The organism is Vibrio sp. Isolate30 (assembly GCF_022397975.1).
GTDB lineage: Bacteria > Pseudomonadota > Gammaproteobacteria > Enterobacterales > Vibrionaceae > Vibrio > Vibrio fortis.
In genome coordinates, this window is the sequence record NZ_JAKEUS010000003.1 from 1 (window position 1) to 230,686 (window position 230,686).

Genomic DNA, 230,686 nt, shown 5'->3' on the forward strand with positions numbered 1-230,686 from the left:
AGTAGGCTAAGTGCTGAGTTCGGTGCTTGCTTCGCTTGAGCAAGAATCGAGCTAGACGCTTGAGAAAGAATTTGCGACTTAGTCATTTGCGTCGTTTCTTTCGCGAAGTCTGTGTCTTTAATACGGCTCTTAGATGCATTCACGTTTTCGTTGATGTTATCTAAGTTGTTGATAGCGTGGTCGAAGCGGTTCTGGAATGCACCCAGCTCTGCACGGTGGCTATCTACGTACTTCAGTGCAGCATCGATGATAGCAACAGATTCTTGTGCGCCACCTACTGATGTTACGTCGATAGTATCAACCGTTACTTCTTTACCGCCTTGGATACCAAGYTCACCCGCTAGGCCACCAGAGAAGTCTACGTTGCCGTCTACTTTGTTGTTACCTGCGAACATTTGTAGCTTGCCRTCTTCMGTTACAGACGCTTTTACAGAGTCTTGTTGACCRTTGATGTAAGTCGCTAGCTCTTCGATGTCATCGCCWGCTTTAGCGTTGATGTCGATTTCTTGCGCTTGACCAAAGTTATCTGTGAACGTCATTTTCAGGTCGTTAGAGCCAGCTTGAACGTTCCARTTCTTGTCTTTTGCACTCTCAGTTTGGTAGCTCTTACCACCCATTTGAGCGTTGTCAGAACGCATRTCTTTCAGCTCAAGCATTACCGCTTCGCCGTTGTCCGCACCGATTTGGAAAGACTTWGTACCGTGTGTACCGTTCAGAAGCTTGTTACCACCAAAAGAGGTTGTTTCTGCGATACGGTTTAGTTCGTCGTTCAGTGCTGTTACTTCTTCTTGAATCGCKACRCGCTCAGACTTAGAGTTTGAACCGTTTGCAGATTGTAGAGAAAGGTCACGCATACGTTGCAGGATGTTTGTTGTCTCGTTCATTGCACCTTCAGCAGTTTGTGCAATCGAGATACCGTCGTTCGCGTTACGTACTGCTACGTCTAGGCCGCGGCTTTGTACGTTCAAACGGTTAGAGATTTGTAGGCCCGCAGCGTCATCTTTWGCGCTGTTGATTTTAGAGCCWGAAGCTAGACGCTCCATAGAAGTCTGTTGAGCGCTGTTTGCGTTGTTTAGGTAACGTTGCGCAGTCATCGCTGAAACGTTGGTATTTACATTCACTGCCATGGTGATTTCTCCAATTGATTTTCCGGTGTTGCGGTTTCCGACGTCTCGGAAAACCAAGTAGTTCTCTCAAAGTTACTTTTAATAACGGCGCGAATTTCTAGAGCTTTAGAAAAAACTTCAAAAAAAAATAATTAAATTAATAAATCGAATTAAAACAAACACATCTGTCTCTTNTGTTTAGGTAACGTTGCGCAGTCATCGCTGAAACGTTGGTATTTACATTCACTGCCATGGTGATTTCTCCAATTGATTTTCCGGTGTTGCGGTTTCCGACGTCTCGGAAAACCAAGTAGTTCTCTCAAAGTTACTTTTAATAACGGCGCTAAATCTGAAACCTTTAGAGAAAAAATGAGAAAAATCAGAAATAAATTAGGTTGGGTGAAAAAACGTGACTAGAGGAGTAAATATAAGAAAAAAGAGGAAAAAAACACTAAAGTTGCTAGAAGTGCTGCCGAAAGGCGTGGCAATTTACCCCAGCAGAGTTAACGCCAAATTAGGCGCCTGTTTGGCTTGAGCTAGGATAGATGTACTTACCTGCTGCAAGATTTGTTGTTTGATCATCTGGGTAGTCTCTTTAGCATAGTCGGTATCTTTAATACGACTGTTCGAGGTTGCCAGGTTCTCATGCACGTTTTGTAGATTATTAATGGCATGATCAAATCGGTTCTGCATCGCACCCAGCTCTGAGCGATGACTGTCTACGTACTTCATCGCAGTATCTAAGATTGAAACAGCACGCTGCGCACCACCCGCCGACGTCACATCGATATCATTGACCGATTCATAGCGTCCTGATGACATGGAGAGCTCATCTGCGAGACCACCTGAAAAGGCGATCGTTCCTGACGTTTGTTCACCAGCCATATAGATCTGCAACTGCCCATCTTCATTAACGGATGCAGAAACTTGATCTGTTTGGCCGTTGATATAAGTCGCAAGCTGTTCAATATCATCGCCCGCTTTCGCATTAATTGAGATGGATTGGGATTGACCAAAGCGATCGGTAAACGACATATTGAACTCAGTATTGCCCGAGCTTACCGCCCAACTCTTATCAGCCATGCCATTGGCGACATAGCTAAAACCGCCCATATCAATGCCGTCTGTTCGCATACTCTTTAAGCCGACTTGCACCGCTTCACCAGAACTACCACCAATTTGGAAAGCCGTATTACCAAAACTACCGTTCAATAGCTTCTTGCCACCGAACGAGGTGGTCTCGGCTATTCGGTTTAACTCATCATTAAGAGCCGTGATCTCTTCCTGGATAGCAATTCGTTCCGACTTGCTGTTCGAACCATTCGCTGACTGCAAAGAAAGGTCACGCATGCGCTGCATGATATTGGTGGTCTCATTCATCGCACCTTCTGCGGTTTGCATTATCGAGATGCCGTCGTTAGCGTTTCTAACCGCAACATCAATACCGCTCATTTGCGCTTCAAGTCGATTCGAGATTTGTAGGCCGGCAGCATCATCCTTAGCACTATTAATACGGTTACCTGAAGCTAGTCGCTCCAAGGATTGATTCAGCATGTTACTAGCATTAGAGAGGTTTCTCTGTGCCACCAGCGCTGAAACATTGGTATTTACCGTAATAGCCATAGATGTTCGCTTATCCGTTGGGAGGTAATAAAGTCAATCGTTGCTTCTATATCGACCAACTTTGCCAACTCTTTAATCAAAAAAAGAGGCATAACGCCTCTTTTTGTTTTCAATGTGGTTGCCTCTAAGTGGCTATCGCTACTTAATCGATAACTCAGCCAACATTTGTTGTGATGGTGCAAAGTAGTAAGCGCCAGTCACTGCACGGGTAAAACGCAATAGTTGGTCTGTCTTGCCATCGGTCACGCCATACATGCTCTCAAGCATTGCATCGAAGTTATGGCGAACATTACAGTAAGCAATAAATAACAAACCGTGATCACCCGTGGCGCTGCCATAAGGTAAGCTGTGACGAACAATCTTCAGCCCTTTACCTTCTTCTTTGATGTCTACGCGGCCTACGTGTGAAGCTGCAGGAACGTCGTCTAGCTCGATAGAATCAGGCTTAGTACGACCCACTACTTTTTCTTGCGCTTTCACATTCAAGCGATTCCAAGCTGGTAAGTTATGGATAAAACGCTGAACCATAACGTAGCTGCCACCCGCAAATTCTCCTTCAGGAATCAACGCAACTTCAGCACGCTGTGCGTCTTTCGGGTTTTCAGTGCCATCGACGAAGTCTGTCATGTCACGAGAATCCAAATAGCGGTAACCGTAAGTCTCATCCACTACTTCAACGTCTTCTGAAACCTGCTCCAATAATTTACGAATCACATAGAAATGCAAATCATGACGGTTTGAATGGCAGTGAAGCAGAACATCTGAATCTGTACTTGGTGCAGTGACTTCTCCTTCACCAAGTGCTGGGAAAGCGATCAAATCGGCTGGTGCGGCTTGTTCAAATTTGTCCCAGAATGTCTTCGAGAATGCTAGTGAAAGAGTCAAATTAGACTCAGGCTGTGTTTCATTCAATTCTGCAACCAAAGCAGGAAGCTGCTTCAATTGTTCTAATACTTGTGGTGCATTGTTTACGACTTTTAGCTGCACATACAGAGCGAAAGGCCCAGCTTCAGGTAAAATAGCACCTTGCGCTTGAGGCTGCTCATTTGAAGAGTTAAGCATAGTTCGATCCTTTCATTTTTAGCTTCTAGTATAAATATGATTGTATTAATTATTTTTGATTATTGTCAGTCTTCAGCTTCAACGGCGATAAAACAATCTCGGACAGTATTGCTTTTAATGAGATAGATTAAAAACCACAACAACAGCATCAGTGTGACGCCATGTAGCCAATGAAACACACCATGATCGAGATAGACAAGATAGACGGTATGGGCAAACTGACTTAATACTGCAAAAAAAGTAACCCATCGTCCCCATGAGACAATGGTATTGATATACGGTCGTTCTGGCGATCTCAGACCAAATAGCCACATCAATAGAACGCTCGGCACGCTCAGAGCAATCCCCACATAAAACATTTGATGATCGGGATAAACGATCTCTAGGATTTTAGCTCCAGACTCTCGACTGGCACCAGCCACGACAAATACGACTAGGGCTTTGGCTAAAAACAACCAACCAAGCCACAGCAAAATCGGTGCTTTAAGAAAGCCATGTTTATCATATTGTTCTAAAGAATACCGCACAGATCCCACTTCAGCTTATTAGAAAACAGACACTTTAACGCAAATCATTCATACTTAACTAGGTTTACGTTATCTTATCTACATATTGGTATTAACGATTATCTCAACATGAAAAAGAAGACCCAAACACCTTCGGTTGAATCTCAACAAGAAGCAATCAAAATCGCTAAGGCGACTCAAAAGCCCGGACAAACCAAAGAGCAAACCAAACTGATCGCTCAAGGGATTGAAAAAGGCATCGCACAATATAAGAAACAACAAAAAGAGCGTAACCGCCAGGCTGACAAAGCAAAGAAAAAGCAGCAAAAAGTCAAACAACAAGCCGCTGAAATTGAAGTGCACGAAGCTGTAGAGACAACTCAAACGCAAGACAATAAATCCAATATGCTGCCTTGGATGTTATTAGTCGTAAGCTGGATTGGATTCATTGCCTATATAACTCAAACGTGAGATCGCAATAATGAAACTTAAATGGTTAGGACTGCTGATTATGGGAATGCTTGTAGGGTGTACGACTCCGACCAAGCTCCCTCACAAACAAGCAGACCAAGTTAAAATGGATTACCACGGCATACTTGATATCAGCGATTGCACATACAAAGGGGTGATCACAGGAAGTGAAGGCCATTGGTATAGCTATCTGTTTTTCCCCAACGATACGCTGGTTCAAGGCGCCATCAATGAACTCAAATCCAATGCCATTGCGATAGACGCCAATACTGTTTTGTTCACATTGCCCCAAGACTTCGTGACATCAGTGACGTTATTGGGTACTGGCTACGACTGCCCATAGCAACGCACCTTATCAGCAAAAAAGAAAAAGCCAGCTTTCGCTGGCTTATGCACTAAATCCAAGACTGGACGCTATATCACTTTTACGTTCCAGAACCCATTGACTATCGAATGGTCCCCAATCAGATAACTGATAGTAACCATCATTATGACGTCGCCCATCTTGAATAAACATGAGTTCGATACCGATCCCCGGTAACGCCTTGAGTACATCTTGAATAGTACGACGAGGCCAACCCGTTTTTTCGATGAGTTTAGGCACATTCGGCCTTTCAAGGCTTTCGACGAGTAACGCTAAATATAGCCGCCTTGCAAAAACAGGACTCAACTCCATTGACACCTCCTATATCTGTGCCAGTTAATTATTTCTTTTTTCTCATCCGACATGTTGAGGTTGATCAATAAGTCTCCATTCGTGACATTTTCTTACCGTTTTTTTTCGTTCTTTGAAATATTCCTCACTCTGTTTTGTCTGAATTCCGAGTTCCTGATAGGATTCCACTCATAACAATGAAAGAAGATCACCAAAAGGAAGAATAATGACTATCACAATGTTTGGTATCCCGAACTGCGACACAATTAAAAAAGCAAAGAAATGGCTACAAGCTGAAGAGATCGGCTTCGAATTTCACGATTACCGCAAACAAGGTGTGAATGAAGCGCTAGTACGTAGCTTCTGCGAAGAGCTAGGCTGGGAGCAAGTTCTTAACAAGCGCGGCACCACTTTCCGTCAACTAACCCAAGAACAAAAAGACGGTCTAAATGAAGAAAATGCCATCGCTCTTTTGGTTGAACAGCCTGCAATGATCAAGCGACCAATCCTAAAAGTCGAAGATAAGCTGCATATTGGCTTCAAAGCTGATCAATATTCCGCTATTTTTGCTTAACCCCAATCGCACTAAACACTATTTGCATCACGCAAGTATGAATTCAGAAACGTGGCGACTGAAATGCCACGTTTCTCAAAAAACAAACGATAAGTAGAACAAGGAATTCAAGGATGACAGACAGCCCAACTTTGGCTCTGGCAAAAGATCTCATTAGCCGACAATCAGTAACGCCGGAAGACGCTGGCTGCCAAGACGTAATGATAAACCGCCTCAAAGCACTTGGCTTTGAAATCGAGGTGATGGTTTTCGAAGACACCACCAACTTTTGGGCTCGCCGTGGCACAGAAGCACCACTGTTCGCATTCGCTGGCCATACAGATGTTGTACCTTCTGGCCCTGCGGAGCTTTGGGATACACCACCATTTGAGCCAACGATTATTGATGGTTACCTTCACGGTCGTGGCGCTGCAGACATGAAAGGTTCACTGGCTTCGATGATTGTTGCGGTTGAACAGTTCATCGCAGACAACCCAGATCACAAAGGTTCTATCGGCTTTTTGATCACCTCGGATGAAGAGGGACCGTTTATCAATGGTACTGTGCGCGTGGTCGAAACGCTAATGGCTCGTGGCGAGAATATCGATATGTGTATCGTAGGTGAACCGTCAAGTACAGAGTTCGTTGGTGATGTTGTGAAGAATGGTCGCCGAGGCTCAATCACAGGCGATCTTACAGTAAAAGGGACACAAGGCCATGTTGCCTACCCACACCTAGCGAATAACCCTGTACATAGCTCTCTGCTTGCGATCCATGAGCTTGCAACAACGGAGTGGGACAAAGGTAATGATTACTTCCCACCAACTAGCTTCCAAATTCCAAACGTAAGCGCAGGCACAGGTGCATCAAACGTTATTCCTGGCGAATTCAATGTTCAGTTTAACCTTCGCTTTAGTACTGAGCTGAGCAACGATATCATCGTTGAGCGCATCACTAGCACTCTAGACAAGTACGACTTTGACTACGACCTGAAGTGGACATTCAATGGCGACCCGTTCCTGACAGATACTGGTGCTCTTCTCGATGCCATCGTTGATGCCGTTGACCACGTAAACGATGTGAAACCAGCGCTGTTAACCACGGGTGGTACATCTGACGGTCGCTTCATTGCACGCATGGGTGGACAGGTTGTGGAGCTGGGTCCAGTGAATGCAACAATTCATAAAGTGAACGAGTGTGTGAAAGTCGCAGATCTAGAGAAGCTGACTGACATGTACCAACGTACACTGGTGAACCTACTAGCAAACTCATAGTCTTTAAAGACCGAAAAGACATCGAAAAAGTTGGGCAATCTCATGACACCAAAAGAGTTAACCGGACAAGTAGAGTCTCATTTAACTGAGACATTAATTGGAAGTAAAACCTTTCTTGTACATCATGAGGTCGCCCAAGATCTTCACAACTTAATCGCCGCCGCCGAGCAAGCGGGTTACAAAATGGAGATCGCCAGTGGTTTTCGAAGCTATCAGCGTCAGTCGTTGATCTGGAATCGAAAATACGCGGGTGAAACCACTATTTTAGACAGTGATAGCCAACCATTAGACCCTACTCAGTTGACCGATACTGAGAAGCTGTGGGCGATTTTACGCTGGTCTGCCCTACCCGGTGCCAGTCGCCACCATTGGGGAACAGATTTTGATGTTTTCGCTCGCAACCATCTTCCTGCAGACACCCAGCTGCAATTAGAGCCTTGGGAATATTTCGAAGGCCATCAACATGCCTTCTATCAATGGCTCAAAGGTAGCGCTGAGGAGTTTGGTTTCTTCTTCCCGTATAGCAAAGACCTAGGGGGCGTTGCCGTCGAGCCGTGGCATATTAGCCACAAGCAAACTGCAGAGCTTTGTCTATCACAGTTATCGCCGGCTCTGCTTGGCAATCAACTCCAGTCTGAGCCAATATTAGGGTATGAGCTCGTTATGGAGCAACTTAATTCCATCTATGATCGTTTCATAACGAATATCGGTAACTAGGAGCTTCTATGCTTGAATGGCTAACCAACCCTTGGGTCATCATTTTCATCGTGGTCAGTGTTGTCGTCGGTAACATTGCGGCGCTCAAATACACGGCTAACATGAATGTCGGCAAGGCAGATAAACTGAAAAAAGAGAGTGATCTCGATAAGCTCAATCGTTTAGACAAACTGAACCGCGAAAATCTCGATGACAAGTAACGGCGAGTGACCACGAGTTTTCCGAGCAATCACTACTTTAAATAACAGACACAAAAAAGAGGACTTAACGTCCTCTTTTTTAAACTCATTTTATTGAGACAGTAGCGTCTAAACGGTTACTTCTCTTGAGCTTCTTTGGTTTGGTCAGCCACATGCGCCAAGATAGGGACCATTGATTTCAATAGCTCTTCTTCTACAGGCTTACCCGAAGCGTCAGTCACGTTGATAGAGGTACGGTTACCCAAGTCACCAAATAGGAAGGTATATGTACCCGGGCTTAGGTCGATCGGCTTAAGACCAATCTCATCCCAGAATTCATCATCTGGAGAGGCGTATTTCGCTTTCACCGTACCTTGCGACTGGTTACGCTCCTCTAGCTCAAAGCCCATTTGAGGAAGAAGCTTAGGTAGACGCTGCCACAACACGTTGTAAGGTGTACGAGCGATGATCACAGGGAATCCACTGCGGTCTGAGCCCATTGAGATTGGGATCTTCTTAACCAGCTCTTGCGCTTTCAATGCCGCTTCAGCACGCAAGTTCTCGTCATACTTCGCCATCACCAAGTTGGTCATAAAGGCGTTATAACGCTCTTTGTTAGTCGCGGAAACTGGCTTCTCTTCAGAGCCTTCACGCCAATCAATCAAATTAATCTTAAAGCCGTGGCGATTGTTCGCTTCAAAGCGAGAGATTGTATAACGGCTGCCGATCTCTACTTCTTCGTCTTCAGAAACCCAAGTCACCCAATCGGTCTCGATCTCTTTATCAGACTGCTCACGAACACCAATGTTACGCTCTGCTAGCATATCAACAGCTGTTTGCCATACACGATCGGCTTCTTCAGCACGCAATAACCACAGGGTGACTTCGCCGTTCTGACGCTCTGCTCGCGCACCTGGAATAAGCTCCAACACCTGCTGTGGTGGACGAATATCAACGTCACGACCAGTGCCACCAGCAAACTCCCCTTTAGGAATATCGTAGTTTGGGTAGAACTGAGGCGTTGCATCCTCTGGAAGCTGCCATTGAGTCAGCTCTGGGGTTTCTAAGTATTCGAAGTCATCTTTGGCTTGACGACGTTGAGTCGCGCTACCAGAGCATGCTGTAAGAACGAAAACAGCCAGTGAGCCGATCACTAGCTGGTGAGAATACTTCATTTATACTCCTAAATGCCGAAGACAAGCTCCGGCACTATTTCAAACATTTAGTAAATACACGCTTCTGTCATTGCTTGAGCAACGATAGGCTGAGCTGGCTCTGACAACTCTGTCAGTGGTAGTCGAAGACTGCCTTCAGCGATCAAGCCCATTTTATGAACCGCCCATTTTACTGGAATTGGATTAGATTCAATGAACAAATGTTTGTGAAGTGGCATTAAACGCTCGTTAATGATCTCTGCCTCTTCAAATTTGCCCTCTTTCGCTAGCTTAAACATGGTCGCCATGTCCGCTGCTGCAACATTATTCGTTACTGAGATAACACCATCACCGCCACGTTTAACGAATTCGAGGCCAGTAAGGTCATCACCACTTAGTAAGATAAAATCTTCGCCACAAAGTTCACGATGAATTGCAATTCTGTCTAGATCACCCGTCGCATCTTTAAGTGCAACGATATTTTCAATCTTTGAAAGGCGAGCAACGGTTTCTGGCAACAGGTCAACGGCAGTACGGCCAGGTACGTTGTATAGAATTTGAGGAACGTCGCTCACTTCAGCAATCGCTTTATAGTGCTGGTACAAACCTTCTTGAGTTGGTTTGTTGTAGTAAGGTGTCACACTTAGACAACCCGCAATACCAGAGCCATTTAATAGACGGCTAAACAGTACCGACTCGTGTGTCGCGTTCGCGCCAGTACCAGCAATTACAGGAATGCGGCCATCTGCAAACTCAACCATCTTAGTAACGACTTTGACATGCTCTTCAATAGTCAGTGTAGAAGATTCACCCGTAGTGCCTACGGCTACAAGACCATCACTACCAGCAGCAATGTGGTGCTCGACCAATTTTTTAAGGCTTTCGAAATCCACTTCACCGTCAGAATTGAATGGTGTAACCAGCGCAACGATACTTCCTGAAAACATGTCTATCTCCCTTAATTTGTTCTTTTTGCATGTTACTGTAAGCCGATTAATAAACACAAGCGATTAAAGTCGCTTAGCGGCCACAACTGGATGAAATATTGTCGTATGTTAGAGGTCACACGACTTATAAGCAGGTTCAATGCTAGAAATGATTTGCTCACACTCAATTTAACCGATTTAACACATAGCTTGTCAGCGCTCGGTTAGTGGTGAACGTTTATCAATGCTTCCTGCTTATTGATTGTCCATTTAAGGCTAAATGGCTCATAAAAACACCCCGCCCTTCACTCGTTAATGTCTGTATCTGTGCTAACATGCTCTAATCAATGGAATATAAAGAGACGTGATTTTATGACTCAACATCTAGTAATCACTGCAGTGGGCACAGATCGCCCGGGTATCTGTAACCAAGTGGTTCAGTTAGTCACCCAATCAGGCTGTAATATTATTGACAGTCGCATTGCGATGTTTGGTGAAGAGTTCACTCTCATCATGCTGTTATCAGGCAAAGCCAACAATATTACTCGAGTGGAAACAACTTTACCCTTGCTTGGTCAGGAACATGACCTGATTACTATCATGAAGCGAACGTCTCCACATGACCATATTGAAAACTCCTATACCCTAGAAGTATTTATAGAGTCTGACGACAGGCTCGGGCTCACAGAAAAGTTCACTCAATTTTTTGCCGATCGTGAGATAGGTTTGGACTCGCTCAGCGCCCAGACTATCAATAAATCCAAGGTGCAGCTCGACAACGATCAGTTCCATATCTCCATTACCGCTTCTGTTCAATCAGAATGTAACCTGATGCAGCTACAAGAAGAATTTAACGCGCTGTGTCAGAGCCTATCAGTCCAAGGCTCGCTCAACTTTATCAAAAACAGTCTTTAAAAAGGAAATGTCATGAATACGCTGACAGCTGGCACTCCAGCACCTGCATTCTCTCTTCCGGATCAAGATGGCAACATCGTTTCGCTTGATGATTTCAAAGGCAAGAAAGTCCTTTTCTACTTCTACCCTAAAGCTATGACTCCAGGTTGTATTGTGCAAGCAGAAGGCCTGCGCGACATCAAAGCAGAACTAGACGCACTCAACGTTGTAGTGCTTGGTGTCAGCATTGACCCAGTAAAACGCCTACCGAATTTCATTACTAAAAAATCACTGAACTTCTCTCTGCTTTCAGATGAAGACCACGCAGTTGCTGAACAGTTTGGTGTGTGGGGCGAGAAGAAGTTCATGGGTAAGGTTTACGATGGCCTGCACCGCATCAGCTTTTTGATTAACGAAGAAGGTGTAATTGAACACGTATTCAATAAGTTCAAGACAAAAACACACCACGAAGTGGTTCTAGATTACTTTAATCAGCAAGACTAAGCGTTTTTCTGATTACCTAAAGTTGTATAAACACAAAGGCCGAATATCATAAATATTCGGCCTTTGTTTATTTACTGATTTATTCGGCTATTTCAGGATCATCATCAAGCGCATGGCTTGGTAGTGCATTCCATACTGCTTTCACGAGTGTCGCCAGTGGGATGGCAAAGAATACGCCCCAAAAACCCCAAAGCCCACCAAAGACTAACACAGCTACAATGATGGCCACTGGGTGCAGGTTTACCGCCTCAGAGAACAGCACCGGTACTAGCACATTACCATCAAGGGCTTGGATAATACCGTAAGCCAATAGTAGCCAGTAGAATGGTGGCGCTAATCCCCATTGGAATAAGCCCACTATGGCAACAGGTACCGTCACAGCGGCTGCACCGATATATGGAATCAACACTGAGAAGCCGACAGCAACCGCAAGCAGTGCCGAGTATCGAAGATCGAGAATAGCAAACGTTACATAACTCACGCCGCCCACAATCAAGATCTCAAGCACTTTACCGCGAATATAGTTTGAGATCTGTTGGTTCATCTCGACCCATACTTTGGTTGCCAAACGGCGATTTTTTGGTAGTAACCCACTTGCCATTCGGATCATCTCTTCTTTATCTTTCAGTAAGAAGAAGATCAGTAGCGGCACCAAGATAAGGTACACCGCTAGCGTTGCAATGCTCACCAATGATGCCAGAGAGCCTTTAACCACACTTTCACCCATGCCCAACACCTTGTTTTTGGCATTCGACATCACCGACTCGACAATCTGTAGATTCGCTAACTCAGGGTAGCGCTCAGGAATGGTTGAGATGAAATTTTGCAACCCAATGTACATATTCGGGATATCATTGAGCAAGTTTCCGACTTGATTCCAGATAGTTGGCACCAAGCCAAATAGAGCAATCAACATGACACTGAAAAACATCAAGATAACCAACATCACTGCAGGGGTTCTTGGAAGACCGAGTCGTTGGAGTTGAGTCACTGGCCACTCAAGAAGGTAGGCAAGAACAATCGCTACCAGCAACGGCGCGATCAAATGACCGAAAAAATAGATGGTAATAAAACCAAATAAAATGATGGCCACCAAACTAACTGCATGTGGATCAGAAAAACGTCGTTTATACCAACGATTCATCATTTCAAGCATTTGATTGCAATTCCTTTTTTGTAACTTGGATTTGGTGATGACCAGAACAAGCTTCTACTTCAACAGTAAAGGCTTGCTTGGATAAAAAGCTTACAATATCGGTCATTGAGCTCTGATCAGCAATATAGATCAATAAGGACTGACCATTTTCTAACTTAACACTGTGACGCTTGGCTAATAATAACGCCATTGGGCAGCGCTCTTGGCGTAAATCTAGAATATTTGGTTTCATTATCTAGCTCGATGCTTATTATAAGGGTCGTATTGTAATCTGTTTTTGAAAACGTGCCATCTTTCATTCCCCAACCTTTAGTTTAACGCACGTACTTAAACAAAGGTGAGATCAGATAAAGAACCATTTCGTGTTGTCCTTGTCTTACTGTCAGAAGAAACGGAGTATTACTGACTATATGTTTAAACGCGCTCGCTCAATAGCTTGCTTATGCATCGCTACAACACTCGGCACCCCATTAATGGCTCAAGCCAATAGCTTGGATCTGCCCGACATAGGAACGGCTGCCGGGGGTACCCTGACCATAGACCAAGAGTTGATCTATGGTGATGCCTACATGCGCATCATTCGTAGCAGTCAGCCTGTCGTTAATGACCCTGTACTCAACCAGTACATCGATAGCCTAGGTCACCGACTCGTCGCCAATGCAAACGACGTAAAAACGCCGTTTAACTTTTTCATGATTCGCGACAGAAACATCAATGCATTTGCCTTCTTTGGAGGCTATGTAGCTTTGCACTCGGGCTTGTTCCTTCATGCTCAATCCGAAAGTGAACTGGCGTCGGTTCTTGCTCACGAGATTGCACACGTAACTCAACGCCACTTAGCTCGTAGCATGGAAGACCAAGCTCGACGCTCTCCAGCCACCATTGCTGCGATTGCCGCATCGGTACTATTAGCTATCGCAGCTCCAGAAGCAGGTATCGCCGCTCTGACAGCAACAACAGCTGGAAACATGCAAAGCCAAATCAACTACACGCGTAGCAACGAAAAAGAAGCCGATCGTTTTGGCATCAACACGATGGCGAAAGCTGGCTTTGATGTGAATGCAATGCCGCGCTTCTTTGGCCGTCTTGCAGATGAATACCGCTATGCAAGCACACCACCACCAATGCTGCTGACTCACCCATTACCAGAAGATCGTATTACCGACTCTCGCGCACGAGCTCGTAGCTACCCACCACTCAAGCTCGCGCCATCGCTTGATTACCATTTAGCAAGAGCGCGTATTGTGGCACGTTACGCAGGTATTGATGGGGATGCAGCTTTAGACTGGTTCGAGCGTAAGATGAAGAAAGCGCCAAAGTCTTTGATACCGTCGTTAGAATACGGACAAGCCTTGGTGTACTTAGACACGAAGAAGCTCGACAAAGCAGAACCGATTCTAAATAAGCTCATCACCAATGATCCGACTAACCTTTTCTATCTCGATGCGATCTCGGATCTGCACATCGAACAGAAAAAACCACAAAAAGCGATCAAAGAGCTGAAAGCGGCATTAGTACGTCAACCAAATAACTCAGTGCTAACAATCAATTATGCTAATGCGCTACTTGAGAACCAAGAGCAACAGGAAGCGATCAGAGTGCTGCAACGCTACACTCACGACAACCCAAATGACACCAACGGTTGGCACCTATTGTCGAAAGCAAACATCGACCTTGGCAATAGTGATGAAGATCTAGCGGCGCGAGCGGAAATCTTGGCACTGCAAGCGAACTGGAATAAAGCCATTCAATACTACACTCAAGCCAGTCAAATCGCTGAGCTAGGAAGTCTAAAACAAGCTCGTTACGACGCACGTATTGACCAATTAATGATTCAACGTGAACGCTTCTTAGCACTACAATAGCGGTTGATTAAAACAAGACTCAACCAGTGAGGGCGCGCTACTCTGCCGCTCTCACAAGATATAAATAAAACTATACCGAGGAAGAAACATGTCTGTCGTAATTTATCATAACCCTCGCTGCTCAAAGAGCCGCCAAACTCTCGCGATTCTTGAAGAGAATGGGGTTCAACCAGAAATCATTAAATACTTAGAGACACCGTTGTCTGTTGAGCAATTGAAGGTTCTATTTTCTCAACTGGGCTTTGAAGCCGTTCGTGAAATGATGCGTACCAAAGAAGCCGACTACAAAGAAGCGAATCTAGGTGACAGCGCCGTAACCGACGAACAGTTGTTTGCGGCAATGGCGGATAATCCAAAGCTTTTCGAACGACCTGTTGTTGTGGCAAATAACCGTGCCAAGATTGGTCGTCCACCAGAGCAAGTACTAGAGATTCTATAAGGCTTTATGAGCGTTTCAATACTGGTCTTATATTACAGTCGCCACGGCAACACACTCGGATTGGCTCGACAAATCGCTCGTGGCGTTGAGTCAATCTCCGGATGTGAAGCCGTGCTCAGAACCGTGCAAGAGATCCATACCAATGACTCTAATCCGCGGGATTTCGATGATATGAGCGATCCTTGTGCTAGCCTTGAGGATTTAAAGAAGTGTGATGGCTTGGCTTTAGGTAGCCCCGTATGGTTTGGCAATATGGCTGGAGCAATGAAGCACTTCTGGGATAGCACGACCCCTTTGTGGGTTAATGGTGATCTCATCGATAAACCCGCTTGTGTCTTTACCTCTTCTTCCTCTTTGCATGGTGGCCAAGAAACCACTCTGCAAACCATGATGCTACCTCTGCTTCATCATGGCATGCTTGTTATGGGCATCCCCTACTCTGAACCGGCTCTGCATACGACTCAAACGGGCGGCACACCCTACGGAGCAAGCAGCACAGGTGAGCACAGCTCATTAAGCAAAGAAGAAATTGAACTGGCACAAAATCTAGGAAAGCGCCTAGCACGCACTGCGATAAACCAGAAAGGAATATCTTGATTATGTATATGTCTGAGAAAGCGATGTCTCCCAAGACTAAGCTCTTTCGTTACTTTGCTTTAGTGGGTAACTTATTGCTTTTAGGCTGGGTTGTGGCATGGCAGATGACCCTTTCACCACACCCTCATTTAGACAATGTAACGCTAGCGATTGTATGGGCGGTGCCACTACTGTTGCCACTCCCGGGGATTATGGCGGCTAAGCCATACACTCATGCGTGGGCTAACTTTATTTTAATGCTCTACTTTCTACATGCATTAACGATTTTGTATGTCGATGGTGGGGAGCGCATGCTCGCTGCAGTTGAGCTTCTGCTGACGACCTTAGGTTTTGCGGGCAATATTCTGTTCGCCCGTTTCCGAGCAAGAGAACTCGGCATTAAGCTAAAACGTCTCTCTGAAGTCGAAAAGAAAGAGAAAGCCAAGTTTGAACAGTAGTTGCTACGTTGACCAATGACATAGTTACTTAGATATTTAGTAACTCAGATTCTGAGATACTCACAAGTAGATAGCTCTATCGAAATTGGTTGCTCAATAGCTACAAAAAAGCCCTGCACACTCGCAGGGCTTTCTTCATTTTTAAACTCGATTATCGAATCCACTCATAAACTAAGCTTGGCTTAACCGGTTCCGGTGCACGAGCCATCTCAATAACTTGACTGCTCTCAGCTTCTTCCGTTACCTCTTGAGCGGCATCCGTTGTCGACTCTGTGGTTGGCGCTTTCACTTCGGCAGATAAGTTGCTTGGCGTCACCACTTGTGGAGCACTCTCTGCTTGTGGTTCGGCTTCACCGACAGAGAGAGTGTTGTCTTGTGCTTCAAATTCCGGCGTTTTTTCTGGCTCTAAGTAAGAAGCTTCAACCTTAGCGACTGAGCGTAGGCTTTCGACTTCTTTTTCAAACTCATCTTGAGTTGATAGCAGATGGATTCTGAACGTAACTTCATGATTCTGGATCTTAAGGATATCCAGGCTCGCTACTGAGTTTAGTGCTTTCAGTGCGTTCTCCAACTGGAAGAAGTCCTGTGCGTTATCCAAACTAATGAACTGCGCAAGAATAGACTCCGAAGACTCACTCGCGACCGTTACTGCACTTTTCGCCGCATAGTAATTGCTGATTTCGTTCACTAACGACTGAGACGCAGATGCGCCACTATCAGAGATAGAACCCGTAACCGGCGATTTTGGTGAACTGGTCAGTTGGTTAGGCTGTTGATCATAAAGCGTCCAACGCAGACCTGACGGCTGAGCGCGTACAACTAATACCGCATCTACTGGATAACGCTGACTCGCTTGGCTGATCGGTGCAACAAAACCGCCCCATAGATCAGACGTCGCAATACCTGTGATGTCATCAAAGTCTCCAACCGGCAGAGTAATTGGTAAGCCACGCATTTTCGCGTTTTGTTGAATACCCGTCGCTAATGCTGAATTCGAATGTTCCCAAACGATGTTCTTATCGTAGTTTTGTTCTTCAACCAACCACACCAACACGTTTGAGCGCGTGTCTGGCCAATATGGCAACTGTGCCTGAGTTAACAGGTTACGAATCTGAGCACCATTGAAGCGCATGCGTAGTGTCGTCTGCTCACTCGTCTCACCAAAACTCATTTGAGATAGGTATTGAGCGCTTTGACGCATCGCCTTTTGAACAGTCTCATTCGTGGCAACGTCTGTCTGACCGGTCGCACGCACTAATACTTGCTGCATGCCTTCATTTCTTGCCGCTCTTTCAGGCTCTTTCTGTTCTGAGTTGATAGCCACTTCGGCACTAAAAATGTCCACCTGAGTCAATGCATAACTCGGCGCAGCCAGTAGTCCCATCAACAATGCTAAATAACGCATATCGATCCTAGTCTTAAAATCTTGTGCCCTGATGATAAGCAACTATGGGTAAGTGGGCAAGGAAGATGGTAGATACTAGGTTGAATAACCGAGATTTATTGGGGTGATAAATAGCTACCAAGAAAAAATGACGACAACTTAGGTAATAACGCACATATTTTCAACAAATGAACGATTAATTTGACTCAACCTATATAGCAATCGATTGCTAGGTGATAAAATCCCGCGAATTTTATTTTTTACTTTACGATTAGCTCAAGGACCTATCATGAAAAATGCTTTGCAGGGTGCGCAAATGCTCTTTGTCGCCTTTGGTGCACTGGTATTAGTCCCACTACTTACTGGTTTAGATCCCAATGTTGCACTATTCGGTGCTGGTATTGGTACCCTTCTCTTCCAAGTTATTACTCGCCGTTCGGTTCCAATTTTCTTAGCCTCTTCTTTCGCGTTTATCGCACCGATCATGTTTGGCGTACAGACTTGGGGTATAGGTGCCACGATGGGCGGTCTAATGGCTGCGGGTGTGGTCTACGTTCTAATGGGTGGTCTCATTAAGGTACGTGGTGTTGGCTTTATCCATAAATTATTGCCGCCAGTAGTGGTTGGCCCCGTAATCATGGTTATTGGTCTTGGTTTAGCGCCAGTGGCCGTTAACATGGCACTGGGTAAAACTGGAGACGGTGCAGTTCAGTTAGTAGATGCGGACGCAGCGCTGTGGATCTCCGCGATCTCGCTGATTGTTACCATCGTTATTAGCGTATTTGCTAAGGGCTTTATGAAACTGCTGCCAATCTTTGGTGGTATCGTAGCAGGCTACATCACGAGCTTAGTCTACGGCGCAGTTGACTTTACGCCTGTTGCTCAAGCCTCTTGGTTAGCTATGCCGAATTTTGTTACTCCAGAGTTCAACATCAATGCTATCTTCTTCATGGTCTTCGTTGCTATCGCTCCTGCGGTTGAACACGTTGGTGACATGCTAGCGATTTCGAACGTAACCGGTAAAGATTACCTTAAAAAGCCAGGCTTGCACCGCACCATCACAGGCGACGGCGTAGCAACGATTGCAGCGTCTATGCTGGGCGCGCCACCAAATACCACTTACAGTGAAGTAACAGGTGCGGTAATGCTGACGAAGGCATTCAATCCAGTCATCATGACTTGGGCGGCAGTAACCGCGATTGTGCTTGCGTTAGTGGGTAAGCTAGGCGCGTTACTGCAAACTATACCGGTTCCAGTAATGGGCGGTATCATGATTCTACTGTTTGGTTCTATTGCAACAGTTGGCCTAAATACACTGATCAAAAACCAAGTTGACCTACACAAATCACGTAACCTTGTGATTGTGGGTGTGACACTGGTATTCGGTATTGGCGGTATGGCTTTTGGTATCGGCGACTTCAGCCTTCAGGGCGTGAGCTTGTGTGGTATCGTTGCTATTCTACTAAACCTAGTACTGCCAGAAGAGCTGGGTGAGAACCACTCTGTAGATACTGCGCAAATTAAGTAATCAAAAATCGAAAACAAAAAGGGAGCGCATCATCAGATACGCTCCCTTTTTTGTCTATTGGCTTTTTCTATTGGTCATAGCGAACATCGCTACAACCAACTGAATTATTTAGTACCGAAGATCTTATCGCCAGCATCACCAAGACCAGGAACAATGTAGCCCTTGTCGTTTAGCTTCTCATCGATTGCCGCAGTGTAAAGCTCTACATCTGGGTGTGCTTTTTCAAGTGCCGCGATACCTTCTGGAGCAGCTACAAGAACAAGAATCTTAAAGTGTTTACAGCCTTTCTCTTTCATTAGGTCGATGGTTGCGATCATTGAACCACCCGTTGCTAGCATTGGGTCAACAACAAGCGCAATACGCTCATCGATGTTAGATGCTAACTTGTTGAAGTATGGAACAGGCTCAAGTGTTTCTTCATCACGGTAGATACCTACCACACTGATACGTGCACTTGGGATATGCTCTAGTACACCATCCATCATGCCAAGACCAGCACGTAGGATTGGCACAACTGTTACCTTCTTACCTTTAATTTGGTCAACTTCTACTGGACCATTCCAGCCGTTGATCTCTACACGCTCAGTTTCGAAATCTGCTGTCGCTTCATATGTTAGAAGGCTACCCACCTCTGTTGCTAGTTCACGAAAACGCTTCGTGCTGATTTCGCCTTCACGCATCAGGCCAATCTTGTGCTTAACTAGCGGGTGTTTTACTTCAACAACTTTCATTTCCAACTCCGGCAATATTTAAATAAACCCACAGATTATACATCGTTTTTATCACATTTTCAGTATGTTTATTTGGCAAAAAATTTACGCAAACGTTTGCTCTTATTTGGCAAGCCCTGTTAGAATAGCGCCGTTTTCACATCCAACTTAAGACCGAGGACTATCCCGTGAGCGGTAATAATTCTTCTCTAAGCTACAAAGACGCTGGTGTAGATATCGATGCAGGTAACGCACTAGTAGATCGTATTAAAGGTGCTGTAAAACGCACTCGTCGCCCAGAAGTAATGGGTGGCATTGGTGGCTTTGGCGCCCTATGTGAACTACCAACTAAATACAAAGAGCCTGTACTGGTTTCAGGTACAGATGGTGTAGGTACTAAACTTCGCCTTGCTTTGGATATGAAAAAACACGACACCATAGGTATCGACCTTGTGGCAATGTGTGTGAACGACCTTATCGTTCAAGGTGCAGAACCTCTATTCTTCCTAGACTACTACGCAACAGGTAAGCTAGATGTTGATACAGCCTCTGACGTTGTTTCAGGCATTGCGGAAGGTTGTGTTCAATCTGGCTGTGCACTTATCGGTGGTGAAACTGCTGAAATGCCAGGCATGTACGAAGGCGAAGATTACGACGTTGCTGGCTTCTGTGTGGGTGTTGTTGAAAAAGCAGACATCATCGATGGCACTAAAGTCGCGGCAGGTGATGCGCTTATCGCTGTAGGTTCAAGTGGCCCACACTCAAATGGCTACTCTTTGATTCGTAAAGTACTGGAAGTATCGGGTGCAGATAAGAACGAAGAGCTAGAAGGTCGCACTATCGGTGAACACCTACTAGAACCAACTAAGATTTACATCAAATCAGCACTTAAGATGATTGCAGAGCATGACATCCATGCTATCTCGCACATCACTGGTGGTGGTTTCTGGGAAAATATCCCACGCGTGCTTCCAGAAGGTACTAAAGCAGTTATCGACGGTAATAGCTGGGAATGGCCTGCTATCTTCAACTGGCTACAAGAGAAAGGCAACGTGGAGACATTTGAAATGTACCGCACTTTCAACTGTGGTGTTGGCCTAGTGGTTGCGCTGCCAAAAGAGCAAGCAGACGCGGCGGTTGAGCTACTGAAAGCTGAAGGCGAAAACGCTTGGGTGATTGGTGAAATCGCACAAGCAGCTGAAGGTGAAGAGCAAGTTGAAATCAACTAAGCTAAATTGCTGACTCGCACTATTAAGAATGGGGACTTTAGGTCCTCATTCTGCTATTTACGCCCCAGAAAACCTTAACATATGTAGGTAAATTGTTTATTTACTCTCACACACGCGTTTGATATCTCTATGAAAAATAATGCCCCTCAGAAAAACATTGTCGTTTTAATATCCGGAAGCGGAAGCAACCTCCAAGCGATTCTCGATGCTTGTCAGAACCAACACATTAATGCTTCTGTTAAGGCCGTGTTCTCAAATAAAGCGGAGGCATATGGCTTAGAGCGTGCACGTATCGCAGAGGTACCAGCACACTCTCTTGATACAAAGTCATTCGAATCGAGAGAAGATTTTGACCGTGAACTAATGGAGCAGATTGACGCCTACCAACCAGACTTAATTGTTCTCGCTGGTTATATGCGTATTCTGAGTGCTGAATTTGTACGTCATTATTTGGGTAAAATGATCAACATTCACCCTTCACTTCTGCCGAAGTACCCTGGTCTACATACACACCAAAGAGCCATTGATGCCAAAGACAAAGAGCATGGAACCAGTGTCCATTTTGTGACTGAAGAGCTAGATGGTGGTCCAGTTATCTTGCAAGCTAAGGTACCTGTTTTTGCAGAAGATGATGCTGACGAGCTTGCAAGCCGAGTGTTAACGCAAGAACACCAAATCTATCCGTTGGTGTGTCAATGGTTCTGTGACGATAGATTAGTGATGAAAGAGGGTTATGCAGAACTCGACGGAAATGTCCTTAGTAAGCATGGTTACGCGCAAGATTAATCATTGTTTATTGATACTAAAACACCAAAGTTCGAATACTAAAAAGGCCGCATTGCGGCCTTTATTATATTGAGCTTAGTGTAACGGTTACTCTAAAGGTTCCGTTGGCGCTTGGCTTGCCACCTTTTTCGGGGCGTAAGCCACATCAGCTAACGCTTGATGGTTAGACTCAATCAACTCACCGAAGTGGAACAGTGCAAACTCGCCAGGCTTCATACGTGCCCACTCTTCATTGTCTGTTAATGGTTGAGTAGCCACAACGCTCACCACATCATTCGGCGTGGTCTCTTCCTGAAAATTGATCTCTACATCTTCATCAATCAGACTCGCTTTACCAAACGGAGCGCGTCGCGTGATCCAGTATAGATGGTTAGTGCAGTAAGTCATGACATACTCACCATCACTCAGCAGCATATTAAATACGCCCTTTTCACGCAGTTTATCGCAGCACTCTGCAACAAAGCGGAACATCCCCATCATATCTTGAGGAGGCTCAGGAAAACGATCTTCTAACTGCTTAAGCAGCCAACAAAACGACAGTTCACTGTCTGTCTGGCCTACCGGACGGAAACGACCACTTTCAAGGTCATCGTAGTCGGTTAACTGGCCATTATGAGCAAAGGTCCAGTACTTACCCCATAACTCTCGAGTAAAAGGGTGAGTATTCTCTAGGTTAACACCACCACGATTTGCTTGACGGATATGACTCACTACGGCACAGCTCTTAATTGGATAGTTTTGAACCAATTCTGCAATCTTAGACTCACAGCTTGGGTTCGGATCCTTAAAAGTACGAAAGCCTTTTCCTTCATAGAAGGTAATGCCCCAACCGTCTCGGTGTGGGCCAGTTTTACCGCCACGTTGCATTAAGCCAGTAAAACTAAAACAAATATCCGTTGGCACATTAGCGCTCATGCCGAGCAATTCACACATGGTTAAACCTACTCCCTCTTCAACCAAACATGGAGCTCAACTCAACGAGCTCCAATCTGTTATTACGTTTTATTCCATCTCTTTTTCAACAAGTTGAATGATGATGTGAATAATCTTGATATGGATTTCTTGAATACGATCTGCGTAGCCGAAATGCGGAACACGGATTTCAATGTCCGCGCAGCCTGCCATTTTACCGCCGTCTTTACCTGTTAGCGCAATCGTCTTCATACCCTTGGCTTGAGCAGCTTCAATCGCCTTCAGGATGTTACCTGAGTTGCCAGACGTTGAAAGACCAAACAACACATCACCCTTACGGCCAACGGCTTCTACGTAGCGAGAGAAAACGAAGTCATAACCAAAATCGTTGCTCACACAAGAAAGGTGACTTGGGTCAGAAATAGCGATACCTGCATAACCTGGGCGGTTTTCGCGGTAGCGACCTGTTAGCTCTTCAGCAAAGTGCATAGCGTCACAGTGTGAACCGCCATTACCACAAGACAGCACTTTACCCTCTTGTTTAAAAGAATCAGCAATCATCTTAGCTGCGGCTTCAATTTGCGCGATGTTGTGATCATCACTTAAAAACTTGTTCAGAACCTCAGCAGCTTCGTTTAATTCACTCTTGATTAGGTCTTGGTACATAAGGCTTATCTCTTATATGTTTTTGCGTCACTTAAGTACACGCGAAATGAGAATGGAGGTTGTTTCCCCCCTTTTACTTGAGTTTACCCACAAACATTTAAGAGTGTCGACAGTTAAGCCAAAAGATTGCCACCTTTATTGTTGTTCTGGTTTCAATTCGCACATTTATTCACCACACACCTCTCACAATTAGAATTTTAACTCTACTTAGATCACTTTTTACTCAAATTGGAGTTTTACAAATATTTAATACTTTGTTTACACTTAACTGGTTAGACCTCTTACCTAAACCATAACAATAAGTGATCTCTGAAAAGGAAATCGATCATGAACATACTGCTCTCTCTACTGTGCATGACCATCGTATTAAGTGTCTGCCTGTACCATCGAGTCACCATCACTCGTGCACTCGTTGCATTAACTGCCACTATGTTTGCTCTAACCTTTGCCGCGGATGTTGGCATGACGGGTTGGCTGAGCTACCTACTTGCTGTCGCTATTTTTGCTGTCCCAGCAATCAGACAAACACTCATTAGCCAAAAAGCACTCACTGTCTTTAAAAAGGTGCTGCCAGCTATGTCTCAGACAGAAAAAGAGGCGTTAGAAGCAGGTACAGTTTGGTGGGAAGCAGAGCTGTTCAAAGGCAAGCCGGATTGGAAAAAGCTACAAAATATTGCAGACCCTAAACTGTCTGCTGAAGAGCAAGCCTTCCTAGACGGCCCAGTGAATACTGTGTGTGAGATGGTAAGTGATTACCAAGTCACCCATGAGCTTGCTGACTTGCCACCAGAAGTTTGGCAATACCTTAAAGATGAAAAATTCTTCGCGATGATCATCAAGAAGAAATACGGCGGTCTTGAGTTCTCAGCTTATGCGCAATCACTGGTTCTACAAAAACTGACTGGTGTCTCCAGCGTTCTATCATCAACCGTAGGCGTACCTAACTCGTTAGGCCCGGGTGAATTGCTGCAACACTACGGTACTGAAGACCAAAAAAATCACTATTTACCTCGCTTAGCGGAAGGCAAAGAGATTCCTTGTTTCGCTCTAACTAGCCCAGAAGCAGGTTCTGATGCCGGCTCTATTCCTGATTACGGCATCGTATGTAAAGGCGAGTGGCAAGGTGAAGAAGTACTAGGTATGCGCCTAACATGGAACAAGCGTTACATTACCCTAGCACCTGTAGCGACTGTTCTTGGCTTAGCATTCAAACTGCGCGACCCAGACGGCTTACTCGGTGACACACAAGATCTTGGTATTACTTGTGCGCTTATCCCAACAGATCTTCCAGGCGTGGAGATTGGTAATCGCCACTTTCCATTGAACGTTCCATTCCAAAATGGTCCGACTCAAGCTCAAGACCTGTTCGTTCCTATGGATTTCATCATCGGCGGACAAAAAATGGCGGGCCAAGGTTGGCGTATGCTGGTTGAGTGTCTTTCGGTGGGACGTGGTATCACGCTGCCGTCAAACTCAACAGGCGGCCTAAAAACGGCAGCTCTAGCAACAGGTGCTTATGCACGTATCCGTCGCCAATTCAAACAACCTATCGGTCGTATGGAAGGTGTCGAAGAGCCGTTGGCACGCTTGGCGGGTAACGCCTACGTCATGGACGCGGCAAGTAACCTAACCGTTGCTGGTATCGATCTAGGTGAAAAGCCTTCGGTTATCTCAGCTATCGTTAAGTACCACTGTACTCATCGTGGCCAGCGCAGCATTATTGATGCGATGGACATTGTGGGTGGTAAAGGTATCTGCTTAGGCCCATCAAACTTCCTAGCACGTGGCTACCAAGGCTCTCCAATTGCGATTACCGTAGAGGGTGCCAACATCCTAACGCGTTCTATGATCATCTATGGTCAAGGTGCTATCCGCTGTCATCCTTATGTACTGGAAGAGATGAATGCCGCTTACTCTGAGAGCAGCGATGCACTCGACAAATTCGATAGCGCACTAGCAGGCCACGTTAGCTTCACGATGAGTAACCTAGTACGCAGCTTATGGTTTGGTTTAACTGATGGTCGTGGTTCAAGCACACCAGCAGACAAAGAGACTAAGCGTTACTATCAACAACTGAATCGCTACAGTGCTAACTTAGCGCTACTGTCTGATATCTCAATGGCCGTACTGGGTGGTTCACTGAAGCGCAGAGAGCGCTTGTCTGCTCGCCTAGGTGACATTTTGAGCCAGTTATATCTTGGTTCAGCGACTCTCAAACGCTTTGAAAGTGAAGGAAGCAATAAAGAAGATCTGGCTTTGGTTCACTGGGGTATGCAAGACAGCCTTCGTCAAACAGAAGTTGCTATTGATGAGTTCCTAGCGAACTTCCCTAACCCAGTTGTTGGTCGTCTACTGCGCGTTATCTTACTGCCATTTGGCCGTATCCGCCGCGCACCAAGCGACAAGCTAGATAGCCAAGTTGCGCAGATTATCCAGACCCCAAGTGCGACTCGTTCTCGCCTTGGTCGCGGACAATTCCTTGCGCCAACTGAGCACAACGCTGTTGGTAAGATTGAGCGCGCACTAGAGGTTATTCTAGAAGCAGAGCCATTGTTTGATAAGGTTTGTAAAGAAATAAGCCAACGACGTCCATTCCTGCGCTTAGATTTGGTCGCTGAAATTGGTTTAGATAAAGGTATCTTGACCACAGAAGAGGCAGCACTACTGAGAAGGGCTGAAGAGCATCGTCTATACACCATCAATGTTGATGATTTCGCGCCTGAGGAACTGGCTGCAAAGCCACAATACCCAGAGACGTCGATTGATAATGTTGCATAGATAGAACTATCGAACTCAAACAGCAAAACGGGACTCATTGAGTTCCGTTTTTTCATACTTGATTCTGGCTCATTTGTTAGGTTTGGAAAGGCTAGTTAATCAGTTCTAATTCGCCACCAGCCCAAATCACTGGCTTGCCAGCAGCGAACACTCGCCATCAAGACCTATCACATCAACCCCTATCTACTTTAACTTCGCGATTGAATCAGCGCTCAATGGTGTCTTTACTGCCACTACTCGACGTTGAGCTCGCGATTAATTACGATTTAGGAACAGACAGTTGCATCTCTGGCTGGGCTTGTTTCTTCGCTCGGATTTTACGAACCACAAACCAAATCAACAGGCCAAGTAGAATAGCGACGACATTACCCACGCCAATAATGATCATGCTGCGTTGTCTCTCTTCTTCACGCTGCTTCAACAACAGTTGCTCAGCGGCAATACGTTTCTGCTCAGCCAAGGCCTCTTCTTGAAGACGACGAGATTCGGCTAAATCAATCTCTTCAACAACACTGTAGGTTTGTTGTTTAATCGGGAACATCAATGGGCGCTGGCTTGAAGCATCTGTCGCAAAGACTCGTCCAGACCAAGAATAGATTCCCAAATCTCCAACATAGGGAACTTCCATTGAAACTTTCATACCTTCAGCCGCAGCTTGTCCTTGCTGATAAGAGATATATTCATCAGGCGCAGTATGTTCTACATGAGTCGCCAACGAGCTTGGTGCAATCATGCCCTGCTCACCCGATACAATAATCGTATGCGGCGTCCCCTCTTTTCGAGACTGAATAAAAGTCGTCGAGATAGGTGATGGGTAGACAAGCACTTGCTGCTCTTGAGCACGAAGAAACACCCCGTTTCCAGAGGTGATTCTAGCTCGGTACTTTCCAGGCTCTATATCAATCGGTAACGCAACAGTGAACACACCATCACCCGCCTTCTCATCAAGATCTTCACCGTTATCGGCAAATTCACCCATAATGACAGGCACCGGGCGAGCTTCACGAACCAAAGCATCTTCGTTTTCGATGTACTTGGTGAAAGTCACCTTGAGGTTGACCCTATCCAGAAAATCACGAAGTACTAAAGGCTTGCCGTCGGACGTCAGGCGAGCCGTGAATTTCAGCACTTCGCTTTGATAGAGCTTGTCTGGGAATTGCTTTGCATCAAGCACCAGGTGAGAAAGTAACTTGATATTGTTCTTTGGAGACACTTTGCCCACGGCTTGCCAAGGCCCCGGCATTGGATGATCTATGGAAACGATATCCATTGATGGCTCTTGGTACCAACGAACATTGTCCGCGTTACGCCACGAATAGTATTTTTTACCATCCGGGCGCACCAATACCACAGGTTGAGAATTGTCGGCTCGATAGATAACAAACGTAATCTGTTCGATACTTGGATCCACTCTAAAGCGATTATCCAAGAGTCGAATTGAGGACTCTGTTGCCGCCTGTACACTGATACTAAGAAGTAACAAGCAACTCCAAGCCAATGCCTTAAACATACTCTCTCCCTACTGACGCCAGAGGCAGCTTCCACTCTCCTCGACGAGATCTAAACGATTTTTATGCGCTTCTAATTCATCGGCCGTTGCACGCAAAACCTTTAGCGATTTTCGTCCACTTTCGACACGACGGATCCCTTCCGCGGCACCCTCTTGTTGTCCCGCATTGAATTGAAGCGAGGTTTGCCCACCTGTCATTAGTAGGTAAACGTCAGCTAGAATTTCCGCATCGAGCAAAGCGCCGTGGAGCGTTCGGTGCGAGTTATCAATGCCGTATCGCTCACAGAGAATATCGAGGTTGTTACGCTTGCCCGGGAAGATCTTCTTCGCCATCGCAAGGGTATCGGTCACCTTACAGTAGTCGTCGGTTTTACCTATACTTGGATCGAGCTTCTCAAACTCATAGTCCATAAAGCCCGTATCGAAGGGCGCGTTATGAGCGACCAGCTCAGCGTCTTTAATAAACTCAAGAAACTCTTTGTGAACATCCTGATACTCAGGCTTATCAACCAAGAACTCATCGGTAATACCGTGAACGCCAATCGCCTCTTCTTGAATAGCACGATCAGGTTTGATGTAGACGTGGAAGTGACGCCCAGTTAATTTACGATTGACGATCTCTACCGCACCGATCTCAATAATACGATGCCCAAGATAATGTGGCCCGCCTTCGGTGTTCATACCCGTCGTTTCGGTATCGAGTACAACAATGCGCTTGTTTTCAGCGTTTGAGCGGTGTTCAGAATTGTTACTGGTATTCATAAGGATAACTGTGTCAGACTATGCCGATAATGTGCTTAAGGTAATAGTATCAAATCATGACGAAACAAGTTGAAATTTTCACTGATGGTTCGTGTCTCGGTAATCCAGGCCCTGGTGGCTATGGGATCGTACTCCGTTATAAGCAGACAGAAAAAACGCTCGCGAAAGGTTATTCACTCACCACCAATAACCGTATGGAGATGATGGCAGCCGTTGTCGCACTGCAAACCTTGAAAGAGCCTTGTGCCGTGATTCTCACCACCGATAGCCAATACGTACGCCAAGGTATCACTCAGTGGATCCATAACTGGAAAAAACGTGGTTGGAAGACGGCCGACAAAAAACCCGTTAAAAACACCGACCTGTGGCAATTGCTGGATAAAGAAACAGCACGTCACCAAGTAGATTGGCGCTGGGTTAAAGGTCATGCTGGGCATCGTGAGAATGAGATGTGTGATGAGCTGGCTCGCACAGCAGCCGAGAACCCGACCGAAGAAGATACAGGCTACCAAGCGAGTTAAGATTTCAACAATAAACCCGCTATGGTAGAGACCAAATGAAGCCGACCCTCAGTCGGCTTTTTTGTGGCTATTAGACAGTGGAGATGGCTCAAGTGAAGCGCGGCGAACTCCGGCTCTAAAGCTCGCGCCAACTGGAGAAAAACGTCGCTTGAGATGCCAATGAGGTTTTATTGGCTTAATTGGGTAAGTGCGTTTACGCGCCACAATGAAGTACTGACTACCCGCGACTGAAGCACAGCTACCAAGGCTATTTTCAAGCCATGTCCAAAACGCACGATAACGACTCATTGGAAATAGCGCATAGGTATCGCAATGAATAACTTGATAATTGAGTACGCCTAGCCAGTCCTTAACTCGGTTTGGAGTGTACATTCTGCCACTCCAAGGTAGACTATTCTTACGCCAAGGCAATAAGCTTGCGAGCCCTGTGAAGCTGAATGGATTGAACCCTGTGATGATGATATAGCCATCATCCATCATCACTCTATCGACCTCACGCAACATCCGGTGGGGGTCATTGCTATAATCTAATTGATGACTGAGAACGACAACATCGAAACTCTTCTCTAAAAAGGGCAAATTATAGTCATCTGCAATCACATTGTGTAAAGGGTTCTGGATATCTAGATTTACTTGATGTTGAATATTGCATGTGCAGCTGGATATCTCACAACTGAGACCGCCGAGCTTAAGCATATGATAGCCAAACAGCTTAGGGCACCATTCATCCAAACGAGTTTGAATAGACTCGCGGAGCCATGGGCCATTGTGTAATTGTTCCCAAGTATAAGGGCGCTCAAATTTCTTACGGCTGCGTGCTGGCTTCATCAATAATCTGTCTCACTTATTCTGTCGCACTAAAAGTGACTGGAGAACCAATAATGTTACATATCAAAAGCATACCTGCATTCAATGACAATTACATCTGGCTGATTGAAAATAGCGATCGTCGTTGTGCTGTTGTCGATCCTGGTGATGCGGCTCCAGTTCTAGAATACTTAGAGCGCCATGAGCTAACTTTAGATGCAATCTTAATTACGCACCACCACAACGATCACATCGGTGGCGTTCCAGAGTTAGTCAGACAATTCCCAACCATTGATGTTGTTGGCCCTAAAAATGAGCCAATTCCAACTCTAACGCACCCTGTCGACGATGGTGATCAACTAGAGCTATTTGACGAGGTGTTCTTAGTACTTGGCTTAAGCGGTCATACAGCCGGTCACATTGGCTACGTAGGCGACGGCAAACTATTCTGTGGTGATGTTCTGTTCTCTGCCGGTTGTGGCCGTATTATGGAAGGGACTCCACAACAGATGTTTGATGCCCTCAATAAGATTACAGCTCTACCTCAAGAGACTGAAGTCTATTGCGCTCATGAGTACACGGCAGCCAATATCGCATTTGCTCTTGCTGTTGAACCAGACAATATGCAACTTCAGCAGTACCGAGACGACGTTAACCGCTTACGAGCACAGAATAAATCGACCATTCCGACAAATTTACGTTTAGAGAAGTGGATCAACCCATTTCTTCGCTACAGTGAACCAAGTGTAATTAAATCAGTATCTAACCGAACTGAGCAAACTGACGCTCTTTCAGTATTTACAGCGCTACGTGCGTGGAAGAACGAATTTTAACAATTAGAGACTTGTCACTCATAGGGGGTGACAAGTATTATCAGCAGCCGTTTAAAAAAAAGGCTGTAACATGCGAGTTAAGTACAGCTGGGCTTTGGTATTACTACTTTCTGGTTGCCAATTAACTCAGCCAGATAATCAAGACCAAGCTTCCGAGCAAACCAACACTCTCCCTGCTAAAGAGATTTCTCAATCGGAAGTTTCCGTATCAAAAGCAGAGCAAGAACAACCAAAAGTTGAAGCACCTGTCGTTACTCCACAAACACAACAAGATGTTTGGAAACGCATTGCGATGCAGCTTGAAATGGATATCCCCAATCACAAAAAAGTCGATTACTATCGTACTTGGTATCTGAAGCACCCTAACCATTTAAAGACGGTGTCCCAACGTGCAGAACCTTTCCTGTATTTGATCACCGAGAAGATCGAAGAGAAAGGCCTACCACTTGAGCTCGCACTACTCCCGGTCGTTGAAAGCTCATTTGATGCGTTTGCCTATTCTCATGGTAGCGCCGCAGGTCTGTGGCAGTTTATTCCGGGTACTGGAAAATACTACGGCCTAGAGCAGAACTTCTGGTACGACGGCCGTCGTGATGTTGCAGCATCAACTGATGCCGCCCTTGAGTATCTAGAATCACTGAACAAACGCTTTGATGGTGATTGGAACCATGCTATTGCGGCTTATAACAGCGGTGGAGGTCGTGTAAACAGCGCGATCCGTAAGAACAAAAAGTTAGGTAAACCAATAGACTTCTTCTCTCTCGATCTACCGAAAGAAACCAGCGGCTATGTACCAAAACTGCTGGCTCTAGCGGATGTCATCGCCAACCAAGAAAAGTACGGCATTGACATTCCACCTATTGCCAACAAACCTGTTCTTAAACTCGTTAACCCTCAAGAACAGCTGGATCTAGCGATTGCGGCTAATTACGCGGGTATCCCAGTAAAAGAACTACAGAGCTATAACCCTGCTTACAACCAGTGGGCTACTGCACCAGAAAAACACCAGCAACTCCTGCTCCCAATCAATTCTGTTGATCAATTCAATAAAGAAGTGGCAGCGAATAAAGGGAAAGGCATGAAGCTGGTTCGCTATAAAGTGAAATCTGGCGATAGCATCAGTGTACTTGCACAACGCTACAACACCACCAGCAAGGTGATTCGTAGTGCAAATGGCATGACCAATAACAATATTCGCGTTGGTCAGCACCTGCTTATTCCATCATCAACCAAAGATGACAAAGTGTATGCCCTAAGTGCCTCTAACCGCTTAGCCAGCACGCAGTCGAAAAGTCGTGGCCAGTACAAGCTAACTCACACAGTAAAAAGTGGTGATAGCCTATGGACGATTGCACGAGCCAATAAAGTCTCTCATCAATCTCTTGCTAAATGGAACGGCATGGGACCTCGAGACACACTACGCATTGGTCAAAATCTCGTCATCTGGAAGAACAGTTCTGATGGTGCGATCATTCGAACTGTCTACTACAGCGTAAAATCTGGTGACACAGTCAGCGGTATTGCATCAAAGTTCAAAGTAAAAACTTCGGATGTTGTAAAATGGAACACTTTGCAAAACAAGAAGTACTTACAGCCAGGTCAAAAGATCAAACTGTATGTTGATGTAACTAAGGTAAGTGTATGAACCCGTCAAGTAACCCACTCGTAATGCTGTTGGATATTTTCCGTTCTCCAACTGCGTGTTTCCTAGCGCTGTATCAGCGAGGAGCCTGGGGGTGGCAACCCTACGTTGTCTTAATGCTCAGCCCATTTCTATTTTGGGGTGCCTATTTTTCTAACGTAGATTTCACCTGGTTAAGTGCAGAGTTGACTCGCCAACTAGCACAAACCAACCCAGATCAATTGGAGTTACTTGATAGCAATACACTGCTTGCCAGTGAAATCATCAGCGATGTCTTTGGTCGTACGCTGACTATTGCAATGCTCGCTTTCTGGTTCAACCTAGCGACGAAACCAAGCCAGCATCAACATGGTTACTGGAAGTGGTTTGCCGCTGCCTCAGTCATCACTTTCCCTGCGGTACTGGGTGATATTGCCAGCTACGCTAGTTTGCTACTGAAACATGGTCAGGTCATGAACTACGCCGCTGATCTGAACAGCATTAATGGTCTTATTAAGCTGCCACTGACTAATGATTGGTCACAGTTTGCTAGCTCATTCCCACTACTACTGCCTTGGTACATCGTACTAGGTTACGCAGCGGTGCTTACGTGGACTGAATTTGAACGTGGTCAAGCCCTAGTAATCTCAGCGCTGCCTTGGGTTGGCTACTACCTAATTTGGGCACTGTACATTCTGGTGTCTTAATCCCGTTTGATTACTGAACATCAAACGTAACCTGCATAGGGTTATGATCAGAAGCGTCCGATTTGGGCGCTTTTGCGTTTCTAACGGTCAGGTCGCGATAGAAGATATGATCCAGAACTAACCCAGTCACGAACTGAGTGCGATGATCTGGCGAAAATGCCACTTCGGCTAAGCCCACTTCATTCAAGGCTTTCTGCAGTGCATCAAAGCGGGCTTCACTCCAACTATTAAAGTCTCCTGCAAAGATAATTGGACCACGATACTCTCTTAGTGTTGATGTCAATGCCGACAACTGTTGTACGTAGTCCTCTGTACCGAGAGTAAAGTTAACCGCGTGAATGTTCACAACAGCAAGCTGCTCACCATTACTCAGTTGATAACGCGACCACAACGCCGATTTCGGTAGCTGCAACCAGGGTTCTTCATGAGTGTAAGCACAAGCCTCAATAGGAAGATGAGATGCAAGGTTTAACACCCCTGCACTTTGATTGAACGCCTCAAAGGCATTGACGCGATTGCTTCCCCATAAGCCACTAGTGATCCAAGATTGCATCTCTTCGCTCATACTCGCTTCTTGCAGCAGCACTAGTTGACTCTCATTAGTCAATGCATTGAGGGCTGAGCGCCAATTATCTCGATTCTGTTTATAGATATTCCATACCGTCACATTCAAGCCATTGGAAACATCGATCGCTTGCGGTAATGGGTTTTGATAACAACTGTAAACATCATTGCTAATGGTCGGAGAGTGAGTGACAAGATTGGGCTGAGCGGGGATCTTGAAAATCAGTTTAAAGCTTGCGAACACCAACGCAGAGCCAACAACAAAACCAAACAGTACTTTCTTCAACATAAACCGAGCCCTAGAAAATGAAAAAGGAGCGATAATCGCTCCTTTTAGGGTAAATGTTTTTTTAAACGGCGTCTTCGTCTTCTTCGCCCGTGCGGATACGAACCACACGCTCAACGTCAGTAATGAAGATCTTACCATCGCCGATCTTACCCGTTTGCGCTGTTTCAATGATGGTATCAACACATTGATCCGCCACTTCGTCAGTCACAACGATCTCTAGTTTTACTTTTGGAAGAAAATCAACCATGTACTCTGCACCACGGTAAAGTTCAGTGTGGCCTTTTTGACGTCCGAAGCCTTTCACTTCAGATACTGTCATGCCTGTAATACCCACTTCAGCCAGTGCTTCGCGTACATCATCAAGTTTGAATGGCTTGATAATGGCTTCAATTTTTTTCATGTTCATCCCTTAAACTCTACGAATAGCCCATTATCGAATAGCTATCATAAACATTCAATGAAAAAAGCCAGCGCTAACAAGCACTGGCTTAGAAATCACATTCACATGTAAAACTATTTTAGGCTTGCATAGTAAGCAGCAAGATTGGCAATGTCAGCATCACTTAACATTGACGCTTGAGCCTGCATCACAGCAGCAAGGCCGCCATTACGCTGTTTAGTTTTGTATGCGTTAATCGATGTTACGAGGTATTGCTCGTTTTGACCTTTTAGATTTGGGTAACCTGGGATCACGGCGATACCGTCAGCGCCATGACAAGCTGCGCACACTGCAGCTTTCGCTTGACCCGCTGCCACATCACCCGCTAGAGCGTTGCCACTTAATAGTCCCAGTCCAAGGACAAATCCTACTGCTATCTTTTTCATTGCTTATTCCATTGATTATTATTGATATAAGTGCGTCCAAATTGTGCCACAAAGTTGTTTTACTTGCTCCAGACGGCTTCACAATCTTGGCCTTGATAACGCTTATCTACAAAAAGCCCCATCACTGCCACTACGTTCTCGCCATCCATGAGGATCGGAGTCCTACGACGCAACCAACTCGGTATCTTGTATTCTTGGAATAACTTTTTCATTTTCCGGCTATGCCCACGCCCCACAGGATGAGCGACTAGGCCTTCTGGGTTAAATATCACTTTTAATGGATGAGTGGCGCTAGATAGAGATAGTTTTAGTGAGTCTTCACTACCTTTCGAGACCACACCATTACTAGCTCGCAGTGAAAGGAAACCTAGTTGGTCAGGCAATTTCAGAGACTGCCCCAATTGTATCTCAGCTTGCCAAGCTTCTAGTGATGGTCGGGATTCGACAATAAACAGTCTGTTATCAAAGCGACGCACTTCGGCATCACCCAGCACTAACACAGGGTTCGCATCTTGTTGCGCACAAGCCACTTCACTCCACAACAACGCTAACTGTTTCTGACTCGGCATAATTAGACCACTTTTCGACAGCCACATTCTCAATAGCCGTGCACGCATCAAGCTCGAGCAACCCAATACGCTTTCAATCTTCAAGCTGTTATGCAAACCAAGGGCTTGATCTAATTTAGGGGTAATCAGCTCATCTAGCAGTAACTCTTGCTCAGCGCACAATTGAGCGCTGCGAGCCACAGATTCCGGGAAAGAAGGCCAGCGTTCCACCAGCTTAGGTGTAACTTCGTGGCGAATAAAATTTCGGTCGAAGCGCTGATCTTGATTACTTTCATCTTCAACCCATGTCAGTCCGTTGTGTTTGGCATACGCTTCAATCTCTTGTCGAGAAGAGCCAATTAAGGGACGTATCAACGTCGCCTCGCCAATAGACATCACTTTTGCCATGGATGACAAACCTTTCGGGCCACTGCCTCGTTTCAAGGCGAGAAGAAACGTCTCTAGTTGATCGTCCTGATGTTGACCTGTAAGTAATACATTACCTTTGTGTAGGTGTGTTTTCAGCGCTCCATAACGAGCATCTCGAGCTAGCTTTTCTAGACTTTCACTGCCTGAAGTATCTAAAGAAACTCGCTCGACATAGAGTGTTACGCCTAACTCCAAACACCACTGCTGGCATTGCTCAGCCCAATCATCGGCATTACTACTCAAGCCGTGATGAACATGGACAGCAATACAATCAACACCTTGCTCTCTACTATAACGAGCAGCCAATTCCAGTAACACACGTGAATCAACGCCACCACTGAATGCGATAACAATTCGGTTTATAGAAGATAAGTGAGACTCAAGAGCGAATGAGAACGCCTGATATAGATGGGACATTAGAATTTGGCAGTTAAGAGTAATGTAACAATAATAAAAAAGGGTTGGCACTGAGTCCAACCCTTTCATTATCTCTTATCACATCTAAAAGAGAGTGATAGCTAAACAGTCATCGCCAAATTAGCAGTAACCGTAGCTCATTAGGCGCTGGTAACGACGCTCAAGTAGCGTATCGTTATCAAATTGCTCTAACTCTTCTAGTTGTTTAACTAGTGTCGCTTTCATGTTCTCAGCCATTTGGATTGGATCACGGTGAGCACCACCTAGTGGCTCAGGAATGATCTCATCAATCAGCTCAAGCTCTTTTAGACGAGGAGCAATTAGACCCATCGCTTCTGCAGCTTGTGGTGCTTTGTCTGAGTCGCGCCATAGGATTGATGCACAACCCTCTGGAGAGATAACTGAGTACGTAGAGTACTGAAGCATGTTCACGTAGTCGCCAACACCGATAGCTAAAGCACCGCCTGAACCACCTTCACCAACAACGTTACAGATAACAGGAACCGTTAGACCTGCCATTACTTTTAGGTTCTTCGCGATCGCTTCAGATTGACCACGCTCTTCTGCGCCAACACCTGGGTATGCACCTGCAGTATCGATGAAAGTAATGATTGGCATGTTGAAACGCTCAGCCGTTTCCATTAGGCGAAGCGCCTTACGGTAACCTTCTGGCTTTGGCATACCAAAGTTACGGATTACTTTTTCTTTAGTCTCACGACCTTTTTGGTGACCAATAACCATAACTGGACGACCATTTAGACGAGCCATACCACCAACGATCGCTTTGTCGTCAGCGTAAGCACGGTCACCCGCTAGCTCTTCAAATTCAGTGAACACGTTCTCTAGGTAGTCTAGCGTGTAAGGACGCTGTGGGTGACGAGCAAGTTGAGCCACTTGCCATGCACCTAAGTCACTAAAGATTTTCTGTTTAAGCTCTAAGCTTTTTTTCTCTAGTTGTTCAATTTCTTTGTCTAGATCTACCGCAGCATCACCACCGTGACGAGAAACGTCACGTAGCGCTTCAATTTTTGCTTCAAGTTCAGCGATAGGCTTTTCAAATTCTAGAAAGTTCAGGCTCATCTATGAATCCTTGTTGACTCAGCTCCCATTAGCAAGAGCTGAATTTTAGTTAAATTCGAGTTCTACTTGGCTATTTCCAAGTAGCTGTTTTAATTCATCTAGTAATGTATCACTTGGCGTCACGCGCCATTCTGTGCCCAATGTTAACCGCGCTCTAGCGTCGGCACGCTGGTAGTATACATTGACTGGGACCGTTCCGGCTCTATATGGTTCTAAGATTTGGCTAAAACGCTCAAAAAATTGACCATTAATTTGTGATTGATCGATAGAAATCGATAATCCACGAGCATATTTTTCTCGGGCGCTTCCTAAGTCCATGACCTCGCGCGCGGACATTTTAAGCCCACCATTGAAGTCATCAAAGCTGACCTGTCCAGAAACGACCACAATTTTGTCTTTTTCGAGCAATTCTGCGTAGCGTTCGAGCGCATCTGAGAACAACATCACTTCCATTCGCCCCGATCGGTCATCAAGTGTCATCAAACCGATTCGCGTACCACGCTTAGTGGTCATGACTCGAGCTGCAATCACTAAGCCTGCAATCGTTAATGACTGATCACGACGCGTAGGTGTGGCATCTTTCAAACGACAGCTGGTGTATTTCGCGAGCTCTTTGATGTAGGCATTAACAGGGTGACCGGTGAGGTATAAGCCTAGAGTTTCTCTTTCCCCTTCTAGCCATACCTTCTCTGGCCATTTAGGTACTTGAGTATATTTCTGTTCAACCTCTTCTGGCGCATCGGTCAACACACCAAACATATCCGATTGACCGAACGACTCTGCATGGTGGTGTTGGCTCGCCGCTTTCACCGCATCGTTAAGCGAGGCCATCATTGCTGCACGGTGTGGACCTAAGCGATCAAGCGCACCCGACATGATGAGTTTTTCAATCACACGCTTATTGACCTTCTTGAGGTCGATACGAGCACAGAAATCAAACAAGTCTTTAAAGTACCCGCCCTTATTTCTGGCTTCGATGATCGCCTCAATCGGGCCTTCACCGACCCCTTTAATGGCACCGATGCCATAAACGATAGCGCCATCTTCATCCACATTAAAGCGGTATAGGCCTGAGTTGATGTCTGGTGGCAATAGCTTCAGCTTCATACGGAAACACTCATCCACAAGGCCGATGACCTTCTCAGTGTTATCCATATCCGCCGTCATTACCGCAGCCATAAATTCAGCAGGATAGTGCGTTTTCAGCCAAAGGGTTTGGTAAGAAACCAGAGCGTAGGCAGCTGAGTGAGATTTGTTAAAGCCGTAGCCTGCAAACTTCTCTACCAAGTCGAAGATTTTCATGGCCAGTTCGCCATCAACCCCGTTGGCTTCAGCACCCTCTTTAAAGGTACCACGCTGCTTCGCCATCTCTTCTGGCTTTTTCTTACCCATCGCACGACGCAACATATCCGCGCCACCTAGAGTATAACCCGCTAGGATTTGGGCAATCTGCATTACCTGCTCTTGATACAAGATAATGCCATAGGTTGGCTCAAGCGTTTCTTTTAACGATTCATGTTGCCATGTTTCATCTGGGTATGAGATGGCTTCTCGGCCGTGTTTACGGTCGATAAAGTTATCTACCATGCCCGATTGCAGTGGGCCCGGACGGAACAGGGCTACCAATGCGATAATATCTTCAAAACAGTCAGGTTGGAGACGTTTGATCAGATCTTTCATACCACGCGATTCCAGCTGGAATACCGCAGTGGTTTCTGAATTTTGCAATAAATTGAACGACGCTTGGTCATCTAACGGAATCGACTCGATACGAACAGGATCTTTGCCTTCACGCTCTAGTCTTGGGTTCACTAGCCCTAGTGCCCAGTCGATAATAGTCAGCGTACGCAGACCTAAGAAGTCAAACTTAACCAGACCAGCGGTTTCTACGTCGTTCTTATCAAACTGAGTTACTGGGAAGTTACCCTCGGCATCCGCATAGATCGGTGCAAAATCAGTAATCGTCGTTGGAGAGATTACAACACCACCCGCGTGTTTACCGGCATTACGAGTACAGCCTTCGAGGATACGACATTTATCAATCAGCTCACGAACTTCCTCATCCCCATCATACAATTCTGGCAATGCGGGTTCTGCTTTAAAGGCTTTCTCTAGGGTCATGCCAGGATCAGGCGGAACTAACTTAGAGATACGGTCAACGAAGCCAAACGGGTGACCTAGTACACGCCCTACGTCTCGAATTACCGCTTTCGCCGCCATAGTACCAAAGGTGATGATCTGAGATACCGCATCACGGCCATACATTTCCGCAACGTGATCAATAACTTGGTCACGCTTATCCATACAGAAATCGATATCGAAATCGGGCATGGAGACACGCTCTGGGTTCAAGAAACGTTCGAAAAGTAGATCGTATTCGAGTGGATCAAGGTCAGTGATATCCAGTGCGTACGCCACCAATGAACCCGCACCCGAACCACGCCCAGGACCTACCGGAACATCATTATCTTTAGACCACTGGATGAACTCCATTACGATCAAGAAGTAACCTGGGAACCCCATGTTATTGATTACTTCAAGTTCGATTTTTAAACGGTCGTCATACTCAGGTCTGCGCTCAGCACGTACCTGTTCATCAGGGAAAAGGAATGCAAGACGACGCTCAAGACCCTCTTCAGACTTTTTGATCAGGAAGTCTTCAATCGCCAGACCTTCAGTTGGGAAGTTTGGCAGGAAATATTCCCCTAAACGAACCGTTACATTACAACGTTTAGCGATCTCAACACTGTTTTCCAGCGCTTCTGGAATGTCTGAGAACAGCTCACACATCTCTTCTTCACTACGAAGGTACTGCTGCTCGCTGTAGTTCTTTGGTCGTCGCGGATCTTCTAATGTGTAGCCATCGTGAATCGCAACTCGAATCTCATGCGCTTCAAAGAGATCTTCTGAGATAAAGACCACTTCATTGGTCGCAACAACTGGAAGTTCTGCACGCTCGGCTAACTCCAAAGCAAAGTGCAAGTAAGACTCTTCATCAGGGCGACCAGTACGAATCAGTTCAAGATAGAAACGATCGGCAAAGTGTTCTTTGTAGAAAGCAACACTACTATCAACAAGAGCTTGATTGCCCTTTAGTAGTGCTTTACCAATCTCGCCATCTTTCGCACCGGATAGAATGATCAAGCCTTCCGCATTCTCAATCAGCCACTCTTTATCAATCACTGGGTGGTGTTGAACGTGACCACGTAGGTAGGCTTTCGATATCAACAGAGTGAGATTGTTGTAACCCTTGTTATCGGTTGCGAGCACAGTCAAACGAGTGAGTTCTTCGCCAAACTCGGGAGATTGCATCAGGAAGTCTGCACCAATAATAGGCTTTACACCACAGCCATGGGCCGTGCCATAAAACTTCACCAGACCACACAGGTTGGTAAAGTCGGTAAGCGCCATCGCAGGCATGCCCATCTCAGCGACTTTTTTCACCAACGGCGGTACTTTGGAGAGTCCATCGACCATGGAAAAGTCACTATGAACACGAAGGTGGACGAATTTAGGATCTGACATTCTTCTTCCTGATATCTAGGCTAGGCCTAGGGGTAACAACTTTTTTAATTCTATGAGTTTCTGCTAGCTAACGCGACTATTAATCAAGCCCTAAAATGCGTTTAACAGGTTTGAAACTCTTACGGTAGTGCTCAGTCACACCATGTTTTTCAATGGCTTCAAAGTGCGCTTTGGTTGGGTAACCTTTGTGTTTGGCGAATCCAAATTCAGGATGCAGCTTATCGAGCTCTTCCATCTCTTGATCTCTCACCACCTTAGCAATGATCGAAGCTGCACTGATTTCGGCAACGCGCAAATCACCCTTCACAACAGCTTGGCCAGCCATTGGTAAATCAGGTACTCGATTCCCATCTACCAGCGCCATATCAGGTTGTACGCTTAAGCCAGCAATAGCACGCTGCATAGCAACCATCGTCGCTTGAAGAATATTTAACTCATCAATTTCCTGAGGGGAGCAACGTCCTACCGACCAAGCCAGTGCTTTTTCTTTAATCTCTGGCAGCAAGGCAAGGCGTTTCTTTTCTGATAGCTTCTTGGAATCATTGAGCCCTTCAATGGGATTATTAGGGTCGAGAATCACCGCAGCTGTTACTACATCACCAACCAAAGGTCCGCGCCCCACCTCATCAACCCCAGCAAATAATTGGTAGCCTGCTGGATACTCAAAAGGAGGAAGTTCTTTTTTATCTTTTACAGCCATAGTGTTCTCTTGGGCATTTAATATTGGTTATTGTTCTTGCGTTGGCCAGCCAATCAGCTTCAATACTTGGTGTGCGGCTTGTTTATCTGCATCTTTGCGGATCCAATGGTGCATCTCGGTAAAGCGCTCGATTAAAGCAGAATTGTCACGAGAGAGCATGGCATCGACCGACGGGAACAGAAAATCAGGGTCACACTCTTCCAAAATGTGCTCTTTAACGATCTCTTCGCCAGCAAGAATGTTAGGCAACGACACAAACTCGGTAATCGCTAGCTTTTTAACAATGTAACCCGTGAGTTTATTAACTTTATAGCCGACGACCATAGGACGTTTTAGAAGCATACATTCCAGTGCAACCGTACCTGAAGCAAGTAACACAGAGTCAGCGGCAGTTATTACATTACGCGCAGTATCTTGCACAATCACAAAATCCAGCTCTGGTGCTGTCGCTTTCCAGATCTCGGTAAATTGTTGTTTGCGAGTCTCATTAACCGCTGCGACAACAAAGCCGATATCTGGGTACTTCTTATGGATGCGCTGGCAAGTCTCAATAAATGGTTGAGCAATCAACTTCATTTCACCGCCACGGCTACCAGGAAGCACCGCTAACCATTGTTTGTCTTGCTCTAAACCGAGAAGTTCACGCGCCTCTGCCTGATTGGGCTCTAGTGGAATCGCATCAGCTAACGTGTGTCCAACAAACTCACATGCGACGTTATATTTATCATAAAACGCTTTTTCAAATGGAAGAAAAGCCAGTACTAGATCTGTCGCTTTATCTATCTTGAAGATACGTTTCGGGCGCCAAGCCCACACTGAAGGACTGACATAGTGAACCGTTTTGATGCCGGCATTCTTCAGGTCGAGCTCTAGACGTAAGTTGAAATCGGGGGCGTCAATGCCAATAAATACGTCAGGTGGATTGTTTGTGAAATACTTCACTAACTCTGCTTTAACCTTCAGTAATCGAGGTAGTCTTCCCAGTACTTCCACCAACCCCATAACCGCAAGCTCTTCCATTTCAAACAGAGATTCGCAGCCCAGAGCCTTCATTTTTGGACCGCCAATACCAACGAACTCCGCATTAGGATATTGAGCTTGAATCGCTTTAATGAAGCCCTCACCAAGCGTATCACCAGAGAGTTCCCCAACGACAATACCAACGCGTAGCGGTCTTTCTGAAGGTGTTTGAGTATGGTTTGATTGCATCGTTTCTACTGACATAAACCTTTCCTGATTCCTTACGGCTTAAAACAAAAAAGATCGCTAATTTGAGAGCGATCTTTTTGTTAATGGGTTAATGAAGCTATGAATAAACACATCAGCAACATTCACCCTGTCATTTTACTATCGGATAATTCCACGCTCAGAGCTTTCAAGCATCTCAAGCATTGGGTTAATCGATGGGAATTCAGTCGCCATCTCTAACAATGTTTCTTTTGCTTCGTCTAGCGTTTTACCTGAACGGTAGATTTCTTTGTACGCTTTTTGTAGTGCACGAATCTCAGGCTTCTCGAAACCATTACGCTTCAGGCCAACAAGGTTCAAACCAAACGGTGCAGCATGGTTGCCTTGTGCAAGAACATATGGAAGTACATCTTGTACTACCGCTGAACAACCACCAATGTATGCGTAAGCGCCAATTGAACAGAATGGGTGAATCGCAGATAGCGCCATAACACCAGCGTAGTCACCAACAGTAACATGACCACCTAGAATGGCGTTGTTACCGATGTGAGTGTGATTTCCAACAATGACGTCGTGCGCTACGTGAGCGTTTACACACAGTAGATTGTCATCACCAATCACGGTCGTTGCTTTATCTTGAACCGTACCACGGTGGATTTGAACCGCTTCACGAATAACGTTGCGATCACCAATCACTACAGTTGTGTCCTCACCACCGTACTTCTTATCTTGATTCTCTTCACCAATCACAGCATGCGGGAAGATTCGGTTATCTTTACCGATTGTCGTGTGACCTTTGATCACAACGTGCGACATAACTTCAGTGCCTTCACCAATCGTTACGTTGCCAGAAATGTAAGTGAATGGGCCCACAGATACATTTGCACCAATGGTCACCTCGCCTTCTATTACCGCTGCTGGGTGAATGTTTGCTGTTTCATGGATCATATTAAAACTCTCTACGAGCACATTTTAGTTCAGCTGAACATACTACTTCACCGTCCACTTTTGCTACACCATTGAATGATGCAATGCCACGGCGCTCTTTAAGGAATTCCACTTCAATAACAAGCTGGTCACCAGGTACTACTGGCTTACGGAACTTCGCTTTATCAACACTTGCAAAGTAGTACAGCTCATTCTCTGATGGCGCACCAAATGATTTAAATGCAAGCAGACCTGTTGCTTGAGCCATTGCTTCAAGAATCAACACACCTGGGAATACCGGAAGTTGTGGAAAGTGGCCAGTAAACTGAGGCTCGTTCACAGAGACATTCTTAATCGCTGTTAGTGTTTTCTCTTCTTCGAAGTGAGTCACACGGTCGATCATTAGGAATGGGTAGCGATGAGGTAGTAGTTCCTGAATTTCAGTAATGTTCATCGTTTTCTGTTCAGTAGTCAAAGTCGTATTCCTATTTGTATTCTTTAGTCAATTAAAGGGATTATAAACGAAAAAGACCCGCATGACGCGAGCCTTTTAATTAGAAATGCTGGAATTATGATTCCGAGCCCTTCTCGATAAGTTTTTCAACAGTTTTCAGACGCTTGTTCATCTCATCAATGCGATGTACGCGCGTTGCCGTTTTACGCCACTCTTTATTTGGCTGTAAAGGAATACCTGAAGAGTACATACCTTTCTCAGTGATGCTGCGCATAACCATACCCATTCCGGTAATCGTTACACCATCTGCGATCTCAATATGGCCATTGATCACGCTACCACCACCAATAATACAGTATTTACCTATCGTTGTGCTGCCAGCAATGATAGTACCACCCGCTAGAGCTGAACCATATCCGATGTGAACGTTATGAGCGATTTGCATCTGGTTATCAATGATTACGTTATCTTCAATAACAGTGTCATCAAGGGCTCCGCGGTCAATCGTCGTACACGCGCCGATTTCAACACGGTTACCAATTCGAACCGTACCGACTTGAGGAATCTTGATCCATTCACCTTTTTCATTCGCGTAACCAAAGCCGTCAGAGCCAATCACCGTGCTTGATTGAACCAAACACGCTTCGCCTAGTACAACTTCATGATAAATACTTACATTCGCCCACAGTTTAGTGCCTGAGCCAATCTTCGCATTTTTACCAATGAAACAACCCGCGCCAATTACCACGTTATCGCCTAGCTCAACGCCAGATTCAATCACAGCATTCGCGCCAATCGATACGTTCTTACCTAAGACAGCGGACTCAGCAATCACTGCAGAATCTGCGATAGCCGAAGCCGGTTCAGGAGTAGTATCAAGAGCTTGTGCTACTTTAGCAAACGCAACGTAAGGGTCATCGACTACGATAACGTGAGTCGTACACAGCTCGCGTTCACTCTCTTTTACCATCACAGCAGACGCTTTACATTCAGCTAAGTGCTTGCTGTATTTTGCATTTGAAAGGAAAGTTACATCCCCTTCTTGTGCCTTATCCATTGGAGCCACGGCAGAGACAACAACATTGCCTTCACCATGTAACTCACCCCCGGTAATTTCTGCCAATTCGGCTAAAGTCAGATTCTTCATAGAGCTTATTTCAGTGATTTGATTACTTTCTCAGAGATATTGTATTCAGGTTTTGCGTATTGAAGCGTAGAGATGTCTACGATCATGTCGTAGCCTTCTTTCTCAGCTACTTTTTCTACCGCTTCTTGAATCACTTTGAATAGCTTCTGTTTCTCTTGAGCTTCACGACGCTGGCTCGCTTTCTCAAGAGCTTGTGCTTTGATCTTGTACTTGCTGTCTAGTTGGCCAACTTCAATACGTAGTTTCTCAACTTCTTCGGGACCAAGAAGCTCGCCATCACGCTTTAGCTTTTCAATCTTAGTTTGAGCTTCCGCTTGAATGCTTTGCAGTTCAGCCGCCTTGTCTTTGAACTCTTCCTGCATTTTTTGAAGAACAACTTCACGCTGAGGTAGAGCCTGGAATACTTGTGCAGTGTTCACGTAGCCAATTTTCTGCGCTGCTTCTGCCGCTGTTGCAAAGAAAGAAGAGCTAAGAACGATAAGGCCTAGACCTGCTGCTTTCATCATTTTTTTCAAAATATTGTCCTTTAAGTATTAGAAAGTTCTACCAATGGTGAATGTGAAGAACTCTTCATCATCACCTTCGTAAATTTTAATTGGTTTCGCTAGAGAGAAAACCAGTGGTCCCATTGGCGACATCCACTGTAGGGCTGCACCGTATGAAGAACGATAGTGTGTTGGGTCTGAGTAATCATAGTAGTACTGAGAGCCATTACTTGGTGCATCACGGTCAACAAACTCCGTATCCCATACACTTGCCATATCGAAGAACACACTGGTTCGGATCTGGCTGCGTGCTTCATCTGACGCAAATGGTGTTGGTACGATTAACTCAAGGCTTGCCAAAGCGATAGCGTTACCACCGATTGAATCATCCGTTGCGGTGTCATAAGTTGGGTTGTTACCCGTGCTGTTTGAGTAAACAGCTTTTGGACCCGCCGAGTTAGAGCCAAAGCCACGCAATGTAGTGAAACCACCCGCGTAGTAGTTCTCGTAGAATGGGAACAAGTTATCATTACCATCCGTCTGACCGTAACCATTACCATAGCCTAAACGGCCACGCATCAGTAGCGTAAACTCATGCTTTTTGGTCAGTGGGATGTAATGTTTTACATCGTACTGCATCTTGAAGTACTTAACATCTGAGCCTGGTACTGTCATTTTAGCGAAAGCACGTTGATGGTTACCCTCCGTAGGGAAGAAACCACGGTTCAAGTTATTACGCGTCCAAGAGATGTTAACGTCGAAGTCGTCCGTCAGGATATTTTCATCACCGTACTGGTTGATACTACGTGCAAACTGTTCAACCTGAATGTAGGTAGGTACGTTACCGATCTTGTTGTGGGTATAACCGACACCAAACTCGATACGGTTCAACTCATCCATAGGGAAACCCCACGTCAGGCTCGTACCGTAACTTTGGTTGGTATAGTCAACAATGCCGGCTTCCGATGCTTCGAACTCGTTGTAGAAGATTTTGCCACCTAAACTCACACCATCTAGATTCCAGTATGGGTCACGGTAGTCCAAGCTCACGTTCTTTTGATAGTCGTTCATCATGGCACTTACGCCAACACGATTACCAGAGCCCGCAAAGTTGTCTTGTTGAAGGCCAACTTGGAAACTCACACCAGATTCAGTACCGTAGCCGACACCAAAGTTGATGCTACCTGAGTTTGCTTCTTTAACGTTGTAAACCAAATCTACTTGGTCTTCCGTGCCTGGTACACGTACCGTCTGAACATCAACCGTTTCGAAGAAACCTAGACGGTTAAGACGGCTCTTACCGGTATCAATAGACTTAGAGTTGAGCCAGCTGCCTTCCATTTGACGCATTTCACGGCGTAGTACTTCGTCTTTGGTTGAGTTGTTACCCGTAAAACGGATATCGCGTACGTAGATTCGACTACCCGCTTCAACGTTAATCACCAAAGAAACTTCTTGAGTCTCATCGTCGAATTCAGGAATCGTACGTACTTGTGGGTAGGCATAGCCAGATTCACCCAAGATACGCTTAACGTTCTCTTCTAGAGAGGTAACCGCAGAACCGTTATAAGTATCGCCTTCTTCAAACGGCACTAACGCTTCAAAATCAGCCTCACGACCAATAAGCTCACCACGGAACTTAACGTCTTTCACCTTATAAGGCAGGCCCTCATCAAGGCCAAGCGTAATGTACACACCTTTCTTATCTGGTGAGATAGATACTTGAGTAGAATCAACTTGGAACTTTAAGTAACCACGGTCAAGGTAGTATGATTTCAGAGCTTCAATATCACCCGCAAGCACTTGCTTCTGATACTTTTCGTCTGCTAAGAAGTTCCACCATGCAACATCAACATTTAGATTAAAGCGACTCAGTAACTCTTCATCACTGTAGACTTCATTACCGATAAAGTTGATCTGCTGAATCTTCGCTGACACACCTTCAGTAAAGACAAACTTAAGGTCTGAACGGTTACGAGGAAGTGGAGTAACGACAGCTTTTACTGTTGCGTTGTATTTACCCACGCTGTAATAAAAGTCTTCTAAGCCTTTTTCAATGTTGCTCAGCGTTGTGCGGTCAAGAGCTTCACCTTCACGCACACCAGATGCATCTAGGTTCTGTTGAAGCTGCTCTTCTTTAATCGCTTTGTTGCCAGAAAAAGAGATACTAGCGATTGTTGGACGCTCTTTCACTTGAACAATCAATACACCTTCATCACGTAATACTTTTACGTTCTCAAAGTTGCCTGATGCGTAAAGCGCACGAATGATCTCAGATACATCGCTTTCATCTACTTGGTCGCCAATACGTACTGGCATTTTCAAGAGAGCAGCACCTAATGCTACGCGTTGTAAACCTTCAATCTTAATATCTTGAACTACGAAATTTTCTGCTCCATTCGCAGCCACGCTTGTGGCCAATAGACTTGCGAACAGAATTTGCTTAATCGCCATACTTATTCTAATTATTCCTTGCTACTACCAAAGCCTGTGACGAACCATTCACAGACGAGTAAAGTCGTTAAATATTGCTAGAGCCATCAGTGAGAAGATAATCGCACTACCCACTCGGTAACCCATTTCTTGTACCTTTTCTGGTACAGGTTTACGAGTAATGGCCTCAATAGCGAAAAAGAGCAAATGACCACCATCTAACATAGGCAGTGGTACTAAATTTATAATGCCTAAGTTCACACTAATAAGAGCTAAGAAACCTAAAAAGTAAACCAAGCCATAATCTGCTGTGGTGCCGGCACCTTTAGCAATCGAGATTGGGCCACTTAGATTGTTCAACCCTACATCACCCACGATAAGCTTCTTAAGCATCGCCAGTGTGAGGTCAATGATCTGACCTGTTTTATCAATCGCCTTCCCTACAGCTTCAAATACACCAAATTGCAGTTCAAAGCGATAGTCTTCCGGCCATTCTGCGACTTCTGGAGCAATACCAGCATAACCAATTGAACTACCGTCCGATAGCTCACGAGATTTTGGTGTTAATGTCAGCTCAGTTTGGTAACCATTGCGGTCAACAGCAACACTCAATGCTTGATCCGGGTTTGAGCGAATAGCTTCAACCACCATCGGCCAATCACGAATCTCTACACCATCAATACTGACAATATGATCACCGACTTCAAAGCCTGCTGAATAAGCAGCGCCGTCTTCCATAACCTGAGCAAGCGTTGTTGAGATCTCAGGAGAAAATGGCTTGAAACCTAAAGTCGACATGGCCGATTCGGTTTCAGGGTCAAAAGACCACTGAGTCAGATCGAGAGTCAACTTCTGTTCTAGACCAATGTTATCTTGAGAAGTTACAGTCACCGTCATGCTGTCATCACCAATATGCGAGATCAGACCGATGTTCACAGATTCCCAATCAGCGGTTTTGATTCCTGAAATAGATTTAAGTTCCATTCCAGATTCAATTCCTGCTTGAGCAGCAATAGATTGCGGAGCCACCTCACCAATTACTGGCTTTACGGCAGGCACACCAATCAAAAAGACTAACCAATACGCAAAGATGGCAAACAAGAAGTTAAACGCTGGGCCAGCACCCACAATCGCCGTTCGTTTCCACAAAGGTTTCTTATCAAAAGCATATTGTTGCTGCTCTTCGGTGACGTCATCGACTCGACCGTCAAGCATTTTAACATAGCCACCAAGAGGGATTATCGACAAACTATACTCAGTACCGTCTTTGCCTACTTTGCTCCAGATTGATTTACCAAAACCAATCGAAAACTTTTCAACTTTTACGCCGCAACGACGAGCGACCCAAAAGTGGCCAAACTCATGAACTGCGACCAGTATCCCTAACGCAACGATGAAAGATACGAAGTTCCATAAAATTCCACTCATAACAACTGCTCTTCAATAAACTGAACGGCAAGGTTTCGTGACATAGTATCTAGCTCTAACAAGCTTTCCAAGCTATCTAGACTTTCAGACGTATGTTGTTCACAGACTTTGTTCATAACGTGTTCGTTAATTAAGGCAATGTCTGTGAATTTCACTTTTTCATTTAAGAATGCGTCTACTGCGACTTCGTTGGCTGCATTAATTGCAGTTGTCGCATGTTGTCCAAGGTAACAAGCTTCGATAGCCAGTTTTAAACATGGATAGCGTGCATAATCGGGTTCTAGGAAAGTCAGTTCACCCACTTTTGTGAAATCAAGGGGCTTCACACCCGCCTCGATACGTTCAGGGTAAGACATCGTCAATGCAATAGGTGTTGCCATATCAGGCTCGCCCATTTGCGCCAACACAGAACCGTCTTTGTATTGAACCATAGAGTGAATCACAGACTGCGGATGAATGATCACCTTAAGTTGTTCTTGAGATGCATTGAATAGCCATTTAGCTTCAATATACTCAAGACCTTTGTTCATCATGGTCGCAGAATCGACAGAGATCTTAGGCCCCATAGACCAGTTAGGGTGTGCAATCGCTTTTTGTGGGGTAACCGATGCCAGTTCAGCCACACCTGTGTAACGGAATGGGCCGCCTGAGCCAGTTAAAAGGATATGGTTGATACCATTCGCTTCTAAATCACAGCGACCCAAATTAGTTTGTACGTTTTGAGGCAAACATTGGAAGATAGCGTTATGTTCACTATCGACAGGGAGCAACTCAGCACCATATTTCTCAACGGCATCGATAAACAACTGACCTGACATCACCAATGCTTCTTTGTTAGCAAGTAAAATGCGCTTACCCGCCTTCACTGCAGACATAGTCGGTAACAAGCCTGCAGCACCTACGATAGCGGCCATCACTGTATCAACACTGTCTAATGCCGCAACCTGGCACAAACCATCATTACCACTTAAAACCACCGTCGAGACAGAGTCATTTTGAAGCTGACGCTCTAGCTCTGCAGCGGCTTGAGAACACGCCATAGCAACATACTCTGGCTGCCATTTGTTCACTAGTGCCCGCATTTTTTCTACATTAGAACCCGCCGCTAGTGCCACAATATTGTATTGAGTAGGGTTCTGTTCAACGACTCTTAAGGTGCTTGCACCGATTGAGCCTGTTGCGCCAAGGATAGTTAGATTTCGCATCTCATTTAGACCGTAGGAATAAAACAAAGGGCAGATAGCTCTGCCCTTATAATTTAGAATGCTAAGTAAAGCAGAGCAAAGACAGGGAAGGCAGCGGTTAAACTGTCAATTCGGTCCAGTATTCCACCATGACCCGGAATTAGGTTACTGCTGTCTTTAATACCAGAAACTCGCTTGAACATACTTTCAACGAGGTCACCCAGTACAGAGATCACCACAGTGATTAAGGTGATCGCTATCATTTGGATCGGGCTAGTAAATTGAATATCAAATAGCCCCGCAAAAATCCATGCGACAATCAGCGCTGTGATGATACCGCCAATTAAACCTTCAATGGTTTTGTTTGGACTAACCGCTGGCGCCATTTTACGCTTACCAAAACTCTTTCCAGCAAAGTAAGCACCGCTATCCGCCGCCCATACGAGTAAGCAGACAAACATAACAAGCTTAGCTCCATGGTACGGGTCTTGATCGATACCATTTGCTCTCAGAATCACTACGCTCCAAAAAAACGGGAGTAGTGTCAAAATACCGAAACAATGTCTCAGTAGAGTAGAACCTTGCCATGCTGAGGTCGATTTAGGATAGGTCACCGCTAAACCACTCGCGATAACCCACCATAGAGAGCCAATCGCTAACACTGCAAAGTGCGCGCTTGATAGGTGGTTTAAGCTAAACGCATCAAATGGGATTAACGCGAAGCTTGCGACACTAATGGCCACAGTAGGTACAAGAGCTAAGTAACGTGACTTGCTCTCTACAAATTGAGTCCACTCCCAGTAACCTAAAAGGGTAATCACGAACAGTGATAAAATGAAGGTTGCTAGTGATAACTCGAAAATGCCAAGAATAACCAGAGGAGCCAAGATCAGCGCAGTTATAATTCGTTGTTTCAAACTAAAAAATCCTTATTAGCTGTCCATCATTGCTTTGATTTGCTCACCAGTACAGCCAAATCGACGCTCTCGATTGACAAACCATGTTACCGCTTCAACCAAGCTATCTTCGTTAAAGTCAGGCCAGTACTGTTCTGTGAAATACATTTCTGCATAGGCAAGCTGCCATAGCATAAAGTTACTAATACGACACTCACCACTAGTGCGAATAAGCAGATCCACTTCTGGAATATCAGACATAGTGAGGTGTGAAGTGATCAACGGCTCATCGATATCATCAATGCTAAGATCGCCCTCTTTCACTTGGGTTGCAATCGACTTAACCGCTTGTTGAATATCCCATTTACCGCCGTAGTTCGCCGCAATGTTAACAACCATGCCTGTGTTGTTACTGGTTAAAGCTTCCGCTTCTTCGATTTTCTTTTGTAGTCGCTCGTTGAAACGACTTTTGTCACCAATAACACGCAACTGTAGATTATTCTTATGCAGCTTTTTAACCTCGCTAGCGAGTACAGTAATAAAAAGCTCCATAAGGACACCCACTTCTTCCTCTGGTCGACGCCAGTTTTCACTACTGAAAGCAAACAACGTCACGGCTTTAATACCGAGTCTTGCAGAAGATGAGATGGTTTTACGAACCGCCTGAACGCCATTTTTATGGCCAAATACGCGAGGTTTACCCTGAGCCTTAGCCCAGCGGCCATTACCATCCATGATGATAGCAATGTGCTTTGGGAGAGAGTCTGTGAACGCTTGAGAATTATGCATAAAAGAGTGAATCAAATTCTAATAGTCGGACAGAGTAGCATAAAAAAACGCTGAACGGTGAGAACAGCGTTTTTCCAACAGAGAAGAATATGGAAAATTAAACTTCCATCAACTCTTTTTCTTTAGTTGCTAGAACTTCGTCTACGTTCTTAACCGCAGCGTCAGTTAGCTTTTGAATTTCGTCTTGTGCTTTACGATCTTCGTCTTCAGAGATTTCTTTATCTTTAAGAAGTGCTTTTAGGTCGCTGTTTGCGTCACGACGGATGTTACGGATAGCAACACGGCCACCTTCAGCTTCGCCACGAACGATTTTAACTAGGTCTTTACGACGCTCTTCCGTTAGCGGTGGAAGTGGAACACGGATAACCGTACCCGCAGACATAGGGTTTAGGCCTAGGTCAGAAGTCATGATCGCTTTTTCAACTAGCGGCGTTAGTGTTTTATCAAACACTGTGATTGCTAGAGTACGCGCGTCTTCAGCAATAACGTTAGCAACTTGAGTTAGAGGCGTTGGTGCACCGTAGTACTCTACAGAGATGCCAGATAGTAGGCTTGGGTGCGCACGACCTGTACGGATTTTTTGCAGGCTATTTCTCAGTGCTTCAACACTTTTTTCCATGCGCTCTTGAGCGTCTTTTTTGATTTCGTTAATCACAATTTCACCTTGATTATGTTCTTTCTTCAAGAAAGCTTTTAGGAGTGATGAAAATAAACTCGCCAAGGCATTACCTTGGCGAGAGGGTCATTATTCAGTTTCGCTGATTAATGTACCTTCAGTCTCACCCATAACCACGCGACGTAGTGCGCCTGGCTTGTTCATGTTAAATACGCGGATTGGCATTTTGTGATCACGTGCTAGCGTAAATGCAGCCAAGTCCATTACTTTTAGCTCTTTCTCAAGAACTGTGTTGTAAGACAAAGTATCATACAGCTCTGCGTCTGGGTTGGCTACTGGGTCAGCCGTAAATACACCATCTACTTTTGTTGCTTTTAGAACAACGTCAGCTTCAATCTCGATACCGCGTAGACATGCAGCAGAATCTGTAGTGAAGAACGGGTTACCTGTACCAGCAGAGAAGATAACAACACGACCTTGACGAAGTTGAGAAATCGCATCAGCCCAGTTGTAGTCGTCACACACGCCCTTCAGAGGGATAGCAGACATTACACGTGCATTAACGTAAGCGCGGTGCAGAGCATCACGCATAGCTAGGCCGTTCATTACTGTTGCTAGCATACCCATGTGGTCGCCTACAACGCGGTTCATGCCTGCTTCAGCAAGACCTGCACCGCGGAAAAGGTTACCACCACCGATTACAACACCTACTTGAACACCTAGTTCAACCAATTCTTTTACTTCTTGAGCCATACGATCAAGGATCGTTGGGTCAATACCAAAACCTTCTTCGCCTTGTAGCGCTTCACCGCTAAGTTTTAACAGAATACGTTGATACGCTGGTTTAGGGTTCGTAGTCATGGAGTTTACCTTCCAAAGAGTTGATGATTAACAGTCATGAATAGACAAAAAGTGTCACGACATGTGTCGAGATTCTTATCCATTCATCACGGCTAATTTTCCATGCGCTATTCATAAAAAGACCGTAGCATGGGCCACGGTCTTTTTTCGAACAATACGCTAAGGATTAACCTTTTTGTACCGCTGCAACTTCTTCAGCGAAGCTCATTTCAGCAGCTTTCTCGATACCTTCACCAACTTCTAGACGTACGAAGTTAGTTACTGCAGCGCCTTTTTCTTTAAGGATTTCGCCAACAGTTTTCTTAGGTTCCATGATGAAAGCTTGACCTGTTAGAGAGATTTCGCCCGTGAATTTCTTCATACGGCCGATAACCATTTTCTCAGCGATCTCTTGAGGCTTGCCTTCGTTCATAGCGATTTCAACTTGAACAGCTTTCTCTTTAGCTACTACGTCTGCAGGTACGTCTTCTGGGTTAACGAACTCAGGACGAGATGCAGCAACGTGCATTGCAACGTGCTTAAGAGTTTCAGCTTCGCCTTCACCAGCAACAACAACACCGATTTTCTCACCGTGACGGTAAGAAGCTAGTGCAGCACCTTCAACGTAAGATACGCGACGGATGTTGATGTTTTCGCCGATTTTTGCAACTAGAGCAACGCGAGTTTCTTCGAACTGTGCTTGTAGCTCTTCAACAGAAGCTTTAGAAGCTACTGCTGCAGCTGCAACTTCTTCTGCAAACGCAGTGAAGCTAGCATCTTTTGCTACGAAGTCAGTTTGACAGTTAACTTCAAGAAGAGCAGCTACGCCGTTCTCTTCTTTGATGATGATTGCGCCTTCAGCAGCAACGTTACCAGCTTTCTTAGCTGCTTTCGCTGCGCCAGATTTACGCATGTTTTCAATTGCTAGTTCGATGTCAGCGTTTGCTTCTACAAGCGCTTTCTTACATTCCATCATGCCAGCGCCAGTGCGCTCGCGAAGTTCTTTAACTAGAGCAGCAGTTACAGTTGCCATTCTCTATTCCTCGGTTGATTCGAAAATAAGGTAAAAATCAGGGGCCAAAATGAGGCCCCCGATCTAACTATAACTTAGCTTACATTTAATAAAGATTTCAAAATCTAGATTAGATAAGCCAAGCGTGATTCAGAGCCGCTATTATTCAGCTTCTACAAAACCATCTTTTTCAGCAGCTACAGCAGCAACGTCTTTGTTACGACCTTCTTTAACCGCGTCTGCAGCAGCGTTTAGGTAAAGCTGTACTGCACGGATTGCATCGTCGTTACCTGGGATAACGAAGTCAACGCCGTCTGGGTTAGAGTTAGTATCAACTACAGCGTAAACTGGGATACCTAGGTTGTTTGCTTCTTTAACTGCGATGTGTTCGTGATCAGCATCGATTACGAATAGAGCGTCTGGTAGGCCGCCCATGTTCTTGATACCACCAAGAGACTTCTCTAGCTTCTCCATTTCACGAGTGCGCATTAGAGCTTCTTTCTTAGTTAGCTTGTCGAAAGTACCGTCTTGAGCTTGAGCTTCTAGGTCTTTTAGACGCTTGATAGACTGACGAACAGTTTTGTAGTTCGTTAGCATACCGCCTAACCAGCGGTTGTTAACGTAGAACTGGTTGCTGTTTACAGCAGCTTCTTTAACAGCTTCAGATGCAGCGCGCTTAGTACCAACAAAAAGAACTTTACCTTTCTTCTCGCCAACTTTAGCTAGTTCAGCTAGAGCGTCGTTGAACATTGGTACAGTTTTTTCTAGGTTGATGATATGAACCTTGTTACGAGCACCAAAGATGAATGGCTTCATTTTTGGGTTCCAGTAACGAGTTTGGTGACCGAAGTGAACACCAGCTTTTAGCATATCGCGCATTGATACAGTTGCCATTTTAAAATCCTCTATGGGGTTAGGCCTCCACATCCCCCATGAATCCGACCCCTAACAACTAACGGCTTAAAGCAGCGGTTATTTATGTTGTTGAAGCACCCCGGAACATGTGTCGGAATGTGTGTGATTTAAAGATATAGTAAGTGAACATAAAGGCTGTTTCGCCAAGAGGGAGAAAACAGTCCTGATGTCCGGCGCGCTTTATACCATATTTTGTCTATCTTTGGCTAGAAAAAATTCCATTTCACAACTTGATAATGGCTACTGATAAAGTCCATTTTAGCTACCATAGTATGGCGTCATTTATCTTCATTCCACCAGCCGATAAGAGTAACCTTCCCTTTCGTATGGGCATGGCAGTGTTGCGCTAAACTGCTGCACTGCTAGAATAGCCCCATACGCACACTTAGGTGCGACCTAATTAAGAGATATGCAATGGCTGTAAAAATTAAAACTGCTGAAGAAATCGAAAAAATGCGCGTCGCCGGTAAACTGGCTGCTGAAATTCTAGAGATGATCGAACCTCACATTCAAGTAGGTACGACGACAGAAGAACTAAACCAAATCTGTCATGACTACGCTCTAGAAAGAGGCGCATACTCAGCACCACTTGATTACCACGGTTTCCCTAAGTCTATCTGTACTTCAATCAACCACATTGTGTGCCACGGTATTCCAGCATCACAAGACGAAACGGGTAGCACAGGTCAATTTAAGCCTGCTGTACTTAAAGACGGTGACATCCTTAACGTAGACATCACAGTGATTATCCCTGATGACAAAGATGCAGACTTAAGTGTACGCCCTCAAGGTTACCACGGTGACACCTCGAAGATGTTCCTAGTTGGTGATGTTTCGCCAGCAAACAAACGTCTATGTATGGTTGCACAAGAAGCGCTATACGAAGGCATGCGCCAAGTTAAGCCTGGTGTTCAATTGGGTCAAATCGGTACTGCGATTGAGAAATACATCAAGACCAACAACAAGAACAACCCACGCGCTAAATTCTCTATCGTGAAGGATTACTGTGGCCACGGCATCGGTTCTGAATTCCATGAAGATCCACAAGTCGTGCACTACAAAAACAATGACCGCACTGTACTGAAAGCGGGCATGTGTTTCACGATTGAACCAATGATCAATGCAGGTAAATTTGGCTGTCGCCTTGATGACGAAGATAGCTGGACGGTGTACACCGCAGACAGCAAAAACTCTGCACAGTGGGAACACACGCTTGTTGTAACAGACACTGGCTGTGAAGTGCTGACTCTGCGTAGCGACGATACTATTCCTCGTATCATGAAAAACGCTTAATCGCCTGAGCCAAAAAATCAGCACTCAAGAATCTATCCCCGCTTAGTCGGGGATATTTTTTATACGCCAACCTTCCCGCTTCTCTTTACAAACCCGCTTTCACAACCATTTCGATTTCCGCGCAACCTCTGGTAAATTGTCTGTAATCCTATTTTTGCTTGCACGGATAGCAAACTATGCCATACCAATGTCCACTTACGTTCAAAGAAGAACAGATAGAAATCAGTGAACTTAAACAAAAACTCGAACAGTTCACCGAATACCAGAAAAACGAGTTTCTCAATCACCACCCCGTCACCGACCTCGTACTCTCACGCTCTGAATATATGGATCGTGTTTTGAGTCGCTTGTGGCAGCATTTTGGTTTTAGCGAATTACCCCACATAAGTCTTGTTGCCGTTGGCGGTTACGGACGCGGCGAACTTCATCCCCTTTCCGACATCGATATTCTTGTCGTTTCTCAAAAAACGCTGCCCAAAGCTTTGGGCGATAAGGTCAGTGAATTCATCACCCTGCTTTGGGATCTGAGGTTAGAAGTCGGGCATGCAGTGAGAACTGTCTCGGAGTGTTTAGACATCGGTAGTGCAGACCTAACGGTGGCAACTAATCTACAAGAGTCTCGTTTATTGTGTGGCAGTGAAGATACCTTCCAGCAGCTCAAGATGAAGATCCATTCTGACTCATTTTGGCCTAGCGAAACCTTCTACAAAGCAAAGATTCAAGAACAGAAAGAGCGTCATGCGCGTTATCACGACACAACTTACAACTTAGAGCCGGATATCAAATCTACGCCAGGTGGTCTGCGCGATATCCACACTCTCAGCTGGGTTGCACGTCGTCACTTTGGTGCGACGTCTCTGCTTGAGATGAGCAAGTACGGCTTCCTAACTGATGCCGAGTACCGCGAACTGGTTGAGTGTCAGGACTTCCTATGGCGCGTGCGTTTTGCGCTGCACATTGAATTAAGACGCTATGACAACCGACTTACCTTTGCCCACCAAGCTCAGGTTGCTGAGCACTTAGGTTATTCTGGTGAAGGTAACCGTGGCGTAGAGATGATGATGAAGGAGTTCTATCGAACTTTGCGTCGTGTCGCTGAGCTCAACAAGATGCTGCTCAAGCTGTTTGATCAAGCGATCATTAATGGCGGAGAAACTCAAGACGCTCAAATTCTCGATGAAGACTTTCAAAGACGCGGCTCTCTAATTGAGGCTCGTAAGCCTGCTCTATTCCAAGCGCGTCCAGAAACCATTCTCGATATGTTTATCCATATCGCTAATGACTCCTCTATTGAAGGCGTAAGCCCTCCAACACTAAGACAACTGCGTACTGCACGTCGCAGGCTTAACCGCTTCCTACATACCATCCCTGAAGCGCGTGAAAAGTTCATGGCCTTGGTGCGTCACCCTAACGCACTGCATAAAGCCTTTAGTCTGATGCACAAACTTGGGGTACTTTCTGCGTATCTTCCACAGTGGAGTCAGATTGTCGGTCAGATGCAGTTTGACCTTTTCCATGTTTACACCGTGGATGAGCACAGTATTCGATTACTGAAACACATCAACCGTTTTAGTTATGCAGCAAACCATGACAAACATCCTATCTGCTGTGAGGTTTACCCTCGCATACAGAAAAAAGAACTGTTGATTCTGGCCGCTATTTTCCATGACATCGGTAAGGGGCGTGGTGGTGATCACTCTGAAATTGGCGCAGTGGAAGCTTACTCTTTCTGTATCGAGCACGGCTTGTCTAAGCCTGAAGCCAAACTCGTTTCTTGGTTAGTTCAAAACCACCTACTAATGTCAGTAACGGCTCAGCGTCGTGACATTTACGACCCAGACGTGATTACCGAGTTCGCCAAAAAAGTCCGTGATGAAGAATCACTGGAGTACTTGGTCTGTCTGACTGTCGCCGATATCTGTGCAACCAACCCTGAGCTTTGGAACAGTTGGAAGCGAACCCTATTAGCCGAGCTCTTTCACTCCACTCAACGAGCACTGCGCCGTGGCTTAGAAAACCCTGTCGATGTGCGCGACCGAATTCGTCACAACCAACAGATGGCATCTGCCCTACTGCGTAAAGAAGGCTTTACTGCACGCGAGATAGAGGTGCTATGGCAACGCTTTAAAGCCGATTACTTCCTTCGTCATAGCCACAAGCAGATCGCTTGGCACTGTGAGAACCTATTGCGCCTTGAAGACTCTAGCCAGCCTCTTGTACTGATAAGTAAAAAGCCAACACGTGGCGGTACAGAAGTGTTCGTCTACTCTAAAGACCAACCAGCACTGTTTGCTACTGTGGTTGCAGAGTTGGATAGACGTAACTTCAACGTCCATGACGCCCAAGTGATGGTGAGTAAAGATGGTCACGTTCTCGATACCTTTATGGTGCTCGATCAACATGGCGAAGCCATCGACGAGGCGAGACATAAAGCGGTCATCAAGCACCTCACCCATGTATTGGAGGACGGTCGACCAACCAAAATCCGTACTCGTCGCACGCCGCGTAATTTACAGCACTTTAAGGTGAAGACATCCGTAGAGTTTTTACCAACGAAGAGTAAAAAGCGTACCTTGATGGAGCTAAGAGCACTTGATACGCCAGGGCTGTTGGCGCAAGTTGGTGCAACCTTTGCTGAGCTCAACATCAACTTACATGCAGCAAAAATCACCACTATAGGTGAGCGTGCCGAAGACTTGTTTATCTTGACCAGCGATATTGGAGGTCGCTTAACTGAAGAGCAACAACAAGCCCTGCGTGAACGCCTCACTGAGCACGTATCGGAGCTTGCTCCATAATCAAAGCGCATCAAGCAGGTAGTTGAATATTCTGCTTTTAGTGTGGGCAAGGTCGAGAGAGCGATCTTGCCCACAACTTAGTATCAATTCATTCACCAGCGCTATCTAGCTCGTGATTAGGCTGCTACATTAACCTATGTAACCCGTCTTCTCATTCAGATACTAGAGGTCGCTTATGTATCCAAACCTCACTGGCTTAGGCATCCATGAACCTAAACAGATTGAACGTTACTCACTTCGTCAAGAAGCTCACAAAGACATCCTAAAAATCTACTTCCGCAAGCAAAAAGGCGAACTGTTCGCTAAAAGCGTCAAATTCAAATATCCACGCCAAGTAAAAAGTGTGCTGGTCAGCGGCGGTAACAGCCAATATAAAGAAGTTACTGAAATCAATCGCAATCTAACACTGGTGATTGATGAGCTGAATAAGATCACTAAGCCATCACCAAGCAGTGACGTCGATGTGAAACAGAAGATACTGACCGATTTACGTCATCTAGAGAAAGTGGTTTCTAGCAAGATCGCAGAGATCGAAGCGGATCTTGAAAAACTAAAGTGATCCCTCTCTTAGACTCATAAAAAAGGGCTGATAGTGATTAACTATCAGCCCTTTACCCTATTTATCGACCACTGTTACTTCTTGCTTATCAGCTTGGTATCCCACTCAAACTGCGCAAACAGGTTCAGCCAAGTTTCATCTAAGCTAGCTGTCATGACGACCTCTTGCTGAGTAAATGGGTGAATAAAACGCAGCTCTGAAGCGTGCAACAGCAAGCGGTGTGAATCCAAGTTTTCACGGAACAGTCGGTTATGCTTACCGTCACCATGGGAAGTATCACCAACAATAGGATGCCTTAGGTGCGCCATATGACGACGTAGCTGATGCTTTCGACCTGTCTTTGGCAGCATTTCAACTAAGCAGTAGCGGCTGGTTGGAAAGCGTCCTGTCGAATATGGCACTTCAACCTTAGCGAGAGGTTCGTAGACAGTAACCGCCTCTTGTGCCTCTTTGTCTTCTTTTGCGAACTTGTCAGCAATCTTATCCAGTTCAACCTTGAGCGCGTAGTCTAGGGTATCCCCCTCTTCTATCCATCCGCGTACAATCGCATGATAGGTTTTCTGCATCTCATGGTTCGCAAACATCGGCATCACCTCAGAGGCGACTTCACTCGATAGCGCAAAAACCAGCACGCCCGATGTTGGTCTATCTAAACGGTGCAGTGGAAAAACGTGTTGACCGATTTGGTCACGCAGAGTTTGCATCACAAATTGTGTTTCGTGTTTATCAAGCCATGAACGATGTACCAACATGCCCGCAGGCTTATTCACCGCGACAAAATACTCGTCTTGGTAGATGATCTCTAACATTAGGCACATACCTCATCAATCTGCTTGATCGTCTCTAACAGCTCACTCTTAGCCGCATCATTTTTCCATACTTCGCTGAAGTAAGGGGCGATTGAAAACCCTTTTGGTAATGCAGCACCAGATGCGATCATCGCCTGGATTCGAGCAATGAAGATCCACTGAAGCCACTGCTCAGGCTCAAGCGTATCAATAGCAAAAGGCTGCGTGCTCGCCAGTGCTTCATCAGTAGGAGGAAACTCACTCCATAGCTGTGCGTGTTGTAATTGCAGCTCCAACTGCTGAAGCAAAGATAATAACTGTGTGGTTGCCGTCATTTTTCACCAAGTAATTTATCGCATGACCTTGAAATTGGGCCATAGAGTACCATCTATTGGGGAAAGAAAGTTAGGAGCTTATTACTGATGGAAACAATTCACACGCTCACCCAGCTGTTGAAAAATAGCGGCTGCCAATATGAAATCTACGATCTTGGCCGTCGAATTCAAAAAGTCGACAACGATCTATTTGCCGATGTTGAACAAGGCATGCAGCCCTACCCGTTCCCATTACAAAAGCAGGCACACCTAGCGATAAGCTACTGGAACGAACAGAAGCAACCTTGGATCTGGTTTCTGAAGTTTAAGCTCGATGAGCGCGGCCTATTAAGCCAAGCTGATATCGGTAACTTTTTAAAATTCGTACTGGAAGCGATGGGCACCCGCCTAAGTGGTGATATGAGTGAAGAGCAGCAGCAGAAGCTCTCGAACAACCCATACACCTTTAAGCCATCAGAAGATAAAATGGCGGTATTCCATAGCCAAGTTCGCGCAGAGCTATCACTACCAACGAGTCAGTATTATGAGCACGCACAGCACTACTTTACTGGCGACCTTGGTTGGGAGAACTGGCAAACCGTCGGCCTGCAAGGCATTACTGACATGTGCGCTCGCTTAGGTGACAAGCAAAACGGCGTCGCCATTCGCAAAGCCCTTCGCAAACTTCCTTCTGAGCCACTTTATGCGACACTTGGGGCACTGGAACACGCCACTCTTAGCGATAAGCTTGCAGAACGCATTCAAGAGATGGCTGAAGACCAAATAAACAGCCAAGACCCAGACCTGTTCTTACTGTCCGCTTTAGTACGTGCGCTATCGGGTGCTGAATCTTCAATCACGAAACAAGTTGTCAATAGCGTACTGGCTAGCCCGAGGTTAAGCCACCAAGAAGTATTGATTGGCCTTGCAGGAAGAGGCTGGCACACGCTTCAAGATGCCACAATCGCAGAGCAGTTCTTACTTCGCCTTGCACAAACAGGCAACCAAAACCTATTCAACCAGTTGTTTGCAGACCTTGTGATGATTCCGAGCTTACGAATGGTATTCTTACCACTGCTAAACTCAAACCCGTCACCAGAGCTGGCGGACGCTTTAATTAAGCTGCAACAAGCCGCCAAAGCTTAGTAACCATTAACTCTACAACGCTAGAGTTTTAGAGTTAAATTCGGATTGATACAAAAGGACGTGTCGAAGAATGATAGATAATTTATTGGGGATTCTGTTTCTTTGTTTCTTTTGCTTTCTGTTTTGGCAGCAGCGCCGACAATCGGAACTCGCCAAAGCTGCTATTGCGAAAAAATGCAAAGAACTCGATCTGCAGTTGTTAAGCGTGGCATTCAGCGGCCATAAGTTGAAAATGCGTCATGAGTTAACAACGATTTGGCGCTGGCACACCGTATATCAGTTCGAATTCTCTGCGCTTGGTGACGACTGTTATAAAGGCAGCCTTACCATGATTGGCTTTCGCGCGATGCGCTTTGAGCTACAGCCTCATAGAATGTAATTTTCTTTTCGTTGAGCTCTGAGTATCGATACTCGTGGAATGGACCAAATTCATCTTGTTTGGTCCCAAAAAATTCGAAACCCAACTTATCTAGTAATTTAATTGAGGGGTTGTGTGTAACATTCACCGTTGCCACAACCTCACTAAGATCCGCTTCAAACCTCGCCATATTAAAAAACGGTTTCACCACTTCACTGGCAATACCCTGATTCCAAAAACGTTTGTCTAAAATAAACCCTAGTTCATAACGACCTTCGCTATGAGAGATAAAGATATGGCCCATGTACTCACGAGTTTGGTTGTGAAGAATGGCACGCGCAAAGCCCTCTTGATCAGATAAAATATGCTGAAATAGACGCTTTGCTGATGAGATGGTATGAGGTCCATTCATTTCTGCTCGATTTACCGGGCAACAATTGAGCTTGATAAAATCAAGTTCTAACTGCTCGGTATACGGCACGATTAAAGTTCTTGCAGTCGCAATCGTCATATCACACTCCTTGTGTGGACAATATTGAATTTGAATAGATAAAGAAAAGCCCCGACACCGAAGTGTCAGGGCTAGGGTCTTACTCGCAGCAGTCCGGCTACTAATTAATGCTCCATGCATCATCCATAATAGTGGCTGTAATCCTTCAGCTCTTTCCTTTACTTCGCCGTCCTAGCGGTGTCCTATCATCCTTAAAGCTAACAATCCTCGTTAGCGCACATCACTTGTTCCGTGAGCGGTGTCCTTTACATCATCCTGATGTTGTTCCTAACCTTTATCCTAAAGGTGTCCATTGCCAATCCGTTGCAGCTAATATCCTATCAGCTGTCGTCTCCCTACAATGTCCTTACGCTCCATGCTTGATCACTCATCCTAAGTAACCAAATCTTCATCCTGAAGATAACCAAATCCTTGGTGCTTTCCTGTTCCGTGTCAGACTCCTTCCGACAAGGTTTAATTTACGCGATTTAGGATTTCGGACAATAGATTCGCATCACATTTTAAACTCAACCAAGTTGTTAATTATATAAAACAATTAAAATTCAACACCTTAACAATATGCATATCAATTTCTCCAACGAAGTATTCGCGTTATCTCACAGCCTTTGTAAGAGATCTCTCACAAGCAAATGGCGCTTTTAGGATTCGCTATCTAATGCCTGAGCGAGTAACATACGAAGTAATGCAGTTATGGAGGTTAATATGTTGACGAAAGATGTTTCAGATGAGCTAAAAAGCGTTCTCGAAGGACTAAAAGCTCAAGGAAAAGAACCGACCGTTGCACTGGTTAAAGCGCGCATGAGTACTCCTGTTCCAATGCCCGCATTGATAACCACGATTAAAAGCTGGAAGAACGCAAACCGTGTTCCTAAAGTTGAAGTCGCAGCACCACAAGAAAATACAACCGACAAGCTTGCACAACTCGAGCAACAGATTGCCGCTCTTACCGCGCGCGTAACCCAGCTTGAAGCAAAACTAGCAGAGAAAGAATAGATGATGAGAATTTGGGTTGATGCCGATGCCTGCCCCAAGGTGATTAGAGAAACCATCGTGCGTGCTGCAGAGCGCACAGGCGTTGAATGCACATTTATTGCAAACCACGTAGTGCCTGTTCCTAAACGCAATAATATTCACTCTATCCAAGTCCCAAGTGGCTTTGATATTGCTGACAACGAGATCGTTAAGCGTACTGAAGCGGGCGACTTAGTCATTACATCAGATATTCCACTTGCCGATGAAGTCATTACTAAAGGTGCATTAGCATTAAGCTCTCGCGGCGAGCTCTACACCAAAGAAACGATCAAGGCGCGTCTCAATATCCGAGATTTTATGGAAACCATGCGTTCAAGTGGCGTACAAACAGGTGGCCCAGCATCATTGTCACAGACTGATCGCCGTGAATTTGCCAACCATCTAGACCGCATTCTCGCTAAGCGCTAATACCGGCAAGAATCACTTCTGAAATAAAATTCGTACTACTCCGTTCTTATCTATTACGACAATAACGGAGTATTGCTTATGATGTCTCGCATCGCCCTTCCACTTACCCTGATTATGACTGCCAGCTACCCCACTTTTGCTAGTGAAGAGTACGGTATTGTCGGTGGTAGTCTTACCGTAGGTGAAAGCGTCTTTTCAACCAAGGACTCAACCCAAGTTGGTGCTACACCCAACCTTTTTTACTCAGGCCCTATCGGATTTGTTGATGGCAGCTTAGCCAGTTGGCAAGCCTTACCCTACGTTGGCCTTTCTGGTCACTGGCGATTCGCTGAGGTATCTGACACTTTTACCGACTTACCCAATGGTATAGAGGACAGAGATGGAAGTGGCGAACTCGGTATCACACTTGGCACTGTTGGCGCACGCGTAACCTTTCTTCACGATGTAACCTCAGAACACGAAGGCTATGAGATTCAACTGCACTTAGGGCGCACTTTTGATACGTGGAACCCTGCCTTTACCCTCACTCCCTATTTTGAAGTCGATTATCGCGATGAAAAACTCTCTAATCATCTCTACGGAGTAAGTGCCGCGGAATCGATCGCATCAGGCCTAGCTGCTTTTGATGCTGATGGCACTTTTGTTTACGAGACGGGGTTAATCGGGCTGTACGAATTTAGCCCTCACTGGATTGGTGTCAGTAAAGCAGAATTTATTCATCATGATACCAATAGCCCGCTTATTCAAAGAGATGTGGGTTGGTCGTTGGAGGTTGGTTTAACCTATCGTTTCGCAGGCCTATAACTGCATGAAACATGCTTTATCTCCCCATATCCTACAGATATATAAACAAAAAAGCCTGCACAGTGTGCAGGCTTTTAAATACATCTGAATTCACGATTCAGTACTAAGGCGTGTAGTAAGTTGCCGCACCAGGGCCTACAGGTAGACCGAATACGAATACCCACACGTAGAACATTAAGCTCCAACCAACGATGAATACGATTGAGTATGGAAGCATAGTTGCAATCAGAGTACCGATACCTAGGTTCTTCATGTAACGCGTTGCTACTGCAAGGATAAGACCGAAGTAGCTCATCATTGGAGTAATGATGTTCGTTGTTGAATCACCGATACGGTAAGCCGCTTGAATCGTTTCTGGTGCGTAACCAACAAGCATTAACATTGGAACGAAGATAGGTGCTGTTACTGCCCACTGAGCAGACGCTGAACCGATCATCAGGTTAATGAAGCCACACATTAGGATGAATGCGAAGAACAGCATTGGACCTGTTAGGCCGATGTCTTGCAGGAAGCTTGCACCCGCTACTGCGAATACTTGACCGAAGTTAGTCCACTTGAAGAAAGCAACAAACTGAGCAGCGAAGAATACAAGTACGATGTACATGCCCATAGAAGACATAGACTTAGACATTGCATCTATAACGTCGCGGTCAGTTTTCATTGTGCCAGTAACTTTACCGTAAACAAAACCAGGAACTGCGAAGAATACGAAGATGAACGCTACGATACTCTTAAGGAACGGAGAACCTGCTACCGTGCCCGCTGCAGAACGTAGAACACCGTCTTCAGGAACAATCGTCCAAGCAAGAAGAGCTGAAACGGCTAATACTGCGATACCTGCTAGCTTAAGACCTTTCTTCTCAACGTCTGTTAGCTTGCCCATTGAGTCATTAGATAGGTCTTCAGACGCTTCTTCATCATTGTATTTGCCAAGCTTAGGCTCAACGATTTTCTCAGTTACAAATGCACCGGTAATCGCAATGAAGAAAGTAGAAACAAACATGAAGTACCAGTTTGATTCAGGACCAACGGTGTAAGTCGGGTCGATCATTTGTGCTGCTGTTTCTGTAATACCAGAAAGCAGTGGATCAACCGTACCGATTAGAAGGTTTGCAGAGTAACCACCAGATACACCAGCGAATGCTGCCGCTAGACCAGCAAGAGGGTGACGACCCAAAGAGTGGAACAGCATTGCTGCAAGCGGGATAAGTACCACGTAACCAAGCTCTGAAGCCGTGTTAGAAATGATACCGGCGAATACCACAGTTACAGTAACCATGCGCTTAGATGCGCCCATTACCATGCCACGCATCGCAGCAGATAGTAGACCTGAGTGCTCAGCAATCGCTACACCTAGCATTGCAACAAGCACAGTACCTAATGGCGCAAAGCCAACAAAGTTTTTAACGAGATTCGTTACGATAAGTTGCAAGCCTTCAGCATTAAGTAAGCTTACAACGTGGATCATGCCGTCAGCAGCACGACCTGGAGCACCTTCTGGACGAGGGTCCATAACAGACACTTCAAAGTACCCTGCGATACCAGAAGTAACTAAGATTGCGACACAGAAGATTGCGAAAAGAGTGATCGGGTGGGGTAATAGATTCCCCAAATACTCAACACCATCGAGAAAACGGGTAAAAATAGGTTTCTTTGGCGAGTTGTTTTTTATTGAAGCTGATGAACTCATCAGTTCCCTCCTTGTAGTGATTCCTATGCAAATGTGACAAAAATGTTCAAATTGCAGGCGCAGAGTACTCGACAAAACAGTCAATTAGAAATGCAAAATGTTACAAATTGTGTAACAAATCATATAAATTAACGCTATTCGAACAAAAAATTAGCAAATAACACTAAATTAAATACAAATAACAGATTTATAATTCATATAAATACATTCATTCTGTTTATACGTCGTACCCTAACTACTTGATTCAACTGCGACTAAAATTACCTCGTACGATAAAAATCAGCCAAAAGCGGCTAAAATGCTCACTAGAAAAAGAGATCACCGCCCAGTAATGAAAAGTGTGACCTCATTTCCGATTTTTACATGCCTTTCACATGCCATTGACGCTTACTTTTGCACCGCTTTAAATCTTGGGTTGGTTTTGCAGATCACATAAAGACGCCCTCTTCGCTTCACGATTTGGCAATCAGGGTGGCGACTCTTAGCACTTTTTAGGGATTTAACGACCTTCATTTACTTCTCTCCTTTACTAAATTGACCAAATCGACGTGTAAAGTTCGCCACGCGACCTTCTTTATGAATCACGCGCTGCTTACCTGTGTAGAACGGGTGCGATTTCGATGACACTTCAATCGTGAAATACGGGTAGGTGTTACCATCTTCCCACTCCATTGTGCGGTCAGTTTGCAGGGTCGAACCAATTAGAAAATACTCATCAACACTCGTATCGTGAAAAACAACTGTACGGTAGTCTGGGTGAATATTCGGCTTCATCTCTTTACTCCATCATTTAATTGTTATGATATAACATTGCAAATGATAATTATTATCAAAAGAAACACAAGCGGTTTTATGATATTTTTGCGACAAAGAGTAAGTTGAGACGCCTAAACCATGTACACAATTGAGCCAATTGGTTTCATCGAGTCGCCATATAAAGAGAAATTTGCTGTACCTAGACAGCCAAGATTAGTACCTTCCGCTCGCGCAAGAGTCAGATTATCAGGCGCGGCCAATTGCTTAGAGTCGGTACGAGAAATCGAACAATTCAGTCATGTGTGGTTGCTATTTCTATTCGACCAAAATTTACAAGCTGGTTGGAAACCGACGGTTCGTCCACCACGTTTGGGCGGAAACGATAGAATTGGTGTATTTGCGTCTAGAGCCACTTTTAGGCCAAACGGTATTGGAATGTCAGCCATTGAATTAAAAGGTGTCACGCAAGATAAAGGTCAAACCTACTTAGAGTTAGGCAGCGTTGATCTCGTCGATGGCACACCGATTATCGATATAAAACCTTATATCCCCTACTCAGATTCAATTCCTAATGCCGTCGGAGGATTTGCTGCAGAAGAGCCGGCGACATTAGAAGTTAATTTCTCACAACAAGCGCAGCAAAAGCTCAATCAACATCCAAATGGCCGCCATATGATCACCGTGATCAAAGAGGTTCTTGCCCAAGATCCTCGCCCTGCTTACAAGAAAGGTAAGCCAGATCCCAAAGAATATGCGGTAAATTTGTTCGATCTGAACGTGAAATTCACAGTTGAAGCACTTTTCATCAATGTTACTGACATTGAACGCTTTTGAGATCCCAAATAGGCTGATATTATATGCGGCTAAATCGGATTTATTGTGGCAACAGCTACAGTGAATTTTCTTTAATTTATGATGAAACGGATACCATAGAATGCGTACCAGTAACTATCTTCTTTCTACTCTGAAAGAGACTCCAAACGACGCAGAAGTTATCAGCCACCAGCTGATGCTACGTGCAGGTATGATCCGTAAGCTAGCTTCAGGTTTATACACTTGGCTACCTACCGGTCTGCGTGTACTGCGTAAAGTCGAAAACATCGTTCGCCAAGAGATCGATAATGCAGGTGCAGTTGAGACTTTAATGCCCGTAGTGCAGCCGTTTGAACTATGGGAAGAGACTGGTCGTAGCGAAAAAATGGGCCCAGAGCTTCTTCGCTTTACTGATCGTCATTCACGTCCGTTTGTTCTTAGCCCAACAGCTGAAGAAGTGGTAACTAGCCTAGTTCGTAACGAAGTAAACTCTTACAAACAGCTGCCACTAAACCTGTACCAAATTCAAACTAAGTTCCGTGATGAGCGCCGCCCACGTTTCGGCGTAATGCGTTCACGTGAATTCTTAATGATGGATGCGTACAGCTTCGATATCGACAAAGAAGGCTTAGAAAAGTCTTACCAAGCAATGCACGATGCTTACTGTAAAGCGTTCGACCGCATGGGTCTTGAGTACCGTCCAGTACTTGCTGACTCAGGCGCTATCGGTGGTAGTGGTTCTCAAGAGTTCCACGTACTAGCAGAAAGTGGTGAAGACCTAATCGCATTCTCTACAGAATCTGATTACGCAGCAAACATCGAAAAAGCAGAAGCGCTTGCTCCTACTGAAGAAGCGGCTGCACCAACTCAAGAGATGGAACTGGTTGATACGCCAAACGCGAAAACCATCGCAGAGTTGGTAGAGCAACACGGCCTAGCGATTGAGAAAACCGTTAAGACCCTATTTGTTAAAGCTTCTGATGAAGTAGATGCAGACATCATTGCTCTTATCATCCGTGGTGACCACGAGCTAAACGAAGTGAAAGCAGAAAACCTTCCACAAGTTGCTTCTCCACTAGAGATGGCATCTGAAGAAGAGATTCGTGCACTAGTTGGCGCTGGCCCAGGCTCACTAGGCCCTGTAGGCCTAGAACTACCATTCATCGTTGACCGTTCTGTTGCTGTAATGAGCGACTTCGGCGCTGGTGCAAACATCGACGGCAAACACTACTTCGGTATTAACTGGGGTCGTGACGTTGAGCTTGCTCAAGTAGAAGATCTACGTAACGTTATCGAAGGTGACCTAAGCCCATGTGGTAAAGGTACTCTGCAACTTAAACGTGGTATCGAAGTGGGTCACATCTTCCAACTTGGTAATGTGTACTCAGAAGCAATGAATGCTGCTGTTCTTGGTCCAGACGGTAAAAACACTATCCTAGAGATGGGTTGTTACGGTATCGGTGTTTCTCGTGTAGTTGCTTCTGCAATTGAACAGAACCACGACAAATACGGCATCATCTGGCCAGACGCACTAGCGCCTTTCCAAGTAGCTATCGTACCAATGAACATGCACAAGTCTGAAGAAGTGAAAGCGGCGGCTGAGAAGCTATACGCTGAACTGACAGCTATGGGCATCGAAGTACTGTTCGATGACCGTAAAGAGCGCCCAGGCGTAATGTTCTCTGACATCGAGCTGATCGGTATCCCTCACACTATCGTGATCGGCGATCGCTCAATGAAAGAAGGCAACTTCGAATACAAGAACCGTCGCGAAGGCACTAAAGAAGCTGTTGCAATGGATTCAATTGTTGAGCACGTAACGGCTCAGTTTGCTAAATAAGCAGATCGTCATCGATTGAATTCCTATTCAATTGAAAGCGTGTTCGATTAAAACCCCAAAAGGCTGCCGTATGGCGGCCTTTTTTATTCCTCCTTCTTTTGCCTCTCTTCCCCAAACTGAATGTAAATCATTGTAAGTTAATCCTCGGTTCATCTTCGAGGACGTATAGTGAATCTCAAGACAATTCCAACGTGTTTATTTCTGGAGGTTCCATGGATATCAAAAGTTTACTTAACCAAGCACTGCAGTCGGATCTGGTAAAACAAGGCAGCCAGAAACTCTCTCAAAGCTCCTCTAGCTTAGGCGGACTGACCCAAGATAAAGGTAAACTTGGGGCTCTTGGTGCTGGCGCCATTGGCGGTGGGCTGTTAGGTGCATTGATGGGGTCAAAGAAAACCAAGAAAATCGGTAAAAAGGCCGTTGGTATTGGCGGCGCGGCCGCACTCGGCGCTTTAGCTTACAAGGTGTATAACGACTACCAAGCTAAACAGGGCACACCGGACTCTTCACCTCAAGCGACATTCAATGAGCAGGACTCTAATCATAACCTGCTGATTCTACGCTCAATGATCGCCGCTTCCAAAGCAGATGGACATGTCGACGAGGAAGAGATGACAAAAATAGAGCAAGCTGTCGAGAACATGGGCGCGGACTATCAACTGACCAAGCTAGTTTCAGAAGAGCTGCATAAGCCGCTTGATCCTAGCGACATTTCGCAGTTCGCCACCAGCCCGCAACAAGCAAGCGAAATCTACCTCGCTTCGTTGATCGTGGTTGATGAGCAAAACTTTATGGAAAAAGCGTACTTAAAAGAGCTCGCACGTCAGTTAAATCTAGCCGATGAAGTGAAACTGCAGCTAGAACAACAGGTCACAATTTAGCCTCGTAAAATGAGAGCTTGAGCAAGAACAAACTAAACCGAATTTTCGTTGAATGCGCTTTGTTTTTGCTTTTCTCTGTGTGTATATTGAGAGAAGTTATCATTTAGTTAGGTATAGAAATGAAAGTATACGATTGTTGTGATTTAGTGCGTGAGCTTTATTCTCAAATCGGTAGTGGCGATCAGGGTTACATCCCTCAAGCGATTACATGTGCAGTGAAAACACTCAATGACTTGGCAGCCGATGAGTCTCTTCCACGCGAAGCGCGTGAACGCGCCGCCTTTGCTGCAGCGAATTTACTGATCTCTGATTTCGAGGACTAATATGAACTTAGCGAATTTTGAAACCATGGATCCAGTGATGCTGATGAGCATCGTTAACATGAAGCTGCGTGACGACTTCTCTGGCGACCTCGATAAACTCGCTAACTTCTTCGATATTGATAAAGCTGCACTCGAAGCAAAACTTGCAACCGCGGGCTTTGAATTCCTACCAGAAGCGAAACAATTTCGATAAATCTTAGTTCAGACTGATAAAGGCCAACCTAGTGTTGGTCTTTTTTGTTGGCGCCAGCTAAAAGTAAAAAACTTATATAAATTATAAATTTGCGCCTATACTTTTATATCTTTATATCTACTCACGCTCCTTGAGTCGAAGCCTGTCGTTGTAAAAGCTACCCGAAGCAGGAAGCAAGAATCGTCGCTAAAAAGAATAAAGGTGAAGGATCAACAATGAAAAAACTCGGACTTTTAACAGTGTTTACTGCAACACTCATCACAGCAGGTTGCGCTTCCAACAGTCAGCAAGACAATTTCCGCGAAGCCTCTTTTGAACTGTGTAATACTGAAGTCGAACTCTATTCAGTAAGTCATGACGAAAGAGTCCGCATCGTCTGCTCTGATGGCTCCAAGTTCGCTTTAAGTAGTGAAGATACACTGGAAGTCATGCGCGATATCAACATCGACTACTGTGATGGCGAAGGCTTAGGCAAGTTCAGTGAAAGCCGCCATTACTACTCATTCAAGTGTAAATCAGGCACCCTACTCAGCATCAAAAAGTAGAACCGACACAAACAAATACAAAGGGTTAACGTAAATACATTAACCCTTTTTAATACCTGCCTGTTTTTACCCTTAGCTCATAGTTCACCAAATACAAAAAAGGCCCCAAAAGGGACCTTTAAAACTCTTTTTCAAAGTAGATGAGCGAAGTTCAAGGAGCTCACACGGAGTTTGCGCTAGCAAATGAGTATGTGCGACACAGAAATTCGTTCACTCTACGCAGAAAAAATTAAGCGTAAACTGGTAGACGCTTACAGATCTCTAGCACTTTTGCTTTAGTCGCTTCGATAACAGACTCATCACCCATGTTATCTAGGATGTCACAGATCCAACCTGCTAGCTCTTTCGCGTCTGCTTCTGTGAAACCGCGACGAGTAATAGAAGGAGAACCGATACGGATACCTGACGTTACAAACGGGCTGCGTGGGTCGTTTGGTACTGAGTTCTTGTTTACTGTGATGTTTGCTGCACCTAGTGCTGCGTCTGCTTCTTTACCTGTGATGTCTTTGTCGATTAGGTCAACTAGGAACAGGTGGTTCTCTGTAGAACCTGAAACGATGTTGTAACCACGAGCGATGAACTCAGCAACCATTGCTTTTGCGTTAGCAACTACGCGTGCTTGGTACTCTTTGAACTCTGGCTCTAGCGCTTCTTTGAACGCTACTGCTTTACCTGCGATAACGTGCATTAGAGGGCCACCTTGGCCACCTGGGAATACTGCTGAGTTTAGCTTCTTGTAAAGATCTTCGCCTTCGTTAGAAAGGATTAGACCACCACGAGGACCCGCTAGCGTCTTGTGCGTTGTTGTTGTTACAACGTGTGCGTGTGGTACTGGGTTCGGGTAAACGCCTGCTGCGATTAGACCCGCTACGTGCGCCATATCAACGAATAAGTAAGCACCTACTTTGTCTGCGATTTCACGCATGCGTTTCCAGTCACAGATTTGAGAGTAAGCAGAGAAACCACCGATGATCATCTTAGGCTTGTTCTCGATAGCCAGCTTTTCCATCTCTTCGTAATCGATTTGACCCGCTTCGTCGATACCGTAAGGGATGATGTTGTAAAGCTTACCAGAGAAGTTAACTGGAGAACCGTGAGTTAGGTGACCACCGTGCGCTAGGCTCATACCTAGAACTGTGTCGCCTGCATTCAGTAGCGCCATGTATACAGCGTTGTTCGCTTGAGAACCTGAGTGAGGTTGTACGTTCGCGTATTCAGCGCCGAATAGCTCACATGCACGCTCGATTGCTAGAGTTTCAACTTTGTCTACGTACTCACAACCACCGTAGTAACGCTTGCCTGGGTAGCCTTCAGCGTATTTGTTTGTTAGCTGAGAACCTTGAGCTTCCATTACACGTGGGCTTGTGTAGTTTTCTGAAGCGATTAGTTCGATGTGTTCTTCCTGGCGAAGAGTTTCTTCTTGGATAGCTGCGAATAGATCCGCATCGTAATCAGCGATGTTCATGTCACGCTTAAGCATCTGTATCTCCTGACTCAGATTGTACTGAAAGTTTCAAAAAAACCACACAACGACCGAAAGCAAACGTTTTCGTCACCGTTTTGATGGGACGCATCATACATAATTTGATCTAGGTCATAAAGAGCTAATTGCAATTTTATCATGCAGTTTTTTCATAATGACATATAAGCTTCATCATACTTATGCGACACATCGCATCAGTACGCGACTTACTGTCAAGTTTTCGCTTTACACCCTGTAAAACGAATATTACATAGGTTTACCTTAATTTTGTGTCTCAAGCTACCGAAAATGCATGTTTTTCTCTACTATGCACGCCTTTATTGGCTAGGTAATTATTAAAACGATGGAAAAACACACACGTAAAGAAGATTGGGTTGCCATTCTTACAGGCACTTTCTTAGTCGCACAAGGCGTCTTCTTTTTACAGTCAGCTCAACTCCTTACTGGCGGCACGACAGGCTTAGCTCTGCTATTAAGTCAATTTCTACCTGTCACCTTCGGTGTGCTTTACTTTATCGCGAACTGCCCATTCTATGTATTAGCTTGGAAACGTTTTGGACGTCATTTTGCCATAAGTAGTGCTTTTTCTGGTGCCTTAGTGTCTGTTTTTGCGGATCACCTATATTTAGTCATCTCTCTTGATGCCCATAATGAAATTTACTGCGCCATTGCCGGAGGGCTACTGATGGGACTTGGTATGCTCATTCTATTCCGTCACCGCTCTAGCTTAGGTGGATTCAATGTACTGTGCCTTTACATTCAAGACCGTTATGGCATTTCAGTGGGCAAAAGTCAGATGGCCATTGATGCGTGTATCCTATTTGCATCGTTCTTCTTTGTATCACCATGGATCATCGCCGTTTCAGTGCTTGGTACCGCTGTATTAAATGTTGTACTCGCAATGAACCACAAGCCGACAAGATATTCGGTGAGTTACAGTTCGTAGTGTTACCCATTCGCACTCACTTTCTCGCTTTTGAGCCAAGGTAAAGTTAGTGTCTTAATCTGAGATCCTTAGCTGCTTTTTATAAATAAAGCAGCTAGAATCGTCTGTTTTTATGAAACACGGTTTCCTATGCAAGACTTCCTCGCTGCTGCTCAGGCAAACAAGACCTCTATCGTCATTGCCGATGATCTGGTGTACAACCCAAGTACCCGAGAGTTAAGTGCGCCTCAAGAAGTCATCAACCTAGAGCCACGCTCAGTTGAGCTACTGGAACTCCTGTTACGTCATGTTGGAGAGCCCCTTTCTGCTGAACTGATCATCCAAGAGATTTGGCAAAGCAGCTTTATTTCCAAGAATGTCCTAACTAATCGAATCAGCACGCTGCGTTCGATACTGCAAAAACACCTCCCAGACAGCGATGCCACCAAGATATTAGTGACCTACCCGCGAAAGGGCTACTTTCTCAGCCCAAGCTCTGTACGTTTAGATACCGCTGACGCTGAAATTGATGTTAAGCCCAAGGCAGAACACAGTAAAACCAATTCAAAGTCACCTTGGTTATGGCTCGTCACACTTGCTCTACTTGCAAGCACAATCACACTGAGTTATTTGTTGTGGCAATCACCGAGCCAAAGCTCTGAGATCAGCCAGCAGCAGCGTTTGATTCCTAAAGTCGAGTTACTACTCAGCCGTATTGATGCCGTAGGAGATAACGCTAGGCAGTATCGAGCTGCGATTAAAGCGCTACTGTTACAACAACAGATCCAGTACACCTACACTGATCTCGCGAATCAAGATGCGCCGAGCTACTTTGTCGATCCCATAGATAACTCTCCTTTCTTTCCAGGTGCAAAGAACATGCGCACCAGCGATTATCTGCTGAACATCCAGTTGAAAGATCAAGAAGTCGACTCTCGCCTTAGCGCTCAAGTGAGCCTCATTTATCCAAACTCTGGGAAACTGGCTTTTCGCGGAACTTACACCATTGAAATAGACAGTCTCAGTGGCAGTCTTATGGAAATAAATCGAGACCTCGCCGACTACTTTGCGTTGCCAAAACCTGAGATGCCTAACTGGTCTATCGACAATAACCAGCTCAACGCACTTATTTCGAATCAGTTTATTGATCTCGAGTCGATGCAACTTAACTGTATGAACTCCACCCTGTTGGCTCGTCACTTGGCTCTGTTCGAAACGGACCAGCAACGTTTGGTTCTTTTTACCAATAGAGTACAAACACACTTTAAGTTACTGCCTGATGAGCTCAAGCTTTGGCTCGGTGTCATCCATTTTAAGCTGCGCGATCTCCCCACTGCTAAAGAGTTGCTCACCACACCATCGGGACACTCGAGTATTGAGAACGCCCTTATCTATATGATGATCTCACACATCAGCTTTCAGCAGGGAAACCTCGATAACTTTCGTTTGAACTACATGGAGTCTTTGGTTGCACTGCTAAGAGTTATTCCTTCCGAAGAACTGTTTTCTAGACTCTCTCAGCCAGAGTCCAAAGAGACCTGTCTGCAACCTTGGAGCAGCTTAAAATTAAGTATCAAGGAGCCTCTTATCATTAAACAGTGGGAGAACCTAATGATTAACTACTGTACCTCTGTGGGCGAAGAATTTGCTAATTAGAAAAATATAAAATCTTTAAAATCAAAAACCTAAATGTAAATTAAGATCTCATGTGACTTCGTTTTTTGCCCTTTAAGCCATCTAAAAACTAGTATTCCGAGCAATTTCGGCACGCTTTGCCCGCTCACTTTAGGAATACGTAACATGAATAAAACTCTTACCCTACTTACCGCTTCTCTGGTTGCTCTATATGGCTGTGGTGGTGGCTCCTCGTCAGGTTCAACCAACAATCAAAAAGGTCCAAACAACCAAACCGACTTCCCAATCAAAAATGCGCAATTTTCTCCAAAGCCAACTACAACCTTGAACTACGCATTTGAAATTGACGGACAGCCAGAAGGCAATATGTCGATGTTGTATCAACCATTGACTGCTGCCCAAGTCATTGCAGGTTTACAAAATACGCCAGACAGCGACGCTCTACTTCAAGTGGTTAATGATCTTATCAACTATGGCGTCACTCAATTCTACATGTCTGAAGAAGTAATCAATGAAGACCAACAGCAAACGGAGCATACCTTTTACTTCGCGGGTAGCGACAGTGCCCTTCATGAAATTACGGATACCTATTTCATCGATAGTCAGTTCATCACCACGATCATGAGTAGCAGCCCACTTTTCCGATTGAGTGGTGCGGAGGTAGCAGAGAGTGATCCTATTATTGATATCAGTAAAGAGACGGTTTCTATTCAAGCAAGGCTCGATGGTGAGGCGGTAGCAAACATGCTGACTGATTTTGACGATCACCAATGGGTAAAGGACCTTAATGCTGATGATTCTTGCCGCGTGGTTTGGCAACAGCACATCAATGAAACAGGCGTTCGAAAAACCTTCACTATTTCTGGGAAATCCATTGAAGCAGCCAACATGACTGAGAAAAATGAGTACTACTTGAATTGCGATAGAATGGACGACTCAATGCAATTTTCTAGCTCGTCTGAACGCTGGTTTAACCCAAGCATTGGCTTGCTTACACAAGTGGAATTGCTAAATGCAGAAAATACGGTGATTACTGAAGAGAAAGCGACCCTAACAGAAATAAACAAAGCGTCTTAAGAACGCCCAAAAATACAAAAAAGAAAGGCTTTGAGGAGCACCGCAAAGCCTTTCTTGGACATCGAGCCCTCACCCTATCTAGGTGGGGGCCTATTTAGGGCAAGCCTTTGGCTCAATATTACCTTTCATTCTCTATCAACAGAATGCGCGTCTCATAAGGACGCAGCACTTGATGATTTGATGCTGCTAAGTTTTGAGCGTCTGGATAGTTAGACAATAATGTCTTAGCGCGACTCATAGCAAAGCGTTCAGGAAGTACACATTCGGCTTCGTCAGCGTAGTAGTTATTGATACACAAAAGCGTTTGTGACTCACTCTTACGCGCATAAGCAAAAATGCTAGCGTGCTCCGGTAGCAAGTCTTGGTAATCGCCATCGGTGATTACTGGCACTTCTTTACGTAACTCGATCAATTTTTTGTAGAAATAGAAAACCGATTCAGTATCTTCAACCGCTTGCTTAGCATTGACTTCACGGTAGTTACCTGCGACTTCAAGCCAAGGCTGCGCCTTCGAGAAACCTGCATAATCAGAATCATCCCACTGCATTGGTGTACGAGAGTTGTCACGAGACTTTTGCGCCAAAATGGCCATCATATCTTGATGGTCAACACCTTGTTCATTTACCATCAATTGATAAATGTTGGTACTTTCCACATCTCGGTACTGAGCAATATCCTGATACCCTGGATTCGTCATACCAATCTCTTCACCTTGGTAGATGTACGGCGTGCCTTGCATCATGTGTACTGACGCGGCTAACATCTTCGCAGACTCAACGCGGTAATTTTGATCGTCACCTAAGCGGCTCACCACTCGCGGTTGGTCGTGGTTACACCAGAAAAGTGCCCCCCACCCTTTACCATTGAGTCCACTCTGCCAATGGTTAAAGATCGACTTCAGCTGCAAGAAATCAAACGGCGCTTTGGTCCATTTGTCACCATTTGGATAATCTACTTTCAAGTGGTGAAAATTGAACACCATTGATAGCTCTTTGTTATCCAGACTTGAGTATTGCTGACAGTGCTCAAGCGTTGTCGATGACATCTCACCCACGGTGACACTGCCGTATTTTTGGAAAACCGCTTCGCTGATCTCTTGCAGGTATTCATGGACTCGTGGGCCGTCAGTATAGAAACGGCGGCCATCACCAATTTCGTCATTAGGGAAGTCTTGCTGCTTCGAAATCAGGTTGATTACATCTAAACGGAAGCCATCTACGCCTTTCTCTGCCCAGTAGCTAATGATCTCTTTAACTTCACCGCGAACCTTAGGGTTCTCCCAGTTAAGGTCAGCTTGCTCTTTCGCAAAGAGGTGCAAATAGTACTGGCCGGTCGCTTCATCAAGCTCCCAAGCATTGCCGCCAAATTTCGATTGCCAGTTAGTTGGAGCCTGGCCATCTACTGGGTCTTTCCAAATATAGTAATCACGATATGGGCTTTGTTTATCACCCAAAGCAGACTGGAACCAAGCATGATGAGTGGATGTATGGTTGACTACAATATCCATGATGATGCGAATACCACGTTGGTGAGCCTCTGCCAACAATTGGTCAAAGTCCGCCATAGTGCCGAACTCAGGGTTGATCGCATAGTAATCAGAAATATCGTAACCGTTATCCACCATCGGTGATTGGTACACAGGCGTTAACCAAATAGCATCCACACCCAGCGTTTTTAGGTAATCTAGCTTGGAGATAACCCCTTGAATATCGCCAGTTCCTTTAGCGCCACTGTCACAAAAACTCTTCGGATAAATTTGATAGATGGTTGCGGTCTTCCACCACATCGCATCGCTATTCTGATTGGTCATCTCTACTCACTTACAAAAATAAAAAGTGGAGCAACAGTGACTCAAACAACTGTTGCCCCTAATAAAATTAAGCACTTACCGCCGTTAACTCACCCTTAGCCTGTGCTCGCTTGTAGAAAAACAGCGTCAGGATGATTGGAACGACAATCGCAACCGCTAATGCCAACAGATAAATCGTCCAGTATTGAGGCTGAATCGATAGGATGCCTGGTAAGCCGCCTACACCGATGCCATTCGCCATCACGCCAGCGCCACCACAAATTGCAGCTGCCGCAGCACTGCCTAGCATTGCGCTTAACATTGGGAATTTGTATTTCAAGTTGATGCCGTACATCGCAGGCTCTGTTACACCTAAGTACGCTGAAATTGCTGCAGGAACTGATATGTCACGTTCGCCTTCGCGCTTGCTCAAAATAATGATGCCGACAACCGCAGATGCTTGAGCCACATTTGAAAGGGCAATCAATGGCCAGATTGGTGTACCACCAAGCTCTTGCATCAGTTGTAGGTCAACCGCATTGGTTGTGTGGTGAATACCAGTAATAACCAGTGGTGCGTACAAGAAGCCAAAGATCACTGAGCCTAGAATCGCGAAGTCACCCGTCATCGCAGCTTTCGCTGCAAAAGCAACACCATCACCTAGAACACGACCGAATGGACCAATGAACGCATGAGCCAGAATCACAGAAAGAATGATAGATACAAACGGAACAACCACTAAGTAAAGGTAAGCTGGAACAATGCGTTTGAGGTTGGTTTCAATGAAGGCCAGTGCAACACCCGCTAACATCGCAGGAATCACTTGCGCTTGATAACCAACTTTTTCAATGACGAACAAGCCGAAGTCCCACACCTCTGGCACAGCTTTACCTATCATGTAGGCGTTCATTAGCTGCGGAGAAACCAAAGTAACGCCGAGCGTGATACCTAAAATCGGTGTACCGCCCAGTTTCTTCACTGTAGACCAACACACACCAACAGGTAGGAAGAAGAAGATCGCTTCACCAATCAACCATAGGAAGGAGTTAACCGTAGCCCAAAACTGGCTAAGCTCAACCAAAGTCTTACCATCGAACATGCGAATGTCGCCGATGACATTACGGAAGCCAAGGATAAGACCACCAGTGATAATGGCAGGTAGCAGCGGTACAAAGATTTCGGCAAGGTGTGAAATACCGCACTCTAGCACATTCATGTTTTGACGAGCTGCCAACTTCGCCTCATCTTTCGACGATTCTTGCTTACCAGTCTGTGCAATCAGTAACTTGTAAACCTCATCAACTTCGGTACCAACCACGACTTGAAATTGACCCGCGTTAGTAAAACACCCTTTCACTAGGCTCAGTTTTTCTAACTCAACTTTGTTTGCTTTGTCAGTGTCATTCAACACAAAACGCAAGCGCGTTAAACAGTGACTAACGCTTGCGATATTGTCGCTACCACCCACTAACTCGATAAGACGCGTGATGTCTTGCTTCGCTATCTTACTCATACTACCCCACCCTGGTTCTCTTCGTTCTACACTCAAATTCAGATGAATTTGTTATTAATGGGAACATTCCCATAAGTTGGTAAGTATAATGCCTGCATGATTATAAAATTAAAATGGGAACAGTCCCATTAATTGAATAAGATCACACTCTTTAGTTTAGTAAATAGACTAAGTTCACCCTAAAAATTAGGCGTTAAACAATGGGTTTCTGAGTATGATGAGAAATAGATGCCTGACCAAGCAATTGAGATATCAATAGTTTAGCTGCTAAGGTACCAGCAGATTGATACCCAGGATCAATACTAAATACTCGTGGGAACAAAAATGAAAGGAGATCATTGCCACCAACTCCTGTCACGACTACATCCTCGCGTTGTAACTCTTGCAAACGCTTAATTACACCCAGCGCTAATGTGTCACTGGCACAGGCTATCGCTTGAGTCGTCGATGTAAGCACTTGATCAACCAATTGGTAAGCACTTGCATGATGCAGGGCACCGGTTTGGTAATTTGGCTCAATGTTGTTATCACGACACCAATTGAGGTAAGCATTTAGACGCAATTCACCCGTTGATTTATCGCTAGGATCAACACCTATAAAGCCAATGTCTGATAAACCTTGCTCTTTCAAATGCGCCAATGCACTGCCAATAACCTGTTGATTGTCATAATTGATAGAGGTGACGTTTTCCGTATCCAGGGCAATTACCACCGCGCGATGTTCCCAAGACTCAATCGCCGCAATATCACAATCGGTGAAACCAAACACAATAATGCCATCGACATTGCGCTGTTTGAGAACTTGAAGGTGCTCATTGGCTTTTGCTCTGTCGAACAAACTCTCCATAATCACAACATCATAGCCAGCACGATACAACTCTTCGAGCATGGTACTCACGGCTTTGTTCTCGGAAGGCGAATCGAGACGAGAGATGATCACGCCAACCACTTTTTGGCTGCCGCCACGCATTGATTGCGCTGATTTAGAAGGGGTATATCCTGACTCCTGAATCACTCTCTCTACTCTTTCACGTGTCTCAGGTTTCACTTTGGGATCATTAGTGAGTACACGAGAGACTGTTGATTTACCAACACCTGAAAGCTTTGCGATATCGAGTATAGTGAGTTTTTTTTGCATGGAGTCTTATAACGTTGTTTAGAGAAAAAACGACAAGTGACTGCTTTTAAAGTCGCTTGTCGTTATCGAGTGATTAATTATTGGATACGGCAGTTACGGTAGATAACTCGTCCCAGCTCAAGTCTGGCGTGTTCGCCTTTGGTAAACAGAGTAATGCCATTTATCAACTCTGCTGTGCCGTCATCAAGAATGTACTTAGTACCAGAAGCCGCAACCACTTGTTTAAGTCGATACTGATTATCAGGAAGGCGCAGTAACGCTTTCTGATCACCATAAGCAATATCAAAAGTCCGCTCAGATTCACATTGATAAGTGATGTATTCAGCATTGGCGAGCTCCTGCTCAACCACCGCTGACTGAGAACACCCCACGAGTGCGGCTAATACCATAGCACCGACTGTAAATTGTCTCTTCATAAACACCCCTTTCGATTACAACAACTCAACTGTTGTTGAATTAACGCTTCAAGTAAGCTGGCACATCTGCAATGCTATCAAGGACCACGCTTGCTAAGGCTTCACCCTTTTCGGTCACTGGTTTACCGGTTCTCACGAGCACTTTTGTGCCAACACCCGCAGCTTCTGCTGCCATCATATCTTCTGCTTTATCGCCGATCATTACTGAATTAGCCATATCGATTTTCAAGAAATCGCGCGCAGAGATAAACATCCCTGGCTTAGGCTTACGACAATCGCAATCTTGCTTGTATTCGCCAATACCGTGCTCTGCATGATGTGGGCAGTAGTAAATGCCATCAAGCTCTACGCCATTATCTACAAAGTTCCAGTCCATCCACTGAGTTAATGATAGGAAACGATCTTCGCTGAACATACCGCGAGCAATACCTGATTGGTTAGTCACTAGTACTAAAAGGTATCCCATGTCCTTGAAGGCTTTTGCCGCTTCAAAGACGCCGTCGATATACTCGAAATCATGCTCATCATGCACGTAACCGTGGTCCACGTTAATCACGCCATCACGATCTAAAAATACAGCCGGTTTTGACAAAATTTGGTTCTCAATCAACTCTCTATTAATCACTAATTATTGCACGCTTTAGTGGCTTCATCACCTGCTAATTGTAACGCTCGATATAGATATTTTTACGTTTAGACGTCTAGACGTAAAAATATCTATTGACTTAGATCACGGAACGCCATAGCATCGTCTGTAAATCGAGCGAACTATCAACATATTATTCTGTTCACCGTTACAGGTTTATTTATGATTAAAGTGAATCAAGTCAACAAGGTTTTCTATCAAGGCACTAAAGAAATCAATGCCTTAATAGACATTAACCTTCACATCCCTCAAGGTCAGATCTTTGGCGTTATCGGCTCATCAGGTGCAGGTAAAAGTACACTGATCCGCTGCGTAAACATGCTAGAAGCGCCTACCTCAGGTGAAGTGATTGTTGATGGCGTAGACCTCACGAAGCTAAGCAAATCAGAGCTGAGTGAAGCGCGACGCAACATTGGTATGATTTTCCAACACTTTAATCTGCTTTCTTCTCGTACCGTGTTCAATAATGTCGCATTGCCGCTAGAGCTTGCTGGCACAGACAAGGCCATCATCGAAGAGAAAGTGAGCCAACTGCTTGAACTTGTTGGTCTTGCAGATAAGCGCGACAGCTACCCATCAAACCTAAGTGGTGGTCAAAAGCAGCGTGTTGCTATTGCTCGCGCACTCGCTTCTGACCCTAAAGTTCTGCTTTGTGATGAAGCAACCAGCGCACTTGATCCAGCAACCACTCAATCCATCCTTGAGCTGCTGAAAGAGATCAACCGCAAGCTGAACATCACAATGCTGCTGATTACTCACGAGATGGATGTAGTGAAAAGCATTTGTCATGAAGTAGCGATTATCGGCGGTGGTGAATTGGTAGAGAAAGGCACCGTTGGCGATATCTTTGCGCACCCTAAAACAGAGCTTGCGCATCAATTTATCCGCTCAACACTCGACCTTTCAATTCCAGAAGATTACGAAGCGCGACTGCAAACCACGCGTGTTGAAGGCAGCTACCCTCTGGTACGTCTTGAATTTACGGGTGCAACGGTTGATGCTCCGCTGATGACGCAAATCGCACGCAAATTCAATATCGACGTGAGTATCTTGAGCTCCGACCTTGATTACGCCGGTGGCGTTAAGTTCGGCATGATGGTTGCCGAGCTATTTGGTAACGAAGCTGACGACAACGCAGCAATCGAATTCCTACGCGAACACAATGTAAAAGTAGAGGTACTTGGCTATGTCCTTTAATGAGATCGCAGATTGGTTAAGCCTTAACGGAAACCTACTACTTGGCGCGACTTGGGAAACGCTATACATGGTAGCAGTGGCGGGTATTGTCGGCTTTGCTGTCGGTATTCCACTGGGCGTTATCTTGCATACCACTAAGAAAGGTGGCTTGCTGGAGAACACCAAGCTCAACAAAATTCTTGGTGCGATAGTGAACGTGGGCCGTTCGGTTCCTTTCCTAGTACTTATGGTTGCTATCATCCCATTAACTAAGCTACTGATCGGTACCTTTATCGGTACAACAGCGGCGATTGTTCCTCTAACGATTGGGGCAATCCCATTCGTAGCTCGCCTTATTGAAGGTGCACTCTTAGAAGTTCCAACTGGGCTTGTCGAGGCAGCACAATCAATGGGCGCAACGCCAACGCAGATCATTACAAAAGTTCTGCTACCAGAAGCGTTACCCACTATTATCAATTCAGTAACCATCACACTAGTAACACTAGTAAGCTACTCTGCAATGGCAGGTACCGTGGGCGGTGGTGGTCTAGGTGACGTAGCGATTCGCTATGGTTTCCACCGCTATGACGTAACGATTATGGCTGTCACGGTTGTGATGCTGATTGTCCTAGTTCAAATCATTCAATCCATTGGTGACTCGATTGTTCGCCGTGTTGATCACAGATAAAAAGATGTATTAAAAGGAGATTATTATGAAATTCAGCTTAAAAGGTTTACTTGCTATCGCAGCAGCGGCATCAGCGCTTGTGCTATCTGGTTGTGGCGAAAAAGAGATCGACACTTCAAAAGTTAAAGTCGGCGTTATGGCAGGTGCGGAAGCTCAAGTAGCAGAAGTCGCGGCTAAAGTTGCAAAAGAGAAGTTCGGTCTAGACGTTGAGCTAGTGACTTTCACAGACTACGTGACACCAAACGCAGCACTGGATGATGGCTCAATCGATATCAACGCATTCCAGCACAAACCATACCTAGATCAGCAAGTTGCTGACCGTGGTTACAAACTAACTATCGCGGGCAACACGTTTGTTTACCCGATTGCTGGTTACTCTAAGCAAGTAACTTCTGTTGATGAAATTCAAGACGGTGCACGCATCGCAGTACCAAATGACCCAACGAACCTAGGCCGTTCTCTACTGCTTCTTGAACAACAAGGTCTGCTAGAACTTCGTGATGGTGTTGGCCTTCTTGCTACCGTTCGTGACATTGTAGGTAACCCAAAGAACCTAACTATCGTTGAGCTAGACGCAGCACAACTTCCACGTTCACTGGACGACGTAGCGCTATCTATCATCAACACAACTTACGCAAGCTCTATCAACCTAACTCCACAAAAAGATGGCGTTTTCGTTGAAGATAAAGAGTCTCCATACGTAAACCTAATCGTTTCACGTGAAGAGAATCTAAACGCGGAAAACGTACAAAACTTCGTGAAAGCTTACCAAACTGAAGAAGTGTACAACGCGGCATCTGACATCTTCCAAGGTGGCGTAGTAAAAGGTTGGTAATCCACTCCTTTCGCTAACCCAATAATGAAGGGCTGACATCATGTCAGCCCTTTTTGATATCCGTTATATTATTAACAGCTATACCGCGCGGTTTACCACCAAGCTTCCACCTGCATACCTAGGCTCACTTCGCTGTTCTCACCTGTACCGAATGCATCGTCATTTTCTGCATCATGGATGTAAGTCGCAAAGATTCGGAATTCAGGACGTGCCCAGAAGCCAGTTTTAGGCACCCAAGCTTGTGCCACAGTAAACTTACCACCAGCACCATCTTGGTTATCAATCTTCTCAACAAAGGCACCAAGCTCTAGCACGGTACGCATTTTCTCATCCCACTTGTAGAGTGGTCGAATAACGGCGCTAAATGACTCATCTGTAGTGTTATTTGCACCTACATCGGTAGCATACGCATAACGAACTGTATGACCAAATTCGATGTCTTCACCAATGGAAACGACACCCCAGTTGATCAGGCGGAAGCCTTCAGCATTGTTATTGCTCTTATCACGCTTCAAGTCACTACCCGTACCAAAAGTCGCCATCTGTTGCGCATAACCTGAGTTCGCAACTTGTAAGATGGTTTTGTTGAAGCCCGTTGGTAAGTTTTGGTTTAGGCTTGCCGTTAGCATCACGCTATCATCAGCATCAAGAGATTGGTCTTTCTTCTCTTTGCCAAAGTTAAAGTCAGCACCAAGCTCTAAGTCTGCGTTTTTCCAAAGAGGAATACCCGCATAACGCACATCGGCAATCATGGCTGTTGTCTCTTTGCCATCATCAACATCACCGGTCACAGTGTCTTGAATCAGTGCCAGCGAGAGCTTGCCAGGGCCAAGGTTAATGTGCTCAACACCGCCACCAATACCACTCACATCCCAGTAGTAATTATCGATGATGTGCACATCGTGACGTTGGTAGTAACGCTCACCTGCCCACATGGTAATGTCCTTATCATCGAACAGACCTGTCGCTTGGATGTTCAGTTGAACGACTTCCACATTTCGATCTTTCGCGTTCTCATCTTGGCCTTCCCAGTAAGCCAACATCGAATCAATCAAGAAAGTCGACTCTTCATCGTTGAACAGCTCTTTCTTAAAACCAAACTCGCCGTACAGGTCGTTTTCGTTACCTAATCGACCTACTTTATTCACTTCCCATTTGCTATTTGAGCCGCCGTTGTCGCTCATTCCGACACCGCCACGCATGTAGCCATTAAATTCCAATGGTGCCGTCTCCGCCAGTAAAGTGGGCGTAACTAAAACAGAAGTAAGGGCAGCGGCAATTGGTAACAGTTTCATAATCCATTCCTTTTGTATCAATGATTAAATCTATCATCTTATAAATGGGAACATTCCCATGGGATCGATCCCATTTATATTGGGAAGATTATAAAAAGGAAGTTAATAGATAGATTATTGTGATCCAGATAACTATTGGTGACAGCTAAAGTTGATGCAGATTGGATTATTGAAATGAATACTTTAGCGCGATCTAAGAAAGGTTGAGGGAAGAAATACTTAGCTGAATATGCAACTAAGACATCAACATAAAAAGAGTAAATCAGACAAAGAAAAAACCCTTACACCTAAGCGTAAGGGCTTTAAAGATAAAGCTATCATTGATAGTGATCACTTACATACACATCAAGTTAAAACGCTACTTGATATGATCCCATGACATATTGGAAACGATACGGCAGTCATCACATTTGAAATGGAAAATATCGTGGATCGGTTCGTCAAGCAGCCACTCACCACCACATTTCGGGCACTTTCTAGCTTGCTCATCGGCAAGGCTCTTGCCACCAACTCGATATTGATAATAGTAAGTCGGCACTTTTGATAAGTACTCTAAACGGCCTCGTAGATCCCAACCCCGCTTGAATAGTACGCTGTCAGCATCACAAATTTCATGCAGCGCGGCATGCTCAGCACGACATCCACCCGCCATCTGAATCTCATCGCACGCTTGCCACTCGGTTTGCCATTTCACCACCGCTTTGTGGTCACCATTTGAGGTTGGCGGGTTACGGTATAGTGGAACTGGTAGCAAGGTTTCACCGCTACGAAGTGGCGAGCAAGTATGAACATAAGTGGTGTATAGCACCTGCCAACTTGGCTTTTCATCTTCTGCTGCTTCTTCAGAGTTCAGATCGCGGCCAAGCATGCGCATTTTCGGCGCTAATAGACTCGCTTCGGACAAGCGGTTAAAGCAAACTTTCACGAAATCTGAATGGTTTCTTGGGTGTAAGCTATCCTGTTCTGGACAAACAACACGAACAAAGAATTCGCCCTCTCCCATCACAACTGGGAACTCACGACCCAATACTTGTCCGTTATAGCGTAGCGCATCCATCAGACCATTGATTGCTTTGTCGACTGCGCTAATGGTGGTGTTATCAAAACACTCGAATTGAAGTTCTACAACGTACATCTTAAACAGCCGGTTCCAGTTTCTCTAAAAACTCAGCCAGCGTCGCTGCGAGTACATCACGATTGCTGGTGCCAAGGCGCTCAAGAATGACATTACCTGTCAGGTTACAGATAGAGATCACGTCCATCTCGGCGTCTGTTGCTGCAATAAATACCGTTGGCTTAAGCTTTAGGCGGCGCTGAGTCACTAAGTGCCCCAGAATGTTCTCTTGAAGGCGTACAAAGTCTTCATCGCTCCAAACTTGTAGTAGTGTCAAAGGGTTGCCATCAAAGGTCGCATCCATGTCTGCACTGTATTGCACGCCGTAGAATGTCTTAATATCTTCGTGCAGTGATAACTCAATACCATTTTCAACATTGGTAAAGTCTGCATGTTGCTCACGTGGATAATTTTTCCATAACACAGCACCCGACAACTTTTCTTCAACGCACGGAGAAACGAGGTCTGCTAGCTCTTCACTACGAGGTAAAGATTGATGTTGCTGCTGCCAAGCATCGACATACTGCTGACTGAATGAAAGTAGTGCGTCTTGGGCACGTTGAGTCATGAAAATCTCCTAAAGCGAAAATAATAAATAGAATCGGGCACCTTTCCTCGTCGATTAAGCGATGACCTAATGACACAGTAATGGGGATTCAGTAAAATCGCCCCCATTCTAATCGAATTTGAAACGAAAGTATGAGCAAATATTCTGACGCTAAAGAGCTAGCGGGTTTAACCCTAGGTCAAAAAACTGAGTACGCTAACCAATATGATGCCAGCCTACTACAGCCTGTTCCTCGTAGCTTGAATCGTGATGACCTCGCTTTAGGCGACGAACTGCCATTCATTGGCCACGATATCTGGACCATGTATGAGCTGTCATGGCTGAATGACAAAGGTTTGCCTCAAGTGGCAGTGGGTGAAGTTTTCATCCCGGCGACGAGTCCGAATTTAATTGAATCAAAATCTTTCAAGCTGTACCTAAACAGCTACAACCAAACTCGCTTCTCTGATTGGGAGTCCGTCACCGAGCGCCTTACTCAAGATTTGTCTGCATGTGCAGGTGAAACCGTGTTGGTCAACGTAAACAAAGTGACTGATTACACCAATCAACCGATTGTTACTATGCAAGGTGAATGCATTGATGATCAGGATATTGAGATCACCAGCTACGATTTTGAAGCGTCAATCCTAGAAGGTGCGGCTGAGCAAGAGCATGTTGAAGAGACTTTGCACAGCCATTTGCTAAAGTCTAACTGCCTGATCACCAACCAACCAGACTGGGGCAGCGTTGAAATTGCCTACACAGGTTCGAAAATCAATCGCGAGGCACTGCTGCGCTATCTTGTCTCTTTCCGTGAGCATAACGAGTTTCATGAGCAATGTGTTGAGCGTATCTTCACTGACATCATGAAATACTGCGCACCAACAAAGCTGACTGTTTTCGCACGTTACACGCGTCGCGGTGGGCTAGACATCAACCCATACCGCTCGACAGAACAGGATAAACCTGCTCACAACATGCGTATGGCTCGTCAGTAAATCATTGGAAGATTTCGACTCTATTTCTATGTTTCGCCTCTGAATCCATAGTTCGACTTAAAGGAAAATAAAATGCGTTGGTTAACTTTTATTGGCCTGCTCCTTGTTAGCTTAAGTGCTTCAGTTAGCGCCTCGGTATACTCATCGGCTCTGCTTAATGAAGCCAATAACTTGGTTGAGATAGAACCAAGCCGAGCCAAACAGATGGCCAATAGTTACCTAACGCTTCGTGTCCTGTCGGATCAGAGCGAGAAAAGCCCTTCAGCTATTTCTCGCGAAGAGACGGACTCTTCCATTCGTACACCAAATAGCAGTATTGATGCCTACAAGATCCTCGCTAAAGCAGAGTTCAACTTGGGGCATACACGCACCGCCATTCAGCATATCGAAACCGCAAGCGAACTGGCGAAGACTTATAAACTCCAATACCTAGAGCTTGATCTTAAGATCTTAAAAACTCGCTTATTGTGGCTTAACAATCGCAAGTCAGCAGAAGCGAAACAAACACTGGCTTCCATCGAGGGAAGCTTACAGTCAATCAGCCAAACCTTGCGTTTAACCGAAGGCATTACCTATCGATTGATCATGCTTAAGGCGGAAATCGCTTCATACGAGAATCAGATCGACGAAGCTGAAAGTCTCTACCAAAGAGCGAAGCAATTCCTCGACCAACGCTACTCAGAAAAAGTGACCATCGATTACCACATTGCCGTGGGTGAGTTTTATCTAACACACAAAGAGTACAACCACGCACTGTCTGAGCTACTTTACGGCTATTGGAAATCGGTAGAAGGTAACCTCAGTGCTCGTTTGGCTAAGGTCAATCGCTTATTGGCGCAGCTCTTTTTTGAACGACAAGTGTTAGACAAGGCGGTTGAGCATCTTTCTCAGGCTGCCGACTTTTATGACAACTTCGAAAACTCACCAATTCTGGCTCAAGTGTTGAAAAAGATGGGCGATGTGTACTACTTCCAAGGTAAGTACAACTTAGCTTTAGTCCACTTCTTTAATGTATTGGATCATGAGAGTACCGACCGCGACATTAACCAGGTGATTGATATTCGCCTTAGCCTGTCTGCGACTTACTTACGCCTGTACAACTACCCACTGGCAGAACAATACCTGTCGCGAGCGCTGGAGCTGCTTGAGTACACAGATAACCTCAAGCTTGAAGGTCGTGCTGCTCTCCTATCAGCAGGGCTTGCTTACCACCTTCAAGACAGTGAGCAAGTGATCAAACACGCCCAACGTGCGTTGGATATCTCTCGTCAAGTCGAGAACATGCGTTTGTCGCAGCGTTCATACCACTTACTCTCTCTCGGTTATGAGCAGGCACAACAGCCACAAAAAGCACTCGAGAACCTTAAGCAATACACTTCTCTGATTTCACTTGAGCAGCAGAACCTCAACCGAATCAGTGAAGATGCGTTCCGCCAGCAAAAAGAGTTTGCTGAACGTACCTTGCACTACGCAGGACAAGCAGAAGAGCTAGAGCTATACAAAGAAGAACACCGCAAATTCCAGAAGATCTCTTTTGCGCTGTTCCTATTCAGTATCATCTTGTTCTTCTTTGTATTACGCCGTGGCTACATCATTCAAAGCCAAGCAAGAGAAAATGATCGCCTAAGTACCGACCTCTTTACTCACTCGCGCTCTAAGCTACCAAACCTAAGAATGCTAAATGCCAAGCTGTCTAACTCGCTTGAGCAGACCAGCCAGACTTTCGAACAGTGGCAGCTCGGTGAACTCATTCATGAGCCGTTGAACGACCGCCTGCGTTTTGTGATGATTGACCTGCCATTCCTACGTAACATGTATACGCAGAATGGCTATAAAGCGGGTCTTGAGCTAGAAGATGCGTTTGGGGAGTACCTAAAAACCAAGCTTGATGGGCCATCACGTATCTATCACTTCTCCGATGCGAACCTACTCTACATCGAGCCAAATTCAGACCGCGATGCTTCCCCAGAAGCGATGTTCCGTAAAATACAGTCTTGGATCTCGGACTTCGAGCCTGAACGTAACATCAATCGCACGATTCGCGTTGGTATCGCCGATTACCCATTCTTGCCACGCGCTTATACCGCGATTAACGACCAAGAGCTGCTCGATGTGCTGCTGATGTCGACCAATATCGCACGTGAAGTGAGTCTCAAAGAGCGCAGCAGTCAGTGGGTATATTTGAAGGCCATCGACAACGCTCCAGCGGCTAGCCTTGCAACTGGTAACATAAGAGAAGCGTGTAAAGTCGCTATTAATCAAGGGTTAATAAAAATACAATCCTCTTATCAGAATGAGGACAATATCAAAAAAATGCTAAAAGATGAGTGATTTGCGAGCGGTTAATCGCTTGAAACAGTGACCTTATTTTTAGTTTTGTTATTATCGATAGATTGGCATTTCATCAAAGCGATCGTCATCGATCTATGTGGCACTAATTTATCGACCTATGGGCATTCTCGAACAAGACATACAGGCTCAGCTGCATCAACTGAAAACCCAGTTAGATCAGGCGCGTCTGAATCAGAGAGACACCTCGTTCAAGTTCATACGTGAACAAAAGGTCCTTAAGCGTATTGTCACATCTTTAAGCGATGCTTGTGTCGGCACCAACGACCATCTTGATGAAAACTTGATTGCCCTTAGGGAAGCGCTGCAACAACAGAAAGACGTCAGCTCAATGATTCCAAAGTTGGCTGTTTTGGAGCGCATGCTAAAACAAAAAACGGTGGCTATGGAAAAACAGAACGGATATCTAGACGAAAGCATCAAGCACAGTGGTGAAACACTGCAGCGCGTGACGGGGCTACCGGCTCAAATTAAACGCGACCTGCGCAATCTACTGAGTTTTTCTGAAGGCAATGGCAGTCAGAAAATCGACCATGCAATGAAGCTGCTCAGCATCTATGAGCGTGCCGTAAAAATCATGGCAACCAATTCCCGTTCTCATTTTTCCGACGCCGATTGCTCCCCAGAGCAGACCGTACTCTCTGACCTTTCAACTGAATTACAGCACCTAATCACTGAACTCGATTTCGAGGGTGAATCTGGTGACCTGTTAATTGATATCCGCGCAAAACTGCTTCTCGGCGTGACAACGGAAAACCTGTTTGAACTGACACTACAAGTGTTAAAACTGGTGATTGAAGGAACGAACCTAGAACGCAAAAAGTCAGAACAGTTTATTGAACAGCTCAACGCGTCACTTTCCGCCAGCATCAAAACCGCTGACCAAAACAGTGACCAGAGCCAAACCTACTTCGAACACCGTCAAAGCCTCAACAACGAGCTGGGTAACTTAGTAGGTAAAAGTCAGAAATCGGTAGAGCAAGCCACCGATATCCATGTACTGAAACAGTCAATCACTCCACTGCTTAACGAAATCGCCTCACTCTCTGAAAGGCTTAGCCACGCTGAACAAAAAGAGCAGGCGCTGATCGATCGCATGAGCTATGGTAAAACTCAGCTTGATTCGCTGTATGAAGTGACGCAAGACTACCGCAGACGCCTCGAAGACCAGGCTCAGCGTATGCTGCTCGACCCACTGACTAAGGTCTACAACCGCACTGCATTTACCGATCGCCTAGAGTTAGAGTACCGCCGTTGGATTCGAGCTCAGCACTCATTACGTGTTGTACTTCTCGATATCGATAACTTCAAAGCGATTAACGATAGCTTCGGTTACACCGCCGGTGATAAAGCGCTTAAGATCATTGCTCGTACTATGACCAAAGAACTGTCTAAGACTGACACCGTGGCGCGTTTTTCTGGTGAAGAGTTTGTTTTGCTACTGCCAGAACAGAATGATGAATACTGCCATCAAGTGATTCAGAGTATTCAGACACAAGTAAGCCGATTGCCGTTTAAGTTCCGCGATCAACAGATCACGATTACTCTATGTGCAGCGAGTACTCAATTCAGCGAATCCGATACGCCTGAAGAAGTGCTTGAGCGTCTAAATCGCATCCTAAATAAAGCAAAACAGCGCGGCACCAACCAACTCATTTGGCAATAATCGATCTCCCCCGAGAAATTATTTCTCTTTTTCAAATACTTATCACATACCAATTAGGAAAATATTTGCTAAGCTAATGGTTAACATTTGCTTAACAAGCCTTTCTGGCGATCAAGCCTGTGCCAAGAACATTTAGCAAGGCATAGAATAATCCGATTATCACTAACGCCCTCTGGCGTTGCATGCCTTGCTTCACTACTCCCGAGTTTGAGGGTGACGTCGCATCTTGTCTCCCCAACTCTTATTCAACAAGGAGGCACTATGATCACTCATATCAGTCCTGCCGGTAGCATGGATTTACTCTCTCAACTCGAAGTTGAGCGCCTTAAGAAAACCGCATCCAGTGATCTATACCAACTGTATCGTAATTGTACCCTCGCGGTACTCAACTCTGGCAGCCACACCGACAACTCAAAAGAGCTGCTGGATAAATACCTCTCTTTTGATGTCGAGGTGGTAAGGCGTGAGCGTGGTATTAAGCTCGAGCTCCACAACCCGCCTGAGCATGCCTTTGTCGATGGTGAAATCATCAAGGGTATACAAGAACACCTGTTCTCGGTATTGCGTGACATTGTTTACGTCAACATGCACCTTGCCGATAACCAAAGACTTAATCTGACTAACGCAACTCACATTACTAATTTGGTGTTTGGTATCTTGCGAAATGCTGGAGCTTTAACGCCGGGCATCGAGCCGAACCTGATTGTCTGTTGGGGTGGTCACTCGATTAATGCCAACGAGTACCAATACACCCGTGAGGTGGGTAATGAATTAGGCCTGCGTGAACTTAATATCTGTACAGGTTGTGGCCCAGGCGCGATGGAGGGACCAATGAAAGGTGCTGCCATCGGTCATGCGAAGCAGCGCTACACGGAACACCGCTACCTTGGTCTCACTGAGCCTTCAATTATTGCCGCTGAGCCACCAAACCCAATCGTGAATGAGTTGGTGATCATGCCTGATATCGAAAAGCGTCTTGAAGCGTTTGTTCGTATGGCACATGGCATCATTATCTTCCCGGGCGGTCCAGGTACCGCAGAAGAGCTGCTCTACATTCTCGGTATCATGATGCATCCTAACAATGCTGACCAACCAATGCCGATTGTTCTAACTGGCTCAAAAGAGAGTGAAGAGTACTTCCGCTCAATTGATAAGTTCATTGGTGAAACATTAGGGCCTGATGCACAAAAACACTATGAAATCGTGATTGATGACCCTGCGCGCGCGGCAAAAATTATGAAGCAGGCGATGCCAGATGTGCGTTCTCACCGTAAAGAGACCGGTGACGCATACAGCTACAACTGGTCACTACACATTGAGCCTGAGTTCCAACTGCCGTTCGACCCGACCCATGAGTCGATGGCGGCACTCGATCTCCATATGGATCAAAAAACAGAGAGCCTTGCGGCGAACTTACGTAAAGCCTTCTCAGGCATTGTCGCTGGTAATGTTAAAGCAGAAGGTATCTTGGAGATTGAAAAGCACGGCCCATTCATCATTGATGGTGACAAAGATCTGATGGCTAAAATGGACAGACTGCTCAACGACTTCGTCCACCAACACCGTATGAAGCTGCCGGGCGGTACCGATTACGTTCCGTGTTATAAAATTGCGCAAAACAACGACTGAGCATCCCGCTGAGAGCATTTCAACTGCGTAAGCGATACGTTACTATAAGGGGCGAATGATACCGCCCCTTTATTTATTGCTTAGTTATTGGAAACTTATGTCTATCCATCTTGTTATTATCGATGCCCTCAACCTCATCCGCCGCGTTCACTCTGCTCAGCCGGATCCAAACGATATTGCAAGAACCATCACCACAACTACGCGAACGCTAAATAAGATCATTAAAGAGGCGCAGCCAAGCCATATCATTGCGGTCTTTGATCACCACCTACAGGATCGTGGCTGGCGTGCTGACATTCTACCGAGCTACAAAGAGAACCGTAAACCGATGCCTGAGCCGTTAATGGCTGGATTAGATGCTATTCAACAAGCATGGTGGGATCTCGGAATTGACTCTCTACTTTCAGATGGCGATGAAGCGGATGATTTAGTGGCAACACTTGCCAAAAAAGTCGCAGACCACGGACAGAAGGTCACCATTATCTCAACCGATAAAGGCTACTGTCAGCTACTCTCTCCTACTCTACAAATCCGTGATTATTTCCAGCATCGTTGGTTAGACACGCCATTTATTGAGGCCGAATTTGGGGTTAAGCCGAGCCAGTTGGCAGATTATTGGGGACTCACTGGAGTGAGCTCTAGCCAAGTGCCAGGAATTCCTGGAGTAGGCCCTAAGGCAGCCAAAGAGATCTTAACCACCTACCCAGATATCGAAGCAGCATACCAAGCCGAGGATCTGCCGAAAAAGTATCGCAGGAAGTTCGATGAGCACATTGAGTCAGCACGTGTATGTAAACAGGTTTCCGCACTAAAAACCGATATCGAACTTGGCTTTAACCTTCAAGATATTCGCTTCAATAACAGCCCTGATTAACCTCATTACATGTTAATCAAACCTGTTGTGTTCTCCTTTACATTCACAGGATTTTAATAAAGTTAATCAATACCTTATCAAGTGTTGATTAACTTTTAATCGCCATCACAGTCTTGTTGATATAAATATTTATTTTCATTGCTCCAATAAGGAGAAACACAATGAAAAAAATATTACTACTTTCACTCACCACCCTCTTGCTGCATGTCGCCCCTTTTAGTTCCGCATCGGAAACATGTGGAGAACACCTTGTAAAAGGCATGCCTTCTAACAACAGCGATCAGGTGCTGTGCCGTACAGGGTATGCGGTCGGCTACAATTATCAAACTAAGAATGCGGATTGGGTGGCGTATCATGTCACTAAAGAAAGCGTTAATGCGCAATTCAAGCGCAGCAATAACTTCAAGGTTGATGCTGAGCTACCTGAGTATGCGCAATCCACATTAAGTGACTACTCCAAATCAGGATACGATCGCGGCCATCTTGCGCCATCCGCGGCGATGGATTTCAGTCAAGAATCGATGCAAGAGAGTTTCCTGTTAAGCAACATGTCTCCGCAGCTCCCTGGCTTTAACCGTGTCGGGTGGCGATTACTAGAAGAACACGTAAGAGACCTCGCTAACGAGTATCACGAGTTATATGTGGTGACGGGTCCTATTTATGAAGGTAACGAAGCGTCTATTGGAAATGGTGTTGTCATACCTAGTGCGTTTTACAAAGTTGTTTTGGACCCATATTACAACGATGCTATCGCGTTTATCGTACCTCACCGAGACGTATCAGGCAGTGAACTTGTCGACTTTGTCACTACCATTGATGACGTAGAAGAACGCACCAACCTAGACTTCTTCTCTAATACCAATGATGACATTGAAAACTCAATGGAAGCGATGCTATGGGAAATGTGGCCAACACCAGAGTAGGCACAAATTATGGTCAGCGGTAGTTAAACCGACGGTCGATAAACAAAAAAATGCTCCAAGTTAGGAGCATTTTTTTCAACACAGCTATCGAGTTCGATTAGTGCGGAGAGATATTTGAAAGCGACTGAATATGTACCGTGATCTCTTCGCGATCGTGGTACAAGTGCTTCGCCTGCATCTTGAACTTCACTTTATTCTCGATTAAGAACTGCTTTAGGTTCTCAATATCTTGTAGAACCTCGTCGTAGCGACCTTTCATTGGCAGCTTCAGGTTGAACAGTGCTTCTTTCGCCCAACCTTTAATGATCCACTCACCCATCAGGTGAGCAACGCGCGCTGGCTTTTCAACCATGTCACAGATGATCCAAGTAACGTTCTTACGATCTGGTTCAAATTTAAAGCCATCCACCATGTGGTGCTTGATTTGACCCGTTTCCATCAGGCTATCCGCCATCATGCCATTATCAACACAGTGAACGAACATCGAACGCTTCACCAATTGGTAAGTCCAACCGCCAGGACATGCACCCAAGTCTACGCCCCACATACCCGGAGCAAGACGCTCATCCCACTCTTCACGTGGAATGAATACATGGAACGCTTCCTCAAGTTTTAGCGTCGAACGGCTTGGCGCATCGGCAGGGAACTTAAGACGTGGAATACCCATGAAGAACTGGGAATTGTTGTTCGGGTACGAGTAACCCACAAAGCAGTGGCCCGGTGCGATAAAGCACAGATGAAGTACTGGTTTCTTCGGGTTGTCTTTTGCCGTCATCAGGCCTTTACCACGCATCGCTTGACGCATCGGCACGGTAAACTTACGACAGAACTTCAGTAGCTCTTTCGCTTCATTGGTGTCTGGCGTTTCAATACGAATGTCGCCGCAACGTGGGAAACCGTCTTTGTCTGCCAGCTCATCAAGGATTGGAGAGATACGATCATCTTTTGGCAGATCTTTAATTTCTGCTGCAACCGCGATCATTTGACGAGCAAAGATCAGCGATTGGAAATCAATTTCTTTGATCAAACGATCCGCTTCGCCATCTTGATAACACTCAAACAATACAAAGCCAGTATTGTTTTTTAAGCGAGGAAAACCAAACACTTCCAGTTGTGTTGCTTTGTCTTGAATTTCGCCAGCACATTCTTTTTCAAAACCAGAGCGACAATAAAGTAGTACGTGTTTCACTGAGTTACCTCTTTTATATTCAAAGCAGCGAAGGAGAAGACTCCCCAACCAATGATAAATAGTAGTCCACCTAACGGTGTTATTGGACCAAACCATTTAATTCCTGTCAGTGCCAGCGCATAGAGGCTGCCACTAAAACAAAGGATGCCGATGATAAAGCAAATTGCCGCAATGAAAAAATATTTTTGTGATTTAGCACCAAGTTTCAGCTGCAGCATGATGGCACATGCCACGATCGCAAAAGTATGGATGAACTGATACAAGACACCGGTTTCGAACACACCCAATAGATAAGGTGCTAGTTGAGACTTAAGTCCGTGCGCTGCAAATGCCCCAAGCATCACCGCGATCGCACCAGATGCGCCTGCAAAGGTAAGCAATCCCTTACTTCTCATCGATAGCTCCTTTAATGAACTTAGCCAGTTTCTCGACCGCTAGTGCAATGTTCTGCTGCTCGGTGTGTCCTGAGCTCTTACGCGGCTTAAAGCTGTGGTCACCATCCGGGATAAACTCGACAGAGACCGAATCGGAGAGATCAAACGCAGGGAACTCTTCCCGCTTACCAAAAGTATCACGCTCTCCCTGTAGTATAAGACAAGGCTTGCTAAGCTCGGCTAAGTGCTCACCTTTGTACTTATCGGGTTTACCCGGTGGGTGGAAAGGAAAGCCTAAACAAGCCACACCGACAACTTTCTCATGTTCGGATAGGTGACTCGCCATACGCCCCCCCATCGATTTGCCGCCGATAACCAGTTTCTGGGCATCGACTTGCTCAATCACCTCTTGGTACGCCTCTAATAGCTTAGGCGCACGATCAGGCGGTCGACGCTTACCATCTTCAGCGCGTTTGATCATGTAAGGAAAGTTGAATCGAATCACTCGAATACCCTTAAAGGCAAGTCCCTTGGCAACTGATTGCATGAACTCATGGTCCATACCTGCGCCCGCACCGTGAGCAAACACAAAGGTGTACTGGCTATGCTCTTCACCATCAATAAGCCAATTATTCATCGAGCAATTCCTCTTGCTCACTCTGCGCTTTAGCAAGCATCCAATCACGGAAAGTGGCAATACGCCCCATATCCGCTTGTTTGTCATGACACACTACATAGAAGGCATTTTTGCTGATTAGGACCTCATCAAACGGTGCAATCAGACGCCCAGCTTCAATCTCCGGCTGCGCTAATACGTTGTTGCCTAAAGCAATACCTTGACCATGAGCCGCCGCTTGCAGCACCATGGTCGAGTGACTGAAGATAGGACCATGGTTGACGTTAACACCATCGATACCATTCTGTTTTGCGAACTGTTTCCAGTCTTTGCGAGAGGTATCATGCAATAGCGTATGACATGCCAAATCTTTTAGGGATTCTAATGGCTTTGTCCCCAGTAGCACTGAAGGTGAACACAGTGGAATCAAATATTCTTGATACAGCTTGTCTGCTCTCAACCCTGGCCAATTGCCTCGCCCATAATAAATCGCGACATCCACATCATCGGTCAGTGAACCCTCATCCATATCGACGGCTTTGATTCGAACATCAATATCAGGCTCTTGTTGATTAAAGTCAGCTAAACGAGGCACCAGCCACTGAATGGCGAAGCTTGGCGGCAGGCTGATCGTTAATGCCCCCTTCTCACTGCGCTCTAGCACCTTGTCGGTCGCCTCAGCAAGTGATGTAAAGATATCCTTAATGTCTAAGAAATAGCTCTGCCCCTCTTCGGTAAGCAACAAAGAGCGATTCCTGCGGCGAAAGAGTTTCAGGGATAGGAACTCTTCCAACGATTTTATTTGGTGACTCACCGCAGCTTGAGTAACGAACAACTCTTCTGCAGCGCGCGTAAAACTCAAGTGTCTAGCCGCAGCTTCAAACACTCGTAAGGAGTTTAGTGGGGGTAATCGACGAGACATAGTTACTCTCTAAAATGACATTAGTTTTTTTTATCTGAAACATTATAATTTGTCCATTGCTTAGCGGCTAGAGAAATTCTATATTTCGTTCCGCAGTCACTAGCCTGAACGGCTTGATTCTCTCTGAATCAATTGGCTTAGTCACTGCGATGTTGTGTTTGCAAACTCGTACTTTTCGAGTTGGGTAGAGTTCTACCAAATGTTTTGTTTTAGTTATCCCCTAAAACGAGGCATCTACTTCCTGTATTTATTTTGACCTGTCTGTCAAATTTCTTTACACCGCCTTTATGGCGGTGTTTTTTTWTCTGCCCCCAAATAACAACAAGTTTATCAATAGCTCACCTTATTCAAAGTCTTGGAATCAACCTCACTTAACTAGAATTTTACAAATTTAATTTGAACGACCGTTCAGGTTGAATTATAGTCAATGCACAAGCACGGATGTGCCGACCATAAATAATGAACTAGGAGTTCACTGATGATTAAGTTCTACTTCCACCGCACCCCAAACCCAATGAAAGTTGCGCTCTATCTTGCAGAAACAGGTCTAGCCTACGAATTGGTTCCTGTTGATACGCTTAAAGGTGAACAGCACACTCCGGAGTTTCGTCTAGTCAATCCCAATGGCAAAACGCCAGCGATTGAGGATGACGGCACCCGTATTTTTGACTCCAATGCGATCCTCCTTTATCTGTCAGAAAAGACAGGGCTGTTTGCAGGCCAACCACAAACCCGTGGAGAGTTACTCTCTTGGTTGATGTTTATCGCCTCGGGATTGGGACCTTTCTCTGGTCAATCGGTTCATTTCCATAAAGCAGCACCTGAAGATCTGCCTTATGCCAAAAACCGTTACCGTCGTGAAGCACAGCGACACTATGAGGTGCTCGACAACCATCTTGCCGACAAAACTTACATGGTGGGTGAAGAGTACACTATCGTCGATATGGCGGCGTGGGGCTGGATAGACAAAGCGCCATTCGTGCTGGGTGAAGATGCACTTAATGACTATCCAAACCTAAAGCGCTGGTTTGAACTGGTCAATGCTCGCCCAGCCGTAGCAAAAGCACGTGAGATCGAGAGTGGTATCGATTTTAAAGCGACGATTGATGAAGAGGCAGCGAGAGCACTATTCCCGCAGAACTACCCTAAGGCTTAATACTCAGAACTTAGAGGCAGAGCTTTCTCAAGCCAATAAAAAAGCCGCTGTATAAAGCGGCTTTTAAGGCATGCGTAGTTAGTGACCTATGGGCGGTACACTTTTACGTTAGCGAAACCCTGCTCTTGCAAGTAAAGTGCTTGCAGACGGCTCATCACGCCACGATCACAGTACAGTAGGTACTCTTTGCTCTGGTCAAGATCACCAAACTGCGTTGCTAGCTTGTAGAAAGGCAGGTGCTTAACGTCAACGCCATCGATCTCTAGTGGGTTTTCGTCTTCCTCATCTGGGCTACGAATATCCAGTACGATTGCGTGTTCAGCAACAGCTTGAACCTGCTCAACTTCTGGTGCTTGCTCTTGGCTCTCTTTCTCGATGTCACGAATGTCCATCACGCGAGCGTTCTCAATCACTTGCTCAAGAACGTCAAAGTTAAACTTCGCTTCTTCCGCTTCTAGTTTACCCTTCTTCGCTTTCACTGTTGGCTTCTTAGAGATAACACCACAGTATTCAGGCATTACTTTCGCGAAGTCTTCAGTACCGATGTTACGCGCTAGGTCGATGATGTCTTCTTTGTCCCAGTTGATCAGTGGGCGAAGGATCAGCGTATCCGTAACGTTATCGATATGACGCAGGTTAGTTAGCGTTTGACTTGAAACCTGACCCAGAGCTTCACCAGTAACCAATGCTTCGATCTTGAACTTCTCTGCCACCATGCCACCAGCACGCATGAACATACGCTTAAGAACAACGCCCATTTGGCCGTCTTCAACGTTTTCAAGAATCTCAGCAACCACTGGTTCAAAGTCGATAGAGATGAATTTCACTTTTGCTGAAGAACCAAACTTGTTCCACAGGTAGTGAGCCACTTGCTTAACACCAATTTCGTGCGCAGGACCGCCTAGGTTAAAGAAACAGTAATGTACTTTAGAGCCACGCTTGATGTGTAGGTAACTTGAAACACCTGAGTCAAAGCCACCAGAAATTAGGCTTAATACGTCTTCTTGCGTACCTAGAGGGAAGCCGCCTAGGCCCTTATGACGAGCAATAATCTGGTTAAGCTTATCGTTAGCAATTTCAACTTTTACCGTTACTTCTGGATCTTTCAGCTTAACGCGCGCTGATTCCACCGCTTGGTTAAGACCGCCACCAACGTAACGCTCTAGCTCAATAGAAGTAAACTCGTGCTTACCACGACGCTTTGCACGAACAGAGAAACTCTTGCCTTCGATGTCGCCACGGCTACGCTCTAATACCTGCTCGAAGATGTCGTGCAGGTCTTTGAATTCAGACTGTTGAACTTCAAGAGAGTGATGGATACCTGGTGTTTGTGTCAGGATCTCAAGTACTTCTGGGTAGTACTTATCACTTTCAGAGGTTACTTCGATATGGTCACGACGATTGAATACCGCAACGCTTTCACAGCGACGCTGGATTACGTTACGAATGTTGCACTCTAGAATCCTTGTGAAGCGCTTACGCACCGATTCACTTTTTACAAAAATTTCCGGATGGGGCTTAACAATAAATTTCATAGTACTTTCACAACATTAAACAAGTTTAAGGGGCTCGGCGCTAAGTAAAAACAGAGATTTCACCGAGCACTTGAAGCAAGAATAGATCATATCTAAATCTAAGGGCGCGAATTATACATGAGAAAGTCATACAAGGAAAAGAATGCTTGCCCTAACCCTATCATCGACAGGGAATAAGCACTCAACCCGTAGAGTCTGTACTGCCAAACGCAGCAAAAGGTTTAGTTTTTCCCACAAAAAAGCCCGAGTCGCGATGACTCGGGCTTTAATATTGAAGTGTACCTATTCTGTCACGACCGGAACTTCATCACTGTAGAGAGGTTCACCCTGCATGATGCTGATCTCAACACGACGGTTGAGGCTTCTTTGCCAATCGGTATCATTCGGCTCTAGAGGCTCAGTATCTGCCATTCCTCGTACTCGTAGCCTTTGATGAGAGAAACCTCTTACCTTCTCCATCTCTTGAGCAACCGACACCGCACGCTGAGAAGAGAGATCCCAATTTGAACGGTAAAGCTCAGAATCGAGGCGTTGGTTATCAGTATGTCCCGAGATACGAACAATACCTGGTACGTCTTTTACCAACTCAGCCACCTGTCTAACCAATGGACGGAATTTAGGTTGTAAGAACGCTGACCCTTCTGGGAACGCACCTTTCTCTCGAATTCGAATCACGATCTGCTGACCTAAATTCTCGACCTCAATCGCTCCTTGGTCAATTTCACGCTCCAAGGCTTTCTTGATGCTCTCCATCAAGGTTTCCATCTCTTGCGACTGCGCTTCAGCTTGCTGCTGTTGCTTATCTGACTCAGAGTTCTGGTTGTTGTGGGTCGAAGTCTCTGGTGATTGACCACCAGTGAGTTTGCCTTGATCGCGCTTAGTACCGCCCGCTCTGTCAGACTCACCCTCGTGAAACTCTAGCGTTTGCTGAGTAATATCGATGGTTTGCTGCATGATCACATCAATCGGTGTCGGCTCTGGGCGACCAGGACGAAACTCTTGAGCAATAATACTGGTACCTTTTGGAATATCTTTTACTTCTAACCGGTTTTGTACACCAAAGGCGAACTTCATCGAGCCTGCGATCTGCTTAAACTTCAGTACGTCCATCTCAGAGAAAGAGAGCAGCAGTACGAAGAAACACATCAATAGCGACATCAAGTCAGCAAAGGTACCCATCCATAAAGGTAAGCCGGGGGGCGGACATTTACAGGGAGTTTCTTCTTCCATTACCGAGCTCCTTAATCAGCTTCGCCATCTAGAAGACGTTTACCCTCATTGAGGTAGTTCTTCAGGTAGCCATCGATAACACGTGGGTTCTGACCATCTTGAATCGCCAATACACCATCCATGACTAGACGGCGGTTTAACGTTTCTTGTTCGCGGCGCAGTGCCAGTTTGTCAGCAATTGGGAAGAACACCATGTTAGAAAGAATCGCACCGTATAGTGTGGTTAAGAGTGCTACCGCCATCGCAGGACCGATCGCTTTTGGATCATCCATGTTCGAAAGCATCGCAACCAGACCAACCAGCGTACCAATCATACCCATCGCCGGGGCAACATCACCAAAGGCGCTGAACACCTTACCGCCCTGCTCATGACGCTCATCGGTCAAAGCAATATCTTTTTGCAGTGCCGCTCTTACTACGTCGGCATCGTGGCCATCAACCAGTAAGTCGATGCCTTTCTGCATAAAGCTGTTATTAATTTCCATCTCTTCCAGTGCAAGAAAACCACCTTTACGTGCCGCATCTGCCATCTCAACCACTTTCGCGATCAGATCTTCTGGTTCATCGGCTTTAAACATAAAGGCTTTGCCTGCAATCTTTGCAGCACCAAAGAACTGACCCATTGTGAACTTCATCAAGACCACAAAGGTTGAACCACCAACCACGATCAAGATCGAAGTCGTGTCATAGAACATCCCAAGGCTTCCGCCCAAGATCATCGCCATGATCACGAAGGCAAATCCACCAATTAAACCTATTAGGGTTGCTAAATCCACTGAGCACTCCTCATGCTTTTTCTTGTTCTACCTCGAGAATAATCTTCTTATCGGCAAGACTATAAGATCTTTTAGAAAATTCTTGGCCTAAGTATCACACTTTTGAGTCGTAATGACATTAAGACTTATGAATAACTGCGCACGGCAAGTAAGCCCATCGTAAATAGGTCTTCTCCAACTCGACACTTATTGAGTCATACAGATATGGCTGCCAAGCGCCCGATAAAACAAACTTTCTAGCAAATTTTATTGGTTACATTTGACCATCTCTACGCCCTAGGGTAACGTTCGTTCATCTTTCCAAACGCAGAACTATTATGGCTACTAAGAAACCGGAAAATATGAGCTTTGAAGCAGCAATTGAAGAGCTTGATGGCTTGGTTGATCAACTTGAAAATGGTGATCTAGCTTTAGATGATGCGCTGAAGAAATTCGAGCGTGGAATTGCACTAGCTCGTGCAGGTCAAAGCAAACTTAACGACGCAGAACAGCGCGTGAGTATTCTTCTTCAAAACGACGAAGATGCAGAGCTAAGTGACTTCAACCCACAACCAGAATAAAGAATAGTATGAGATCCCCTATGATTGAGACTTTAACGTCTTATCAAGCACGTAATAACGAGCAGTTAAACCAATGGCTTGACCGCCTTCCACATCAAAACCAAAACCTCATCAAAGCTATGCGTTATGGCTTACTGCTAGGTGGAAAACGCGCACGTCCATTTCTTGTCTACATCACAGGGGAAATGCTTGGCTGTAGCGCTGAAGAGCTCGACACGCCAGCTTCAGCGATTGAATGTATTCACGCTTACTCACTCATTCATGATGATCTTCCAGCCATGGACGACGATGAACTGCGTCGTGGTCATCAGACATGCCACATCAAATACGATGAAGCTACAGCAATTTTAACCGGCGACGCTCTACAAACGCTGGCCTTTACTATACTTGCGGAAGGCACATTAAGTGCTGCCGGAGAGAGTAACCGCATACGTATGATTCAACGCCTAGCTGAAGCCTCTGGTGCTCAAGGTATGTGTATCGGTCAAGCGCTTGATATCGAAGCGGAAAATCGTGCAGTAACGCTTGAAGAACTGGAAGAGATTCACCGTAACAAAACAGGCGCTCTTATGAAGAGTGCAATCCGTTTGGGCGCATTGGCAGCGGGTGAGAAAGCCTTCGAGGTTCTGCCACAACTTGATAAATTTGCCGATGCGATTGGATTAGCGTTTCAGGTTCAAGACGACATTCTAGATATCATTAGTGATACAGAGACGCTTGGTAAACCACAGGGGTCTGATGAAGAACTGAACAAAAGCACCTACCCTTCTTTGTTAGGATTGGACGGCGCTCAAGAAAAAGCTCAAACTCTATTGAACGAAGCGCTTCAAGCTTTAGACGCAATCCCATACAATACCCAGTTACTCGAAGAGTTCGCCCGATATGTCATCGAGCGCAAGAACTAAGACTATAAGCGCGCATTACCTATGACTCTTGATATTTCAAAGTACCCAACTCTTGCTTTGGCTGACAAGCCAGAGGATTTGCGTCTTTTACCGAAAGAGACGCTTCCACAGCTCTGTGACGAGCTACGTACCTACCTCTTGAACTCAGTGAGCCAGTCAAGCGGACACTTGGCTTCAGGCCTAGGTACGGTGGAACTAACGGTTGCTTTACACTATGTATACAACACACCTTTCGATCAGTTAGTTTGGGATGTGGGCCATCAGGCTTACCCACATAAGATTCTAACTGGCCGACGTGATCGCCTATCAACTATCCGCCAGAAAGACGGCTTACACCCTTTCCCATGGCGTGAAGAGAGCGAATACGACACGCTTTCAGTCGGTCACTCATCGACATCTATCAGTGCCGCACTTGGTATGGCAATCAGTGCTAAAAAAGAAGGCAAAGATCGTAAAGTCGTTAGCGTGATTGGTGATGGTGCGATTACCGCAGGTATGGCATTTGAAGCGATGAACCACGCAGGTGACGTACACAACGATATGCTGGTTATCCTTAACGATAACGAAATGTCGATCTCTGAAAACGTGGGCGCATTGAACAACCACTTAGCTCAGGTTCTTTCTGGCAATCTTTACACGTCAATTCGTGAAGGTGGCAAGAAAGTGCTATCGGGCGTTCCGCCGATTAAAGAGCTGGTGCGTCGTACTGAAGAACATCTCAAGGGCATGGTTATTCCAGGTACCATGTTTGAAGAGCTTGGCTTTAACTATATTGGTCCAATTGATGGCCATGATGTCAACGAGCTGATTAAAACGCTTAAGAACATGAGAGACCTAAAAGGCCCTCAGTTCTTACACATCATGACCAAGAAAGGCAAAGGTTACGAACCAGCAGAGAAAGATCCAATCGGTTACCACGGCGTACCTAAATTCGATCCTGCACACTCTAGCCTACCAAAGAGCACCAGTGCTAAGCCGACCTTCTCGAAGATCTTCGGTGACTTCCTGTGTGATATGGCCGCGCAAGATCCTAAGCTGATGGCGATTACACCTGCGATGCGTGAAGGCTCTGGTATGGTTCGTTTCTCGAAAGAGTACCCAGAACAGTACTTCGATGTAGCTATCGCTGAACAGCACGCTGTGACGCTAGCAACAGGTATGGCGATTGCGGGTAACAACCCGATTGTAGCGATTTACTCAACCTTCCTGCAGCGTGGCTACGACCAACTGATCCACGATGTCGCTATCATGGATTTGCCGGTCATGTTTGCCATTGACCGTGCTGGTCTTGTTGGTGCCGATGGTCAGACACACCAAGGTGCGTTCGACTTAAGCTTTATGCGCTGTATTCCAAACATGGTGATCATGGCACCAAGCGATGAGAACGAATGTCGCCAAATGCTTTACACCGGCCACAAACATAATGGTCCAAGTGCCGTTCGCTACCCACGTGGTAATGGTATGGGCACAGAAATCCAGAGTGAGTTCACAGCACTTGAGATTGGTAAAGGCCGCATCGTTCGTGAAAGCTCAAAAGCAAAAGATGGCGCTAAGGTTGCTATCCTAAGCTTTGGTACTTTCCTAGAAAATGCGCTTCAAGCTGCCGACGGTATCGATGCAACCGTTGCTGACATGCGCTTTGTGAAGCCGCTTGATGAGACGCTAATCAAGCAACTGGCTGCTGACCACGATGTCCTGGTGACCATTGAAGAGAATGCGATTGCCGGTGGTGCAGGCGCAGGTGTAGTGGAGTTCTTGATGCAAGAGAAACTGCCAATGCCAGTATTGAACCTTGGCTTACCAGACAAGTTCATTGCTCAAGGTACACAAGGTGAGCTGCATGAAGAGCTTGGCCTAGATGCGAAAGGCATCGAAAAAGCAATCAACGACTACCTTGCTAAATAAGAAAGCGTTGCTCTAGATACTAAAAAGGTTGACCGTATGGTCAACCTTTTTTATTACCAGTAATCTATAGCCAACGATAAGCTTACTTAAGCACTGGCGCGTCGTAGTTCTCTGGTTCATCGGTGTAGATGCACACATTAAACTTTTCAACTAAGCCTGTCTCTTCTACACACTGCTCTTGGAAAAACTCTTGGATCTCACGGCGTTGGCAGTGAGCTTCAAACGCTTCATTGTCCGCCCAGATCTCATTAAATGCGATTGGGTAGCTCTCACCTTCAGCGAATGGGCTTGGTAAGTGACGAGTCACTGTGTATTGAATGCAACCATCTTCACGCATTGTGTTTGGCTCAAGCGCTTTTAATACTTCAAATAGCTCGTTCAGTTTGCCCTCTTTTGGCTGAAACTGAGCAATACAATAAACCTTCTTAGACATTGTTATTCCTTGTGTTCTATTGTGTTACTAACCAACTAAAACGCTCCAACCCAATACAAGCATGTTAGAGCGCTATGAACTGTTTATGCTAGCCAACCCGCGAAGTGGCCCACAGCGTAAAGCGCTATACCAGCCATTACGCCCGCGACGATATCATCAATCATAATACCTAAGCCGCCATGAATGCGTTTGTCTAGCCAACCGATCGGCCACGGCTTCACCATGTCAAAAAAGCGAAACAGCACAAAGCCTGTCAGTAGCCACTTCCATTCATCGGTTGGGATCTGTAACAAAGGCACTAGGCCCATGGTGATCCAAAAGCCTGCAAACTCATCCCAGACAATTGAGCCATGATCGTGCACGCCCATATCGTCAGACGTCACCTGACAGATTTTCACACCGATGATACAGCTAAGGATCACCGCAACTACATACATTGGAAACGGCAATTGAACCAACAACAGGTAGAGTGGAATCGAGGCTAATGTGCCCATTGTGCCCGGCACGACGGGTGAGAGTCCGCTACCAAATCCAGTAGCGAGTAAATGCCAAGGGTTCTTTAGCGAAATGAGAGAAAGAGGGTTTGTCATCCGTTTACCTTAAAGTGATCGTATCCACTTAAGTCCCAACTTAGTGGTTGACCGTTGTTATGTAATTCGAAGAATTCTACAGGTCTTATCTGACCAATGCAGGTGACTTTTGTTCCAGTGTGTGACAAAGCACTTTCTAGTGAGCCTTTATTTTCTTCTGGTACAGTAAAGCACAGCTCATACTCTTCACCACTCGTCAGTGCATAGTGTTGTGCAGCCGCAATATCAGGCGTGAACTGACGTAACTCTTGAGAGATAGGCAATGCACTCACATCAATGCTTGCGCCAACCTCAGAACGCTTAAGGATATGTTTAAGGTCAGCAATGACACCATCTGAGATATCAATGGCCGATGAAGCAAGGTTCACGAGTGCCTGACCAGCTAGTACTCGAGGAGCGCTGATGTAGTGTCTTTCTTCAAGCTCCTTAGCATAAGGTTTCGCTTGATTATCTTCTGGGTTTAGTAAAACCTCTAGGCCAGCCTTGCTATCGCCTAGATTTCCGGTCACGTAAATCCAATCCCCGACTTTGGCACCGTCTCTGCGTAGCGCTTTACCTTCCGGCACAAAGCCTTGTACCGTCAGTGTCAGGCTCAGTGGCCCCTTCGTCGTGTCACCACCGATGAGTTGGATACCAAAGTAATCTGCAAGTTTGAAAAAAGAGTCACAGAATGGCGCCAGCCACGCTTCGTCGACCTCTGGCATGGTTAACGCAAAAGAGACCCACGCCGGTGTTGCCCCCATAGCAGCAAGGTCACTGATGTTTGATGCTAGTGCCTTATGCGCCACCCAAGCTGGATTGGCCTCTGCTAGAAAATGAGTACCTGCGACTAAGGTGTCGGTGCTAATAGCGATCTCTACATTGCTTGGTGGCTTGACTAGGGCACAGTCATCACCAGCAGCGAGGTGTACATCCTTACGCTGAGGTTGTCGGTTTACGAAGTATTTATCAATCAGGTTGAACTCACCAGACATGTGATTACCTTTCTTTTACCGTCATCAGTTACAAAAAAGGCCAGCATATTTGCTGACCTTTCGATTCTATGTCGAACGTATTACTTCTTACGTACGTGCGGTGCTGCTTTATCAAGTACACCGTTAACAAACTTGTGGCTGTCTTCTGCTGCAAATACTTTTGCAAGTTCGATAGCTTCGTTGATAACCACTTTGTATGGTACATCTTCGCGACGAGTCATCTCGTACATAGCTAAACGTAGAAGAGCAAGCTCCATTAAGTCCAGATCTTGCATAGGGCGAGATACGAATGGACGAAGTTTGCTGTCTAGTTCCATGTGGCTTAGAGCAACACCAGTTAGCAGGTCGCGGAAGTATGCAACGTCTGTCTCTGGCATAGCAAGCGCAGGCTCAGCTGCGTGATGCTCTTCTTCATCATACTTACCACCAGATAAGAACTGTTCTTCAACTGTGGCAATATTTTCTTTAGTAATTTGCCAAGAATAAATTGCTTGTAGAGCAAATTGACGTGCATTACGACGTGCGGCTGGTTTCACACTGGCCCCCATTAGGAATCGATTTCAGAAAGAACGTTGATCATCTCAAGTGCGCTTAGTGCAGCTTCTGCACCTTTATTACCAGCCTTGGTTCCTGCGCGTTCAATAGCTTGATCGATCGTATCAACAGTTAGCACACCGAATGCTACTGGAAGAGAGTATTCCAGAGACACTTGCGCCAAACCTTTATTACATTCACTACAAACATAGTCAAAATGAGGCGTACCGCCACGAATTACTGTACCTAGAGATACAATTGCATCGAACTTACCAGTTTTAGCAACGCGTTGCGCTACAAGTGGAAGTTCAACTGCACCTGGACAACGAACAACAGTGATGTTGTCTTCGCTAACTTGTCCGTGACGTTTTAAAGTATCGATTGCACCAGAAAGTAAACTTTCGTTAATAAAACTGTTGAAACGAGCAATAACGATAGCAATTTTTGCATTTGGCGCTGGGAAGCCACCCTCGATCACTTTCATAAGCCTTCCTTTAACTATTTTCATCAAGTGAGAATCGCCGGATTCTAGCACAAAACTGTGAGCAATATCTAATGCTAATTTTATTGAACCAGTACCGGAGAAACAAAGTGGTAACGACAGGACGATTCCTTTGCCAATAAGGCTCAAAACGCAGAGAGCATATTATGCAATCTTGTGCTCTCTGCTTAAGCCTTATCACGCAATCTAGGCTGTATTACCTTTAAAAATTTGCTGATTATTGTGCTTAAAATCAGCTTTATTCACACACGTATTCAACAACGTTCAAACCAAAACCGCCCAATGCGTGGTAGCGTTTTGAGCTTGAAGAAAGCAGACGCATGTCTTGAACACCTAAATCTTGCAGAATCTGAGAACCGACACCCACACGGCGAGACGTTCCTTGCTTCTTAGCCATCTTAGGTTGTTCATTCTTATCTTGAGCTTCAAAAGTCTTCACTTTATGAATCAGAGAATCAGACGACTCTTCATTCCCAAGAATCACCAGAACGCCACCTTCATCACCGATGCGCTTCATCGCTTTATCTAGCGACCAGCTACGTTCTGTACCACGGTCTGAGTGCAGTAAATCTGTAAACGTATCATGCAAGTGAACACGAACCAGCGGTGCTTCGCCCGTAATATCACCTTTTTGCATCGCGTAGTGGATTTGGTTATCAATCGTGTCACGGTATGTAACCAGTTCAAAATCACCAAACTCAGTTGGTAAGTGACACTGCGCAACACGCTCAATCGTCGTCTCTGTATTGTTGCGATATTCGATAAGGTCAGCAATTGTGCCTAGCTTGATGTCATGCTTTTCAGCAAACACTTCAAGGTCTGGGCGACGAGCCATAGTGCCATCATCATTCAGGATTTCAACAATCACAGATGCTGGTTCGCAGCCAGCCAAACGCGCCAAATCACAACCCGCTTCTGTGTGACCAGCTCGCGTTAATACGCCGCCCTCTTGGGCTGTGAGTGGGAAGATATGGCCCGGTTGAACTAGGTCAGCGGCTTTTGCATCTTTCGCTACAGCAGCTTGCACTGTTACAGCACGATCTGATGCCGAAATACCCGTAGTTACGCCTTCTGCAGCTTCAATAGAAACAGTGAAGTTTGTGGTGTATTGCGCGTTGTTGTCTTGAACCATAGGCGCGAGACCTAAACGGCTCGAGCGCTCTTTAGTTAGCGTCAGACAGATCAAACCACGACCAAACATCGCCATAAAGTTGATCGCTTCTGGCGTCACATGCTCTGCCGCCATGATCAGATCGCCTTCGTTCTCGCGATCTTCATCGTCCATCAGGATAACCATCTTTCCTAGGCGAATGTCTTCAATAATTTCTTGAGGAGTACTAATTGGCATTATTTTATATCCTTTGAAATGGTTCTGCTTCCAAGAACCGACACTGTTTAAACCTGATTGGCATTGCTTAGCTTTAGAGCCCTTCACTTTGACGAACAAAGAGTGGTGAGTTAAGCAAAACCGTTTTGTTGTAAGAATTCCATTGTCAGACGAGACTCTGGCTTAGACTCTTCTTGTTGACCTTGCAGCAGTCGCTCCATATAACGAGCCAAAACGTCTACCTCGAGGTTTACCTTACGACCGACATTGAACTGGTCAATCGTGGTCTCTGAAGAGGTGTGAGGAACGATTGTTAGCTTGAATGCATTCTTACGTAAATCGTTCACAGTAAGGCTGATACCATCGACAGTGATCGAGCCTTTTTGAGCAACATACTTTGAGATTTCAGCCGGCATTTCTACCCAGAACTCGATCGCACGACCCACTTGGTTGCGCTCAACAATCTCGCCCACGCCATCAACATGACCAGACACAATATGACCGCCAAAACGAGTGGTCGGTAGCATTGCTTTCTCAAGGTTCACTTTATCGCCTGCTTGATAGTCGATAAAGCCCGTCTTTTTCAGAGTTTCCAGCGATAAGTCAGCGCTATAACTGTTGTCATCAAACTCCACAACAGTCAAACACACACCGTTGGTGGCAATGCTGTCGCCAAGTTGAACATCAGACATATCTAGCTTACCGACATTCACGGTTACCGTAATATCTTCACCGCGTGGTGTGATAGCACTTAGGGTGCCTACGGCTTCTACAATTCCTGTAAACATTTTAAAACTCTTGTTCTTTCTGCTTTTACATCAAGCAGTTAAATTACTATAGATATAACAATCGCGGATTAAGATTTCCATACTGGTTGAGCGACAATGCGAATGTCTGGCCCCACCATACGTACATCTTTGATCGACAAATCGATCACATCATCCATTGAGCTCAGTCCCAGAGCACCCATTAAACCGCGGCCATCGCTGCCCATGAGTTTAGGTGCTAAGTATAAGATTAGCTCGTCAACCAGTTGGTTCTCAATAAAGCTCTTCGCCAATGTTGCCCCTGCCTCAACCCAAATATGGTCGATGTGATGGCTGGGAAGATCTTGAATCAACTGTTTAATATCAAGCTGCCCTGCACGATCAAGAGCAACCAAAATATCAGCTTCAGACTCAGCCACACGTAACACTGGAGCCTCAGATTGATACAGCTTGAGGTCTTGGTTAGCGCCTTGAAGCAGTTGAGCTTGTCGATCGAGAATCACGCGCACAGGTTGGCGCAGTGAAGATTGAGGATAAAGAGCTTGAACCGCTTGTGGAAGCTCATCCCAACGCACGTTAAGTGAAGCGTTATCCTCAATCACGGTTTGACTGGTCGATAATACCGCGCCAGCTTTAGCACGATAGTGCTGCACATCACGACGAGCACAAGGTGACGTAATCCATTGACTTTGACCATTACTCAAAGCCGTTTGACCATCTAAGCTTGACGCCATCTTCAATTGAACGAACGGCAACCCTGTTTGCATGCGTTTGATAAAGGCAGGGTTTAACGCTAATGCATCTTGCTCTAGCAGCCCAACTTGCACTTCAATACCTGCATCGCGCAGCATTTTAATACCACGACCCGCGACTTTAGGATTTGGGTCTTCCATGGCACAAATCACTTTTGCCACTTGAGCTTTAATTAACCCTTCAGCACATGGCGGCGTGCGACCATAGTGAGAACACGGCTCTAACGTCACATAGGCCGTCGCACCTTTGGCTTTGTCGCCAGCCATTCTCATTGCATGAACCTCTGCGTGGGCTTCACCCGCTTTAGCATGGAAGCCTTCACCAACAATGTTGTCACCATGCGCAATTACACAACCCACATTTGGGTTTGGTGCAGTGGTATAGATGCCGCGCTTAGCCAACTGCATAGCACGCGACATCATTTGAAAATCTAACGGAGAAAATTTTGACATGAGTTGAAGTTAGTCCTCTAGCTTGGCAATCTCTTCGCCAAACTCTCGGATGTCTTCAAAGCTGCGGTAAACAGAGGCAAAACGAATGTAAGCCACTTTATCGAGCTCTTTGAGTTGGTCCATCACAAGGTTACCAATCATTTCGGTTGGCACTTCACGCTCACCAGTTGCTCGCAATTGAGACTTAATGGTGCTGATCGCAAGTTCAATGGCATCAGCACTCACTGGGCGTTTCTCTAATGCACGCTGCACCCCACCGACCATTTTGTCTTCGTTAAAGGGTTCACGGTTGCCATTCGACTTAATCACTTTTGGCATAACAAGCTCAGCCGATTCGAATGTCGTAAAACGCTCACTACATGCCAGGCATTGACGGCGACGACGAACCTGATGCCCGTCTGCGACTAGCCTTGAGTCGATTACTTTAGTGTCGTTCTCTGAACAAAAAGGACAATGCATATCACCTCCAAATAATTGATTGTCAGTGTAACGGAATTGCCAAACGTAGGGAAAGAAAAAGGGCCAATTAAGGCCCTTTTATGTGGTTATTCGTTGATTATTACTAACCAATCGTCACATTCATCCTAGCTACGAACTAGGTAGTTGGCTTTACCCACCCACTTGTAGCTAGTTAGCTCTTCTAGCCCCATAGGACCACGAGCATGGAGCTTCTGTGTTGATACCGCAACTTCTGCGCCCAGACCAAACTGTGCGCCATCAGTAAAGCGAGTTGATGCGTTCACATAAACCGCCGCAGAACCTACCGAGTTAATAAAGCGCTCAGAGCTCTCTAGGCTGTTGGTCATGATCGCATCCGAATGGCTCGCATTGTGCACGCGCATGTGATCAATGGCCTGAGCTACATCCGCAACCACCTTTACACCTAAGGTGTAGCTTAGCCACTCAGTATCGAAATCATCTTCACCCGCATCACGCACGTCAGCGAAATCAGCAAGCAGCACTTTAGCACTGGCATCAGCCACTAGCGTTACTTTACCCGCTAGACGAGTTTTAAGCTTGCCTAGGAATTCCTCAGCTACCGCTTCATGAACAAGCAAAGTATCTAATGAGTTACACGCAGATGGGCGCTGAACCTTCGAGTTTTCAACCACATTCACCGACTTTTCTAGGTCAGCAGATTCATCAACGAAGATATGGCTAATGCCGAAGCCACCGATGATTACTGGAATAGTACTGTTCTCTTTACACATCTTGTGTAGGCCAGCACCACCGCGTGGGATAATCATATCAACGTACTCATCAAGCTTAAGCAGCTGAGAAACAAGCTCACGGTCTGGCTTCTCAATGTACTGTACCGATGCCGCAGGTAGCTCTGCTTTCTCTAACGCAGACTGAATCACTTTAACCAGTTCCATGTTCGAGAAAAACGTCTCTTTACCGCCACGCAGAATGCTCGCATTGCCCGTTTTCAAACACAGCGCTGCGATATCAATGGTCACGTTTGGACGCGCTTCATAGATAACACCTACAACGCCAAGTGGAACGCGACGACGAGAAAGCGACATACCATTTTCTAGTACTTTGCTGTCAATCTCACTGCCCACAGGGTCATTTAGGCTGATAACGTTGCGTACATCGTTAGCAATGCCCGTTAAACGCTCTTCATTAAGAAGTAGGCGGTCAAGCAGCGCTTCTGTTAGACCAGCTTCGCGGCCCAGTTCGATATCTTTTGCGTTCGCCTCAAGAATGGTCGCTGCGTTTGCTTCTAGTTCATCCGCAATAATCGATAACGCTTTGTTCTTCTGCGCTGTTGAAGCAGTAGCTAGGTGAAAGGCAGCCTCTTTTGCTGCGATACCCATGTTAGTTAAATCCACGTTTAACTCTCCCTTAATTCTGTCTGTCTATGTGAAATTCTGGGTACGCTATTTATTGAAATAGCCACCTTCTATCGGCAGCTATTCATCGGTATCTCATTTTCTGAGCAAGCGTACTAAGTTTAGCTCGTCTGTTACTCTTGGATCACAACCATGTCATCACGGTGAATAACCTCTGAGCCGTAGTCATAACCCAGAATTTCTCCAATATCTTTACTGTGTTTGCCCGCAATCTTCGCCAAGTCTTGACTTGAGTAGCTTGCGATACCACGCGCAACCACTTTACCTTTGTTATCTGTTACTTGAGTGACTTCGCCACGAGAAAACTCTCCGCGAACTTGAATCACGCCTTTAGCCAGCAAACTGCTGCCCTTGGTATTTACAGCATTGACTGCACCGTCATCGACTACGATGTCACCCGCCGATGCAGGACCAGCCAGAATCCAACGCTTGCGGTTTTCAAGCGCCTCTTCTAGCGGTAAGAAACGCGTGCCTTGTGGTTCTGCACTCAATGAGTCGAATACCACATTTTCTGCGCTGCCTGCTGCGATGATCACTTCAATACCTGCACGACGCGCAATATCTGCAGCTTGCAGTTTAGTCGCCATGCCGCCTGTTCCTAGCGTAGTGCCACTGCCACCAGCAATCTTACGTAAGGTATCATCGATGGTCTTAACCTCTTTGATCAACTCAGCATTTGGGTCTTTGCGAGGATCAGCGGTAAATAGACCTTTTTGGTCAGTGAGAAGAAGAAGCTTATCCGCACCACACAAAATACCGACTAAAGCAGACAAGTTGTCGTTGTCACCAACCTTAATCTCGTTGGTCGCTACCGCATCATTCTCATTAACGATTGGAATAATATCGTTCTCTACCAATGCATTGATTGTGTCACGTGCATTTAGGAAGCGTTCACGATCATCTAGGTCAGCGCGCGTTAACAGCATTTGGCCAATCTTGATGCCATAGATAGCGAACAAAGACTCCCAAACTTGAATCAACTGGCTCTGTCCTACTGCAGCAAGCAGCTGTTTGCTCGCCATTGAGTTGGGCAGTGCGGGGTAACCAAGGTGCTCACGTCCAGCCGCGATCGCGCCAGACGAAACCATAACCACAGAGTGGCCTTGCTTTTTAAGTTCTGCACACTGACGCACAAGCTCTACCATGTGAGCTCGGTCTAACGCTAATGTGCCACCAGTTAAGACACTGGTACCCAGTTTTACAACGACAGTTTTACGCTGTGTTGCTGTCCCGCTTTGATGATTAGTTGTCATGAAGTCTTTATATGAATAAAACAAATAAGAGGTGATGTTTTAACAATCAAAACGGGAATTCACAAGTAGAAAAGGTGCGAAATCGCACCTTTTTACCTTATAGAGAGGAGTAACCTTTAAAATTAGACAAATTCGACAGAAGCTGCGTCTAACTCAACCTCCAGTTCAAACTTTGTTTTCAGCTCGTCAGATAGCTTTTGATGAAACGCTTCTTGAGTACGAGTGACCTCAGAAACGGCTTTCTTAGGGAGTTCCAGCTCTTCCCATTCGCCTTCAACGTTATATTTGCCAATGTTGTATTTCGCGGTAAAGCCTTGTTCAGATTTTGCCAATTCTAGCCACCACCCCCAGAACTCACGCTCTTCTGGTGACTTCTTATCGTTCACGCATACTGAAAGGCAATCGAAGATATAATGGCCGTCTTCAGATTGTGGCTCTCTCAAATATGGACCAATGGCCTTTAAAACATTTAGCAAACGATAATGAGTTGGTTGTTGTGTCACTTCTGACATATTGAATCTCCATTTTCAATGTTAAGAATGACGCTACTCAGACTGTAATACGTAGAAAACACGCAAATAGATTTTATAAATTTTCTCTGAGTATCAGGTACTTAATCTGTACACTTTTCATGCTTAACTAATTTAGGAGAAATGTCATCTAAATAATTCATCCTCAAGCCATTTTATCGCCAATTCGAGGGATTGCTCATAACCTTGTGTAATTGACTTGGACTTAATTTTCTTCGCCTTACCGTAATCACTGTAAATAGCAACCAGTTGATTATCAGATGGTGGGGAAACGGGATCGCCATCGAGCGCCAATGCCAAGATAGGCACACGCGTTTTACTATTTGCCAATAATCCCTGAACTTTCAGTGACCAAGCCATTAGTTGCCCCGATAAGCTATTGATATCAACCGCACCTTTACCCAAGCGAGAAGCCAGCACATCAAGATGCATCTTCGGCATCTGTTTCAGTTTATCCGCATGAACAAAAATATCGTGAATCGGCGCGCCAAGTGCCACACAAGCTTTGATTTTCTGCTGCTCTAAGAACGACAATCGAACCATGGCATTACCGCCGAAGCGGAAGCCAAAAAGGCCGACCTTATAGTGATCAACCCATGGAATATTAGGCAGTTCATTCAGAACGGCTTGGTGCAGACATGAAGAGTCTTCCGTTAACGGCCAATGAGAGCTGTGACCAATTGACGGCATATCAACGGTAAGCATCGCAATGTTTTTCGGTGCAAGATAGTCACGGAACAGACGCCACATGTCAGTTTGCAAGCTATCTAGCCCGGCACTAACAATCACCACAGGCTGTGGCTTGTCGGTTTTAGAGAGGTGCAAATGCGCTTTGATCTTACGATTCTGGTATGGAACTTCGATCTGCTTGACCACCAGCTTAGTGTGTTTGATCGCTTCCGCATACGCGGTATTCGCCAACACCTGAGCTTGAGTCGCCAGGTTGTCATTTTTCAAATGAGGGTAACCGGCAATACTGAAACAAAGTGACGCGGAAAACAGTTCCTCTGCCACCTCTTCACCACTTTTATCATTAGCGCGATTTTGGTGCTGCATACCGAGCTTGGTCCACTCATAGGCCCAGTTACCACTGCGGTACCCCATTACTGTATCCAACCAATCGTCTGTCGTACGAGAATGGGTCGATGATGCAATGCGCGATAACACCGCTTCTTGCTCTATCGGGTTTACCCCTTGCCAAACCCACTGCATACGGCGCAGATTTCGGTACCACGCGCTGTCTTGCTGCTCATGTTTCTGTTCAAGAAGCTCAACAGAACTCGGCATATATTGCGTCAGCATTGAGGTCTCTTTCGCTTGCTTATGTTTAACGAATAGAGTTTCAGATAGGTTTTTACTGGTTTCTTCAGATAACGACATGGGGGATTCTCAGTCGAGGATAATGACTGTAATGATATAAAAAAAAATGACCCTATAAAGGGTCATTTCTCAAAAAACATAGATAATGCTTATTTTGACTTACGATTTACTGGCTCAATGTAACCTAGGCTTAGGTCCCACGGCTGTTCAATCCAAGTGTCTTGTGCGATATCAACGATGTAATCGTCTAGTAGTGCTGCACCTGAAGGCTTCGCACATACCGCGATAAGTTTCGCTTTAGGGTACATTTCACGCAGTTTACGTGCAGTGTCACCGCTGTCTACTAGGTCTTCAACGATTAGGAAACCTTCACCGTCACCCTCTGGCGCTTTAACGACAGTCATATCACGTTGGTGATCGTGGTCGTAGCTAGAAATACAAATTGTATCAACGTAACGAATACCTAGCTCACGAGCCAAGATTGCGCCTGGTACTAAACCGCCGCGACTTACTGCCCAGATACCCTTCCACTGTTCTGCTGGCATTTGCTTAGCAGCCAGTTCACGGCAGTAAGATTGCATGTTGTCCCATGTGATGATGAATTTGTTACTCATAGTAATTAAACCTAATAAATTGTCATGTTGTTAGAGGCCATATCCACATGGCCTCTGCAAGCGATTAAGCAAAGATGAACTTAAGGATAAAGATCGCAGACATTACCCAAACAGCAATAGAAACGTCGCGACCTTTGCCACTTAGCAGCTTAATTGCAGCGTAAGCGATGAAACCTAGAGAGATACCCTCTGCAATAGAGTACGTCAACGGCATAAGCAGACATGTTACCACGACTGGTGCTGCTTCTGTAAGATCACGCCAATCAATGCCAACCAAACCAGACATCATCAGAATTGCTACATAGAATAGCGCGCCCGACGTTGCGTAAGCTGGAATCATGCCCGCTAGAGGCGAGAAGAATAGAGCGAGAAGGAAAAGTACGCCCACGACCACAGCCGTTAGACCAGTACGACCACCTTCAGCAACACCAGAAACACTCTCTACGTAAGAAGTCGTGTTTGATGTACCTAGAAGCGCACCAATAGATGTTGCAGTTGAGTCAGCAAGCAGTGCTTTGTTCAAGCGAGGTAGTTTGCCATCTTCTTTGATTAGGTTTGCTTTTGTTGCAACGCCAACCAGCGTACCGGCAGTGTCGAATAGGTCAACGAATAGGAAAGCAAAAACAACAGAGATCATGCCGATTTCAAATACAGCAGAGAAATCAAGTTGCATGAAAGTTGGAGCTAGGCTTGGTGGTGCAGAAACAATACCACCGTATTGCACATCACCAATCACAATTGCAATCGCTGTGATTGCAAGAATCGCAATCATTACCGCACCTTTCACACCACGGTGAACCAGTGCAACCGTCAGGAAGAAACCAAGTGCGCCTAGGATAGGACCAATCGCCGTCACATCACCCAGTGATACTTTCGTTGCTGGGTTAGCAACAACGATACCTGCGTTGCTTAGAGCGATGAATGCAAGGAAAAGACCGATACCTGCAGAGATACCCACACGTAGAGACATTGGAATCGAGTTAATGATCCATTCACGAACTTTGAAAATGCTCAAGAAAATGAAGATAACGCCCGACACAAATACCGCAGCCAAAGCCACTTGCCACGTATAGCCCATGCCCATTACAACAGCGTAAGTAAAGAACGCGTTCAGACCCATGCCTGGAGCTTGAGCGATTGGGTAGTTAGCCACAAAGCCCATAATGAAACAGCCAATAGCCGCAGCTAGACAGGTTGCTACAAATACAGCGCCGTGATCCATACCTGCGTCAGCTAAGATCATTGGGTTTACAAAAATGATGTAAGCCATGGTAAGGAAGGTCGTTAGACCGGCGATGATTTCAGTGCGCACATTTGTGCCGTTTTCACTGAGTTTGAATAGCTTTTCGAACATTATCGAATCCTATAAGGGTAAAAAGTAAACGGTTGCGTAATCGATTGGCTCAGGATTATAAAGTCATCAAATAACAAATTCCAGATAGAATTAAGACTCTAACCAATATTTATAGAGGGAATGTATGAAACAGGGCGATTAAAGAGGTCAAAAACAAGATGATAAATAAATTAAAAACAAACACTTAAAATCATCTATAAAATGAAAAACAACTGATGTTTTTTTCCACCACCTAGAAAATTCATCGAGATGAGAAGGCAAAGACCGTACGATAAAAGTCATTAAAGCGCCTCTCTTTTCAACAGATCTGGTAATAAGGGAAATTCTGATCGGTTGTGGTGCAAAATTTAACCAGAAGAGGTTACTCGAGAAAAGCGATGGGACAAACGACAGGCAAAAAAAACGCCACTCAAATTTGAGTGGCGGTAGAATCAGTCAACCAAGAGGGTTGTAAAAAAATTCCAATATATAGGGGTGAACAAACTGTTCAAGTCACACGCTCGGGTTACTTGTAACCAAAGCTAGTTGGGTATGCAAAGTTGCTAGTGTAAACAGAGCTGTTAAGCCAGAACGTTGCAGATGGTAAACCTTTCATAACTATCACCTTAAATAAATCAATTAAAAACAATTTTGATTTCTCGGTTCCTTGGAGGCGATAAACGGACTCATCCTTTGAGCATTTACTCTTCGTCTCAGAAGTTGGTTATTAATATACCCCAAAGAAAAAAGATTACAAGTATTTTTTGCATTAGCTCACACTTTTCGCAAAAAAAGACCAAATAACAAACTTAAATTGTAATTAAATTACAAAACAGACCGATAAAAACGTTTGCACGACAAATTAGTAAGCAACTAAGCTCTTATTTTTGATCAGGGTGACAAATCTATTTTCAAACTTTGCAACAATTGCCCTCGACTACCGCTACTCGTTGCCCCACTCAAATGGTATGCTGTCGGCATCAAAACAGACCCATATTTCTAGATAATTGTCCTTTATACAAAGCTACTTTTACCTAAAGATATGGTTATTAAATCAAAAAGGAGTCATCCGTGTCTGAATTCCATTCTGAGATCAGTAAATTATCCCCTACTCCACTTTGGCAGTTTTTCGATAAGATTTGCTCAATCCCACACCCATCAAAGCACGAAGAAGAGTTAGCTCAATACATTATTGCTTGGGCAACAGAGCAAGGCCTAGATGTACGTCGTGATCCAACAGGTAACGTATTCATCAAAAAGCCAGCAACACCGGGTATGGAAAACAAAAAAGGTGTGGTACTGCAAGCTCACATCGATATGGTTCCACAAAAGAATGAAGATACGGTTCACGACTTCACTAAAGACCCAATCCAACCGTACATCGACGGTGAATGGGTTACTGCAAAAGGCACTACGCTTGGTGCAGACAACGGCATGGGCATGGCATCTTGCCTAGCGGTTCTTGCATCAAACGAAATTAAGCACGGCCCTATCGAAGTGCTACTTACTGTAGACGAAGAAGCAGGCATGACGGGTGCGTTCGGTCTTGAAGCGGGTTGGTTAGAAGGTGACATCCTTCTTAACACCGATTCAGAGCAAGAAGGCGAAGTTTACATGGGTTGTGCTGGCGGTATCGACGGTGCAATGACATTTGACGTTGCTCGTAACGCTATCCCAGAAGGTTTCGTAACTCGTAAGCTAACGCTTAAAGGCCTAAAAGGCGGTCACTCAGGTTGTGACATTCACACCGGTCGTGCAAACGCAAACAAACTGCTTGCTCGCTTCCTAGCGGGTCACGCGAAAGAGCTAGACCTACGTATCGTTGAATTCAAAGGCGGTAGCCTACGCAACGCGATTCCTCGTGAAGGTTTCGTAACGCTTGCTGTTCCAGCAGAAAACCAAGAGAAACTGGCTTCGCTATATAACTACTACACTGAGCTTCTTTCAACTGAGCTAGGTAAAGTAGAAGACAGCATTGTTACTTTCAACGAAGAAGCTTCAGTTGAAATGGGCGCTCTTGCAGCAGCAGACCAAGCTCGCTTCATCGCAGCACTTAACGCAGCGCCAAACGGCGTGATCCGTATGAGTGACGAAATTGAAGGCGTTGTTGAAACGTCGCTGAACGTTGGCGTTATCACAACGGAAGAGAACTCAATCACTGTGCTTTGCCTGATCCGTTCTCTTATCGATTCTGGCCGTAGCCAAGTTGAAAGCATGCTTCACTCAGTAGCAGAACTTGCTGGCGCGAGCATTGAATTCTCTGGCGCTTACCCAGGTTGGAAGCCAGATGCCGATTCTGAAATCATGCACATCTTCCGTGATATGTACGAAGGTATCTACGGTCACAAACCAAACATCATGGTTATCCATGCTGGCCTTGAATGTGGTCTATTCAAAGAACCTTACCCGAACATGGACATGGTTTCTTTCGGCCCAACAATCAAATTCCCGCACTCTCCAGATGAGAAAGTGAAGATTGATACCGTTGAGCTATTCTGGAACCAAATGGTTGCACTGCTTGAAGCAATCCCAGAAAAAGCTTAATTCGCGTTTTTCGTAGAAATAAAAACAGGTACTCATTGAGTACCTGTTTTTTTAGATAACAATATTTCGATAAGGATCGTTAAGCACGCTCTGCTGCGTAAGCCGCTAGCTCATCCATTGATGTTTGAGCCACAATCTCACCATCAATAGAGTAAGTCACGATTTCGCCTTCACGTACACCAATCAAAGTCGCTTTGTCACCATTTTGGTATGTGATGCTCATTTGAATCGTGTTTTCATCCAACTGCATCATTTCACCACGTTCAATCACACGGTTTTGAGTCAGAGGTGCAATTGGCGCTTCAGTTAGAGATTTATCGAGCTGATGGTTGATGTCGATGTAAGTATCAGTTTTGCTGTCGAAGATATGCGGTGTACCAGTAATCGGGTTTTTGCCCGTCCAGAACTCAAGCGAGTTAAAGACCAAGTAGTCAGCAGCAACAGTTAAACCGTATACAGGTGCCAGCAGCATGTTAAGTCCACCACGTGCATAACGGTTATCTACGGCTTTAAGGTTAAACTGCATTAGGTAACCCGTAACCGCATTGCTGCCTACACAGCCAGAAAGAGCGACCGACGCCACTGCTAATGCTACGATCTTTGTGATTGTTTTCTTCATAACGATCTCAGTTGATTAATTTACTCACCAAAAAAAGGCGCTGGATAGTACCAACCTCAACCCTTCGAAATATCAGCGTAAAATCAACAAATTGTCAGGATTAATACAGCAAACGAGCACATTGATTAACTTTGAATCAACGTCGATTCCAATCACAAAGCCCACCAATTAAAAATTTTTGTCGTCACCGTAAAGTGATTGATTCGTACTAAAAATCAACGATTGATACATTCCGATTTAACCCATTATCTATTCGTTGAGAACCCTAAATGGCAAGACTAAAACCTAATCAACCATTCGAACTTCTTGGTCAATCTGTACAACCAGGCCACAGAATGGAGATTGAACTTCAAGCGGCTCAGCTGTATACCCACTCACCGCTATCGATCCCTATTGAGGTGATTCATGGTCGTCAGGCAGGACCAACGTTGATGGTAAACGCGGCGATTCATGGTGACGAACTCAATGGCGTAGAGATTGCCCGTCAACTGACGAATGCTATCGAACCGAAAAAGCTAAAAGGTACCTTAATTGTTGTACCTATCGTTAACGTGTTTGGCTTTATTCATAAATCACGCTACCTGCCTGATCGCCGCGACCTAAACCGCTGCTTCCCAGGGAGTGAGAAAGGCTCACTGACATCGCGTATCGCACACACTTTCTTTGAGAACGTAGCGACGCGTTGTGATTACATCTTGGATTTGCATACAGGTGCTATTCACCGCACTAACTTGCCTCAGATTCGCGCGAACTTGTCGAACCCTGAGACATTAAGAATTGCTAACGCATTCGCAACCCCAGTGATCATCGACTCACCACTGCGTGACGGCTCACTGCGCAGCGAAGCAGAAAAACTGGGAATCCCAGTACTCACGTACGAAGGAGGGGAAGCGCTACGCTTTGACCACCTTGCAATTCGTGCTGGTTACTTGGGCGTTCATCAAGTAATGAAAGCGATTGGTATGCTAAGACCAAACCGTAAGAAGCTACCAGAGCCTGTGATCAGTCGCTCCACCAGCTGGATCCGTGCAGAATCAGACGGCATCTTACGTAACATGGTAAGACTGGGCGAAAAAGTCGAAGCCGGACAAACTCTGGCGTATGTCAGTTCACCACTGGGTAATCAAGAGAGCCAAATCATCACTAAGAAAGGCGGTATTGTGATTGGTCAGCAAACGCTGCCATTGGTTAATGAAGGTGACGCCGTATTCCACATTGCTTACTTTAATCAAGATGATGAAGATGTAGAACAGTCAGTAGAAAACTACATTGAAGAAGTCGCGGAAGAAGATTGGTTAACGACGCTGAATAACTGATCGCTCACCGGGCGATAAACCAAACTCCACAAAAAAGGCCCCAGTCGCTTAATACGATTGGGGCCTTTTCTTTACCAGGCGAGTAAACTCAACCTCGTAGAATCTGAATCTTATTCAGCGTCAAGCTCAGCTGCTGCTGCGCGAGCTTTTGCACGTGCTTCGCGCGCTTGCTCTGCTTTTAGCTCTTTAGCATGACGAAGTTCATCACGCTCTTTACGCTGCTCTGCTTTACGCTCGTTACGCTCAGCTTGGTTAGCAACGAAAGACGCTAGCTCTTTCTCTGCCCACTCTTGTGCTTGAGCTTCAGTTTCAAAACCCGTTTCACGCTTAGAAACGCGAGTTGAGCGAGATGTTACTTGACGAGTAATCTCTGCACACCAGCCATTGCGTTTTTCAGAAAGGCGGATATCAAATTTTTTGGTCTTAGACATGTTCTGTATTTCCTAAGGGAGATCATTAAGGGATCGGTCAACTTTGATAACTCCATCTATGTGAGCATCTTTTAACACCATCCCTTGGTAAGCGCGGTATTAGAGCACAAATCAGTAAACATTGCTGCAAATATTTGCAGCGGATCACACTCCAATCGAGCAAATCGTTTGCGACTCAATGTTCTCGATTTCATTCATCCTTGTTTACGCTTCGTTTTGCAGACAACAAAGCGTTAATGATGAAATGAACTATGCTCAAACTTAGGCAAGTGAACCCATTAATCGACCAGATTACCCATCACCGTTCAATGCCTTAACTACTCCGCCCATAATTAAAATAGCTAAGGAGTCGCTATGGATAGCTTCATTAAAAATCTACCAAAAGTTGAGCTACACCTACATATTGAGGGCACGTTAGAGCCAGAGCTGATGTTTGAGTTAGCAAAAAGAAACAACATCGACATCCCTTTCGATACCCCAGAACAAGTGCGCCAAGCGTATCAGTTTCATAATCTACAATCGTTTCTCGACATCTATTACCAAGGTGCCAATGTTCTTATTCATGAACAGGATTTCTATGACCTAACTTGGGCTTATTTACTCAAGTGCCAACAAGACAATGTGATTCATACCGAGATCTTTTTTGACCCACAAACACACACAGAGCGAGGGATTGAGTTTGAAACGGTCATCACAGGCATCACTCGCGCTCTCAAACAGGCCGATCAAGAACTCGGGATAAGTAGCCAAGTAATCATGTGTTTCTTACGCCACCTTGATGAAGAGAGCGCCTTTGAAACACTCAATCGCGCCCTCCCCTACAAAGAGCACATAATTGGCGTCGGACTCGACTCTTCCGAACTGGGTCACCCACCAGAAAAATTTCAACGCGTGTTTCAAGAAGCTCTTAACCACGGCTTTCTCAGCGTGGCTCATGCTGGTGAAGAAGGGCCCGCTCAGAATATTCGAGACGCGATAGAAGTATTAGGTGTAACCCGAATAGATCATGGCGTGCGCTGCAGTGAAGACCCAGAACTCGTGTCAGAGCTTGCCGCTCGTCGCATGCCGTTAACGGTTTGTCCGCTGTCGAACACCAAGCTCAAAGTCTTTGAGACAATGCAACAACACAACATCATCGAATTGCTGAGAAACGGACTGTGCGTGACCATAAATTCGGATGACCCCGCCTATTTTGGTGGCTATATGAATGATAACTTCTTAGCCGTTGCACATGCTCATGATGTCACAGAACAAGAGATCGCACAGTTGAGTATCAACGCCATTGAAGCAAGTTTCATCTCCCCTCACGCCAAGGAAGATATGATCACCCAAGTTCGACACTATCTCGCCAATCATTAAACTCGGATAATAGAGGTAAACGAAAAAAGGAAGCGCGCGGCTTCCTTTTTCAATCTTTAGATACTGATAACGAATGCTTTAACCTGGGTGGCCATCGACTCTCGGCGTCAATAGCATCATACCGAACTTAAGTACGTACATACCGAATGCCAATACCCACAACCCAGCGCTAATGTTAATGATAGGCATCATATAAGCTGGGAAGAAACTGACTCCGACGCTTCGCAATATTGCCGCTAGGATTAACGCAGCAAATGCCAAAGCCATATTCGGGCCTTTATAGATAGCGCGCCCTGTGTGACCCATAGTAACACGAGCAATCATCGCCAAGATCAAACCGCTTAGGCCGCCAATCGCAAACAGATGGATCATGTTGTGTCCGGCAAAAGGGCTGTCCAGCAAGCCACGTAGCAACAAACTCAATGGAATACACAAATATGCGGCATGCAGTGACCAGACCAACGGCTCAGATAATGTCGCCCAAGGCTTCCAACGGATCACACGCACCAATTGCACAAGACCAGTAAACAACATCAAAGGCTTACCCACTTCAACAAAGGTCAATGGGAAGAAGCTTAAAACAAACAATCCAACTAACGGCAGGTTTGCCAACCACTCTAGCCATAGCAAAGGCTGTGGCTTATCAAAATTAAAACGACGTGCAGTGAAGAATGGAATCACTCTTCCCCCCATCACCGACAACAATAAGGTGAACCACCACAACATCGCATGCCAAACCGCTGAAGAAGGAAATGGAGGCATACCTTTAATGGTTGCGTAGCTAGCAAAGTTAGCGACGATCGCCAGAATAAACAGCGGAACGAAGAATAGATTTTTCCACCCTTTTGCATGCACAACTCGAAAACCGATCTCGTACGCTGCAAACGCCAAAAACAGTGCTTCAATCGATGAGATTAACCACAACGGTGCCGGTGTCCAAAACAGAATCCGAGGCGCGAGCCATAAACCAACCAAAGCAGCGAGACGATAATGCTTAGTACCATTGACGCCCGTCCACGTCTGCACAGCGGTTAAAACAAACCCCACGACAATCGCCATCGAAAAACCAAATAACATTTCATGAACATGCCACCATAAGGCAGGGACTTGCAAAGCCTCTGGCTGGCCGTTTTGGAACATGTATACCCAAAGAACAATCGCGAGTACCGCATAAATGCTACCGAGGAAGAAGAAGGGTCTAAAGCCCAGGCGTAAATAAGCAGGAATCGCATCCTCGACACTTTTGTCTGTGATATTTAACAAAGTCGCTCCTAGATTAATAAGCGTGTCGCCTAAGCGAATCAAATAGGCTTGGCGATAGTTTCACATATAACTAGGTTAATGCATGAAACATTCCAACATTCTAAATCGCTGTATTTATTGCTTTTAACCCAAACACCCAAGTAATTTAGAGTCATTTTAACACAGCAGCATGAGTCAATTAGACTTATAGATGTCTTAAAGTTATATGCTGACTTTTATTGGTATCCCTCATATAGTAGGAGAGGCTTTCAACAATAAACAGACAAGGATGGCGATGTATATTTTTGGCTACGGCAGTTTAATTAACTCTTCTTCACGACAACTTACCGGACAGACTGGCAAGGCAATCCCTGCAATCGTCGACGGCTTAGTCAGACATTGGAGTAAAATCGACGACAGCTATGTGCTCTCTCCTTTGATCGTGAATCAAGGGCAGGGACAAGTAAATGGTGTATTACTTGAAGTCGATGAAGTGGCACTCGTTGAGTTTGACCGTCGTGAGCGCGGCTATCACCGCATTGAATTAAACCCTGATCAGATCGAAGCACATCAAGGCTTTGATCCTTCACAAACGATCTGGGTTTACATTAAAGATGAGATTGAAGCACCCTGCAACAATAGCCCGATCGTTCAAACGTATGTCGACACGGTCATCGCAGGCTGCTTGGAGATATCCGAGAGTTTTGCTTCTCACTTTGTCCAGCACACACAAGGTTGGCAACACCCTATGGTTAATGATCGCCACCAGCCTAAATATGGCAACCTCGCGGGTGTATCTGAGCACCACCACAGCATCATTGATGACCTACTACTAGTGGTGCGCAGCTCATAAATATCTAAACGATGCGAACTCCTGCTGGCATCATACGCTCTGGTGTCAGCAGAACACTTTCAGACTCATCATCCGTTTCAGCACACAACAGCATACATTCCGATGTATGACCACGCATCTTAGCCTTTGCCAGGTTACACAGCACCACCACTTGCTTACCCATTAACTCTTCTTCTGTGTAATAAGGCACTAAGCTCGTGACTGTCTGGAGGGTTTTCTCACCGACATCGATCTGAACAATGTAGAGTTTGTCTGCATTTTCATGACGAGCAACCTCAATGATCTTACCCACACGCATCTCTAACTTAGCAAAATCACCGTACGCAATCGTATCCATATCTACTCCCTTATTATTGATGAAATTAACTTTTACTTAATTTTAGTAAAGTGTAAACATTTACACTAGCACTAAAGCTAATAATTACAAGCGGTAAAGATCTCAATATTGGAAGTAAAAGATAAGTTTGATTGCCATAGTATCAGTGACGGTGTTAAATAGGAGCGGTACTGAGTAGAGGTAAAAAATGGCAACAATAAAAGATGTGGCAAAGGAAGCCGGTGTATCTGTCGCAACGGTATCCCGTGTAATTAACAAGTCCCCTAAGGCAAGCGCAAGCTCAATTGAGTCTGTCACGCAAGCCATGAAAAAGCTGGGCTACCGCCCTAACGCCAATGCTCGTGCATTAGTCAGTCAAAGTACCAATACCGTGGGTGTTTTGGTTGGTGATATCTCAGATCCTTTCTTCGGCACACTGGTTAAATCGGTCGATAATGTGGCGCGTGAAAACGGCAAACATATTCTCGTCGGTAATGGCTCACACGACCGTGAAGAAGAGAAGCAAGCCATAGAGCTCTTAATCAACAACCGCTGCGAGTCTTTAGTGATTCACTCTAAAGGCCTTACCGATGAAGAACTCATCGCGTATGCAAAAGAAGTAAAAGGCTTGGTGGTCATTAACCGTTACATCGAAGAGATTGGTGAGCGCTGTATCTTCCTCGATAACCAAAAAGGCGCTTACCTAGCGACCGAATATCTTATCCGCCATGGTCACCGCAATATCGCGTGCATCGCATCGTCAATCAACATTGAAGATGCCGACGAACGTGTTCAAGGCTACCGAGCAGCACTGAGTGATTACGATATCGAGCTGCCAGATAGCTATATTGAAAGCTCACAACCAAGCAGTGAAGGTGGCGAATACGCCATGACCAACTTGCTTACCAAATCGCTACCCATTACAGGCATCGTGGCTTATAACGACTACATGGCCGCCGGTGCCCTATCCGTGTTAGACGAAAATGGCATTCAAGCGCCCGACCAAATGTCGATTGTCGGCTTTGATGACGGTTTGATCGCTCGCTATGTCTCACCAAAGCTGACCACCATTCGTTATCCAATTCAGATCATGGCAGAGAAGGCGACACGTCTTGCACTACAACTTGCCAAGCAGGAAGTCACCAGCTCAGAAACAATGAGATTCTCTCCGACTCTGGTTCGCCGAAATTCTGTATCAAAAGTCAGCTAGAAGCTCTGCTAGCTACTGATAAGAACAGCTGCGTTACTTAAAACACTCTATCCACAGCACTCTGCCAATAGACAAAAAAAAGCCCTAGCGAAAAACGTTCGCTAGGGCTTTGTTACCATACTCTCACTAATGTATTTTAGTCATTCCCTCGTCAGTAATCTCCCCATAACGAGGTTCACCACACCCTTTGAGCTGAGTGACTCAGTCTGAACAATCCCCCGAAAATTCAAACTGATAGCAAGTTTGGTAGCGATACTCTTGTTCAGGTCTAAGAGTACAGCTCTCTTGCTTCCACTCTGGATGGTTTGGCGAGTCTGGTAAAAACTGAGTTTCCAACGCGACACCTGCGTAATCTTGATAGCTTGTACCGGAACGATTTGGCGTTCCTGCCAACCAGTTCCCGGTGTAAAGCTGCATCGCAGGCTTGGTCGTAAACACTTTTAAAGTGACAAGTGCGTCAGGCGAAGTCACCGTCGCGGCACATTTACCCGCTCGACACTCTTCCGCTAACAGAAATGAATGGTCATAACCTTTGGCATTTTTCTGCTGCTCATCGCCCATCAAACGCTCTGAGATCATCGTAGGCCGATTGAAATCAAAGCTGGTCGATTTCACCGATTTAAGCCCACTCAACGGAATGCCAGATTTATCTGTCGGTAAATACTGAGACGCATTAATGCTGACGATATGCGACAAACAATCTTGCTCTAACTCTGCACCCAGCAAGTTGAAGTAGGCATGGTTGGTTAGGTTAACCACGGTCTCTTTATCGGTTGTGGCAAAGTAGTCGATGGATACTCGGTTATCTTCTGTCAGTTGATAACGCACCGATACCTTAAGGGTACCCGGGAATCCTTGGTCACCATCTTGGGAAGTTAATTCATAAGTCACCGAGCTTTCGGTTTGCTCTTGAGTAGTCCAGCGGCGCTTATCAAAACCGTTAGGACCACCATGCAGAGTGTTCCCTGCCTGATTGACATCGACCTTATGGTTAACACCATCAATCTTGAAACGCCCCTTTGCAATGCGATTAGCGTAGCGGCCGACTGTGGTTCCCATATAACTGGCTTGCTTATTGAAGTTTTCCATTGAGTTTACGCCCAATAGCACTTCTCTGTTATTCCCTTTTACTGGCAGGATACAGCTCAACCATGTCGCGCCAATATCCATCAGTGTCACTTCCATGCCTTGTTGGTTGGTTAATGTCACCAACTGAGCAGGTTGCCCATCATAGGCTGCCGTTTGAGTCATTGACTGATGCAAACTTTGCGCTTGTGTCATCCTACATTCCTTCCTAGTGCCAGCAAAAAGCCTCTACAAAAGTGCAAAGGCTTTACTATTTGGCCTACCATGATCTTTTTACTTCAGCAGACCTATAATCAAAGGGTTAGATTACTTCAACTATGCCCGCTCCGTCTTTCGCTTGGCACACATAAATGGATTCTTTTAGACCTGTAGCTGCTTGATATTTCTGCTCTACCGTCGCTTTGATTTCGTCAACCAGCGTTGGTGGCACTAAGGCTACGATACAGCCACCAAAGCCTCCGCCCGTCATACGCACGCCACCTTCATCGCCAATCACTTCTTTAACCATTTCAACCAAAACGTCGATCTCATTAACGGTGATTTCAAAATCATCACGCATTGAAGCATGAGATTCCGCCATCAGTTCGCCCATGCGTTTCATGTCATGATTACGCAATGCAACGGCCGCTTCCTCTGTACGATCGTTCTCAGTAATCACGTGACGAGCTCGCTTGGCCACCATCTCATCCAGTTCATCCACTTTTGCATTGAACTGCTCAATCGTGACATCACGAAGTGCAGGCACACCAAAGATGCGTGCAGCTTCTTCACACTGCTCACGACGAGTGTTGTATTCACTGTCGACCAAGCCACGTTTCTTGTTAGAGTTGATGATCACCACTGCCATATCTTCTGGCATTGAAACGGGTGTCGTTTCTAGACTACGGCAGTCCAAAAGCATTGCGTGATTGGCTTGGCCTTCCGCAGAAATCATTTGATCCATGATGCCGCAGTTACAGCCAACAAATTCGTTTTCAGCTTGTTGACCATTTAGTGCGATTTCAGCTTGGCTGATCTCCAAGTTGTAAAGCACCTTGAAGGTTTGACCAATCACCACCTCTAAAGCTGCCGAAGAACTTAATCCCGCCCCTTGAGGCACATTACCCGTTACCGAAATATCGGCACCATTGAACTCATAGCCACGCGCTTTCAGACACTTCACCACACCACGAATGTAGTTCGCCCACATTTTGTCTTGTTGAAAGGTGATCTCTTGGGTTAGGTCGAACTCATCCACTGCATCACCATAGTCAACCGATACCACTCGCACGATGTTGTCTTCACGTTTCGCTGCCGCCACCACTGTTTGGTAGTTAATGGCACACGGTAGGACAAAACCATCATTGTAATCGGTGTGTTCACCTATCAGGTTTACACGGCCTGGCGCTTGGATGATATGAGTCGGAGCGTAATTGAGTACCGCATTGAACGACGCTTTTGCATTTTGGATTAGATCAGACATAAGGAGACTCTCTGGTTAAACTTTTATTCAATTGATTGTGGCCCCTTATCGGCACCACTTTAATTCTGTTCGATTCCCTATCACGTTCATCTCTCCCGGTTGGGAATGACAACATCAGCTTCTTAGCTTTTAGACTCCTAGAAACTTCACGTCTTAGGCGTCTCATCTGTCGTCATTCCAGAACCGAGGGACGAGATATCAGGAATCTCGCTTGTTACCCACGAAGCAGCGTATTACTGCTCTTTGTAATGCACGTCACTCAAATCACGTAGACGCTGCGCCGCTTGCTCTGCCGTGAGGTCGCGTTGCGATTCAGCGAGCATTTCATAACCCACCATGAACTTGCGCACCGATGCGCTACGCAGTAGTGGTGGGTAGAACAGCGCATGCAATTGCCAATGGTCAATATCAGTACCTTCTTCAAAGAATGGCGCATAGTGCCAGCCCATTGAATATGGGAATGAACATTGGAACAGGTTGTCGTAGCGGCTTGTTAGTTTCTTAATCGCAACCGCCAAATCATCACGTTGCTCGTCGGTCAGTTCACTCATACGACGAATGTGTGTTTTTGGTAGCAACATGGTTTCGAACGGCCAAGCCGCCCAGTAAGGCACAACGGCAATCCAGTGCTCGGTTTCAACTACCGTGCGTGAGCCGTCTTTCATTTCTGCTTCTACGTAATCCACCAACAGGTTTGAAGCTTGTTGTTCAAAGTACTCTTTTAGTAGTTTTTCTTTGCGTTCAATCTCGTTTGGCAGAAAGCTGTTCGCCCAGATTTGGCCATGTGGGTGAGGCTGAGAACAACCCATGGTCTCGCCTTTATTCTCAAACGCTTGAACCCAAACGTATTCCTGACCAAGCTCTTCAATCTGCTCGTTCCAAGTATCAATCACACCACGGATCTTATTAACCGGTAGCTCTGGCAATGTTTTGCTGTGATCAGGCGAGAAACAGATCACGCGGCTCAACCCGCGAACACCTTGAGTCTTAAATAGAGGGTTTTCAGACTCTGGAGCATCAGGTGAATCAGGCATCAACGCCGCGAAATCATTACTAAAAACATAAGTCCCGTCGTAGTCTGGGTTTTCATCCCCTGAGATGCGCGTATTGGTCGGACACAAGAAACACTCTTTGTCGTACGCTGGAAGTTGCTCGGTTGATGGCTTCTCATCTTGACCACTCCAAGGGCGCTTCGCTCGATGTGGTGATACTAAAATCCACTGACCCGTTAGTGGGTTATAACGACGGTGCGGGTGGTCTACTGGGTTAAATTCAACTTTTGACATACTTACATTGCTCTTAATTTTTGTGTCTTGGTCAATTAACCAAGATGAATAATTCTGCTTTGGGGAGATTCCCTATCACGCTCGTCCCTCGCTGTAGGGAATGACGTGTGATCTCGTTGTACTATTTGTGCAAAGGCAACTGCTTCATGCCTTGTGCTCATCCGTCATTCAAGAATCGAGGCACGAGATATCTGGAATCTCTCTTTCTCACGAACCTAAAATATTCTTAGTAGCCATTTGGATTATTCGACTGCCAATTCCAAGTATCCGCCGTCATTTCATCAACACTGCGTGTCGCCTTCCAACCTAAGTCTCGCTCTGCTTTTTCAGTACTTGCCCAGCACTCGGCAATATCACCTGGACGGCGTGGGCAAATCTCATACGGGACGGGTTTACCTGATGCCTTAGCAAAGGCTTCAACCATCTCGAGAACACTTGAGCCTTTACCTGTACCTAGGTTGTAGATATGCAGGCCTGCTTTCTCGCCGACCGCTTTTAATGCCGCGACATGACCATCAGCTAAATCCATTACGTGGATGTAATCACGAACGCCAGTACCATCAGGAGTTGGGTAATCGTTACCAAATACAGCTAACTTCTCACGGCGACCGACGGCAACTTGCGCGATGAATGGCATCAAGTTGTTAGGAATACCTTGCGGATCTTCCCCCATGGTGCCTGATGGATGTGCACCAACTGGGTTGAAGTAACGAAGCAGAGTGATGCTCCAATCGTTTTCTGCGTTAAACAGGTCGCTTAAACACTCTTCAACCATGTACTTGCTGCGACCATAAGGGTTCGTGGTTGCGCCTGTCGGCGAATCTTCTGTAATTGGCACAACCTCAGGATCACCATAAACTGTCGCTGAAGAGCTAAACACAATGCTTTTAACACCCGCTTTTTTCATACAGCGAGCCAGTACCAAAGAGCCATTCACATTGTTGTCGTAGTATTCCAAAGGTTTCGCGACCGATTCACCCACTGCTTTTAAACCAGCAAAATGAATCACTGCTTGAATGTTGTTTTCTGCAAATACGCTATCAAGGAAAGATTCGTCGCGAATGTCGCCAAGGTAAAAGGTTGGGCGTTGACCAGTGAGTGCTTCGATTCTCTCAAGCACCAATTCTTTGCTGTTACACAAGTTATCAACGATGATCGGCTCCATACCAGCCTGCATCATTTGAATGCAAGTATGACTTCCGATATACCCCATGCCGCCTGTAACCAGTACTTTCACAATCAACCTCTCTCTTAGTCTTGATGACACTCATGGGAAATATCTCAACCCAATAGCGCCGCGTTAATTAAATACTAGCAGCCAATTTGGAACTAATTCTGTGATCAAAACCACGAAGTGTAAACGTTTACACAAAGTTTCACAGATAACTCATGACGTAGATGGTTGGTGCAATCAATGTATAGCAAGCTAATTCATTGAATTTAAATAAGATAATTATGAATAGTGAAATTTGCGATATGCACTAAGAGTTCTGAAGTTATTTTACTAAAAGTTAATGCAATGACTTCCAGTTTCATTACAATAGACTTTGCAGAATTAGAGAGGTGCACTGGTTTTTTAGCTCATACATGTTTGGAGCAACCCAGTGTTCCAAAAACAGGAAGTGAGTATGGCAACGTTAAAAGATATCGCAACCGAAGCAAATGTATCATTGGCGACGGTTTCAAGGGTTCTTAATGAAGACCCAACATTGAGTGTTAAGGAAGAAACCAAAAGGCGTATCTTTGAAATTGCTGAAAAGCTGGAGTACAAAACCAGCAGCTCACGTAAAACGGTGAGCAGTAAAAAACAGGCTCATCACTTTCTTGCTCTCTACAATTACAAGCAAGAAGCCGAAGTGAACGACCCGTACTACCTATCTATTCGCCACGGTATTGAAACCCAGTGCGAGAAAATGGATATAGAGCTAACCAACTGTTATGAAAGTAAAATACAGTCAAACTCTAGTGCCATTACCGGTATTCTTCTGGTAGGTAGAATGTCGCCAGAAATCATCGAGCAAGCGAAAAAGCTCACTGATAACATCTGTTACGTGGACTTCACTGATCATTCAGAACCATACGACTCCGTTGATATCGACCTAGCTCGAATCAGTAAAGAGATCACAAACTTCTTTATTAACCAGGGCTACGATCGCATCGGTTTTATTGGTGGCCAAGATGATGTGAATACCCCAGATATTCGTGAAGTCGCTTTTGCAGAATACGGCATTCTTAAGAACGTAGTGAGTGAACAGGATATCTATCGTGGAGACTTCTCAAGCTTATCAGGCTATAAGTTAGCGAAGCAGATGCTAGAAAGCGGTGATTATCCGAAAGCGATGTTTATTGCTTCAGATTCCATCGCAATTGGCGTATTACGTGCTATTCATGAGCATGGATTGAACATTCCAGAAGACATCGCTCTAATCAGTGTAAATGATATCCCTACTGCTAAGTTTACCTTCCCATCTTTATCAACGGTTCGCATTCACTCTGAACTGATGGGAATTCAAGGTGTTAACCTGCTCATTGAGAAAGCTCGTGACGGGCGTACAATCCCATTACGCGTCTATGTACCAAGCAAGTTAAAACTCAGAGACACTACAAAATAATCATTAATTTCATATAGATAGTTAAAGCCACCTCCATATTGAGGTGGCTTTTTTGTATCAAGAGTTCTCCCTCAATCCCCTCATTTGAACACCCACTGTTTCACCACATAACATTCTTTTAAGTCGATCACACAGCACCGTAAAAAGCCCTATAAAAATGTGATGCAGTTAAAGTAAAACGTTTTCACTATTTTCATTTAGTAAAACTTTTACTAATAATTACCTCAGTCCAAAAAATACTCGTACTCACTACGACCAATTACGCATAAGAACGTCGGCTAGCATTCAAATAGGCCGAGAGAGAGGCAACGTGAACAACTGGGAAAACTTCCTGAACTTACATGAGAACCGTATGGCACCGCGTGCTTACTTTTTCTCATACGCATCAGAAAAAACCGCTAAAACATTTCAACGTGAACTAAGCAGCCACTTCCAGCTATTAAGTGGCCAATGGAATTTCAGCTACTTCACTAACCCACTATTGGTTCCTGAAGAGTTTTACTCTCAAGAGATGAGCGATTGGGGCCAGATTACGGTACCAAACATGTGGCAAATGGAAGGCCACGGTGATCTTCAATACACAGATGAAGGTTTCCCATTCCCAATTGATGTACCTTTCGTACCATCAGACAACCCAACAGGTGCATACCAACGCTCTTTCTTCCTTGGCGAAAGCTGGGATGAGAAACAGACCATCATCAAGTTTGATGGCGTAGAGACCTACTTTGAAGTTTACGTAAACGGTGAATACGTTGGTTTCAGCAAGGGCAGCCGACTCACCGCTGAATTCGATATCTCTAACCACGTTAAAGCGGGGAACAACCTACTTTCTATTCGCGTGATGCAGTGGGCAGACTCTACCTATATTGAAGACCAAGACATGTGGTGGACAGGCGGCATCTTCCGTGATGTTTACCTTGTTGGTAAAGAACAACTTCACGTTCAAGACTTAACGGTTCGTACTGATTTTGACGACGCTTACCAAAGCGCGACCCTTTCGTGCAACGTTGCGCTAGAAAACCTAGCAGCAGCAACCAACGCAACTCTTGAGTACGCATTGCTTGATGGCAGCCAAGTTATCTCCCAAGGCTCAGTAGATAACTTAACTGTAGACGGAAGTGCAGATACTCAATTCTCTATCGATGTGGTGAACCCAGTTCAATGGAATGCTGAAAATCCATACCTTTACCAACTGTTGTTAACACTCAAAGACGCTGACGGCAAAGTGCTAGAAGTGATTCCACAACGCGTTGGTTTCCGTGACATCAAAGTTCACGATGGTCTGTTCTACATCAACAACAAATACGTGATGCTGCACGGTGTAAACCGTCATGACAACGACCACCTAAAAGGTCGCGCAGTTGGCATGGATCGCGTAGAGAAAGACTTGGTGTTGATGAAGCAACACAACATCAACTCAGTGCGTACCGCGCACTATCCGAACGACCCACGCTTCTACGAACTATGTGACATCTACGGCCTATTCGTGATGGGTGAAACCGACGTTGAAACACACGGCTTTGCTAACGTTGGTGACCTAAGCCGTATTACCAACGATCCAGCATGGGAAGCGGTGTTTGTTGAGCGTATTGAACGCCACATTCACGCTCAGAAGAACCACCCTTCTATCATCATGTGGTCGCTAGGTAACGAATCTGGCTACGGTTGCAACATCCGCTCTATGTACGCTGCAGCGAAAGCGATTGATGACACACGTTTAGTTCACTATGAAGAAGACCGTGATGCTGAAGTGGTCGACATCATTTCTACCATGTACTCACGTGCTCAATTGATGAATGCCTTCGGCGAATTCCCACACGAAAAGCCACGCATTATCTGTGAATACGCACACGCTATGGGTAACGGCCCAGGTGGTTTAACCGAGTACCAAAACGTGTTCTACAAGCACGATGCAATTCAAGGCCACTACGTTTGGGAATGGTGTGACCACGGCATCTTGGCGCGTGATGAAGCAGGTACCGAGTTCTACAAGTACGGCGGTGACTACGGTGATTACCCGAACAACTACAACTTCTGCATGGACGGTTTGATCTACCCAGACCAAACACCAGGCCCTGGCTTAAAAGAGTACAAGCAGGTTATCGCACCAGTGAAGATCCGTGACTTCAATGCTGAAGATGGCACATTCACCGTTGATAACAAGTTATGGTTCTCAAACATTGATGACTACACAATCACTGCAGAGATTCGCGCAGAAGGCGAAACCATTGCAGTACAACACATCAAGGTTGAAGGACTCTCTGAAAACTCTAGTCGTGAACTGACACTTAACTTGCCACAACTTGATGAGCGCGAAGTGTTTGTGAACTTTACTGTGCGCAAAGATTCTCGCACGCCTTACAGCGAAGCGAACCACGATATCGCGGTATACCAATTCCAAATGAAAGAGAATACGGCGCAGCTAGAAGCCTTCACCAACAACAATGCAACGGCACTGAATGTAGAAGAGTCTCGTCTTGCTTACCTAATCAAAGGCCATAACTTTGCCCTAAGCTTCTCGAAAGTGAACGGCAAGCTAACGTCATGGTTGGTCAATGGCGAAGAGATGATTAAGTCAGAACCGCGAATCAACTTCTTCAAGCCAATGATCGATAACCATAAGCAAGAGCACGATGGTTACTGGGAGCCTGCCCACCTACAGATTATGCAGGAGCACTTCCGCACGCTGAACGTTGAACAGGTAAATGGCAAGGTAGAGATCACCACCACCAGCATCATTGCTCCACCAGTATTCGATTTCGGTATGCGTTGTGAATACCGCTACCAAGTTAATGCTGAGGGCCAATTGAACGTAGAGCTAAGCGGCGAGCGATACGGTGAGTACCCTCATGTGATTCCAGTAATTGGTTTCGATATGGGCATCAATGGTGACTTCGACCAAGTTCAATACTACGGCCGAGGCCCAGAAGAGAACTACCAAGACAGCAAGCAAGCCAACATGATTGATGTGTACCAATCAACCGTTGCAGACATGTTCGAGAACTACCCATTCCCACAAAACAACGGCAACCGCCAACATGTTCGTTGGGCTGCACTTTCAAGCCGTGCGGGTAATGGTATTGCAGTAAAACCACAGCAAGAAATCAACTTCAGCGCATGGTTCTACACCAATCAAAACCTGCACCAAGCACAACACACCATTGAGCTAGAGAAAAGCGGTTACATCACCCTAAACCTTGATCACCAAGTGATGGGCTTAGGCTCTAACTCTTGGGGCAGCGAAGTGCTCGACTCTTACCGTGTGTACATGGACGAGTTCCGCTACGGCTTAACTCTGATTCCATTCCAAGCAGGCGATTGCGACGCGCAGCACCTAATCAATCACAACTTTGGCGATGAGTTTTTTACGGCGAACACACCTAAAGCTCAACCACAACAGAACGAGGCATAAGCGATGATCGTTTTAGAGAACTTAGAACAATTTAAAGTCGTCTACCGCGATGGTCGTAAATGGCAACGCTGTGTAGAAGCGATTGAAAACATCGGCAACATCAAGGATGGCGTGATGTATTCAATTGGTGACTCACTGGCTTACATGATTGAAGACGGCGTGGCTCGCAACACAGAAAACTTCACCGGTCATCGTCGCTACTTCGATGTGCACTACTACCTAGAAGGCCGAGAAACGGTTGAGTTCGCCGCGAAGTCCGAGCTAGAGCAGATCCAAGCTTACAGCGATGAGACCGACCGTGAACACCTAATGGGTAACGGCGAAATGCGTGTGTTATCTGAAGGGCAAGTGGCAATCTTTGATAACAACCAAGCTTACCGTTTCCATGGTGATAACCGAGTTCGCAAAGTGGTGTTGAAAGTGACGATTGAAGACGGTTACTTCCTCAATAAATAAGCAATAACCCTATCTATTCACAGAGTGAGCCTTGCCGTTCAAGGCTCACTGAATAATTAACCCTCTAAGTCGCCAAAAAAGACTTAGAACATAACTACTATAATTACGTGATTCCCGGAGGACACTACTATGTCTGAATCTGTACGCGGAAAGTTAGGCAAATTTGCCCTACTATCCATGACATTTGCAGCGGTATTTAACGTTCGCAACATCGTAAACAACAACATCGAATTGGGATTAAGTTCTGCCCCTATCTTTTTGCTTGCGACCCTTATCTACTTCATTCCATTCGTTTTCATCATTGCTGAATTTGTTTCAGCGAATAAGAACTCAGAATCGGGCATGTACGACTGGCTGAAAAAGCCACTTGGAACGAAAGCGGCTTACCTAGGCTCATTCCTATACTGGTTCGTTAACCTGTTCTGGTTTGTATCTCTGCTACCAAACGTGATTGCTTACGCGTCTTACGCGATGCTAGGTTACGAATACGCCTTCTCTCCGCTAGTCACTTCAGTGATCTCGATTGTTCTGTTTGCTGCAGCGACACACATCTCGACTAAAGGTGCGAGCTGGCTAGGTAAAATCTCTGAAATCGTGGCTTACGGTGTATTCGCACTGTTCGGAATCTACGTGATCGGTGCTCTAATGGCGCTAGGTGGTGACCACGTACCAGCTGAACCAATCACGCTTCAAGCTATGTCTCCAACCATTAACTGGGCGACGCTAGGCATCATGTGTTGGATCTTCCAAGCAGCAGGTGGCGCTGAAACAGCGGCGGCTTACCTAAACGATGTGAAAGGTGGACATAAGTCTTTCATTAAAGTAATCATCGGTGCAGGTATTGCTATCGGTTCAATGTACGCAATTGGCTCACTGCTAGTAAACGTGTTCGTTGCTCGTGAAGACCTAACGTATGCAGGCGGCATGGTTGAAATCTTCACTGGTATGGCTCAGTTCTTCAATATCTCTGAATCTCTAGTTGGTCGCTTTGTTGGTATCGTTCTGTTCGTCGCGATGTTTGGTTCAATGATGATGTGGACAGCAGCACCAGTAAAAATCCACTTCTCTGAGATTCCTAAAGGTGTTTACGGTGAGAAAACAACAGAGCTAAACGAACATGGTGTTCCAGTTCGTGCAGCATGGTGGCAGTTTGCGTTCGTATTCGTAATGCTTGTGGTTAACGGCTTCGGCTCTGAATCCGTACAAGACATGATGAACACGGCTATCAACCTAACAGCGGGTACCGCAATGCTACCGCCGATCTTCATCATGGTGGCTTACTTTGTGTTCCGTTTGAAGCATGACGATACACCACGTGACTTCCGCATGGGTACTCGTACTCAAGGTATGGCTGTGGTTTCAGTGTTGATTACTATCTTCGTTGTGAGCATGACAGCGTCAGCCTTCCCAACAGGTGTTGACCTCGTTCAAGCCTTCTTCATCAACGTATTTATGACAGCGGTATTCTCTGGCATTGCATGGTGGTGGATCTCTCGCTTTGAAAAGAAGCAAGCAGGCAAAGAAGCAAAGCTAGAAACTGCTAAGCAGTCGTAATCACCACAAAACACACTAGTTTATAAAAAGCGCCATCACGGCGCTTTTTTTCATTTAAATCAGACAATTAAACACAAAACTCAAGAATAAAAACGCCATTCCGTCAAGTGTATACCTCTCATAAACAGCCACAAAAACCATAAGTAAAACATTAACTAAATATATTTACCTTAGCTCACATATTTGACTAAATTCAGTTAACTTATTGGCGTCTAAACTTTAATCTTCTTGTTGAAGAGATGACCGTTTCCACGCAACAAAAAACGACACAAAGCCCTACAAGCCTTTAATAGTGTCAAGTGTGAAATACCCTTCTCTTCTATCCTCTTCTTTGTTAACAACCGCGTTCACTAAGTAATAAGTTTACTTAAATTAACGTAACCACATCGAAGACCGATCGTAAAAATAACAACAATAATCGCTCTCCCCTCACTTAAGAAAGGGAGTTAGCAAACCAACACAATAATAAAAACACGGTCTAGGTTTTCCTCCCTAGAACCAAGTACTAACGATCATCAACGTGATTCACCGGAGAACATCATGTCCGATAATAAACGCAGTACGATAGGCAAGTTTGCCCTACTGTCTATGACCTTCGCGGCGGTATATAGCTTCAATAACATCATTAATAACAACATCGAAATTGGCCTCTCTTCGGCTCCGATGTTCTTTTTAGCAACCATCTTTTATTTCGTTCCTTTCTGTTTGATCGTCGCCGAGTTCGTATCCCTGAATAAAGATTCAGAAGCAGGTGTTTACTCTTGGGTTAAAAGCTCTCTAGGCGGTCGCTGGGCGTTTATTTCGGCTTACACTTACTGGTTTGTTAACCTGTTCTTCTTCACCTCTCTACTGCCTAGAATCATCGCATACGCGTCTTACGCGTTCCTAGGTTTCGAGTACATATTCACGCCAATGACCACCGCGATATTGAGCACCATTTTGTTTGCGGTCGCGACGCACATCTCTAACAATGGCGCGAAACTACTTGGCCCAATAACATCATTAACTTCATCACTGATGCTGCTGTTGACCATGTCTTACATTTTGCTATCAGGCGGTGCGTTAATCGGCGGTATCGAACCGGCTGACCCAATCACCATTGAAGCCATGACACCAAGCTTCAACTGGGCATTCCTAGGCGTCATCACTTGGATCTTCATGGCCGCTGGCGGCGCAGAGTCGGTCGCAGTTTACGTAAACGACATCAAGGGTGGTCACAAGTCTTTCGTTAAAGTAATCATCATTGCGGGTATCTTTATTGGTGCGCTGTACTCGGTGGGTTCAATCCTGGCTAACGTATTCGTATCTCGTGAAGAGCTTAAGTTCACTGGTGGTTCAGTACAGGTCTTTGAAGGCTTAGCACTCTACTTCGGCTTACCTGAAATTCTTATGAATCGCTTTGTGGGCATCGTTTCTTTCACTGCAATGTTGGGCTCTCTACTGATGTGGACAGCAACACCGGTTAAGATTTTCTTCTCTGAGATTCCTAAAGGTATCTTTGGTGAGAAGACAGTTGCTCTCAACAAACAAGGCGTACCAGAGCGTGCTGCTTGGGTTCAGTTCTTCATCGTGATTCCGTTGATGTTCATCCCAACGTTGGCATCAGACACAGTACAAGACCTAATGAGCACCATCATCAACATGACAGCAGCCGCTTCTATGCTACCGCCACTGTTCATCATGATCGCGTACCTACACCTACGCCTGAAACTCGATCACCTACCACGTGATTTCCGCATGGGTTCTCGCCCTGTTGGTATCGCTGCGGTGTCGATTCTTATCAGTATCTTTACTGTAGGTTTCTTCGCGTCTACCTTCCCAACCGGTGCCGACATCATGACCATCATCTTCTACAACGTTGGCGGTATCGTGATTTTCTTAGGCTACGCATGGTGGAAATACGGTCAATACGAAAAAAGCTTGTCTGCTGAAGAGAAAAAGCTTGAAGCAAGACCTGAACCTGCCAATGCATAAATCCTGCATATCTGGATAACAGATAGTCAATAAAACTTAGGTTTTTCACCAAAGACACCCACTGACTCATGGGTGTCTTTTTGTTTTTTCTATTTTATTTCCCACTTTATCATTCACTTAATGAATATTACCCACCACAAAAATCTAGTGACAAATTCAACTAAAACGCAAAATAAAACAACGGTAAATATTTTACTAAAATAGATCACACTTTTGGGTTAATCGTATTTTAAACAACACATTTATCAGTAATATCAGTCGGGAGAACGCAAGTAACCTGACCACTACGCCTTGAGAGCACCCCATATTAGAAGTCAGAACTGCTTACGACTCTTCATTTACTAACCCGACACAGAAGTGAACAAAATGAAAAGTAGTTTTACTAAAACCACTCTTATTACAAGTTGTATCCTTGCTGCTTTAACGGCGAATGCCCACGCTGACGAAACCGCTGCTAACCACAGCGACACTCAGCCTCCTAAAACAGAAACTGAAACTCTATTTAACTTTTATGGTGAGCTTGGCCTTGGTGGTCATGTAGCGCTGGAAGGTGATGACAAGGGCCGCTACGCAGACGGCACATACATTGAAGCTGGTTTAGCTATCGAGCATGGCAACTGGTTTGGTCTTGCTTACATGGAAGGCTGGACGGTGCAAGCCGATGACGAAGGCAATGCATGGGCAACGGGTCATGGTTGGGGCGGCTTCGAAGGTGGTTTTAACCGCTTCTACGCTGGTTACCGAACCGATGCAAAAACAGAATTTATTGTTGGTCGTATGGACTCATCTCTGGATGACGTTCAATGGTGGGGTGACCCAACGGTAGAGTACGGCTACGCGATCTCAAACACTCGTGACGTGCACGTTGGTGTGAAGGTGCAAAACCTAGAAGGCAAGCTGCGCTACAGCGTTTCCTTCGCTCCAGAATCTGATTTCTCGGAAGACGATGCGCTCATCCACTTTGGCAAATACGACAACTTCGCAGACCAATGGAAAGACAAAAACGCCATGATCAATGGTTATGTCCAATACGATTTGGCGGACGGTTTTACCCTCATGGGTGGTGGTGAAGTTCGTAATAACGACGGTGGTGAACTTCTACTATTGGGTGCTCAGTACAAGAACTTTGCAACGCGTATTTGGCACGACACAGACAAAGGCAACCAAGAATCTTTCGGCAGCGAGTCTGGCATTCAAACCAGTGCTTGGTACGAAGCAGCGCAAGGCGTCTACCTATCTGCCGCTTACAACTACGCTAACTTTGATGGCGACAACGGCGAAAAAGAGATCACGTCATACATCAACGCGGGTGTTTGGTACGAATACGGAAACGGTGCATTTGCGACCGCTTTCGATAGCCGCTTTGGCGTAGGCAGCGACACTGAGATCGGTGACGCACAAGTGTTCGCAATGCAATACTTCTACTGGTAACAACAGGAACTCACTATGAAACTGAACAAATCATTCGCAGCTATCGCTATTGGCGCAGCACTTGTTGTTACTGGTTGCGCATCAAATACTGGCTCTGAAGAGCTTCAAGCAAACCAATTTAAAAACGTTATCGACCGCACTGGCTCACCAGAATACATGCGTGACTACGACTTCGATGACCATCAACGCTTCAACCCATTCTTTGACTTAGGCGCATGGCACGGCCACTTGCTACCAGACACAGCTGAAGGCATGGGTGGCTTCCCGGGTACCGCTCTGCTTACTGAAGAGTACATCAACTTCATGGCTGATAACTTCGACCGCCTAAGCGTGTACAAAGATGGCAAAAAAGTCGAATTCACCATGGAGGCTTATAGCCTACCGGGTGCGTTGATTCAGACGCTAAAATCTGACGATGTAACGGTCGAGATGACAATGCGTTTTGCTTCTAACCGCACTTCTCTGCTAGAGACTAAAATCACCACTGACTCGCCAGTTGAGTTAGTGTGGGACGGTGAACTGCTTGAAAAAACACACGCGAAAGAAGGCGTAGCACAAACCGATAAAACCATTGCCGAGACCTACCCTGACTACAATCGTCAGATCGTTGCAACCGACGATGGCCTAAAGGTCACTTTCGGTAAAGTGCGTTCAACATGGGATCTACTGACTTCAGGCGAATCTGAGTACCAAGTTCATAAGTCGATTCCAACCAAAACTAAGATCGATGGCCTAACGTTTACTTCAACGGCAAGCATTGAAGAATCAACCACTATCTACACCACATACTCGCACGTGTTAACTGCAGAAGAAGCGAAAGCGGAACAGCCTGAGATCAAAAAGATCATGGCAAACCCTACCGATTTCTTAGCGGCATCTGAAGCGCGCTGGGAAGGTTACCTAGAGATGGGCTTAACCAACCCGAATGCAACACCTGAGCAAGAGCGTGTTGCAGTAAAAGCGATGGAAACCCTAAACGGTAACTGGCGTGGCGCAGCAGGTGCGATGGAGTTTGACTCTGTGACACCATCGGTAACCGCGCGCTGGTTCTCAGGCAACCAAACATGGCCGTGGGATACATGGAAACAAGCTTACGCAATGGCGCACTTCAACCCAGACGTAGCGAAAGACAATATCCGCGCAATGTTTGCCTACCAAATTCAAGCTGACGATCCTGTTCGCCCTTGGGATGAAGGTTACGTGCCAGATCTATTGGCTTACAACCTAAGCCCTGAGCGTGGCGGCGACGGTGGTAACTGGAATGAACGTAATACTAAGCCAAGCCTAGCAGCATGGGCGGTAATGGAAGTTTACAAGACCACCAGCGACGAAGCTTGGTTAGAAGAGATGTATCCAAAACTAGTGGCATACCACGATTGGTGGCTACGTAACCGCGATAACAACGGCAACGGTGTTCCAGAGTACGGCGCAGCGCGTGATAAAGCACACAATACCCCTGAAGGTGAGATGTACTTCACAGTGGTTCGTGGCGATAAACACGAAACCGTTATCGGCCAAGCGGCACTGGATAAGGTGGTTGCAGAAGGTAACTATGACTACATCGAGAGCCCAGCTCAAACCGCGGCGTCTTGGGAGTCAGGTCGTGACGATGCGGCAGCCTTTGGTTTCATCGATAAAGACCAGCTAGACGCCTACGTGGCCAACGGTGGCAAACGCAGTGATTGGGATGTTGAATTCGCTCAAAACCGCGCGGAAGATGGCACTCTATTAGGCTACTCACTGCTACAAGAATCCGTTGACCAAGCAAGCTACATGTACAGCGATAACAAGTACCTAGCGGAAATGGCGGACATTCTGGGTAAAGAAGCGGAAGCGAAAGAGTTCCGTGAAAAGGCTGAGCACCTATCGAACTACATCAACACCTGTATGTTCGATGAAGGCACCAACTTCTACTACGACATTCGTATTGAAGATAAGCCGTTAGCTAATGGCTGTGCGGGTAAACCGATTGTAGAACGTGGCAAAGGCCCTGAAGGTTGGTCACCACTGTTCAACGGTGCAGCAACCCAAGCACACGCGGATGCGGTGGTCTCTGTGATGAAAGACACCTCAGAGTTCAACACCTACGTTCCATTGGGCACTGCAGCGCTATCTAGCCCTGCATTCGGCCCAGATATTTACTGGCGTGGACGCGTGTGGGTAGATCAGTTCTACTTCGGTCTGAAAGGCATGGACAGCTACGGCTACCGTGATGATGCGATTGAAATGGCAGGCGCTTTCTTCGACCACGCCGATGGCTTGGTGCAAGACGGCCCAATCCGTGAGAACTACAACCCATTGAACGGTGACCAGCAAGGTGCGCCAAACTTCTCTTGGAGTGCAGCTCACTTGTACATGCTATACAACGATTTCTTTACGGACGAAAAGTAAATCAAAATCGATACCTGTCTCCTGGAACGCAATGAAAAGATAACCTCATAAATTTCAGGCTTTGGCACTCAGTTTTCTGCTGAGTGCCTTTTTTATATTCGAGACAACACCTGCGAATGAAGGAGCTATCAGAGTATTTGGCCTACCATGATCCTTTTACTTTCCTAGCAAGCTATCAGTGCTTTACGTACACAGAAATCGAACCTGATAACGGTAATGTTCTTGCGTCAACTTGAACTCATCATGGACACTCGGCGTCCATGAATCATCACCACCCACTCCCATATGAAAGCCATCCACATAAACAAATAACTGATCTTGTTCGATGAGGTCACAGGTATGCTTCGCTTTCTGTAACTGTTGTTGCCCGAAGCGACTGACTGAGAACTGGAAATCGCCTTGCAATGCAAATCCACCGATAACGGCTTCACGCACATCACAACGCAGTCCACTATCGGACGGAAAAATGTAAGGGGTATGCATCTGCTCAACACTTTGCTGATAGCGACCAATATGAGCCGAGCTTTTTCTGTCTGGGTAGTTTTCATGTGGCCCACGACCAAACCAAGCGACACTATTCGGCGTCTCTTTTAGCGAGAAGGTTAAGCCAACACGTGGCAGCGATGGTAAATCTTTAGCGGCCTGAACGTGCACATCAACAATCACTTCGCCATCAGAATAGAATTGATACTGCCAAGTCGACAACAGACGAACCTGTCCATCGACAAGATGCGCGATTTTCGACGTCACCAAGGCTTTGTTTTGATTCGTGAGGTATGAGAAATCAATGCACTCTGGCGTCAGGGAATCAAGCCCCGCCGCCTGCCATCGAGCTATCCAAGAGTTGGGGTCAACGCGATTAGCTTCGCTGACACCTATATCGTTATCCAATGGCGCTCGATAGAAGTTATCACGAATGCCACTGGCAAGTTGCTCAACGCCCTCTTTCAACCAACTTTCCACGTTACCCGTTAGACGGTCAAACTCAACACGATACTGGGTACCGACAATTGCAAGCCGCTCATCGCTCTCGACAATCAGCGGTGGATGCTCTGAAGCATTAGCATCTAACACCAATTGCGACAATGTAGGTAGAGAGAGTTGTTCAGTAGCGGTAATGTGTCCTTTACTTGCCCATTTGGTATCTTGGCTTAATCTGACTTCCAAATTGAGGTGGTTGAGTGCGTTTGCTTTTTGAGGAAGTACAATGCCATCTAGCTCTATTTGTAGAGTCGAGTCTGGCTCTAACAATAACTCAATGCTGCCTTGGCTCTGCACTTCACCGTCTTGAGTAATGTTCCAATTTAAGATTTCATTTTGGCTGGCATGGAATAGATGTTCACTGCACACTTCAATCACCAAAGGAGACGCAGAAACCAGCGTGAACTGATAAAACTGCTGCGCTTTTTTCACTTCATGTAGAGTGGGATGAATCGTTCGATCAGGAAAAACCAGACCATTGATACAGAATTGACGGTCATTGATATCATCACCAAAGTCACCGCCGTATCCCCAATAAGACTGACCATTTTTATCCTGCTTGGTGATCCCCTGATCAACCCAATCCCAAATAAAGCCACCTTGTAGCCTTGGATTATCTCTAAAGGCTTGCCAGTATTTGTCGAAGCTGCCCAAGCTATTGCCCATTGCATGTGCGTATTCACACAAAATCAAAGGACGCTGTTCATTGGGCAGTGCTATCGCTTTTCGAATTCCTACACGCGGTGTCACCTCTGGTTGATGAGCAACAACAGGTAAATCCCAATCCACCCTGGCATACATCGGACAGAGAATATCGGTGGCGGCGGTATCCGCACCTCCCCCTTCATATTGAACGGGACGAGTTGGGTCTGTTAGCTTCACCCATTGGTACATCGCGTGATGATTGCGCCCAATCCCCGATTCATTCCCCAATGACCAAACAATAATACTAGGGTGGTTTTTATCGCGCTCGACCAAGCGAGTAATACGCCGCATATAGGCATTAAGCCAAGAGGCATCGTCTGATAAACGGCACATGGGTACTTGCCCGTGCGTTTCTATATTCGCTTCATCAACCAAATACAGCCCGTATTCATCACACAGTTCATACCAAAGTGGATGGTTAGGATAATGAGCCGTTCGCACAGCATTGAAGTTGTTCTGCTTGATGAGTCTGATGTCTTGAATCATGCCCTCACGAGTCATGGTATGACCAAATTCAGGATGATGTTCATGTCGATTAACCCCGCGAATCAGCAAAGGCTTCCCATTAACCTTAAACAATCCATCGGTGATCTCGACACTACGAAAACCCACATCGTATGCCTCACAGTCAAGTAATTCGCCCTGTTCATTCTCCAACGAGATAACACAACGATAGAGATAAGGAGATTCAGCGCTCCATTTGTGTGGGTCGATGATTAAATTTTGGCTATAGGCTAACTCCTGCCAAGGGCCTTTTTCATCCACATATCTTTGACCAAAATCGACAATATCAGGTTCAATCACTGGCTGACCTTGCGCGTCATGCAGCGTCACTTTTATCTGATGAGCACCGCTACTCTCGTCAGTTTGTTTTGATATTTTGACATCCACATTGAGCTGCGCATTACGATAAGAACCATCTAATTGGGTTTCAATTTTGACATCTTCGATTGCTACCTTTGGCTTGGTTAGCAAGGTGACATCGCGGAATATGCCGCTCAACCACCACATATCTTGATCTTCGAGGTACGAGCCATCTGACCAACGCAGCACCATCACCGCTAGCGAGTTATCACCCGTTTTTACAAACGCCGATAAATCAAACTCGGCAGGCAAGCGGCTATCCTGTGAGTAACCCACCCACTTACCGTTACACCACAAATGAAAAGCTGAGTTGACGCCATCAAATACAATTCGGTGGGTGTTTGTCAGTTCTTGCTCTGTGCATTGAAAGGATGTTCTATAGAGTCCAGTAGGGTTATCGCTAGGTACAAATGGAGGCTTATCTGCAAATGGGTACTTCACGTTAGTATAAATGGGCTTATCAAATCCCTGCATCTGCCAATTGCTCGGCACCTCGATTTGGCACCACATTTCATCATCAAAGTGCTCTCCAATCATGGCTTCACTAACCAACTCTGGCGCATCAAATAGCTGAAATTTCCAAACGCCATTTAAAGATGTGGTATTCGATGCAGTTCGAGTTAGTGCGCCCTCTTTTGAGGTATATGCCCTCAAAGGTGCATGTGCTTCGAGGACGTTGTGGTGAGTGATGTGTTGATTTTCCCACTCACGAGCTGAGAGGATTTGAGAGAAGCTTCTCATTAACTGTTCCTTGCGATATACCGTTCAGAGTGAAGAAAGCCGCAGCGACAGTCGCTACGGCTTGGGCTTAATTACTTAAAGGCGCGCTTGCTGACCTTATCCAGTTTCTTCAAGATCTTATCAATACGCTCAGGGTGAACCATAAACTCTTGGAAGCCTTTCATCCCCTCTTTAGCCATCGCAGGGTTGGTATCTCGGTCGTAGAATTGTGCTGTACCATCGCTCGCCGCTAACATAGCAACACCTTTGTCTAGGAACGGATCTGACTTGGCTTTCGCTTTGTTATTCGTTGGAATTTGCAACAGCATCTCATTGATAAGCTGCTGGTTTTCAGCACGAGCAACAAACTCTAAGAATTTACGAGCATCAGCCTTGTTTTTGGCTTTCGATGGAATATGTAATGTATCCATTGGCGCATCTTCGGCCATTGGCACGCTTGGGTCAATGACTGGAAATTGGAAGAAGTCCATTTTGCCATCGAGCTCTGCTGGGAAGTTTGGCGTAATGAAGTTACCCATTAAGTACATCGCTGCCTTACCGTTGTATAGGAAAGGTTGCGCTTCTTGCCAAGAGTAAGATGCGTGGTTATCTAGGAAGTAGCCTGGTTCAACCAACTCAGCCCAGTTGGCGAACGTTTTCTTCACACGCTCATCGCTGTATGGCACTTTCCCATCCATCAATTGGATATGGAAATCCAAGCCATTGGTACGCATGTTGATGTAATCAAACCAACCAGCTGCCGTCCAAAGATACTTAGTCCCTATGGTAAATGGCGTCACGCCGTTTTCTTTTAGCGTTGCTGACGCCGACTTTAGCTCTTCCCACGTTTTTGGCTCAGCAATACCATACTGCTCAAAGATGTCTTTTCGGTAGTAGATACCCCATTGGTAATACGTGTAAGGCACACCATATTGCTTACCCTGTACCGTCATCGCAGGTGCAGCGGCTGCGAAGTCTTGTTTCATGTTGTTGTCAGCCCAAATATCGCTGACATCTTCAAACAAGCCACGATCAACGAACGCCTTCATACGATTACCAGCATACCAAAACACTACATCTGGCGGTGACGTCACCAACCAGTTACGAATCGTGGTTTTATATGACTCATGGTCGTACAGGTTGTACTTAACCGTGATATCAGGGTTCTCTTTTTCAAAGCGACTGATGATCTCACTCCATGCTTCTTTTGGTGCAGGGTCTGAGGCGTCTGAGTTGATGACCAAGGTTCCTGCGAACGCTGTAGTCGAGACGGAGGCAGCAAGCACTGCAGTTGCAGCGATATGTTTCACGTATTTCATATGTAGGTCCTTGTTATAGAGCGGGGCTCACTAAGTCCAATTTTTATTATTGTGCCGGGTAAAGTTATTCGTACTTCGGTTATTTCTGGTTAGTTACTCTCTGTGCATTTATTAAAGTGGATTGTTTAAACAAGGGCTCCCAGCTTGAGGCGCCCTCATTCAATATTTAACCTTTGGTCGCTCCCAACGTTAGGCCGGCGATAAAGTGTTTCTGCATGGTAAAGAACAGGACAACTGGAGGAATTGCAGCAACCACCGCACCAGCTGACATAAACTGCCACGACGCCAACCACTGGCCTTGCAATGAGCTCAAACCCGCCGTTACTGGGCGCACTTCATCACTTTGAACGAGAACCAAAGCCCAGAAGAAGTCATTCCAAATAAAGGTAAACACCAATACCGCGAGTGCAGCTAATGCTGGGCGAACCAGTGGCAGAACCACATGCCAAAATATTTTCCATTCGCTGACCCCTTCTACGCGAGCGGCTTCGATCAAAGCATCGGGGATACCAACGATAAAGTTACGCATGAACAGGGTACAAAAGCCGGCTTGAAACGCGATATGGAAGAAGATCAAAGCCCAATGCGTGTCGTACAAGCCAAGATTAATCGTTAGGTCGCGTACTGGGATCATCAGGATTTGGAAGGGCACAAAGTTACCCGCAATAAACATCGCGAATATCCAAAGATTGGCTTTGAAGTTGTATTTTGCTAATGCATAGCCCGCCAATGTCGAGAGCGCCACCGCTCCTGCCACTGCAGGCAAGGTGATGATTAAGCTATTAATTAAATACTGCCCCATCGATGTTGACGTGAACACCTGTGTGTAGTTTTCGATGAACTGAATCTCACTCGGCCAACCCCAGTAGTTACCTTTGTTGATATCTTCCATCGAGCGAATCGAGGTCATCATCACCGCAATGAGTGGGAGCAGCCACATCACAATAGAGATAGGCAACGCCACTCGATAACTGATATTGGTAAAGCGTCCTGCTTTTTGAATCGGTTGTGGATACATTATTTTTCACTCCTCAACATACGCCACAAGAAGTAAGCGATATAGATATCCATGATTAGGAATAGGACAACGGAAACCGCAGCGCCATAACCCATTCGATAGTTAAAGATAGACTCTTCATACATTTGATACGCTAATACCGTAGAGCTTCCCCAAGGACCACCAGCCGTCATGGTGGCAACCAAATCGAATGAACGCAGGGCACCTATCACGGTGACTACCACGGCGATAAAGGTCGCAGGTCGTAATTGAGGCAACACCACATACCACAGCATGCGCCACTTCTTCGCGCCATCTAACCTCGCCGCTTCTAACTGTTCAGGGTCTAAGTTGTTCAACCCTGTTAGGTACAAAATCATGCAGTAAGAGATTTGTGGCCACAGGCCTGCCACGATGATCCCGTAGGTAACGTAGTCTTCATTGGCGAGAATCGAAATAGGATCAAAACCCAACGAGGCCAGTACAATGTTGAACAGACCAAAAGATGGGTCATAAAACCAAGCAAATACTAAGCCCACCACCACTTGAGAGATAACAAATGGGAAGAAGAACAGTGACTTAACGACACGAATGCCTTTCACTTGTTGGTTGAGAAAGAGTGCAATAGCTAGACCACAAGGTGGCGCAAGCATAAAGAAGATCAACCAGAGAAAGTTATTCGTCAGTGAGGTGTAAAATGCATCTGAGTCAAAAAGCTCGCGGTAGTTTTCTAGTCCCACCCACTCTTTCTCTCCAAGTCCATCCCACTCAAAAAAGCTCAACCAGATACTGTCCACAATCGGAAAGATCACGTAGAGCGAGAAGATGGCAATTGCCGGTGTTAAAAACAGCCACGGCGACAGCTTAGAGCTGATGCGCCTTTTCTTTCTGGCTGATGGGATGCGATTTTCTGGGTATATCGTTTTCACAGATTGCACCATTTTCCCAAATTCCTTGTCTTCATAGCTTTGTTTACAATTCCATTTGTTTCAAAGTTAATCGGCGAAACATCATCAAATTGCTAAGCTTTAATCGTAACCATGCTCAAATATTAATCTCAGCAATCATATTGTGTATCGTTATGTTTAAATTGTGTAAACGATTCCACAAAAAACGGAATAGTTTGTAAAATTTGTATGAGCCGGATCAATAAATCGTGCGAGGCACCTAACAAATTTCTGATGAATGCGTATGTTTTAAAGGCAAAGTGATGTAGTCCAACAAGGCAAGGAGATAGCATGGCTGATATCAGCTTAAAAAAGGTCATTAAGCGTTATGGTGATGTACAGACCATCCATGGTGTTGATTTAGAGATAACCAACGGCGAGTTCGTTGTTTTTGTTGGTCCGTCAGGTTGTGGTAAATCTACGCTCCTTCGCTTAGTTGCAGGCCTAGAGGAAATTACCGAAGGCGAGATCCATATTGGTGATGAGCTCGTTAATGATGTTGACCCTGCAGAGCGTGGGGTAGCGATGGTGTTTCAATCCTATGCTCTCTATCCGCATATGACCGTCGAAGAGAACATGGGCTTTGGCCTGAAAATGAATGGCGTCGCTAAAGAGACCATTGACAAGCAGGTCACCAGCGCAGCCAAAACCTTACAATTAGAACACTTGCTGAAACGTAAACCGAAGGAGCTGTCTGGTGGTCAACGTCAAAGGGTTGCCATTGGACGTGCAATCGTACGTAACCCAAAAGTGTTCCTATTTGATGAGCCTCTCTCTAACCTAGATGCAGAACTTCGCGTCGATATGCGCTTACAAATCGCAAAATTACACCAAGATCTGCAAAACACCATGATTTACGTAACTCACGATCAGGTCGAAGCGATGACGCTTGCCGATAAAATCGTGGTTCTTAGAGACGGTAGAGTAGAACAAGTTGGCTCACCACTAGAGCTTTACCATAATCCACAAAATGAGTTTGTAGCTGGCTTTATTGGCTCACCTAAGATGAACTTTTTACCTTGTGTCGTAGGCTCTTGTTCAGAGACCCATGCTCAGCTCACGATTAATGGTAATAGCCAAATTACTATTCCACTCCCAGACAAAAAACTAGCCGAAGGACAACAGCTGACCCTCGGCATTAGACCAGAACACCTAGAAATTGATGGCGGTTCTGACATCACAATTGAGTTTCAAAGTGAAGTGGTTGAGCGTCTTGGCAATAGTACCTATATGTTCGGCCAATCTTGCGGTATAGACGGCTTTAAGGTTCACTTACCTGGTGATCAAGAAGTCTCACGTTATCAATCTATCGAGCTAAGCTTCTCTGCGAAAGACTGTCATCTATTCGATGCCCAAGGTCAACGAATCGAATAACTATACGGTTTATACAAAGCCAGTTTTAAGCACTGGCTTTGTTGCTCTTCCTTTCTGTTTGTCCTCTTTCATTTTCTTTACCTCTTACCTACCTTTTAGCCACGTTTGAAGGGAAAACGTTACCAAATCAACCTCTTTTTTCGGCTAAAAACCGTCTATTATTGGCCTTATATGTAATCCGGACATTATTTTGATAGTCGTTTTCTTAATAAGCACTACACTAAAGCTTCACCCTTCCTTTTTTGAGAAAATCTAAATGCCTAATGCTGATTCCAACCTAAACAAACGCATGGGAATCGTTGCGCTCACTTGGCCAATATTCATTGAAGTCCTATTAAGAACCGCGCTCAACACCAGTGACGTGTTCATGTTATCTGGATACTCAGACAAAGCCGTATCAGCAGTTGGTGTTATCTCGCAGATCTCATTTTTTCTGATCATTGTCTCGACGATGGTAAGCAGTGGCACCGGTATCTTAATTGCACAATACAACGGCGCTTCACGTGATCAAGAGAGTGCGCATGTCGGTGTGGCCAGTATCATCCTCGCCATCATTACCGGTATTTTGCTGAGTATTCTCGCGGTACTGGGCGCTGAATATTTCATACCGCTCTACCAGCTCGAACCACAAGTCGAGCAGTACGCTCAAGAGTATCTATTCATCAGTGGTGCACTGACTTTTAACGTCACCATTGGCGTAGTATTGACGACCATTCTTCGCAGCCACGGCTACTCAAAGTCTCCAATGGTCATCAATATGATCGCGGGTGTTATCAACGTTGTAGGTAACTACTGCGCGCTATACCAGCCCTTTGGATTACCTGTTTACGGTGTTCAAGGTGTCGCGGTTGCTACTGTCTTTAGCCAAGTGATCGGTATGTTTATTTTGATTGGAGTCGTCAAAAGCAAAGGGATCAACCTTCCGATTAGGCAATTCAAGACTATTCCTAAATCAATTTACCAAAAGATCATCAAGATTGGCTCCATGAATGCCGGAGAAGTGCTCTCCTATAACATGGCTCAGATCAGCATTACCTTCTTTGTTGTTCAGATGGGCACCTCTTCACTCGCAGCCTTTACCTACGCGCAGAATATCGCTCGTCTCTCTTTCGCGTTTGCGTTAGCCATTGGTCAAGGCAGCCAGATCCAAACGGGATACTACATCGGCAAAGGTTGGATCGATGAGATTACCTCACGCGTGCAACGTTACTTTGTTGTAGGCTTTATCGCGTCAACTGTGATCACCTGTTTGATATATCTATTCCGCTTCGAGATCCTAGATGTTTTCACCCAAGACCCAGAGATCATCGCTCTTACCGCCGCTCTTATTGCAGGCTCAATACTGCTTGAAGCGGGCCGAGTGTTTAATCTGATCTTTATCTCGTGTCTAAAAGCCGCTGGTGACATTCAGTTCCCGGTGAAAATGGGCATATTGAGCATGTGGGGCATTGGGGTTGCCATGAGCTATTTGCTTGGCGTGCACTGGGGCTATGGCGTATTTGGCGCGTGGATGGCCATTGCAATGGATGAATGGTTCCGAGGCATCATTATGGCTCATCGTTGGCGAGCTAAGAAATGGACCAAGTACTCCTTCTAGACAGTATTCAAAGCAAAAGAAAAAGCGCTAGGGGGAGCTAGCGCTTTAAACCAACTAATTCCATTTAGTTAGGGAGAGTTTTTAACCATGTAAAACTCAATCCATAGCTAGAGTCGCTGAACATACACACGATCATCCGTTGTTGTACTGAATTAAGTCTCAAATTAAGTATAGCCACAATTTGAACATGGTGATGACAAATTCTTTGTTTTTAAGATTTATTCGCCCATCTACACAAAACCCCAAAAACTACGCTAGCATTTTAGTAGATGCTACCTTCCTCTAATCAAATTCTGACTTCTTTTAACAGCTGTTTACTGTAGGTGTTTATGGATCAATTATCTCCACTCAGTACAAAGCGTTCTAACCTCGTTCTTTCATTGAAGAGTGAGTTCAATCGAAATAAATTGATCATTTACTTTGTTGTAATAACGACCCTACCTGTTTTTCTGGTTGACTCATCAACTTACGGTACATTGCGATATGACATCTATAACTATTTAGATATTCTTTCTGTTGTTTGCTATGTGAGCTTCATGGCTTGGGCGACGTATTACTACATTTACCTACTCATTAATAAAGAAAAGAGGCCATTAAAGCGTTTCTTAAAGAAAATGAAGACGCTATTTCTACCAATCTCAAAGCCTGTCTTCTTCGCCATCATGATATTTACCCTGAACATCTCATTTTCTAGCTACACATTTATAAAATCAATCATACCTGAGGTCATGCCTTACTACTTGGATTTGGAGTTCTACCACATCGATAAATGGTTGCATTTTGGCTACTCTCCATGGGAAATCACACACTACTTTTTCTCCTCTCCATACGCCACATTGTTTATAAACACTCTATATAATGCTTGGTTTTTTCTGATGTGGGGGATGATTCTCTATTTCATTCTTTACAGGAAAAATGATCACCTCAGAAACCGATTTTTTATCACCTTTATGAGCTCTTGGACTTTGCTAGGTAACATCATGGCAATCGTAATGTCATCGGCAGGCCCTGCATTCATGCATTACTTCGAAGGCGTAACTCTCTATTCCGACCTTATTGCGCTATTAAAACAGCAAAGCACATATCTGGCCTCTTTAGAGTTACCTCCTGTTTGGGCTCTAGGCACTCAAGAGATGTTATTAGAAAAATACATCAATTCGGAAAACGGGATAGGGATTGGGATATCAGCGATGCCAAGTATGCATGTCACAATTGCAGTTCTCATGGCTCTGTGTGGATATGAACTCAATAAAAAGCTCGGTTACGCACTCTGGATGTATGCGTTTTTTATTCAAGTTGGTTCCGTACACCTTGCTTGGCACTATGCTATCGATGGGTATATCGGTGCTATATGTGTCATTATTCTATGGTACTTCGTCGATTGGCTCCTTAAGAGGATAGCTCCCCAACCTACGACTTCCTAGCCATTCGAATGACGGTCTCACTTACAAGATCGCGAATGAATTTGTTTTTATTATCTTGCGACAAACCTTTCCGATACATCAGCTGTATATCAAAATCAGGAACTTCAATCGGTGGTGGAACTGCTTTTATTGAGCTATTTGGACTTTGTTGTGTTGCGACTAATCTAGGAACGATACAAATCAGTTTTCGACCTTGAATTAGATTCTTAACGGTTAAGAAGTTACTTGAAACAATGGAAACCCTGCGTTGCAAACCGTGCTCTTCCAGTTTTTTATCGACTCCGGTGCTCATAGCGCCATTCGGTGAAACTAATGCGTGCTCAACCGAAGTAAACTCTAGCAGTGACATAGAGTCTGAAAACTGACACACCTTACTATCATACAAACACACATGCTGCTCAGTATAAAGCAACTGAGTATTGTACCTTTTAACTACGTCACCAAAGCTACCAATAACAACATCGAGCTTTTCACTCTCATAAACTTGTTGGTAATTAGCACGATTAACATTAAACAAAGCAACTTTGGATTGAGGTGCCAATCTTTTAATTGTGTCAAACAGTGACGGGCCAAACATTTGTTCTGCATAGTCTGTTAAACCGATCTTCCAAACACCATCATACGTTTCCGGATTGAACGGCTTGGCTCGCAAAATATCCGTCTGAATCTGAGCGAGTAATAAATCGACGGAATGGGATAGCTCTATTGCTCTTTCTGTTGGCTCCATTCGACTCCCCACACGTTCAAACAGTGGATCATCGAACAGCTTTCTTAGTCTCTGTAAACTATGGCTCATCGCCGATTGACTCACAAAACAACGCTCAGCCGCCTTGCTGACACTGTTAGTTTTATACAATGCTTGTAGAGCAATCAATAAGTTAAGATCAATGCCTTTCCAATTAAAGTTTGCCACTTACCCGTCCAATATCATTAATAGAGACAATTAAAACAATTAATTTGAATCATAGTACTGTTCCCCCTAAATTACTCGTAATTCTTTAAATGGGTATGATCATGTTTGCAATTTTTAAGACCTTTTTTTGGCTAGGTTGGATCAGTTTTGGTGGTCCAGCGGCTCACATCGGTTATTTCAGAAACACGTTTGTCGAAAAAATGAAGTGGCTAACTGACGAGGAATACGGTCAGATTGTGGCACTAAGTCAGTTCTTACCGGGCCCCGGTTCAAGCCAAGTCGGCTTCGCTGTTGGTTACAAAAAAGGAGGGCTGACTGGCGCTATTGCAGCTTTTGTTGGCTTCACAACTCCGTCAGTGATCTTGATGCTAATACTAGCCGTTGCAAGTTCTCAATTGCTTGAAAACTCTCTTTTCAACTCAATCATCCATGGACTTAAGCTGCTTGCCGTCGTGGTCGTCGCCGATGCAACTTATGGAATGTACAAAAACTTCTGCAAATCAGCCATCGCAACGTCGCTATGCGTTATGACTGCCGTTGTGCTACTGCTATTCCCTGGTATCTGGCCACAAATCTTCGTGCTTATTGTTGCTGCACTGATTGGCAGTCAATATCTGTCTTCACAACCGCAACCTTCGATGACCAGTAGCGAAAAGATTTCATTTGCACCACTCGCTCTCTTTGTCGCTCTGCTTTTTGGCCTGCCTTTGCTGGCAAGCTACTCAAAGGGTATCGAAGTATTCGGATTGTTCTACCAAGCAGGTAGCTTGGTGTTTGGTGGTGGACACGTGGTTCTACCATTGCTCCAAAATGGTATTGGTGATCAGTTGTCCCAAGACGCTTTTTTAACGGGATACGCAGCTGCACAAGCCGTTCCAGGACCGATGTTTACCCTTGCCACCTATTTAGGTTACGTGCTTATGCCAGCATCGCCAGTGTTAGGCGCTCTGATTGCAACCATCGCCGTTTTCCTACCGGGATTTTTATTGCTGTTAGGTGTCCTAAAAAATTGGCAAGCGATAGCGAGCAAACCACTGGTGTCTGGTGCGTTAACAGGCGTCAATGCAGCGGTTGTTGGTCTGCTACTCGCGGCTTTGTATCAACCTATCTTCACCAGTGCCGTGAACAATGGGCTAGACTTCGCGCTAATCGTGGTTGGTGTTTGGTTGCTTAAATCAATCAAGCTTCCAATCGTTGGCTTAGTCGGTGTGTTTATTACTGCGGGTGCAGTTATGAATTGGCTGTAAACTGATTCCTAAAATGAAGCCGAAGCGAAAACCCGTTCGCTTCGGCAATAAATAAACACTGTTGTGATAAAGGTATGGCAGTGTCTCTATTTTTTAATTCATCTCTCGAACTTGCGAGATTGCTGTCTCCAAGTTTTTATTGGCTAACTCATAATATGAAGCTTTCTTATCAATCGCTTGCTGCAAGTAAGGAATGGCTTCTTCTGGCTTGCCTTGAAGAATCAAGAAGTAACCAACATTGTTCAGAGCCTCTGGCGCATCCATATGGCGCATAAAGGTGTTAACTGATTTCTGCACTTCGCCTTTTGCAAGATAAATCAAGGCAAGGTTATTCTGCGCTTTCTCATTGTTTGGTTCGAGGTTCAACGCGTTATTCGTCAATCGCAACGCTTCATCATATTCACCATCCATGTAGTGAGAATAGCCCATGTTGATTAACCCTTTGACAGAGCGCGGAGAGATGGTCAATACCTTACCAAATAGAATCTGTGCCACATCATGATCACCGGCGACATCTCGTAATACTCCAACTCCCATGTAGGCTAACAGCGGGGACTGATCGTCCACTTTAAAGGCTTGAGCCTGACTCTTGGTTAGTGAATGATTATTAGAGATACTTTGACCACTGCTCAATCGCACTTGGTCTGAGTTAATGGCTTTATAGAAGTAACTTAAACCTTCTTCCAGTCGATTCTGTTTAGTGTATAAACTTCCAAGTTGTTCAAGCGCTCCCGTATGCGCTGGGTCAACATTCAAGACAGCAAGATATGATTTTTCAGCCAGAGGGTAATTCGCTCTAGACTGGTGGATACGGCCAATCGTAAATAATGTTCGGTCATGGAACTCTTTCTCTGGGTACGAAAGAGAACGGATATACTCATACAAGGCAAGATCGACATTGTTCTCACGCAGAGCCTTGTCTCCTCGGACAATGGCCTCTTTCTCGTTCAAAGGAGGCGCATCATTGCTCAATGTATCAATCGGTTTGCCCGCGTAAAGTTCAGAATTAAAGTCGTTGCCCGTTTCATCAGATGACGCACATCCAATAAGAAAAAGAGGTAACATGAATAATATAATTCTATTTATGGTTCTCATAATTCAGCTCCTGGAGATGTCAAGGCATCCATTACGATCATCATCCCTGGCCCTAGCGCAACGATAAAAAAGCATGGCCAGATAAATAACAACATTGGGAACAGCATTTTGGTTGGAATCTTAGCTGCGATCTCTTCTGCAGCCTGTTGACGCTTATCCCTGAAATCAGCAGTATAATCTCTTAAGGTTTGTGCAAGGCTTCCACCCATCTTTGAAGCATGAGACAGCATAGAAACCAATCCTTCTAACTCAACAAGCCCTGTACGTTCAATAAGTTGACTCAAAGCATCCGGCATTGGTACACCTGCTTGAATCTTGGCAAACACCGTATCCAACTCATCAGCTAGCTCAGGTTGAGAGACATACAGTTCTGTTGCAACCCGCCCTAATGCCGCATTAAAACCAAGGCCGGATTCAGTACACACCACCAGCAAATCCAAAGCGTCAGGTACACCATTTCGGATTTTGCGTTGGCGCTCTTTCTGTAATTTATTGAGGATGAAGTTTGGTGTAAACATCCCCAAGAAAATACAAGTCAAGGTTAAGAAGTTGTTATAACTACCGCCAAGCGAAGTGAAGTACACCATGAATGCACACAACAGACCGACTAGAGTGGACAGCAACTTCAGCGAATAAAAAACAGATAATGCGCTCTTGTTGTGATAACCGGCATGCATCAGTTTTTCAGAGTACGTCTCATTATCGCGCTTATTACCCTTACCAATAAAAGGACTTAATGATTCGAGTGTATTGGTAAAGTCGTAACTTTTTCTTTGGGTCGAATTTCCACCGTGACCCGATATTTTTTTCAGGCGCTTATCTAACGGTGAGCTAGCACCAACCACCAAAAAGCCCACAGTTAGAGTCAACAAAACAGTGGTCAACAAAATCATCGCATAAATCACAAACTGCGAACTAAACCCGAAGTTTTCGATAGCTTGCATCCAAGCACTTAAATTGAATAACTCCATAATTTATATCTCTACATTAATTATTTTCTTGATCCATAAAGCACCAATGGCCAACAAAACAATACCTACACTCACCATAGTGATACCACGAGGGTCGCTGTACAAAGGTTCTACATAATCTGGATTAAATAACTTAAGACCAAAAAACAACGCAAACGGGGAGAGCGTTAATATCCATGCAGATAAGCGGCTTTCCGCAGAAAGTGTCTTGATCTTTCGTTCTAATTTGAAACGAGCTCTTAATACTTCTGATACTTTTTGAAGGTTTTCCGACAAGTTACCGCCAGTCTCTTTTTGCAGCATAACCGCACTGGAAAACGCCAACATTGACACGGTAGGCACGCGCTCTGCCATCTGTAAGATCGCCAGACGCAAGTCATAGCCATAATTCAGCAAGTTGTAAGTGTTCTTGAATTCGGTACCAATTGGATCTGGCAGTTCTTCACCTACCTCATTGAATGATTGAACCAACGGTTGACCAGCTTGCAGAGCTCGACGAATGATATCTAGAGCTTCGGGGAGCTGTTGTTCAAAAAGCGCCAGGCGGTAAGTAACCCGGTTTTGAACATACAGATAAGCAATAACCCAAGAGAAGAAAAAGACAGCCACGCAAATAAACCATTCCTGATTAAAAAGCAGAGCCAGCAAAGTTAGCGATAGACCAGCTAGAAAAGTAGTAAATAGAAAACGCGTGAGAGCCATCTTGATCCCAGCCAGTTCAAGCATTCGCTTCAAATCTGCAAACACTGTGATAGATACTAACTTTCGGTCTAATGGTGACAGCTCTTTACGGTAGTGCTCTTTCAGTAAAGAAAGGCTCTCTTCATCGATATTTCGCTGCGTCTCTTTCAGTCGACGAGACAGCTCCCTATGTTTAGCTTTTTTCCCCGCAGCAGGCAGCAGCAAGGCTTGCGAGATAAAGAGAACTGCAACGAACAACAACAAGAGTGAAACCGTTACATTATCCATACTCCCTCCTACTCTTGGTTCTCAGAGAAAATATCAAAAGGAATATCTAACCCACGTTTAACTAATTGATCATGAGTCTGAGGGACGATACCTGTTGCGGTATAAAAGCCTTGAATATTTCCTTCAGCGTCGACACCTTTTCGTTGAAAACGGAAGATCTCTGACATTGTGATCATCTCCCCTTCCATACCATTGATTTCTTGTATGCTGACCATGCGACGCTTACCGTCTTCTTGACGTTCCATTTGAACAACCAAATGTATTGCCGATGCAATCTGAGCGCGAAGGTTTTTGGTTGAGATGTTCCAGCCAGCCATAGAGAACATGTTTTCTACTCGGCTCAACGCATCACGAGGGGTGTTGGCGTGAATCGTCGCTAAAGAGCCATCATGACCAGTATTCATTGCAGCGAGCATATCGACGGCTTCGCTCCCCCTTACCTCCCCAACCACAATTCGGTCAGGACGCATACGTAGAGTGTTTTTCACCAATTCACGTTGGCTAATTTCACCTTTGCCTTCGAGGTTAGCAGGACGAGTCTCTAAACGAATCACATGAGGTTGTTGTAATTGAAGCTCCGCGGAATCCTCAATGGTGATGATTCGCTGATCCCTTGGAATAAAGCCTGAAAAAATATTGAGTGTGGTAGTTTTTCCTGAGCCAGTACCACCAGAGATAAGAATATTGAGCTCACCTTTTACCGCAGCCTCTACAAACTTAGCCATTCCTGGAGATATAGAACCGTAACTCAACATGTTGTCCATGGTCAGGCGGTCAACAGCAAAGCGTCGGATTGAGACAGAAGGCCCGTCTAATGCAAGGGGGGGAATAATGGCGTTAACACGAGAACCATCGACAAGTCTCGCATCGACCATAGGTGACGCTTCATCGATGCGTCGACCGACTTGGCTAACAATTCTATCGATGATGTTTCTTAAGTGGCGGTCATCAAGAAAGGTATAAGGTGTTTTCTCAAGTTTACCTCGACGCTCTACATAAACACTCTTAGGGCCATTCACCAAGATATCAGATACTGTGGTATCCGCTAACAAAGGCTCTAACGGACCTAGCCCAAAAACCTCGTCCTCAATCTGTTTAATAACACGCTTTCGCCCCTCAGCACTTAACGCTTGGCTTGAGTCATTCGCCATTAACTGAACGATAGCTTCATGGAGATCTACTTTGGCTCTGTCAGTCTCTAAGCTTGAGAGTAAGCCTAAATCTAATGTCTCTAATAGCTGCTTATGGAAATAGTGCTTAATTGATAATTCTTGCTCGAGAGCCTTTTTGGCTTCATTAATCGACTTTTCTTTTTCGGCACTAGCATTTTCCACATCAACCTTAAGAGTCTCCTCAGGAGAAGACACTTGGACTTCATTTGAAGTCATCGTTGCAGCTTTTTTTTCAAACTCTGGGTTGATATTTTTTCTTTTAAAGAACATAACGCTCCCTCGCTTATGTATGCTACTGCCGTCTTATGAGAATAGTCGCTTAATCCAACTTTTGTTTTCTTCTTCGTGAGGAGACAAGAAATTAGACAACTCGATAATAGAGCGAGTGATCGAGCTATTTTTCTTACTTTGAACAAATGGTTTGCCTAAGTTCGCACTCTCTAGAGCAACCTTAAAATCATTCGGCATAATGTGAATATCATGCGCTCCCAAAGTCTGCTCAATGTCTTTAAGCTTTATCGGCTGTCTTTTTTCATATCGGTTTAAAACAATTTCAATCGCATCCGTTTGCAGACCGTATTCAAATTTTAAAGACTTAATCAGGCGTGATGTATTTTTAATAGAGACTAGATTCTGTTGCATCACCAACAATGCTTTGCTCGCAGGAGATATCGTCGACGCAAACACGTGGTCCAACCCACGAGAAAAATCGATAATAATGAACGGGTAATAACGACGAAGAACAGGAAGCATCTTGCCGATTTTGAGGGCATGTTCGTAATCGTCAGCGTTGTTTTCATGCTTGAAACTCAACAAGTGCAAGCCAGACTCATGCTTACACACGAAAGTTCCTAACGATATTTCATCGAGGTCTTTTGAGTTATTGATAACGTCTGAGATACTGTAGGACGGATGCAGATTCATATACTCAGGTATCACGCCAAATTGCAGGTCAATGTCCAATAACAACACCTCATTGGGGTGATGTTCTGCAATCTCTATGGCGGTATTAAGAGCCAATGTTGTAGCCCCCATCCCCCCTTTAGTATTGAGAAACAGAAAAAGTTCGCCCAGTTGTGTGCTGGCTAACTTATCCGATGACGTTTTTTGCAATAAAGGCACAAGACCAGCGATAGAAACGTTATGAGATAAGAAATCTGACGCTCCTAAACGGAGGGCAGTTTTTAGCGATGCATTATCGCTCTCATCTCCGAAAACAACTAAAGATAGGTCATGCCCTTCCCAAGCGAGATTATAGCCCTGTAGCTCAGCCATCTTTAGAGCCCAATCGCCACCAGCTTCCACAAAAATAAGATCCGGAGCATCAAGACTCTGCAAATACTCTTCACTCATGCCCAAAAGAGAAAAAGAGTGCGTATATAGATTTCTACATTTCTTCAACTCTTGTCTCATATAGGCATGGAAACCCTCACTATGATAAATAAGCCAAACCTTAAGGTTGGTTTTCAGCCTAGCGATCTCATTATCATTAGATGGTAATGGTATAGCTTCCCCCATAACACTACTCCTGTGGCAATTGTGGACATCTTGTCCTTAAATTCGAATCCGCTCGAATTACCCCTAAATTCTCGGCTGGTAATATCGTTTCAAATGCTGGTGCAGCTAAATATCCCGAGTTGCCTAAAAAATTTAAGTTACTGATGAGCTGAATTCCGTAACCTGTCGCTCTGGCTCGCACAAACTTTATATCCCCAAACCCAGGGTCAGTTGTATATCCGGTAGTAATCTCTGTTCCGCTGCCGTCCAAATAAGCCACTTCAATATTTGATGCCGAAAAACCAATTAATGGAATGTCTTGAACAATCATGCCCGCAATATTGTCTCTGTCTTCAACCCAGCACACGGTTGCCAGGCGTGCCGCTTTTCTTGTCGCTTCACTCACCATCTGTAGTGAAAAAACATAGACCCCCACACCTAGGATCAGAAATATCAACAGAAACACCAACCAGGAAACCAACGTGAACTCAACAATTGCTAACCCTTTCATGCGGCGTGTACTTAACGTATTCATTACAACACCCTCATTACTGAGGAAACTTTCAGAGGTATCGAAAAACCTTCGCTTGAAAATGGGATACCAATAAAGTGGGGGACGTAACTGTAGTCGACACTTACTCTCACATAATCGTCAGTCGAGGGTGGTGTCACAGTGACATTCGCCGTTGATAAATTCGACAGCAACGCAGTACCCGTCGAGTTTTTTCCGTATACAACCACATTTTGTATTTCAGAAGTTGGCGCTAAAGTTCCCGATTGGGTACCGTAAACTTCACTCACCGCATAGCGAGCACCGTTTTGAACTGACTTGGAAATCACATTGTAATGAATCAATATGTTTCCGAGTTCAAGCGTCAACACCAAGAAAAACAACAACACAGGTGTGGCAATAATGACCTCGACAGCAGCCCACCCTTGCTGTCTTTTTAGATTCGCTTTCATGACTACGACTCCTCATTATCGGGATCATCATAGAGCACAATTCGATATGCCCCTTCCGTCGTAGAATCAGTGCCACCAGTACCACCAACCACGGAACATGAATGAATAAATTCACCAAATACCGCTTGGGTACCACTGTTGTTAGTTGGCGCTCTTTGTAATAAGAAGAAGCACCCAATCTTGTTTACTGTGAAGTCTGTAGCGCCGCCACTTTTACCAGAGCAGTCCAGCATAGGAATAGGTAGGATTCTGCGCCAAGCTACGCCATTGGTAGCACATCCACTTCCCGTACCGTCAAGACAAGCATTTGTTGCATTCTCATAATCAGCATAGGTATAGCTGCCATCAAAATCTATCTCACCCGTATTACCATCTATCGTTATTTCACTGGTCGGCTCTGTAGTGACATAGTCTGACGGATAATCTGATTCTGTAAGCCCACCACCATAGTCACCAAAGCGAGTGTTCAAACCGTCACCTGTTGGCCCCACTGTGCCGCCTGGTTTTGTAACGATGTCATCCCCTATTGCTACTGGATAATCATAACTGCCACCAAGCGCATGCTTAATCGTGTTACCACCAGAACCAAAATCGAGTAAATGGTAGTTACCATTTCCCATCTCAGAAAGGTTACTGTCTCCAACTTTCAACGCATGCACTGTTCCAAGCTCATAACCGAACACGCTGTTAATCACTTCACCGGTATCATCATCAAGGCCATCTTCATTAACATCATTGTCAAACGTGCCATCACCAATGCACACACCAATAGGCACCACATTATTTATTTGACGTTGTCCTGAGCTTGGACCAGCTACTGCACTTGCAGCCACTGTTTTGTCCAAACCAAACGCTTGAATAAAGAACTCCTCCATATCAAGTGAAGAAACGGTAACGCGAACATACACATCATCGTCAGCACCAAAGCTTGGTGTCCCTGTAAAGTCTTGCGGATCATTCGAATATTCAATCGAAATATTCGCTGTCGAGAAATCTATCTCATGATTGCCCGATGAGCCTGCCATAGTCGCAAGCGCAGTCGCGACCTCCGCATCAACCGTATCTTTATCCTTGCTGTTATCCAATATTGTGGCTGCAGCTAATGCCGCAGAGTCAACCGCATTCTGCAAACGTGTTTTGTTAACCAGAATATGGTTCATATCAACGGCTAGTGCTGACACAGCCAAAAAAACCAACAAGGCGACGGTCACTAGGATGGCCACTAAACCTTGTTGTTTCTTTGGACTTTTCGATACTCGATACAACATATGAGTACCTCCAAATATTAATTAAACTCTTGAAGTACTTGGCTACTATTGCCAGACAAGGCTTCTTCTCCTTTTCCGACATAACGATCGTAACCAATTTGCATTCGCTCCCCTGTACCATCAGGCACTACGAGCAAATTTTCTTGAGTCGCATCTGGGTTATAAATTTGTTCTGTTTTAACCTGAGCTACAGAGTGACCCAGAGGTGCATCTGACGTTACACACCCCACCAAACCTACACTGAGACAAACCATCATTACCTTAATCATAGCTATCTCCTTATAATTCGTGTCCAAATGAGCCTTCGCTTCCGCCTTCAACTGGAACAGTCTGAGGCGCAGATTGGCGAGGAGCTTGTTCATCATCATCCGATGGCTCCGCAATGTAAGCACTTCGGCCAAGCAAGTAATATTGAAGGTCGTTAGGGCTCACAAAGGCATCCGTCGGTAGAGTTACGGCATTTCTATCGATAGGCTTAGCCAATCTTGGGGTAACTAAAATCACCAACTCGGTTTCCCCCGAAACAAATTCTTGACTGTTAAATAGCTGCCCTAATACCGGTACTTCTCCCAACCCCGGCATTTTATTACTAACATCTCGCACGTTCTCACTTAATAGACCTGCGATACCAATGGTTTGCCCATCGGCGAGTTCCAGTGTTGATGAAGCACTACGGCGGGTAATAGGCGGAATAAAGTAAGTGGCATTACTCAAGCTAGGCTCAATCGTCAAAGAGCTACTATTGGCAATCTCACTGACATCAACGGCAAGATTAAGATTGATTTTCTGATCGCTCAGTACCGTAGGAATGAACTTCAAACCAACACCGTACTCTTTGTACTCGATGGTGATACCGTCTTCATCTGGAACAGGGATAGGGAACTCACCACCGGCCAAGAACTCCGCTTTTGCTCCACTCAACGCCGTCAAATTTGGCTCTGCGAGTACCTTGGCAACACCATTTTGCTTCGCCACATCTAATGCAAAACTAAACAAAGTATTACCGTCGACAAACGCCCCTAAAATGCCGTAGTCCTGTGAGGTAGGAATATCGAAAATAGGTGTAGCACCGACAATACCTGCTGGAACGGACGCCCCACCCCATGAAAAGTTAGAGCCACTGCTTTGGAAAAAGTGGAAGTTAGCATCAAACTTTCTCACTAAGCTGCGCTGAACTTCTGCAACAGTCACTTCTAACATGACCTGTTGCGCACCGCCTATCGACATCAAATTAATCACACCAGTTGCGGCAGTCACTTCACTGCCCGATGCTTTCGAATTATCGACAGACTGCCCTGCTGCATAGGTTTCAGCGATACGCATGGCAATATTCATCTGTTGTTGATTGCTCACTTGTCCGCTTAGCAACAGGCGATTTTGTGCGCTATGAACCTCAATCTCTTCATTAGGAAGGAATTCAAACAATTTGGCCTTGAGGCTGTTAAGGTCGTGAGTCACCTCAATGTTGATTGACTCAATAAGTACACCTCTAGAGTCCCAGGCCATTAGGTTAGTAGCACCCAGCTTATTACCAATCAGGAATAATTCGTTGGATTTCAGCATCACGATATCAAGTACATCTGGGTCCCCTAGCGATACCTTGCTCGCCTTTCCCGACAACTTCACATGTGTTGACTTATGATGAGGCACCGTGACGGTTTTGCCCGTTTGAATTGCCGCGTAACTAGAAAGCGAGACAAACAGTAAACCGATAAGACATGTTATTATTCTTTTCATATATCACCTCAATCCTTGACGCGAACATTCGATGTTTCCGTACCTTTGATAATCGTAACGCTTGGTCTTGGTACGTATCGTTGCACGACTTTTTTGTCGACTTCATGTGGGTTTCTGAGTGTCAGTTGTATGCTACCTTTGCTCTTCGCGGTTAGTAGCTTCTCTGCATCTTTGGGAGTCACTTCCAATGTCACAGCACGCACAATGATAGGGCTGTTTTCTTTAGTTTTAGCGGTTTGGTCAACAGCAAGCACTTTAATGTCTTTCAACACCGTTTGCGTTGAAGCAGAGTTTTTTCCATACGAAACAGTATTAAGAATATCCACTTTGTTTCCTGGTAATAGGAAACCAGCCACCCCGATAACATCATCAACTCGAATCGTCACCGCGCGTTTATTTTCAGGAATCAAAGCCGCCAGTGTTGAGCCCTCTCCAGGTACGGTAAACCTCATCTTATGCAAAACCTCACCTGCATATACCGTATTGGCGACCACTTTACCGACTAGCTCTTCAGGGTCGGAATAGTTGTTATCATTTATCCAATCCACTTCCATCAATTTTGTGGTCAGGAATTGCTCCTCAATGATAGTTCCTGCTTCAATTTCTTGAGATGCAACAACAACAGGATGACGCTCAACCTGTTCCACCTCAACGGTTGGTTGTACTTGATTGTCCATCCATTGCTTAGCGAAGAATACAGCTGCTAAACCGAATACTACGGACAGTAAAAATAGAAGAAATATTTGGCTTTTACTCATTGCTCTCTTCCTCGAGTCCATCTGAAGTGAAGTACACCTTCCATGCCATCGTTAAAATATCGGGAGTAATGATTAACGGCAGTTGTTCGAATAGAACAATATCTTTACTGATTCCGACGAGATCTTTAGGTAAGCAAGGGAAATAGTTAACGCCATGAATGCGATGAAGCTTATACAACTGTTCAATCGTATTTTCAGGTAATTCAAAACCTTGAGCTTGAGCAGTATCGAACCACAACGTCTGATAGTCTTTTTGTGATAAAGGCTCAAACTCGATTTTGTAGCCCAAACGACGCAAAAACGCAGGATCACTAATTTTCTGAGGATCCAAGTTAGTCGAAAAGGCTAACGTTAAGATAAAAGGAATCGTGATTTGTTGACCATTAGGCAGTGATAAATGGTCAAAGAAATACTCCATTGGAACAATCCAACGATTCAACAGCGCATCAACGGGCATTGGTTGACGCCCCAAGTCATCAATAACAAAAATGCCGTTATTGGCCATCATTTGCAGCGGTGCTAACCATACTCGACTGTTTTCTGAATGGTTAACCTCGAGCATCTCCATTGTTAGTTCACCACCAACTTGAATGTTTGGTCGCTCACAGTTCAACCAACGTTTGTCATACTGATCGAGCAGGGATACAGAACGATCTTTACCATTATTATCGATAGGTTTGTGGTGTTGAGCAGAAAACACCTTGATGATGTTACCCAAGGCATAAACTGCATAAGGGATAAATACAGAAGTTTTCAGGGCATTTACAATCCTTGAAGCCACAAAGGTTTTACCTGTACCGGCATGTCCGTAAAGAAGTAAGGCACGCCCAGAGTTGATTGCAGGCCCAAGCACTGGCACCTTGCTTTCAACTCCGTATACGTCACTTAGAGCAGCCTCAACATCAGGACGAGAAACGAGCTGAGCTCTTAAATCTTGTGCTTGCACAATTTCACAATACTGATCTAATGAAACGGGAGCAGGACCAAGATATGCGTCGCGTTTAAACGCGAGGTCAGCCTCTTCCAAGCCTTTTTCTGACAACGAGTAACGCACATGGCTATGAGAAAGTGTATTAATAGCTAGGCTTTCGTTAGGTTGAAATACTTCGATAAGAGATTTCTTTCGTAAAACAGCAAGCGCATTTTCTACGATATGTGTTACTACACATAGATAGTTGGAAAGCTCTAAAACGTCTGATTTCGGGTAGGCGGACAGATGCTTGAGAACAAGGTTCTCAATGACAACGTCAGGCACGCCAAGCATCTCTGATGAAGTCGGTACTAGGGGAGCCGATATTTGAGGTTTTAAATCCGATGTCCGTTCTCTACCTCTAATATCCATATTTCACCCCATCATATTAATTAATCACTATTCACTTCGATTCAATTAAAGTAGCTATACATTGCCAAACCAATAACAACAGCTGGCGCAAATGGCATGGTCACTTTATTTTTATACCTTGAACCATTTCCAGAGCCTGCCTGTTCCAAATTGGAACTTATATTAGCTACGGAAATAACTTTTTGTTCAAAGTATCCTCTAACGCCCAACCAGTTGTGACTTGCGAAGTGGTGACAAATATAAGTAACCCCAACAATGCCAGCTGAAATAGTTATGTAATAAGCTATCAGCTGTAAGTTACCCCATCCAACATAAAGACCAATGACGCCCAATAGTTTCACATCTCCAGCGGACATTGCTCTAACGAAATATAAGAGTAACCCAAACAAAAATAATGCTAATCCACCAATCAATGATATCCTCAACTGCTCAAAAGAAAATTGAATAGATAGTTGCAAGAAAAACAACATTATCATTAATATTAGCAGTCGATTGGGTATGCGATGCTGAGATACATCGCATACCGCTATTATCAAAAGAACGATCCAAAATGGAAGAAAATCATCAATCATAAGTCGTCTATAACGCCGACATAATAGTCGTCAATTTACTAATCAAGGCAGTAGAACCACCTGAAATCACCACCCAAATAGCAAATACTAATAAGGATGCCCCAATGACATACTCAACCGTCGCAAGGCCTGCTTGCTTCTTCACGGTCAAATTACCCTAAGGCGCTGATGTCGTACTAATTGCACCGATAATCGCACTCAATTTATTAGCGAGAACTGTACCGATGCCAGAAAATATTGTTGTCAATCCGAAAACAAGCATCGCAGCACCTATAACGTATTCGACTACCGTTAACCCTTCCTCATCATTAAAGAAATTTTTAATATCAATCATTAACTTATCCATGGTCTTATCTCCATTATTATCAAAGCAGGTTTTGCTAACCTGTAAGGTAAATCTAGAGGTAAAGAATATATTGAGTTAGGATTTTTTTTCTTTTCACTTGTACTTTTTTGTTCTGTTTCTAATCTATTTAATAGAGGCTTTTAGCGAGATTACTTTCAAAAAAGTTAACAAATGAAACATAAGGCATATATTTATGCACCTAATTACACCTTTATTAACCGATAAGAAGAGTCGAATTAATTCGATAATTATAAAAAAGGTCGAACACTTTTTCCCCATCACAGTTTTTGACCAAGACATCTCTATTATCAGTAAGTTAGAAGTTAGATTGGTTTTTTTTATAGTTAATGACGCAAAAAATTATCAACTACTTAACATGGCAATTTCTATTTGTGAGAACCTAAACAAAAAGATTATTGTTATATCAAATTGCTCTATAGGGAATAAAATTAGGTATAAGAAAAGTCTGATTGATATTATCGATGTGAATGAGATTGGCCTCACAAATGAACTCGAAATTCTCAAAATTAAGACAGATCATTTGTTCAATACACACTGTCAGATTGAAAGTAACAATCGAGAGCGAGATAGTGACACTTTATTTCTGAAACAAGTCTCAGAGTATATCTTGAGTAGGCTCACTACCGACATCCGAGAATCAGACCTTGCGGATATGTGTCACTGCTCGACAAGCTATTTTTCCAAAAAATTTCACCGGCACTTTGGCGTCAGCTTTCGAGACTTTGTTTGCGATAAACGGATTCTGCTGGCTAAAGAGATCATGCAAAGGGATACAGACTCAAAAATCGCAGTGATCGCCTATCAATGTGGCTATAAAGATGTCTCATACTTTTCACGAATCTTTAAGAAGAGAACAGGGGTCACACCAGCAAGTTATCGACGAGCCTGCATAGATGACAAATAAACGCTAATTTTACTCCCTAAAAAAATACGCACGTGCTATCTTTAACATAATTTTAACAACAATAACTTAGCGAAAAACATGGAGTTAGACAATGATTCAGCCTAACGAGTTTAGCCAAGACCAAAACGAAGCTCTCCCTACACCAAATGAAATGATTTTAAAATGGGCAGAGGAGCGCCCAAACGAGGTCTATCTAAAACAGATCATCAATCGTCAGTTTGTCGAATTCACCTACAAAGAGGTGGCAGATAAAGCACTGAGACTGGTTACCGCACTTGAAGAACTTGGCGCCAAACCTGGCGATCGTGTTGCCCTAGTATCAAAAAACTGTGCCGAGTGGTTTATTACCGATTTAGCTATGATGCTGGGTGATTTTGTCAGTGTGCCAATTTTCCCTACAGCAGGTGCAGATACCATCGCTTACTGTATTGAACACAGTGAAAGTAAGATCGTCATCGCAGGTAAACTCGATGATCCTGCTGCAACTCAGCAAGTGATCGATGACAACCCGGAACTTATCAGCATTGCCCTGCCTTATGACACAGCAGCAAAGTGCCAATACGCATTTAATGATCTCATCGACAAGAGTGCTCCATCATCAAAACGCCCTGTGCATCATGACGACAAACTCATGTCATTGGTCTATACATCAGGGACTTCTGGTCAGCCCAAAGGGGCTATGTTGACCTATGGCGCCTTTACTTGGTCGGTTCAGCGTCTAATCGACCATATTGGTATTGAGAAAAACGACCGCCTATTCTCTTATCTACCACTGGCTCATATCACTGAGCGTGTTTACATCTTTGGCTCATCTGTCATGGGCGGTGTACCAACCGCATTCCCAGAGTCATTGGATACGTTTATTGAAGACGTGAAGATGCACAGACCGACTCTGTTCATTTCAGTGCCAAGACTCTGGACTCTATTCCAACAGCGTATTCAAGACAAACTGCCACAGAAGAAGCTCAATATTCTTCTAAAGATTCCGTTTGTTAACTCACTCATTAAGAAGAAGCTGGCAGATGGATTAGGGTTAGATCAAGCTAGAGTTCTTGGTTGTGGTTCTGCGCCAGTATCCCCTGCTCTATTAGATTGGTACGAGAGCGTAGGCTTACACATCACTGAAGCATGGGGAATGACTGAGTCGTTTGCTTACAGCACCCTTAACTACCCATTCAGAGCCGATAAGATTGGTTCTGTCGGTAATGCAGGCCCAGGTGTCGAGCTCAAGATTGCTGAAGACGATGAGATCTTAGTACGCAGTAAAGGTTTATTCTCTGGTTACTACAAGAATGATATCGCGACTCAAGAGTCATTCAATGCGGAAGGTTGGTTGCACACAGGTGATATCGGTGCGATTGATAGCGAAGGTTACTTGACGATTCAAGGTCGTAAAAAAGATACCTTCAAGACAGCAAAAGGTAAGTTCGTTGCACCTGTACCAATTGAGAAAAAGCTATTTGAGTACAGCCGTGTAGAGATGATGTGTTTGATCGGTCTAGGCTTGCCTGGCCCTATCCTACTTGTTGTTCCTCATGACTTCCCTAACTTCGACCGTGAACGCTACGAGAGAACCACTAAGCGAGTCATCGAGAAAATGAACTCTCAGCTGGCGTCACACGAGAAGATCAAAGGAGTACTAATGATCAAAGAACCGTGGAGCATTGAGAATGGGATTCTGACCCCAACACTCAAGATCAAGCGTCATATTCTAGAGCAGAAGTACCACGAAGTTGGTCATAACTGGCCAAAAGACAAGTTGGTGGTTTGGGAAGAGTAATCGCCCTTAAGCCAAGCCCCTAAAAGCGAAGTAAGTTCTTTTAAGTAGATAAGCGTAACTCAGGTAACCACGTGAGTTACGCTTTTTATTTAAGTCTAACTCCCTTATTCCCAAAATGCTTTCCTCGCCTCTTGCTGTGCTTGTGTATGCGTCAACCCAATATCATTTAAAAGGTGATCAGGTAGGTCAGCCAAGTGTTTTCTTGTTTTTGCATTTTGTCTAAATTGCTGAACTTTGAAATAGAATTTCTTAATCAAAGAAGAGTTTGTTGAGCGCTGATCGAGTTCGACTCTAACTGTGCCTGAATTCATAACTTACTCCCTCTATACTTTTATTCTCTATGTTTATCTGCTTACATGGCTAATATTCGACCAAAGTAAGTAAACCGACAAACGATAGATATTGGCATTCAGTTAAGGAAAACTAATGTGAGCGAACGAACACCTCCCTTTCAAGGTATTTACTACTTCTATATCGCAGCCGACAAAGGCAGTTTTAAGCTAGCCGCAGAAACCTTGTTTGTTACTGCTGCTGCGGTAAGCCAACAGATCAGGCAACTTGAGGACTGGCTCGGTGCCGAGCTCTTCATCAGACAGCACCGCAAAATTGTACTCACTCATGAGGGGGAAGTTCTGTATCTTCAAGCGAAGAAAGGCTTTGCCCACCTTCAAGATGGCGTGAGAAGAATCAACCAAGACCCCAATCCAAATCAGCTCTCGATTTCGACTGTTCCATCTTTTGCACAGCACTGGTTAGTGCCAAGAATTGGTGACTTCAGAGAGAGGCATCCAGACCTATCCATGCTGATTGAACCAACCAACAAGCTGATCACTTTTGAGGACTCAAGTATTGATATCTGTATACGCTACGGGCACGGCGACTACCCAAACCTAGAGTCGCGTTGGTTAATGGATGAGGTGTTATACCCTGTTTGTCATCCGCTTTATCAGGAAAAATATGGAATATACACAGTCGACGACCTGCACAAAGCGGAGCTAATTGAAGACCGATGGCCTGATATGGATTGGTCTATCTGGCTTGATGAAGTGGGTGTTGAAGGCGGTCATACGACATTGCAGTTTGACGGTTCTCACTTTGTACTAGAAGGAGCACTTTCTGTTCAAGGCGTTGCTTTGGTCAAGCACAGTTTAGTGTATCGATACCTGCAAGAAGGCAAGTTGGTTAGAATAGGGAATACAGCGCTAAAGCCAAAATACAATTACTTCTTATGTGCACCGTCGGGGTATTTTCATCGCGACAAAATTCAACGCTTCTCTAAATGGATAGAAACTCAAGTCAGTGAGTTTGGTAATAAAGGAAGGGAAGAGCTTACTATCGTCGAGACAGACTTCTCATTGAAATGGTCCGGAAACTCCGATGGCTAAGCTGCTATAATGACGAAAAATACCTATTGGACTTATCATGACACAAGTAAACAACCCACTGCATGGCATTACTTTGCAAAAGCTACTCACTGAACTCGTGGATCACTATGGGTGGGAAGAGCTAAGTTACATGGTTAACATCAACTGCTTCAAGAAAGACCCAAGCATCAAGTCGAGTTTAAAGTTTCTGCGAAAAACAGAATGGGCTCGAACTAAAGTTGAACAAATCTATATTGATTTAAAACGATAATAACCGTCAACTAATGAGCTTCAGTTCCCCGTAGCTACTTCGCGGGGATTATCCCCTGTGTCTACTTTTTAGGGGCCACATCATATCTCGTATCTCGTATCTCGTATCTCGTATCTCGTATCTCGTATCTCGTATCTCGTATCTCGTATCTCGTATCTCGTATCTCGTATCTCGTACTATGATTCCCATAAAACAAAAGCCCCGCAAGCTTTCACTTGCGGGGCTTTAAAACTAATTAGATTCTAAAAACAATTACTTGTTTTCTTTCTCTTCTTTAGCTTTTGCGATTACTTCTTCTGCTACGTTCATTGGACATGGAGCGTAGTGTGCGAATTCCATAGAGAATTGGCCACGACCAGAAGTAATAGTACGTAGGTGACCGATGTAACCAAACATTTCTGATAGAGGTACGTCAGCTTTGATACGTACGCCAGTAGCACCAGCTTGTTGGTCTTTGATCATACCACGACGACGGTTAAGGTCACCGATTACATCACCAACGTGATCTTCTGGAGTGAACACGTCAACGTTCATGATTGGCTCAAGAAGTTGCGCGCCAGCTTTTGGCATAGATTGACGGAATGCACCTTTCGCTGCGATTTCGAATGCGATTGCAGACGAGTCAACTGCGTGGAAGCCACCGTCGAATAGTTCTACTTCAACATCTAGAGTTGGGAAGCCAGCAAGAACACCGTTATCCATCATAGATGCAAAGCCTTTCTCAACTGCAGGCCAGAATTCTTTAGGTACGTTACCACCAACAACTGTTGAAGAGAACGTGAAGCCAGAGTTTGGCTCACCTGGTTTGATGCGGTAGTCGATCTTACCGAACTGACCAGAACCACCAGATTGCTTCTTGTGCGTGTAGCTATCTTCAATCGCTTGAGTGATAGTTTCACGGTAAGCTACTTGTGGAGCACCTACAGTTAGCTCAACGCCGTATGTACGCTTAAGGATATCAACCTTGATGTCTAGGTGAAGTTCACCCATACCTTTCAGGATTGTTTCGCCTGAATCTTCGTCAGTCTCAACTTGGAAAGATGGATCTTCTGCAACCATCTTACCGATAGCGATACCCATCTTCTCAGTAGAACCTTTATCTTTCGGTGCAACCGCGATAGAGATTACTGGTTCTGGGAAGATCATTGGCTCAAGAGTACACTCGTGCTTAGGATCACATAGAGTGTGACCTGTTTGAACGTTCTTCATACCAACTACAGCGATGATGTCACCAGCTTGAGCAGTTGTTAGTTCGTTACGCTCGTCTGCTTGCATCTCAACCATACGGCCGATACGCTCAGTTTTACCTGTAGCAGCGTTAAGGATAGTGTCACCCTTGTTCATAACACCAGAGTAGATACGGATGAATGTTAGCGCGCCGAAACGGTCATCCATGATCTTAAATGCTAGTGCTTTTAGTGGCTCATCTGCAGATACTGTAGCAACTTCACCAGTTGGCTCACCAGTTTCTTTGTCAGTTAGAGGCTGAGGATCAACTTCAGTTGGAGCTGGTAGGTAATCTACAACAGCGTCTAGTACTAGTTGAACACCCTTGTTCTTAAATGCAGAACCACAGAATGTTGGGAAGAATGCTAGATCACGAGTACCTTTACGGATACAACGTTTGATGTCTTCGATAGAAGGCTCTTCACCTTCCATGTAAGCTTCCATTAGGTCATCGTCTTGCTCTACAGCAGTTTCGATTAGCTCTTCACGGTATTGCTCAACATCGTCAACCATGTCAGCTGGAACGTCTAGAACTTCGTAGTTTTCTGGAAGACCAGAGTCGTCCCATACGTAAGCTTTACGGCTTAGTAGGTCTACAACACCAACGAAATCGTCTTCACGACCGATTGGTAGAACCATAACTAGTGGGTTTGCACCTAGAACGTTTTTAACTTGGTCAACAACGTTGTAGAAGTCTGCACCCATACGGTCTAGTTTGTTAACGAAGATCAGACGAGATACTTCTGATTCGTTAGCGTAACGCCAGTTAGTTTCTGATTGTGGTTCAACACCACCAGAACCACAGAATACACCAACACCGCCATCAAGAACTTTAAGAGAACGGTATACTTCAACTGTGAAGTCAACGTGTCCAGGAGTATCGATAACGTTTAGACGGTGACCGTTCCAGAAACAGCTTACAGCTGCTGATTGGATAGTAATACCGCGCTCAGCTTCCTGTTCCATGAAGTCAGTCGTTGATTCGCCGTCATGTACTTCACCAGTCTTGTGGATTTGACCAGTTAGCTTAAGGATACGCTCAGTGGTAGTTGTTTTACCCGCATCAACGTGCGCGAAAATACCAATGTTTCTGTATTTCGATAAATCTGCCATTGTCTTACTCTGTTAATAGGATATAAAATGCGCGCAGAGTATATCACAATCTGTGAAGACTGATAGCTTTGCATGCATTTGAGACTAAAAAACTTTTGCCCTTCCACATTAAGAAAGGAAAAGTGCTCTGTAGAAACAACCTAAGCGGTTGTTAATTTTAATATTGGGCTCGCAGAAAGGTGATTAGCAAACCCAATTTGATTTGCTGCTGTATAGATTAGCCTAACTTAGCTTTATTACAACTCATCAAAAGCACTAATTGCTTCTGACAGTTTTTTCACCCCGTGGATTTGCATCCCAGGAATACCACCCTTAGGCATATTCGCCGCCGGCACGATCGCTTTTTTAAAGCCGTGCTTGAAGGCTTCGTTTAGACGCTCTTGTCCACTTGGGACCGGTCTAATCTCTCCCGCCAAACCAACTTCACCAAATACGACCACATCTTTAGGCAGTGCTCTGTCTCTAAAACTAGACAACAGTGCCATCACTAATGCTAGGTCAGCACTGGTTTCGGTTACTTTAACACCACCGACGACATTCACAAACACATCTTGGTCGGCCATTTGCAGTCCGCCGTGTTTATGCAGCACAGCGAGTAATAAAGAGAGGCGATTTTGCTCTAGACCTACCGCTACGCGACGAGGGTTAGCCAGTTGTGAGTAATCCACCAGCGCTTGAATCTCTACAAGGAGTGGACGCGTCCCTTCCCAGACCACCATCACCGAACTGCCTGAAGTTTCTTCTTCACCACGAGAAAGGAAAATAGCCGAAGGGTTGGAGACTTCTTTCAGGCCTTGCCCTGTCATTGCGAATACACCTAGCTCGTTTACTGCACCAAAACGGTTTTTGTGGCTACGTAGCGTTCTAAAGCGGCTATCAGTGCCACCATCTAGCAGTACCGAACAGTCGATGATGTGCTCTAGAACTTTCGGGCCCGCTAGCGTTCCATCTTTAGTTACGTGACCAACAAGGAAAATCGCAACATTATTCTGCTTAGCAAAGCGAGTCAGAGCCGTTGCTGATTCACGGACCTGTGCCACACTGCCCGGAGACGATTGAACATCGGCAACGTGCATAACCTGAATCGAGTCGATAACCATGATCTTCGGTTGCTCTTTCTCCGCAACCTGACAGATCTTATCAACGTTAGTTTCCGACAACATTTTAAGATGCTCTTTCGGTAGCCCTAAACGCGAGGCACGCATCGCCACCTGTTGCAACGACTCCTCGCCGGTTACATATAAAGTAGGAAGCTGTGAAGAGAGCAGACACATTGTTTGTAATAGCAGCGTCGATTTACCCGCACCAGGGTTACCACCAATAAGGATCGCAGCTCCTGGTACAACCCCGCCACCAAGTACGCGGTCGAGCTCTTTAAAGCCACTGCTAAATCTCGGTACCTCTTGCAGATCGATCTCTGAAAGGGTTTGAACACTCGATTCCGTTGCACTACCTGCGTAGCCGGTGAGTCTCTCATTACGTGCAACCTGAGGTGACGCAGCGAGTCTCACCTCTGTGATTGTGTTCCAAGCTCCGCATGCATTACATTGCCCCTGCCAGCGCGGAAAGTCTGCGCCACAGTCATTACATACATAAGCTCGTTTTGCCTTAGCCATAAAACCTCAATAATTACTTTGTTACACGATGATGTTGTCAAATTGTGATGTCGTTGACCGTACGGATTAAAATAATCGTTGCAGTCGTACCAGTTATACTTAAAGATCGATTTAAACTAGTCGATAACATAAGTGCACTATCCATTCTAACAATAAAAGTATGCAGCAATCTGAAATTCTATCTGTAGCAGAGCGACTCATCCCAGCCTATCACGCTGAGGACTTCGATTTCCTTCTATCACAAATGACAGAGGGCGAATCCCCGTCTCTGAAATTGCTCGTTAAAATGGAACTGAATCGTATCATGGCGCCGTGTACCAAGAGTATCGATTTACGCGGCCGTATCGACGACGAATGTCACCAATTTACCCTAGATGGGCGTAAACACTGGCTCGATGATATCGCTCTCAATGCTTATCAACGCGGCACAAAAAAGTTTCGCGGCTATACAGAGGGCGTTTGGGAGATGGTGATGTCTCCACGAACTCAGCCAATCAATAATCAAATCAATACCGCTCAACAAGAAGACAACGGCATAACCAGTGCCAATAGCCCTTATGAAGCGGAACCGATAAACCTTGGTTACGACTTAAAACGTCAAGAGAATCGCTTAAAGGTTGCTTCACAGGTTGAGATCACCACCTCAAAAGGCCAAGTGCTGCACGGTGTCACTGTGGATATATCGCCATCAGGTGGGAAATTCAAGGTACCAAGCGCATTCAAATACAACCTTGGCGAAATTATCGGCGTCAAATTTACCGAGTTGGTCGAAAAGTCGAAAGAACCTGACGTCGACAAACCAACTGAGTTTCGTGTTCTTGGAATCGACGACTCTTTCGAAAACAATGCCGTTAAGTTTCTAAGAACCGTGCGTGTTTGTGACAGTAATGTCGTAGGCCGCTTGATCGAAGAATCGCTGAATAGCAGCAGTAAAAAGACCCAACACGAAAATCAAGATCGAATCATTCGTACTCGTACGCGTGGGATCGAACATACTTACCTCAAACATACCTGTAACCTGCCGCTCTTTTTTAGCGGAAGTGAGCTTAAGCTGGCTCTACTTACTGACAATAACCACCCTCTTTGGCAGTACTGGCATGATGAGCGTAACCAACAAGCTTTAGGTACGTTGTTTAATGAGCAACGTATGAACCAACTGGCGAAACCAGGAGTTAAAGGCACGAGTAATGTTATCTACTCGTTCACTCACGAGCACCAAAATAAGACACTGTTCTACTCAATGATGCTGCCGGAAGCCACTCGAGAACAACGTCAATTGTTTTGGCATATTGGTGCTAAAAGATCGAGCTGGAAAACCTTCAAGTTCTCTGTTTTTGAACTGTCCGAAGAAGAGCAGCAAGCATTAGCTCAGCACTCGAAAGATTTGGCGAGAAGCTCTGAACAGTTAACTCACTGTGGTATCTTGCAAGAGATCGGTGCAAATGACAGCGCTGACGACTACCTTCTAACAGAGAAACCACGCATTGCCAGCAGTGAACTGAATAGGTTCCGCCATGCGCGCACCGTTGTAGGTAACATTCAAAGCATCTACTTTGATTCTCAATCTCGTCGCAAAGAGCCTCGCTATCAGTTTAAGTCTCCATTACAGATCACAGCGAGCGACGGTGCCGCAGCGAATGGTCATACTCAAGATCTTTCCAAGCGTGGTTTGAATATCGCATTAGAACAACCACTCATATTGAAGATCGATGATCCTGTGACCATCAACTTCAATGAGCTTCAGCTCTATGATAAGAAGCAACCATTAAGCGCAGTGCCTTACCGAGTGATTCGTGTCAGTCCGAATGGCAAGAATGTACAGTTGGCGATCGACGAAACAGGCAAAACCATGCGCACTGTAGCCTTTCTTAATGGCTTAATCGATCACAACCAGAATAAGCTGATTAAGAAAAAAGAAATACTGCCGACAGACTCATTGCTGGAATCTCTCCATAATGTGCTGTTAAGTAAAATGGTCAGCAATCCGATCTTTATTGATAAACCAAGTTCAAAGCTGCGCTGTAAGATTATTGGGGTTAACTTCCCTCTCAATAACTACTTAAGCCTGTTGGCAAAGCTTGGACATAATCACAAATTGTCGCTGGAGCCGATCTTTAAAGGGCACAGCAATACTCTACTGGCGGATCCACTTAAGAAAATAGAAGGTGCTGGCCCGAAGCATCATGATGTTTACGTGGCTGCGGTTAAGTTTGGTGACAAGATTCAATCGGTACATACCAAGCTCAGTCGCGAGTTCAAATCGGTCAAAGAACGCATTATGTTCATCAAGAAAGCTCAACATATGGGCGAGCTATACGTTTTAAGAGTTTCGACAGCGCCGATTTTTGATCCACTGACTAGCCTGTTCCAATCTGACTTAGAAACCATTGCTCGCATTAGTATGTATCAAGCAAAGAAGCTCGAAAATGAAGTGACGGCCTTTATCGGTTATGGCGAAATGTGTGATATCACAGATGAAGTCCTGATCAGACTTGAGCTGACCAAGTAATCGACCTACATTGTTCAGCGATGAGCAAACTCCATTAAAAAAGCAGGCTCCAAGGCCTGCTTTTTCTATTCATAAATAAGGGTATTAAGGTTTGACTTGCCAACTGATTTTTTGATGCTTAGCCAATACACCAGAAAGAATGCACAGCACACCACCTAACCCAGAGTAACGAACTGCAGATTGTGCCTGCTGCTCCACTTTCGGTTTCGCATGATAAGCAATACCCAAACCTGCCGCTTTCATCATCACCAAGTCGTTTGCACCATCGCCCACCGCAACCGTATTGTGCAGCTCAATCTCATGCTCGTCAGCCAGTTCAATCAGAATGTCTGCTTTGGTTTGCGCAGATACAACATCGCCCAACACTTTCCCTGTCAATTTGCCGTTGACGATTTCCAAGGTGTTAGATTGCGCGTAATCGAGATTCAGCACGTCTTTAAGATAGTCAGAGAAGTAGGTAAAGCCACCCGATGCAATAGCGGTTTTCCAACCCAGTTTGTTCAGAGTGTTCACTAACTCTACCAAATCTGGCATGAATGGCAGTGTGCTGCGCACTTGCTCCAAGATAGCTTCATCGGCATCTTTCAATGCACCCACACGCTGGCGAAGACTCTGTTCAAAGTCGATCTCGCCCTGCATTGCGCGCTCTGTAATATCAGATACCAACTCACCAACACCGGCCAGTTTTGCAATCTCGTCAATACATTCAATTTGAATCGCAGTGGAGTCCATATCCATCACAATCAACCCCGGCTTCGACAAGTCTGGAACTTCACTTAAGCAAGCGTAATCCAATTTTAGCCCTTGCAAGATCTCTTCATGAGCTGGGGTAAGCTGTCCAGACATTAAAGCAACTTCGTATTTGCCTACTTTCCAAGTATCTAGAATGGTGTTGTAGAAGCCAGTGAAAAAGTCGATATCATCGAAGGCTTGAGGAGAAAGGTACTCACCAAATACAATCCAGTTGGCTTTTGATTTGGCCAGTTGAGAAGCGAATCGCGTCTCCGGAAGTCGAGTTAACAGCGTAGTATGCCTTTTAATAGGCAAGAGTTTCTGAGCGTCCATGTGTATGATTCCTAATTAACTTAGCTAGACGTTAACCTATTGCAATTTACATGTGCAAGTCTCAATATATCTTAATCATAACATTTGTTTATTTCAGGCGAGATGAATCATGAATGAATCGCTGTTCTCATTACGCAACGCACTGCGTATTTTGGCGCTGATTTTATTGGCTGCTATGCTGGTCGTGACAATCAAAAATACTGTGGTGATCAGTAAAGGGAATGAGAAAATTCAAGCAAAGCAGCTCGAAACGCTAACCAAGGTTTTGCTCTCACAAGCATCGCTATCCGCAAGTAAAATGATCCTTCAACAAGACCAAGAGCGCCTACTTGAGCTAACCAATCAGCTATCTCAAGACCGACTAGTTTTTGATACCACCATCTACAACGCGGAAGGTATTCGTTTAGCATCGAGTGAAAAAGCACTAACGGTTCGTGAAGTACTTGGGTTAGATACTCCGCTATCGACCGCCAGCATCGGAAAACAACAACTGGTTGAGCCAATCTACTCACCGGAAAACACCATTATTGGCTTTATTCGAGTGACTTTTGAGACCGGGCGAGTGACCGCTATCTCTGACCATCATTATCGTAAGAGTGACCGCTATATGATTGGTATGGTTGTGATGGGTTTTGTGAGTGGCGTGCTGTTTATTCTGTTGATCCTTAGACGCGGTAAATCTAAGTCAGGTGAAAACCTGCTGCTCAAGAACGTTAACTCTTAGTCAGCAGGTTTTAGTAAGCGGATTAAGAAAACCATCAAGCAACAAAAAGCCCCTACAGTCTAAACTGCAGGGGCTTTTTTTTAATTCAGCTCAAAGCATACTGGGATTTATGATTACTCGTCATCACCTAGTAAAACAGAGTCTAGTGCGATCACCATCATGTCGTTGAAAGTCGTTTGACGTTCATCAGACGTTGTTTGCTCACCGGTTTTAATGTGGTCTGAAACGGTACAAATCGTTAGTGCTTTCGCGCCGTACTCAGCACATACACCGTAGATACCCGCAGCTTCCATCTCAACACCAACGATGCCGTATTTGTCCATCACTTCGAACATTTCTGGATCTGGCGTGTAGAACAACTCAGCTGAGAATAGGTTACCGACCTTTACGTCAACGCCGCGCGCTTTTGCTGCATCTTCTGCAGCACGAACCATTTTGTAATCTGCAATCGCAGCAAAGTCATGACCTTTAAAGCGAATACGGTTCACTTTTGAATCAGTACATGCGCCCATGCCGATAACAACGTCGCGCACTTTAATATCTTCGCTAACTGCACCACAGCTGCCAACACGAATGATTTTCTTCACGCCAAAGTCTTTAATAAGCTCGGTCGCGTAGATAGAGCACGACGGGATGCCCATACCGTGCCCCATCACAGAGATCTTACGACCTTTGTAAGTACCTGTATAACCAAACATGTTGCGAACATCACACACCTGAACAACATCATCTAGGAATGTTTCTGCGATGTATTTAGCACGTAGCGGGTCGCCCGGCATAAGAACAACGTCTGCGAATGCGCCCATTTCAGCATTAATATGTGGAGTTGCCATTGAAAAATATCCTTTATCTCAAAACAAAAAAGAAGAGAGAGGTCATCCTCTCTCTTCAGTATACTTAAAAATTATAGAAAGCTTGTGCCGTAGCCCATTGGCGACGTGCCGAAGTATGCTGCTAGCGTTTGGCCAATATCCGCAAACGTGTCACGACGACCAAGTGAACCAGCAGGGACATTCTTACCGTAAACAATCACAGGGATGTGCTCACGAGTGTGGTCAGAACCAGGCCATGTTGGATCACAACCGTGGTCAGCCGTTAGGATCAAGATGTCATCTTCTTGCATCATATCCATAACTTCGTGAATACGACCATCGAAGTACTCAAGTGCCGCTGCGTAACCTGCTACATCACGACGGTGACCGTAAGCAGAGTCGAAATCTACAAAGTTAGTGAACACAATCGTGTTGTCACCCGCTTCGTTGATTGCGTCTTTAGTTGCTTCAAATAGGTCTGGAATACCGGTCGCTTTAGTCTTCTTAGTGATACCACAGCCCGCGTAGATATCAGAGATCTTACCGATAGAGTGAACTTCACCGTTTTTCTCATCAACCAGCTTTTGTAGAATGGTTGCCGATGGCGGCTCTACCGATAGATCGCGGCGGTTACCAGTACGCTCAAATTGACCTTTACCAGGACCAACGAAAGGACGCGCGATAACACGACCGATGTTGTAGTCTTCTAGCTCTTCACGAGCAATCTGACACAGGTCTAGTAGATTTTGCAGGCCAAATGTCTCTTCATGACATGCGATCTGGAAAACAGAGTCAGCAGACGTGTAGAAGATTGGCAGGCCAGTCTTCATGTGCTCTTCACCTAGGTTGTCTAGGATTTCTGTGCCTGATGAGTGACAGTTACCTAAGAAGCCTGACAAACCAGCACGCTCAAGGATGCGATCCGTTAGTTCTTTAGGGAAGCTGTTCTCTTTATCAGTGAAGTAGCCCCAATCGAAAAGAACTGGAACACCAGCGATTTCCCAGTGACCTGACGGTGTATCTTTACCAGATGAAAGCTCAGCAGCATGGCCGTAAGCACCGATAATTTCAGCGTCTGCATCCATACCAGGCGCAAAGCGACCTGTAGACTCTTTATGAGCCATTGCTAGACCGAGTTTAGATAGGTTTGGCAGAGTCAGTGGACCTTGGCGATCAGCGTTATCCGCTAAACCTTTGTCACACTGGTCAGCGATGTGACCCATTGTGTCTGAACCTACATCACCAAATTTCTCAGCATCAGCCGTTGCGCCAATACCAAATGAGTCTAAGACTAAAATAAATGCTCTTTTCATTGCTATTTCCTTTAGCCCGCTCATTATCGAATCATTTTGGTGTGAGCAGGCTTTGTGTAATTTTTTAATTAAACGTCTTCTGAACGAATTTGACGGTAGACGTCTGGCGTTGCTGTGTATTCACCACCAACAGTAATCGCATTTTGAAGGGCTGTTGCCGCTTCTTGCCATTGCTCTTCGTTGCGTGCGTGAATAACCGCAAGAGGCTTGTCTTCGCTTGCTACTTCACCTAGACGGATGAAGTTATCGAAGCCTACTGCGTAATCGATGCTGTCAGTTGCAACGCGACGACCGCCACCCATACCAACCACAGCCATACCGATTGCGCGCGTATCCATAGCTGATACAACGCCACTTTCAGGTGCATATACTGGCTTGATGATTTCCGCTTTCTCTAGGTAGTTGTCGTAGTTTTCTACGAAGTCAGCTGGGCCACCTAGACCTGCAACCATCTTGCCGAAGCACTCTGCTGCTTTACCGTTATCCAATACCGCCATTAGCTTCTCACGAGCCTCTTCAGAGTCTTTCGCAAGGTTGCCAAGCACGAGCATTTCAGCACATGAAGCTAGCGTGATCTCTAGAAGACGAGGGTTACGGTATTCACCCGTCAGGAATTGAACCGCTTCGCGAACTTCTACGGCGTTACCAGCTGAAGAAGCCAATACTTGGTTCATGTCAGTTAGAATTGCTGTTGTCTTAGTACCCGCACCGTTTGCTACAGCAACGATAGATTTAGCCAACTCTTCAGACGCTTCGTAAGTTGGCATGAATGCACCAGAACCTACTTTTACGTCCATTACTAGAGAATCTAGGCCAGCAGCCAGTTTCTTAGAAAGGATAGAAGCTGTGATAAGCGAGATGTTATCTACTGTTGCAGTGATATCACGAGTCGCGTATACACGCTTGTCCGCTGGAGCTAAATCACCCGTTTGACCGATGATTGCAACACCTGCGTCTTTGGTCACTTCACCAAATACGTCGTTTGTCGGTGTGATGTTGTAGCCAGGGATAGATTCAAGCTTATCGAGCGTACCACCAGTGTGGCCAAGACCACGACCAGAGATCATAGGAACGAAACCACCACATGCTGCCACCATTGGGCCAAGCATCAGTGAAGTTACGTCACCTACACCACCTGTCGAGTGTTTATCAACGATAGGGCCATCAAAGTTCATGTGGCTCCAGTCAATAATCATACCTGAATCACGCATTGCACACGTTAGCGCAATACGCTCTGGCATTGTCATTTCATTGAAGAAGATCGCCATGGCAAATGCAGCGATTTGGCCTTCAGAAACCGTGTTTTTAGCAACGCCCTGAATGAAGAAGTTGATCTCTTCAGAAGTCAGTACTTCGCCGTCACGTTTTCTGCGAATAATTTCTTGAGGTAGAAAAGTTGGAGTTTTGGTATTAGATACTTCAGACATTAGATTCCTCCCAACACTCATGATGAGTATGGTATGTAAGGTAAAGAGGTAATATGGAGCGGCAATTTACCGCTCCATCAAACAGACAATTTAAGAATTAGTACGCTGTTGGATCAGCTGTTTCGTCTGTTACTTCTAATGTGTTTAGTAGGTTAGTCAGTAGGCTTGACGCACCAAAACGGTAGTGCATGTTATCTGCCCACTCAGCACCTAGTAGCTCATCAGCCATTGCTAGGTATTGTGCTGCATCTTCAGCTGTACGTACGCCACCTGCTGGTTTGAAACCAACTGTTTTAGCTACGCCCATGTCGCGGATAACTTCAAGCATCATGCGCGCGTACTCTGGAGTCGCGTTTACTGGCACTTTACCTGTTGAAGTTTTAATGAAGTCAGCGCCTGCTTTGATACAAATTTCAGATGCTTTCTTGATTAGTGCTTCTTCTTTTAGCTCACCTGTTTCGATGATCACTTTCAGTGTGATGTCGCCACAAGCTTCTTTACACTGTTTAACTAGCTCGAAACCGACTTCTTCGTTGCCAGCGATAAGAGCGCGGTATGGGAATACTACGTCTACTTCGTCTGCACCGTATGCTACTGCTGCTTTTGTTTCAGCAACTGCGATTTCGATGTCATCATTACCATGAGGGAAGTTAGTTACAGTCGCAATACGTACTTCTGGAGTACCTTGCTCACGCAACGCTTTCTTAGCTGCTGGGATAAAGCGAGGGTAAATACAGATTGCAGCAGTGTTGCCTACTGCAGTCTTCGCGTCGTGACAAAGCGCTACAACTTTTTCAGTTGTGTCGTCGTCATTTAGCGTAGTTAGGTCCATAAGTTTAAGTGCACGTAGAGCTGCTGCTTTTAAATCGCTCATTTCTATCTCCGATCAATATATTCAAATAGTTAACTACTTCGCCCTCCATCCAGTATAGATGGATATTTTAGTAATGCTCAGTAGTCACAAATGAACGGACTTGGTTCCCTGAAGACTTGTTGGCCTTACGCCATCAATTGCTATCCTTGTCACCGCACAGTACCAGTTTGGTCTATGGCACAACAAATCAGTCATGTTGTGTCTAACATCTATAGCGTATCGCTAAGTTTGGCTTAATCCCAGAAGAATCACGGTTGCTATCAAACAAGCGGTCATTTTCTTGCCAAAAAGAGAAATCCTATCCCTATAGCTTATACATTATAGGTATCCTTCGATAATTTGTAGTGCTCCTTAGAACGCAAACGGTTTGTATCTCAAAATAAATCAGTTTCCCAACTATTGATGTCAGCAATCGTTGTTAATAACACATCCTGTGTATCAACGTTTGTAGCCTCAAATCCAATATTCGAGTCCCTGAAAACAAAAAAGCCCCGCAGCAATTTCTTGCTACGGGGCGATATTAAAGTGGCGTCTATATAATCTAATCTACTTAATTAGAAAGATAGGAAGAAGCCAGCAATTGTCGCTGCCATCAGGTTAGATAGAGTACCAGCAATAACCGCTTTAACACCCATACGAGCGATGTCGTGACGACGGTTTGGAGCTAGACCACCTAGACCACCTAGTAGAATCGCGATAGAAGAAAGGTTTGCGAAACCACATAGAGCGAACGAGATAATTGCTTGAGTCTTAACAGACATTACTTGGCCAGTCGCTTCAACGATTTGAGCGTTCTCACCAACGTATGGTACGAAGTTTAGGTATGCAACGAATTCGTTAACAACTGTCTTCTGACCAATGAAAGAACCAGCGATAGTTGCTTCTTCCCATGGCACACCAATGATGAATGCTAGAGGAGCGAAGATCCAACCAAGAAGTAGTTCAAGAGTTAGGTTCTCCATACCGAACCAACCGCCAACGCCACCTAGGATACCGTTAATTAGAGCGATTAGACCGATGAACGCTAGTAGCATTGCACCAACGTTTAGAGCAAGTTGAAGACCAACAGATGCACCACCAGCAGCTGCGTCGATAACGTTAGCTGGTTTGTCGTCACCACCGTCCATTTCATCAGCGATGTCGTCAGCAGGAGTATCAGTCTCTGGCTTGATGATCTTAGCGAATAGTAGACCACCTGGTGCCGCCATGAATGATGCAGCAACTAGGTACTCTAGAGGTACACCCATAGAAGCGTAACCCGCTAGTACACCACCAGCAACAGAAGCTAGACCACCACACATTACAGCGAATAGTTCAGACTGAGTCATTTTTGGTACGAAAGGACGTACAACTAGAGGAGCTTCAGTTTGACCAACGAAGATGTTTGCTGCAGCAGACATAGACTCCGCACGAGATGTGCCAAGAGCTTTCTGTAGGCCACCACCAAGAATCTTGATAACCCATTGCATTACACCAATGTAGTAAAGTACAGAGATAAGTGCAGAGAAGAAGATTAGAGTTGGTAGTACTTGGAATGCAAAGATGAAACCGATACCGTCAACTGAGAAGTTAACTAGGCTGCCGAATAGGAAACCAGTACCGTCTTTACCGTAGTCGATCACGTTTGCTACACCTGCAGAGAAACCTGCAAGAAGATCACGACCCCAAGGGATGTAAAGTACGAATGCACCAAGTGCGAATTGGATAGCGAATGCGCCACCCACCGTTCTAAAGTTAATAGCTTTGCGGTTGTCAGATAGTAGTACTGCGATTGCAATCAGTACAACCATACCGACTAGGCTCATAAACAGGCTCATAGTTTATGACTTCCTTATTAGTTATTTATTGGCGTGTTACAAAATGGGGCTATAAAGCGGAGGCAATTATACTCATGCGACCACTAATAAAGTAATGCCGTCCTCACACTTTGGTATAAGATTCATGTATCATTCATTTACATCTGTGAGCCAAGTCACGATACAACTGTAAAACACGCAAACGATAAACAAAAACTTTAGATTTTATTCACATATACCGAATAGCTGATGGCTATTTTGCCATATTTGAGTTGCAATCGATTGCTTTGTCTCTTTCCTGAGCGAAACTAGTTCATTTAATATCGTAACTAAATATTTGGAATGATTAATGTTTCCTTGCTTCCCACTGATCGGCATATCCGGTGCATCTGTCTCTAAAACGACCCATTCAAGGGGTAAACGCGAGACTGTGGTGCGCGTTTTCTGTGCTCTTGGGTAAGTTATCGTTCCACCGACACCGATATAGAATCCTAAGCGAATCCACTCTAAAGCCTGCTGTTCGCTGCCCGAAAAACCATGAATAACACCACCGTTAGTGAATTTTTGCTGCTTAATAAGCTGAATAAGACGATTGTGTGACTTTCGCTCATGGATGATAAGAGGCAATTTAAAAGCCGTGGCGAGCTCAATCTGATGGATAAAAAAACGCTCTTGCTTATCGATATCCACATCCACAAAGAAGTCCAAGCCACACTCCCCTATCGCAACACACTGCTCAGAAGTGCCACTTAAGTGCTGTTCAAGTTGAGCAAATTCGCTCTCATTCGCTGTTGCTAGAAAGTAAGGGTGGAAGCCCAAGGCATAATAAAGATTAGCGTGTTCCGAGCTCAGTTGTTCGAGCTTTTCCCAATTAGTTTGACCAATCGACGGGACAACAACCTTCTCCACCCCCTGCTCTTGCGCAGTGATGAGATAATCTTGAGCGCCTTTAGCAAAGACATCGAAGTCTAGGTGGCAATGGGTATCAAATAGCGGTATTGGCATTACTGCTTGTCTTTCGGTTCAGGTTGAGGGTCACTGCGATAAGGAGTGCAACTGCGCTTGTTTTCTGGCGTAAGCCCTAACTCTTTACACCACTTATCGTACTGCTTTATCCATCTTTTAATGACTTGAAACATCCATTCTCCTTTCGGCAAACATAAAAAAACGCCTATTGCAGAACAATAGACGTTTTTAAGCACTTCGACTAGCGCCACCTCAACGGGTTGGCACCATCATCAATAAGATTAGTGCTCGCGAGTAGCACGGAACTCTACATCAGGGAAACGCTCTGATGCTAGGTTCAAGTTAACCATAGTCGGTGCGATGTACGTTAGGTTATCGCCACCATCCAACGCTAGGTTAGTCTGGTTCTTACGCTTAAACTCTTCGAATTTCTTCGCATCACCACACTCAACCCAACGTGCTGTTGCAACGTTTACGCTCTCGTAGATCGCTTCAACGTTGTATTCCGCTTTTAGACGAGCCACAACCACATCAAACTGAAGCACACCAACCGCACCTACGATTAGATCGTTGTTCTGTAATGGACGGAATACTTGTACCGCACCCTCTTCAGAAAGTTGAACAAGACCTTTAAGTAGTTGTTTCTGTTTTAGTGGATCGCGCAGACGAATACGACGGAACAGCTCTGGCGCAAAGTTCGGAATACCAGAGAACTTCAGAGATTCACCTTGAGTAAAGGTATCACCAATCTGGATTGTACCGTGGTTGTGCAGACCAATGATGTCACCCGCGTACGCTTTCTCAGCACGAGCACGGTCGCCCGCCATAAAGGTTACCGCATCAGAGATACTTACATTCTTACCCGTACGAACATGGTTCATCTTCATACCTTGAGAGTAAGTACCCGATACAATACGCATGAAGGCAATACGGTCACGGTGCTTTGGATCCATGTTTGCTTGGATCTTAAATACGAAACCGGAGAATTTCTCTTCTGTCGCTTCTACATCACGTTCAACCGCTTGGCGAGTCTTAGGCATTGGTGCCCATTCCGTTAGGCCATCTAGCATGTGGTCAACACCAAAGTTGCCCAATGCAGTACCGAAGTAAACCGGTGTTAGTTCACCCGCTAGGAACAGTTCATGGTCGAATTCAGGACATGCGCCCATAACTAGCTCAAGCTCTTCACGCACACTTTCAGCAAGGTCAGCGCCAACAGCAGTATCTAACTCTGGGTTATCGAGTCCTTTGATGATGCGAACTTCTTGGATCTCATGGCCGTGACCAGATTCGTACAAGATCGTCTCATCACGGTGAATGTGGTAAACACCTTTAAACTCTTTACCACAGCCGATTGGCCAAGAGATTGGCGCACACGCCATACCCAGTTCGCTTTCAACTTCGTCTAGAACTTCCATTGGGTCACGCACATCACGGTCCAATTTGTTCATGAAGGTTACGATTGGTGTATCACGCAGACGTGTTACTTCCATCAGCTTACGTGTACGGTCTTCGACACCTTTTGCAGCATCGATAACCATTAGACATGAGTCTACAGCCGTTAGTGTACGGTAGGTATCTTCCGAGAAGTCTTCGTGTCCCGGAGTATCTAGTAGGTTTACTAGGCAATCATTGTACGGGAACTGCATCACAGACGTGGTTACCGAGATGCCACGCTCTTTTTCCATCTCCATCCAGTCAGATTTAGCATGCTGGTTTGAGCCACGGCCCTTTACGGTGCCCGCTTTTTGAATCGCGTTTCCGAATAAAAGAACCTTTTCAGTAATCGTGGTTTTACCCGCATCCGGGTGAGAGATAATCGCAAACGTTCTACGTTTGCTCACTTCTTGTTGGAAAGACATAGTCGCCCTTTGCTGATCTAAAGCGTAAAAAGGGCAAGTTGTTGAGACTTGCCCTTGAATTTTGTGTGCGGATTATACAGAAGTCGCTCGGCTTTCTAAAGCCTGAGCTAGAAAAAGTCAGAGAGTTAGAGTTACTGCGGTTTGCCTTAACCTAAAGTACCAGACATAGGTACAACGTTGGAAACAGGATTCAACTGCAGGTTCTCTATCAACCTCTCAGCCGTTTGAGGTGAAGTAAGATAAAACCCCTGCCCGATTTCGCACCCCATCGCCATTAAGTCTTGTTGCTGCTCTAGCGTCTCCACGCCCTCTGCGACTACAGCAACCCCAAGTTCATTACCGATCTGAATCATGCTTTTGAGAAGCACCAGAGAGGTCGAATTGGTGACATAATCCATCACGAAGCTGCGGTCGATTTTAAGCGTATCGAACTCAAAGTCTTTAAGATAAGAGAGCGACGAAAAGCCCGTACCAAAATCATCGAGTGCGATACGAACGCCAAGCTGATGCAGCTCTTTAAAGATGATTTGTGCGAACTGATCATTCTCTATCATTACGGTTTCGGTGATCTCCACTTCGATTTTATGGCTCGCAACGCCACTGGAGATGATCACTCGCTTCAACGCATCAAAAAACTGTGGATGTTTTAAGCTGCGAGCCGAGATGTTAAGGCTCATCACACCAATATCAATACCGTGAGTCAGCCAGCTCTTGTGTTGCGCCAACGCCTTTTCTGCCACCAGCAGATCTATCTGACGAATTTGACCGGTAGCTTCTGCTACAGGGATAAAATCGTTCGGATACATCAAGCCTTTGATAGGATGATTCCAGCGCACTAGTGCTTCAACCCCTTCTACATCACCCGACTGCAACGCCCATTTCGGTAAGTAGTGAATCTCAAACTGCTGCTTATCGATCGCTTGTCTTAAATCTCTCTCCAACTCTTTCTGCGACATCGCAATGTAGTTGAGCTCTTTTGAGTAGAACTGAAAGTTGTTCTTCCCTAGTGACTTGGCGTGATACATCGCATCGTCAGCATAACGAATCAGTGAGTGCTGTGAGGTACTATCATCAGGGTAAATCGAGATACCAATACTCGCAGTGACTTCTGCCGCTCCATGTTTCAGAGTAAAAGGCTCTCTTAGACGTTTGATCAGCTTAGAGGCTATCTTGTTGGCCACACTGACGGCCATGTCCACATCGCGCAAATGCTCTAGAACAATCACAAACTCATCACCGCTAAATCGTGCGGACAAATCTGTTACCCGAATACACTGCGTAATGCGCTGTGCAACCTGCTTCAACAGCTCATCTCCAGCAGCATGACCATAAAGATCGTTGACCTCTTTAAAATGGTCGAGGTCTAGAAACAGCAGTGCGAAAGGCCGCTGAGTTTGTTGAGCATTGAGTATCGACTGCCCTAGCCTATCGAGAAACAGAGTACGATTTGGCAGCTCAGTTAAAGGATCAAAGTAGGCTTGCGTGTGCAGCTGTTTGTTCTTGAGTTCGATCGAAGACTTAGCATCAGTGAGGGATTTCAGTAGCAGATCTCGGCTTTGCTCATGTTTAAACTGAACACGAAGCGAGTAAACGCCGATAAAGACAGCAGCAATAATCAGTGTAATGCTGGTTTTGGTGTAGCTTGCAATACCTGATTCATAACTGGTCTTGATCACGCGTTGAATCTCATCAGCCTGACTGGCAAAGTCGAGATAGTATTCGTCAGTCTTTAATCCCAATGACGGCGATTCTAAAACTGATTGCTGATAATGCGCTCCCGCATATTGACGAAACTCTGCCAGAGTTTGGCGCAGAGTCATCAATCGCTCTCTAAGTTCCGGCTCGCTGATCGGCTGATAGCTCCCCATGATACTTTCTCCCCCCTCAAGCAACGCGCCCACATGCCAGTCGGCTATCTCTAGGTAGTACCAAACCTCTTGGATTGATTGAGTCGTGTCACCAGAAACAATCTCATCAAACCATAAATAAGCAAGGGAACCATTGATCTTTATCTCAGCAGCGGCTTCGGCCAAAGGGGACTTTTTGATCAAGAGATCGGTCGATTGCATCACTAGGACCGTGGTCGATACTACCACCAGCAACGCTAATAAAGAGGTGAATAGGAACTTTCGTTTATTCAGCATTTTGGGGAATAACATAATCAGGACAAAAGGATTGGGAATGATTTGACCTTAATTCATCTATGTTTCAAATTAATGAACAGGTAAACATTTCAGCAACTTATGAAGTTTTGATGAATCTTAATGGCTGCACATTGTATAACCAAGTCCAACACCGTATATTTCGGTGGCTTGATTAAATCTGACAATGCTGGCCGATAGAAGCGTAACACTATGATGGAAAGGTTCTTACATAAAGCAATCACCACTGCTATCTGTTTATCCCTGTGGCCAACGATGACCGTGGCAAAAGATCTCATCAAGATCGAAGGCTCAAGCACGGTTTATCCCATTACTCGTCAGTTTGCCCAGCAATTTATGACGCAACAAAAAGACGTCGCACAAATCGTAGTGGGTGTCACCGGAACCGGAGGCGGTTTTCGTAAATTTTGCCGCGGAAAAACGGACATCTCTAACGCTTCTCGCCCTATCAAAACGCAAGAAAAAGCGCTGTGCCGAGAAAACGGCATTGAGTTTTTAGAATTGCCTATTGCGCTTGACGCAATCACACTCGTGGTCAGTAAAGACAATAACTGGTTACAACAGCTATCCCTTGAGGAGTTGGCAACCTTGTGGCATCCGTCTTCGGAGAAAACCATTACTCACTGGAATCAGCTCAATTCGAACTTCCCAGCGGAGCCGATTAAGCTCTATGCCCCAGGCAGCGACTCAGGAACTTACGACTACTTTACTAATGTTGTCCTCAATGGCGACGAGTTGCGTGGTGACCATATCGCCAATGAAGACGATTATCTGTTGGCATCAAAGGTGGCAACCGATCCAAATGCCCTTGCCTTCTTAGGCTTTGCCTATTACCAAAACAATCAAACCCAGCTCAAGGCCGTCTCTATATCCAGAAAAGACCAGCAAGCGATTGCACCGAGTATCAATAGTGTCACCAGTGGTCAATACAGTTCACTTTCTCGACCACTGTTTATCTATGTTAACAAGGCTGCCGTCAATCGATACTCAGTAAACCAGTTCGTCGAACACTACTTGAATCAAAAACACCTCTCGTATGTGGTAAGCACAGCAGGCTACATCCCACTATCACCGAACATGCAGAACGCCGCTCAATCAATCTTTGAAACGCAGACCATTGGTTCAGTGTTCAACAGCAAAGAGCTGAGCACCAATTTCGAACGCTTCATGGAGCGCAATTAACTACGTTCGTGTGCCAGCACTAAGTCCTTGATAACAAAAAAGCCCAACCTAAGTTGAGCTTCATCGATATTATCGGGCAGAAGATTAAAAGAAGATGTAACTCATGATAATTGCGTCTTCTTTGCCTGTTGCCGTTGGGTAATAGTTACGACGGCGGTCAACCTCGTTAAACCCAACCCACTCATACAAACCAAACGCGTTGCCATTACTTTCGCGAACTTCGAGCCATGCGCTTTCTGCTTTCGCTTGCTCGCACACCAACAAGAAATGCTCAATCAAAGCCTTACCATATCCCTTACCTTGATGATGAGGGTCGACAGCAATGTTCAGTAATGTTACTTCGCCAACAATGTTTTGCGCATAGAAATACCCAACAACCTCGTCATCGACTAGCATCACATGATGACAACCACCTCGACTGTCGAGATCGCGAATCATGTTTTGTGACCAAGGGTGAGTATGAGCGTGTTGCTCAATCTGCCAGACCGCATCAAGGTGCGACTCTGACATACTAATAAATTGATTATTCATAAGAACAAATTTGCTGCCACAAAGCACGGCGTTGCTGATTATTGCCATCAATGTGAGAGAGTAAAGGGGATTGTAATACCTTAGCTGTGGTATCGGTATTGGATTCACATCCTGCGAACCACACCCACTGCAATGAACTCAAATCAAAATGGCTAAGCTCATTGGGATGTACATATTGCGCTTGTGACAACTCTAGCTTGATGCTTTTTAGCACACGCTCAAACATCTCGGCCAATGCACCTTGAGGCTTTTCCGGTGAGACTAATAACAACTGACATGTTTCAGGCAGTTTAACGAGCTCGCTCTGATAGCCAGCCAGACGATCAGGGTGGCTCAGTTCCCACTGAGTAATTCCCATTTTCTGTAAATACTGCGCATGAATCTGTGACATGTCTGTGCCTTTGTGACTAAGCTCAAGGTTGAATCGAGCTGATACTAACAAAAAATAAAGGAGCATCAAGCTCCTTTATCTCTCTGGTTGCGATTCTTCTATCCATGCCATCGATACCGACTGAGTAGAAGATAACACCGCTTACCTACAGTTCATTGAACTCAGGGCTGTACTCGATAGTACCACGGTGTCCAGCAAACGCGCCTTCCACCAGCTCAATCGCTTGAAATGCCCCTTCTGGTACATCCCAACGACATTGAAAACCAAACTCACTCGCCGCCTTAAAGCCGACCTTGCTGTAAAAGCTTGGGTCGCCTAAAACCACACACGCCGGATAACCAAAATCGCGCAATGACGAGAAGGCCTCTTCCATCAGTGATTGAGCAATGCCTTGTCCACGAAAATCTTCGCGCACAGACAATGGCGCTAAGCCTTGCCAATTATGGTCTTCACCTTTGAGTGTGAGCGGGCTAAACATTACATGCCCGACAACTTCACCCTCATCAGAGCACGCCACTAACGACAGAGTTAGATGGCTGTTTTCACGCAGGCTCATCACTAGGTTCGCTTCTGCTTCTGTCTCAAAAACAGATTTCAGCAAGCTATCAATTGCAAGTATGTCTGCGGGTGCCTCAGTTCGAATAAGCATTCATTACCTCATTTTGTGTCTGAGGCGATTGTACCCCCTTCTGCACAAAATCAGCTAATTGATTCAATAACATTTTCATTGGAGCCGGAAGTAGGTCTAAATCTACGCTGTCCATCAGGTTCTTAACCTCTAAACCAAGCTCCGTATCCCCTTCAATTGAAAGGCGACGCTGGAAGAACAGAGTATCCGGGTCTTCTTTGCGCCCAGCGATCAAAACAAGGTCATTAAGGTTACCGCTAAAGCTCACATCTTCAGCCATTTCTTTATCGGCAACAATCAGTTGCTCGTTTTGATAGCTGATACACCAACTCAAGCCCATATCTTTAATCGAGACTTTTAACCACTTATCTTCAAGAAACTCGAAATCACCATCTTCCAGAGCTTCCTTGAAAACATTTTTAAGTGCTTCTAATAAGGCTTTTTTTTGTACTGTTTTTGGCAATAACTGGACTGGAGATCGCAAAATTGATGCGGCGTTTTGAACTAGTTGAGTGCGAATCTTGTTTATCACGTGACTTATCCGTAACTTTATCAATAATATGGCACTCATCATAAGTGATGTTAACGGCTTAATTCCTGTTGTGTATCAAATTAATTTCGGTTTGATGCTTGTACTTTAATATCCCCAAAATCGCGGTTATAGTAACTCTGGTAATCACAACAGTCGCAGAATCGCTGCTATGCTAGGTAAATAGCTAAAATTACATAATTTAGTAATAAACATTCATCTATAATGAATACTCAAGCTCTTGGAGAATTGGTAGTACTTTGATGCCTCCCCAGCAATTACAACATTGGTTTTCACAGCTCACAGCAAATAGCCCATTCTTCTTTGCTGTTCTTGATGCTCAGCATAACTATTTTATAGTTAATGAGCGCTACTGTGATATTGCGGGGTTAAACCAATCAGAGTTAACAGGAATGAACGACCGCCAAACCCTTGGTGAACAGTTCTATCAGCACCTGAAACCATACTACGAGCGCGCCTTTAAAGGTGAATCCATTGAGGCGGAAATCACGCTTAACGAAACCGACCTCGATACCAGCCTTCATTTTAGCCTAGCACCACTGTCTAATGGAAAAGACACCGACTACATTGTCTTTCACGCCTTTGACACCTCCGAAAATCAAGTTCTTGTCCGCTCACTCGAAGAGTCTGAGGCCAAGTTCCATAAGCTGACCCATTTATTACCTGATGGCCTGCTTCTTGTCGAAGATGATTACATACTCTCTTCTAACCCTGCAGCCGCTCGCCTGCTCGGCTTTAACTCTCCTTCAGAGTTGCTTGGGGAAGAACTAGGACGCCTATTCATTGATGAGCAAACCAAAACAGTCTTCAGCAATAAGCTCAGCTCTATTGTTTCTGAGTCTGGTTTGGTGTGCTTAACTGGCGCACGCTGTGGGTTTGAGCGAAAAGTTCAGTTGCATATTGATTCAACCGCACTGTTGGGCAGTACGACCCAATTAGTCCTGATTCAAGACGCGCAAGAAGCGCCCAAAACCCTCACCACCAATGTTAATGAAGATGCCTATATTGATGACCTGACTAAGCTGTATAACCGCGTTGGATTCACCAAGCGTTTAGAGCAGTTTATTCATAACGAAACACCCGTGGTGATGCTGTACCTAGACATTGATAACTTCAAAAATATCAATGATTCATTAGGTCATCACATCGGTGATAAGGTAATCAAAGAGGTCGCGTCTCGCCTTAAGCGTCTGCTACCAAGACGTGCAGTGGTGGGTCATTTAGGTGGCGATGAGTTCGGTATCATCCTGCCTGAACCAGAACATAAAAAGACCGTTGAAGCGCTATCTGAAAAGATCATTGCTCTGATCAATCAACCATTCGACCTTCACCATTTCAGTAAACGCTTGGCTTGCTCTATTGGTAGTGTCAGCTTCCCTCAAGACGGTGTCGATGCGCGTATCTTGCTGCAAAATGCCGATACCGCGATGTATGAAGCCAAAGATCGAGGCCGCAACCGCTTAATTAAGTTCAATGAGCAGATGAACAAAGAGGCTCGTATGCGCCTTTGGCTCGAAATCGAACTTCAGAAAGCACTGCAGCAGAACGGTTTAGAGGTTTGGTATCAACCTAAGGTTAACGCCCGTGATTTCACCATCAATGGTGCGGAAGCCTTGGTGCGCTGGAAACATCCGGTAGAAGGCTACATCAGCCCTGCGGCCTTTATTCCTGTTGCCGAACGAGCTGGCTTGATTGAACAATTAGGCCGAGTAGTCATGCGTGAGGTATTTGCAACGGTTAAACGTTGGAAGAGCCAAGGGATCTTGCCTGGACGTGTTGCGATCAACCTCTCCCCCGAGCAGTTTGGTAACCCTAAACTCATCGATTACATGGAGAAGCTGTTACGCACTACAGAGCTAGACCCGAGTGCCATTACCTTCGAGTTGACCGAAAGTGCTGTAATGAGTGACAGTGAACATACACTTCAAATGCTTAACGCCATTAAGAAGCTTGGTTTTGCGCTATCAATTGATGATTTCGGTACCGGTTACTCTTCGCTTTCGTACTTAGCTCGTTTCCCTATCGACGAGTTGAAGATAGACCGCGCGTTTATCACTGACATCGATACCCTGCCAAAACAAGTCACGGTGATCGAGAACATCATCAATCTTGGTAAGTCTCTTAACCTAACGGTGGTTGCTGAGGGTGTTGAAACCAGCGAGCAAGCGACACTGCTATCGAATCTCAACTGTAGCTCAATTCAGGGCTTTCACTTCTACCGACCTCAGCCAAAACAGGAAGTTGAAGAGCTGTTTGCTCAGAACCGCCGTCACAAAAACTAGTCCGTCATTTTTAGGTTTTGCTCTACCTCAAATGGAGTAAAAGCGGATTTATCCGACTAAACCTGCCTTACATCAATTCTGACGTTCACATTTCTTCATAAAATGCTCGCTTCAAATTTATCTACTGGTAGTGAGCAAATGGAACTCTTATGCCCAGCAGGAAACTTACCTGCTTTGAAAACAGCCATTGACTGTGGTGCGGATGCTGTCTACATCGGATTCAAAGACGACACCAATGCACGCCACTTTGCTGGCTTGAACTTCTCTGGCAAAAAGCTAGATCGTGCCGTTGAATACGTCCATGATCACAACAAAAAAATTCATATCGCACTCAACACATTCGCTCACCCCAATGGTTTCCAACGTTGGACCAATGCTGTCGATCAAGCGGCTGCATTAGGTGTTGATGCTCTGATCGTTGCAGATATCGCCGTTCTTGAATACGCAGCAAACAAGTATCCACATATGGAGCTGCACCTATCAGTTCAAGCTTCTGCGACCAACGCTGCGGCAATTGACTTCTACCACAAAAACTTCAACGTGAAGCGTGTGGTGCTGCCACGCGTGCTGTCGATTCACCAAGTGAAACAGCTATCTCGCAATATCTCTTCCGATGTGGATCTCGAGGTATTCGCATTCGGTAGCCTGTGCATTATGGCAGAAGGTCGTTGCTACCTCTCTTCTTACATGACGGGTGAATCGCCAAATACTGTCGGTGCTTGCTCGCCAGCGAAATATGTACGCTGGCAAGAGACCGAGACAGGTCTAGAATCTCGCCTCAATGAAATTTTGATCGACAAGTACGCACAAGGTGAGAATGCTGGCTACCCTACACTGTGTAAGGGGCGTTTCGAGGCTGAAATCGAGGGCGAACGTAAGCGCTATCATGCCCTAGAAGAGCCAACTAGCTTAAATACCTTATCTATGCTGCCAGAACTGTTTGCCGCGAACGTAGCATCGGTGAAAATCGAAGGCCGTCAACGCAGCCCTGCTTACGTGGAACAAGTGACTCGTACATGGCGTGCAGCCATTGATCGTTACCAAGCGAATCCAGAGGCTTACCAAGTTGAAGCCGCTTGGAATGCAGCTCTAGCGAATGTATCTGAAGGTACACAAACAACGCTAGGTGCTTACCACCGTAAATGGCAATAGGATTGATGGAGAATACGATGAAATATGCATTAGGCCCACTACTCTATTTTTGGCCAAAACAAGACGTGGAGAGCTTCTACGAGCAAGCTAAGACAAGCTCTGCTGATATCATCTACCTAGGTGAAGCGGTCTGCTCAAAGCGCCGTGAGATGAAAGCAAAACACTGGCTAGATATCGCCAAAGAGCTTTCAGCTTCAGGTAAGCAAGTCGTACTATCGACTATGGCGCTATTGGAAGCACCAAGTGAAGTGAACATCATGAAAAAGTACGTCGACAATGGCGACTTTGCGATTGAAGCAAATGATGTATCTGCAATTCAACTCGCGAGTGAAAGTAAGGTCCCATTTGTGGTTGGCCCAGCAGTCAACACCTATAACGCGCACACTCTCAACCTATTCCTCAAGCAAGGTATGACACGTTGGTGTATGCCTGTTGAGTTGTCTCGCGAGTGGCTATCTAATGTCATGACTCAGTGTGAAGAGCTCAACATTCGTAACAAGTTTGAAGTCGAAGTGTTCAGCCACGGTTACCTGCCTTTGGCGTACTCAGCACGCTGCTTTACGGCTCGAGCAGAGAACAAAGCGAAAGACGACTGTGAGACATGCTGTATCAAGTACCCAACCGGTCTTCAAGTAGAGAGCCAAGAAGGACAATCCGTCTTCAACCTAAACGGTATTCAAACCCAGTCGGGTTACTGTTACAACCTAATCAATGACCTGCCGAATATGCATGATCTGGTTGATGTGGTTCGCCTAAGTCCGTTGGGCGTTGATACCTTCTCTGAGCTCAATAACTTTAAAGCTAACGAAAGGGGTGAAAACCCAATTCAGATTGCAGACCGTCAATGTAACGGTTACTGGCACCAGTTAGCAGGCTTAGACGTAAAGAATATCTAAGCACTACCTTCAAAATGAAAAAGGTCTAGCAATCGCTAGACCTTTTGTTTATTTAGGGCTGTAACTCGCTATGCGGTTGCTGTCTGCAACTCTGACGCGTTGAGCTTCTTTACATCTTTCACCAGCATCATAATCACCACCACACTTAGCGCGATGTTCGATAGTGGATAAGCAATCCAGATTCCAGGCACACCAAACAATTTCGGCATAATGTACAAAAATGGAAGCTGAATCAGCATATTACCGACCGTTACAAACATTGCTTTACTGCCTTTGTTCACCGCTTGATAGTAAGCACCTGCAACCACTAAGAAGCCATCCAGAGCCAAGGCGAACATGTGCAGTCTGATACCCAATACCGTGTATTCCACTAGCTGTGGGTCTTCAGAGTTAAACACCGAGACAAACTCTCTCGGGAAGATGTTCAAGAGAACAATAAAGACCATACCCACAGAGACTGAGCTTACCATCGCAATTTTAAGCAGCTGACGAATATTATCGTGACGCTTTGCCCCATGGTTATAGCTAACCAATGGCTGCATACCATTAGCGATACCCTCTGCCGTGAGATAGTAAACCGTGACGATATAGCCAAGAATCGCATACGCACCAATCATCAACTGATTACCATATTGGGCAAACAGTGCGTTGTGTAGCGCCACCATCATCGAGCCATAGGCGTACATAAAAAAGCTCGACGTACCAATAGCAAAGATCTGTGGAATCACATCAAGTTTAAGTCTCAGCTCACTCCAACGCAGACGCAAGTTTGCTCTGCGCGAGAAGAAGTAAGCTAAACCTAGACTTGTTACGACTAGCTGTGCGATCGCTGTAGCTAAAGCCGCACCTGTCAGTTCCCAGTTCAGCCATGCAATGAATAGATAGTCGAGAACGATGTTAATCACCGCACCAATCACCATCAAAATAGTCGCAAGGTTTGGGCTATCATCATTGCGCAGCAAGAACGGCATGGCTATCGAGCCCAAGGTAAAGACACTGCCCACAATCAAGATCTGTAGATATTGCAAACCAAGATCAAACACGCGCCCCTCTGCTCCCTGCCAACGTAAGAAATCATCAGCAAAGAAGAAAAGCACACCAGCGACTAGTGGCGTTAATGCGAGTAATAAAGTGAGACCAGTGGCGAGGATCTGTTTCGCCCCTTGAGTATCTTTCTCACCTTGGCGAATCGATACTAACGCCCCGGTACCTACACCAACAAGCATGCCTAGACCGAGGATTGAACCGATCACCGGCCAAGCTACGTTGATACCAGCAAGGCCATCGGCACCGACGAAACGTCCAATGAAAATACCATCGACCACTTGGTATAAGCCATTGACCAACATCGCAGCCACGGTTGGAATTGTATAGCGCCAAAATTGACGACTGATTGACTGACTCATCTTCTACTCTTACTTTCTGCTGTTATCTCACTACGATTAAGTGAGTGATGATGTTTCTGTTGTCCTTGAAACCTGCGCTCATCCTGCCTACAACTTAGTTAATCACGCTAACTAAATGTTCAAATTTTTACTTTAGAGCTTTATTCAACAATAGGTTCAATTGCTCTATCTCTTGCTCAGTTAACTGGTTCTCTAATGTCTTTGCCATGACCTGATAGATCTTGCTCTCTTCCTCTAAACCCGTTTCAGCTTTCGTTGTCAACACAACCAATTTAGAGCGTGCATCTTCAGGGCTCGGACGTCGCTCGACTAACCCTTTTCGCTCTAAGCGCTGAACCATAGTGGTTGCCGAAGGTTTAGTCACTTGCATCTCTTCCGCGAGATCCGTTAATCGAATGGGCTCTTTGGCTGCCTCTATGACCTTAAGGTAGTCATACTCATTAAAACTAAGCTGACCAATAGGATCCTCTTTCGACTGCGTTCGCCATATTTTCGACGCAAATCGTTCGATCTTTTCTAGGTTCTCATTCAACACAATTCTTCAAACAACCAATATTTAATTAGCAAGGCTAACTATTTTAATCTGAGTTGTTTAAATTGCAATCAGAAAAAGTGTGCCACATAAAAAAAGCCGCTCATCAGAGCGGCTTGATTGTGATCTATTTTGAGGACTGATTTAGTTCTCTTCGGCTTTGGCTTGGTCTAGCTTAGCTTGAGCAAGTCGCTCTTCCTTAAGGTCCATAAAGATTCGACCAAGTTCAAGGAAAGAGTAACGGTGCTCAACATACTCATAAACATTGAACGAGACGGCGAGCTTATAAAGCGAGATCGCATTCGCGTAGTCACCGCGCAGATGATAACGCTTGCCTAAGTAGAAGTAGGTCTCCGTTAAGCGCTGTGCCAACAAGGTGTTATCACGCGTGCCACTCAAGATCGCTTTGAATGCCTGCTCTTCTGAAATCTCGTCGAGCATAATCGCAACCAGTACCCAACCCCACTGCTCATCACGGTCTTGGTAGCGTGATTGCAGATCTTTTAGCGCCTGTTCTGGTGTTAGCTCACTCTGAATGATGTAAAGCCATAAAGCACGGAACGGATCACTTGGGTCATCGTTATAGTGCTTAAGCATCTCTTCACTCGACAGCTCATAGCGCTCACCATAGTAAAGCGCAATAGCACGGTTACGCTCTGCGTATGAGTTGCTTGGATCAAGCTCAAGTGTTGAATCGAAAGACTCATAAGCGGCATCAAATTCACCCACTTGGGTAAAGTAGACACCTAATAGGTTAAAGATGTCTGGTTGTGCTGGATTCAAAGACAAAGACTGATTGAAATCGAGTCGAGCAAGATCGCGCAAACCAACACTATCGTAATAGTTACCACGTTCAAAAAGCATCTTAGCGCGAACATCATCACCAAGGTCAGGTCTTTGTAACAACTGAGATAAACGAGCTATCTGAACTTCTTGCTGCACACTCGGCTGCAATGGAACAGCCATTGGAGGATAGACCCAGCGCGGAGCTGAAGTGTCCATTGTCGATGCACAACCTGTTAAAACAAGCAGCAGAGACAGACTCGCGGTTTGAAACCATTTCACAAATACTTACTCCTGTTATGACCGCAATAAAAAAGGGAGCGATATGCTCCCTTTATAACATGCTTTGTTAATGATGGGTTAGAAATCACTAAAAAGCGATAGTTCCATCATTTTACTGAGAATTACTCAGCAGCAGGTGCTTCGCCTTCAGCTGGCGTTTCAACTGCTTCTTTCATGCTTAGACGTACACGGCCTTGACGGTCGATTTCAAGAACCTTAACAGGTACTTCTTGACCTTCAGTTAGGTAGTCAGACACTTTCTCAACGCGCTTGTCAGCAATTTGAGAGATGTGTACTAGACCATCTTTACCAGGAAGGATAGTAACGAATGCACCGAAGTCTGCTAGACGAGCAACTTTACCTTGGTAGATGCGGCCAACTTCAACTTCTGCAGTGATCTCTTCGATACGACGGATAGCTTCTTTAGCAGCAGCACCTTCAGTCGCAGCGATCTTGATTGTACCGTCGTCGTCGATTTCGATAGTTGTACCTGTCTCTTCAGTTAGAGCACGGATAACTGCACCACCTTTACCGATAACGTCTTTGATCTTCTCTGCGCTGATCTTCATTGTGTGAATACGCGGAGCGAACTCAGAGATATCTTCACGAGCACCAGAGATAGCTTCATCCATTACAGATAGGATGTGCTTACGTGCACCTTGCGCTTGGTTAAGAGCAATTTGCATGATCTCTTTAGTGATACCTTCGATCTTGATGTCCATTTGAAGTGCAGTGATACCAGTGTTAGTACCTGCTACTTTAAAGTCCATGTCGCCTAGGTGGTCTTCGTCACCAAGGATGTCAGAAAGAACAACAAAGTCGTCGCCTTCTTTAACAAGACCCATTGCGATACCCGCAACAGAAGACTTGATTGGAACACCAGCATCCATAAGAGCTAGAGACGTACCACATACAGAAGCCATTGAAGAAGAACCGTTAGATTCTGTGATTTCTGATACTACACGTACTGTGTATGGGAACTCGTCTACAGATGGCATTACTGCTGCAATACCACGCTTAGCTAGTTTACCGTGGCCGATTTCACGACGCTTAGGAGAACCTACAAAACCAGTTTCGCCTACACAGTATGGAGGGAAGTTGTAGTGTAGTAGGAAGTGATCTTTACGCTCACCAGTTAGCTCGTCGATGATTTGAGCATCACGCTGTGTGCCAAGAGTAGCAGTAACGATAGCTTGAGTTTCACCACGAGTGAATAGTGAAGAACCGTGAGTACGTGGAAGAACACCAGTGCGTACGTCTAGCGCACGAACCATGTCTTTTTCACGACCGTCGATACGTGGGTTACCAGCGATGATGCTGCGACGTACAACTGTTTTCTCTAGATCGTGGAAGATAGAGTGAGCTTCTTTTAGGTTCACTTCTTCGTTTTCAGAAACTAGCACTTCGTTAACTTCTGCTGCGATCTCATGGATTCGGTCGTAGCGAGTCATTTTTTCAGTGATTTGGTAAGCTTCAACCAGTTTAGCTTCTGCTAGCTCAGCGATACGAGTCGTTAGAGCCGTGTTCTCTTCTGGAGCAACCCAATCCCATGCAGGTGTTGCAACTTCAGCTGCAAACTCGTTGATCGCGTTGATCACAACTTGCTGTTGTTCGTGACCGAATACAACTGCTGATAGCATCTCTTCTTCTGTTAGGTTGTCTGCTTCAGACTCAACCATAAGAACAGCGCCTTCAGTACCAGAAACAACAAGGTCAAGCTTAGATGTTTCTAGCTCAGTGTTGCTTGGGTTCAGTACTAGTTGACCATCGATGTGACCAACACGTGCTGCACCGATTGGACCGTTGAACGGAATACCAGAGATAGCAAGTGCTGCAGAAGTACCGATCATTGTTACCATGTCAGGCTGAACGTCTGGGTTTACAGACATTACTGTAGCGATAACTTGAACTTCGTTTTTGAATGCGTCTGGGAAAAGCGGACGGATTGGACGGTCGATAAGACGAGCCGTTAGTGTTTCGCCTTCAGAAGGACGACCTTCACGCTTGAAGAAGCCACCAGGGATTTTACCTGCAGCGTAGGTACGCTCTTGGTAGTTTACTGTTAGTGGGAAGAAGTCTTGACCTTCAACCGCTTCTTTTTTACCTACAACAGAAACGAATACTGACGTATCGTCCATTGTTACCATTACTGCAGCAGTAGCTTGACGTGCAATAACACCTGTTTCTAGAGTTACGGTGTGGTTACCGTACTGAAACGTTTTTACAACTGGTTTCTCAAACATTGTATTTCCTTCATCTAAAGATTGCTCTCTAGAATAAGTGAATGGGTACTCCGCAATGACTAATCGCGACTAGTAAAAAGAGACGAAAAAGAACTACGTTCTACGCTCATCTGTTTTTAATAGTCGCGACCTATTGGCCGACATCTGTGACTGTCATTGTTGAGTAAAATGAAGTGCCAGAGTTTCATAGAATTACTGGCGTGCAAGAGTATAAACTATTTTTCTGACAAGAGACATTTTCAGAGCCAAAAAACGAGTTTACAGCACACATAACGGGCACTTTTCTCTGCATAGTGACGATATTTTAGATATAAAAAAAGCCTCAGCAATTGCTGAGGCTCTTTCATCAAATTCGAGATTTGATTAGCGACGTAGACCTAGACGCTTGATAAGCTCTTGGTAACGACCAAGATCTTTACCTTTTAGGTAGTCTAGAAGCTTACGACGGCTAGAAACCATACGTAGAAGACCACGACGGCTGTGGTGATCGCCTTTGTGAGCTTTGAAGTGACCTTGTAGGTGGTTGATAGAAGCAGTAAGTAGAGCTACTTGTACTTCTGGTGAACCTGTGTCGCCTTCAGAGCGCGCGTATTCTGCAACGATTGCTGCTTTAGTTTCTGCATTCAGAGACATAATTCTCTCCTGATAAGAGTAGTTTGATATTTGTAGCAGCCAATCTCTGATTCAGCCGCTACGCGAGCCGTGGATTATAGGGAAGTTTGCCTAGTGGCGCAATAACAATCTATCGTGATCTCACTGAACGAAAAACAAAAAAGCAGAAGTCCTATGTTGGGCTCCTGCTTTTCATGTCATATCAGCAAAGATTGCCTTCAATCTTAATTATGCTTGAGGCTCTTCTTCGCGGAAAACCACCAAGCGTTTCGGTGCAACGCGACCATCGTTATCGATCTGAGCAACACCCACAAACAGCTTCTCTTCACCGCTTGTCATACGCACTGTACCCTCTGCTGGCGCACCAGCAACTTGTACAGGCATACCGTGCTGAACTAAATCGGTCAACTCTGCATTCAGGTTTACTTCTGGCAGGTCTTCTACCGCTGTGTCCATTGGCATCAGCAGTGGATCAAGCAGCTCTTTCGGCGCAATGTCTTGCTGTTGAGCTTGCTCTAGGATCTCGTTCAGTTGCTCTAGCGTTACCATTCGTTCGTATGGGTACTTTGCAACGCCCGTACGACGCAGCATCGTCACGTGCGCACCACAACCTAGCATCTCTCCCAGATCGTCAGTGATGGTTCGGATGTAAGTGCCTTTTGAACAGTGCACTTCCATCTCCACTTCATTACCCTCAAAGCGCAGAAGATCGATAGAGTAAACCGTGATCTTACGAGATTCACGCGGTACTTCGATGCCAGCACGCGCGTATTCATACAAAGGCTTACCTTGGTATTTTAACGCCGAGAACATTGATGGAACCTGGTCAGTTTCACCTTTGAAGCTTTCAATGCAGCGCTCAAGCTGTTCACGAGTCACATTCACTTCGCGAGTTTCAACCACTTCACCATCAGAGTCAGAAGTGTTGGTACGCTCACCGAGCTTCGCGATCACAACGTAGCGCTTGTCAGAATCTAATAGAAACTGAGAAAACTTGGTTGCTTCACCCAAACAGATTGGCAGCATGCCTGTCGCAAGAGGATCCAAAGCACCGGTGTGCCCTGCTTTCTCTGCAAAGTAAATACGCTTTACTTTTTGCAGTGCGTCATTCGATGAGATGCCAGTCGGCTTATCTAATAAAATAACCCCGTTAATCGGGCGACCTTTACGACGGCGAGCCATTACTCTTCACCTTCCGATGTTGACTCATCACGGCCAGCAGCTTGCTGCTTACGCTTGTCTTCGCTTACCACTTCAGACACTAGGTTAGACATACGCATACCTTCAACCAAAGTGTTGTCGTAAGTGAAACGAATTTCTGGAGTTAGACGTAGGCGGATACGCTTACCTAACATCATGCGTAGTTGAGGTTCGTGCTCTTTCAGTGCCGCTAGGCTCGACTCAGGTGTTTGCTCACCAACGCATAGGAAAGTAACGAATACTTTTGCGTAAGCAAGGTCACGAGAAACCTCTACATCAGAGATGGTTACCATACCAATACGTGAGTCACGAACTTCACGTTGCAGCATGATTGCTAGCTCTTTTTGTAGTTGCTGAGACACGCGCTGCGTGCGGCTAAATTCTTTTGACATTTTCTTTTCTCACTTAGAAAGATGGGGGGCTTGGTAATAACCAGCCCCCCATGGTGTATTCAACAACCGATTACCACTTACCTATATCAGTAATGTTAGTAACCTTAGTCAATATGTCGAGTCAGCGGACTGATTAGTCTAGAGTACGCTTAACTTCAACGATTTCGAATACTTCGATTTGGTCACCAACGCGAACATCATTGTAGTTCTTAACGCCGATACCACACTCGTAGCCATTCTTAACTTCTTGTACGTCATCTTTAAAGCGACGTAGTGACTCTAGTTCACCTTCGTAGATAACAACGTTATCGCGTAGTACGCGGATTGGGTTGTTACGCTTGATTGTACCTTCAGTAACCATACAACCTGCGATTGCACCAAGCTTAGGCGACTTAAATACGTCACGTACTTGAGCAAGACCGATGATTTCTTGTTTGAATTCAGGAGCAAGCATACCGCCCATCGCCTGTTTCACTTCGTCGATCAGTTGGTAAATGATTGAGTAGTAACGTAGATCTAGGTTTTCGTTCTCAACAGTACGACGAGCTGTCGCGTCTGCACGAACGTTGAAGCCAAGGATGATAGCGTTAGATGCTGCTGCAAGTACTGCATCAGTTTCTGTGATACCACCAACACCAGAACCTACGATGTTCACTTTAACTTCGTCTGTAGACAGTTTCAGTAGAGAATCAGCGATTGCTTCTACAGAACCTTGTACGTCAGCCTTAAGAACAACGTTAAGCTCAGCAACTTCACCAGCAGCCATGTTAGAGAACATGTTCTCTAGTTTCGCTTTCTGTTGACGCGCTAGTTTCACATCACGGAATTTACCTTGACGGTAGTTCGCTACTTCACGTGCTTTACGCTCGTCACGTACAACTGTTGCTTCATCACCAGATGCTGGTACACCAGAAAGACCTAGGATCTCTACTGGGATAGATGGGCCTGCAGATGTAACTTCTTGACCGTTCTCATCGCGCATTGCACGAACACGGCCGTACTCTTGACCACAAAGAACGATGTCGCCTTTGTTTAGAGTACCAGACTGAACAAGAACAGTAGCTACTGGACCACGGCCTTTATCTAGACGAGATTCTACAACCACACCTGATGCCATGCCTTCTTCTACTGCTGTCAGTTCTAGAACTTCAGATTGTAGAAGGATTGTCTCTAGAAGACCGTCGATGTTAGTACCTTGTTTCGCAGAGATGTGAACGAACATGTTCTCACCGCCCCACTCTTCAGGGATAACGTCGTACTGTGCCAGTTCGTTCTTAACGTTGTCTGGGTTAGCGTCTTCTTTATCGATCTTGTTTACAGCAACGATTAGCGGTACTTCAGCTGCTTTCGCGTGCTGAATCGCTTCGATCGTTTGTGGCATTACGCCATCGTCTGCTGCTACTACTAGAACAACGATATCTGTCGCTTGAGCACCACGAGCACGCATAGCTGTAAATGCCGCGTGTCCAGGAGTATCAAGGAAAGTGATCATGCCGTTGTCAGTTTCAACGTGGTATGCACCGATGTGCTGCGTGATACCGCCCGCTTCGCCTGAAGCAACGTGAGCTTTACGGATGTAGTCAAGTGTTGACGTTTTACCGTGATCAACGTGGCCCATGATAGTTACAACAGGAGCACGTGGAACAGCTTCAGCGTTGTTGTCACGGTCGTTTAGTACCGCTTCTTCTAGCTCGTTCTCTTTACGTAGGATTACCTTGTGACCCATCTCTTCAGCAACAAGTTGTGCTGTCTCTTGGTCGATCACTTGGTTGATAGTCGCCATTGCGCCCATCTTCATCATTACTTTGATAACTTCAGTTGCTTTAACGGCCATTTTGCTAGCCAGTTCAGAAACAACGATAGTTTCGCCGATAACAACGTCAGCTTTTGCTACAGATGCTGTCTTATCGAAGCCCTGTTGCATTGAAGTTGGTTTAGCAAGTTTGCCTTTAGCACCACGACCACGTTGGTTACGACCACCACGGTTGTTAGTAGCTTGCTTGTCAGCTGGCTTCTTCTTACGACGGCGAGGCGCCTTCTCTTCTTTCTGGTCAGCAGCATCTTCCGCTTCACGAGCGTATGTAGAAGTTGTCACATGGTAGTCCGCAGACTTCTCTTGCTCTTTCTTCTTCTGCTCTTCTTCAGACCAGCGCGCTTCGTTCTCTTCTGCTAGTTTACGTGCTTCTTCAACTAGCTTCGCCGCTTCAGCTTCAGCTTTACGCTGTGCTTCTTGCTCTTGACGAGCTTTTAGTTCATCCGCTTCTTTTTTCGCTTGTGCGTTAGCGTCTGCATTTTTTGCATTCATGTCTTTTTTAGCCTTATCAGCTTGTGCGCGTTTTGCTTTTTCTTCAGCTTCACGTTTTGCGTCCGCTTCACGTTTTGCCTTCTCTTCAGCTTCGCGCTGTGCTTTCTCTGCAGCTTCACGTTTCGCTTGCTCTTCAGCTTCACGACGTGCTTTCTCTTCAGCTTCACGCTTCGCTGCTTCCTCAGCTTCACGTTTCGCTTCATCTTCAATAGCGCTGCGCTTCACGTAAGTACGCTTCTTGCGTACTTCTACTTGAACATCCTTACTCTTACCGCCTCCAGCGGCAACACTTAGCGTGCTGCGGGTCTTGCGTTGAAGAGTTAAACGAGTCGGTTCTGCTTCACCAGATGTATCACCATGCTCTTTCTTAAGATGCGTTAGTAATGCTTGTTTTTCTGAATCAGTAACTTGATCCGACCCTGTTTTCTTCATGCCTGCATCAGCAAGTTGTTCAATTAAGCGGTCAACTGGCGTACCAATCTCTTCACTCAGTGCTTTAACTGTTAATTGTGTCATACCGCTTTCTCTCCTTGCTGAATTATTCTTCGTCGCCGAACCAACAGATGTTACGCGCAGCCATGATTAGCTCGCCCGCACGCTCTGCAGTTAGGTCTTCAATGCCTTCTAGTTCATCAACGCCTTGGTCAGCTAGGTCTTCTAGTGTTGCTACACCTTTTGCTGCCAGTTTGTACGCCATTTCGCGCTCTAGGCCTTCAAGTGCTAGAAGGTCTTCTGCTGGCTCAACACCGTCAAATGTCTCTTCTTTCGCTAGTGCTAGCGTTGTTAGAGCATCTTTAGCACGGCTACGTAGCTCTTCTACGATGTCTTCGTCTAGGCCATCAATTTCTAGAAGTTCGTTTACTGGAACGTAAGCGACTTCTTCTAGCGTAGAGAAACCTTCTTCAACAAGCATTTGTGCGAAGTCTTCTTCGATATCTAGGTGCTTCATGAAGTTCTCAATAGAAGCTACTGCTTCTTCTTGGTGTTTCTTCTGAAGATCTTCAACTGTCATTACGTTCAGTTCCCAACCAGTCAGTTGAGACGCTAGACGTACGTTTTGACCGCTACGGCCGATAGCTTGTGCTAGGTTGTCTGCTTCAACAGCGATGTCCATTGAGTGTGCATCTTCATCAACGATGATAGAAGCAACGTCTGCTGGAGCCATTGCGTTGATAACAAATTGTGCTGGATTATCATCCCAAAGCACGATATCGATACGCTCACCGCCAAGTTCGCTTGATACCGCTTGTACACGTGCACCACGCATACCAACACACGCACCTACTGGGTCAATGCGCTTGTCGTTTGTTTTCACAGCGATTTTAGCACGAGAACCTGCGTCACGTGCAGCACCTTTTAGTTCAATCAGCTCTTCACCGATCTCAGGTACTTCTACACGGAATAGCTCAGCAAGCATCTCTGGCTTAGAACGAGTGATAAACAGTTGGAAACCACGCGCTTCAGGTGCAACTTTGTAAAGAAGACCACGTACACGGTCGCCTGGACGGAAGTTTTCACGAGGAAGTTGGTCATCACGCAGAATAACCGCTTCAGCGTTGTTACCTAGGTCTAGGATGATAGTGTCGCGGTTAACTTTCTTAACTACGCCAGTTACTAGCTCGCCTTCGTTGTCGATGAACTGCTCAACGATTTGTGCGCGCTCAGCTTCACGTACTTTTTGTACGATAACTTGCTTAGCTGTTTGAGTCGTAATACGGTCAAACGTTACAGACTCGATCTCGTCTTCGATGAAGCCGCCAAGTTCGATTGTTTCGTCTTCGAATTGTGCTGCTTCTAGAGAGATCTCTTTTGTTGGATGCTCAACTTCTTCAACAGCTTCCCAACGACGGAAAGTTTCGAAATCACCAGTTTTACGGTCGATCTCTACACGAACTTCGATCTCGAATTCGCTTTTCTTTTTCGTTGCTGTAGCAAGCGCGATTTCAAGCGCTTCAAAAATACGCTCACGAGGAACTGCTTTCTCGTTAGAAACAGCTTCTACTACCGCCAAAATTTCTTTGTTCATTAATCTAGCCTCTTAAGCTCTTCTCTCAGGGAGAACTAAAATTTAGGGATCAGGTTCGCTTTTGAAATATTGCTAAGGGCGAATTCTTCTTGTTGCCCTTCAACCAATACTGTTACGGTTTCGCCTTCAATAGATTGGATATCACCCTTCCATTTACGACGGTTGCCGACAGCCATTTTCAAAACGATGCTCACCTCGTGACCAATAAATTGTTGGTAATGCTCTGCTTTGAACAGTGGTCTTTCTAAACCTGGTGAAGACACTTCAAGGTTATAAGCCACTGAAATTGGATCTTCAACGTCCATTACGGCACTTACTTGGTGACTTACTTCTGCACAGTCATCCACATTGATACCGTTTGGTGAATCGATGTAAATACGTAGCGTTGAGTGCTCACCCGCACGAATAAATTCTAATCCAACTAACTCATAACCTGATGCTGCTACTGGAGCTTCAAGCATTTCAGTAAGTTGTCTTTCTAAACCAGTCATTTAACCACTCCAGAAACAAAAAAAGGGCTCAAAGCCCAATTTAAATTCCAAGCAAACATTATCTATTAGCATTTACAAATGCTTAGATAACAAAAAACCCCGTATAAGCCGGGGTTTTTGTTGCTGGACCCTTATATACTAAGCGCCTTCATAAAATGAGTTACCGCACTTAGTTCACAGTGAGGTTCACACTGTGCAAACTTGCTACCAATTAAGACTAAATATAGCACTTAAAATTGGTTGCGGGAGCCGGATTTGAACCGACGACCTTCGGGTTATGAGCCCGACGAGCTACCAAGCTGCTCCATCCCGCGTCCGACTTGCGAGCATTATACGCCCAACAAGATGTTTTACAAGTTTGTAAATAATGGTGCCGAGAGAGGGACTCGAACCCTCACACCATAGGCACCAGCACCTCATGCTGGCGTGTCTACCAATTTCACCATCTCGGCATCAATTCTTTCAGATTATTGTGGAATTTCGTCGCCTTGCGCCGGAACTTCACTCACTGCATCTTCAGCTTGTTGGATAACTTGACCCTGTGTAGGATCCACCCATTGTGACTCAGTCTTATGTGTAGACATATTACCAAGCACTAAGCTAAGGATAAAAAATGTAGTTGCAAAAATTGCAGTCATTCGGGTTAGGAAATTTCCTGAGCCACTAGCACCAAACACAGTGTTTGAAGCGCCAGCACCGAAAGAGGCTCCCATATCTGCGCCTTTACCTTGTTGAATTAACACTAGGCCAATTACACCAAGCGCTGCCAACAGGTAAATCACAAGTAGAACTGTAAACATTTTTCCACCTATGTTCCAAATTGTTGAGCCAGCGCCGTTAAGTATTGACATAAAATCATGTTATACAGAACAAGGCTAGCGACCTCCTTACTGAAGGCCGAGCAATACTAGCGAATGCGACGTACGCTGACAAGCGGAATTTACCAAAAAATAAGCCTTTGACTAACGAACGCTCAAAAAAAGGGCAAAACGCAATAAAACCTACTCTAAAGAGAGGTAAAGCGTCGCCCTTTTTACAGTTTTCGTTATTTAGCTACTTCGTTATGTAACTATTTTCGTTAATTAACGAAAGGTAATTTAGCAGCTTGCTTTCACTGCTTCGGCAATTTTAAGTGCTGAGTTCTGTACCAGTTCAGCATCTTCACCTTCTACCATTACACGCAATAGAGGCTCAGTACCCGATTTACGTAGCAACACACGGCCTTTCTCACCAAGCTCTGCTTCAACTTCGGCAACAGACAGCTTAACTGCATCAGCTTCTAATGGGTTCGAGTCACCGCTAAAACGCACGTTCTCAAGTACTTGAGGGTAAAGAGTCATACCTTGAGACAGCTCATTCAATGACATTTCGCTACCAACAACCGACGCCAATACTTGAAGCGCTGCAACAATAGCATCACCGGTAGTGACTTTATCTAGCAGGATCACGTGACCTGAGTTTTCAGCACCAATCTTCCAACCTTTAGCAAGAAGCTGCTCCATCACATAACGGTCACCAACCGCAGCACGAACAAATGGGATGCCTAGTTGTTTCAGGCCATTTTCCATACCTAGGTTAGTCATAAGTGTACCGACTACACCGCCTTTTAGTTCACCACGACGCAGTGCATCACGCGCAATGATGTAGGCAATTTGGTCACCATCTACTTTGTTGCCTAGCTCGTCAACCATGATGATGCGGTCGCCGTCACCATCAAATGCCAGACCCAGATCCGCTTTCTCTTCAACCACTCGAGCTTGCAGAGCACGTACATCTGTTGCGCCAACTTCATGGTTGATGTTAGTACCATTTGGCTCGACGCCCATAGCAATAACTTCAGCACCTAACTCGCTGAATACCGCAGGTGCAATGTGGTAAGTTGCGCCATGTGCACAGTCAACTACGATTTTCTTACCCGCAAGGCTAAGCTCTGATGGGAAAGTGCTCTTACAAAATTCGATGTAACGACCCGCCGCATCGTTCAGGCGTGTCGCTTTACCAAGCTCTGCTGATTCCACGCACTCGATGTCTTTGTCCAACTCAGCTTCAATCGCCAGTTCGATATCGTCAGGCAGTTTTGTACCCTCTGAAGAGAAGAACTTGATGCCGTTATCGTAGTAAGGGTTGTGAGAAGCAGAGATAACAATACCTGCTTCAGCACGGAAAGTTTGCGTTAAGTACGCAACGGCTGGTGTTGGCATAGGACCAGTAAAAGTCGCTTTCAAACCTGCTGCAGCTAAGCCTGCTTCTAGTGCTGATTCCAACATGTAACCAGAGATACGCGTATCTTTACCAATGATTACTTTCTTTGTGCCTTGTTTTGCAAGTACACGACCCGCAGCCCAGCCAAGCTTTAGAACAAAATCCGGTGTGATTGGGTATTGACCAACCTTACCGCGTACACCATCTGTACCAAAGTAACGTCTTTTATTAGACATGTTGTTTTCCTTAATTATATTTCTATCTTTTTTAATGATTGTTATTCATCATTTTAATAATTTGCATTGCTTCCAATGTATCTTCTACATCGTGAACTCGAATGATCTGAGCCCCTTTCATGGCGGCAATCGTAGCACAAGTTACGCTTCCAACCATACAATCGGCTGGTTTCTTGTCCAATAGCTTAAAGATCATTGATTTGCGAGACATCCCAGCGAGCAGTGGCAAACCGAGCGTATGGAACTTATCCAGGTGCGCCAGTAGCTGATAATTGTGTTCAAGCGTCTTACCAAAACCGAACCCTGGGTCCAAAATCAACTTATCTTTCGATATCCCAGCAGCTTCACAGGTTGCAATACGCTCTTGAAGAAAATCAGAGACGTCTTGCAGTAGATCATCATAGGTTGGGTTGGTCTGCATCGTGCGCGGTTGTCCTTGCATATGCATTAAACAGATCGGCACGCCCGCTTCGGCTGCCACTTCAAGTGCGCCCGGCTCTTGTAATGCACGTACATCATTGATCAGATCAGCACCTGCAGCGACAGCTTGTCGCATAACTTCAGCTTTGCTGGTATCAATAGAGATCCAAACATCGTGACGAGCACGAATGGCTTTAATCGCAGGAATGACTCGTTCAAGCTCTTCCTCAAGCGTGACATCCGGTGCGCCTGGACGCGTCGACTCTCCACCAATATCAATAATAGAAACACCAGCGTCTATCATTTTTTCGGCTTGAGCCAATGCGTTATCAAGAGAGTTATATTTGCCGCCATCAGAAAAAGAATCTGGTGTGACATTGAGAATACCCATCACGTGTGGACGGTCGAGAGTAAGCGTTTTTTGATTGGCTGTTAAATTCATGAATTCCATTCTTCGCAGGTCATTAGCCTAAAAACAGAAAAACCCTGAGCGAGTACTCAGGGTTTTTATTAACGATGTCTAGATTAAGAATCTTTGTTCGCGCTATCTTCAGAGTCCGTTTTCGCTTCTTCAGCTTTCACTTCTTCTTTAGCTTCTGGTTTTGCTTCCGCTTTTGGCTCTTCCTTCGCAGGCTCAGCCTTTACTTGGTCGCCCCAACCAGCAGGCTCACGAATCGTATCTTTACGATCCATTAGGTCATCAATCTGACCCGCATCGATCGTTTCGTACTTCATAAGCGCATCTTTCATCGCGTGCATGATATCCATGTTCTCTTCAAGGATCTTCTGCGCGCGAGCGTAGTTACGGTCAATCAGGATACGAATTTCTTCATCGATAAGCTTAGTGGTGTCATCAGATACGTGTTTCGTCTGACTTACACTGCGGCCTAAGAATACTTCGCCTTCTTCTTCTGCATAAAGAAGAGGACCTAGCTTCTCTGAGAAGCCCCATTGAGTCACCATCTTACGAGCAATGTCAGTTGCGCGTTCAATATCGTTAGAAGCACCCGTCGATACTTTGTCTTTACCGTAGATAAGTTCTTCAGCAAGACGGCCACCGTACAAGCTAGAGATCATCGATTCTAGATGTTGACGAGACATGCTTACACGATCTTGCTCAGGTAGGTACATAGTCACACCAAGCGCACGACCACGTGGAATGATAGATACCTTGTACACTGGATCATGTTCAGGTACTAGACGACCAACAATCGCGTGACCCGCTTCGTGGTATGCGGTTGACTCTTTCGTCTCTTCCGACATAACCATAGAGCGACGTTCTGCACCCATCATGATTTTGTCTTTCGCTAGTTCAAACTCAACCATAGATACGTTGCGTTTGTTGCCACGAGCAGCGAACAGCGCCGCTTCGTTAACTAAGTTAGCTAAGTCAGCACCAGAGAAACCTGGAGTACCACGAGCAATTAGAGAAGGCTCTACGTCACCTGCTAGAGGCACTTTACGCATGTGAACCTTAAGAATCTGTTCACGACCACGTACATCCGGTAGGCCAACCACAACTTGACGGTCGAAACGACCAGGACGAAGTAGCGCAGGGTCAAGTACGTCTGGACGGTTAGTCGCAGCGATAACAATAATACCTTCGTTACCTTCGAAGCCATCCATCTCTACAAGCATTTGGTTCAATGTTTGCTCACGTTCATCGTGACCACCACCAACACCTGCGCCACGCTGACGACCTACAGCATCGATTTCATCGATGAAGATGATACAAGGTGCCGCTTTCTTCGCTTGTTCGAACATGTCACGCACACGAGATGCACCAACACCAACAAACATTTCAACGAAGTCAGAACCAGAAATAGTAAAGAATGGTACCTTCGCTTCACCAGCAATCGCTTTTGCGAGTAGCGTTTTACCTGTACCCGGTGGACCTACAAGTAGGATACCCGTTGGGATCTTACCACCTAGTTTTTGGAATCGGCTTGGGTCACGTAGGTAGTCTACTAGCTCTTTCACGTCTTCTTTTGCTTCGTCACAACCAGCAACATCAGCAAACAACGTTTTGATCTGCTCTTCGCTCATCATACGAGCTTTGCTCTTACCGAAAGACATTGCGCCTTTACCGCCACCACCGCCTTGCATTTGACGCATGAAGAAAATCCACACACCAATCAGTAAGATCATTGGGAACCAAGAGATGAAGATAGTACCAAGCAGGCTCTGCTCTTCAGGTGGTGTACCTTGAACTTTTACATTTTGATTAATTAAGTCATCAAGTAGCTTCTGGTCATAAACAGGCATGTACGTAACGTACTTAGCACCACCGCCACGACGCGTAAAGGTGATCTCGCTGTTATTGAACTGCGCCTCTTGAATCTGGCCTTGGCCAACTTCCTGTACAAACGTGGTGTAATCTACTGCTCTGCCGTTACTTTCACCAGGGCCAAAGCTCTGGAATACCGACATCAACACTACAGCAATAACAAGCCACAGAATTAAATTTTTTGCCATGTCACTCAAGGTGTCAGCCTCGCGATAACTAATTGTAATTAAAGGTAGGGTACTACAGTTTGTAACCTGTAGCTATATTGTTAACGCACACTATTTAAGAGAATCGTTAACCTTTGTAACCAGTGGCTACAATAAACACTTCACGGGAACGAGCTCGCGAAGAATCGGGTTTTCTCACTTTTACCGTTTTAAACATCTCACGGACGTCTTTAACGTATTGATCGAACCCTTCGCCTTGGAATACTTTAACAACAAAACTACCATTGGTAGCTAGAACTTGTCGACACATATCCAACGCTAATTCAACTAAATACATAGCTCTCGGTTGATCTACAGAGTTGTTGCCTGCGATATTCGGAGCCATATCAGACATTACTACGTCCACCATGTCCGGTTGGATCCTATCTAATAAAGCTTCTAGTACTGCATCCTCTCTGAAATCACCTTGCAAGAAGCTCACACCTGCGATTGGGTCCATAGGTAATAAGTCACATGCAATGATTTGACCACTGTCACCTACAATCTTAGCAGCATATTGAGACCACCCGCCAGGCGCCGCCCCTAAATCGACAACAGTCATGCCCGGAGACAGCAATTTGTCTTTAGTTTGAATCTCTTCCATTTTGAAGTAAGCACGTGAACGGTAGCCTTTCTTACGGGCTTCATTCGCGTATTTGTCGTCGAAGTGTTCCTTCAACCAACGGCCTGAACTGGCCGAATGTTTCTGTTTGCTCATTGGGTACCTAAATTGGAGGAAAGTACTAATTGCTGAATAAATTATAGTCTTCAGCTTTAGATGGCGTTAAAATAGGTTTTTTCAACCCTAATAGTAAAGAAAATTGGCCGCGTAATGAACCTAAGTACCAAACAAAAGCAGCATCTAAAGGGCCTAGCTCACAGTTTAAAACCTGTTGTGCTAATGGGCGCAAATGGACTTACTGAAGCTGTTCTAGCGGAAATCGAAATCGCTCTAGACCACCACGAACTGATCAAGATTAAAGTTGCATCAGAAGACCGTGAAACTAAACAGCTGATTATCGACGCCATCGTACGTGAGACTAAAGCAGAAAAAGTACAAACTATCGGTAAAGTGCTTGTGCTATTCCGCCAGTCTGAAGAGCGTAAAATCGAGATTCCACGTAAGTAAGCTTAGACTATCAGAGACAATCTCAAATATCAGAGATAACCTCGTTGTTTAATCACTACGTGAGAAAAGAAAAAGGTCGCAATCGCGACCTTTTTTGCTATCTAGAGACTAATAAATTAGATGTACTCTACTTTATCAATTTCAAAATCTTTCTCGCCACCTGGCGTTGAAATCATTACTTCGTCGCCTTCCATCTTACCGATAAGACCACGAGCGATTGGTGACTTCACAGAGATACGGCCAGTTTTGATGTCCGCTTCATCTTCAGAAACGATTTGGTAGCGAACTTCTTCGTCTGTATCTACGTCGATTAGCGTTACAGTCGTACCGAAGATAATCTTACCTGTGTTTTCCATCTGTGTAACATCGATAATCTGAGCCACAGATAGCTTGTATTCGATATCACGAATCTGCGCTTCACAGATACCCTGCTCTTCACGAGCAGCGTGGTATTCCGCATTCTCTTTTAAGTCACCCAGTTCACGAGCTTCACCGATCGCTGCTGAGATGATTGGACGCTGTTTTAGTAAGCGCTCTAATTCTTCACGTAGCTGCTGTGCGCCACGTACTGTCATTGGAACCTTTTCCATTTTCTACCTCTATGCTGAAAGTTTTCTTCAGCCAAAATAAAGCCACCCAACCTCTTTGGTTGGGTAGTTAGAACAAAACGATTTGGCTTAGTGTAAACAAACTTAGTGGCTAAATCACCTTTATTCAGCGTTGTATTACAAAACCGCTATCTAGGTCTAAATTACACACATCACAAAAATGAATATTAACTCCGCAATCAATAAGTCTTGAAATAAAAACCTAAAAAAAACAAAAACAAGCAAAAAGCCAAGTTTACGGTTAAAAATAAAAAACAAATTAAAACATGAAGTTAAAATATAAAAACAGCAATAAAACACTGTTCATTATTTTTATTGATATCATTTTACTAACTTGCGGCGGAACTTTAAGGGTAAAAAGTACCCCACGGATTGCTCTGGCAAGTTTCTCGCTTATGTTCTAAGCCTGATTATGAAGCTTGATTAATACGAGCAATACAAAAAAGGATTCAAATCCTTTGATAACAACCTTTATGGACAGTAATTAGGAATTAATAACATGAACAAGACTATGATCGCGCTTGCTGTATCAGCTGCAGCTCTTGCAACTGGTGCTAACGCTTCTGAGCTATACAACCAAGACGGTACTTCTCTAGAAATGGGCGGCCGTGCTGAAGCTCGTCTATCTATGCAAGATGGTAAAGTTGAAGACAAATCTCGTGTACGTCTTAACTTCCTAGGTAAAGTTGAAATCCAAGACGGCCTATACGGTGTTGGTTTCTACGAAGGCGAATTCACTACTGCAGACAACGGCGGTGCTACAGACAGCAACAGCGACAGCCTAACAAACCGTTACGTATACGCTGGTCTAGGCGGTAACTTCGGTGAAGTAACTTACGGTAAAAACGACGGTGCACTAGGCGTAATCACAGACTTCACAGATATCATGGCTTACCACGGTAACTCTGCGGCTGACAAAATCAATGCAGCAGACCGTGCAGACAACATGCTATCTTACAAAGGCGAATTCCAAGCTCTAAGCGTAAAAGCAAGCTACCGTTTCGCTGACCGTTCTGAAAACAACAACGGTGAGTTAGTTGACAACGGTAAAGACGGCTACTCTCTATCTGGTATCTACGCAATCGGCGAGACTGGCGTTAAAGTAGGTGCAGGTTTTGCAGACCAGGATAAGAGCAACGAATACATGCTTTCTGGTTCATACACTATGGGCGACCTATACTTCGCTGGTGTATTCACAGACGGTGAGAAAGATTACACTGCAGGTTCTGGTGACTACAGCAACGCAGGCTTCAACGGTGTAGAAGACTACACAGGTTACGAGCTAGCGGCAGCTTACACTATGGGTCAAACTGTATTCACAACTACGTACAACAACGCTGAAACTGGTGGTGACACTTCTGCAGACAACATCGCTGTAGACGCAACTTACTACTTCAAGCCTAACTTCCGTGGTTACGTATCGTACAACTTCAACCTACTAAGCGCTGGCGACAAGCAAGGTACTTCAACTATCTCTAAAGCAGATGCTGAAGACGAGCTAGCTCTAGGTCTACGTTACGACTTCTAATTCTGATTATCTAATTGATTAATTAGTTAATTTCGAATCAAAACGCCCGCTGACTAGCGGGCGTTTTTTATATCTGTATACTGAGATTATCGTCCACGACTCAGCACACTTATGCGCCTACTGTCTTCTTTGCTGGCTATCAGCTTCGTTTGTTCTGCCTACGCTTATGCGCCACTAGATAAACTCCCTGATGGCAGCTCTAGCAGCCTAATCTTAGAGTCTTTAAGTAATAATAGCGCTCAACTCAGTACCAATACTCAAGGCTACTACCCACCCGCAAGCACACTCAAGCTAGTAACAGCGCTGGCCGCTAAGTTAGAACTCGGTGATAAGTTTCATTACACCACCAGCATTGTTCAATCAGAAAAAGACGCAATTATCCAGTTCAGTGGCGATCCAACACTGCAACGCGAAGACTTGAAGAAACTGTTGAATCAATACGCCAAGAAGCAGAACAAAACCATTCAAGGCAACCTTTACTTAGATAATTCAGCCTTTACTGGCTATCAACGCGCTGTTGGTTGGCCGTGGGACATTCTTGGCGTCTGCTATAGCGCACCATCAACAGCTATCACACTAGACAGCAATTGCGCGCAAGCGTCTATCTACACGCAAGACAATGGCAAGACACGAGTTTACATTCCTGTTCACTATCCTGTGGTTGTTTCAACTATTGCAGATACTGTGACTAAATCCGGCCAAAAAGCTATGCAGTGCGAGTTAGAGCTACTGACTACACCAGACAATCACTACCAGCTATCTGGATGCTTGGTCGAACGCAAGAAGCCACTACCACTTAAGTTTGCGATTCAAAACCCGGAGCTTTATACCCAAGAAGTGACACAATCACTGCTCAAAGAATCAGGGATAACGGTCAAAGGCGAAATTATCATTGGAGCTAAGCCTTCATCCAAACAAATTAAAACAGTCGCAAGCCACCAATCACAGAAGCTGCCTGCTCTGCTCGCTACCATGCTTAAGAAATCAGATAACCTGATTGCTGATAACCTGACTAAGACTCTTGGTTCCAAGTTTTACGTGCAACCGGGCAGCTTTAATAACGGTACAGAAGCGATAAAACAGATCCTGCTAACCAAAGCAGGTATCGACTTATCACGAGCACACCTAGCGGATGGCTCTGGACTCTCTCGCAACAATCGAATGACGTCGCATAGTATGGCTGAGGTACTGCGTTACATATGGCAGAACGATGCTGAGCTACAGCTTATCAAAGCGATGCCAACTTCTGGGGTCGATGGTACGCTGCGTTACCGCCAGAGTATGCGCAAAGCACCTATCAAAGAGAACATCATAGCCAAGAGTGGTTCCGTGTATGGGAGTTATAATATGGCAGGTTATGGTCTTGATAAATCGGGCAAACCTAACTCACTGTTTGTTCAATTTGTACGTGACTACTTCCCAAATAAACCAGACCAAGATAAGCCGATAGAAGCGCCAATCGTCACCTTCGAGAAGGCGTTTTATCGTGATGTGATTGAGTTTAGCCAAAATAAGTAGAGACAAAAACGGCGCAGTAAGTAAACACTTACCGCGCCGTTTTCTTGATACCAATGTCGGCCGAATTTATCTGCAGGCTCAAGCTATACCGAGAAAAGCATTCACCACTGTAAAGTAGATCCACATACCAGAAATATCGACGATAGAGGCAAGAACTGGGCTAACAAGTACCGCTGGATCCAGTTTGAACAGACGCGCAACAATCGGTAAACCACCGCCAAGTACTGTCGAAATCGTCACCTGAATAAACAGTGCCACCGCAATCGCAAAGGCGATCATGTTAATGTCATAGCCACCTGTGGTTTGATTCTCGCTAAATAGCAAGATACGTCCAACCATCACGACAGCAATCGCTCCCGCTAAGCAGATAGCCACTCTGAATTCTTTCCAAATTACGCTCAACCACTGGCGCTTTTTGAGCTCGCCAGTTGCCAAGGCTCGAATCACCAGTGTTGCTGCTTGTGTGCCCGTGTTTCCGCCAGCAGCAGCAATTACTGGCATATAAATAGCGAGTAGCACCAACTGACTGAGAATATCCTCATACTGAGCGATAATCAGGCCAGAGACGATGCCTAACAGCGCCAAGGCAATAATCCAGCCAATGCGTTGCCTAACATGGCTCATCACCCCAGTCGTCAAATAGCCCTGTTGAGGCTCAACTTCAGAATAAATAAGACCTAATTGGTGAGCTAAGTGACGAGAGCGTTTTTCAAAGCCCTGCTCTTCTAACTCACTAAGTAGAGCTTGAATAACACTGAGTGAACACTGACCAAGTACCAAGACTGCGTCTTCCAGTGGCATGCGATTAAGCAAATCGACTTGTTGCTCACGCGTGTACTGTTGAAAGGCACTCGATACTGCCTGAATGTCTCGCTCAGAATATAAAGCTTCAATAGATAAAAAAGTGTTGTTCATTACCGTCATGGCGAATCTCCCGATTGGCAAAGGTAACGACCATCAAAACAAATAGCCTATAGCTGTGTGTACTAAGAGCGTATTAAAGGCATACACCAAAAGCACATAACGATGCTCACCAAAAGTCTAAAGCTACTGATGTGTCTATTTATTAGAATCTAGAGTGTGGAAAAGAATGAAGGGAAACAAAAGATACCCTACCTGAACGGCAGGACAATAGATCAATACCGAGACAGGTTATTCTTCTCCCTTCAAACTAGGAGGATGGTCGGTATTGTTCATAAAAATCTCCAAAATTACTGTCAGTTCGACAGCGCGCATAGTGTAGCAAGGCCGTACAAAATACTTAGTCAAATCCCTGTCAATAAAAAAGGCATCCGTAGATGCCTTTCTAGTAAATCATAGAGATTTAATATTACTTGATAGTAATACGTGCAAACTTACGCTTACCAACTTGGTAAACCGCTGTACCCGCTGCAGGTACGAGTTTGCTATCTTCAATCTTCTCGCCTTCGATCTTAGCAGCACCCTGCTTGATCATACGCATTGCGTCAGAAGTAGAGTTTACAAGACCCGCTTCTTTTAGCACGTTTGCGATTGGTAGACCCGCTTCGAATTCAAATTCCGGCATTTCGTCTGGCACTTGGTTCTTCGCAAAACGGTTAACAAACTCTTGCTCTGCTGCATCAGCATCTGCTTCAGAGTGGAAGCGAGCAATGATCTCTTTCGCTAGAAGAACTTTAACGTCACGTGGGTTTTTACCCGCTTCAACGCCAGCTTTTAACTCAGCCACTTCTTCAAGAGGACGGAAAGACAATAGCTCGTAGTAGCTCCACATTAGATCATCAGAGATAGACATGATCTTACCAAACATCTCG

General features: G+C 45.2%; 215 protein-coding genes and 2 tRNA genes (1 of these 217 cut by a window edge). 79 read left to right on the forward strand and 138 right to left on the reverse strand.

The window, feature by feature from the left end; translation table 11 throughout:
- The 4 genes from L1D60_RS10190 to L1D60_RS10205 all read right to left on the reverse strand — a co-directional run.
- Positions 1–1,127, reverse strand: a 1,127-nt coding sequence (locus L1D60_RS10190) for a flagellin (RefSeq protein ID WP_239841001.1), incomplete at its 3' end; no start/stop codon positions are given.
- A gap of 468 nt (positions 1,128–1,595) precedes the next feature.
- Entirely contained in the window at positions 1,596–2,729 is a 1,134-nt protein-coding gene (locus L1D60_RS10195) for a flagellin (protein ID WP_239841002.1), read from the reverse strand.
- A gap of 138 nt (positions 2,730–2,867) precedes the next feature.
- On the reverse strand, positions 2,868–3,791 hold the full coding sequence (locus tag L1D60_RS10200; RefSeq protein WP_239841003.1) for a Dyp-type peroxidase: 924 nt from the start codon (positions 3,789–3,791) through the stop codon (positions 2,868–2,870).
- A 65-nt stretch (positions 3,792–3,856) separates the two neighbouring features.
- Positions 3,857–4,318: a DUF2919 domain-containing protein gene (locus tag L1D60_RS10205; RefSeq protein WP_239841004.1), complete on the reverse strand. Its 462-nt coding sequence runs from the start codon at positions 4,316–4,318 to the stop codon at positions 3,857–3,859.
- 108 nt (positions 4,319–4,426) lie between these two features.
- On the opposite strand from L1D60_RS10205, the gene L1D60_RS10210 reads away from it, so the two are divergent.
- Both L1D60_RS10210 and L1D60_RS10215 read left to right on the forward strand, forming a co-directional pair.
- Positions 4,427–4,768, forward strand: a complete 342-nt coding sequence (locus tag L1D60_RS10210; protein ID WP_239841005.1) for a DUF2956 domain-containing protein — start codon at positions 4,427–4,429, stop codon at positions 4,766–4,768.
- A gap of 10 nt (positions 4,769–4,778) precedes the next feature.
- Positions 4,779–5,111, forward strand: a complete 333-nt coding sequence (locus tag L1D60_RS10215) for a DUF4156 domain-containing protein (protein WP_239841006.1) — start codon at positions 4,779–4,781, stop codon at positions 5,109–5,111.
- 45 nt (positions 5,112–5,156) lie between these two features.
- Here L1D60_RS10215 and L1D60_RS10220 read toward each other — a convergent pair whose 3' ends face one another.
- Positions 5,157–5,444: a helix-turn-helix domain-containing protein gene (locus tag L1D60_RS10220; protein WP_032551746.1), complete on the reverse strand. Its 288-nt coding sequence runs from the start codon at positions 5,442–5,444 to the stop codon at positions 5,157–5,159.
- A 205-nt stretch (positions 5,445–5,649) separates the two neighbouring features.
- On the opposite strand from L1D60_RS10220, the gene L1D60_RS10225 reads away from it, so the two are divergent.
- The 4 genes from L1D60_RS10225 (at position 5,650) to L1D60_RS10240 (ending at position 8,167) form a co-directional block, all read left to right on the forward strand.
- On the forward strand, positions 5,650–5,997 hold the full coding sequence (locus L1D60_RS10225) for an ArsC family reductase (protein WP_239841007.1): 348 nt from the start codon (positions 5,650–5,652) through the stop codon (positions 5,995–5,997).
- Positions 5,998–6,110: 113 nt separating this feature from the next.
- Positions 6,111–7,250, forward strand: a complete 1,140-nt coding sequence (dapE, locus tag L1D60_RS10230) for a succinyl-diaminopimelate desuccinylase (protein ID WP_239841008.1) — start codon at positions 6,111–6,113, stop codon at positions 7,248–7,250.
- Between the two features lie 42 nt (positions 7,251–7,292).
- On the forward strand, positions 7,293–7,967 hold the full coding sequence (locus L1D60_RS10235; RefSeq protein ID WP_239841009.1) for a M15 family metallopeptidase: 675 nt from the start codon (positions 7,293–7,295) through the stop codon (positions 7,965–7,967).
- 8 nt (positions 7,968–7,975) lie between these two features.
- Complete coding sequence (locus L1D60_RS10240) at positions 7,976–8,167, forward strand: DUF2897 family protein (protein WP_150869099.1); 192 nt, start codon at positions 7,976–7,978, stop codon at positions 8,165–8,167.
- Between the two features lie 116 nt (positions 8,168–8,283).
- Here the strand turns inward: L1D60_RS10240 and bamC are convergent, their stop codons facing one another.
- Together bamC and dapA are read right to left on the reverse strand one after the other, a co-directional pair.
- On the reverse strand, positions 8,284–9,321 hold the full coding sequence (gene bamC, locus L1D60_RS10245; RefSeq protein WP_239841010.1) for an outer membrane protein assembly factor BamC: 1,038 nt from the start codon (positions 9,319–9,321) through the stop codon (positions 8,284–8,286).
- Between the two features lie 47 nt (positions 9,322–9,368).
- Entirely contained in the window at positions 9,369–10,247 is an 879-nt protein-coding gene (gene dapA, locus L1D60_RS10250) for a 4-hydroxy-tetrahydrodipicolinate synthase (RefSeq protein WP_152469140.1), read from the reverse strand.
- Between the two features lie 351 nt (positions 10,248–10,598).
- On the opposite strand from dapA, the gene L1D60_RS10255 reads away from it, so the two are divergent.
- A complete protein-coding gene (locus tag L1D60_RS10255) occupies positions 10,599–11,141 on the forward strand; it encodes a glycine cleavage system protein R (RefSeq protein ID WP_032551739.1) in 543 nt (180 codons plus the stop codon).
- 12 nt (positions 11,142–11,153) lie between these two features.
- Positions 11,154–11,624 carry a thioredoxin-dependent thiol peroxidase gene (gene bcp, locus L1D60_RS10260; protein ID WP_239841011.1) on the forward strand — a complete coding sequence of 157 codons (471 nt, stop codon included), beginning with the start codon at positions 11,154–11,156 and terminating at the stop codon, positions 11,622–11,624.
- Between the two features lie 79 nt (positions 11,625–11,703).
- Here the strand turns inward: bcp and L1D60_RS10265 are convergent, their stop codons facing one another.
- Positions 11,704–12,780 carry an AI-2E family transporter gene (locus L1D60_RS10265; RefSeq protein ID WP_239841012.1) on the reverse strand — a complete coding sequence of 359 codons (1,077 nt, stop codon included), beginning with the start codon at positions 12,778–12,780 and terminating at the stop codon, positions 11,704–11,706.
- A complete protein-coding gene (locus L1D60_RS10270; RefSeq protein ID WP_239841013.1) occupies positions 12,773–13,012 on the reverse strand; it encodes a sulfurtransferase TusA family protein in 240 nt (79 codons plus the stop codon). Before L1D60_RS10270 ends, L1D60_RS10265 begins: the two co-directional genes overlap by 8 nt.
- 178 nt (positions 13,013–13,190) lie before the next feature.
- Between L1D60_RS10270 and L1D60_RS10275 the strand changes: the two genes are divergently transcribed.
- The 4 genes from L1D60_RS10275 to L1D60_RS10290 all read left to right on the forward strand — a co-directional run bounded on the left by L1D60_RS10275 (position 13,191) and on the right by L1D60_RS10290 (position 16,118).
- Positions 13,191–14,645, forward strand: a complete 1,455-nt coding sequence (locus L1D60_RS10275; protein ID WP_239841288.1) for a M48 family metallopeptidase — start codon at positions 13,191–13,193, stop codon at positions 14,643–14,645.
- An 88-nt stretch (positions 14,646–14,733) separates the two neighbouring features.
- Positions 14,734–15,084 carry an arsenate reductase (glutaredoxin) gene (gene arsC, locus L1D60_RS10280; RefSeq protein WP_239841014.1) on the forward strand — a complete coding sequence of 117 codons (351 nt, stop codon included), beginning with the start codon at positions 14,734–14,736 and terminating at the stop codon, positions 15,082–15,084.
- 6 nt (positions 15,085–15,090) lie between these two features.
- Positions 15,091–15,681 (forward strand): NAD(P)H:quinone oxidoreductase, encoded by a 591-nt coding sequence (wrbA, locus tag L1D60_RS10285; RefSeq protein ID WP_239841015.1) that lies wholly within the window; start codon positions 15,091–15,093, stop codon positions 15,679–15,681.
- A complete protein-coding gene (locus L1D60_RS10290; protein ID WP_239841289.1) occupies positions 15,681–16,118 on the forward strand; it encodes a DUF2069 domain-containing protein in 438 nt (145 codons plus the stop codon). Before wrbA ends, L1D60_RS10290 begins: the two co-directional genes overlap by 1 nt.
- A gap of 151 nt (positions 16,119–16,269) precedes the next feature.
- Here L1D60_RS10290 and L1D60_RS10295 read toward each other — a convergent pair whose 3' ends face one another.
- Positions 16,270–17,523 carry a DUF2066 domain-containing protein gene (locus L1D60_RS10295; protein WP_239841016.1) on the reverse strand — a complete coding sequence of 418 codons (1,254 nt, stop codon included), beginning with the start codon at positions 17,521–17,523 and terminating at the stop codon, positions 16,270–16,272.
- Between the two features lie 268 nt (positions 17,524–17,791).
- Here L1D60_RS10295 and L1D60_RS10300 point away from each other — a divergent pair, with 268 nt between their 5' ends.
- Complete coding sequence (locus tag L1D60_RS10300; RefSeq protein ID WP_239841017.1) at positions 17,792–19,030, forward strand: uracil-xanthine permease family protein; 1,239 nt, start codon at positions 17,792–17,794, stop codon at positions 19,028–19,030.
- Positions 19,031–19,134: 104 nt separating this feature from the next.
- Here L1D60_RS10300 and upp read toward each other — a convergent pair whose 3' ends face one another.
- Positions 19,135–19,761 carry a uracil phosphoribosyltransferase gene (gene upp, locus L1D60_RS10305; protein ID WP_172974240.1) on the reverse strand — a complete coding sequence of 209 codons (627 nt, stop codon included), beginning with the start codon at positions 19,759–19,761 and terminating at the stop codon, positions 19,135–19,137.
- A gap of 167 nt (positions 19,762–19,928) precedes the next feature.
- Between upp and purM the strand changes: the two genes are divergently transcribed.
- Both purM and purN read left to right on the forward strand, forming a co-directional pair.
- The gene (gene purM, locus L1D60_RS10310) at positions 19,929–20,969 is read left to right on the forward strand and encodes a phosphoribosylformylglycinamidine cyclo-ligase (RefSeq protein ID WP_239841018.1); all 1,041 of its coding nucleotides are present in this window, start codon (positions 19,929–19,931) and stop codon (positions 20,967–20,969) included.
- 129 nt (positions 20,970–21,098) lie between these two features.
- The gene (purN, locus tag L1D60_RS10315) at positions 21,099–21,755 is read left to right on the forward strand and encodes a phosphoribosylglycinamide formyltransferase (protein ID WP_239841019.1); all 657 of its coding nucleotides are present in this window, start codon (positions 21,099–21,101) and stop codon (positions 21,753–21,755) included.
- An 87-nt stretch (positions 21,756–21,842) separates the two neighbouring features.
- On the opposite strand, the gene L1D60_RS10320 is transcribed toward purN, so the two are convergent.
- Together L1D60_RS10320 and lpcA are read right to left on the reverse strand one after the other, a co-directional pair.
- Complete coding sequence (locus L1D60_RS10320) at positions 21,843–22,688, reverse strand: class II glutamine amidotransferase (protein ID WP_032551725.1); 846 nt, start codon at positions 22,686–22,688, stop codon at positions 21,843–21,845.
- 69 nt (positions 22,689–22,757) lie between these two features.
- Positions 22,758–23,333 (reverse strand): D-sedoheptulose 7-phosphate isomerase, encoded by a 576-nt coding sequence (gene lpcA, locus L1D60_RS10325; protein ID WP_032551724.1) that lies wholly within the window; start codon positions 23,331–23,333, stop codon positions 22,758–22,760.
- A gap of 327 nt (positions 23,334–23,660) precedes the next feature.
- On the opposite strand from lpcA, the gene fadE reads away from it, so the two are divergent.
- Positions 23,661–26,111: an acyl-CoA dehydrogenase FadE gene (gene fadE, locus L1D60_RS10330; protein ID WP_239841020.1), complete on the forward strand. Its 2,451-nt coding sequence runs from the start codon at positions 23,661–23,663 to the stop codon at positions 26,109–26,111.
- A gap of 259 nt (positions 26,112–26,370) precedes the next feature.
- Here the strand turns inward: fadE and L1D60_RS10335 are convergent, their stop codons facing one another.
- On the reverse strand, positions 26,371–27,621 hold the full coding sequence (locus L1D60_RS10335; RefSeq protein ID WP_239841021.1) for a TIGR03503 family protein: 1,251 nt from the start codon (positions 27,619–27,621) through the stop codon (positions 26,371–26,373).
- Between the two features lie 9 nt (positions 27,622–27,630).
- The gene (dnaQ, locus tag L1D60_RS10340; RefSeq protein WP_239841022.1) at positions 27,631–28,383 is read right to left on the reverse strand and encodes a DNA polymerase III subunit epsilon; all 753 of its coding nucleotides are present in this window, start codon (positions 28,381–28,383) and stop codon (positions 27,631–27,633) included.
- Positions 28,384–28,439: 56 nt separating this feature from the next.
- Here dnaQ and rnhA point away from each other — a divergent pair, with 56 nt between their 5' ends.
- Entirely contained in the window at positions 28,440–28,904 is a 465-nt protein-coding gene (rnhA, locus tag L1D60_RS10345; protein ID WP_239841023.1) for a ribonuclease HI, read from the forward strand.
- 48 nt (positions 28,905–28,952) lie between these two features.
- Here the strand turns inward: rnhA and L1D60_RS10350 are convergent, their stop codons facing one another.
- The gene (locus L1D60_RS10350; RefSeq protein ID WP_239841024.1) at positions 28,953–29,732 is read right to left on the reverse strand and encodes a class I SAM-dependent methyltransferase; all 780 of its coding nucleotides are present in this window, start codon (positions 29,730–29,732) and stop codon (positions 28,953–28,955) included.
- 53 nt (positions 29,733–29,785) lie between these two features.
- On the opposite strand from L1D60_RS10350, the gene gloB reads away from it, so the two are divergent.
- The 3 genes from gloB to L1D60_RS10365 all read left to right on the forward strand — a co-directional run bounded on the left by gloB (position 29,786) and on the right by L1D60_RS10365 (position 32,872).
- Positions 29,786–30,544 (forward strand): hydroxyacylglutathione hydrolase, encoded by a 759-nt coding sequence (gloB, locus tag L1D60_RS10355; RefSeq protein WP_239841025.1) that lies wholly within the window; start codon positions 29,786–29,788, stop codon positions 30,542–30,544.
- Between the two features lie 70 nt (positions 30,545–30,614).
- Positions 30,615–32,189 carry a LysM peptidoglycan-binding domain-containing protein gene (locus L1D60_RS10360; protein ID WP_239841026.1) on the forward strand — a complete coding sequence of 525 codons (1,575 nt, stop codon included), beginning with the start codon at positions 30,615–30,617 and terminating at the stop codon, positions 32,187–32,189.
- Positions 32,186–32,872, forward strand: a complete 687-nt coding sequence (locus L1D60_RS10365; protein WP_239841027.1) for a YIP1 family protein — start codon at positions 32,186–32,188, stop codon at positions 32,870–32,872. The genes L1D60_RS10360 and L1D60_RS10365 overlap by 4 nt, the downstream gene beginning before the upstream one ends.
- A 10-nt stretch (positions 32,873–32,882) precedes the next feature.
- Here L1D60_RS10365 and L1D60_RS10370 read toward each other — a convergent pair whose 3' ends face one another.
- From L1D60_RS10370 to rpsB, 21 genes are all read right to left on the reverse strand, one after another.
- Positions 32,883–33,725, reverse strand: a complete 843-nt coding sequence (locus L1D60_RS10370) for an endonuclease/exonuclease/phosphatase family protein (RefSeq protein WP_239841028.1) — start codon at positions 33,723–33,725, stop codon at positions 32,883–32,885.
- A 61-nt stretch (positions 33,726–33,786) separates the two neighbouring features.
- Complete coding sequence (gene glnB / locus L1D60_RS10375) at positions 33,787–34,125, reverse strand: nitrogen regulatory protein P-II (protein WP_004738609.1); 339 nt, start codon at positions 34,123–34,125, stop codon at positions 33,787–33,789.
- Positions 34,126–34,238: 113 nt separating this feature from the next.
- A complete protein-coding gene (locus tag L1D60_RS10380) occupies positions 34,239–34,550 on the reverse strand; it encodes a cytochrome c (protein WP_239841029.1) in 312 nt (103 codons plus the stop codon).
- Positions 34,551–34,609: 59 nt separating this feature from the next.
- Positions 34,610–35,944 carry a tRNA lysidine(34) synthetase TilS gene (gene tilS / locus L1D60_RS10385; RefSeq protein ID WP_239841030.1) on the reverse strand — a complete coding sequence of 445 codons (1,335 nt, stop codon included), beginning with the start codon at positions 35,942–35,944 and terminating at the stop codon, positions 34,610–34,612.
- A 120-nt stretch (positions 35,945–36,064) separates the two neighbouring features.
- Positions 36,065–37,024: an acetyl-CoA carboxylase carboxyl transferase subunit alpha gene (gene accA / locus L1D60_RS10390; RefSeq protein ID WP_032551713.1), complete on the reverse strand. Its 960-nt coding sequence runs from the start codon at positions 37,022–37,024 to the stop codon at positions 36,065–36,067.
- Between the two features lie 45 nt (positions 37,025–37,069).
- Positions 37,070–40,549, reverse strand: a complete 3,480-nt coding sequence (dnaE, locus tag L1D60_RS10395; RefSeq protein WP_239841031.1) for a DNA polymerase III subunit alpha — start codon at positions 40,547–40,549, stop codon at positions 37,070–37,072.
- A gap of 79 nt (positions 40,550–40,628) precedes the next feature.
- Entirely contained in the window at positions 40,629–41,249 is a 621-nt protein-coding gene (gene rnhB / locus L1D60_RS10400; protein WP_239841032.1) for a ribonuclease HII, read from the reverse strand.
- Positions 41,250–41,276: 27 nt separating this feature from the next.
- On the reverse strand, positions 41,277–42,473 hold the full coding sequence (gene lpxB, locus L1D60_RS10405) for a lipid-A-disaccharide synthase (protein ID WP_239841033.1): 1,197 nt from the start codon (positions 42,471–42,473) through the stop codon (positions 41,277–41,279).
- A 123-nt stretch (positions 42,474–42,596) separates the two neighbouring features.
- The gene (lpxA, locus tag L1D60_RS10410; protein WP_239841034.1) at positions 42,597–43,385 is read right to left on the reverse strand and encodes an acyl-ACP--UDP-N-acetylglucosamine O-acyltransferase; all 789 of its coding nucleotides are present in this window, start codon (positions 43,383–43,385) and stop codon (positions 42,597–42,599) included.
- Between the two features lies 1 nt (position 43,386).
- On the reverse strand, positions 43,387–43,839 hold the full coding sequence (gene fabZ / locus L1D60_RS10415) for a 3-hydroxyacyl-ACP dehydratase FabZ (RefSeq protein ID WP_032551709.1): 453 nt from the start codon (positions 43,837–43,839) through the stop codon (positions 43,387–43,389).
- Positions 43,840–43,933: 94 nt separating this feature from the next.
- Entirely contained in the window at positions 43,934–44,965 is a 1,032-nt protein-coding gene (gene lpxD / locus L1D60_RS10420; protein ID WP_239841035.1) for a UDP-3-O-(3-hydroxymyristoyl)glucosamine N-acyltransferase, read from the reverse strand.
- 5 nt (positions 44,966–44,970) lie between these two features.
- Positions 44,971–45,471 (reverse strand): OmpH family outer membrane protein, encoded by a 501-nt coding sequence (locus L1D60_RS10425; RefSeq protein WP_032551707.1) that lies wholly within the window; start codon positions 45,469–45,471, stop codon positions 44,971–44,973.
- A 27-nt stretch (positions 45,472–45,498) separates the two neighbouring features.
- Complete coding sequence (gene bamA, locus L1D60_RS10430; RefSeq protein ID WP_239841036.1) at positions 45,499–47,904, reverse strand: outer membrane protein assembly factor BamA; 2,406 nt, start codon at positions 47,902–47,904, stop codon at positions 45,499–45,501.
- Between the two features lie 48 nt (positions 47,905–47,952).
- Positions 47,953–49,311, reverse strand: a complete 1,359-nt coding sequence (gene rseP / locus L1D60_RS10435) for a sigma E protease regulator RseP (protein WP_239841037.1) — start codon at positions 49,309–49,311, stop codon at positions 47,953–47,955.
- Positions 49,308–50,516 (reverse strand): 1-deoxy-D-xylulose-5-phosphate reductoisomerase, encoded by a 1,209-nt coding sequence (gene ispC, locus L1D60_RS10440; RefSeq protein ID WP_239841038.1) that lies wholly within the window; start codon positions 50,514–50,516, stop codon positions 49,308–49,310. Before ispC ends, rseP begins: the two co-directional genes overlap by 4 nt.
- A gap of 53 nt (positions 50,517–50,569) precedes the next feature.
- On the reverse strand, positions 50,570–51,412 hold the full coding sequence (locus L1D60_RS10445; RefSeq protein ID WP_239841039.1) for a phosphatidate cytidylyltransferase: 843 nt from the start codon (positions 51,410–51,412) through the stop codon (positions 50,570–50,572).
- Between the two features lie 15 nt (positions 51,413–51,427).
- Positions 51,428–52,180: an isoprenyl transferase gene (locus tag L1D60_RS10450; protein WP_239841040.1), complete on the reverse strand. Its 753-nt coding sequence runs from the start codon at positions 52,178–52,180 to the stop codon at positions 51,428–51,430.
- Positions 52,181–52,277: 97 nt separating this feature from the next.
- Positions 52,278–52,835 (reverse strand): ribosome recycling factor, encoded by a 558-nt coding sequence (frr, locus tag L1D60_RS10455; RefSeq protein WP_032551765.1) that lies wholly within the window; start codon positions 52,833–52,835, stop codon positions 52,278–52,280.
- A 90-nt stretch (positions 52,836–52,925) separates the two neighbouring features.
- Positions 52,926–53,657: a UMP kinase gene (gene pyrH / locus L1D60_RS10460; RefSeq protein ID WP_032551701.1), complete on the reverse strand. Its 732-nt coding sequence runs from the start codon at positions 53,655–53,657 to the stop codon at positions 52,926–52,928.
- Between the two features lie 166 nt (positions 53,658–53,823).
- A complete protein-coding gene (gene tsf, locus L1D60_RS10465; protein WP_239841041.1) occupies positions 53,824–54,669 on the reverse strand; it encodes a translation elongation factor Ts in 846 nt (281 codons plus the stop codon).
- Between the two features lie 141 nt (positions 54,670–54,810).
- A complete protein-coding gene (rpsB, locus tag L1D60_RS10470) occupies positions 54,811–55,542 on the reverse strand; it encodes a 30S ribosomal protein S2 (protein ID WP_032551700.1) in 732 nt (243 codons plus the stop codon).
- A 435-nt stretch (positions 55,543–55,977) separates the two neighbouring features.
- Between rpsB and map the strand changes: the two genes are divergently transcribed.
- From map to L1D60_RS10485, 3 genes are all read left to right on the forward strand, one after another.
- A complete protein-coding gene (map, locus tag L1D60_RS10475) occupies positions 55,978–56,856 on the forward strand; it encodes a type I methionyl aminopeptidase (RefSeq protein WP_239841042.1) in 879 nt (292 codons plus the stop codon).
- 176 nt (positions 56,857–57,032) lie between these two features.
- On the forward strand, positions 57,033–59,654 hold the full coding sequence (gene glnD / locus L1D60_RS10480; RefSeq protein WP_239841043.1) for a bifunctional uridylyltransferase/uridylyl-removing protein GlnD: 2,622 nt from the start codon (positions 57,033–57,035) through the stop codon (positions 59,652–59,654).
- Between the two features lie 175 nt (positions 59,655–59,829).
- Positions 59,830–60,213, forward strand: coding sequence for a DUF3461 family protein (locus L1D60_RS10485; protein WP_239841044.1), 384 nt, complete (start codon positions 59,830–59,832; stop codon positions 60,211–60,213).
- Positions 60,214–60,287: 74 nt separating this feature from the next.
- Here the strand turns inward: L1D60_RS10485 and truC are convergent, their stop codons facing one another.
- Both truC and L1D60_RS10495 read right to left on the reverse strand, forming a co-directional pair.
- Complete coding sequence (truC, locus tag L1D60_RS10490; protein ID WP_239841045.1) at positions 60,288–61,031, reverse strand: tRNA pseudouridine(65) synthase TruC; 744 nt, start codon at positions 61,029–61,031, stop codon at positions 60,288–60,290.
- Positions 61,022–61,336 (reverse strand): YqcC family protein, encoded by a 315-nt coding sequence (locus tag L1D60_RS10495; RefSeq protein ID WP_239841046.1) that lies wholly within the window; start codon positions 61,334–61,336, stop codon positions 61,022–61,024. Before L1D60_RS10495 ends, truC begins: the two co-directional genes overlap by 10 nt.
- Before the next feature lie 87 nt (positions 61,337–61,423).
- Here L1D60_RS10495 and L1D60_RS10500 point away from each other — a divergent pair, with 87 nt between their 5' ends.
- Both L1D60_RS10500 and L1D60_RS10505 read left to right on the forward strand, forming a co-directional pair.
- Complete coding sequence (locus L1D60_RS10500; protein WP_239841047.1) at positions 61,424–62,461, forward strand: DUF3549 family protein; 1,038 nt, start codon at positions 61,424–61,426, stop codon at positions 62,459–62,461.
- Between the two features lie 70 nt (positions 62,462–62,531).
- The gene (locus L1D60_RS10505) at positions 62,532–62,840 is read left to right on the forward strand and encodes a DUF3301 domain-containing protein (RefSeq protein WP_239841048.1); all 309 of its coding nucleotides are present in this window, start codon (positions 62,532–62,534) and stop codon (positions 62,838–62,840) included.
- Here the strand turns inward: L1D60_RS10505 and L1D60_RS10510 are convergent.
- A complete protein-coding gene (locus L1D60_RS10510; protein WP_239841049.1) occupies positions 62,785–63,330 on the reverse strand; it encodes a GNAT family N-acetyltransferase in 546 nt (181 codons plus the stop codon). The two genes, L1D60_RS10505 and L1D60_RS10510, sit on opposite strands and share 56 nt — an antisense overlap.
- 702 nt (positions 63,331–64,032) lie before the next feature.
- Here L1D60_RS10510 and L1D60_RS10515 point away from each other — a divergent pair.
- The 3 genes from L1D60_RS10515 to L1D60_RS10525 all read left to right on the forward strand — a co-directional run bounded on the left by L1D60_RS10515 (position 64,033) and on the right by L1D60_RS10525 (position 65,574).
- On the forward strand, positions 64,033–64,323 hold the full coding sequence (locus tag L1D60_RS10515) for a hypothetical protein (RefSeq protein WP_239841050.1): 291 nt from the start codon (positions 64,033–64,035) through the stop codon (positions 64,321–64,323).
- Positions 64,324–64,326: 3 nt separating this feature from the next.
- A complete protein-coding gene (locus L1D60_RS10520; RefSeq protein ID WP_239841290.1) occupies positions 64,327–64,770 on the forward strand; it encodes a YaiI/YqxD family protein in 444 nt (147 codons plus the stop codon).
- A 78-nt stretch (positions 64,771–64,848) separates the two neighbouring features.
- Positions 64,849–65,574, forward strand: coding sequence for a MipA/OmpV family protein (locus L1D60_RS10525; protein ID WP_239841051.1), 726 nt, complete (start codon positions 64,849–64,851; stop codon positions 65,572–65,574).
- Positions 65,575–65,677: 103 nt separating this feature from the next.
- Here the strand turns inward: L1D60_RS10525 and L1D60_RS10530 are convergent, their stop codons facing one another.
- From L1D60_RS10530 to L1D60_RS10540, 3 genes are all read right to left on the reverse strand, one after another.
- Positions 65,678–67,264, reverse strand: a complete 1,587-nt coding sequence (locus L1D60_RS10530) for an AbgT family transporter (protein ID WP_032551689.1) — start codon at positions 67,262–67,264, stop codon at positions 65,678–65,680.
- A 387-nt stretch (positions 67,265–67,651) separates the two neighbouring features.
- Positions 67,652–67,777 carry a type B 50S ribosomal protein L36 gene (gene ykgO / locus L1D60_RS10535; RefSeq protein WP_005380299.1) on the reverse strand — a complete coding sequence of 42 codons (126 nt, stop codon included), beginning with the start codon at positions 67,775–67,777 and terminating at the stop codon, positions 67,652–67,654.
- A complete protein-coding gene (locus L1D60_RS10540) occupies positions 67,778–68,038 on the reverse strand; it encodes a type B 50S ribosomal protein L31 (RefSeq protein WP_239841052.1) in 261 nt (86 codons plus the stop codon). It abuts the gene before it with no gap.
- 120 nt (positions 68,039–68,158) lie between these two features.
- On the opposite strand from L1D60_RS10540, the gene tsaA reads away from it, so the two are divergent.
- The 6 genes from tsaA (at position 68,159) to L1D60_RS10570 (ending at position 72,615) form a co-directional block, all read left to right on the forward strand.
- Positions 68,159–68,854: a tRNA (N6-threonylcarbamoyladenosine(37)-N6)-methyltransferase TrmO gene (gene tsaA, locus L1D60_RS10545; RefSeq protein ID WP_239841053.1), complete on the forward strand. Its 696-nt coding sequence runs from the start codon at positions 68,159–68,161 to the stop codon at positions 68,852–68,854.
- A gap of 100 nt (positions 68,855–68,954) precedes the next feature.
- Positions 68,955–70,673: a proline--tRNA ligase gene (locus L1D60_RS10550; RefSeq protein ID WP_239841054.1), complete on the forward strand. Its 1,719-nt coding sequence runs from the start codon at positions 68,955–68,957 to the stop codon at positions 70,671–70,673.
- A 212-nt stretch (positions 70,674–70,885) separates the two neighbouring features.
- Positions 70,886–71,554 carry a tellurite resistance TerB family protein gene (locus tag L1D60_RS10555; RefSeq protein WP_239841055.1) on the forward strand — a complete coding sequence of 223 codons (669 nt, stop codon included), beginning with the start codon at positions 70,886–70,888 and terminating at the stop codon, positions 71,552–71,554.
- A gap of 119 nt (positions 71,555–71,673) precedes the next feature.
- Positions 71,674–71,877, forward strand: coding sequence for a YaeP family protein (locus tag L1D60_RS10560; protein WP_032551682.1), 204 nt, complete (start codon positions 71,674–71,676; stop codon positions 71,875–71,877).
- 1 nt (position 71,878) lies between these two features.
- Complete coding sequence (locus L1D60_RS10565; protein WP_032551680.1) at positions 71,879–72,070, forward strand: DUF4250 domain-containing protein; 192 nt, start codon at positions 71,879–71,881, stop codon at positions 72,068–72,070.
- 215 nt (positions 72,071–72,285) lie between these two features.
- Entirely contained in the window at positions 72,286–72,615 is a 330-nt protein-coding gene (locus L1D60_RS10570; protein ID WP_239833522.1) for a hypothetical protein, read from the forward strand.
- Between the two features lie 229 nt (positions 72,616–72,844).
- Here the strand turns inward: L1D60_RS10570 and glyA are convergent, their stop codons facing one another.
- A complete protein-coding gene (glyA, locus tag L1D60_RS10575; RefSeq protein ID WP_150869141.1) occupies positions 72,845–74,095 on the reverse strand; it encodes a serine hydroxymethyltransferase in 1,251 nt (416 codons plus the stop codon).
- Positions 74,096–74,441: 346 nt separating this feature from the next.
- Between glyA and L1D60_RS10580 the strand changes: the two genes are divergently transcribed.
- The 3 genes from L1D60_RS10580 to L1D60_RS10590 all read left to right on the forward strand — a co-directional run bounded on the left by L1D60_RS10580 (position 74,442) and on the right by L1D60_RS10590 (position 77,735).
- A complete protein-coding gene (locus L1D60_RS10580; RefSeq protein WP_239841056.1) occupies positions 74,442–75,044 on the forward strand; it encodes a YitT family protein in 603 nt (200 codons plus the stop codon).
- Between the two features lie 129 nt (positions 75,045–75,173).
- Positions 75,174–76,679, forward strand: a complete 1,506-nt coding sequence (locus tag L1D60_RS10585; protein ID WP_239841057.1) for a winged helix-turn-helix domain-containing protein — start codon at positions 75,174–75,176, stop codon at positions 76,677–76,679.
- Between the two features lie 144 nt (positions 76,680–76,823).
- Positions 76,824–77,735, forward strand: coding sequence for a hypothetical protein (locus tag L1D60_RS10590; RefSeq protein ID WP_239841058.1), 912 nt, complete (start codon positions 76,824–76,826; stop codon positions 77,733–77,735).
- A 118-nt stretch (positions 77,736–77,853) separates the two neighbouring features.
- Here L1D60_RS10590 and treC read toward each other — a convergent pair whose 3' ends face one another.
- The 5 genes from treC to gmhB form a co-directional block, all read right to left on the reverse strand.
- On the reverse strand, positions 77,854–79,545 hold the full coding sequence (gene treC / locus L1D60_RS10595) for an alpha,alpha-phosphotrehalase (protein WP_239841059.1): 1,692 nt from the start codon (positions 79,543–79,545) through the stop codon (positions 77,854–77,856).
- Positions 79,546–79,612: 67 nt separating this feature from the next.
- A complete protein-coding gene (treB, locus tag L1D60_RS10600) occupies positions 79,613–81,037 on the reverse strand; it encodes a PTS trehalose transporter subunit IIBC (RefSeq protein WP_239841060.1) in 1,425 nt (474 codons plus the stop codon).
- A 193-nt stretch (positions 81,038–81,230) separates the two neighbouring features.
- Positions 81,231–82,175 carry a trehalose operon repressor TreR gene (gene treR / locus L1D60_RS10605; protein ID WP_239841061.1) on the reverse strand — a complete coding sequence of 315 codons (945 nt, stop codon included), beginning with the start codon at positions 82,173–82,175 and terminating at the stop codon, positions 81,231–81,233.
- A gap of 77 nt (positions 82,176–82,252) precedes the next feature.
- Complete coding sequence (locus L1D60_RS10610; protein WP_239841062.1) at positions 82,253–82,591, reverse strand: MliC family protein; 339 nt, start codon at positions 82,589–82,591, stop codon at positions 82,253–82,255.
- Positions 82,592–82,631: 40 nt separating this feature from the next.
- Positions 82,632–83,183 (reverse strand): D-glycero-beta-D-manno-heptose 1,7-bisphosphate 7-phosphatase, encoded by a 552-nt coding sequence (gmhB, locus tag L1D60_RS10615; RefSeq protein WP_239841063.1) that lies wholly within the window; start codon positions 83,181–83,183, stop codon positions 82,632–82,634.
- Positions 83,184–83,399: 216 nt separating this feature from the next.
- Between gmhB and metN the strand changes: the two genes are divergently transcribed.
- The 3 genes from metN to metQ are packed head-to-tail and all read left to right on the forward strand — an operon-like array spanning position 83,400 to position 85,936.
- A complete protein-coding gene (gene metN / locus L1D60_RS10620; protein WP_239841064.1) occupies positions 83,400–84,434 on the forward strand; it encodes a methionine ABC transporter ATP-binding protein MetN in 1,035 nt (344 codons plus the stop codon).
- Complete coding sequence (locus L1D60_RS10625; protein ID WP_239841065.1) at positions 84,424–85,101, forward strand: methionine ABC transporter permease; 678 nt, start codon at positions 84,424–84,426, stop codon at positions 85,099–85,101. The genes metN and L1D60_RS10625 overlap by 11 nt, the downstream gene beginning before the upstream one ends.
- A gap of 25 nt (positions 85,102–85,126) precedes the next feature.
- Positions 85,127–85,936: a methionine ABC transporter substrate-binding lipoprotein MetQ gene (gene metQ, locus L1D60_RS10630; protein ID WP_239841066.1), complete on the forward strand. Its 810-nt coding sequence runs from the start codon at positions 85,127–85,129 to the stop codon at positions 85,934–85,936.
- A gap of 92 nt (positions 85,937–86,028) precedes the next feature.
- On the opposite strand, the gene L1D60_RS10635 is transcribed toward metQ, so the two are convergent.
- From L1D60_RS10635 to syd, 3 genes are all read right to left on the reverse strand, one after another.
- Positions 86,029–87,231, reverse strand: coding sequence for a carbohydrate porin (locus L1D60_RS10635; RefSeq protein ID WP_239841067.1), 1,203 nt, complete (start codon positions 87,229–87,231; stop codon positions 86,029–86,031).
- Between the two features lie 358 nt (positions 87,232–87,589).
- Positions 87,590–88,366: a Zn-ribbon-containing protein gene (locus tag L1D60_RS10640; RefSeq protein WP_239841068.1), complete on the reverse strand. Its 777-nt coding sequence runs from the start codon at positions 88,364–88,366 to the stop codon at positions 87,590–87,592.
- A gap of 1 nt (position 88,367) precedes the next feature.
- Entirely contained in the window at positions 88,368–88,913 is a 546-nt protein-coding gene (gene syd / locus L1D60_RS10645) for a SecY-interacting protein (protein ID WP_239841069.1), read from the reverse strand.
- Between the two features lie 131 nt (positions 88,914–89,044).
- Here syd and queF point away from each other — a divergent pair, with 131 nt between their 5' ends.
- The 6 genes from queF to L1D60_RS10675 all read left to right on the forward strand — a co-directional run bounded on the left by queF (position 89,045) and on the right by L1D60_RS10675 (position 97,331).
- On the forward strand, positions 89,045–89,890 hold the full coding sequence (gene queF / locus L1D60_RS10650; protein ID WP_239841070.1) for an NADPH-dependent 7-cyano-7-deazaguanine reductase QueF: 846 nt from the start codon (positions 89,045–89,047) through the stop codon (positions 89,888–89,890).
- A 72-nt stretch (positions 89,891–89,962) separates the two neighbouring features.
- Positions 89,963–92,221 carry a tetratricopeptide repeat protein gene (locus L1D60_RS10655; RefSeq protein ID WP_239841071.1) on the forward strand — a complete coding sequence of 753 codons (2,259 nt, stop codon included), beginning with the start codon at positions 89,963–89,965 and terminating at the stop codon, positions 92,219–92,221.
- 118 nt (positions 92,222–92,339) lie between these two features.
- Entirely contained in the window at positions 92,340–93,905 is a 1,566-nt protein-coding gene (locus L1D60_RS10660; protein ID WP_239841291.1) for a GGDEF domain-containing protein, read from the forward strand.
- A 261-nt stretch (positions 93,906–94,166) separates the two neighbouring features.
- On the forward strand, positions 94,167–95,534 hold the full coding sequence (ppnN, locus tag L1D60_RS10665) for a nucleotide 5'-monophosphate nucleosidase PpnN (RefSeq protein ID WP_239841072.1): 1,368 nt from the start codon (positions 94,167–94,169) through the stop codon (positions 95,532–95,534).
- A gap of 97 nt (positions 95,535–95,631) precedes the next feature.
- Positions 95,632–96,408: a flap endonuclease Xni gene (gene xni / locus L1D60_RS10670; protein WP_239841073.1), complete on the forward strand. Its 777-nt coding sequence runs from the start codon at positions 95,632–95,634 to the stop codon at positions 96,406–96,408.
- 161 nt (positions 96,409–96,569) lie between these two features.
- Complete coding sequence (locus L1D60_RS10675; RefSeq protein WP_239841074.1) at positions 96,570–97,331, forward strand: DNA/RNA non-specific endonuclease; 762 nt, start codon at positions 96,570–96,572, stop codon at positions 97,329–97,331.
- Between the two features lie 97 nt (positions 97,332–97,428).
- Here the strand turns inward: L1D60_RS10675 and rlmM are convergent, their stop codons facing one another.
- Genes rlmM through L1D60_RS10695 form a run of 4 tightly spaced genes read right to left on the reverse strand, consistent with a single transcriptional unit; the run spans position 97,429 to position 100,432 of the window.
- A complete protein-coding gene (gene rlmM, locus L1D60_RS10680) occupies positions 97,429–98,520 on the reverse strand; it encodes a 23S rRNA (cytidine(2498)-2'-O)-methyltransferase RlmM (RefSeq protein ID WP_239841075.1) in 1,092 nt (363 codons plus the stop codon).
- The gene (locus L1D60_RS10685) at positions 98,517–98,915 is read right to left on the reverse strand and encodes a DUF423 domain-containing protein (protein WP_239841076.1); all 399 of its coding nucleotides are present in this window, start codon (positions 98,913–98,915) and stop codon (positions 98,517–98,519) included. Before L1D60_RS10685 ends, rlmM begins: the two co-directional genes overlap by 4 nt.
- Positions 98,905–99,531, reverse strand: a complete 627-nt coding sequence (locus tag L1D60_RS10690; protein ID WP_239841077.1) for an alpha/beta fold hydrolase — start codon at positions 99,529–99,531, stop codon at positions 98,905–98,907. Before L1D60_RS10690 ends, L1D60_RS10685 begins: the two co-directional genes overlap by 11 nt.
- Entirely contained in the window at positions 99,524–100,432 is a 909-nt protein-coding gene (locus tag L1D60_RS10695; RefSeq protein ID WP_239841078.1) for a transcriptional regulator GcvA, read from the reverse strand. The genes L1D60_RS10690 and L1D60_RS10695 overlap by 8 nt, the downstream gene beginning before the upstream one ends.
- A gap of 478 nt (positions 100,433–100,910) precedes the next feature.
- Between L1D60_RS10695 and L1D60_RS10700 the strand changes: the two genes are divergently transcribed.
- Positions 100,911–101,588 (forward strand): glutathione S-transferase N-terminal domain-containing protein, encoded by a 678-nt coding sequence (locus tag L1D60_RS10700; protein ID WP_239841079.1) that lies wholly within the window; start codon positions 100,911–100,913, stop codon positions 101,586–101,588.
- 86 nt (positions 101,589–101,674) lie between these two features.
- Here the strand turns inward: L1D60_RS10700 and thiI are convergent, their stop codons facing one another.
- The 3 genes from thiI to pomA all read right to left on the reverse strand — a co-directional run bounded on the left by thiI (position 101,675) and on the right by pomA (position 105,129).
- Positions 101,675–103,123 (reverse strand): tRNA uracil 4-sulfurtransferase ThiI, encoded by a 1,449-nt coding sequence (gene thiI, locus L1D60_RS10705; protein ID WP_239841080.1) that lies wholly within the window; start codon positions 103,121–103,123, stop codon positions 101,675–101,677.
- 282 nt (positions 103,124–103,405) lie between these two features.
- A complete protein-coding gene (locus L1D60_RS10710; RefSeq protein WP_239841081.1) occupies positions 103,406–104,353 on the reverse strand; it encodes a flagellar motor protein MotB in 948 nt (315 codons plus the stop codon).
- An 11-nt stretch (positions 104,354–104,364) separates the two neighbouring features.
- Entirely contained in the window at positions 104,365–105,129 is a 765-nt protein-coding gene (pomA, locus tag L1D60_RS10715) for a flagellar motor protein PomA (protein WP_032551647.1), read from the reverse strand.
- A 317-nt stretch (positions 105,130–105,446) separates the two neighbouring features.
- On the opposite strand from pomA, the gene xseB reads away from it, so the two are divergent.
- Genes xseB through dxs form a run of 3 tightly spaced genes read left to right on the forward strand, consistent with a single transcriptional unit; the run spans position 105,447 to position 108,499 of the window.
- Entirely contained in the window at positions 105,447–105,689 is a 243-nt protein-coding gene (gene xseB / locus L1D60_RS10720; RefSeq protein WP_032551645.1) for an exodeoxyribonuclease VII small subunit, read from the forward strand.
- Positions 105,690–105,709: 20 nt separating this feature from the next.
- Positions 105,710–106,594 carry a (2E,6E)-farnesyl diphosphate synthase gene (gene ispA / locus L1D60_RS10725; protein ID WP_239841082.1) on the forward strand — a complete coding sequence of 295 codons (885 nt, stop codon included), beginning with the start codon at positions 105,710–105,712 and terminating at the stop codon, positions 106,592–106,594.
- Between the two features lie 21 nt (positions 106,595–106,615).
- Positions 106,616–108,499 carry a 1-deoxy-D-xylulose-5-phosphate synthase gene (dxs, locus tag L1D60_RS10730; protein ID WP_239841083.1) on the forward strand — a complete coding sequence of 628 codons (1,884 nt, stop codon included), beginning with the start codon at positions 106,616–106,618 and terminating at the stop codon, positions 108,497–108,499.
- Between the two features lie 82 nt (positions 108,500–108,581).
- Here dxs and L1D60_RS10735 read toward each other — a convergent pair whose 3' ends face one another.
- The 15 genes from L1D60_RS10735 to L1D60_RS10805 all read right to left on the reverse strand — a co-directional run bounded on the left by L1D60_RS10735 (position 108,582) and on the right by L1D60_RS10805 (position 121,758).
- Positions 108,582–108,932, reverse strand: coding sequence for a putative quinol monooxygenase (locus L1D60_RS10735; RefSeq protein ID WP_239841084.1), 351 nt, complete (start codon positions 108,930–108,932; stop codon positions 108,582–108,584).
- A gap of 83 nt (positions 108,933–109,015) precedes the next feature.
- Positions 109,016–109,522 (reverse strand): phosphatidylglycerophosphatase A, encoded by a 507-nt coding sequence (pgpA, locus tag L1D60_RS10740; protein WP_239841085.1) that lies wholly within the window; start codon positions 109,520–109,522, stop codon positions 109,016–109,018.
- Positions 109,519–110,496 carry a thiamine-phosphate kinase gene (thiL, locus tag L1D60_RS10745; RefSeq protein WP_239841086.1) on the reverse strand — a complete coding sequence of 326 codons (978 nt, stop codon included), beginning with the start codon at positions 110,494–110,496 and terminating at the stop codon, positions 109,519–109,521. Before thiL ends, pgpA begins: the two co-directional genes overlap by 4 nt.
- A gap of 80 nt (positions 110,497–110,576) precedes the next feature.
- The gene (nusB, locus tag L1D60_RS10750) at positions 110,577–111,044 is read right to left on the reverse strand and encodes a transcription antitermination factor NusB (RefSeq protein WP_004734399.1); all 468 of its coding nucleotides are present in this window, start codon (positions 111,042–111,044) and stop codon (positions 110,577–110,579) included.
- Positions 111,044–111,514, reverse strand: coding sequence for a 6,7-dimethyl-8-ribityllumazine synthase (gene ribE, locus L1D60_RS10755; RefSeq protein WP_004741508.1), 471 nt, complete (start codon positions 111,512–111,514; stop codon positions 111,044–111,046). The genes nusB and ribE overlap by 1 nt, the downstream gene beginning before the upstream one ends.
- A gap of 256 nt (positions 111,515–111,770) precedes the next feature.
- Positions 111,771–112,880, reverse strand: a complete 1,110-nt coding sequence (gene ribBA, locus L1D60_RS10760) for a bifunctional 3,4-dihydroxy-2-butanone-4-phosphate synthase/GTP cyclohydrolase II (RefSeq protein ID WP_239841087.1) — start codon at positions 112,878–112,880, stop codon at positions 111,771–111,773.
- Between the two features lie 110 nt (positions 112,881–112,990).
- The gene (locus tag L1D60_RS10765; protein WP_032551635.1) at positions 112,991–113,647 is read right to left on the reverse strand and encodes a riboflavin synthase; all 657 of its coding nucleotides are present in this window, start codon (positions 113,645–113,647) and stop codon (positions 112,991–112,993) included.
- 68 nt (positions 113,648–113,715) lie between these two features.
- The gene (ribD, locus tag L1D60_RS10770) at positions 113,716–114,831 is read right to left on the reverse strand and encodes a bifunctional diaminohydroxyphosphoribosylaminopyrimidine deaminase/5-amino-6-(5-phosphoribosylamino)uracil reductase RibD (RefSeq protein WP_239841088.1); all 1,116 of its coding nucleotides are present in this window, start codon (positions 114,829–114,831) and stop codon (positions 113,716–113,718) included.
- A gap of 9 nt (positions 114,832–114,840) precedes the next feature.
- Positions 114,841–115,290, reverse strand: a complete 450-nt coding sequence (nrdR, locus tag L1D60_RS10775; protein WP_032551633.1) for a transcriptional regulator NrdR — start codon at positions 115,288–115,290, stop codon at positions 114,841–114,843.
- A gap of 125 nt (positions 115,291–115,415) precedes the next feature.
- Complete coding sequence (locus tag L1D60_RS10780) at positions 115,416–116,666, reverse strand: glutamate-5-semialdehyde dehydrogenase (RefSeq protein WP_239841089.1); 1,251 nt, start codon at positions 116,664–116,666, stop codon at positions 115,416–115,418.
- A gap of 134 nt (positions 116,667–116,800) precedes the next feature.
- Complete coding sequence (proB, locus tag L1D60_RS10785; protein ID WP_239841090.1) at positions 116,801–117,940, reverse strand: glutamate 5-kinase; 1,140 nt, start codon at positions 117,938–117,940, stop codon at positions 116,801–116,803.
- 122 nt (positions 117,941–118,062) lie between these two features.
- A complete protein-coding gene (crl, locus tag L1D60_RS10790; RefSeq protein WP_239841091.1) occupies positions 118,063–118,452 on the reverse strand; it encodes a sigma factor-binding protein Crl in 390 nt (129 codons plus the stop codon).
- A 144-nt stretch (positions 118,453–118,596) separates the two neighbouring features.
- The gene (gene frsA / locus L1D60_RS10795; RefSeq protein ID WP_239841092.1) at positions 118,597–119,850 is read right to left on the reverse strand and encodes an esterase FrsA; all 1,254 of its coding nucleotides are present in this window, start codon (positions 119,848–119,850) and stop codon (positions 118,597–118,599) included.
- 89 nt (positions 119,851–119,939) lie between these two features.
- Entirely contained in the window at positions 119,940–120,404 is a 465-nt protein-coding gene (tet(34), locus tag L1D60_RS10800) for an oxytetracycline resistance phosphoribosyltransferase domain-containing protein Tet(34) (RefSeq protein WP_032551628.1), read from the reverse strand.
- Between the two features lie 64 nt (positions 120,405–120,468).
- Positions 120,469–121,758, reverse strand: coding sequence for an NCS2 family permease (locus tag L1D60_RS10805; protein WP_239841093.1), 1,290 nt, complete (start codon positions 121,756–121,758; stop codon positions 120,469–120,471).
- A 1,050-nt stretch (positions 121,759–122,808) separates the two neighbouring features.
- Between L1D60_RS10805 and L1D60_RS10810 the strand changes: the two genes are divergently transcribed.
- On the forward strand, positions 122,809–124,281 hold the full coding sequence (locus L1D60_RS10810; RefSeq protein WP_239841094.1) for an aminoacyl-histidine dipeptidase: 1,473 nt from the start codon (positions 122,809–122,811) through the stop codon (positions 124,279–124,281).
- Between the two features lie 79 nt (positions 124,282–124,360).
- On the opposite strand, the gene L1D60_RS10815 is transcribed toward L1D60_RS10810, so the two are convergent.
- The gene (locus tag L1D60_RS10815; RefSeq protein WP_239841095.1) at positions 124,361–124,900 is read right to left on the reverse strand and encodes a DUF3332 domain-containing protein; all 540 of its coding nucleotides are present in this window, start codon (positions 124,898–124,900) and stop codon (positions 124,361–124,363) included.
- Positions 124,901–125,169: 269 nt separating this feature from the next.
- Here L1D60_RS10815 and L1D60_RS10820 point away from each other — a divergent pair, with 269 nt between their 5' ends.
- Entirely contained in the window at positions 125,170–126,216 is a 1,047-nt protein-coding gene (locus L1D60_RS10820) for a succinylglutamate desuccinylase/aspartoacylase family protein (RefSeq protein WP_239841096.1), read from the forward strand.
- Between the two features lie 110 nt (positions 126,217–126,326).
- On the opposite strand, the gene L1D60_RS10825 is transcribed toward L1D60_RS10820, so the two are convergent.
- The gene (locus L1D60_RS10825) at positions 126,327–126,647 is read right to left on the reverse strand and encodes a DUF3622 domain-containing protein (protein WP_150893636.1); all 321 of its coding nucleotides are present in this window, start codon (positions 126,645–126,647) and stop codon (positions 126,327–126,329) included.
- 354 nt (positions 126,648–127,001) lie between these two features.
- Between L1D60_RS10825 and L1D60_RS10830 the strand changes: the two genes are divergently transcribed.
- Entirely contained in the window at positions 127,002–128,006 is a 1,005-nt protein-coding gene (locus L1D60_RS10830; RefSeq protein ID WP_239841097.1) for an adenosine deaminase, read from the forward strand.
- A 78-nt stretch (positions 128,007–128,084) separates the two neighbouring features.
- Here L1D60_RS10830 and L1D60_RS10835 read toward each other — a convergent pair whose 3' ends face one another.
- A complete protein-coding gene (locus L1D60_RS10835; protein WP_239841098.1) occupies positions 128,085–129,269 on the reverse strand; it encodes an NnrS family protein in 1,185 nt (394 codons plus the stop codon).
- A 274-nt stretch (positions 129,270–129,543) separates the two neighbouring features.
- On the opposite strand from L1D60_RS10835, the gene L1D60_RS10840 reads away from it, so the two are divergent.
- The gene (locus L1D60_RS10840; protein ID WP_239841099.1) at positions 129,544–130,101 is read left to right on the forward strand and encodes a gamma-glutamylcyclotransferase family protein; all 558 of its coding nucleotides are present in this window, start codon (positions 129,544–129,546) and stop codon (positions 130,099–130,101) included.
- 4 nt (positions 130,102–130,105) lie between these two features.
- Here L1D60_RS10840 and L1D60_RS10845 read toward each other — a convergent pair whose 3' ends face one another.
- On the reverse strand, positions 130,106–130,438 hold the full coding sequence (locus L1D60_RS10845; protein ID WP_239841100.1) for a tRNA-binding protein: 333 nt from the start codon (positions 130,436–130,438) through the stop codon (positions 130,106–130,108).
- Between the two features lie 187 nt (positions 130,439–130,625).
- On the opposite strand from L1D60_RS10845, the gene L1D60_RS10850 reads away from it, so the two are divergent.
- A complete protein-coding gene (locus L1D60_RS10850) occupies positions 130,626–131,627 on the forward strand; it encodes a substrate-binding domain-containing protein (RefSeq protein ID WP_239841101.1) in 1,002 nt (333 codons plus the stop codon).
- A 201-nt stretch (positions 131,628–131,828) separates the two neighbouring features.
- On the opposite strand, the gene galM is transcribed toward L1D60_RS10850, so the two are convergent.
- The 4 genes from galM to galE all read right to left on the reverse strand — a co-directional run bounded on the left by galM (position 131,829) and on the right by galE (position 136,698).
- Positions 131,829–132,908, reverse strand: coding sequence for a galactose-1-epimerase (galM, locus tag L1D60_RS10855; protein WP_239841102.1), 1,080 nt, complete (start codon positions 132,906–132,908; stop codon positions 131,829–131,831).
- 106 nt (positions 132,909–133,014) lie between these two features.
- Complete coding sequence (galK, locus tag L1D60_RS10860; RefSeq protein ID WP_239841103.1) at positions 133,015–134,175, reverse strand: galactokinase; 1,161 nt, start codon at positions 134,173–134,175, stop codon at positions 133,015–133,017.
- A gap of 233 nt (positions 134,176–134,408) precedes the next feature.
- Positions 134,409–135,461 (reverse strand): UDP-glucose--hexose-1-phosphate uridylyltransferase, encoded by a 1,053-nt coding sequence (locus L1D60_RS10865; protein WP_239841104.1) that lies wholly within the window; start codon positions 135,459–135,461, stop codon positions 134,409–134,411.
- Positions 135,462–135,687: 226 nt separating this feature from the next.
- Positions 135,688–136,698 (reverse strand): UDP-glucose 4-epimerase GalE, encoded by a 1,011-nt coding sequence (gene galE, locus L1D60_RS10870; RefSeq protein WP_239841105.1) that lies wholly within the window; start codon positions 136,696–136,698, stop codon positions 135,688–135,690.
- 391 nt (positions 136,699–137,089) lie between these two features.
- Between galE and ebgR the strand changes: the two genes are divergently transcribed.
- The 7 genes from ebgR (at position 137,090) to ygjK (ending at position 149,291) form a co-directional block, all read left to right on the forward strand.
- Entirely contained in the window at positions 137,090–138,073 is a 984-nt protein-coding gene (gene ebgR, locus L1D60_RS10875; protein ID WP_239841106.1) for a transcriptional regulator EbgR, read from the forward strand.
- Positions 138,074–138,383: 310 nt separating this feature from the next.
- Entirely contained in the window at positions 138,384–141,485 is a 3,102-nt protein-coding gene (ebgA, locus tag L1D60_RS10880) for a beta-galactosidase subunit alpha (RefSeq protein WP_239841107.1), read from the forward strand.
- A 3-nt stretch (positions 141,486–141,488) separates the two neighbouring features.
- Positions 141,489–141,941, forward strand: a complete 453-nt coding sequence (locus L1D60_RS10885) for a beta-galactosidase subunit beta (RefSeq protein ID WP_239841108.1) — start codon at positions 141,489–141,491, stop codon at positions 141,939–141,941.
- Between the two features lie 129 nt (positions 141,942–142,070).
- On the forward strand, positions 142,071–143,495 hold the full coding sequence (locus tag L1D60_RS10890; RefSeq protein ID WP_239841109.1) for an amino acid permease: 1,425 nt from the start codon (positions 142,071–142,073) through the stop codon (positions 143,493–143,495).
- 540 nt (positions 143,496–144,035) lie between these two features.
- The gene (locus L1D60_RS10895; RefSeq protein WP_150893609.1) at positions 144,036–145,469 is read left to right on the forward strand and encodes an amino acid permease; all 1,434 of its coding nucleotides are present in this window, start codon (positions 144,036–144,038) and stop codon (positions 145,467–145,469) included.
- A 366-nt stretch (positions 145,470–145,835) separates the two neighbouring features.
- Entirely contained in the window at positions 145,836–146,900 is a 1,065-nt protein-coding gene (gene ygjJ, locus L1D60_RS10900) for a protein YgjJ (protein WP_239841110.1), read from the forward strand.
- Positions 146,901–146,915: 15 nt separating this feature from the next.
- On the forward strand, positions 146,916–149,291 hold the full coding sequence (gene ygjK / locus L1D60_RS10905; protein ID WP_239841111.1) for an alpha-glucosidase: 2,376 nt from the start codon (positions 146,916–146,918) through the stop codon (positions 149,289–149,291).
- Positions 149,292–149,474: 183 nt separating this feature from the next.
- Here the strand turns inward: ygjK and L1D60_RS10910 are convergent, their stop codons facing one another.
- The 4 genes from L1D60_RS10910 to L1D60_RS10925 form a co-directional block, all read right to left on the reverse strand.
- Positions 149,475–152,582 carry a beta-galactosidase gene (locus L1D60_RS10910; RefSeq protein WP_239841112.1) on the reverse strand — a complete coding sequence of 1,036 codons (3,108 nt, stop codon included), beginning with the start codon at positions 152,580–152,582 and terminating at the stop codon, positions 149,475–149,477.
- 71 nt (positions 152,583–152,653) lie between these two features.
- A complete protein-coding gene (locus L1D60_RS10915; RefSeq protein ID WP_150869181.1) occupies positions 152,654–153,880 on the reverse strand; it encodes an ABC transporter substrate-binding protein in 1,227 nt (408 codons plus the stop codon).
- Positions 153,881–154,046: 166 nt separating this feature from the next.
- Positions 154,047–154,898, reverse strand: a complete 852-nt coding sequence (locus L1D60_RS10920) for a carbohydrate ABC transporter permease (RefSeq protein WP_032551606.1) — start codon at positions 154,896–154,898, stop codon at positions 154,047–154,049.
- Positions 154,898–155,818 (reverse strand): sugar ABC transporter permease, encoded by a 921-nt coding sequence (locus tag L1D60_RS10925; RefSeq protein ID WP_239841113.1) that lies wholly within the window; start codon positions 155,816–155,818, stop codon positions 154,898–154,900. Before L1D60_RS10925 ends, L1D60_RS10920 begins: the two co-directional genes overlap by 1 nt.
- A 297-nt stretch (positions 155,819–156,115) precedes the next feature.
- Here L1D60_RS10925 and ugpC point away from each other — a divergent pair, with 297 nt between their 5' ends.
- From ugpC to L1D60_RS10940, 3 genes are all read left to right on the forward strand, one after another.
- A complete protein-coding gene (gene ugpC / locus L1D60_RS10930; protein WP_239841114.1) occupies positions 156,116–157,198 on the forward strand; it encodes a sn-glycerol-3-phosphate ABC transporter ATP-binding protein UgpC in 1,083 nt (360 codons plus the stop codon).
- A 256-nt stretch (positions 157,199–157,454) separates the two neighbouring features.
- A complete protein-coding gene (locus tag L1D60_RS10935) occupies positions 157,455–158,795 on the forward strand; it encodes an MATE family efflux transporter (RefSeq protein WP_239841115.1) in 1,341 nt (446 codons plus the stop codon).
- Between the two features lie 329 nt (positions 158,796–159,124).
- Positions 159,125–160,219: a phosphatase PAP2 family protein gene (locus L1D60_RS10940; RefSeq protein WP_239841116.1), complete on the forward strand. Its 1,095-nt coding sequence runs from the start codon at positions 159,125–159,127 to the stop codon at positions 160,217–160,219.
- On the opposite strand, the gene L1D60_RS10945 is transcribed toward L1D60_RS10940, so the two are convergent.
- On the reverse strand, positions 160,206–161,132 hold the full coding sequence (locus tag L1D60_RS10945) for a LysR family transcriptional regulator (protein WP_239841117.1): 927 nt from the start codon (positions 161,130–161,132) through the stop codon (positions 160,206–160,208). The genes L1D60_RS10940 and L1D60_RS10945 overlap by 14 nt on opposite strands.
- 101 nt (positions 161,133–161,233) lie before the next feature.
- Here L1D60_RS10945 and chrA point away from each other — a divergent pair, with 101 nt between their 5' ends.
- Positions 161,234–162,379: a chromate efflux transporter gene (gene chrA, locus L1D60_RS10950; protein WP_239841118.1), complete on the forward strand. Its 1,146-nt coding sequence runs from the start codon at positions 161,234–161,236 to the stop codon at positions 162,377–162,379.
- A 93-nt stretch (positions 162,380–162,472) separates the two neighbouring features.
- On the opposite strand, the gene L1D60_RS10955 is transcribed toward chrA, so the two are convergent.
- From L1D60_RS10955 to L1D60_RS11020, 14 genes are all read right to left on the reverse strand, one after another.
- Entirely contained in the window at positions 162,473–163,474 is a 1,002-nt protein-coding gene (locus L1D60_RS10955) for a tetratricopeptide repeat protein (protein WP_239841119.1), read from the reverse strand.
- Positions 163,471–164,445 (reverse strand): type II secretion system F family protein, encoded by a 975-nt coding sequence (locus L1D60_RS10960; protein WP_239841120.1) that lies wholly within the window; start codon positions 164,443–164,445, stop codon positions 163,471–163,473. The genes L1D60_RS10955 and L1D60_RS10960 overlap by 4 nt, the downstream gene beginning before the upstream one ends.
- A 3-nt stretch (positions 164,446–164,448) precedes the next feature.
- Positions 164,449–165,414: a type II secretion system F family protein gene (locus L1D60_RS10965; protein ID WP_239841121.1), complete on the reverse strand. Its 966-nt coding sequence runs from the start codon at positions 165,412–165,414 to the stop codon at positions 164,449–164,451.
- An 8-nt stretch (positions 165,415–165,422) separates the two neighbouring features.
- Entirely contained in the window at positions 165,423–166,856 is a 1,434-nt protein-coding gene (locus L1D60_RS10970) for a CpaF family protein (RefSeq protein ID WP_239841122.1), read from the reverse strand.
- A gap of 33 nt (positions 166,857–166,889) precedes the next feature.
- Positions 166,890–168,104 carry an AAA family ATPase gene (locus L1D60_RS10975; protein ID WP_239841123.1) on the reverse strand — a complete coding sequence of 405 codons (1,215 nt, stop codon included), beginning with the start codon at positions 168,102–168,104 and terminating at the stop codon, positions 166,890–166,892.
- Between the two features lie 4 nt (positions 168,105–168,108).
- Positions 168,109–168,618 (reverse strand): TadE/TadG family type IV pilus assembly protein, encoded by a 510-nt coding sequence (locus L1D60_RS10980; protein WP_239841124.1) that lies wholly within the window; start codon positions 168,616–168,618, stop codon positions 168,109–168,111.
- Entirely contained in the window at positions 168,618–169,046 is a 429-nt protein-coding gene (locus tag L1D60_RS10985; RefSeq protein WP_239841125.1) for a TadE/TadG family type IV pilus assembly protein, read from the reverse strand. Before L1D60_RS10985 ends, L1D60_RS10980 begins: the two co-directional genes overlap by 1 nt.
- Positions 169,047–169,048: 2 nt before the next feature.
- Positions 169,049–170,314 carry a Tad domain-containing protein gene (locus L1D60_RS10990; RefSeq protein ID WP_239841126.1) on the reverse strand — a complete coding sequence of 422 codons (1,266 nt, stop codon included), beginning with the start codon at positions 170,312–170,314 and terminating at the stop codon, positions 169,049–169,051.
- 17 nt (positions 170,315–170,331) lie between these two features.
- On the reverse strand, positions 170,332–170,583 hold the full coding sequence (locus L1D60_RS10995; RefSeq protein ID WP_239841127.1) for a hypothetical protein: 252 nt from the start codon (positions 170,581–170,583) through the stop codon (positions 170,332–170,334).
- A 10-nt stretch (positions 170,584–170,593) separates the two neighbouring features.
- Positions 170,594–172,051, reverse strand: coding sequence for a type II and III secretion system protein family protein (locus L1D60_RS11000; RefSeq protein WP_239841128.1), 1,458 nt, complete (start codon positions 172,049–172,051; stop codon positions 170,594–170,596).
- Positions 172,052–172,059: 8 nt separating this feature from the next.
- Complete coding sequence (gene cpaB / locus L1D60_RS11005) at positions 172,060–172,809, reverse strand: Flp pilus assembly protein CpaB (RefSeq protein WP_239841129.1); 750 nt, start codon at positions 172,807–172,809, stop codon at positions 172,060–172,062.
- Entirely contained in the window at positions 172,802–174,151 is a 1,350-nt protein-coding gene (locus L1D60_RS11010; RefSeq protein ID WP_239841130.1) for an AAA family ATPase, read from the reverse strand. The genes cpaB and L1D60_RS11010 overlap by 8 nt, the downstream gene beginning before the upstream one ends.
- A gap of 41 nt (positions 174,152–174,192) precedes the next feature.
- Entirely contained in the window at positions 174,193–174,723 is a 531-nt protein-coding gene (locus tag L1D60_RS11015) for an A24 family peptidase (protein ID WP_239841131.1), read from the reverse strand.
- A 157-nt stretch (positions 174,724–174,880) separates the two neighbouring features.
- Entirely contained in the window at positions 174,881–175,069 is a 189-nt protein-coding gene (locus L1D60_RS11020) for a Flp family type IVb pilin (RefSeq protein ID WP_150869199.1), read from the reverse strand.
- Positions 175,070–175,262: 193 nt separating this feature from the next.
- On the opposite strand from L1D60_RS11020, the gene L1D60_RS11025 reads away from it, so the two are divergent.
- Both L1D60_RS11025 and L1D60_RS11030 read left to right on the forward strand, forming a co-directional pair.
- Positions 175,263–175,994 (forward strand): AraC family transcriptional regulator, encoded by a 732-nt coding sequence (locus L1D60_RS11025; protein WP_239841132.1) that lies wholly within the window; start codon positions 175,263–175,265, stop codon positions 175,992–175,994.
- A gap of 91 nt (positions 175,995–176,085) precedes the next feature.
- Positions 176,086–177,774 (forward strand): AMP-binding protein, encoded by a 1,689-nt coding sequence (locus L1D60_RS11030; RefSeq protein ID WP_239841133.1) that lies wholly within the window; start codon positions 176,086–176,088, stop codon positions 177,772–177,774.
- 104 nt (positions 177,775–177,878) lie between these two features.
- Here L1D60_RS11030 and L1D60_RS11035 read toward each other — a convergent pair whose 3' ends face one another.
- A complete protein-coding gene (locus L1D60_RS11035; protein WP_239841134.1) occupies positions 177,879–178,085 on the reverse strand; it encodes a DUF1127 domain-containing protein in 207 nt (68 codons plus the stop codon).
- Between the two features lie 117 nt (positions 178,086–178,202).
- On the opposite strand from L1D60_RS11035, the gene L1D60_RS11040 reads away from it, so the two are divergent.
- Both L1D60_RS11040 and L1D60_RS11045 read left to right on the forward strand, forming a co-directional pair.
- Positions 178,203–179,159, forward strand: coding sequence for a LysR substrate-binding domain-containing protein (locus L1D60_RS11040; RefSeq protein ID WP_239841135.1), 957 nt, complete (start codon positions 178,203–178,205; stop codon positions 179,157–179,159).
- Between the two features lie 37 nt (positions 179,160–179,196).
- Positions 179,197–179,409 carry a VF530 family protein gene (locus L1D60_RS11045; RefSeq protein WP_032551576.1) on the forward strand — a complete coding sequence of 71 codons (213 nt, stop codon included), beginning with the start codon at positions 179,197–179,199 and terminating at the stop codon, positions 179,407–179,409.
- 252 nt (positions 179,410–179,661) lie between these two features.
- Here the strand turns inward: L1D60_RS11045 and fusA are convergent, their stop codons facing one another.
- Positions 179,662–181,749 (reverse strand): elongation factor G, encoded by a 2,088-nt coding sequence (fusA, locus tag L1D60_RS11050; RefSeq protein WP_239841136.1) that lies wholly within the window; start codon positions 181,747–181,749, stop codon positions 179,662–179,664.
- Between the two features lie 236 nt (positions 181,750–181,985).
- Positions 181,986–183,365, reverse strand: a complete 1,380-nt coding sequence (gene radA / locus L1D60_RS11055; RefSeq protein WP_105025478.1) for a DNA repair protein RadA — start codon at positions 183,363–183,365, stop codon at positions 181,986–181,988.
- 160 nt (positions 183,366–183,525) lie between these two features.
- On the opposite strand from radA, the gene L1D60_RS11060 reads away from it, so the two are divergent.
- Complete coding sequence (locus L1D60_RS11060) at positions 183,526–185,874, forward strand: PilZ domain-containing protein (RefSeq protein ID WP_239841137.1); 2,349 nt, start codon at positions 183,526–183,528, stop codon at positions 185,872–185,874.
- An 84-nt stretch (positions 185,875–185,958) separates the two neighbouring features.
- Here the strand turns inward: L1D60_RS11060 and serB are convergent, their stop codons facing one another.
- Complete coding sequence (gene serB, locus L1D60_RS11065) at positions 185,959–186,939, reverse strand: phosphoserine phosphatase (RefSeq protein WP_239841138.1); 981 nt, start codon at positions 186,937–186,939, stop codon at positions 185,959–185,961.
- Positions 186,940–187,048: 109 nt separating this feature from the next.
- On the opposite strand from serB, the gene L1D60_RS11070 reads away from it, so the two are divergent.
- Complete coding sequence (locus L1D60_RS11070) at positions 187,049–187,663, forward strand: YtjB family periplasmic protein (RefSeq protein ID WP_239841139.1); 615 nt, start codon at positions 187,049–187,051, stop codon at positions 187,661–187,663.
- A 113-nt stretch (positions 187,664–187,776) separates the two neighbouring features.
- Here L1D60_RS11070 and deoD read toward each other — a convergent pair whose 3' ends face one another.
- The 9 genes from deoD to L1D60_RS11115 form a co-directional block, all read right to left on the reverse strand.
- The gene (gene deoD / locus L1D60_RS11075) at positions 187,777–188,496 is read right to left on the reverse strand and encodes a purine-nucleoside phosphorylase (protein WP_032551570.1); all 720 of its coding nucleotides are present in this window, start codon (positions 188,494–188,496) and stop codon (positions 187,777–187,779) included.
- Positions 188,497–188,567: 71 nt separating this feature from the next.
- Positions 188,568–189,788, reverse strand: a complete 1,221-nt coding sequence (locus L1D60_RS11080; RefSeq protein ID WP_239841140.1) for a phosphopentomutase — start codon at positions 189,786–189,788, stop codon at positions 188,568–188,570.
- Between the two features lie 68 nt (positions 189,789–189,856).
- Entirely contained in the window at positions 189,857–191,215 is a 1,359-nt protein-coding gene (gene deoA / locus L1D60_RS11085) for a thymidine phosphorylase (protein ID WP_239841141.1), read from the reverse strand.
- A gap of 97 nt (positions 191,216–191,312) precedes the next feature.
- Positions 191,313–192,089, reverse strand: a complete 777-nt coding sequence (gene deoC / locus L1D60_RS11090; protein ID WP_239841142.1) for a deoxyribose-phosphate aldolase — start codon at positions 192,087–192,089, stop codon at positions 191,313–191,315.
- Between the two features lie 554 nt (positions 192,090–192,643).
- Complete coding sequence (locus tag L1D60_RS11095) at positions 192,644–193,906, reverse strand: NupC/NupG family nucleoside CNT transporter (protein WP_239841143.1); 1,263 nt, start codon at positions 193,904–193,906, stop codon at positions 192,644–192,646.
- A 204-nt stretch (positions 193,907–194,110) separates the two neighbouring features.
- The gene (locus tag L1D60_RS11100; protein WP_239841144.1) at positions 194,111–194,890 is read right to left on the reverse strand and encodes a TatD family hydrolase; all 780 of its coding nucleotides are present in this window, start codon (positions 194,888–194,890) and stop codon (positions 194,111–194,113) included.
- Positions 194,890–195,024 (reverse strand): DUF5363 family protein, encoded by a 135-nt coding sequence (locus L1D60_RS11105; RefSeq protein WP_239841145.1) that lies wholly within the window; start codon positions 195,022–195,024, stop codon positions 194,890–194,892. The genes L1D60_RS11100 and L1D60_RS11105 overlap by 1 nt, the downstream gene beginning before the upstream one ends.
- A 108-nt stretch (positions 195,025–195,132) precedes the next feature.
- Positions 195,133–196,713 (reverse strand): peptide chain release factor 3, encoded by a 1,581-nt coding sequence (prfC, locus tag L1D60_RS11110; RefSeq protein ID WP_239841146.1) that lies wholly within the window; start codon positions 196,711–196,713, stop codon positions 195,133–195,135.
- 146 nt (positions 196,714–196,859) lie between these two features.
- Positions 196,860–198,857, reverse strand: coding sequence for an EAL domain-containing protein (locus L1D60_RS11115; protein WP_239841147.1), 1,998 nt, complete (start codon positions 198,855–198,857; stop codon positions 196,860–196,862).
- A gap of 210 nt (positions 198,858–199,067) precedes the next feature.
- On the opposite strand from L1D60_RS11115, the gene L1D60_RS11120 reads away from it, so the two are divergent.
- Positions 199,068–200,057 (forward strand): PstS family phosphate ABC transporter substrate-binding protein, encoded by a 990-nt coding sequence (locus tag L1D60_RS11120; protein ID WP_239841148.1) that lies wholly within the window; start codon positions 199,068–199,070, stop codon positions 200,055–200,057.
- An 84-nt stretch (positions 200,058–200,141) separates the two neighbouring features.
- Here the strand turns inward: L1D60_RS11120 and rimI are convergent, their stop codons facing one another.
- The 4 genes from rimI to L1D60_RS11140 form a co-directional block, all read right to left on the reverse strand.
- Entirely contained in the window at positions 200,142–200,588 is a 447-nt protein-coding gene (gene rimI / locus L1D60_RS11125) for a ribosomal protein S18-alanine N-acetyltransferase (RefSeq protein WP_239841149.1), read from the reverse strand.
- The gene (locus tag L1D60_RS11130; RefSeq protein ID WP_239841150.1) at positions 200,581–200,979 is read right to left on the reverse strand and encodes a DNA polymerase III subunit psi; all 399 of its coding nucleotides are present in this window, start codon (positions 200,977–200,979) and stop codon (positions 200,581–200,583) included. The genes rimI and L1D60_RS11130 overlap by 8 nt, the downstream gene beginning before the upstream one ends.
- Positions 200,980–201,124: 145 nt before the next feature.
- Positions 201,125–201,628: an N-acetyltransferase gene (locus tag L1D60_RS11135; RefSeq protein WP_239841151.1), complete on the reverse strand. Its 504-nt coding sequence runs from the start codon at positions 201,626–201,628 to the stop codon at positions 201,125–201,127.
- Entirely contained in the window at positions 201,612–202,181 is a 570-nt protein-coding gene (locus tag L1D60_RS11140; protein ID WP_239841152.1) for an SCP2 domain-containing protein, read from the reverse strand. The genes L1D60_RS11135 and L1D60_RS11140 overlap by 17 nt, the downstream gene beginning before the upstream one ends.
- 218 nt (positions 202,182–202,399) lie before the next feature.
- On the opposite strand from L1D60_RS11140, the gene L1D60_RS11145 reads away from it, so the two are divergent.
- From L1D60_RS11145 to L1D60_RS11155, 3 genes are all read left to right on the forward strand, one after another.
- The gene (locus tag L1D60_RS11145; RefSeq protein ID WP_239841153.1) at positions 202,400–204,439 is read left to right on the forward strand and encodes a bifunctional diguanylate cyclase/phosphodiesterase; all 2,040 of its coding nucleotides are present in this window, start codon (positions 202,400–202,402) and stop codon (positions 204,437–204,439) included.
- A 138-nt stretch (positions 204,440–204,577) separates the two neighbouring features.
- Entirely contained in the window at positions 204,578–205,591 is a 1,014-nt protein-coding gene (locus tag L1D60_RS11150; protein ID WP_239841154.1) for a peptidase U32 family protein, read from the forward strand.
- Between the two features lie 17 nt (positions 205,592–205,608).
- Positions 205,609–206,487, forward strand: coding sequence for a U32 family peptidase (locus L1D60_RS11155; RefSeq protein ID WP_239841155.1), 879 nt, complete (start codon positions 205,609–205,611; stop codon positions 206,485–206,487).
- 68 nt (positions 206,488–206,555) lie between these two features.
- On the opposite strand, the gene L1D60_RS11160 is transcribed toward L1D60_RS11155, so the two are convergent.
- The 17 genes from L1D60_RS11160 to rlmE form a co-directional block, all read right to left on the reverse strand.
- Positions 206,556–207,893: an MATE family efflux transporter gene (locus L1D60_RS11160; protein WP_239841156.1), complete on the reverse strand. Its 1,338-nt coding sequence runs from the start codon at positions 207,891–207,893 to the stop codon at positions 206,556–206,558.
- Between the two features lie 127 nt (positions 207,894–208,020).
- On the reverse strand, positions 208,021–208,428 hold the full coding sequence (locus tag L1D60_RS11165; protein ID WP_239841157.1) for a MarR family transcriptional regulator: 408 nt from the start codon (positions 208,426–208,428) through the stop codon (positions 208,021–208,023).
- Positions 208,429–208,569: 141 nt separating this feature from the next.
- Positions 208,570–209,490 (reverse strand): lipoprotein NlpI, encoded by a 921-nt coding sequence (nlpI, locus tag L1D60_RS11170; protein WP_239841158.1) that lies wholly within the window; start codon positions 209,488–209,490, stop codon positions 208,570–208,572.
- 122 nt (positions 209,491–209,612) lie between these two features.
- Positions 209,613–211,733, reverse strand: coding sequence for a polyribonucleotide nucleotidyltransferase (pnp, locus tag L1D60_RS11175; RefSeq protein WP_239841159.1), 2,121 nt, complete (start codon positions 211,731–211,733; stop codon positions 209,613–209,615).
- 363 nt (positions 211,734–212,096) lie between these two features.
- Complete coding sequence (gene rpsO, locus L1D60_RS11180; protein ID WP_032551549.1) at positions 212,097–212,366, reverse strand: 30S ribosomal protein S15; 270 nt, start codon at positions 212,364–212,366, stop codon at positions 212,097–212,099.
- Between the two features lie 207 nt (positions 212,367–212,573).
- Entirely contained in the window at positions 212,574–213,527 is a 954-nt protein-coding gene (truB, locus tag L1D60_RS11185; protein ID WP_239841160.1) for a tRNA pseudouridine(55) synthase TruB, read from the reverse strand.
- Positions 213,527–213,937, reverse strand: a complete 411-nt coding sequence (gene rbfA, locus L1D60_RS11190; protein ID WP_032551547.1) for a 30S ribosome-binding factor RbfA — start codon at positions 213,935–213,937, stop codon at positions 213,527–213,529. The genes truB and rbfA overlap by 1 nt, the downstream gene beginning before the upstream one ends.
- Before the next feature lie 133 nt (positions 213,938–214,070).
- Positions 214,071–216,758, reverse strand: coding sequence for a translation initiation factor IF-2 (infB, locus tag L1D60_RS11195; protein ID WP_239841161.1), 2,688 nt, complete (start codon positions 216,756–216,758; stop codon positions 214,071–214,073).
- 22 nt (positions 216,759–216,780) lie between these two features.
- The gene (gene nusA / locus L1D60_RS11200) at positions 216,781–218,268 is read right to left on the reverse strand and encodes a transcription termination factor NusA (RefSeq protein WP_239841162.1); all 1,488 of its coding nucleotides are present in this window, start codon (positions 218,266–218,268) and stop codon (positions 216,781–216,783) included.
- Between the two features lie 35 nt (positions 218,269–218,303).
- The gene (gene rimP / locus L1D60_RS11205; protein WP_032551544.1) at positions 218,304–218,759 is read right to left on the reverse strand and encodes a ribosome maturation factor RimP; all 456 of its coding nucleotides are present in this window, start codon (positions 218,757–218,759) and stop codon (positions 218,304–218,306) included.
- Between the two features lie 237 nt (positions 218,760–218,996).
- Positions 218,997–219,073, reverse strand: a tRNA-Met gene (locus tag L1D60_RS11210).
- Between the two features lie 54 nt (positions 219,074–219,127).
- A tRNA-Leu gene (locus L1D60_RS11215) sits at positions 219,128–219,211 on the reverse strand.
- A gap of 15 nt (positions 219,212–219,226) precedes the next feature.
- A complete protein-coding gene (gene secG / locus L1D60_RS11220; RefSeq protein WP_032551755.1) occupies positions 219,227–219,559 on the reverse strand; it encodes a preprotein translocase subunit SecG in 333 nt (110 codons plus the stop codon).
- A gap of 297 nt (positions 219,560–219,856) precedes the next feature.
- Positions 219,857–221,197: a phosphoglucosamine mutase gene (gene glmM / locus L1D60_RS11225; RefSeq protein WP_239841163.1), complete on the reverse strand. Its 1,341-nt coding sequence runs from the start codon at positions 221,195–221,197 to the stop codon at positions 219,857–219,859.
- A gap of 31 nt (positions 221,198–221,228) precedes the next feature.
- Positions 221,229–222,059 carry a dihydropteroate synthase gene (gene folP, locus L1D60_RS11230; RefSeq protein WP_239841164.1) on the reverse strand — a complete coding sequence of 277 codons (831 nt, stop codon included), beginning with the start codon at positions 222,057–222,059 and terminating at the stop codon, positions 221,229–221,231.
- Between the two features lie 83 nt (positions 222,060–222,142).
- Positions 222,143–224,092 carry an ATP-dependent zinc metalloprotease FtsH gene (gene ftsH / locus L1D60_RS11235; RefSeq protein ID WP_032551540.1) on the reverse strand — a complete coding sequence of 650 codons (1,950 nt, stop codon included), beginning with the start codon at positions 224,090–224,092 and terminating at the stop codon, positions 222,143–222,145.
- Positions 224,093–224,198: 106 nt separating this feature from the next.
- Positions 224,199–224,828 carry a 23S rRNA (uridine(2552)-2'-O)-methyltransferase RlmE gene (rlmE, locus tag L1D60_RS11240; protein WP_032551539.1) on the reverse strand — a complete coding sequence of 210 codons (630 nt, stop codon included), beginning with the start codon at positions 224,826–224,828 and terminating at the stop codon, positions 224,199–224,201.
- Positions 224,829–224,942: 114 nt separating this feature from the next.
- Between rlmE and yhbY the strand changes: the two genes are divergently transcribed.
- Entirely contained in the window at positions 224,943–225,239 is a 297-nt protein-coding gene (yhbY, locus tag L1D60_RS11245) for a ribosome assembly RNA-binding protein YhbY (protein ID WP_032551538.1), read from the forward strand.
- A gap of 116 nt (positions 225,240–225,355) precedes the next feature.
- Here yhbY and greA read toward each other — a convergent pair whose 3' ends face one another.
- On the reverse strand, positions 225,356–225,829 hold the full coding sequence (greA, locus tag L1D60_RS11250) for a transcription elongation factor GreA (protein WP_032551537.1): 474 nt from the start codon (positions 225,827–225,829) through the stop codon (positions 225,356–225,358).
- 517 nt (positions 225,830–226,346) lie between these two features.
- Here greA and L1D60_RS11255 point away from each other — a divergent pair.
- Together L1D60_RS11255 and dacB are read left to right on the forward strand one after the other, a co-directional pair.
- On the forward strand, positions 226,347–227,375 hold the full coding sequence (locus L1D60_RS11255; RefSeq protein ID WP_239841165.1) for a porin: 1,029 nt from the start codon (positions 226,347–226,349) through the stop codon (positions 227,373–227,375).
- Between the two features lie 111 nt (positions 227,376–227,486).
- Positions 227,487–228,893, forward strand: a complete 1,407-nt coding sequence (gene dacB / locus L1D60_RS11260) for a serine-type D-Ala-D-Ala carboxypeptidase (RefSeq protein ID WP_239841166.1) — start codon at positions 227,487–227,489, stop codon at positions 228,891–228,893.
- 78 nt (positions 228,894–228,971) lie between these two features.
- Here the strand turns inward: dacB and L1D60_RS11265 are convergent, their stop codons facing one another.
- A complete protein-coding gene (locus L1D60_RS11265) occupies positions 228,972–229,817 on the reverse strand; it encodes a magnesium transporter (protein ID WP_239841167.1) in 846 nt (281 codons plus the stop codon).
- 406 nt (positions 229,818–230,223) lie between these two features.
- Positions 230,224–230,686, reverse strand: partial view of a tyrosine--tRNA ligase gene (tyrS, locus tag L1D60_RS11270; protein ID WP_239841168.1) — the end only. The gene runs 725 nt beyond the window's last position; 463 of the gene's 1,188 nt are visible here — the last part of the coding sequence; its start codon lies off the right edge, out of view; it ends in the stop codon at positions 230,224–230,226.

Coding starts and splice junctions, on each gene's coding strand:
- L1D60_RS11030 (WP_239841133.1), top strand. CDS start 176,086: ATGATTCAGCCTAACGAGTTTAGCCAAGACCAAAACGAAGCTCTCCCT.
- L1D60_RS10570 (WP_239833522.1), top strand. CDS start 72,286: ATGAAAAAACTCGGACTTTTAACAGTGTTTACTGCAACACTCATCACA.
- L1D60_RS11060 (WP_239841137.1), top strand. CDS start 183,526: ATGCAGCAATCTGAAATTCTATCTGTAGCAGAGCGACTCATCCCAGCC.
- xseB (WP_032551645.1), top strand. CDS start 105,447: ATGGCTACTAAGAAACCGGAAAATATGAGCTTTGAAGCAGCAATTGAA.
- deoC (WP_239841142.1), bottom strand. CDS start 192,089: ATGAGCGATTTAAAAGCAGCAGCTCTACGTGCACTTAAACTTATGGAC.
- ftsH (WP_032551540.1), bottom strand. CDS start 224,092: ATGGCAAAAAATTTAATTCTGTGGCTTGTTATTGCTGTAGTGTTGATG.
- L1D60_RS10350 (WP_239841024.1), bottom strand. CDS start 29,732: ATGAAGCCAGCACGCAGCCGTAAGAAATTTGAGCGCCCTTATACTTGG.
- frsA (WP_239841092.1), bottom strand. CDS start 119,850: ATGTCGTTATCTGAAGAAACCAGTAAAAACCTATCTGAAACTCTATTC.
- rpsB (WP_032551700.1), bottom strand. CDS start 55,542: ATGGCAACTGTATCAATGCGCGATATGCTAAAAGCTGGTGTTCACTTC.
- L1D60_RS10850 (WP_239841101.1), top strand. CDS start 130,626: ATGGCAACAATAAAAGATGTGGCAAAGGAAGCCGGTGTATCTGTCGCA.
- L1D60_RS11255 (WP_239841165.1), top strand. CDS start 226,347: ATGAACAAGACTATGATCGCGCTTGCTGTATCAGCTGCAGCTCTTGCA.
- dacB (WP_239841166.1), top strand. CDS start 227,487: ATGCGCCTACTGTCTTCTTTGCTGGCTATCAGCTTCGTTTGTTCTGCC.
- dxs (WP_239841083.1), top strand. CDS start 106,616: ATGACTCTTGATATTTCAAAGTACCCAACTCTTGCTTTGGCTGACAAG.
- ygjJ (WP_239841110.1), top strand. CDS start 145,836: ATGAAAAGTAGTTTTACTAAAACCACTCTTATTACAAGTTGTATCCTT.
- L1D60_RS10335 (WP_239841021.1), bottom strand. CDS start 27,621: ATGTTTAAGGCATTGGCTTGGAGTTGCTTGTTACTTCTTAGTATCAGT.
- L1D60_RS10940 (WP_239841116.1), top strand. CDS start 159,125: ATGGATCAATTATCTCCACTCAGTACAAAGCGTTCTAACCTCGTTCTT.
- pnp (WP_239841159.1), bottom strand. CDS start 211,733: ATGTTTGAGAAACCAGTTGTAAAAACGTTTCAGTACGGTAACCACACC.
- L1D60_RS11010 (WP_239841130.1), bottom strand. CDS start 174,151: ATGGATATTAGAGGTAGAGAACGGACATCGGATTTAAAACCTCAAATA.
- treB (WP_239841060.1), bottom strand. CDS start 81,037: ATGAGTAAGATAGCGAAGCAAGACATCACGCGTCTTATCGAGTTAGTG.
- dapE (WP_239841008.1), top strand. CDS start 6,111: ATGACAGACAGCCCAACTTTGGCTCTGGCAAAAGATCTCATTAGCCGA.
- xni (WP_239841073.1), top strand. CDS start 95,632: ATGTCTATCCATCTTGTTATTATCGATGCCCTCAACCTCATCCGCCGC.
- rlmE (WP_032551539.1), bottom strand. CDS start 224,828: ATGAGCAAACAGAAACATTCGGCCAGTTCAGGCCGTTGGTTGAAGGAA.
- L1D60_RS10275 (WP_239841288.1), top strand. CDS start 13,191: ATGTTTAAACGCGCTCGCTCAATAGCTTGCTTATGCATCGCTACAACA.
- ebgR (WP_239841106.1), top strand. CDS start 137,090: ATGGCAACGTTAAAAGATATCGCAACCGAAGCAAATGTATCATTGGCG.
- greA (WP_032551537.1), bottom strand. CDS start 225,829: ATGGAAAAGGTTCCAATGACAGTACGTGGCGCACAGCAGCTACGTGAA.
- L1D60_RS11135 (WP_239841151.1), bottom strand. CDS start 201,628: ATGCTTATTCGAACTGAGGCACCCGCAGACATACTTGCAATTGATAGC.
- infB (WP_239841161.1), bottom strand. CDS start 216,758: ATGACACAATTAACAGTTAAAGCACTGAGTGAAGAGATTGGTACGCCA.
- L1D60_RS11045 (WP_032551576.1), top strand. CDS start 179,197: ATGACACAAGTAAACAACCCACTGCATGGCATTACTTTGCAAAAGCTA.
- ribBA (WP_239841087.1), bottom strand. CDS start 112,880: ATGCCAATTAGTACTCCTCAAGAAATTATTGAAGACATTCGCCTAGGA.
- L1D60_RS10815 (WP_239841095.1), bottom strand. CDS start 124,900: ATGAAGAAAACAATCACAAAGATCGTAGCATTAGCAGTGGCGTCGGTC.
- L1D60_RS10265 (WP_239841012.1), bottom strand. CDS start 12,780: ATGCTTGAAATGATGAATCGTTGGTATAAACGACGTTTTTCTGATCCA.
- L1D60_RS11140 (WP_239841152.1), bottom strand. CDS start 202,181: ATGATGAGTGCCATATTATTGATAAAGTTACGGATAAGTCACGTGATA.
- lpxB (WP_239841033.1), bottom strand. CDS start 42,473: ATGTCAGTAGAAACGATGCAATCAAACCATACTCAAACACCTTCAGAA.
- L1D60_RS10765 (WP_032551635.1), bottom strand. CDS start 113,647: ATGTTTACAGGAATTGTAGAAGCCGTAGGCACCCTAAGTGCTATCACA.
- ugpC (WP_239841114.1), top strand. CDS start 156,116: ATGGCTGATATCAGCTTAAAAAAGGTCATTAAGCGTTATGGTGATGTA.
- L1D60_RS10980 (WP_239841124.1), bottom strand. CDS start 168,618: ATGAATACGTTAAGTACACGCCGCATGAAAGGGTTAGCAATTGTTGAG.
- deoA (WP_239841141.1), bottom strand. CDS start 191,215: ATGTCTGAAGTATCTAATACCAAAACTCCAACTTTTCTACCTCAAGAA.
- L1D60_RS10500 (WP_239841047.1), top strand. CDS start 61,424: ATGGAAACAATTCACACGCTCACCCAGCTGTTGAAAAATAGCGGCTGC.
- L1D60_RS10910 (WP_239841112.1), bottom strand. CDS start 152,582: ATGAGAAGCTTCTCTCAAATCCTCTCAGCTCGTGAGTGGGAAAATCAA.
- treR (WP_239841061.1), bottom strand. CDS start 82,175: ATGCAAAAAAAACTCACTATACTCGATATCGCAAAGCTTTCAGGTGTT.
- L1D60_RS10210 (WP_239841005.1), top strand. CDS start 4,427: ATGAAAAAGAAGACCCAAACACCTTCGGTTGAATCTCAACAAGAAGCA.
- L1D60_RS10845 (WP_239841100.1), bottom strand. CDS start 130,438: ATGGATACGATTGCGTACGGTGATTTTGCTAAGTTAGAGATGCGTGTG.
- L1D60_RS10915 (WP_150869181.1), bottom strand. CDS start 153,880: ATGAAATACGTGAAACATATCGCTGCAACTGCAGTGCTTGCTGCCTCC.
- L1D60_RS10215 (WP_239841006.1), top strand. CDS start 4,779: ATGAAACTTAAATGGTTAGGACTGCTGATTATGGGAATGCTTGTAGGG.
- L1D60_RS10635 (WP_239841067.1), bottom strand. CDS start 87,231: ATGAAACTGTTACCAATTGCCGCTGCCCTTACTTCTGTTTTAGTTACG.
- L1D60_RS10710 (WP_239841081.1), bottom strand. CDS start 104,353: ATGGAAGAAGAAACTCCCTGTAAATGTCCGCCCCCCGGCTTACCTTTA.
- L1D60_RS11015 (WP_239841131.1), bottom strand. CDS start 174,723: ATGATTGATGATTTTCTTCCATTTTGGATCGTTCTTTTGATAATAGCG.
- L1D60_RS10685 (WP_239841076.1), bottom strand. CDS start 98,915: ATGAGAAGTAAGGGATTGCTTACCTTTGCAGGCGCATCTGGTGCGATC.
- L1D60_RS10580 (WP_239841056.1), top strand. CDS start 74,442: ATGGAAAAACACACACGTAAAGAAGATTGGGTTGCCATTCTTACAGGC.
- dnaQ (WP_239841022.1), bottom strand. CDS start 28,383: ATGAATACCAGTAACAATTCTGAACACCGCTCAAACGCTGAAAACAAG.
- tsf (WP_239841041.1), bottom strand. CDS start 54,669: ATGGCAACTGTAACTGCTGCTCTAGTTAAAGAACTTCGCGAGCGCACT.
- L1D60_RS10805 (WP_239841093.1), bottom strand. CDS start 121,758: ATGTTCGAAAAGCTATTCAAACTCAGTGAAAACGGCACAAATGTGCGC.
- L1D60_RS10965 (WP_239841121.1), bottom strand. CDS start 165,414: ATGGATAATGTAACGGTTTCACTCTTGTTGTTGTTCGTTGCAGTTCTC.
- L1D60_RS10690 (WP_239841077.1), bottom strand. CDS start 99,531: ATGAATAATTGGCTTATTGATGGTGAAGAGCATAGCCAGTACACCTTT.
- folP (WP_239841164.1), bottom strand. CDS start 222,059: ATGAATTTAACAGCCAATCAAAAAACGCTTACTCTCGACCGTCCACAC.
- L1D60_RS10300 (WP_239841017.1), top strand. CDS start 17,792: ATGAAAAATGCTTTGCAGGGTGCGCAAATGCTCTTTGTCGCCTTTGGT.
- rbfA (WP_032551547.1), bottom strand. CDS start 213,937: ATGTCAAAAGAATTTAGCCGCACGCAGCGCGTGTCTCAGCAACTACAA.
- L1D60_RS11145 (WP_239841153.1), top strand. CDS start 202,400: ATGCCTCCCCAGCAATTACAACATTGGTTTTCACAGCTCACAGCAAAT.
- L1D60_RS11160 (WP_239841156.1), bottom strand. CDS start 207,893: ATGAGTCAGTCAATCAGTCGTCAATTTTGGCGCTATACAATTCCAACC.
- metN (WP_239841064.1), top strand. CDS start 83,400: ATGATTAAAGTGAATCAAGTCAACAAGGTTTTCTATCAAGGCACTAAA.
- arsC (WP_239841014.1), top strand. CDS start 14,734: ATGTCTGTCGTAATTTATCATAACCCTCGCTGCTCAAAGAGCCGCCAA.
- L1D60_RS10700 (WP_239841079.1), top strand. CDS start 100,911: ATGATTAAGTTCTACTTCCACCGCACCCCAAACCCAATGAAAGTTGCG.
- L1D60_RS10925 (WP_239841113.1), bottom strand. CDS start 155,818: ATGGTGCAATCTGTGAAAACGATATACCCAGAAAATCGCATCCCATCA.
- L1D60_RS10195 (WP_239841002.1), bottom strand. CDS start 2,729: ATGGCTATTACGGTAAATACCAATGTTTCAGCGCTGGTGGCACAGAGA.
- cpaB (WP_239841129.1), bottom strand. CDS start 172,809: ATGAGTAAAAGCCAAATATTTCTTCTATTTTTACTGTCCGTAGTATTC.
- yhbY (WP_032551538.1), top strand. CDS start 224,943: ATGAACCTAAGTACCAAACAAAAGCAGCATCTAAAGGGCCTAGCTCAC.
- L1D60_RS10895 (WP_150893609.1), top strand. CDS start 144,036: ATGTCCGATAATAAACGCAGTACGATAGGCAAGTTTGCCCTACTGTCT.
- L1D60_RS10585 (WP_239841057.1), top strand. CDS start 75,174: ATGCAAGACTTCCTCGCTGCTGCTCAGGCAAACAAGACCTCTATCGTC.
- ygjK (WP_239841111.1), top strand. CDS start 146,916: ATGAAACTGAACAAATCATTCGCAGCTATCGCTATTGGCGCAGCACTT.
- ribD (WP_239841088.1), bottom strand. CDS start 114,831: ATGTCAAAATTTTCTCCGTTAGATTTTCAAATGATGTCGCGTGCTATG.
- L1D60_RS10985 (WP_239841125.1), bottom strand. CDS start 169,046: ATGAAAGCGAATCTAAAAAGACAGCAAGGGTGGGCTGCTGTCGAGGTC.
- truB (WP_239841160.1), bottom strand. CDS start 213,527: ATGGCTCGCCGTCGTAAAGGTCGCCCGATTAACGGGGTTATTTTATTA.
- deoD (WP_032551570.1), bottom strand. CDS start 188,496: ATGGCAACTCCACATATTAATGCTGAAATGGGCGCATTCGCAGACGTT.
- L1D60_RS10660 (WP_239841291.1), top strand. CDS start 92,340: ATGGGCATTCTCGAACAAGACATACAGGCTCAGCTGCATCAACTGAAA.
- L1D60_RS10295 (WP_239841016.1), bottom strand. CDS start 17,523: ATGCGTTATTTAGCATTGTTGATGGGACTACTGGCTGCGCCGAGTTAT.
- chrA (WP_239841118.1), top strand. CDS start 161,234: ATGTTTGCAATTTTTAAGACCTTTTTTTGGCTAGGTTGGATCAGTTTT.
- nusB (WP_004734399.1), bottom strand. CDS start 111,044: ATGGGGGCCAGTGTGAAACCAGCCGCACGTCGTAATGCACGTCAATTT.
- ykgO (WP_005380299.1), bottom strand. CDS start 67,777: ATGAAGGTCGTTAAATCCCTAAAAAGTGCTAAGAGTCGCCACCCTGAT.
- L1D60_RS10550 (WP_239841054.1), top strand. CDS start 68,955: ATGCGTACCAGTAACTATCTTCTTTCTACTCTGAAAGAGACTCCAAAC.
- L1D60_RS10560 (WP_032551682.1), top strand. CDS start 71,674: ATGAAAGTATACGATTGTTGTGATTTAGTGCGTGAGCTTTATTCTCAA.
- L1D60_RS10425 (WP_032551707.1), bottom strand. CDS start 45,471: ATGATGAAAGCAGCAGGTCTAGGCCTTATCGTTCTTAGCTCTTCTTTC.
- L1D60_RS10675 (WP_239841074.1), top strand. CDS start 96,570: ATGAAAAAAATATTACTACTTTCACTCACCACCCTCTTGCTGCATGTC.
- L1D60_RS10360 (WP_239841026.1), top strand. CDS start 30,615: ATGCGAGTTAAGTACAGCTGGGCTTTGGTATTACTACTTTCTGGTTGC.
- upp (WP_172974240.1), bottom strand. CDS start 19,761: ATGAAAGTTGTTGAAGTAAAACACCCGCTAGTTAAGCACAAGATTGGC.
- lpxD (WP_239841035.1), bottom strand. CDS start 44,965: ATGAAGAATCTGACTTTAGCCGAATTGGCAGAAATTACCGGGGGTGAG.
- gloB (WP_239841025.1), top strand. CDS start 29,786: ATGTTACATATCAAAAGCATACCTGCATTCAATGACAATTACATCTGG.
- L1D60_RS10220 (WP_032551746.1), bottom strand. CDS start 5,444: ATGGAGTTGAGTCCTGTTTTTGCAAGGCGGCTATATTTAGCGTTACTC.
- L1D60_RS11070 (WP_239841139.1), top strand. CDS start 187,049: ATGAATGAATCGCTGTTCTCATTACGCAACGCACTGCGTATTTTGGCG.
- pgpA (WP_239841085.1), bottom strand. CDS start 109,522: ATGACAAACCCTCTTTCTCTCATTTCGCTAAAGAACCCTTGGCATTTA.
- L1D60_RS10990 (WP_239841126.1), bottom strand. CDS start 170,314: ATGTTGTATCGAGTATCGAAAAGTCCAAAGAAACAACAAGGTTTAGTG.
- L1D60_RS10865 (WP_239841104.1), bottom strand. CDS start 135,461: ATGTCAAAAGTTGAATTTAACCCAGTAGACCACCCGCACCGTCGTTAT.
- L1D60_RS11025 (WP_239841132.1), top strand. CDS start 175,263: ATGCACCTAATTACACCTTTATTAACCGATAAGAAGAGTCGAATTAAT.
- nrdR (WP_032551633.1), bottom strand. CDS start 115,290: ATGCATTGTCCTTTTTGTTCAGAGAACGACACTAAAGTAATCGACTCA.
- L1D60_RS10735 (WP_239841084.1), bottom strand. CDS start 108,932: ATGTCTAAGAAGGTTTATTGTATTGCTCAGTTTCAGCCAAAAGAGGGC.
- L1D60_RS10485 (WP_239841044.1), top strand. CDS start 59,830: ATGTATCCAAACCTCACTGGCTTAGGCATCCATGAACCTAAACAGATT.
- L1D60_RS10920 (WP_032551606.1), bottom strand. CDS start 154,898: ATGTATCCACAACCGATTCAAAAAGCAGGACGCTTTACCAATATCAGT.
- treC (WP_239841059.1), bottom strand. CDS start 79,545: ATGACCAATCAGAATAGCGATGCGATGTGGTGGAAGACCGCAACCATC.
- L1D60_RS11035 (WP_239841134.1), bottom strand. CDS start 178,085: ATGAATTCAGGCACAGTTAGAGTCGAACTCGATCAGCGCTCAACAAAC.
- L1D60_RS10655 (WP_239841071.1), top strand. CDS start 89,963: ATGCGTTGGTTAACTTTTATTGGCCTGCTCCTTGTTAGCTTAAGTGCT.
- L1D60_RS11155 (WP_239841155.1), top strand. CDS start 205,609: ATGAAATATGCATTAGGCCCACTACTCTATTTTTGGCCAAAACAAGAC.
- proB (WP_239841090.1), bottom strand. CDS start 117,940: ATGACAACTAATCATCAAAGCGGGACAGCAACACAGCGTAAAACTGTC.
- rimI (WP_239841149.1), bottom strand. CDS start 200,588: ATGAATAATCAATTTATTAGTATGTCAGAGTCGCACCTTGATGCGGTC.
- L1D60_RS11100 (WP_239841144.1), bottom strand. CDS start 194,890: ATGCCAATACCGCTATTTGATACCCATTGCCACCTAGACTTCGATGTC.
- glmM (WP_239841163.1), bottom strand. CDS start 221,197: ATGTCTAATAAAAGACGTTACTTTGGTACAGATGGTGTACGCGGTAAG.
- glnB (WP_004738609.1), bottom strand. CDS start 34,125: ATGAAAAAAATTGAAGCCATTATCAAGCCATTCAAACTTGATGATGTA.
- wrbA (WP_239841015.1), top strand. CDS start 15,091: ATGAGCGTTTCAATACTGGTCTTATATTACAGTCGCCACGGCAACACA.
- ispA (WP_239841082.1), top strand. CDS start 105,710: ATGATTGAGACTTTAACGTCTTATCAAGCACGTAATAACGAGCAGTTA.
- L1D60_RS10320 (WP_032551725.1), bottom strand. CDS start 22,688: ATGTGTGAATTGCTCGGCATGAGCGCTAATGTGCCAACGGATATTTGT.
- L1D60_RS11095 (WP_239841143.1), bottom strand. CDS start 193,906: ATGAGCCTGTTTATGAGCCTAGTCGGTATGGTTGTACTGATTGCAATC.
- L1D60_RS11265 (WP_239841167.1), bottom strand. CDS start 229,817: ATGACGGTAATGAACAACACTTTTTTATCTATTGAAGCTTTATATTCT.
- bamC (WP_239841010.1), bottom strand. CDS start 9,321: ATGAAGTATTCTCACCAGCTAGTGATCGGCTCACTGGCTGTTTTCGTT.
- ispC (WP_239841038.1), bottom strand. CDS start 50,516: ATGCGAAATCTAACTATCCTTGGCGCAACAGGCTCAATCGGTGCAAGC.
- L1D60_RS10510 (WP_239841049.1), bottom strand. CDS start 63,330: ATGACGATTGCGACTGCAAGAACTTTAATCGTGCCGTATACCGAGCAG.
- L1D60_RS10515 (WP_239841050.1), top strand. CDS start 64,033: ATGTTGACGAAAGATGTTTCAGATGAGCTAAAAAGCGTTCTCGAAGGA.
- L1D60_RS10590 (WP_239841058.1), top strand. CDS start 76,824: ATGAATAAAACTCTTACCCTACTTACCGCTTCTCTGGTTGCTCTATAT.
- L1D60_RS10625 (WP_239841065.1), top strand. CDS start 84,424: ATGTCCTTTAATGAGATCGCAGATTGGTTAAGCCTTAACGGAAACCTA.
- L1D60_RS10695 (WP_239841078.1), bottom strand. CDS start 100,432: ATGTCTCGTCGATTACCCCCACTAAACTCCTTACGAGTGTTTGAAGCT.
- L1D60_RS10960 (WP_239841120.1), bottom strand. CDS start 164,445: ATGGAGTTATTCAATTTAAGTGCTTGGATGCAAGCTATCGAAAACTTC.
- rimP (WP_032551544.1), bottom strand. CDS start 218,759: ATGACTGGTTTAGAAAGACAACTTACTGAAATGCTTGAAGCTCCAGTA.
- pyrH (WP_032551701.1), bottom strand. CDS start 53,657: ATGACTACGAACCCTAAACCAGCGTATCAACGTATTCTGTTAAAACTT.
- L1D60_RS10255 (WP_032551739.1), top strand. CDS start 10,599: ATGACTCAACATCTAGTAATCACTGCAGTGGGCACAGATCGCCCGGGT.
- L1D60_RS10540 (WP_239841052.1), bottom strand. CDS start 68,038: ATGAAGCCGAATATTCACCCAGACTACCGTACAGTTGTTTTTCACGAT.
- L1D60_RS10555 (WP_239841055.1), top strand. CDS start 70,886: ATGGATATCAAAAGTTTACTTAACCAAGCACTGCAGTCGGATCTGGTA.
- L1D60_RS10890 (WP_239841109.1), top strand. CDS start 142,071: ATGTCTGAATCTGTACGCGGAAAGTTAGGCAAATTTGCCCTACTATCC.
- L1D60_RS10840 (WP_239841099.1), top strand. CDS start 129,544: ATGTATATTTTTGGCTACGGCAGTTTAATTAACTCTTCTTCACGACAA.
- L1D60_RS10270 (WP_239841013.1), bottom strand. CDS start 13,012: ATGAAACCAAATATTCTAGATTTACGCCAAGAGCGCTGCCCAATGGCG.
- L1D60_RS10495 (WP_239841046.1), bottom strand. CDS start 61,336: ATGACGGCAACCACACAGTTATTATCTTTGCTTCAGCAGTTGGAGCTG.
- secG (WP_032551755.1), bottom strand. CDS start 219,559: ATGTTTACAGTTCTACTTGTGATTTACCTGTTGGCAGCGCTTGGTGTA.
- L1D60_RS10380 (WP_239841029.1), bottom strand. CDS start 34,550: ATGAAAAAGATAGCAGTAGGATTTGTCCTTGGACTGGGACTATTAAGT.
- ppnN (WP_239841072.1), top strand. CDS start 94,167: ATGATCACTCATATCAGTCCTGCCGGTAGCATGGATTTACTCTCTCAA.
- L1D60_RS10365 (WP_239841027.1), top strand. CDS start 32,186: ATGAACCCGTCAAGTAACCCACTCGTAATGCTGTTGGATATTTTCCGT.
- tilS (WP_239841030.1), bottom strand. CDS start 35,944: ATGTCCCATCTATATCAGGCGTTCTCATTCGCTCTTGAGTCTCACTTA.
- lpxA (WP_239841034.1), bottom strand. CDS start 43,385: ATGATCCATGAAACAGCAAACATTCACCCAGCAGCGGTAATAGAAGGC.
- L1D60_RS11000 (WP_239841128.1), bottom strand. CDS start 172,051: ATGAAAAGAATAATAACATGTCTTATCGGTTTACTGTTTGTCTCGCTT.
- syd (WP_239841069.1), bottom strand. CDS start 88,913: ATGACTCAACGTGCCCAAGACGCACTACTTTCATTCAGTCAGCAGTAT.
- glnD (WP_239841043.1), top strand. CDS start 57,033: ATGCCATACCAATGTCCACTTACGTTCAAAGAAGAACAGATAGAAATC.
- L1D60_RS10520 (WP_239841290.1), top strand. CDS start 64,327: ATGAGAATTTGGGTTGATGCCGATGCCTGCCCCAAGGTGATTAGAGAA.
- L1D60_RS10995 (WP_239841127.1), bottom strand. CDS start 170,583: ATGATTAAGGTAATGATGGTTTGTCTCAGTGTAGGTTTGGTGGGGTGT.
- purN (WP_239841019.1), top strand. CDS start 21,099: ATGAAAAATAATGCCCCTCAGAAAAACATTGTCGTTTTAATATCCGGA.
- truC (WP_239841045.1), bottom strand. CDS start 61,031: ATGTGCCTAATGTTAGAGATCATCTACCAAGACGAGTATTTTGTCGCG.
- fadE (WP_239841020.1), top strand. CDS start 23,661: ATGAACATACTGCTCTCTCTACTGTGCATGACCATCGTATTAAGTGTC.
- L1D60_RS11020 (WP_150869199.1), bottom strand. CDS start 175,069: ATGGATAAGTTAATGATTGATATTAAAAATTTCTTTAATGATGAGGAA.
- L1D60_RS10820 (WP_239841096.1), top strand. CDS start 125,170: ATGGCAAGACTAAAACCTAATCAACCATTCGAACTTCTTGGTCAATCT.
- galM (WP_239841102.1), bottom strand. CDS start 132,908: ATGACACAAGCGCAAAGTTTGCATCAGTCAATGACTCAAACGGCAGCC.
- L1D60_RS10885 (WP_239841108.1), top strand. CDS start 141,489: ATGATCGTTTTAGAGAACTTAGAACAATTTAAAGTCGTCTACCGCGAT.
- glyA (WP_150869141.1), bottom strand. CDS start 74,095: ATGCTTAAGCGTGACATGAACATCGCTGATTACGATGCGGATCTATTC.
- L1D60_RS10610 (WP_239841062.1), bottom strand. CDS start 82,591: ATGAAGAGACAATTTACAGTCGGTGCTATGGTATTAGCCGCACTCGTG.
- L1D60_RS10240 (WP_150869099.1), top strand. CDS start 7,976: ATGCTTGAATGGCTAACCAACCCTTGGGTCATCATTTTCATCGTGGTC.
- L1D60_RS10640 (WP_239841068.1), bottom strand. CDS start 88,366: ATGTACGTTGTAGAACTTCAATTCGAGTGTTTTGATAACACCACCATT.
- L1D60_RS11105 (WP_239841145.1), bottom strand. CDS start 195,024: ATGTTTCAAGTCATTAAAAGATGGATAAAGCAGTACGATAAGTGGTGT.
- thiI (WP_239841080.1), bottom strand. CDS start 103,123: ATGAAATTTATTGTTAAGCCCCATCCGGAAATTTTTGTAAAAAGTGAA.
- L1D60_RS10450 (WP_239841040.1), bottom strand. CDS start 52,180: ATGCATAATTCTCAAGCGTTCACAGACTCTCTCCCAAAGCACATTGCT.
- prfC (WP_239841146.1), bottom strand. CDS start 196,713: ATGTCTTTCCAACAAGAAGTGAGCAAACGTAGAACGTTTGCGATTATC.
- L1D60_RS11115 (WP_239841147.1), bottom strand. CDS start 198,857: ATGCTGAATAAACGAAAGTTCCTATTCACCTCTTTATTAGCGTTGCTG.
- rnhA (WP_239841023.1), top strand. CDS start 28,440: ATGACGAAACAAGTTGAAATTTTCACTGATGGTTCGTGTCTCGGTAAT.
- metQ (WP_239841066.1), top strand. CDS start 85,127: ATGAAATTCAGCTTAAAAGGTTTACTTGCTATCGCAGCAGCGGCATCA.
- ribE (WP_004741508.1), bottom strand. CDS start 111,514: ATGAAAGTGATCGAGGGTGGCTTCCCAGCGCCAAATGCAAAAATTGCT.
- L1D60_RS10530 (WP_032551689.1), bottom strand. CDS start 67,264: ATGAGTTCATCAGCTTCAATAAAAAACAACTCGCCAAAGAAACCTATT.
- dapA (WP_152469140.1), bottom strand. CDS start 10,247: ATGTTTTCAGGAAGTATCGTTGCGCTGGTTACACCATTCAATTCTGAC.
- L1D60_RS10565 (WP_032551680.1), top strand. CDS start 71,879: ATGAACTTAGCGAATTTTGAAACCATGGATCCAGTGATGCTGATGAGC.
- thiL (WP_239841086.1), bottom strand. CDS start 110,496: ATGTCTGGTGAGTTCAACCTGATTGATAAATACTTCGTAAACCGACAA.
- dnaE (WP_239841031.1), bottom strand. CDS start 40,549: ATGTCAGATCCTAAATTCGTCCACCTTCGTGTTCATAGTGACTTTTCC.
- rnhB (WP_239841032.1), bottom strand. CDS start 41,249: ATGGCTGTAAAAGATAAAAAAGAACTTCCTCCTTTTGAGTATCCAGCA.
- L1D60_RS10955 (WP_239841119.1), bottom strand. CDS start 163,474: ATGAGAACCATAAATAGAATTATATTATTCATGTTACCTCTTTTTCTT.
- tsaA (WP_239841053.1), top strand. CDS start 68,159: ATGTACACAATTGAGCCAATTGGTTTCATCGAGTCGCCATATAAAGAG.
- L1D60_RS10825 (WP_150893636.1), bottom strand. CDS start 126,647: ATGTCTAAGACCAAAAAATTTGATATCCGCCTTTCTGAAAAACGCAAT.
- rpsO (WP_032551549.1), bottom strand. CDS start 212,366: ATGTCTCTGAATGCAGAAACTAAAGCAGCAATCGTTGCAGAATACGCG.
- nusA (WP_239841162.1), bottom strand. CDS start 218,268: ATGAACAAAGAAATTTTGGCGGTAGTAGAAGCTGTTTCTAACGAGAAA.
- L1D60_RS10505 (WP_239841048.1), top strand. CDS start 62,532: ATGATAGATAATTTATTGGGGATTCTGTTTCTTTGTTTCTTTTGCTTT.
- map (WP_239841042.1), top strand. CDS start 55,978: ATGGCTGTAAAAATTAAAACTGCTGAAGAAATCGAAAAAATGCGCGTC.
- bamA (WP_239841036.1), bottom strand. CDS start 47,904: ATGGCGATTAAGCAAATTCTGTTCGCAAGTCTATTGGCCACAAGCGTG.
- L1D60_RS11080 (WP_239841140.1), bottom strand. CDS start 189,788: ATGAAAAGAGCATTTATTTTAGTCTTAGACTCATTTGGTATTGGCGCA.
- lpcA (WP_032551724.1), bottom strand. CDS start 23,333: ATGTACCAAGACCTAATCAAGAGTGAATTAAACGAAGCTGCTGAGGTT.
- L1D60_RS10225 (WP_239841007.1), top strand. CDS start 5,650: ATGACTATCACAATGTTTGGTATCCCGAACTGCGACACAATTAAAAAA.
- fusA (WP_239841136.1), bottom strand. CDS start 181,749: ATGGCAGATTTATCGAAATACAGAAACATTGGTATTTTCGCGCACGTT.
- L1D60_RS10935 (WP_239841115.1), top strand. CDS start 157,455: ATGCCTAATGCTGATTCCAACCTAAACAAACGCATGGGAATCGTTGCG.
- L1D60_RS11150 (WP_239841154.1), top strand. CDS start 204,578: ATGGAACTCTTATGCCCAGCAGGAAACTTACCTGCTTTGAAAACAGCC.
- L1D60_RS10200 (WP_239841003.1), bottom strand. CDS start 3,791: ATGCTTAACTCTTCAAATGAGCAGCCTCAAGCGCAAGGTGCTATTTTA.
- L1D60_RS10235 (WP_239841009.1), top strand. CDS start 7,293: ATGACACCAAAAGAGTTAACCGGACAAGTAGAGTCTCATTTAACTGAG.
- L1D60_RS10525 (WP_239841051.1), top strand. CDS start 64,849: ATGATGTCTCGCATCGCCCTTCCACTTACCCTGATTATGACTGCCAGC.
- L1D60_RS11120 (WP_239841148.1), top strand. CDS start 199,068: ATGATGGAAAGGTTCTTACATAAAGCAATCACCACTGCTATCTGTTTA.
- L1D60_RS11130 (WP_239841150.1), bottom strand. CDS start 200,979: ATGTCACAGATTCATGCGCAGTATTTACAGAAAATGGGAATTACTCAG.
- L1D60_RS10370 (WP_239841028.1), bottom strand. CDS start 33,725: ATGTTGAAGAAAGTACTGTTTGGTTTTGTTGTTGGCTCTGCGTTGGTG.
- bcp (WP_239841011.1), top strand. CDS start 11,154: ATGAATACGCTGACAGCTGGCACTCCAGCACCTGCATTCTCTCTTCCG.
- L1D60_RS10975 (WP_239841123.1), bottom strand. CDS start 168,104: ATGGGGGAAGCTATACCATTACCATCTAATGATAATGAGATCGCTAGG.
- rseP (WP_239841037.1), bottom strand. CDS start 49,311: ATGAGTGGAATTTTATGGAACTTCGTATCTTTCATCGTTGCGTTAGGG.
- L1D60_RS10970 (WP_239841122.1), bottom strand. CDS start 166,856: ATGTTCTTTAAAAGAAAAAATATCAACCCAGAGTTTGAAAAAAAAGCT.
- crl (WP_239841091.1), bottom strand. CDS start 118,452: ATGTCAGAAGTGACACAACAACCAACTCATTATCGTTTGCTAAATGTT.
- queF (WP_239841070.1), top strand. CDS start 89,045: ATGAGCAAATATTCTGACGCTAAAGAGCTAGCGGGTTTAACCCTAGGT.
- L1D60_RS10830 (WP_239841097.1), top strand. CDS start 127,002: ATGGATAGCTTCATTAAAAATCTACCAAAAGTTGAGCTACACCTACAT.
- galK (WP_239841103.1), bottom strand. CDS start 134,175: ATGTCTGATCTAATCCAAAATGCAAAAGCGTCGTTCAATGCGGTACTC.
- serB (WP_239841138.1), bottom strand. CDS start 186,939: ATGGACGCTCAGAAACTCTTGCCTATTAAAAGGCATACTACGCTGTTA.
- accA (WP_032551713.1), bottom strand. CDS start 37,024: ATGAGCCTGAACTTTCTAGAATTTGAAAAGCCTATCGCTGAACTTGAA.
- radA (WP_105025478.1), bottom strand. CDS start 183,365: ATGGCTAAGGCAAAACGAGCTTATGTATGTAATGACTGTGGCGCAGAC.